Raw genomic sequence first — 230,686 nt, 5'->3', positions numbered from 1 at the left:
GCTGGCGGTCAAGGATGTCTCCGACGTCACCGGTTTCCCGGAAATGATGGACGGCCGGGTCAAGACCCTGCACCCGATGGTGCACGGCGGCCTGCTGGGCCGCGCCGGTACCGATGATGCGGTGATGGCCGAGCACGGCATCGGCGCGATCGACCTGCTGGTGCTGAACCTGTATCCGTTCGAATCGGTCACCGCCAAGGCCGACTGCGCGCTCGACGACGCCGTGGAGAACATCGACATCGGCGGCCCGGCGATGCTGCGTTCGGCGGCGAAGAACTTCGCCCGTGTCGCGGTGGCGACCGATCCGTCGCAGTACGACGAACTGCTGGCCGAACTGGCTGCACACGATGGCCAGCTGTCGGCCGCCAAGCGCTTCGCGCTGTCGGTGGCGGCGTTCAACCGCGTCGCCCAGTACGACGCGGCGATCAGCAACTACCTGTCCGCCGTCGCCTCGCGCGAGACCGCCGTGCCGGTACGCAGTGAGTTCCCGGCGCAGATGAACTCCTCCTTCGTGAAGGTGATGGACCTGCGCTACGGCGAGAATCCGCACCAGAGCGGCGCGTTCTATCGTGACCTGTATCCGGTGCCGGGCACGCTGGCCACCTTCCAGCAGCTGCAGGGCAAGGAACTGAGCTACAACAACCTGGCCGATGCCGATGCGGCATGGGAATGCGTGCGCCAGTTCGAGGCGCCGGCCTGCGTGATCGTCAAGCACGCCAACCCGTGCGGCGTGGCCGTGGGTGCCGGCAACGGCGATGCCTATGAACTGGCCTATGCCACCGATCCGACCAGTGCCTTCGGCGGCATCATCGCGTTCAACAAGCCGCTGGACCTGGCCACCGCGCAGGTGATCCTGGACCGTCAGTTCGTTGAAGTGCTGATCGCCCCGGACTACGAACCAGCCGCGCTGGAATACGCTACGAAGAAGGCCAACGTGCGCGTGCTGCGCATTCCGCACGGTGAAGGCCTGAACAACTACGACAGCAAGCGGATCGGATCGGGCCTGTTGCTGCAGTCGTCCGACAACCGCGGCATGACCCGTGACGAACTGAAGGTGGTCAGCAGGCTGGCCCCGACCGACAAGCAGTTCACCGACCTGCTGTTCGCCTGGAAGGTCGCCAAGTTCGTGAAGTCCAACGCCATCGTGTACGCCAAGGACAACCGCACCATCGGCGTCGGTGCTGGCCAGATGAGCCGCGTCTACTCGGCGCGCATCGCCGGCATCAAGGCGGCCGACGCCAACCTGGTGGTCGAGGGTTCGGTGATGGCCTCCGATGCGTTCTTCCCGTTCCGCGACGGCATCGATGCCGCCGCTGCTGCCGGCATCAAGGCGGTGATCCAGCCGGGCGGTTCGATGCGCGACGCCGAAGTCATCGCCGCTGCCGACGAACACGGCCTGGCGATGGTGTTCACCGGCGTGCGTCACTTCCGTCACTGACGGAAACCGGATCCCTGGGGTGCCGACCCGTTCGTCACCCCGCGTCTCTTTCCCCGCGTATCGGAAATCCCTCGCATGAAGATCCTCGTCATCGGCTCCGGCGGCCGCGAACACGCCCTGGCCTGGAAGCTGGCCCAGTCCCCGCAGGTCACCGAGGTGCTGGTCGCGCCCGGCAATGCAGGCACCGCCACCGAAGCGAAGTGCCGCAACGTGGACATCAAGGTCACTGACCTGGATGGCCTGCTGGCACTGGCACGCTCCGAAGGCGTCGCCGTCACCGTGGTCGGCCCGGAAGTGCCGCTGGTAGCCGGTGTGGTCGATGAGTTCCGCGAAGCCGGCCTGCGCATCTTCGGGCCCACCGCCGCTGCTGCGCAGCTGGAAGGCAGCAAGGCCTACGCGAAGGATTTCCTGGCCCGGCATGGCATCCCGACCGCGTACTACGCCGTGCACACCGACGTCGACGCGGCGCTGGCCTACATCCGCGAAAAGGGCGCACCGATCGTGGTCAAGGCCGACGGCCTGGCCGCCGGCAAGGGCGTGATCGTGGCGATGTCGCTGGAAGAGGCCGAATCCGCGGTGCGTGACATGCTGTCCGGCAACGCCTTCGGCGATGCCGGCGCACGCGTGGTGATCGAAGAATTCCTCGATGGCGAAGAGGCCAGCTTCATCTCGATGGTCGATGGCGTGCATGCGCTGCCGATGGCCACCTCGCAGGATCACAAGCGCGTCGGCGATGGCGATACCGGCCCCAACACCGGTGGCATGGGTGCGTATTCGCCGGCCCCGGTGGTGACCCCGGAGGTGCACGCGCGGGTGATGCGTGAGGTGGTGGAACCGACCGTGCAGGGCATGATCGCCGATGGCGTGCCGTTCACCGGCTTCCTGTATGCCGGCCTGATGATCGATGCCAGCGGCGCGCCGAAGGTTATCGAGTTCAACGTGCGCTTCGGCGACCCGGAAACCCAGCCGGTGATGCTGCGCCTGCAGTCGGACCTGCTGGACCTGGTACAGGCGGCGATCGACGGCACGCTGGACCAGGTGCAGGCGCAGTGGGATCCGCGTCCGTCGCTGGGCGTAGTGCTGGCCGCTGCGCCGTATCCGGAAGCGCCGGTCACCGGCGATGTGATTTTCGGCCTGGACCGCGTGCCGGACACCGCCAAGGTGTTCCACGCAGGCACCGCATTGGATGACCAAGGCAACGTGGTCAGCGCCGGTGGGCGGGTGCTGTGCGTGGCCGCACTCGGCGACAGCGTGCGCGATGCGCAGGCCAACGCCTACGCAGGCGTTGCGAAGGTGAGCTGGGCAAACGAGTTCCACCGCAATGACATCGGCTGGCGCGCGATCGCCCGGGAAAGTTGAGTCGCATGACGGCTCGACGACCAGCGGTCGTCACTACCACCGCCGAGCGCGCATGGAAAAAAAACGCCGGGCAGTGCCCGGCGTTTCTGTATGCAGCGGCTGCCTGCGCTTACGCGGTAAACAGCGCCTTCATCTTCTTCAGCGCGTTCGCTTCGACCTGGCGGATGCGTTCGGCGGACACGCCGTACTCATCGGCCAGCTCCTGCAGCGTGACCTTGCTGTCGGCATCCAGCCAGCGGCGGGCGATGATGTCGCGCGAACGCGCATCCAGTTCAGCCATGCCTTCGCGCAGCAGCTGCAGCTGGTTGTCTTCGCTGTCGGCACGCTCGTAGGCCTGCGAGGGATCTTCCTCGTTCGCCATCAGGTAGGCGGCCGGCGACGGCGGTGCATGGTCGTCGTCATCGCTGTCCGGCGCATCGAAGCCGACATCGCGACCGGACAGGCGCGACTCCATCTCGAGCACTTCGCGCTCGGACACGTTGAGGTCCTTGGCCACCGCGGTGACTTCGGCAGCGTTCATCCAGCCCAGGCGCTTCTTCGAACGACGCAGGTTGAAGAACAGCTTGCGCTGCGCCTTGGTCGTGGCGACCTTCACGATGCGCCAGTTCTTCAGGATGAATTCGTGCATTTCCGCACGGATCCAATGCACCGCGAAGGACACCAGGCGCACGCCCATGTCCGGGTCGAAGCGCTTGACCGCCTTCATCAGGCCGATGTTGCCTTCCTGGATGAGGTCGCCCAGGGCGAGGCCGTAGCCGTTGTAGCCGCGGGCCACGTGCACCACGAAGCGCAGGTGCGAATGCACCAGCTCGCGGGCCGCGTCCAGATCGGTCTGGTCACGGAAACGACGCGCCAGGTCCTGCTCATCATCGACCGACAGCACCGGGATCTGGTGCACGGCACCGATGTAGGCGTCCAGCGAACCGAGCGCACTGGGAATCGGGAGATTGTTTGCCACAAGGGCAGTAGAGGTGTTCTGGCTCATGAGTCTCATCTTAGCAGTCCGATACTTCGACTGCTAAAGTTCAAAAAAGTTCCAGTGTTCCGGTGACAGAACAATGGTGCTGAGTACCCGTCTACCCTACCGCGATTTGGTGACAGTGGCGACAGGGCCGCAGATCATTTAAAAATCTCTATAAATCAATGACATGAGTGATATACAGGCCGATAGTTCCGTGCAGATTGGCTGAACGGACAGCGGAATCTCCGCATTCAGCCGCAAAAAGTTGTCAGGCGTTCAGCGCCTACAGACCGGGAGCGCCGAGCGATGCCCGGCCGATCCCCGGAAACGCTCGCCAGGCACGACTCCGCGCTCCCGTCCGCCCTCAGTAATAGCCTGCCAGGTTCAGGAAGAAGCCCTTCTGGTCATAACGCAGCTCGGTCATGTCATCGCTGAACTCGGTGAAGTTGTAGCCGCCGCCGATCTTGAAGTTCTCGCCCACCCGGCGGTCGACGCCGACCAGCCAGCCCTTGCGCACGCCGCCGTCGCGCACCTTCAACCAGCGGTGCTCGGCGAGCCCTTCCCACTTCTCGAACAGGCGGTAGCGCAGCTGCAGCGCAGCGAAGTCGGCGCGGCTGTCCAGCCAGGCGCCTTCGCCACGCCCGGTGCGGTAATCGCCCCAGCGCGAGGCCAGCTTGCCGGCCACTTCCCAGCGCGCGCCGAACTGGCGGATGCCTTCCAGCGACAGCACCTGCGAGCGCTGGTCATACAGGTTGCCGCCTTCCTGCCCCAGCGAGGCCACGTCGTAGAGGTACGTGAACTTGCCGAAAGCGGCCCAGCGGGTGTTGTCATGCGGGCGCCAGGCAAAGCCCATGTTGGTTTCCACCAGCTTGGCATCGGCCACCGGGTTGATCCGGTCCTGGGTATCGGCATAGTTCGCGCGCAGGGCAAGGCGCCAGTCTTCGTTGACCTTGTACAGCAGGCGGTTGGTGGTCACCCACTGCTCGCGCTGTTCGGCGCCGGAGTCATGCCGGTATTCCAGCTTGCTGTTCCACTGCGCCACCGCATCGGTGCGTCCGCCGCTGACACTGTAGGCACGTCGATCAATGCGTCCGAGGGTCGATTCCAGTTCGCCATCCATCACCGTGAAGCCGAGGTTCCAGCCCTGCGCCGGGTAGAAGTCCATGCCGAAGGTATGCACCAGCCCGGCATTGTCCTGCCGGCGGTCCTTCAGGTACTGGCTTTCGTTGTAGACATTGACCTGGTTGCTCAGGCGCCAGCGCTGGCCCAGCGTCCAGCCGGACTGCAGGCCGGTGTCGAACAGCGGATCGGTGCCGGTGCGGTCGCCGCTGTAGCTGTAGCTGCCGTACAGGCTGTGGTCCGGTGCCATGCGGTATTCCGCATCGACCTTGCCGCCATGCCCGCGACTGCCGCCGCTGACTTCTGCGCCGACGCTGCTGCGGTCACCGAACAGGTAGCGCGCCCCCAGGGTCAGCAGGTCGTTCTTCTCGTACGCGCCACCGTCGTCATCCACCGTGACCTGGCCGGTGCCGTACAGCTCCCAGGATGAGCCGAAGCGCTGCCGGTAGCCGATCGCCGCCAGCAGCGCATCCACCGTCTGCAGGCGCTGTTCTTCGCGCACGCGGCGCAGTTCACCAGTCCACTGGCCGTCGTTGCCCAGCCGCCAGTCCGCGGTCAACTGGGTCTGTTCCAGCGCCAGTTCGCCCTGTTCGGTGCGGGTGTGGCGTCCATACAGGCTGAAGTCGTCGGTAAGGTAGCCAAGGAACTCGGCGCCGTATTCTTCCACCGCCAGCCCGGTGTCCTGGCGCGCGACCGAGAAACCGGCATCCACGTCGCGCCACCACGCGCCGACGCTCCAGTCCTGCGCGGTCCAGCCGAGCTCGCGCAGGTTCGCACGCGCTTCCACCGCCGTGGCACTGCCCGAGCGCTGGACTTCATACGGGTTGCGGCGGATGAAGCTGAGGCCGCCGTTGTCCGAATAGAACACCGGCGCGGCGGTGGCATCGGTCTCGGTGTGCTCCACCTTTACATAGGTGCCGCGCCCGGCCTGCAGGGTGAGATCGGCGCCCTTCAGCGTGTAGTTCTCGCCGCTGCGGTTTTCTTCCACCCAGGTGCCACCGATGGCCACGTGGTCACCGATCCACTGGCGGCCACGCGCGCCCATCGTCACGTCATCGCTGCTGAAGCCCAGCGGCACGTATTCGTAGTCCACCAGCAGCAGCTGGTCGTAACCGTCCAGCGGCATGTCACGGGTGATGCTGCGCACGTTCTCGCGGGTCAGCATCGCCAGCGGGCGGGTCAGGATCAAGCGTCCCTGCAGGTCATCGATCTCGTAGTCCACGCCTTCCTGCAGGGTGACGCGGGTTTCGCTACGGCCGGTGGTGCGGTCACGCACTTCCAGCACCACCTGTTCCGAACCGGGCAGCACATCGGTGTGGCGCAGGTAGTACAGGCTGCCACCGGTACCGAGGAATTCGCTATGCCCGGGCGCGGACTGCGCTTCGGAACCGAACACCTTCAGCTGCGAGCGTGCCTCGCCCAGCGGCGTGGCTTCCAGCGAACGCCAGTTCAACGCGCCGCCGTACAGCGAACGCACGTACTGGCCATATTCGGTGCCGGTGATGCCGGTCGCATAGTTGCCCCAGATCGCCTGGCTCTGGTCCCAGTCCACGCGCAGGTACAGCCGCCCCTGCGTGTCCACGTCGCGCCAGGTGGTCGAATCATCGCCGTACACCGGGTAGTACAGGTCCGGATCAAGGCGACGGAACACGTCGGTTGGATCTGCTTCCCAGAAATCGCGGAACAGGTGCTTCAACTCGCGGTCCTGGGTGTCGGCCTGCGCGGTCAGCAGGTACTTGCCGCGCATCTTGCCCTTCAGGTAGAACGCCAGCCGCCCTTCGCTCAGGAAGCTGTCGTCGTCGCGGTCATCGGCGGCGAATGGCTGCAGGTTGCCGCTGGCACTGTTCTTCGACACGGTGACATCGGCGATGGCCACCGCGAACAGGTAGCGGCCGGTCACGTCCACGTCCAGCTGCCGTTCGGCGCTGGGCATGTCCTTGGCGTCCACCTTGACCTCGTAGCGGTGCGCGCCGACCGGTTCCAGGAACTCCGCGGCGAACTTCTGCTCCAGGTCCACCGGGAAGCTCTGGCCGTTGATGGTCACCCGGGTGTTCGGTTCCAGCCCGCGCCCGTATACCCGCACGCGCGAACCGTGGATGGGGATGTTCTGCAGCCGCAGCTGGCTCTGCCCGTAGATGCCGTTGCTGACCTGCAACGCCTGCGCGTTCTCGCCATCCAGCGATTGGCCCAGGGTCTTCTGCACGTTGTCACGGGTCACCTGCAGGCCACGATCGAAATCGGCCGGGGTGACCAGCTGGATGCGCTGCACCTGTGTTTCGTCGAAGGAATTGCCGGCACCGTAGGCGCGTGCCACGTAGATCAGGTCATCACCGGTGCGCAGCTTGATCTGCTCCGGCAGCTGCGCGTCCCACTCGGCTTCGGACACATAGCCCACCGGCAGTTCGATGCGCGCCAACGGGGTGACCAGGTCGGTATCGGTGCCGCGGTACAAGGTGACGTCCAGCTTCTCGATGAAGGAGGCGTAGTTGTTGTAGCTGTGGAAGCGCAGCGGACGCACCAAGCGGCCGTTCTCGAACGGCACGGTAGCGGCCGACTGCACGCTCAGGCTCGGCGGCACCATCGATGGATCTTCAGTCGCCCAGACCACGCCGCCGTTCGGCAGTTCGGACATGAAGCCACCGGCCAGCGTGGCCGGCGCCTGCGGCACCGCATCGACGCTGCCGGCAGCGGGCAAGGGCGCGGCCGCGGCCGCGGCCGGGCCATCCTCGCGGATGCGCAGCAGCAGGCCCTCGTCGTTGCGGCAACTGTCCGCTTCGCAGCGGATCGGTGCCGGCGTGGCCGGCGGCAGCACCGGTTGGGCGGCTGCCGGCCACGACGGAACGAAGGCCGCCAGCATCAGCAGCGGCATGATCGGGCGATAGGGTTTGCGGGTGTTGTCCATGGCTCAGCGCCCCTCCCCGCCGGTGACAGGCGGTACAGCGGGTGGATCATCGATACGCAGGCTGTGCAGCACCTGCTCGTCGCCGCTGCGCACCACGTCGATGCGCGTGGCGGCCGCCACGTCGGGGCGCAGCCTGCCCGCCAGGGCCGCGCGCAGGCTGGCTGCACGCTGCAGCGCAAGCGCCTGCCGGGCCTCGTCCGTGGCCAGCAGCAGCCGGCCGCCGTTGCGTGCGGTCAGCGCCTGGGCCGCTTTTTCCAGCACCGCCGCGGTGCCCACGGCCAGGCCCGCCGAGTCGCGCTCGAACAGGCCTTCGCCGAGTTCGATGGCAGCCCCGCGCGGGGCGTCCGCCGGGGCGACGATCTCGCCCGCCGGCATCACCACGCCGAAGTCGAAGCGCACCGGCAGCCCCGGCGTGATCCGCCGCACCAGCGGATTGGGCGTAGTGAAGCGGGCCCCGGACGGCAGCGTGGACGGATCCACTTTCAGGATGAAGTTGCGGCCGCGTGCGCCGCCGCCCTGGATGCCGACCAGGTGGTAGCGGCCGAAGGCATCGGTCTCCATCAGCAGGCCTTCCACGGCCGCCACGCGCACGCCCGGGATACCGCGTTCGCCCGCTTCCTGCACGCCGTTGCCGTTGCGGTCATCGAACACCGTGCCGACTATCAGGCTCTCGTCCAGCAGCGGATCGGCGCTGATGTCGACATCGGCCGAGGCGATGTTGCCGATGCTGCGGTTCTGCCCGTCGATTGCGGTGATGCGGTTGGTGTGAACGCCGGTGCCGGTGCCGGCACCGACCCGCAGGTAGTACACCACCGTGGCACTCTCACCGACGGCGATGTCGATGCCGTCGATGCGCAGCGGCTGCACGCCGCTGGTACGCGCGGCATTGTCGGCATCGCTCACCGAGAACCCGCCGCTGACGAAGCTGAAGCCCGGCGGCAGCGTATCCAGGAGGGTCGCGCCGTTGGCGTCCACCTCGCCCACGTTGTCGATGGTGACCGTGTAGCGCACCAGGTCACCGATCTGCGCACTGCGCTTGGCGGCGGTCTTGGTCAGCCGCAGCGTGGCCTGCTCCCCGGCCACCGTCACCGACACGTTGGCTTCGGCGCACACCGGGGTGGGGATCGACACGTCACAGATCCGGTAGCGGAAGCTGTCGGTGCCGAAGAAGCCACCGGTAGGCGTGTAGGTGCAGCGGCCATTGGCGCACTGCACGCTGCCGCGGGTCGGGGCGACCACCACCTGCAGCGTTGCAGGATCCAGCGCCGCCGTGCGGGTGCTGTCATTGGCCAGCACGTCGATCAACAACGGGCCGCTGGTTTCGGTGGTGATGGCATCGTCGGACAGCACCAGCACGTTCTCCGCGACCGTGACGCTGACCGTGGCACTGGCGCACAGGGTGGGATCGGCCGCCTCGCAGACCTGGTAATCGAAGCTTTGCCGGCCGGCGAAGTTGGCCAGCACCGCGAAGCGGATACGTGCGCGTGCCATCACTTCCGCCGTGCCGAACGGCGGCGGCGAGGTGATGGTCAGCACCACGCCATCCGGATCGATCGGATTGCCATCCATGCGGTCGTTGCCCAGCACGTCGATCTCCACCACGCCGTTCTGCGGCATGTCGATCGCATCGTCCTGCGCCACCACCCGGTCGATGCCGGTGACCACGGTGACGGTGACCGTGCCGGTGTCGCACACGGTCGGCTGGGCCACCAGGCACAGCGTGTAGGTGGTGCTGTAACTGCCCGGCGACAGGCCGCCGGCCACGCTCAGCGCGCCATCGGCGGCGAAGCTGAGTTCGGCGGTGTTCACCGGCGCGAAGTCGACCTGCGCCGGATCCAGCGGCGCACTGTTGAAGGTGTCGTTGCTGAGCACATTCAACAGGTTCGGTGCCGCCTGCCCGGCCGGCAGCGGTCCGCCGTTGTCATCCACCGCCAGCAGGGCACCTACCGGCCCCTGTACCAGTACGCTGATGATCGCCGTGGAGCAGTTGCCGGGCACGCCGTTTTCGCACAGCTGGTAGCTCAGCTGCACCTGGCCCGGCTGCACGCCCGGCGCCACCATCAGCTGTCCCTGGTTGTTCATCGTGTAGCCCGGCGTGCTGCCGACCAGGGTCGCGGTGACGCTGCCCACCGGCGGTGGTGCGGACCCGTTCCAGGTGTCGTTCTCCAGCACCGAGCGGGCGATGGTGCCGCCTACCGACGGATCCACCGGTGTCGCAGTGAAGTCGTCGTTGACTGCCAGCACCACGTTGGTCGCCACCGTCATGTTCACCGTGGCGGTGCCGCACACCGCCGCATTCGGCGCCGGCAGGCAGACCTGGTAGGTGAAGCTGATCGTGCCGCTGGTACCGGCCGGCGGGGTGTAGCTGAAGCTGCCATCGGGGTTGAACACCAGCCCGGCCGGTGTGCCGCCCACCACGCTGTAAGTAGACCCGGGTGGCACGTTGTCGTTGTTGCCGACATTGCCACTGGTGGTCTGCCCTGCGGCCGCGGACACGCTGTCGGCAGCCGGTGCGGGGGTCAGCAGCAGCGATACCTGTGCCGAATCGCAGTTGGTCGGCGCTGCCGCCTCGCACACCTGATAGGTCAGCGTGACCGCACCGGACGGCGTGCCGGCCGGAATGACGATCGTACCGTTGGCGTTGATCGCATAGCCGGCGGGAGCGCCGACCAGACTGAGCACGACCGTGCCCGATGCCGGCGGCGTCGCACCGTTCAGCGTGTCATTGTCCAGCACGCTGGGCGTGGTGCTGCCCGGCGGCAGCGGCGTGGCGCTGAAGTCATCGGCCAGCGCCGACAGCGCGCCGTTGTTGACGTTGAGCGTCACCGCCGCGGTCGCGCACACCGCACCATTCGGGGCGGGCAGGCACACCTGGTAGGTGAAACCGACCTGCCCGGTGGTACCCACCGGCGGGGTGTAGGTGAAGCTGCCATCGGCGTTGAACACCAGCCCCGGCGGCGTGCTGCCCACCACGCTGAAAGTGGAACCGGGCGGCAGGTTGTCATTGCTGCCGACATTGCCGCTGACCGGCTGGCCGGCCGGCGTGGACACCACGTCAGCCACCGGTACCGGCGTCAGCACCAGGGTGGTCGAGGCACTGGCGCAGTTGCCCGGCGCTGCCGCTTCGCAGACCTGGTACGTGAGCGTGACCGGACCGCTGAGGCCACCGGAGGGCACCACCAGGGTGCCATCGGCATTGATCGCAAAACCGGCCGGGGCGCCGACCAGGGTCAGTACCACGCTGGATGCGGCCGGAGGCGATACGCCATTGAGCGCATCATTGGCCAGCACGCTGGGCGTGGGGCCACCGGGCAGTACCGGGGCGCCACTGAAGTCATCGTCTGCCGCCAGCAGCGTGCCGGTGTTGACGTTGACGGTCACGCTGGCCGTAGCGCAGGTCGATGCGTACGGTGCCGGCAGGCAAACCTGGTAGGTGAAGCCCACCGGGCCGCTGACGCCGGCCGGCGGGGTGTAGCTGAAGCTGCCGTCGGCATTGAGCACCAGCCCGGCCGGCATGCTGCCGACCACGCTGAAGGTGGAACCCGGCGGCACGTTGTCGTTGCTGCCGACGTTGCCGCTGACCGGCTGGCCGACCGGCGTGGACACCACGTCGCCCACTGCCACCGGCGACAGCACCAGCGCCACGCTGGCGGTGGTGCAGTTGGTCGGTGCCGCGGCCTCGCACACCTGATAGGTCAGGGTGACCGCACCGGAGAGCGTGCCCGCAGCGGTGGCGATGCTGCCATCCGGATTGATCACGAAGCCCGCCGGTGCCCCCACCAGGCTCAGCACCACGCTGGCAGCCGGCGGCGGCGTGACGCCATTCAAGGCATCGTTGGCCAGCACGCTGGGCGTACTGCCGCCAGGCGCGAAGGGCGCGTTGCTGAAATCATCGTTGCCGGCAACCAGCGCGCCGATACCCACGTTGAAGGTCACGCTGGCCGTGCCGCAGACGCTGCCGTTCGGCGCCGGCAGGCACACCTGGTAGGTGAAGCCGACCGGGCCACTGGTGCCGGCCGGCGGCGTGTAGCTGAAGCTGCCATCGGCGTTGAACGACAGCCCCGCAGGCGGCGTGCCGACCACGCTGAAGGTCGAACCGGCGGGTACGTTGTCATTGCCACCGACAGTGCCAGCGAGGGTCTGGCCCGCGGCCACGGCAAGGCTGTCGGCCACCGGGACAGGGGTCAGCAGCAGCGACACCGTCGCGGTATCGCAGTTGGCCGGCGCCGCCACTTCACACACCTGGTAGGTCAGCGTCACCGCACCGGACAGCGTGCCGGACGGCGTGATGACGGTGCCATCGGGGTTGATCGCATAGCCCGCCGGCGCACCGACCAGCGACAGCGTGACGCTGCCGGCGGCCGGGGGGCTGGCACCGTTCAAGGTGTCGTTGGCCAGCACACTGGCGGCAGTGGTGGCACCGGGCAGCAGCGGCGTGGCGCTGAAGTCATCGGCCAGCGCAGCAAGCGCCCCGTTGTTGACGTTGATGGTCACCGAGGCAGTGCCGCACACCGCCGCGTTCGGCGCGGGCAGGCACGCCTGGTAGGTGAAGGTGACCGCGCCGGTGGTTCCCAGCGGTGGGCTGTAGGTGAAGCTGCCATCTGCATTGAACACCAGGCCGGCAGGCGCAGTGCCCAGCACCGAGAACAGCGAGCCCACCGGCACGTTGTCATTGCTGCCGACGTTGCCGGCCACCGGCTGCCCGGCCGGCGTGGAGAGCACGTCGCTGACCGGTGCCGGGCTGACCACCAGCGTGACCGTCGCGCTGTCGCAGTTGCCAGGCGCCGCCACTTCGCAGACCTGGTACGTCAGCGTGACCGGTCCGGACAGCGTCCCGCCCGGCACGCTGATCGTGCCATCGGCATTGATCGCATAGCCGGCCGGTGCACCGACCAGCGACAGCGACACCGCTGCAGCCGCCGGTGGCGTGGCGCCATTCAAGGTGTCGTTGGCGAGCACGCTGGGCGTGGGGCCACCCGGCGCGACGGCGGTGCCACTGAAGTCATCGGCGGTCGCCACCAGCGTGCCGTTGTTGACGTTGAGGGTGACCGATGCGGTGCCGCATACCGTGCCGTTCGGTGCCGGCAGGCAGACCTGGTAACTGAAGACCACCGCACCGGTGGTGCCCACTGGCGGGGTATAGGTGAAGCTGCCATCTGCGTTGAACAGCAGACCAGCGGGCGGCGTGCCCACCACGCTGAACAGCGAACCCGGCGGCACGTTGTCATTGCTGCCGACGTTGCCGCTCACCGGCTGTCCGGCCAGTGTGGACACCACGTCGGCCACCGCCACCGGCGCCAGCAGCAGCGACACCGATGCGGTAGTGCAGTTGCCCGGCGCGGCGGCTTCGCAGATCTGGTAGGTCAGCAGCACGGGGCCGGACGCCGCCGTGGCCGGGGTGGCGATACTGCCATCGGGATTGATCACGAAGCCGGACGGCGCACCGACCAGGCTCAGCACGATGGTCGAGGAAGCCGGCGGGCTGACTCCGTTCAACGCGTCATTGCCCAGCACGCTGGGCGTGGTGCCACCGGGCAGCAGCGGCGTGGCGCTGAAGTCATCATTGCCGGCCAGCAGCGAACCGCTGCCGACGCTGACGGTCACGCTTGCCGTGCCGCACACGCTGCCGTTCGGCGCCGGCAGGCAGACCTGGTAGCTGAAGCTGACCGGCCCCACGGTGCCCAGCGGCGGGGTGTAACTGAAGCTGCCATCTGCGTTGAACGACAGCCCCGCAGGGGTGGCGCCCTGCACGCTGAAGGAGGACCCGGTCGGCACGTTGTCGTTGCTGCCGACATTGCCGGTGACGGTCTGCCCTGCAGCAACCGATACCGAATCCGCCAGCGGCTGCGGCTGCAGTACCAGCGACACCGTGGCGGTATCGCAGTTGGTCGGTGCGGCCACTTCACAGACCTGGTAGGTCAGGGTCACCGCACCGGAGGCGCTGCCGGTGACGATCGTGCCATCGGCGTTGATGGCATAACCGCCCGGTGCGCCGACCAGCGACAGCGTGACCGTACCCGGCGCAGGCGGCGTGGCACCGTTCAAGGTGTCGTTGGCCAGCACGCTGGACGCGGTGGTGCTGCCGGGCAGCAACGGCGTGCCGCTGAAATCATCCGCCACCGCGGCAAGGGCGCCGTTGTTGACGTTGATCACCAGGATTGCGTTGCCGCAGACGCTGCCGTTCGGCGCCGGCAGGCACACCTGGTAACCGATGCTGACCGGCCCGGTGGTGCCCAGCGGGGGCGTGTAGCTGAAGCTGCCATCGGCATTGAACACCAGCCCACCCGGCGGGGTGCCGAGCACCGAGAACAGCGCGCCCGCCGGCACGTTGTCGTTGCTGCCAACCTCGCCCACGACCGGCTGGCCGGCGGGAGTGGAGACCACATCGTTGGCCGGTGCCGGGCTCACCAGCAGCGTGATCGCGGCACTGTCGCAGTTGCCCGGCGCGGCGACTTCGCAGATCTGGTAGGTCAGCGTGACCACGCCGGACAGCGTGCCGGTGGGCACGCTGAGGGTGCCATCGGGATTGATTGCATAGCCGGCCGGCGCGCCAACCAGGCTCAGGGCCACCGCCGCGGCCGCTGGCGGCGTCGCACCGTTGAGGGTGTCGTTGGCCAGCACGCTCGGCGTGGTGCCACCGGGCACCACCGCGATGCTGCTGAAGTCATCGTCCACCGCGCTCAGTGCGCCGTTGTTGACGTTGATGGTGACCGTGGCGATGCCGCAGGTGGTGCCGTTCGGCGCAGGCAGGCAGACCTGGTAACTGAAGGTGACCGGGCTGGCCACGCCGGCCGGCGGGGTGTAGCTGAAGCTGCCATCGGCGTTGAAGAGCAGGCCGGTCGGCGGCGTGCCGACCACGCTGAACAGCGCCCCCGGCGGCACGTTGTCATTGCCGCCGACATTGCCGCTGAGCGGCTGGCCCGCCAGCGTGGAGACCACGTCCGCCACCGGCACCGGCGTCACCAGCAGTGCGACCGTTGCGGTATCGCAGTTGGTCGGCGCCGCCGCTTCGCAGAGTTGGTAAGTCAGGGTGACCGCACCCGACGGCGTGCTGCCCAGCGTGGAGATCGTGCCATCGGCGTTGATCGCATAACCGGCCGGTGCACCGACCAGGCTCAGCAGCACATCGCTGGCCAGCGGCGGCGTCGTGCCGTTCAGTGCATCGTTGGCCAGCACGCTGGGCGTGCTGCCACCGGGCACCAGCGGGGTGCCGCTGAAGTCATCGTCGGCCGCCGCCAGGGTGCCGGTATTGACGTTGAAGGTGACCGAGGCGTTGCCGCACACCGCCGCGTTCGGCGCCGGCAGGCAGACCTGGTAATCGACGCTCACCGGACCGACCACGCCCACCGGCGGGCTGTAGCTGAAGCCGCCATCGGGATTGAACAGCAGGCCGGCCGGGGTGCTGCCGACCACGCTGAACACTGCGCCTGCCGGCACGTTGTCATTGCTGCCGACGTTGCCGTTGACCGCCTGGCCAACCGCAACGGAAACCGTATCGGCAACCGGCTGCGGCTGCAGCACCAGCGACACCGTGGCGGTATCGCAGTTGGTCGGCGCTGCGGCTTCGCACAGCTGGTAGGTCAACGTGACCGCACCGGACTGCGCGCCGATCGGCGTGCTGATGACGCCGGCTGCGTTGATCAGGTACCCGACCGGGGCGCCCACCAGGCTCAGGTTCACCGTGCCCGCAGCCGGCGGGGTGACGGTGTTGAGGGTGTCGTTGAGCAGCACGCTCGGCGTGCTCGCACCGGCCAGCAGCGGCGTCGCGGTGAAATCGTCGGCGAGCGCCGACAGCGCGCCATTGTTGACATTGACGGTGACCGACGCGGTGCCGCACACCGCCGCGTCCGGAGCAGGCAGGCAGACCTGGTAATCGAACTGCACCGGGCTGGCCACGCCCACCGGCGGGTTGTAGCTGAAGCTGCCATCGGCGTTGAACAGCAGCCCGGCCGGCGGCGTGCCGACCAGTGAGAACACCGCCCCGACCGGCACGTTGTCGTTGCCGCTGACACTGCCGGCGACCGCCTGGCCCGCCGACGTCGACACCACGTCATCCTGCGGCACCGGCGTCAGCAGCAGCGACGCCTCGGCGCTGTCGCAGTTGCCGGGCGCGGCCACTTCGCACAGTTGGTAGGTCAGGGTCACCGCGCCCGACAGCGTGCCGCTGGGGATGCTGATCGTGCCGTCGGCGTTGATCGCGTAACCGGCCGGCGCACCGACCAGCGACAGCTGCACGGCAGCCGCAGCCGGCGGCGTGGCGCCGTTCAACACGTCGTTTGCCAGCACGCTGGGCGTGCTGCCACCGGGCAGCAGCGCAGTGCCGCTGAAATCATCGGCCACCGCTTCCAGCGCACCGTTGTTGACGTTGATCGTCACCGCCGCGGTGCCGCACACCGTGCCGTTGGGCGCCGGCAGGCACACCTGGTAGCTGAAGCTGACCGGACTGACGACGCCGGCCGGCGGAGTGAAAGTGAAGCTGCCATCGGCGCTGAACACCAGCCCGGTCGGCGCGGTGCCGACGACGCTGAACAATGCGCCTGCGGGCAGGTTGTCGTTGCTGCCGACATTGCCACTGACCGGCTGGCCTGCCAGCGTGGACACCACATCGGCGACCGGCTGCGGAACCAGCACCAGCCCGACGCTGGCGGTGGCGCAGTTGCCCGGCGCGGCCGCTTCGCACAGCTCATAGACCAGCGTGACCGCGCCCGACGGGGTGACCAGCGGGGTGGAAATCGTGCCGTCGGCATTGATGGCATAGCCGGCCGGCGCGCCGACCAGGCGCAGGGTCACGTCGGCCGCGGCCGGCGGGCTGAGGCCATTCAACGCATCGTTGGCCAGCACGCTGCCCGCGGTGGTGGCACCGCCCGGCAGCGGCGCGCCGCTGAAGTCATCGTCGGCGGCCAGCAGGGCGCCGTTGTTGACGGTCAAGCGTCACCGTGGCGATGCCGCATACGCCGGCATTCGGCGCCGGCAGGCAGACCTGGTAGTCGAAACTGACCGGACTGGGCGCGGCCACCGGCGGGGTGTAGCTGAAGCTGCCATCGGCATTGAACGACAGCCCGGCCGGCGCCGTGCCGATCACGCTGAAGACCGCGCCGGCCGGCACGTTGTCATTGCCGCCGACATTGCCCAGCACGCTCTGCCCGGCCAGCACGGTGAAGGCATCGGCGCCCGGTACGGGGGTCAGCACCAGCGACACCGGCGCGGTGTCGCAGTTGGTCGGTGCGGCGGCTTCGCAGACCTGGTAGGTCAGGTTCACCGCACCTGCCACCGCGCCGGTCGGCGTGGTGAGCGTGCCATCGGCGTTGATCACATAGCCTGCGGGCGCGCCCACCAGGCTCAGCACCACGCTGGCGGCGGCCGGCGGGGTGGTGTTGTTCAAGGTGTCGTTGGCCAGCACGCTGCCGGCGGTGGTGCCGCCGGGCAGCAACGGTGTGGCACTGAAGTCATCGCCCAGCGCCGACAGTGCGCCGTTGTTGACGTTGATGGTCACCGAGGCGGTGCCGCATACCGTTGCATCCGGCGCCGGCAGGCAGACCTGGTAGTCGAAGGTCACCGGACTGATGACTCCCACGGGCGGGGTGTAGGTGAAGCTGCCATCGGGGTTGAACACCAGCCCGCCCGGTGCAGCGCCCACCAGCGTGTAGGCAGAGCCGGCCGGTACGTTGTCATTGATGCCCACCGCGCCACTGACAGCCTGTCCCGCCGGCGTGGAGGCGATGTCGTCTGCCGGCTGCGGGGTCAGCAGCAAGGACACCGTGGCGGTATCGCAGTTGGTCGGTGCGGCGGCTTCGCACAGCTGGTAGGTCAGCTGCACGCGGCCGGTCGCGGTGCCGGTGGGCAGGCTGATCGTGCCATCGCCGGCAATGGCGTAGCCGGCCGGCGCGCCGACCAGGGACAGCACCACGTCCGCCGGTGCCGGCGGGCTGACGGTATCGAGGCTGTCGTTCACCAGCACGCTGGTGGTCACGCCACCCGGCAGCAATGCCGTGCCGCTGAAGTCATCGTCCGCTGCAACCAGCGCGCCGTTGTTGACGTTGAGGGTGACGGTGGCGATGGAACAGATACTGCCATTCGGCGCCGGCAGACAGACCTGGTAATCGAACGTCACCGGGCTGACCACGCCCAGCGGCGGGGTGTAGGTGAAGCTGCCATCGGCATTGAACACCAGCCCGGCGGGGCCGACACTGGTCAGCACGAAGGTCGAGCTGGGCGCGATGTTGTCGTTGCTGCCGACGTTGCCGGAGACCGGCTGGCCGACCTGGGTGGATACCGCATCGGCCACGGCCTGCGGCGACACCAGCAGCGCGACGCTGGCGGTATCGCAGTTGGACGGCAGCGCCGCTTCACACAGCTGGTAGGTCAGGCTGACCGCGCCGGCCTGGGTGCCGGCGGCGATGCTGATCACGCCGTCGCTTGTGATGCTGAAACCTGCCGGCGCAGCGGGCAGCGACAGCAGCACGCTGGCCGGATCAGGCGGGCTCACGCCGCTCAGTGCGTCGTTGGCCAACACCGACGTCGTGCTGCCACCGCTGACCGGGTTGATCGGCGTGGCAGTGAAGTCATCGTCCACCGCCAGCAAGGTGCCGGCATTGATGTTGATGCTGACGTTGGCGGTGGAGCACAGCGCTGCATACGGGGCCGGCAGGCACACCTGGTAACTGAAACCAACCGGGCTCGGCACGCCGGCCGGCGGGCTGTAGCTGAAGGTGCCGTTGCCGTTGAACAGCAGCCCGTCCGGCGTGGTGCCGGTCACGCTGAACTGCGAGCCCATCGGCGCGTTGTCGTTGTCGCCGACGCTGCCGTTGAGCAGCTGCCCGGCCGGCGTGGAAAGCGCATCGTCCTGTGCCTGCGGGGTCACCAACACGGTGACCTGCGCGCTGGCGCAGTTGCCGCTGGCGGCGTTTTCGCACAGCTGGTAAGTCAACACGTTGACCCCGGCGGTGGCCGACGCCGGCACCTGCAGCAGGCCGTCGGCGGTCAGTGCATAGCCGCTGGGGGCACCGACCAGACTCACGCTGACGCTGGCTGCCGCAGGCGGCGACACGCCGTTCAAGGTGTCATTGGCCAGCACGCTGACGGTGGTGATGCCACCGGGCGCCAGCGGCGCGCCGCTGAAGTCGTCGGCCAGCGCGATGAGGTTGCCGGCGTTGACGTTGATCGTTGCCGCGGCGGTGCTGCACAGGCCGGTGTCCGGCGCCGGCAGGCACACCTGGTAGCTGAAGCTCACCGGCCCGGCGAAGCCGTCGGTGGGCGTGAACAGGAAGCTGCCGTCCGGGCTGAACGACAGACCGTCCGGCGCGGTGCCGTTGACCGTGTAAACGGCGCCGATCGGCGCGTTGTCATTGGTGCCTACGTTGCCGGCCAGCAGCTGTCCGGCCGGCGTGGAGAACACATCGGCCTGCGCCTGCGGCGCCACCAGCAGGGAAATCTGCGCGCTGTCGCAGTTGCTCGGCAGTGCGGCCTCGCACAGCTGGTAGGTCAGCGTCACCGCACCCGCCATGGCGCCCGCAGCCACCGACAGCGTGCCATCGGCGGCCAGGGTGTAGCCGGCCGGCGCATTGAGCAGGCTCAGCTGCACCGCCGTCGATGCCGGCGGCGTGTTGCCGTCCAGGCTGTCGTTGCCCAGCACGCTGGCGGTGCTGCCGCCCAGCGTCGGATCCACCGGCGTCGCACGGAAATCATCGTCGTTGGCCACCAGCGTGCCGGCGTTGACGTTCAACGTCACCGTGGCGGTGGTGCACACCAGGGTATTCGGCGCAGGCAGGCACACCTGGTAGGCGAACGTGACCGCCCCCTGGGTGCCCACCGGCGGGGTGTAGACGAAGCTGCCATCGGGGTTGAACACCAGCCCGGCAGGTGCCGTGCCGCTGACCTCGAAGGCACTGCCCGCCGGCACGTTGTCATTGCCGGCCACGCTGTTGGCCAGCGGCACGCCGACCTGGGTGCTGAAGTTGTCGTTGTTGGCGACCGGGCTCAGCAGCAGCAGCACCGCCGCCGAACTGCAGTTGCCGGGCAGCGCGACTTCGCACATCTGATAATTGAATTCCACCTGCCCCGCCGCCGCGCCACCGGGCACGGAGATCGTGCCGTTGGGATTGACCACGTAGCCGCTCGGTGCGCCGACCAGGCTCAGCACGACCTCGGACGGATCCGGCGGAATGGCGCCGTTGTGGGTGTCATTGGCCAGCACGCTGTTGCTGGTGCCGCCTGCATTGGCGTCCAGGACCAGCGAACGGAAGTCATCGTCGTTGGCCTGCAGCGTGCCGGCGTTGACGTTGATCGTCACCGTCGCGGTGGCGCACACGGCGGTTTCCGGGCCCGGCAGGCAGACCTGGTAATCGAAGGTGGCCGCGCCGGTGAACAACGCCGGCGGCGTATAGGTGAACGCACCGTCGGCGCTGAACACCAGGCCGACCGGCGCGGTGCCCTGCACGCTGAAGGTCGAGCCCGCCGGGGCGTTGTCGTTGATCGCAACGTTACCGCTGACCGCACGGCCGGCATTGGTCGACAGCACGTCATCCACCGCGTCCGGGGTGATCACCACGGTGATGGTGGCGGCATCGCAGTTGCTGGTGCCCGCTTCGCACAGTTGGTAGGTCAGGGTGACGATGCCGGCCTGCGCACCGGCCGGCACGCTGAGTTCGCCGGTCGGTTGCAGGGTGAAGCCCACCGGCGCCGCGCCGGTCAGCGCCAGGGTCACCTGCGCTGGCACCACGGGCACGCCGTTGACCGTGTCGTTGGCGGTGACCGCAGCGGTCTGGCCACCGGCCGCGCCGAACGGGGCGGCACTGAAATCATCGTCATTGGCCGCCACCACGGCTGCAGCCACGTTGAAGGTCGCCGTGGCGGTATCGCAAACCGCCGCATTCGGCGCCGGCAGGCACAGCTGGTACTGGAAGCTGTCCTGCCCGGTGTAGGCAGCCAGTGCGGTATAGCTGAAGCTGCCATCGGCATCGACCGAGGCGGTGCCGTTGGCCGGGCCCACCAGCAGGCTGTAGGTGCTGCCGGCCGGCGCGTTGTCGCCGGTGGTCAGCACGCCCGGCAGCGGCACGCCGGCGGTGGCGGTAAAGGTGTCGCCCACCGCGTCCGGCGCGATCACCAGCTGCACGCTGGCCAGGTCACAGTTGGTCGGCACCGCCGCTTCGCACAGCTGGTAGTCGAGGGTCTGCGCGCCGGCCGCCGCGCCCGCGGCGACGGTGATCTGGCCGTTGGTGGCGATGCTGTAGGCGCCCGGTGCGCCCTGCAGCGACACCACCACCTGGGCCGGCGTAACCAGCACGCCATTGAGCAGGTCATTGGCCAGCACGCTGGGCGTGGTGCCGCCGCTGGATGGCAGCGCCGTGCTGACGATGTCGTCCAGTGCATCGATCGTATTGGCCGCGACCTGCACGCTCACCGTCGCGGTATCGCAGACCGTCGCGTTCGGTGCAGGCAGGCAGACCTGATAGGTGAAGGTGTCCGCGCCGGTGTTGCCACCGGTGGGCGTGTAGGTGAACGCACCGGAGGAATCCATCACCACCGTGCCCCGCGTTGGCTGGGTCGGCACGCTGAACAGCGCGCCGCTGGGGGCGTTGTCGTTGCCGGCGACGCTGCCGCCCACCGCTTGTCCGGCACCGGGCGTAGTGACGCTGTCGTTGGCCGCATCCGGACTGACCACCAGCGACACGTTGGCGGTGGCACAGTTCGCCGGTACTGCCGTTTCGCAGACCTGGTAGGTGAGATCGACCGCGCCCGCCGCAGCGGTGGGCGCAACCGTGATCACCCCGTTCGGGGCGATGCTGTAACCGGCCGGCGCACCGACCAGGCTCAGCTGCACCGTGGCCGGCACGCTGATCGGCTGCCCGCCCAGGGTGTCGTTGCCGATCACCGACGGCGTGCTGCCACCGGTACCGGGCGCGAACGGCGCGGCGACGACATCGTCGACGGCGACCAGCGGATTGGCATTGACCAGGATGCTGGCAGTGGCCGTGGCGCAGGCGGTCGCATCCGGTGCAGGCAGGCACACCTGGTACTGGAACGATACCGGTGCGGTGATGCCGCCAGCGGGCGCCAGCACGAAGCTGCCATCGGCATTGAACGTCAACCCTGCCGGCGGCGCGCCCAGCAGCGAGAACACCGAGGTGGTCGTTGCGTTGTCGTTGGTCGCCACCGTCTGCGCGTAGCTCGGCGTGCTGGCGGCCACGCTGTAGCTGTCGTTCACCGCCGACGGTGCCACCGCGAACGTGGCCGTGGCGGTGGAACAGTTGCTCGGCGAAATCCGTTCGCAGATCTGGTACGTGAGCGCATTGCGGCCGGCGGGTGCGCCGCTGGGCACGCTGATCACGCCGTTGGCATCGATGCTGAAACCGGTGGGCGCGTTCTGCAGGGTCACGATGAGGTCGGCCGCCACCACGGCCACGCCGGCCAGCGTGTCATTGGTCAGCACGCTCGGGGTGGTACCGCCGGTGGCCGGCAGCGCGGCGGCGAAACTGTCGGCCACCGCCAGCAGCGCGGCGGGCTGCACGGTGATCGCGGGGGTACTGGCGCTGTTGTCGCCCGGGGTGGGATCGGTGGTGCCGGGCGGCAGGATCAGCGCGGCGGTGTTGGCCGGGATGGTGGCCGGCGTAGCGGCCGGCGCGGTGGCGGTGACCACCACCGACACGCTGTCGCCCACCCCAACGTTGACCAGTGCATTGATGCTGTTGCCGGTGCCATTGGCCACCGCGCACGAAGACAACGGCGAGGCCGGCGTACAGGTCCAGCTGACATTGGCCAGCAGCGCAGGCACGGCGTCGCTGACGGTGACACCCAGCGCGCTGGACGGCCCCTGGTTGCCGACCTGGATCTGGTACTGCACCTGCCCGCCGGCGGCGACCGTGGTCGGCCCCAGGATGCTCTTGGACACGCTCAGCTGGGCCTGCAGGGCCAGCACGTTGCTGTCGGTGGCGCTGTTGTTGCCCGGCGCGATGTCGCCGATGTCGGCCGGAGGGGCCACGTTGGCGGTGTTGCTCAGCGGGCTGGGATAGGTCTGCGCCAGCAGCGTGGCCGGCATCAGCAGCGCCAGCAGGCAGGCACCCCACCCTGCGTGGGCGTGGCGTGCCGTGCGTCGTGTGCCGTGCTGGTCAACCATGGCCATGCCCTCTTCTTCGCCTGCTGCGGCCGCCACTGCGTTGGGTACGCGTCGTGCCGATCCGTCCGTGTTGCGGGTGGCGCGCGGTCCGCTGCGCGCCCGTTCCATTGCTGCTGCCCGCCGCTAGTACGCCGCGGGATTGCTGCTGAACACCACCGGCACGCTGATCGTGGCGCTGCCGCCGTTGAGCAGGTCCACGCCCACGCTGATGCTGTTGCCGCCCACCGCTCCGCCGCTGGCCACCGCACAGGCGCTGCCTGCACTGGCACTGCAGGTCCAGGCCGCGCTCAGCGTGGCGCCATTGGGCAAGGTGTCGTTGACCACCGCGGCGGTGACTGCGTCTGGACCGCCATTGCTGACCACCAGCGTGTACGTGGAGGCACCACCGGGCGTGTAGCTGCCGCTGCCGTCGGTCTTGGTGATCGAAAGATCGGCCTGGCGGGTGCGGTTGACGATGCGGCAGACCAGCGCCACCGGCGTGGCGGTGACCGCCGGCGCCTGCAGGGTGAAGCTGTTGCCGGTGCCGGAACTGACGACCGTGCCGTCCTGGTTCGCGCATTGCCAGGTACTGGCGTAGCGCTCCAGCACCGTGCCGGCAGCGGCGGTTTCCGCCATTGCATAGGTGCCGCCGGCCACCGTCACCACCGCAGCGGTGGCACCGTTGTTGCCGACATTCGCCGCCGAACCGACCACGCTGCCGTTGTAGTTGATGGCCAGGTTGAAGCGGCCGGTATCGCTGCTCGGCTGCAGTTCCTTGACCAGCTGCAGGGTGGCCGCGCAGGCCTGGGTCACGCCTTCAACGGTGAACACCGCCTGGCCGATGCGGATGCCGAGCAGCCCGAGCAGGTTGTCGACCACCCCTCCCAGCAGCGCGGTCAGCACGGGGGTGACCAGCGTATTGACCGCCGTGCGGATCGGCTGCAGCAGCGTGCTCACCAGCGTGTTCACCAGATCAGCCACCGGCAGCGGCAACGGAAGCGCACCGAGCAGGGTCACGGTGGGATTGCCACTGGTGACCTGGATGTTGAGCGAGTTGACCAGCGTGGACACCATCGTGGCGGCACTGACGGTGCCGGCCGACAAGGTGCGTGTCTGTGGATACGGCCCGGTGAAACTGGCCGACTGCAGCCCCGGCGTTGCCGTGGCGAAGCCGCGGATGCTGACCGCCAACGGCACCGAGACATCGGCGACAGGAATGTTCAGCAGCGTGGTGACCCGCACGGTGACGTTGAGCGAGGTCAGCGTGGCGGGTGTCAGCGCACTCTCGGTGAGTACCAGCGAGCGGTTGAAGAAGGTCGCGTCGCTGATCTGGCCGACGTACAGGTTCACCAGCCCGGGCCGCGCCTGCAGAGTGACCGCGTTGCCGACCAGGTTGACCGCCGAGATCGTGCCTTCGGCGCGGGCGATGTCTGCATACACCTGCAGGTGCAGCACGCTGGCGCTGATGTTGGCGTTGGACACCTTCACCAGCCCGAGCACGTTGAGATTGTTGAGCAGGCCGGTCAGCGCGGCGACGTTGAGTCCCTGCGCGAGGTCCAGGTCCAGCTTCACCCGGATCGCCGAGCTGTGGAACGCGCTGCCGAGCGGTCCGCAGGTGTACACCGGACGCTCCACCACCTGCAGCCACAGACGGACATTGGCCACGCCGGTCAGGCCGAGCGCTGCGGTGTTGACCGTGATCGGCGTCGGCGTGGTCAACACGTTGCTGAAGTTGTACAGCTGCACGCTGCCGGTCAGCAGGTCCAGCACGTTGAGCCGCACCGTGGTGAGCGAGCCGGTTGGCAGGGCGATCTGCAGCAGATCACCGAGGCGGATGCTGCCGGTGGCGCCGGCCACGCCCAGTGGCAGTGCGTTGAGGATGTTGGCCGCCACGGTCTGGTTGTCGGCCTGCAGTACCGCCACCATCGCCGCGCGCAGCGTGCCCAGGCTGATCGCGGTATTCAGCACCTGGCTCGGATCGCTGACCTCCACCCCGCCGTTGAGCTGGGTGATCAGGGCGTTGAGGTTGAGGTTGGCGCCGGCCAGGCTGTTCCAGTCGACCGCGGTGAGATTGATCGTGGTGCCCGGCAGCAGTGCACCGAACAGCAGGTTGAGGACCGGGCTCTGGGTGGAATCGACCGAAGCCAATCGCGGCCCGGCACTGACGCAGGCACCCGCGGTACACGCTGATGTACCCTGCGCATGTGCCCTGCCCGCACAGGCAAGCGCAATCAACATGACGGCGATCACGGTTATCTGCCGCCATAATGACGATATCTTCACGCCATTCACATCAACCATTCCCGTGCTCCGTGCAGTTTCCAGCGGCAGCACCACGCCCCGGCGGCGGAATGAATCCGCCACCTGAACAAACTCGATACCGGCCGGTTGAATCCCGGGTTTACGTTTAAGCCCGGTTCGAGGTGATTAATACGGGGCGAGGGAAAACCGTCAAACAGGACGGCGTGAATATGGAGGGCAGTATTGCTGGCCTGTAGTCCAGGGGAAGGCCGGCACGGTTGCTACGGATACGCAGGACAGCGTTTCTGTACAGCCGGAAAAAGAATCACTTCCCGGTAAGCAGTGCTTGCCAAGACATGGAGAGGGGTGCCCAATGAAGGACATGTGCGACAGAATCCGACGCTCGCGATTGACCGCCGGACTATCTCAATCACAATTGGCGCAGGAAACCGGCGTACGCCGCAGCGCAGTGGCCCAGTGGGAACGCGAGGGCGGGACCTCGCCGAGTGTGACGCATTTGGCACAAATCGCGATTGTGACCCAGGTTTATTTTGAATGGCTGGCGACAGGACGTGGACCTGGTCGCCCGGAAGACGGAATCGATCTGCCATTGCCCGAAACAAAACCCGATGTCGGTCGCCATCCGCATGAAACCGAGATTCTCTGCCTGCTGCGTCGAATGACGCCGCGCAAACGCCAGGTAGCGCGGGCGATCATCGAAATGCTGGAGGATTGATTCGGGGTGGGTGACGGTAGCGCCGGGCCAGGCCCGGCGGGCGCAGCGGGAAAGGTCTGACGGCCAGCGGCCTTCACTACCGGGTGTGGTCTGACGGCCAGCGGCCGTCACTACCGGGGCGGTCGTCACCCACCGTCATCCTGCCGGTGGCAGTGACCAGTCGATCGGTGTCTGTCGGCGGCGCTGCAGGTACTCGTTGGTCGCGGAGAAATGGCCGCAGCCGAGGAAGCCGCGGTGGGCGGACAGCGGTGAGGGATGCGGTGCCTTCAATACCCGATGGCGCTGGGTGTCGATGACCTTGCCCTTCTGCTGCGCATAGCTGCCCCACAGCAGGAACACCAGGCCCTCGCGCTCGCGGTTGAGCGCTTCCACTACGTGGTCGGTGAAGCCTTCCCAGCCGCGCTTCTGGTGCGCCCCGGCGTTGCCCTCTTCCACCGTCAGCACGGCATTGAGCAGCAACACGCCCTGCCGCGCCCAGGGCAGCAGGCAGCCATGGGCCGGCCGCGGAATGCCGAGGTCGCGCTCGATTTCCTTGTAGATGTTCAACAGCGACGGCGGCACCGGCACGCCGGGCTGCACCGAAAAACTCAGGCCATGCGCCTGCCCTCGCCCGTGATAGGGATCCTGGCCCAGGATCACCACCTTGGTGGCATCGAACGGGGTGGCGTCGAAGGCGGCGAAGATCTGCGGGCCGGGCGGGAACACGTTCACGCCACTCGCCTTGCGCTGGCGCAGGAAGTTGCCGAGCTCGCGCATCTGCGGCTGCAGCAGCCAATCGCCGACCTGTGCTTTCCAGCTCGGTTCGAGCTGGATGGAAGGGGGTACTGCTTCGTTCATCACACCACGGATCTTGGATTCAATCGGGACAGTCGCAGCTGGAACAGGACCTTGGTCACCAGCAGGCGCTCTTCGATCGGCTTGAGCACCAGGTCGTTGGCACCGGCCTGCAGCAGCGCCGTCTGGTTGAGCGGATTGCCGTCGCCGGTCATCACCAGCACCGGCAGGCGACGCTTGCCATAGCCGAAATCCACCCGCACCCGCTCCACCAGGTCGCGTCCGCTGAGCTCGCCCTTCAGGGTCACGTCGGTGAGCACCAGGTCGATGCGGTGCTGGTTGCGGCCCAGCGACTCGGCGGTCAGCAGGGTCACGGCCTCTTCAGCGGTCATCACGTGCAGCACGTTGAGCTGCTGGCGCTCGAGCATCCGCTTGGTGGCTTCGGCCACCACCCGGCTGTCTTCCACGTACAGCAGCGTGGCACCGGGAATGACCGCCGGCTGCACGTAGCCGCGGATGAAGGCGGCCAGTGCTTCGTGGCCCAGCGACTTGTCGAAGTAATCGGTGACGTAGTCGGTGAAGCGGCGCTGTTCAAGATGCGACTGCGCATCGCCGGACACCACGATCACCGGCACATAGGCCTGCCCCGCCGATTCGCGCACGGTCTTGGCCAGTGCCAGCCCGTCACCATCGGGCAGCGACAGCGAGGTGGTGACCAGATTGACCGGCCCATCCGCCAAGGCCTGGCGCGCCTCTTCGATGCTGGCGCAGCCAACCACCTGGACGCCGGGCAGGTCGCGCTGCAGTACGTCGGCGATCAGCTTGCGGACCAGCCGCGAGCCGTCGACGACCATGACCCGGGTGGCATCGTCGTGCAGGTGCTTCAGTGCTTGCGGCTGCATGCGGAGGACTCAGGTCTCGGTGGGGCGCGTCTGGCGCAGGAAGTGTCCGGTGACCAGCCATGCACCCAACCAGCCCACCAGCACGATGGCCAGCAGCACGACCGACGAATGCAGCAGGTCCAGTCCCTTCAGCGCGAACGGACTGGCGTAGCTTTGCGACAGCTGTGCCAGCGGCCCGGCGAGTGCGGCGCCGGCGCCGGCGAGCAGGCCCAGCGCGACCAGTCCCGCCCCCAGGCCGTACCACGCGCCCAGGTACAGGAACGGGCGCCGGATGAAGCCATCGCTGGCGCCCAGCAGCTGCAGCACGCCGATCTCTTCGCGGCGCGCCTGGATGTCCAGCCGCACCGTGTTGCCGACCACCAGCACCGCGCCGAGGCCGAGCAGCACCGACAGCACCTGCACCAGCCGCGCGCCGAACGCCAGCCAGCCGTCCAGGCGGGTGCGCCACAGCGCATCGTGCTGCACCAGGTCGGCCTGCGGCAGGGTGCCCAGTGCACGCGCCAAGCGCGCATCGTCAGCCTTCTGGGCCGGTGTCACCACCAGCAGGCTGGGCAGCGGATTGGACTGCAGGGCATCGATCGCCTCGCCGAGGCCGGCGTTTTCGCGAAGTTCTTCCAGGCCCTGTTCCGGCGTGCGCAGGGCCACCGCGGCAACGTCGTCGCGCGCCCGCAGCTCGGTGGCCAAAGAGGCCGCGCTGGCCGCATCCAGCTCGGCCTTCAGGAACAGGTTGATGTCACGCGACTGCTGCACGCTGCCGGTGAAGTGCTTGAGGTTGTCCAGCGCGATCGACAGGCCCAGCGGCAGTGCCAGTGCAAGCGCCATGACCATCACCGTCAGCAGCGTCGCCCACGGCTTGCGGAACGCGCGACCCAGGCTGAACACCACGCTGTGCATGTGGTGCTGCCACCAGATGCCCAGCCCGGACGGTGCGGTCGCCGTGGTGTTGGCGTTGCGCTCGGGCGCAGGAGCGGATTCGGTGCTCATTCGGCAAGGTCCTGCGGCGAGATGTCGTCCACCAGCCGGCCATGGTCCAGGATCAGCACGCGCTTGCGCATGCGCCGCAGCAGCGCCAGGTCATGGCTGACCACCAGCACGCTGGTGCCGCGCGCGGGCAGCTCGGCGAACAGCGCCATGATTTCAGCGGCCAGGGTCGGGTCGAGGTTGCCGGTCGGTTCGTCGGCCACCAGCAGGCGCGGTTCACCGACGATCGCACGGGCGATCCCCACGCGCTGCTGTTCGCCGGCAGACAGCTGCGACGGCAGGGCCTTTTCGCGGTGCCCCAGGCCCATGCGCTCCAGCACCGAACGCACGCGCTTGCCGATGTCGGCACGCCGGGTGCCGCGCAGGATCAGCGGCAGCGCCACGTTCTCGGCGATGCTGCGGTCCATCAGCAGGCGGTGGTCCTGGTAGACCGCGCCCACCTCGCGCCGATGCCGTGGCACGTCGCCACCGCGCACCTTCAGCAGGTTGCGCTCGTTGAACACCACCGCGCCGCGGCTGGGCCGCTCGTCAAGGTGGATCAGTTTCAGCAGGGTGCTCTTGCCCGCGCCGGAATGGCCGGTGACGAACACCATCTCGCCAGGCGCCACGTCGAAGCTGACATCGGTCAGCGCCTCGTGTCCACCGGCATACTGTTTGCTTACGTTGTCGAACCGCAGGACGCTCATCCCCTGATTATGCAGGAGCGGCGCGGCGGATCGGTAGCGCCGGGCCATGCCCGGCGAAAACCTTCCGGCATCGCGGCAGGGTCAGGCCCGGCAGCGAGGCAGGACGGAGACACCGCCGCCCCCGGCGTCCGGGGGCAGCGCCGCAGGCGCGGGGGTGTGGATGCTGCTGACGCGGGGATAGTGGTTCGCATGGCGAACCGGAGAGCGACAGCGCGAATGAGCTGCCGCTTACCTGCTTACCCGCCCGCCAGCATCCGGCGGATCTTGCGGCCGATGCGGGTCAGGAAGGAATCGCCCGGGTCGGCACTGCGGACCGGCTTGGCCACTACCTGCACCGGCGCACCGTGCGCGGCGGTTGCGCCCTGGGGGTTCGTCCCTTCGGCACCTTCCAGCGGGCGGCCGTTGCGGCGGCGACGGCGCTTGCGCGGCTTGCGCTCGCCATCCTGCAGCGCGGGGTCCTGCGCGGCGCCAGTGTCGGCACGCGGCGGGCGCGGGGCCTGTACGGCGTCGACGGGGGCCGCCACGGCAGCATCGGCGCTGCCGGCCGCCGCTGCAGCAGCCTGCGACGGCGCCACGGCTGCGGCATCACCTTCCACGCGCGGCTTGCGCGGCGGACGCGGACGGCGTTCGCCGCTGCGCTCACCACTGCGTTCGCCACGGCCGGCCGACGGCTTGCCACCACGACCACCACCACGACGCTCCTCTTCGGCGGCACGCGCTTCGCGCGCTTCGCGGAAGATCTGGCTGACGCTTTCGTTCTCGTCGCCTTCCTCGCCCGGCGCAGGCGGCGCACGTTCCGGACGCGGCAGCGAGGTCAGCAGTTCGGCGGTCACCGCTTCGACCGGGATCTTCTGGTCGATATAGGCCTCGATATCCGGCAGGCCCATCGCATAGCGTTCGCAGGCGAAGCTGATGGCATCGCCTTCCTCGCCCAGGCGCGCGGTGCGGCCGATGCGGTGCACGTAGTCTTCGGCGTCGAACGGCAGATCGTAGTTGTAGACGTACTTGATGCCGTCGATGTGCAGGCCGCGGGCCGCCACGTCGGTGACCACCAGGATTTCCAGCTGGCCCTTCTGGAAGCGGTTCAACAGGCTTTCGCGCTTCTTCTGCGGCACGTCACCGGACAGCACGCCGACGCGGTAGCCGGAACGTTCCAGCGCGCGCGCGACGCGCTCGACGAAGACCTTGGTGTTGACGAACACCATCGTGCGCGCGCCTTCGCTGCGCGACAGCAGGCCGAGCAGCAGCGGGATCTTTTCTTCGTCGGCCGGGAAGTACATGCGCTGGCGCACGCGGGCGGCGGTGATGGATTCGCTTTCCACCACCATCTTCTGCGGCTCGTTCATGTGGTCATACGCCAGTTCCAGCACGCGGTGGCTGAGCGTGGCGCTGAACAGCAGGGTCTGCCGGATGGTGCGCTCGGGCATGCGGCGCAGCAGGAAGCGGATGTCCTTGATGAAGCCCAGGTCGAACATGCGGTCGGCTTCGTCGAGCACGCAGATTTCGCAGGCGTGCAGCGATACCACCTTGTGCTGCTTGACGTAGTCGATCAGGCGGCCGGGGGTGGCGATGATCACGTCCACGCCCTGCTGCAGCAGCTCGCGCTGCTTGTCATAGTCCACGCCGCCGTACACCAGCGCGAAGCGCAGACCCAGGTCCGAACCCAGCTTCACCGCGTCCTTGTGGATCTGGATGGCCAGTTCGCGGGTGGGCGCCAGGATCAGCGCGCGCGGGTCTTCCGGCTTGCGGTCGGCCAGTGCCGGGCGGGTCAGCAGGCGGTTCACCACCGCGACCAGGAAGGCCAGCGTCTTGCCGGTACCGGTCTGTGCCTGGCCTGCGACATCGCCACCGGCGAGTGCGACCGGCAGCGTCAGCGCCTGGATCGGGGTGCAGCGGGTGAATCCGGCTCCTTCAAGACCGGCGTGCAATGCCGGATGCAGATCGAAGGAGGAAAAGGTCAAATCGGTCAGCGGTTTGTCGCTCATGTGTCCGTCTTGGTCTGGCCGCCACCTGCAATCGGGCGGCTCGGCATCATCTGGGGGCTCCGTCGCAAACTGCGGCCCCTGCGGCGGGTCGGCGGGCCTTGGACCTTCGGGTCCCTTGCCGCTCAATGGAGCAGTTTAGCGTAATCGGGCCAGCAACCGGGCCCGAGCGTCTCACCAGACCGGGAGATGGAACCGCACGGCGCCTTCATCCACGCCACTGCCCGCTGAATCCGACCCCGGTTGCGCCTTGAGCGACCGACACCGGCCCCCTATTCCATAGGTGCGGACAGTGAAATGCGGCACATTCCGTCGGTCATATCGATCGCGATACGCTGGGTTCCAGCCGCCCACTGTCCGCCCGCGCCGATAGGGGTAAACTGCCGGCCGTGAGCGTCCAGGCATCCCGCCCAGCGCACCGTGGAGCCTGCTCCACCAGGCAACGACGAGGGTTGCGCCAGTCTGGCCCAGCCCAGTTCACCCACCTCCGGCCCCAGCCAGGTGCCCCACAAGACGAGAAACCAAGATGAGCGACAACGTTGTACATGTCAGCACCGCTGATTTCGAAAGCACCGTACTGAACTCCAAAGAGCCGGTCCTGGTTGATTTCTGGGCCGAATGGTGTGGCCCGTGCAAGATGATCGCCCCGGCGCTGGACGAACTGGCCGTTGCCTACGGTGGCCGCGCGAAGATCGTCAAGGTCAACGTCGACCACGAGCGCGACCTGGCCGTGAAGTACCACGTCCGTTCCATCCCCTATCTGGTCGTCTTCAAGGACGGCGAGAAGGTCGGTGAACAGGTGGGTGCAGTGGGCAAGGCCCAGCTGGCCGGCCTGCTCGACAAGGCATTGGCCTGAGGCCTGTGTTTCCCGGCAGCCGGTGACGCCGGCTGCCTGCAGCCCCTGCGCTGCCTGAATGTCGTGGCATCGCGGTGCTTGCAAGGCGCCGCGCGCCGGTGATAGTGTCGGCACATCCGGTCCGCGTTCGCGTGCCGCACCCGCTGGATGCAGTTCACTCCAGACCCCATCCCTTCGTTCGCCGCCCCAGCCGGGCGCTCGCACCTTCAAGCGAGGAATAACGCTCTTGTCCGATACCACTTCTGAAACCGGCAGCGCTGATGCGCCCGCCGAAAAGCGTGTGCGCAAGCCGCGCGTGACCAAGGCTGCCGCACCGGCGTCCGCCGAAACCAGTGCTCCGGCACAGGCTGGGCTGCCGCTGGCCAATGCGCCCGAAGCGCCCCGCCCCGCTCCGCCCCCCGCGCCCGCTGCAGCGGCGCCGAGCGCGCCCGCTGCCGAAGCACCCGCCGCCCCCGGCGGTGACGGCAACGAAGGCCGCGAATCCGGCCAGGGACGCCCGCAGCAGAACAACAACAACAACCAGGCAGGTGGCCAGCAGAACACCGCAGGCGGCCAGAACCAGGGCCCCTACCAGGGCAACCAGCAGAACAACGGCCAGGGCCAGGGCAACCGCCGCGACCGCTTCCGCAACCGACGCGACCGTGACCGCCCGGCACGTGGCGGTGGCCGCGACGATGGCCTGCCGCAGGACAACAACGAACAGCAGCCGTTCGTGCGCACCCAGCAGGCCAACGTGCCTGAGGGCTTCCCGGTGTATTCGCTGAGCGACCTCAAGCGCATGCCGGCGCAGAAGCTGCTGGAAATCGCCGAGCAGCTGCAGATCTCCGAAGGCGTCGCCCGCGCCCGCAAGCAGGACGTGATCTTCGCGCTGCTGAAGGTGCTGACCCGCCACGGTGACGGTGTCGCCGCCGACGGCGTGCTGGAAATCCTGCCCGACGGGTTCGGCTTCCTGCGCGCGGCCGAAGCCAGCTACCTGGCCGGTCCGGACGACACCTACATCTCGCCCAGCCAGATCCGCCGCTTCAACCTGCGCACCGGCGACCACCTGTCCGGCCGCATCCGCTTCCCCAAGGACGGCGAGCGCTACTTCGCGCTGTCCATCGTGGACACCATCAACGGTGAGCCGCTGGAAGCGTCCAAGAACAAGGTGCTGTTCGAGAATCTGACCGCCCTGTTCCCGCGCAAGCGCTTCACCCTGGAACGTGGCAACGGCTCGTCCGAAGACATCACCGGCCGCATCCTCGATCTGATGGCACCGCAGGGCAAGGGCCAGCGTTCGCTGATCGTCTCCCAGCCGAAGGCCGGCAAGACGATGATGATGCAGCAGGTGGCGACGGCCATCACCACCAATCATCCGGACGTGCACCTGATCGTGCTGCTGATCGATGAGCGCCCGGAAGAAGTGACCGAAATGCAGCGCACCGTGCGCGGCGAGGTCATCAGCTCGACGTTCGACGAGCCGGCTGCGCGCCACGTGCAGGTTGCCGAAATGGTGATCGAGCGGGCCAAGCGCCTGGTCGAGCACAAGAAGGACGTGGTGATCCTGCTGGACTCGATCACCCGCCTGGCACGTGCCTACAACAACGTGGTGCCGAGCTCGGGCAAGGTGCTGACCGGTGGTGTGGATGCCAACGCGCTGCACCGTCCGAAGCGCTTCTTCGGTGCGGCACGCAACGTGGAAGAGGGCGGCAGCCTGACCATCATCGCCACCGCGCTGGTCGACACCGGCAGCAAGATGGACGAGGTGATCTACGAAGAGTTCAAGGGCACCGGCAACAGCGAAGTGCACCTGAGCCGTCGCATCTCTGAAAAGCGTGTGTTCCCGGCGATCGACATCAACCGTTCGGGTACCCGCCGCGAAGACCTGCTGATCGAGCCGGAGCTGCTGCAGAAGATCTGGATCCTGCGCAAGCTGCTGCATCCGATGGATGAAATGGCTGCGATGGAGTTCCTGCTGGACAAGATGAAGAACACCAAGTCCAACGACGAGTTCTTCGGTTCGATGAAGCGCTGAGTTCCTGGCGCCGGACGATCCACGACGAGGCCCCGCATTGCGGGGCCTTTGTTGTTTCCGGGGCGCGTGCCTTGCGACGGGTGGGCAGGCTGTCCGGGACACGCCGCAAGTACGTCCTTGCAGGCTACTGTGCGGCTCCTGCCTCACGGTGTCCCGGACAGCCCGCGCCCACCCGTCGCCCTGACAGTATTCGTCCGCCGCCAGAAAGCGATGCCTCGGTAGCGCCGAGCCATGCTCGGCGAGCGCAGCGGGCTTGGCAGGGACAGGGGCCCCGGCAACCGTGCTGCGCTGCGCCGTGGCAATATCGGCGCGAGGCTGCACCATCGCTCGGCGCGCACCGGCCGCCGCTGGCACATGGAGGATCACCTGCACCATGCGTAGTCGAATCGAGGACGTCGCTGCGGCGGCAGGGGTCTCCATCAAGACCGTGTCGCGCGTGCTCAACAACGAACCCAACGTGCGCGAGCAGACCCGGTCGCGGGTGCGCGAGGCGGTCGCGCGGCTGGGCTACAAGCCCAACCTCTACGCGCGCAGCCTGGCCGGCCAACGCTCCTATTCGTTGGCGCTGGCCTACAACAATCCCTCGCGCAACTACCTGATGGAGATCCAGAGCGGCATGCTGGATGCCTGCCACGGCAACCACTACAACCTGCTGCTCGGCCCGGTGGGGATCGGGCGGCATGCCCTGCCCGACCTCAGCGCGCTGTTCGACAACTCACGCCCCGACGGCGTCGTGCTGATTCCACCGCTCAGCGATGATCCGGTCGTGCTGTCCTACCTGCAGCAGCATGGCATTCCGTTTGCCAGCATCGCCCCGCGCGATCCCACCGGCGCCATCGGCGTGCGCATGGACGAGACCACCGCGGTGGTGGAACTGATGCGCCACCTGATCGCGCTGGGCCATCGGCGCATCGGCCACATCAAGGGGCCGCGGGCGCACGGTGCCTGCCAGTGGCGCCACGCGGGTTATCGCGCGGCGTTGCGCGAAGCCGGCATCGCCTACGACCCGGCGCTGGTGGTCGGCGGGCAGTTCTCCTTCGAATCGGGCATTCCCGCAGCCCATCGCCTGCTCGACCTGGTCGATCCGCCCACGGCGATCTTCGCTGCGAACGACGACATGGCCGCGGCCGTGTACCGGGTGGCCGGTGGTCGCGGCCTGCAGGTCCCACGCGACCTGTCCGTCTGCGGTTTCGATGACACCCCGATCGCCAGCCACATCTTTCCCGCGCTGACCACCGTGCGCCAGCCCACCGCGGAAATGGGACGGCTGGCGACGCTGCAGCTGCTGGACCGCATCCGTTCGCCGGGTGCCGGCAGGATGATCACGTTGGAGCATGCCGTGCTGGTGCGCGAATCCACGGCTGCACCGCGCCACCGCCGGCGCTGACGGCATCGCCGGCGGTGGCCGTTGTCCAGCGCTGTCAGCGTTGCCCCCATCGGCGCTGCGCAGAACCATTCTGCATCGCAGCACGGGCAAGTCCTCGTGCTGACGCGTGGCAGGCCGCCCCATTTTCCCCATGACACTGCAATTACAAGGCTTCGCGCAGGCGCGCCCGGCCTGCCCCTGCATTCAGCCGGCGCAGGCAAAACCACGAGCCGAGGCGCACCGAAGGCGCTTTGTTGACAACGCTGTCAACGCATCCCCAAATCGCTCCCGTCATGTAGTTGCCGCGTTCCAGCCGAAATCAAACCCGCTGTTTCCGCACTCCCTGGGGAGGGATCCGCAATGAAGAAGTACAAGGCCGTACCTCGCAAGACACTGCTCGCCTCCGCCCTGCTGGTGGCCGTCGCCGGCCCCGCCTGGGCGCAGGACGCCACCGGGACCGCAGCACCCGATCCAGCCACCCTGGACACCGTGCAGGTGACCGGTATCCGCGGCAGCCTGACCTCGTCGATGAACCTCAAGCGCGACAGCCAGGGCGTGGTGGACGGCATCGTGGCCGAGGACATCGGCAAGTTCCCGGACACCAACCTGGCCGAGTCACTGCAGCGCATCAGCGGCGTGTCGATCGACCGCACCTCCAGCGGCGAAGGTTCCAAGGTGACCGTGCGCGGCATCGGCCCGGACTACAACCTGGTGCTGCTCAACGGCCGCCAGATGCCCGCCTCCAACCTCGGCAACGGCGGCGGCGGACTGTCCGGTTCGCGCTCGTTCGATTTCGCCAACATCGCCTCCGAATCGATCTCCGCAGTGGAGGTGTTCAAGACCACCCGCGCCGACAATCCGACCGGTGGCATCGGCGCGACCATCAACATCAAGACCCTGCGCCCACTGGAAGCGGCACCGGTGGTCAGCCTTGGCATGAAGGCGGTGCATGACACCTCCAACGACAACGTGCCGCGCACCCTGCAGGGATCCAACGTCACCGGCGAGCTGTCCGGTATCTTCAGCCAGACCTATGCTGACGGACGCTTCGGCGTAGCCCTAAGCGCAAGCCACCAGGAGCGCGATTCGGGCTTCAACCAGGCCACCGTCGCCGAAGGCTGGGCCACGCTGCGCGGCGATGACACCAGTGACTGGCGCGCATTGCCGCAGCCCGGCACGGGCTACTCGGACCGGATCACCAACCGGCCTGGTGCCGATGACATCTACGGCCGTCCGCAGAACACCGCGTACAACGTCAATGCCGTGCAGCGCCAGCGCACCAACGGCCAGGCCACGCTGCAGTGGAAGCCGCTGGACAATGTCACCACCACGCTGGATTACACCTATGTCGAGAACAAGGTGCAGCAGCAGCGCAGCGAGCTGTCGGTGTGGTTCAACTATGGGCCCGGGGACAGCACCTGGACCGATGGCCCGGTTGCCGCGCCCATCGTGTACAGCGAAGACGTGGTCAACGGTGACGTGGCCATGGGCGGCATGAAGCTGGCCACCCGCAACCGCATGGACTCGCTGGGCTTCAACGTGGACTGGGAAGTCAACGACGCCCTGGACATGTCCTTCGACTACCACCGCGCCAGCGCCGAGTCGCAGCCGGATGGCCCGTATGGTTCGGCCGGCGTGCTCGGCGTGGCCGCGTACGTGCGCGGCAGGACCACGGTGGATTACAGCGGCGACCTGCCGATCATCAACATCGCCCTGCCACCGGGCGGCGTGCAGGCGTCCGATGCGCTGGTCACCGGTTCGGTATTCCAGAACAGCTACAACAAGTCCGAAGTGGAGCAGCTGCAAGCCAAGGGCGTGTTCCGTTTCGCCGATTACTCGGCACTCGATTTCGGCGTCGGCCACACCCAGGTGGACAACCGTTCGGCGGCGGCGATCGAGCAGCGTGACAGCTGGGGTGGCGTCGGCACGCCGGCCGACTACGCCGACGATATCTGGTACGCCGATGACATGGGCAAGTACTTCAAGGCGTTTTCCGGGCACAACGACCCACGCCTGACCGGCCAGTTCCTGGTCTTCGACTTCGACCGCCTGCGGGAGCGGGCGGCGCAGGTCGCCAATGGCGCCGAGCCGGCCTGTCCGACGTGCTATCTCGCCCCGACCGAGTACTCCGAAGACATCCGCACCACCGAAAAATCAAAGAGCGCCTACCTGCAGTACCGCACCACCTTCGACTGGAACATGCCGCTGCATGTCGCGGCCGGCGTGCGCTATGAGCAGACCGAAGTGGAATCGCTGGCGCTGGTGCGCGTGCCGACCTCGATCAGCTGGAACTCGCTCAACGAGTTCAACATCACCTATGCCGACGACGGCGCCTTCATCGGTGGCACGGGCAAGTACGATTACGTGCTGCCCAACGTCGACCTCAAGCTGGACATCAACGAGTCGCTGGCGCTGCGCGGCAGCTACAGCCGAAGCCTGGGTCGTCCGGGCTGGACGCAGATCGAGAGTGGCCAGCGCCTGGACAACATCGTGCGCACCCAGGGCGGCACCGGCTCGCGTGGCAATCCGGCGCTGGAGCCTCTGCTGTCGGACAACTTCGACCTGTCGCTGGAGTGGTATTACGGCGATGCCAGCTACGCCTCGGTCGGCTTCTTCCGCAAGAACATCAAGAACTTCATCAGCAACACCATCGCGCGCGAAGATGCCGGCAGCCTGCACACGCCGGTGGGCGGCGCGTACTGGAATGAAGCGCTGGCGTCGGGCTGCGTCACCACCGATACCGTGTGCATCCGCAACTACATCTTCACCAACCACGCCGGCGATCCGGGCGTGATCTCCACCGGCGTCAACTCGGCCGGCCAGCAGACCGGCAGCATCGTCGGCCAGCCGGGCGACCCGATCGCCGGGTTCGACATCACCCTGCCGGCCAACCAGCGTTCGGATCATCTGGACGGCTGGGAAGTCGCGGTGCAGCACCTGTTCGGCCAGTCCGGTTTCGGTGTGGCGGCGAACTACACCAAGGTGAAGTCCGGGCTGACCTTCGACAACCTGAGCCTGGGCGACCAGTACCCGATGATCGGCCTGAGCGATTCGGCCAACGCCGTGCTGTTCTATGACAAGAACGCGTGGCAGATCCGCGCGGCGTACAACTGGCGCGACAAGTTCCTCAACGGCATCGGCGGCCAGGGACCAAACCCCAACTACACCGAAGCCTACGGTCAGCTCGATCTGAACATCAGTTACGCGGTGAGCGAACAGCTGACGCTGAGCGTGGAGGCGATCAACCTGACCGACGAAACGATGCGCACCTACGCACGCCACAGCAACATGCTGCGCTATGCCACCCAGACCGGCCCGCGCTACATGTTCGGCGTGCGTTACAAGTTCTGAGCGACGATGCACCTGCCCCCGCCCCGCCCCATCGAGGAAGTCCAGCTCGCCGATCCTGCGGCACTGCCTGCCGCACTGCGTAGCTGGACCACGCCGAAGGTGGTGCGGGGGCTGGCCGCCGGCTGGCCGCTGGTTCGGGCCGCACGGCAGTCAGACACCGCCGCGGCGGACTATCTCAAGCAGTTCGACCACGGGAGCATGCCGGTCACCGCCACCACCGCCGCGCCCGGCACGCAGGGCAGGGTGTTCTACAACGAGGACCTGACCGGCTTCAATTTCCGCCGCGAACAGGTGCCGCTGCGCGTGGTCCTCGATACCCTGATCAAGTACCGCAGCGATCCGCACGCGCCGACCATCTACGTGGCGTCCACCACGCTGGATACCTACCTGCCGGGACTGCAGCAGGCGAATCCGCTGCCGCTCGGACAGGCTGATCCGCTGGCCAGCATCTGGATCGGCAACCGCTCGCGCATCGCCGCCCATCACGATGCACCGGACAACCTCGCCTGCGTGGCGGCAGGGCGCCGGCGGGTCATGCTGTTTCCTCCCGCGCAGATCGGCAATCTGTACATCGGCCCGCTGGACTTCACCCCTGCCGGCCAGGCGATCAGCCTGGTCGATTTCGCCGCGCCGGACCTGCAGCGCTTCCCGCGTTTTGAACAGGCGATGGAGCATGCGCAGGGGGCCGTGCTGGAACCCGGCGATGCGGTGTTCATTCCCGCCCTGTGGTGGCACCACATGGAGGGACTGGAGGCGTTCAACATTCTGGTCAATTACTGGTGGCGCCCGGTTGAAGCATGGCGCGATGCGCCGATGAATGCCCTGATGCTCGCTTTGCTAGCGGTGCGTGATCTGCCTGTGGCGCAGCGCGCGGCCTGGCAGGCCGTGTTCGAACACTACGTATTCAACGCCGATGACCAGGTTGCCGCGCACGTGCCGGCGCATGCACGTGGCGTGCTGGGCGAGCTGGATGAATCATCCGCCGCGCGGCTGCGCGACATCCTGCTCAAGCGCATCAGCCGGTAGCGCCCGGGGTTGCCCCCTAGGCCAGATCACGGATCTGTGAGCGCCACGTTGCGGCAGTGCCGGACGAGCGCGCGCTGCTGCCAGCGCCATCCTTGATCGCCGCAACCTGGGCCAGACCGCGTGCAAGCGCGCTTTGGTAATCGGCCAGATGGACCGGGCCCGCAGGATCTCCGGCGCGACGCAGTACCCTGCTGGCAGGGGGCGTGCCATTGCGGATGCCGACGTGGAGGCTGGGCACCGCAGGCCTGATGCCTGGCGTGCACTGGAGTGCAGTGAAGGCAGATGCCGCGCCAGCAGATGGGATGGAGCTCATGGGATGCAGGACCTCGCTGTAGGAATGCGCAGGCTAACGTCCGGCTGGCAACCGCGCCTGCAATTTCCACGCATACCGTGGTCAGTCGCTTTCAGGGATAATGCCCCCGCAGTCCCCCCACCGAACCGTGCGCAGGCTGCTGCGTGCGGGCGCCGTCCCGCGCTGTCGTTCCCTCCGGCCAGACCGGCTGGACCAGCACCTGAACAGCCCGACCTGCCCGCATGCGCACGCTCTCCAAACGCCTCAACCTGGGCTCGCTGATCCTTGCCCTGGCCCTGCTCAGTACCGTGGTGGCGCTGGCAAATACCCTGCTGGCCAGCTATCGCGTGCAGCGCGACCAGCTGATCAGCAGCACGCTGGAAGCCAATCGCGTCTACGCCAACAAGCTGGCCGAAACCACGCAGAACTTCGTCCTCTCATCGCAGCAGCAGCTCGCTTACACCGCCATGCTGCTTGGTCGCCATGGCATGGACGACCGCCGCGCGCAGGACGAGGCCAGCCGCCTGCAACTGCAGACCAACAGCTTCAACTCGGTGTTGATCGTCAACCAGACCGGCCTGGTCATGGCGACCTCGCCGCAGACGCTGTACCTGAAGGGCGACACGCTGCGCAGCGAAGGCAACCGCATCGCGCTGGAGCGGCGCCAGCCGATGATCAGCGACCCCTACGACTCGGCCACCGGCAAGCTGCTGGTGGCGATGTCGCACCCGGTGTTCGACGCCCAGGGCGTGTACCGCGGCTACGTCAGCGGCACCATCTACCTGCGCCAGCGCAGCATCCTGCAGAGCCTGCTGGGCACCCATTACTACCGCGACGGGTCCTACCTGTACGTGGTGGATCGCCATGGCCGACTGCTCTACCACGCCGATCCCGAGCGGGTCGGTGGGTATGCACCGGGCAACAGGGTGATCGACGCCGTGGCGCGCGGGCAGCGCGGGGCAACGCAGGTCACCAACAGCCGCGGCGTGTCCATGCTGGCCGGTTACGCACCGGTACCGGCCACCGGCTGGGGCATCGTCGCCCAGCGCCCGGCTGCATCCACCCTGCAGCCCCTTTCGCAGTTGATGTCGTCGGTGATCTGGCGTGCGATTCCCCTGGGCGTACTGTCGCTGCTGGTGACCTGGTGGTTCGCGCGGCGCATCTCGCTGCCGCTGTGGCAGCTGGCGCGCAACGTGCAGGAAGGTGACACCGGCCGTGCCATCTCCGATGTCGGTGGCATCCGCGCGTGGTATTTCGAAGTGGCGCAGCTCAAGCAGGCCGTGCTGTACAGCTTCAATGCGCTGCAGGACCGCATCGGTACCCTCAACCGTGCCAGCCGCACCGACCCGCTGACCGGGCTGCTCAACCGCCGCGGGCTGCAGCAGGCGCTGGAAACGTGGAAGGCGCAGGGCCAGTCCTTCGCCATCCTCGCCCTGGACATCGACCGCTTCAAGACCATCAACGACCAGCATGGCCACGCGGTCGGCGACCAGGTCATCGGCCACATCGCCGAGCAGATGCGGCGCTACTCGCGCGATGGCGATGTGCTGTGCCGCAATGGCGGCGAAGAATTCCTGATGCTGCTGCCCACCACCGATGCAGACGATGCCCTGCTGATCGCCGAGCGGCTGCGCCAGCAGATCGCGACCCAGCCACTGGATCCGGTCGGCCATGTCAGTGTCTCGGTGGGCGTCGCGCATTACCCGACCTTTGATGCCGATGGCGAGCAGGCCCTGCGCATGGCCGACAAGGCGCTGTACATGGCCAAGGAACAGGGCCGCAACCGCAGCGTGACCTACCCTTACCGCTGACCCCCGGTAGCGCCGAGCATGGCTCGGCGCTACCGTGAGCGACGGGGCCGTGGTAGCGCCGACCCATGGTCGGCGAGCGCAGCGGTGCTTGCGGCCAAGGACCCCGCCGAGCGTGGCTCGCGCGACCTCAGCCCTGCAGCGGCGTCAGCAGCTTGGGCCCGTTGTCGATCCCGACCATGTAGACCCCACCATCGGGCAGAAGATCGGGCGCCGCATCGGTGTCGCCGTGCCCCACGTCCCACGTGGCGCGTTGCTTCGGGCCTGGAATATACGCCTGCCACTTGCCGTAGCGGTCGCCGTTGCCACCGTAGAAGTAGCGCACCGGCACGCGCACGGTCCAGAACGGATCATCGGCGCGGGCACCGGTGGTGGGCGCCACGAAGGTCCATTTGCGTGCAGCGCCGACCGCCGCGCGCGCCATGACATCCCGCATCCGCTGCATGGCGCGGGGCGACCCGGCCACGTACCCGTTCACCTGTTCGGCGATCACATCGTCGACCGTGCCATCGCGCGCCACGCGCACGAGCAGCAGCACCTCTCCCGCACCACGCATATCCAGCAGCTCGCGCGGGAACGAGGGGGGCGGCATGCTGTCACTGGCGACCCCGTCGGTCGCCTTGGGATCATAGTTGCGGAAGCTGGCGCTGCTCAGCACGACATCCATGCCGCCGTCACCCACCTGTCGCGCCACCAGACGCAGGTTCACCGGCGTCTTTGCTGCCACCGCCTTGCCATCGCGCAGTACCGGCTCGAACCGCCACCGGGCCACGTTCTGCTTCAGGAAGTCCTGGATGTACGGCTCGATCTTGTGCTCGTCCTTCAGCGTGAAGCCTTCGACCGAGCCATCCGGCGCGATGTCGATGCTGCCGCTGAGGACCATGCTGCCTTCGGCCTGCGCGCGCGCCGCACGTGCGCTCTGCGCGCTGGCATCCAGCGGTACCGCTGCACTGCCTGCGCCAAGGGCCAGGGCCAATCCAAGAAAAATCGAAGTACGCATGCTGACTGCTCCGTGTCGATGTGCCCCGAGGGTAGCAAAGGCATCCGGCAGCGGCCACCTCACGCCAGGCGGTTTTCACGCGCATAGGGGGGCGTATCGGGATGCTCGCCCGCGGCGAATCGCTCCTGCAGCGCGCGCCACCATGCCGGCTGGAACAGATGCCCGAAGTGCTCGCGCACCGCCGCCAGCTCAGCGGCAGGCAGGCCCATGAACGGAGCGAAGCGCTCGGGGAAGACATCACGCGGCCCGACATGGAACCAGGGCTCGTCAGCCATCGCTTCTTCGGCATTGCGTGGCGCAGGCCAGTCGCGGAACACGCAGTCGCTGACCAGGCACAGCTCATCGTAGTCATAGAAGACCGCCCGCCCATGCCGCGAGACACCGAAGTTCTTCGGCAGCATGTCGCCGGGAAAGATGTTGTTGCGCGCCATGTCGGTGATCGCCTGGGCGTAGTCCAGCACCGCCGCGCGCATGCCCTCGGGCCCCTGCTCGCGCAGGTACAGGTTCAGTGGACGGAAGCGCCGCTGCACGTAGCACAGCGCGATCTCCACTTCTTCGCCGTCCAACCGCACGCTCTGCGCACACTGCTGCAGCAGTTCCTGCAGCAGCGCCGGGGCGAAGCGCGCGGCAGGAAAGCGCAGGTGCCGGTAGGGCTGCGCATCCAGCAGCCGGCCCACGCGATCCAGGTTGAACACCAGCGCGTACTTCTCTTCCACCTGCTGCCGTGACATCGCCTTGGGCCAGGCGAAACGATCGCGTATCAGCTTGAACACCAGCGGGTAGCTGGGCAGGGTGAACACCGCCATGACCATGCCGGGGGTGCCTTCGGCATGCACCAGCTGCTCCTGGGGATGGTCCAGGAAGTGCCCGAAGAAGGCCCGGTAGCGCTCGGTCTTGCCCTGCTTGGCGCGGCCGAGCACCGTGTAGATCTCATCGATCGGCTTGCCCGGCAGCAGGTTGCGCAGGAACACCACGGCATCGCCCACCGTTCCCAGGTTGGCCTGGAAATAACTGCGCGAAACGCCGAACAGATGCGCCACGTCGCGCCGCCGGGTCAGCACCGCATCAGCGCGCAATCCCTGGCCGTCGTTCACCAGTACGATCACGCAGGGCGAAAAGCGATGTTCACCGAACACCCGACCGACCAGGTAGGCGCGCCGCTCGCGGTAGAACACCGTGTCCAGCAGCTCGATGCCACGCACCGGGTGAGCTCCCCAATGCGCCAGGTCGTCCTGCAGGCGCACCGCGATGGCCGCAGCGCAGCGCAGCTGGTGCGCGTAGGGAACATCGAAGCGATAGTCGCCCAGCACCCGCATCAGCGCGTCGGCCGGGCGCGTGGCCGACACCGCATAGGCATGCCGCGCCACCGGATGGGTGATCGCATCGGAGGGCTCCACGTCGAAGGCGAGGAACTCCACCTGCGCATCCACGCCGCGGGTACCGAACAGGCGCCGCGCCAACGTGTTGTAGAACGTCTTGTACAGCTCGGCGTCGATCAGTCCGTGCAGCAGCAGGGTGTAGCGGGCATGCACCTGCAGCCACCACGTGCGCTCGCCGATGGCATCACCGGCCAACCGACGCAGGCTGTGCATGCACGCCGCGACGCACTGGTCATACAGGCCGATGCGCTCGACCGCATCGCGCTGGGCGGCCTCCCATTGCCGCTGCTCGAACCGCCCCCGGGCACGGGCGGTGATCGCCGCAAAGCGCGCGTGGTAGTCCTCGAAGCCATCACGGATGGCCAGCGCCATCCGTTCGGCGAGCAGTGGATCGATGTCGATGGGGGACATGGCAGGCTCACGGCCGGATTCGCATCCACCTTACGATGTCCGCCTGCCTGTTGCCCAGCGTTGCCCTGTGGCTGCCGGCATGTACCGGCAGCCCGCCGCCACGCCCGCCCGATCAGATGGCCAGTTCGGCTTCCACGTCCTGCACCTTGCGGCGTGCCAGGGCCAGGTTGGACTTGTTGCGATCCAGCACGAGGTAGAAGAACAGCCCCTTCGTTTTCGCCACCGGACGCATGATGTGGTACGCCCTGCCCAGCGAAATGAGGATGTCCTCGATGCTGTCGTTGAGGTTCAGCGATGCGGCCGTCTTCATCTTCGCGCGGATCACTTCGGTGTTGCCCGCCGCTGCAACCTCCATGTCCACGCCCGCGCCGGCTTCGCCAAGCAGCATGCCGCTTTCATAATCCACCAGTGCCACCGCCTGCGCGCCGTCGATGCCCATCAGCGCATCCAGCGATTCCTTCAAACCTGCCATCGTGTCACCCCGTCACTGTAGTCATGGGAGCCGGTGCATCCCCTGCGGCTGGCTCACGGTCCGCCGAGTTCGGCCAGGATTGCCTGGCCACATTCGCGTGCACTCCACAGCACCTGGCCGATGACGCTGCGCTGGTCGCAGCCGGCCATCAGCAGCAGCGGCGCGCCCGCGCCAGTGGGCAGCGCCAGCATCAACACCTTGCCTTCGTCGGCCTCCAGCATCAGCGTCTGCAGTTCGCCCAGCGCAAGCTCGCGCCCGACCGCACCGGCCAGGCCCAGCATCGCGCTGGTCATCGCGGCCAACCGCTCGCCGTTGCCGTGTGCGCCGGCCTGTACCAGGGCGAAGCCATCCACGCTGGCCAGCACCACGGTGCGCACCCCTTCGACGCGGTCGACCAAGCGCTGCATCGCCGGCCGCAGTCGCTGGGCCTGGAGCGCATCCACCCGCGGCATCGGTTCACCGTCAGCCATGCCGGGCCACCAGTGCCTGCGCTTCCAGTTCACTCATCAGCACATCCATCAGCCGTACGCCCTGTGCGCGTTCACGCGCATCTGTAGGCACCACCGGGATTGGCACGCCGTCGACGCAGGCCTGCGCCGCCAGTCCATCAAGGTAGGGCGCGGGCAGCAGGTCCAGCCGGGTCACGCCCACCACCAGCGGCGTGTCCGCGCCATGCTGCCGTACCACCTGCAGGTAGCTGGCCAGGGTGGCCTGTGCATCCGGGCGGCTGCCGTCGACCAGCAGCAGCACGCCGCTGGCGCCGCGCAGCAGCACCGGCCACAGGAAATCAAAGCGCTGTTGTCCGGGCGTGCCGTACAGGCGCAGGCGGTCGCCATTGGGCAGGTCGATGTCCGCATAGTCCATCGCCACGGTGGTGGTGGCCTTGTCCGCCGCCAGCCGGTCGCTGTTGGCCACGTCCGTGTCGACCACCGCACCGGCGGCGATGCTGCGTATCAGGGTCGACTTGCCGCTGCCCATGCCGCCGATCACCACGATCTTGTACTCGCGCATGCTCAGGCCTTCCCACGCAGGCTGCGCCACATCCGCGACAGCAGGTTGCCCGCCTCCGCCGGCCCACCATCCGGCAGCGCGGCCTGCACCGGCGCCCCTTCCAGCTGCGCGTGGCCACTCAGGTAGGCGGCATGCACGAAGGTGCGGACGCTCGCTTCGGGCAGGTCGAGCAGGCGCGCGCACTGGCCCACCGTATGCGCGCGCTTCAGCAGCAGCGAACACAACCGGAAGCCATCGTGGTCATGCCCGAGCACGCGGAAATCGGGCCAGCGCGTCATCCGCACACTGGCGCCCTGCTGCAGCCGCGTGTCCAGGGCATGCCAATGCGTACTGCGCAGGCCCCACTGCCACAGCAGCGGGCGAAGCGGCTGCCGGGTGCAGCCGGCGGCGAGCGCCTGCCACTGGGCCGGTGCAGCCGCGTGCACGCTGAGCGCATCGAAGTGCTCACACAGTGTGTCCAGCGCACAGGTGTCCTGCATGGCGATGGCATGGTCCTGGCCGATATCCAGCAGCACCACGCCGTGGCCATCGCGCAGCAGCAGCAACTGGCCCTCCCGGCCCGGCAGGCGCTGCCGCAGCAGCTGGGTGATCGCATGGCTGCCGCGTCCGAGTTCGGACGGGTCCGCCGCCGGTCTCGACGGCTGGGGCTGCATGCCCTGCAGCGCCGCAGCGATCGCGCCATCGTCCAGCTCATCGCCACTGTCCTTGCCGCGCAGTCGTCCGCGCGGATCCTCCACCCAGCACTGCAGCCGCGGTCGGCCGCGCAGCAGGTTCGCCGCGGCGTTGCGCAGCGCGGGCGTGTCCTTGATGACCAGCAGGTTACAGTCATCCAGATCGCGGCAGCTGCGCACGCGCCCGTCCGGCAGCGCGGAAACCTGCCGCAGCCTGCGCAGCAGCGCGCGTTCGCATTCGATGTCAGCGCCCACGACGAGTATCCGTGCCATCACCGCTCCTTCTGCCGGATCCCCGCGGCAGGACCACGCCAGACTAAGGCCGGTCACGACAGATACATCGTGATCCAATGCTCAGAATGAACGGGCGGTGCGGGCCTCGAAGCGTGAAACTGTGATCGCCTGCCAAGGGCAAAATCCGTGCCGCCAGCCCTGGAACGCGAAAGGCCCACGCACTGCGTGGGCCTTCGTTTCGCAATCGAGCGCAGTGATCAGCCTGCGATCAGTTCCAGCGCCGTGTTCAGCGTGGCGCTCGGGCGCATTGCCGCGGCGACCTTTGCCAGGTCCGGACGGTAGTAACCGCCGATGTCCACGGCCTTGCCCTGCACCGCCACCAGCTCTTCGACGATCTTCGCTTCGTTATCGGCCAGTGCCTTGGCCAGCGGGGCGAAGCGTGCCTTCAGTGCGGCATCGTCGTCCTGCGCGGCCAGCGCCTGCGCCCAGTACAGGGTCAGGTAGAAGTGGCTGCCACGGTTGTCGATGCCACCGAGCTTGCGCGAGGGCGACTTGTCGTTGTCCAGGAACTCGCCGTTGGCCACGTCCAGCGCCTTGGCCAGCACGCGCGCAGCGGCGTTGTCGTAGCGGTTGCCCAGGTGTTCCAGCGACGCGGCCAGGGCGAGGAACTCACCGAGCGAATCCCAACGCAGGTAGTCCTCTTCGACGAACTGCTGCACGTGCTTGGGCGCCGAACCACCGGCACCGGTCTCGAACAGGCCACCGCCTGCCATCAGCGGCACGATCGACAGCATCTTCGCGCTGGTGCCCAGCTCCATGATCGGGAACAGGTCGGTCAGGTAATCGCGCAGCACATTGCCGGTCACCGAAATGGTGTCCTCGCCCTTGCGGATGCGATCCAGCGAGAACGCGGTGGCTTCCACCGGCGGCAGGATACGGATATCCAGGCCGTTGGTATCGTGGTCCTTCAGGTAGGTTTCGACCTTGCTGATGACGTGCGCATCGTGGGCACGCCCGGCGTCCAGCCAGAACACGGCGGGGGTGCCGCTCAGGCGCGAACGCTCCACGGCCAGCTTCACCCAGTCCTGGATCGGGGCGTCCTTGGTCTGGCACATGCGCCAGATGTCACCGGCTTCCACGGCGTGTTCGAACACCACCTTGCCGGCGTCGTCGGTGACCTTGACCACGCCATCGGCGGCGATCTGGAAGGTCTTGTCGTGCGAGCCGTATTCTTCGGCCTTCTGTGCCATCAGGCCGACGTTGGGCACCGAGCCCATCCTGGCCGGATCGAAGGCGCCGTGCGTGCGGCAGTCGTCGATCACCGCCTGGTAGACACCGGCATAGCAGCGGTCCGGGATCACCGCCTTGGTGTCCTGCAGCTTGCCTTCGGCATTCCACATCTTGCCGGAGTCACGGATCATCGCCGGCATCGAGGCGTCGACGATCACATCGCTCGGCACGTGCAGGTTGGTGATGCCCTTGTCCGAGCTCACCATGGCCACGCCCGGGCGGTGCGCGTACTCGGCCTTCAGGTCGGCTTCGATTTCCGCACGGGTGGCTTCGGGCAGCGACGGCAGGCGCGCGGCCAGGTCGCCGATGCCGTTGTTGGCATCGAAACCGGCCTGCTTCAGCACGTCGGCATGCTTGGCCAGAACGTCCTTGTAGAACTCGTTGACGGCCACGCCGAACATGATCGGGTCGGAGACCTTCATCATGGTCGCCTTCAGGTGCAGAGAGAACAGCACGTTCTTCGCCCTGGCATCTTCGATCTGCTCGGCGATGAACGCAGCCAGTGCCTTGCGGCTCATCACCGCGGCATCGACGATCTCACCGGCCTTGACCGCGGTCTTTTCCTTCAGCACCACGTCCGTGCCATCGGCAGCGTGCAGGGTGATCTTCAGGCCGCCGGCGGTGGCGATGGTTGCCGACTTTTCGCTGCCGTAGAAATCGCCCGACGCCATGTGTGCGACATGCGAGGCCGAATCCTTCGCCCAGGCACCCATGCGGTGCGGATGCTTGCGTGCGTAGTTCTTCACCGACAGCGGCGCACGGCGGTCGGAGTTGCCTTCGCGCAGCACCGGGTTCACCGCGCTGCCCTTGACCTTGTCGTAGCGCGCCTTGATGTCGCGCTGCTCGTCGTCGGCCGGGTTTTCCGGGTAATCCGGCAGCGCATAGCCCTGCTGCTGCAGTTCGGCGATGGCCGCCTTCAGCTGCGGCACCGAGGCCGAGATGTTCGGCAGCTTGATGATGTTGGCTTCCGGGGTGGTCGCCAGCTGGCCCAGCTCGGCCAGGTCATCGTTGACCTTCTGGTCGTCCTTCAGGCGCTCCGGGAACAGCGACAGGATGCGGCCGGACAGTGAAATGTCGCGGGTTTCCACGGCGATACCGGCGGTTGCGGTGAACGCACTGACGACCGGCAGCAGCGACTGGGTGGCCAGGAACGGCGCTTCATCGGTCAGCGTGTAGAGGATCTTGGGCGTATTCGACATGGGGGATCAGGGCTCTCTGCGGATCTCAGGGAAAGGCCGGCGCCAGCGCCGGACCAGGTGCAGCCGTTGCAGGGAATCGCGCACGACAGCACGCGCGTCCCTTCTCTACCTCCGGGCCACAGGGCCCGAAGGTAATGAAACCCCTTCATTGTCACGCTTTCAGTCCGCCGGGGCAAAAAGACGTTCCATACGCAGTGGTACTGCACGCATGGGTGGTGCAGGCCCGGTGTCGCGTCGGATGATCAGCCCAGCCCCTTGAGACGCGTCAGCAACACGATGATGCCGTCGCCCTGGAGTTGGAGTGTGCGAACCATCTCATCCAGGTACTTTGTTTCGGCGGTGACTTGATCAAAGCGGGTTTTCACAAGCCAGCGTTCCATGAAATTCCATTGCGCGTCCGTCAGTGCGTCCTGCAGCGGCATCGCTACCACCGCTTCACGCCAGGAGCTGCCGTTGTCCACTGCGGCCAGGACGGTAGGCTTGATGCTCTCCCAAAGCACCTGCGTTTCGAAGCCGGCCCGCTGTTCGCCGCTCGCGGCGACCGCCGACTCCAGCGAGGCGCCCTGTCGGTGCAACGTCCCGGCCTCTTCCGCCGCGATCGTGTGAAGCGCGACGTACAGATCGCCTCCTTCGAAGATACGATTTCCAGGAGGGGAGGCACCCAACGGCTCCAGAGCGCTCATGATCTGGCTGCGCAATCCCTTGTCGATCAGGCGTGCGGGCGTGCCCTGCCGACCTGCGTGGGCACGCGCCACCTGTGCGATCTTGTCGGCAATCTGTTTGGCAACATAAGTGGCTGGCGGGTCTTCGACGCTGGCCGCTCCACTGGCAGGCGGGTAATTACTGCAGCTGTCGATGGCCGCGCGGATCATCAGACCGATTGCAGTCTGGTCCAGACGTACGTGGCGCGTCGCCTCTCCGAGGGACTGCCAGGACAACGGCAACACGCAGCCAGGCGATCCCGCTTCAGTCGCTGAGCCGCTTGCTGGAAGCGGGGAGTTGACCGCTGCCGCTGGGCGCAGTACCGCCTCTCTTTCAATCGGCGTGTCCGAGCGCGGCCCGGGAAATACCGGAGAGCTGCGGGGCGTGGATACAGAGACAGGCGGATTGGAAGAATGCATGTGGCAGGGCTCGTTGCGTATATAGAAAGCCAAGCCTGATGCAAACGGCAGGACCGCGCTTTCTTCTTCCGCGCGTGCCACGGAAAAAAGGGCTACGGTACATCTGGATCTGTTCGATGATCCGGGCAGCACCTGCCACTGCCAGCAGGCATCGCTCACAGCACACCCATGAAAACCTGCCATGCGCCAGACCCCGGCATGGGGCTCCCTCGGTTACGTGCGCGCTGGGTGGCCTGCCGTGCTGGCGTGCATGTCCTGGTGCAATCTGGTCAGATCACGCCGTGCCTGGTCACCCAGCTCCCAGCGCGCCGCCAGTTCATCAGGCGATGACGTACCCAGCTCGCACATCGCAAATCGCGCGATGACAGCCTCCTCGAGCTGCATCCGGCCTACGGCGCCCAATTCCAACGCTTCAGCAGCCTGGCGGACATTGCCGACGCGCTTGAAGACCCGGGGTCCTACCGTAGCGGCAAGCCACTTCTCGCACGCTGACCAGCCGCAGTCGCTTGGCCATGCCGTGGGCCGGGTTCATGCTGTGTTGCGATCGTAGTTCACCGGCGGCGATGCTGACGGCGGAGCAGAAATCAACCTGCATCGCTGCTCTCGTTGGAGGAGGAAGCGCGAGCCTCGTCGGGATCGACTGCAGGCACTTCCAGAAAACCGTCGTGCCTGGAGCCAGTTGGAGCGAGCGAGGCCTGTAGGACTTTACCAAGCGCAAAAAAAGACGCAGCCTCGCGGCTGCGTCCATCGTGAGTCCACTACCGGGAGAGAGTCGGCAGCGCGTGGACTTACTTGACCTCGAACTCCTGCGGCGTTCCGGCCGCCTTGCCATCTACCATGACTTCCGCACGGTACTTGCCCGCCGGCCAGCCGTTGGCATTCTTGAAACTGATGTTGGTGGTCTCGGCACCGGAGGTATTGAGCGTGGCGCTCTGCTCACCGGCGACCTGGCCATCCTGGAAGGTCAGCTTGGCGCCGACATTCGCATTGTTCGCGGTTCCATCGGTTCGGACCGAGACGATGATCTCGTCCTTCGGCGCGAACAGCGCGGCGGTGGCAACCGACTTGTCTGCTGCGGCGGTCTTGCCGACAGTTACCGACGCAACATTCACCGAAGCCGCTTCGGCCATCGGCGGCGGTGCGCCCGTCATCGGCGCCGGAGCGGCGGCCGGGGCGGTATCGGCAGCCGGCGTAGCGGTGGTATCGACGGCGGGTTCGTTCTTCTTGCAGCCGACCAGCGCAACGCTGCCGAGCAGTGCAACGAGCAGCCCATTGCGAAGCGTATTGGTATGGATCATCGGGTTTCCTCCAAGGGGTACAACAACGGAACGCGTGTGCGGGGGGACTGCGGGATTATTTCGGTGGAATTTTCAACACCTGCCCCGGCTGGATCCGGTCTGGATCATCCAGCTGGTCACGGTTGGCATCGAAGATCTTCTTCCAGGCATTCGCATCGCCCAGGTGCTGCTTGGCGATCTTGGACAACGTGTCGCCCTTCTCCACCGTGTAGGTTGCATCGACCACCTCCGCTGTGCTGTCCACCGAAGCGGACACGCCGGAGAAATCGGCCTTGGGAACCTGTTGCGCGGTGCTGTCGACGCTGCCGGTGACACCGGAGAAATCGGCTTTCTTCTCGGTACTCATCCACACACTCCCATCTGCGTGACTACGTGGCAGGCACGTTCTCACACAGGTTGTTAAATGGGGATGGTTTTCGCGTGAAGCCGTCGCCGGACCTACTGTCGGAGCTCGCGGTCGATGCTTGCAGGTGCAACGATCTCCGGACTGGCGCGCCACGGATTGATGTCCAGCCCGCCGCGGCGCGTGTATCGCGCTTCCACTTCCAGCCACTGCGGTGCACAGCGCTGGCGGACTTCGTTGAATATCCGCTCCACGCACTGCTCATGGAACTCGGCATGTTCGCGGTAGCTGACCAGATAGCGCAGCAGGCCGGCGCGGTCGATGCGTGCGCCGCGGTAGCGCAGGCTCACCGTGGCCCAATCCGGTTGGCCGGTGACCGGGCAATTGGATTTCAGCAGCGCCGACACCAGGGTTTCTTCGACGATGTCGGACGGATCGGCGGAAAGATACGCCGCGCGCGGCGGGCCATAGCAGTCGATGTCCACGTCCAGCCCGTCGAGCGACTCGCCACGCGGGGTCTCGCGCAACGCGGGCAATCCGAACGTCACCTGCACCGCAGCGCCTGCGCAGGCGGAGAGGTCGCTGGCGATCGTGCTGCGCACGGCCTCGGCATCGGCGAAGCGGGCGCTGTTGAGCGAATTGAGATACAGCTTGAAGGACTTCGATTCCACCAGGTTCGGCGAGCTGCAGGGCACCTGCACGGTGGCCACGGCAACGCAGGGCTTGCCCCGGTTATCCAGCCAACCCAGTTCGAACGCATGCCAGCGGTCATGGCCGACGAACGGCAGGGCGGCGGCGTCCAGCCCGATCTCGGCGCGGGCGGCAGCCCGGGGAATGGGAAACAGCAGGCCGGGATCGTACTGCGACGGGTAACTGACCTCGCGACCGAGGCTGGAATCCTGGGGGGTGTTCATGGTGCTCATTGTAAATGAGCGGGTCGAACGGGTGAGACCCCCTCGCGGGTGGCTTGAAAGCCGCAGCTGGGGGTGGGCCGGGCGGGGAGGCTATGCGGGGCACGCGCCAGTACGTCCCTGTAGCTCTTCGCGGTTCCTGCCGCTCAAGGCCCCGCATAGCCTCCCCGCCCGGCCCCCTGACAGGTTCCGGTGGCCGCCACCCGCGTAGAAAAAGAATGAAAAAGCGGTAGCGCCGACCCATGGTCGGCGGAAACCATCAGACCCCATTCCCCCACCATCCGCCGACCATGGGTCGGCGCTACCGAAGATTCCAGGGCCACCATGGACCTGTCGGAGGTGGGGCGGGGTGGGTTGACGGGGGCGTTGAGCGCCATGGATGGCGCGAAACGAGGCCCGCAGGAGCGGCTCCTGCCGTCCCCCGCCAACCCACCCCGCCCCAACAAACAACCCCCGCATTTTTGCCGTTGCCGTTGCTGCAAACGGCATACCCTCAGCCTTCGACAGGCGCGCCGTGCAGATAATCCAGGCTGACCTGCAGCAACGCCCGCAGGCCCACATCCAGCGCCTTCTCATCCAGCAGGAACTTCGGCGAATGGTTTGCCGGCGCCTTCGCCGGGTCGATACCCTCGCTGGTGGAACCAACGAAGAAGAACATTCCCGGCACTTCCCTGGCGAACAGCGAGAAGTCCTCCGCGCCCATCTGCAGCGGCGGCTCGTACACATTGTCCTTGCCCACCACCGCCTGCAGGCTCGGCAGCATGCGTGCGGTCAGCTGCGGGTCGTTGACCGTGGCCGGGTTGCCCTCCGCCTCGTAGATTTCCGTCACCGCCGTCGCCCCGTGCGCCGCCGTGGTGTGCTCGGCCACGTTGCGCAGGTCGGCGAAGATCTGCTGGCGCATGCCCTCGTCGAAGGTGCGGATGGTGCCCACCATCTCCACCTCGTCCGGGATGATGTTGTAGCGGATGCCGCCGTTGATCGCACCGAAGGTCACCACCGCCGGCTGCTGCGCCAGATTGGTGCGGCGGCTCACGATGGTCTGCGCGGTGCCGATCAGGTCGGCCGTGGCCACGATCGGGTCCACCCCGTTCCACGGCGCCGAACCATGGGTCTGGCGGCCGATCACCTTGATCCCGAAGCGATCCGAGGCCGCCATCAAAGGGCCACCCCGCACCGCGATCTTGCCGGCCTGCACGCTGGAAAACACATGCAGGCCGAACACCGCCTCCGGCTTGAAGTCGGCAAACACGCCCTCTTTCAGCATCAGCGCCGCGCCGCCCTCTTCCGGCGACGGCGCGCCCTCTTCGGCAGGCTGGAAGATCAGCATGACCTGGCCCGGCAGGTCCTTGCGCATCGCCACCAGCGCTTCGGCCACGCCCAGCAGCGTGGCGGTATGCGCATCGTGGCCACAGGCGTGCATCACCCCGACCTGCTGGCCGCGGTAGGTGCTGGTGGCCTTGGAGGCGAACGGCAGCCCGGTCTGTTCGGTCACCGGCAGCGCGTCCATGTCCGCGCGCAGGGCGATCTTCGGACCGGGCTTGCCGCCTTCGATGATCGCCACCACGCCGTGGTGGGCAATGCCGGTCTTCGGCTTCAGGCCCATCGCGCGCAGCTGCTTGGCCACCTCCGCCGAGGTGCGCTCCTCGCGGTTGGACAGCTCCGGGTGCTGGTGGAAATCGCGGCGCCACTCCACCACCTGGGCCTGCAGGCGCTGGGCGGCGGCGGCCACTTCGGGGCGCTCGGCCGCCTGGCCATGGGCGAGCATCGGCAGGGCCAGCAGCAGGGCGGATGACAGCAGCGCGCGACGGGGCATCGGGATCTCCACGGTAGGGTTGCGCTTGAATGTAGGCCAAGCCGTCGCTTTCGGGAACCTTCGGACCCGGGCAGGGTCTGAGCATCCGACCCTTTTGGCATGCAGGCAGCGGCATCGCCCGCAGGTATGCTTGGCACCTTGCCAGCCGTGCGCCTTGCCCGGCCCAGCCCCCAGGAGTGATTGGAATGTCGCGTTTGTGGAAGATCGTGCTGCTGGTGGTGGCAGTGTTGGTGGTCGTGTTCGTTGGCCTGCGCATGGCCGGTGGCGGCAAGGACAAGCCGTCGGGCGAAGCCGCCGCCAGCGGTGAGCGGGGTGGGCCGCAGGCCGACGCCGGCCCGGTGCCGGTGACGGTGATCGAAGCGCAGCGCCAGGACGTGCCGGTGTACGCCAGCGCGCTGGGCACGGTGAGCGCGATGAATACCGTCACCGTCAGTCCGCAGATCGGCGGCCAGCTGATGAGCCTGAACTTCCGCGAAGGCCAGGAGGTGAAGAAGGGCGACGTGCTGGCGGTGATCGACCCGCGCAGCGCACAGGCGAGCTACGACGAGGCATCGGCAGCCAAGCGCCAGAACCAGGCGCAGCTGGCCACCGCGCGCTCCAACTACCAGCGCTCCAGCGCGCCGGAGTACGCGCAGTACGTCGCAAAGACCGACCTGGACACCCAGCGCAACCAGGTGGCCCAGTTCGAAAGCGCGGTGGCGGCCAACGAAGCCAGCATGCGCGCCGCCCAGGTGCAGTTGCAGTACACCAAGGTCACCGCGCCGATCACCGGCGTGGCCGGCATCCGCGCGGTGGACGCCGGCAACGTGGTCAGCGCCGGGACCGCCCTGGTCACCCTGACCCAGGTGCATCCCATCCACGTGGTGTTCAACCTGCCCGAGCGCCAGCTGGGCGACGTGCGCGCCGCCCAGCAGGCCGGCGCGGTGCAGATCGCCGCGCTGGACCGCACCGATGCCCATGTCATCAGCGGCGACGGCACCCTGGACGTGGTGGACAACCTGATCAGCAGCGACAGCGGCACCTTCCGTGCCCGCGCCCTGTTCGACAACCAGGCCAACGTGTTGTGGCCAGGCCAGTTCGTCAACGTGCGGTTGCAGCTGCGCACCATCGGTGGCGGCATCGTCATCCCGACCCAGGCCGTGATGCGCGGCCCGGACGGCGAATACGTCTACGTGGTGCAGGCCGACAACACGGTCAAGATGCAGACCGTGCGCAGCGGCGTGGAAGTCGGTGACAGCCACGTGCAGGTCACCGAAGGCCTGAAGGGCGGCGAGCGGGTGGTCAGCGAAGGCCAGTTCCGGCTCAAGCCGGGGGCCAAGGTCAACGCGCTGAAGCCGGGCCAGACCCCGGCCGCGCCGACCGAAGCCGAACTGAAGGCGGCACAGCAGCAGAACGGCGGCGGCCGCCGCGGTGGTGGCCCGCGCTGAGCGCGGGAATCGCCTGAGTTACCGGCGCCGGCACTTCTGCCGGCGCTGTCATGACGTTCCAGCAAGGATCCGCACGTGGGCTTTTCGACCCTCTTCATCCGCCGCCCGATCGCCACTTCGCTGCTGATGGCGGGCCTGCTGCTGCTCGGCATCCTCGGCTACCGCCAGTTGCCGGTGTCGGCGCTGCCGGAAATCGATGCGCCCAGCCTGGTGGTCACCACCCAGTACCCCGGTGCCAACGCGACCACCATGGCCTCGCTGGTGACCACGCCGCTGGAACGCCAGTTCGGGCAGATCTCCGGGCTGGAGCTGATGACCTCCGATTCGTCGGCCGGACTGTCCACGATCATCCTGCAGTTCTCGATGGAACGGGACATCGACATCGCCGCGCAGGACGTGCAGGCCGCGATCCGCCAGGCCACCCTGCCCTCCTCGCTGCCCTACCAGCCGGTCTACAACCGGGTGAATCCGGCCGATGCGGCCATCGTCACCCTGAAGCTGACGTCCGACACGCGCCCGCTGCGCGAGGTCAACAACTACGCCGATTCCATCCTCGCCCAGCGCCTTTCGCAGGTGCAGGGCGTGGGGCTGGTGTCGATCGCCGGCAACGTGCGCCCCGCCGTGCGCATCCAGGTCAATCCGGCGCAGCTGTCCAACATGGGGCTGACCCTGGAAGACCTGCGCAGCGCGCTGACCCAGGCCAACGTCAGTGCGCCGAAGGGCTCGCTGAACGGCAAGACCCAGTCCTACAGCATCGGCACCAACGACCAGCTGACCAGTGCCGCCGAGTACCGCGACACCATCATCAGCTACCGCAACGGGGCGCCGGTGCGCCTGTCCGACGTCGCCAGCGTGGTGGACGGCGTGGAGAACGACCAGCTGGCCGCCTGGGCCGACGGCAAGCCGGCGGTGCTGCTGGAAGTGCGCCGCCAGCCCGGCGCCAACATCGTGCAGACCGTGGAGCGCGTCCGCGCCCTGCTGCCGCAGCTGCAGGGCGTGCTGCCCGCCGACGTGCACCTGGAGATCTTCTCCGACCGGACCGAGACCATCCGCGCCTCCGTGCATGAAGTGCAGTTCACCCTGATCCTGACCATCGGTCTGGTGGTCGCGGTGATCTTCCTGTTCCTGCGCCGCCTGTGGGCCACCATCATTCCCTCGGTGGCGGTGCCCCTGTCGCTGGCCGGCACCTTCGCGGTGATGGCCTTCGCCGGCATGTCGCTGGACAACCTTTCGCTGATGGCGCTGGTGGTGGCCACAGGCTTCGTGGTCGACGATGCGATCGTGATGATCGAGAACATCGTCCGCTACATCGAACAGGGCAAGAGTGGCAAGGAAGCAGCCGAGATCGGCGCCCGCCAGATCGGCTTCACCGTGCTGTCGCTGACCGTCTCGCTGGTGGCGGTGTTCCTGCCGCTGCTGCTGATGCCCGGCGTCACCGGCCGGCTGTTCCATGAGTTCGCATGGGTGTTGAGCATCGCGGTCACGCTGTCGATGCTGATCTCGCTGACCCTGACCCCGATGATGTGCGCCTACCTGCTCAAGCCGGACGAGCTGCCGGAAGGCGAAGACGCGCATGAGCGTTCGGCGGCGGCCGGGAAACAGAACCTGTGGAGCCGCACCGTCGGGCTGTACGAGCGCAGCCTGGACTGGGTGCTGGCGCACCAGCCGATCACCCTGGCGGTGGCAGGCGCGGCGCTGGTGCTGACCGTGGTGCTGTACCTGCTGATCCCCAAGGGCCTGCTGCCCGACCAGGACACCGGCATGATCACCGCGGTGGTCCAGGCTGACCAGAACGTGGCCTTCCCGCAGATGGAACAGCGCACCAAGGCGGTGGCCGAGGCACTGCGCAAGGACCCGGACGTCACCGGCGTGTCGGCGTTCATCGGTGCCGGCAGCATGAATCCCACGCTCAACCAGGGCCAGCTGTCGATCGTGCTGAAGGAGCGCGGCGAGCGCGATGGCATGGACGTGATCCTGCCGCGCCTGCAGCACGCCGTGCGTGACATCCCGGGCATCGCGCTGTACCTCAAGCCGGTGCAGGACGTGACCCTGGATACGCGCGTGGCCGCGACCGATTACCAGTTCGTGCTGTCGGACGTGCAGGCCGATGAAGTGGCCACCCATGCCACGCGCATGACCGAAGCGCTGCGCAAGCGCCCGGAGCTGGCCGACGTGGACAACAACCTGTCCACCCAGGGCCGCGCGCTTGAACTGAACATCGACCGCGACAAGGCCAGCGTGCTCGGCGTGCCGATGCAGACCATCGACGACACGCTCTACGATGCGTTCGGCCAGCGCCAGATCTCCACCATCTTCACCGAGCTCAACCAGTACCGCGTGGTGCTGGAAGTCGCGCCGGAGTTCCGCACCAGCACCGCCTTGATGGAGCAGCTGGCGGTGGCGTCCAACGGCACCGGCGCACTGACCGGCACCAACGCCACCAGTTTCGGCCAGGTCAGCTCGTCCAACTCCTCCACCGCCACCGGCATCGGCAACCAGAACACCGGCATCACGGTGGGCGGCGGCGGCATCATTCCGTTGTCCGCGCTGGCCGACAGCAAGGTGACCAGCGCCCCGCTGGTGGTCAGCCACCAGCAGCAGCTGCCGGCGGTGACGATCTCCTTCAACGTGGCGCCCGGCTACTCGCTGTCCGCCGCGGTGAAGGCCATCGAAGAGACCCAGGCCGAACTGCAGCTGCCCACCCAGGTGCATGCGCAGTTCATCGGCAAGGCCGCTGAGTTCACCGGCAGCCAGACCGACGTGGTGTGGCTGCTGCTGGCTTCGCTGGTGGTGATCTACATCGTGCTGGGCGTGCTGTATGAAAGCTACATCCACCCCATCACCATCATTTCCACCCTGCCGCCGGCCGGCGTCGGCGCGTTGCTGGCGCTGATGCTCAGCGGCCTGAGCCTGTCGGTGGACGGTATCGTCGGCATCGTGCTGCTGATCGGCATCGTCAAGAAGAACGGCATCATGATGGTCGACTTCGCCATCGAAGCACGGCGCACCGGTGCCAACGCGCACGAGGCGATCCGCCGCGCCTGCCTGCTGCGTTTCCGCCCGATCATGATGACCACCGCCGCGGCGATGCTGGGTGCGTTGCCGCTGGCATTGGGCACCGGCATCGGCTCGGAACTGCGCCGTCCGCTGGGCATCGCCATCGTCGGCGGCCTGCTGCTGTCGCAGCTGGTGACGCTGTACACCACGCCGGTGATCTACCTGTACATGGAACGCTTCTCCGAATGGCTGGCGCGACGCCGCGAACAGCGTGCGGCGCGTCGTGGCGACGGCCCGGTGCAGGAGCCGCAGGCGTGAGCATGACCGACGTGCTGGCAGGAGCGTGGCGTTGAACATCTCCGGCCCCTTCATCCGCCGCCCGATCGGCACTGCGCTGCTGGCGATCGGCCTGTTCATCATCGGCCTGATCTGCTACCTGAAACTGGGCGTGTCGGCGCTGCCGAACATCCAGATCCCGGTGATCTTCGTTCATGCCAACCAGTCCGGCGCCGATGCGTCGACCATGGCCTCCACGGTCACCGCGCCACTGGAACGCCACCTCGGCCAGCTGCCCGGCATCGACCGCATGCGCTCGTCGAGCTCGGAAGGCAGCTCGCTGGTGTTCATGATCTTCCAGAGCGATGTCGACATCGATTCGGCCGCGCTGGACGTGCAGACGGCGATCAATTCGGCCCAGGCCGACCTGCCGTCGGGGCTGGGGTCGCCGATGTTTTCCAAGGCCAACCCCAACGACGACCCGGTCATCGCGATCGCGCTGACCTCCGAAACGCAGTCCGCCGACGACCTGTACAACGTCGCCGATTCACTGCTCGCCCAGCGCATCCGCCAGATAACCGGGGTGTCGTCGGTGGATATCGCTGGTGCCTCGACGCCGGCGGTGCGGGTGGACGTCAACCTGCGGCTGATGAATGCCCTGGGGCTGACCGCCGATGACCTGCGCAACGCGGTACGCGCGGCCAACGTCACCTCGCCCACCGGTTTCCTCAGCGATGGCAACACCACCACCGCGATCATCGCCAATGATTCGGTGGCACGCGCGGCGGACTTCGCCAACCTGATCATCAAGACCGGCGCCGACGGGCGCATCATCCGCTTGCAGGACATCGCCAACGTCTACGACGGCCAGCAGGACGCCTACCAGGCGGCGTGGTTCAACCACAAACCGGCGGTGGTGATGTACGTGTTCACCCGCGCCGGCGCGAACATCGTGGAGACCGTGGACCGGGTCAAGGAGCAGATCCCCACCCTGCGCGATTACCTGCAGCCCGGGACCACGCTGACCCCGTACTTCGACCGCACCCCGACCATCCGCGGCTCGCTGCATGAAGTACAGATCACCCTGCTGATCGCGCTGGCGATGGTGGTGCTGACCATGGCGCTGTTCCTGCGCCGGCTGGCGCCCACGCTGATCGCCGCCGTCACCGTGCCGCTGTCGCTGGCAGGTGCGGCGCTGGTGATGTACGCGCTCGGCTTCACCCTGAACAACCTGAGCCTGCTGGCGCTGGTGATCGCGATCGGATTCGTGGTCGATGATGCGATCGTGGTGATCGAAAACATCATGCGCCACCTGGACGAGGGCATGCCGCGCATGCAGGCGGCTTTCACCGGCGCGCGCGAGATCGGCTTCACCATCGTCTCGATCACCGCCTCGCTGGTCGCGGTGTTCATTCCGCTGCTGTTCGCCAAGGGCATGATGGGCGCGTTCTTCCGCGAGTTCACCGTCACCCTGGTGGCGGCCATCGTGGTGTCGATGATCATCTCGCTGACGCTGACCCCGGCGCTGTGCAGCCGCTTCCTGGACCCGCACACCGATGCCGGCAAGCCGACCCGGTTCGGCCGTTGGCTGGACGCCGGGCACGACCGCATGCTGCGCGTGTATACCCGCCTGCTGGACTTCTCGCTGCGCCACGCGCTGCTGCTGTCGTTGACCCCGCTGATCCTGATCGGGGTGACCATCTTCCTGTTCGGCGCGGTCAAGAAGGGCGCCTTCCCACCGCAGGACACCGGCCTGATCTGGGGCCGTGCCAACTCCAGCGCGACGGTCTCCTTCGAAGACATGGTCAACCGCCAGCGCCGCATCACCGACATGCTGATGGCCGATCCGGCGGTGAAGACCGTTGGCGTGCGCCTGGGCAGTGGCCGGCAAGGCTCCAGCGCGCAGTTCAACATTGAACTGAAGTCGCGCAAGGACGGCCGCCGCGAAACCACCGCGCAGGCGTTGTCCCGCCTGAGTGCCAAGGCCGACCGCTACCCCGACCTGCAGCTGCGCCTGCGCGCCATCCAGGACCTGCCGAGCAATGACGGCGGCGGCTCCAGCCAGGGCGCGCAGTACCGCGTGTCACTGCAGGGCAACGACCTGGCCCAGCTGCAGGAGTGGCTGCCCAAGCTGCAGGCGGTGCTGAAGAAGAACCCGAAGCTGGCCGACGTGGGCACCGATGTCGACGATGCCGGACTGCGCCAGAACATCGTCATCGACCGGGCAAAGGCCGCGCGCCTGGGGATCTCGATCGGCGCCATCGACGGTGCACTGTACGGCGCGTTCGGCCAGCGCCAGATCTCCACCATCTATTCGGACATCAACCAGTACAGCGTGGTGGTCAACGCCCTGCCCGAGCAGACCGCCACGCCGGGCGCGCTGGACCAGGTGTACGTGCGTGCGGGCAATGGCGAAATGGTGCCGCTCACCGCGGTGGCCGAGCAGGTCCCCGGCCTGGCACCTTCGCAGATCACCCACGAAAACCAGTACACCACGATGGAGCTGAGCTACAACCTGGCGCCGGGCACCAGCATGGGCGAGGCCAAGGCGATCATCGACAGCACCGTGGCCGGCATGCGCATGCCCGGCGACATCCGGTTGGCCGAGGGCGGTGGCTTCGGCTTCGACTCGGACCCGATGGAAATGCTGGTGCTGGTGATGGCCGCGATCATGACCGTCTACCTGGTGCTGGGCATGCTGTACGAAAGCCTGATCCACCCGGTGACGATCCTGTCCACGCTGCCTGCTGCGGGCGTGGGCGCGCTGCTGGCGCTGTACGGCACCAACACGGAACTGTCGGTGATCTCGATGATCGCGCTGGTGCTGCTGATCGGCATCGTCAAGAAGAACGCGATCATGATGATCGACTTCGCGGTGGTGGCCCAGCGCGAGCACGGCAAGAGTGCGCTGGAAGCCGCGCGCGAAGCCAGCATCGTGCGCTTCCGCCCGATCATGATGACCAGCATGGTGGCGATCCTTGCCGCGGTGCCGCTGGCGATCGGCATCGGCGAAGGCTCCGAACTGCGCCGCCCGCTCGGCATCGCGATGATCGGCGGCCTGCTGTTTTCGCAGAGCCTGACCCTGCTCAGCACCCCGGCGCTGTACGTGATCTTCTCCTGCCTGGCCCAGCACTGGCGCAGCTGGCGCAGCCGCCGCCGCGAAAAGAAACAGCTCAGGCGCGCCGCCCGCGCCTGACCCGACAAAAAGGGGACGGAGGGGATTAAGTCGCTTTCAGCTCGCAAAGGGCCATGAACGACTTAATCCCCTCCGTCCCCTTTTTGCTAAGATGCGCGCCAGCCACGGTCTGACGCCCCCTTTGCGGCGCCCCCGCTGCCGGTTCCCGGCCAGCCTGCCTGATCCAGCCATCGACCCTCTCCCGCCATCTGCTGATCGCGGACGGCGCTGTGCTGTCCGCGGAGGACCCCTTCGATGCCGTTGTCCCGTTTCCCCCGCCGCGCCCTGCTGGCTGCTGCCCTGTCCTGCGCCTGCACCGTGCATGCGCAGTCCGCCACTGATCTTGACGCGGTGAAAGTCACCGCCGAACGCACCCATGCCAGCACCGGCGCGCTTGGCGATCGCAGCCTGCACGACACCCCGTTCGCGATCACCGCCGTCGGCCGGGAGCAGCTCGAGCAGCGCCAGGTGGTATCGCTCGGCGAAGCCTTCCTGCTGGACCCATCGGTCACCATCCAGGTCAGCGCGTATGCCAGTGGCTGGAGCTCGCCGATCCGCAACCGCGGCATCGACCTCAGCTACGACAGCTACCGCGTGAACGGCCTGCAGGTGTCCTCGTGGGGCACCGAGTGGCCGCTGGAAGTGATGGAGCAGGTTGAACTGCTGAAAGGCCCTGGCGGCTTCATGTATGGCTTCGGCCAGCCCGGCGGCATCGTCAATTACGTGACCAAGAAACCGACCGACCTGCCGACGCTGTCCGCCCAGCTCTGTTGGCGCGAGCAGGGCATCGTCAGCGCCGGCGTCGACAGCGGCGGTCGCTTCGGCAACGAACAGATGTTCGGCTACCGCTTCAACGCCTACCAGGAGAAGGGCGAAACCTTCAACGGCGGCGACGTGGATCGAAAGGTCGCTGCGCTCTCGCTGGACGCACGGCTGAGCGATGCGGTGACGTGGACCTTCGACGGGGTGTTCCAGCAACGCGACCTGTCCGGGGAATCGCCGCAGTATTACTTCATCGGCCTGACCTCGCTGCCGCGAGCGTTGGCCGGCGACGTCGACAACGGTATTCCGGGCACCTACTACGACACCCGCTCCAGCCTGTTGTCGACCGCGCTGGACTGGCAGATCAGCAGCAACTGGAAGGCCAGCTTCAGCTACGGCTTCACCAGCTCCTGGAATGACGTCAACAAGATCTTCGCCTACATCGACGATACCAACGGCGACTATGACGTCAACGTCTACGAGCTAGGCGGCAAGAGCGAATGGAAGCTGGCCCAGGCACTGCTGCAGGGCCGCTTCCAGACCGGCCCGCTGAAACACCAGGTGGTGGCCGGCGCCAGCCACCAGACCGGGCTCGGCTGGGACCGCCCGTATGAGTGGAGCACCATCGGCCGCGGCAACCTCTACCAGCACCCCACGCTGCGCCACGATGCGGTGGGATCGCACGTGCTCAGCCGCGGCAGCGAGACCCAGCAGAAGGCATTGTTCGCCAGCGACACGGTCGACGTTGGCGGTGGCTGGTCGGTGCTGCTGGGCGCGCGCTACAACGACTTCGAGAACAAGGGCAGCTACCACACCTACCCGGTGACCCCGACCTACGCGGTGATGTTCAAGCCGAACGCCGCCTGGACGCTGTATGCCAGCTACGTGGAGTCGCTGGAAGCCGGAAGCCGGGTCGGCACCGATTACCTCAATGCCGGCGACGTGCTCGATCCGACCATCAGCAAGCAGCTGGAAGTGGGCGCGAAGGTCGAGTCGTCGCGCTGGAGTGGCAACGTGGCCGCGTTCCGGCTGGAGCGCGGCGCCAACATCGATCGCCTCACCGATGCCGGCAGGCTGCTGGTACAGGATGGCATCACCCTGTACGAGGGCATCGAGGCCAGTGCCGATGTGCGCGTGACCGATGCACTGACCGTCGGCGGCGGTGCGACCTGGCTCGACCCGACCTACGACAAGCTGTCGCCGTCCAGCGCCAGCCAGCAGGGTAACCGCACCGTGGGGGCGGCGCGCTGGAGCGGCGTGCTGCATGCCAGCTGGCAGCTGCCGTGGGTCGATGGGCTGGAAGCGTATGCGGCCGGCCGCTACTACGGCGATGTCTGGTATGACGCGGACAACACCTTGAAACTGCCGGACTGCACCCTGTTCAACGCAGGCGTCGGCTACCGCATGCAGGCCGCCGGTCACGCCGTCACTTGGCGGGGCAGTGTCGAGAACCTGACCAACCGCAGGTACTGGTCCAACGCAGGCGTCGGCCTGCCGCGCACCTTCGCCGTCAGCGTCCGCCTGGACCTCTGAATGAGACAAGGGACGGAGGGGATCACGTCGTAGCCGGCCGACGCAGGGCCGGATACGACTTAATCCCCTCCGTCCCCTTTTTTCACGCCGGTGCCGCAATAATGGGGGCTGATGCTGCTGCCGAGCCCGCATGTCCGTTCCAGAATCCCGTCTCAGCCGCCTGTGGGCGCACGAAAAGGCCAGTTATGGCCTGCGTGTTTTCATCGCCCTGAGTACGGCGATGGCAGTGTGCTGGCACTTCGATGCGCTGCCCGCACTGCCCGGCGTGTTCCTCGGCATCATCGCCAGCGCCATCGCCGAAACCGACGACAATGCATGGGGCCGCACCAAAGCGGTGGTGTTGTCACTGCTGTGCTTCTGCATCGCCGCCGCCGCGGTCGTGTGGCTGTTCCCGCTGCCGTGGGTGTTCATCAGTGCGCTGGCGTTGTCTACCTTCGGGTTGACCCTGCTTGGCGGACTGGGCGAACGCTATGCCTCCATCGCGCAGGCCACCGTGACCCTGGCCATCTACACCATGATCGGGCTGGAGCAGCATGGCGCCGATGACTGGCATGCGGCGCTGGATGCGGTCAGCCACCTGCTGGCGGGCGCGACCTGGTACGGGCTGCTGTCGATCCTGTGGACCGCGCTGTTCGCCAACCGCCCGGTGCGCGAACGGGTGGCCCGGCTCTACGTTGAACTGGGCCGCTACCTGCAGTTGAAGGCCACCCTGTTCGAGCCCGTGCGCGAGGCCGACCTGCAGCGCAGGCAGCTGGCGCTGGCCGAACAGAACCGCCGCGTGGTCGAAGCACTGAACATCGCCAAGACCGCCATCCTGGCCCGCTTCGGGCGCTCCGGACGGCCGGCGGTGAACTCCGGCCTGTACCTGCGCCTGTATTACACCGCGCAGGACTTCCACGAGCGCGCCAGCTCCTCGCACTATCCGTACGGGGCGCTGGTGGATGCGTTCTTCCACAGCGACGTGCTGTACCGCTGCCAGCGCCTGCTCGACCTGCAGGGACAGGCGTGCGCCCGGCTGGGCGAGGCGATCCGCGTGCGCCGCCCGTTCGTGTACGGCGACAGCAACCAGCAGGCCGCGCGAGACCTGGTCGATTCGCTGGCCTTCCTGCGCGCCCAGGAACGCCCGCAGTGGCGTCGCCTGCTGGCCTCGCTGGACCTGCTGGTGCACAACCTGCAGAGCATCGGCCGCCGGCTGCTGGATGCGGAGAATTCGGATGCCACGCTGGACAACGTCGATACCCGCCTGCGTGACAACAACCCGCATACCCTGCGCGAAATGGCCACCCGCCTGCGCCAGCAGCTGACCCCGGGCTCGGTGTTGTTCCGCCACGGCCTGCGCATGGCGATCGCGCTGGTGGTGGGTTTCGCCGCCATCTCAGTGTTCAATTTCCAGAACGGTTCATGGGTGCTGCTGACCATCGTGTTCGTGTGCCGGCCCAACTTCGGCGCCACCCGGCAGCGGCTGGCGCAACGCATCGCCGGCACGCTGGGCGGCCTAGTGCTGACCTGGGCGTTGCTGCAGCTGTTCCAGGAACTGCACAGCCAGCTGCTGATCGCGCTGCTGTCGGCCCTGCTGTTCTTCTTCACCCGCACCGACCGTTACCTGGTGGCGTCCGGCGCGATCACGGTCATGGCACTGACCTGCTTCAACCTGATCGGCGATGGCTTCGTGCTGATCGTGCCGCGCATGGTCGACACCGTGCTCGGCTGCGCGATCGCCGCCGCGGCCGCCTTCCTGATCCTGCCGGACTGGCAGGGCCGCCAGCTCAACAAGGTCCTGGCACGCGTGCTGGACAGTGCAGCGCGCTACCTGGAGGCGGTGCTGGGCCAGTACCGCAGCGGCATGCGTGATGACCTCGCCTACCGCATCGCCCGGCGCGACATGCACAACGCGGACGCCGCGCTGTCCACGGCGTTGTCCAACATGCTGCGCGAGCCCGGCCATGTGCGCCGCAACCTCGATGCCAGCTTCCGCTTCCTTGCGCTGTCCAACACGCTGCTCGGCCATCTTTCCGCCTTGGGCGCCCATCGCGACCAGGTCGACAGCTTCGCCCAGGACCCGCTGGCGCTGTCTGCCGGCGAGCACGTGCAGCAATCGTTGAAGCAACTGGCGAGCGCGTTGGCCGAACGCCGACCGATCGCGGAGGGTGACAGCGAGGGTGACCGCGGCATGGCCGAACAGCTGGAGCAGTTCGATGATGCGATGCCACCGAAGCTGCAGCTGATCCGTACGCAGGTGGCACTGGCATTGCGGTTGCTGCCGAAGCTGCGCAGCGCGGCGGATGAGGCGGTGCAGGGAACGGTGCGGGAACGGACGGCGAACGGGTGAGCCCCCCCTCGCGGGTGGCTGTTGTCTGAAGCTGCAGCTGGGGGTGGGCCGGGCGGTGGGGCTGGTCGGGGGACGGCAAGAGCCGCTCCTGCGGGCCTCGTTTCGCGCCATCCATGGCGCTCAACGCCCCCGCCCAGCCCCACCGCCCGGCCCCCTGACAGGTTCCGGTGGCCGCCACCCGCGCAATGAAAATAAAAAAAGCAAAGGCAGGGGTCAGGGCCCTTTCTTCCTCCTAACCTTCCCGCCCACCGCCTTGTCCATGGCCACCATGGACCTGTCGAAGGTGGGGCGGGGTGGCTGTGCAGGACCGTCTTTTCGCATGGATGCGAAAAGCGAGCCCCCATGGACGGGTTAACGGCGTGTCCTGCACAGCCACCCCGCCGCACCACCCACAGCCCTGCAGCTTTTGACGTTGACGTTGAACTTGACGTTGACGTTGACGTTGACGTTGACGTTGAACTTGATCTTGCTTGAAGCCTGCCGCAGGCAACCACCCTCACATCACCGGATGCTAGGCTTCGCCGGTCCGAAGGGAGTTTCCATGTCAGGCCATAGCCAGTTCGCCCTGCTCCGCCAACGCCGCTTCCTGCCGTTCTTCATCGTGCAGTCGCTCGGCGCGTTCAATGACAACGTGTACCGCCAGGCCATCATCGGCCTGCTGTACTACCTCAGCGTGCCCAAGGAAGAACTTACGCTGTACACCACGCTGGCGCCGGCGATCTTCATCCTGCCGTATTTCCTGTTCTCCGCCCTGGCCGGACAGATCGCCGAAAAGGTGGAGAAATCACGCTTGATCGTGATCACCACCACCATGGAGATCGTGATCATGACGCTGGCCGCGGCCGGCTTCCTCACCCAGAACATGACGCTGCTGCTGATCGCGCTGTTCTGCACCGGGCTGCAGTCCACCCTGTTCGGGCCGGTGAAGTACTCGGTACTGCCTTCGATATTGAAGCCGGAGGAACTGACCGGCGGCAACGGGCTGGTGGAGATGGGTACCTCGATGTCCATCCTCACCGGCATGATCGTCGGTGGCCTGATCTTCACCCTGGCCGGCAGTCACGGACCCATCGTTGCGGCGACCGCGGTCATCGCGCTGGCGGTGCTCGGCAACGTCTGCGCGCGGATGATCCCGAAGGTCGACGCCGGCGCGCCGGAGCTGAAGATCAACTGGAATCCCCTGCCCGAATCGCTGGCCGTGCTGCGCATGGCGAAGAAGCAGAAGGCGGTGCGCAACGCGATCCTCGGCGTGTCCTGGTTCTGGTTCGTCGGCACCCTCCTGACCTCGCAGTTGCCGACCTACGCGATCACCAACCTGGGCGGCGAGCCTACGCTGTACATCTTCGCGCTGGCCCTGTTCTCGATCGGTACCGGCGTGGGTTCGCTGCTGTGCGAAAAGCTGTCCGGCCGCACGGTGGAAATCGGACTGGTGCCGTTGGGTGCGTTCGGCATGACCGCCTTCCTGCTCGACCTGTACTTCGCCCGTGCCGGTGAAGCCACGGCGCAGGGGCTGTCCGTAGCGGCGTTCGTGCAGCAGGCGGGCAGCATCCGCATCATCATCGACCTGCTCGGCATCGGCCTGTTCACCGGCTTCTTCGTGGTGCCACTGTTCGCGCTGATCCAGAGCCGCACGCCGAAGTCGGAAATGTCGCGCGTGTTCGCGGCCCTGAACATCCAGAACTCCGGCTTCATCGTGGCCGCCGCCGGCGTCGGGCTGGCCGCGCACGCGGCGGGGGTGACCATCCCGCAGCTGTTCCTGGGCCTGGCCATCGCCAACGCGCTGGTGGCGATCTACATCTTCACCATCGTGCCCGAATTCCTGATGCGCTTCCTCAGCTGGCTGATGGTGCGTGCGCTGTATCGGCTGCGTCCGCACGGCATCGAAGCCAACGTGCCCGACGAAGGCGCGGCGCTGATCGTCTGCAACCACGTCAGTTACCTGGATGCGTTGATCCTGTCGGCCAGCATCCCGCGCCCGGTGCGCTTCGTCATGTACTACCGCATTTTCAACATTCCGGTGATGAGCTGGATCTTCCGTACCGCCAAGACCATTCCGATCGCCGGTGCCAAGGAAGACCGCGCCTTGATGCTGCGCGCCTTCGATGAGATCGACGCGGCGCTGGCCGAGGGCGAGCTGGTGTGCATCTTCCCAGAAGGAGCGCTGACCCGCGACGGGCAGATGGGGGCCTTCAAGAGCGGCGTGGACAAGATCCTCGAGCGGCGCCCGGTGCCGGTGGTACCGATGGCCCTGCGCGGCATGTGGACCAGCATGTGGAGTCGCCGCGACAGTCGACTCGGCCGCATGCGGGTACCGCGCCGTTTCCGCGCCACCATCGAAGTGGTGGCGGCGCCGGCGGTGGAGGGCAGTGCCGCCAGCGCAGAACGGCTGGAGGCGCAGGTGCGTGCCCTGCGCGGCGACCACGCCTGAGCCGGCACGCCCCCTGCGGCAAGGCTGTAAGCGTTTCCAGAATTCGTGCCGGAAACGCATACAGGTGACGCATGTTGCTGTAGATTACCCAGCCACAGGGGGGCGCACCGGCACGCCGTGAAACGCCGGCCACCAAGGAATGGAGTCTCGCACTTGAACCATCCACCGCCAATCGGCACCTCGTCGGTGTACGTCCCCAACCATCTGGTCTGGGCGATCCTGTCGACGTTGTTCTGCTGCCTGCCGTTGGGTGTGGTGTCGATCGTCTATGCGGCCCAGGTTGATGGCCGCCGCGCTGCCGGTGACCTGGTGGGCGCGCAGGAGGCATCGCGCAAGGCGGGGTGGTGGGCAGTGGCTTCGGCTGCTGCGCTGCCGGTCCTGTTGCTGTTGTGGTTCGGGCTGTTCGGCGGCCTCGCCGCGCTGGGCGCTCTCTCCGGTAACTGAGTCACCACCACCCACCCGCAAGGAGCTTATGCAATGAATGCCACCACCCCGCAGATTCCGAATCACCTCGTCTGGGCGATCCTGAGCACGCTGTTCTGCTGCCTGCCGCTCGGCATCGTGTCGATCGTCTTCGCCGCGCAGGTCAACAGCAAGGTTGCTGCCGGTGATATCGCCGGTGCCCGCGAAGCCTCGGACAAAGCCAAGAAGTTCGCCATGTGGGCGGCAATCGCCGGCGTCGTGGTCATCGTCCTGTACGCGATCTTCGTCGTTGCCCTGGGTGGCATGGGCGCGCTGAGCAACAGCGGCTACTGAGTTGCCTGGCGGGATCCGGCATCGCGCCGGGTCCCGCTTTTCCCGTATGTCCCTGCCCACCCCCCCACCTTCGCTGCAACGCTGGCTGCCCTTGGCCGCCGTAGCCACGCTGGCCGTGGGCGCGACGGTGGTGCTGCACAACGTCGACCCTTACGCGGCTGGCAACCCGCTGCCGTCCTGTCCGTTGTATGCGCTCACCGGGCTGTACTGCCCCGGCTGCGGCAGCACGCGCTGCCTGTACTCACTGGTCCACTTCGACCTGCCGGGGGCGATGGCGATGAACCCGCTGCTGGTGCTCAGCCTGCCATTGCTGCTGCTGATGCTGCTCAACGGCGCCGGCATCCGCCCGCGACGACTCGATCCGCTGATGCGGCTGTTGGCCTCGCCGATGTTCTGGTTGATCGTGCTGGTCGGCTATGCGGTGCTGCGCAACCTGCCATGGGCACCGTTCACCGGCTTGGCACCAGGCTGATCCCGCACCCGGTAGTGACGGCCGCTGGCCGTCAACCAATACCCCGGTAGTGACGGCCGCTGGCCGTCAGCCAATGCCCCGGCGCTACGTCACCCAGCCGGCGATCACCAGCAGCGCCAGTACCGCCAGCCACAGCAGCAGCATGCGCCAGACCAGGCTCATCGCATCGCGCAGCTCGGGCAGGCGCTGCCACACCGGCAGCAGGCCGGCTTCGGTGTAGTCGTGCGCTTCTTCGCGCAGTTCGGCATTGACGCTGGCCCGCGCCACCGCGCCGAGGAAGCCGATATCCTGCCGCCAGCGTTCGCCATGTGCGTGCCGCCAGGCTTTCCACGCGGTATCGAAGTTCCCCACCAACGCCATCGACAGCGCCATCAACTGCGCCACCGGCCCTTCCACCCAGCCCAGCACGCGCTGCGCAGCAAGCAGCGTTTCCGGCGCCACCAGCGCGCGCATCGGACTGATCGACATCAGGGCCAGCAGGCGGTAACCCAGCGCACCGGCCGGGCCCAGCAGCAGGAACCAGAACAGCACCGCGAACCAGCGCCGCAGCGCATTGTAGACGGTCACGTCGACCAGCGAGGGCAGGTCATCGCGCAGGCTGCCGCCCGCCGCTTGCAGCGTGTGCAGGGCGGCATGGCGCAGCGCCGGCTCGTCGGCATCGATGACCGCTTCGACATCACGGTCCAGGTCGCGTGGACCCCAGCACCAGGCCAGTACGGCAATGCCCAGCAACAGCGAAGGCAGCCCGAACAACGTCCCGCGCAGCAACCACGCCAGCAGGCCCAGCAGCAGCACCGGCGGCAACACCGCCAACGCCACGCCCAGCGGACCACGCGCGGACGGCCCGGCATGCAGGTCCAGCCAGCCCAGCCAGCGCCGGAAGCCATCGAAACGGCGCAGCGTGGCGGCAGCCGCCGGCGCAACGTGGCCCAGCGCCAGGGCAACCAGCACGGCGACCAGCGTGGTGAACATCAGGCGCTCCCAGGCTGCTGCCGGTACCAGTGTTCGATCAGGCTACGGGAGATGGAGATCGGCGGCGACAGGCGGATGCCTTCGCCGTCGTCGTGCACGTCGCGTGCGATCGCCGCACCTACCTCTTCGGCGGTGAACCAGCGCGCGTCTTCCAGCTCACCATCCACTTCCGGTTCGCCATCGTCGGCCTGGGCGCGGAAGCCCACCATCAGGGCGCCGGGGAACGGCCACGGCTGGGTGCCCAGGTACTGGCAGGCGCGCACGCGGACCTTGCTCTCCTCGAACACTTCACGCACCACCGTCTGTTCCAGCATTTCGCCGGGCTCGACGAAGCCGGCCAGCACCGAGTAGCGACGCGGTGCCCAGCTGGCCTGCCGGCCCAGCAGCAGGCGTCCGCGGTTTTCAACGGCCACGATCACCGCCGGATCCACGCGCGGGTAATGTTCCACCGCACACTGCTGGCAGCGTCCGACGAAGCCGCCGCGTTCGAAGCGCACCTCGCCGCCACATACGCCACAGAAGCGATTGCGCGAATGCCAGTACGACATGCCGCGTGCATAGCTGAAGGCGCTGGCATCGGCCACCGACCAGGACAGCGCGGCCTGGCGCAGGTCCATGCGCCCGGGCGCGGCCACGTCCAGCACCGACGCTTCGACGGAAAACCAGGCCTGCTCGCCGCGCAGACCGAGAAACACCGCCGTGCCGGGACCACCGCCGACCTCAGCGCCGGTCAACGGCAGCGGCTGGTCATCGGCGCCGGTGAAGGCGGTGCCGTCGCGGTCCAGCACCAGCAGGCGGGCGTCGGGCCACAGCCGTGCCAGGGCATCGGGGTCTGCACGCAGGGCATCGGCGCGCTCGAGCGGCTCGCCAACGAAGGAAAAACCGGACAGCGGCGAAAGATGGGTAGACATGCGGCAAGCCTGCCCGCACCGGCGGTTGCTGGCAAGCCTCGGCAGCACGCCAGGCGCTGCCCGAAGCCGCTTACATGCTGAAACTGCTGCCGCAGCCGCAGGTGGTCTTGGCGTTCGGATTGCGGATCACGAACTGCGCACCGGTCAGGCTTTCGGTGTAATCCACCTCCGCGCCCATCAGGTACTGCAGGCTCAGCGGATCCACCAGCAGGGTGACCCCGCTGGTCTGCACGGCCAGGTCGTCCTCGGCGCGGTTCTCGTCGAATTCGAAGCCGTACTGGAAGCCGGAACAGCCACCGCCCTCGATGTAGACGCGCAGCGCCAGTTCGGCATTGCCTTCATCCTGGATCAGCTCGCGCACCTTCGCCGCAGCGGACTCGGTGAAGTTCAACGGGCGGTCCAGGGACTGGTAGCCCGGCGCCGCTTCAGCGGTACCGGGTAGTGAAATCAGCGTGCTCATGCGGTCAGCATGGGGCCGCCCGGACCGGCTTTCAAGCCATCGCCTCGGCCAGCTTGCGGCGCGCGGCGGTATCGCCCTTGCCGGTACCGGCCTCCTCTGCGGCGCCTTCCGGCGGCGGAAGCGCGGCCATCGGGGCGCTGGCGTGGATCAGCCGGCCATTCAGCTGCGCGCCGGCGGCCATTTCGACCACCTGGTAATGGATGTTGCCGTTCACGCGGGCGCTCGGCGTCAGTTCGACCCGCTCGCTGGCGTGCACGTCGCCGTCCATGCGGCCACTGATCACCACCACCTGGGCGCGGATCTCGCCTTCCACCACGCCGTTGTCGGACAGGGTGATGTTGGCGGCGCTGGCACCTTCCTGGGCAATCACCTTGCCGTGGATGCGGCCTTCCACATACAGGCCGCCACTGAATTCGACGTCGCCGCGGATCACCACCTGGCTGCCGATCAACGCATCGACCACCAGCTGTCCGTCACGGCTGGACTTGCTGCTTCCAAACATCTGCCTACTCCCCGTTCGCGGCCGGTGCGCCGGCCTGTTTCCAGTCAAATACCTGTGTGGAACCCCCCGTTCCACTGCCCAGTGTGACCTTAACCCGTTGCGGGGTGAAGTCCGCCGGCAGGATCACGCTGCCGCCCAGCTGCTGGAAATATCGGAACGAGTACTCTTGGCCGGGCACGTTGCTGCGCTGGTGCAGTTCATCCCAGCTGACCGTGGCCAGGCGTCCGTTCTTCACGCCTTCCACGGTGAAGCGCATCTGGCCCTGGCTGATCGCCCCGCGGTTGAGGTTCTGGGTCAGCACCAGCGCGTACTGCCAGGTGCCCGCCGCCTCCGGACGGAATTCGATGGAATGGGTGTTGAGGCCCTTGCGCTGGCTGGTGGCACCGACCAGGCGCTCATAGAACGCGACATCGGCGCGCAGGCCGGCGATTTCCTCGTCCCGTTCGGCCAGCGAGGCCTGCACCTCGTTGTTGGCCGCCCGGCTGATGCGGTCGGACGCTTCCAGCGTGGCCTGCTTCTGGCGCAGTTCGACCAGCTGCGCCTGCAGGCTTTCAGCACGCTGCTGCGCCCCTTCAAGGGTATCGCCCAGTTCACCGCCAGGGCGGCCCAGCCAGAAGCCGAGCAGGCCGGCAAGCAGCAGCGCGACGAGGGCAGCAGCGCCCAGTATCCACAGGCGGCGACGGTCATGCGGCGCGGCGCCCTGGCCGGGCATGCGGATCTGGACGCGCGAAGGCGGACGGTTGTTCATGGCAGGTCTCCGGAGCATCGTTCAGTGCGATGCAGGCTCGGCCTCGGCGGATCAGTCGGGGCCATTGTAGTCCAGGACGCAGGCGACACCGGCCGCGGCCCCCGATCCGGCCTGTGGCATTCAGCCTCTCCATCACCGATAGTGCAGCCTTCGAGCGTGCGTACGTGCCGGCGGTCCCCCTGCCGTCGGCGTGATCACGTTCCTGACCGGAGCCTGCGCCATGACCGACGCCCACCTGTTCGTGATCGGCATCCTGCTGGCCTGGCTGGCCGGCATCCGCGTCTACCTCACCGTGTTCGGCGTCGGACTGGCCGGGTTGCTGGGCTGGGTCGACCTGCCACCGGCGCTGCAGGCCACCGAATCGTGGTGGGTGCTGGGGACCTCGGCGGTACTGGCCGTCGCTGAATTCTTCGCCGACAAGATCCCCGGCGTGGATTCGGCGTGGGACCTGCTGCAGACCCTGGCCCGCGTCCCCGCAGGCGCCTTCCTGGCCGCCGCCACGCTGTCGCCCGATGGCGACCTGGGCACCGGGACGTTGCTGGCCGGGGCCGGCGTTGCGCTGGCCAGCCACGGCCTCAAGTCCGGTACCCGGGCACTGTTGAACACGTCGCCCGAGCCGGCCAGCAACTGGGTCGCCTCGGCCGCCGAGGACACCGTGGTGGTCGGCGGGCTGGCGTTGGCGCTGGCCCATCCCTGGCTTGCGCTGGGCGTGGTGCTGGCCTGCAGCCTGGCCGGCGCGCTGACGGTCTGGCTGGTCTGGCGTGCGCTGTGGAAAAGCGTGCGCTGGCTGACCGGAACCGATCGCGACGCGCCCCGCACCGGGCCTGCCGCATAATCTCCCTATTCCCCTTGCCGGCGACTCCGTGAACGACACCTACCCGCCACGCAACCTGCGTGCAGAAACCCCGCCTGCCGACCACTGGCAGCGTTGGGCCAGCACGCCTTCCGAAAAGGCCTCCAGCGCAGCGCCGACGACGGCGGCAGACGACAATGTCGTCGCCCTGCCCGGGGCAACCCCTCCGCCGCTGCACGCCGCCGCGGATGCACAGGACGACCTGCCCCACGGGCTGATCCCCAGCGATGCGCCGTACCGGATCCTGGTCGTGGAAGACGACCGCGCGCAGGCGCTGTTCGCGCAGAGCGTGCTGCACGGCGCCGGCATGGAAGCGATCGTGGTGGGTGATGCGGAAAGCGTGCAGCCGGCCCTGAAGGAACACGCGCCGGACCTGATCCTGATGGACCTGCACCTGCCCGGACTGGACGGCATGCGGTTGACCGCGATGATCCGCCAGCTGCCCGGCCTGCAGATGCTGCCGATCGTCTTCCTCAGCGGCGATCCCGATCCGGAACGCCAGTTCGAAGTCCTCGACAGTGGTGCCGATGATTACCTGAGCAAGCCGATCCGTCCGCGCCACCTGATCGCGGCGGTCTCCAACCGCATCCGGCGCGCGCGCGCGCAGGCCGCTGCGCAGACCGGTGAGCGCGGCGGTCCGCTGCTCAACAATCCGGAAACCGGGCTGCCCACCCGCCACCACCTGCTGCAGCAGCTGTCTGCCGCACTCGGTCACCGCGACCGCGGCGGCCTGTTCTTCATCGAAATCGCCAGCGCGCTGGGCCTGCGCGAACGCTACGGCTATGCCGCCTTCGAGCGCCTGATGGTGCAGGCCGGCCAGCGTCTGGCCGAAGCTGCGCAGCCGCACCTGCTGGCACGCCTGAACGACAACAGCTTCCTCGCCCTCGCCCGCGGCGTGGACGAAGAGCAGCTGGACGCCACCGCGCAGTCGCTGCGCGAGCAGCTGTCCGCCCGCGCCTTCGTGATCCGCGATGACGAGTCGGTGCACCTGCGCGGGGTAATCGGTTTCGCGGCCCTTTCGCCAGGCTTCCCGGACGTGGGCAGCGCGCTGGAGGCGATCGAGCGCACCACGCTGCAGGCACGCCTGCTGAGCGCCGGCGTGGCCGGGTTCGTCCCGCACGAAGAGACCAGCAGCGATGAACACCTGGCGATGCTGGACGGCCAGCTGGAACTGGCCTACCAGCCGATCGTCGCGGTGGCCGGTGGCGGCAACGCGCAGTACCAGGTGCTGTTGCGGCTGCGCCAGGCCGATGGCAGCGTGCTGACCGCCGGCCAGGTGATCCCCGCTGCCGAAGCGGCCGGCCGCATCGCCGACCTCGACCAGCAGGTCATCGACCACGCACTCGGCCTGCTCGACCACTACCGGCATGCCACGCCGCCACTGCACCTGTTCGTATCGCAGTCGCTGCGCACGCTCGCACGTGATGCCTTCGCCGACTGGCTGATCGAATCGCTGCAGCAGCGGCGGCTGGACGGCAGTGCGCTGGTGATCGACGTGCGCCTGCCCGATGCACTGATCCACACCGTCACCCTGCAGCAGTTCTGCATGCGGGTGAGCGCGCTGGGCGTGCGCTTCTGCCTGAGCCAGTTCGAGCCCGGCCCGGAAGCCAATGCCCTGCTGAGCCAGCTGCCGCTGTCGTTCGTGCGCATGGCCGGACGCTTCAGCAGCAGCCACGCCAATCCGCAGACGCGCGATGAGATGCGCGGGGCGATCGACGTCGCCCACCGCGCCAACCTGCTGATCATCGGGCAGCAGATCGAGGATCCGCAGGCGGCCGCGGCGATGTGGGTCGGCGGCGTGGATTTCATCCAGGGCAACATGGTGCAGTCGGCCGGCAGCGACCTGGATTTCGATTTCCTCAACGCGGTGCTCTGACCCGGTGACCCACGGACGGGGCCGATGGATCCACCGGGCAGGGCTCGCAGCGGCGGCCATCAGCGTGGGCTGCCTGCTGGCGGTGGCACTGCACTGGAACGGCCCGTGGCCCTGGCTTGGGCTGGCGGCGGCCTGCGTGGCGCTGTTGCTGTGGCCGCTGCGGGCGCAGCTGCACGGCGCGCAGCGGACAGCCCAGGCCGAGGGCGAACAGCGACTGCGCCAGCTGCAGCAGGAGCTGGACCGCCTGCAGCGCCTTCACGACCAGCAGGGACAACTGGAGCAGCAGCTGCTGCTGGCCAAACAGGCCGCCGAAGCGGCGGTGCTGGCCAAGGGCGAATTCCTGGCCACCATGAGCCACGAGATCCGCACCCCGCTCAACGGCATCATCCCGATGCTGGACCTGATCGGGCGTGGCAGCCTGGAACCGGACCAGCGGCAGATGCTCGGCACGGCAGTCACCAGCTCGCAGCAACTGCTGCGCATCGTCGATGACATCCTCGACCACTCGCGGCTGGAAGCCAATGCGCTGGTGCTGGAGACCACCACCTTCAACCTGCGCGAACTGCTGGAAGGCGTGGTGCAACTGATGCAGCGTGCGGCCGAAGCCAAGGGCCTGCGCATCGTGCTGGAGCTGGATCCTGCGGTGCGGCTGTCGGTGCGCGGCGATCCGGTACGGCTGCGCCAGGTACTCAGCAACCTGCTGGCCAATGCGATCAAGTTCACGGCCCGCGGCCAGGTAACGTTGAAGGTCCGCCGGTTGGGTGAAACCCCGTTCCGGCACGAGCTGCGTTTCGAGGTGCTGGACACCGGCATCGGCATCGACCAGGAACAGCAGTCACGCCTGTTCCAGTCCTTCAGCCAGGCCGACGCCTCGACGACGCGGGTCTACGGCGGCACCGGCCTGGGGCTGGCGATCTGCCGCCGCATCATCGAGCTGATGCAGGGGCAGATCGGCGTGCATTCCACGCCCGGCCAGGGCGCCATGTTCTGGTTCGAGATTCCCCTGCTGAAGGCACTGGGCGATACCCGCAGCGGGCACGGTCCGGAACTCGGCAACCTGCTGCTGCTCAGCAATGATCCGCTGCTGCAGCAGCGCGTGCATCGCGTCGGTGCGCAGCATGGCCTGCAGGTACAGGCGGTGCAGACGCTGGCCGTGGCGCTGGAAGCGGTCCGCGCGACCAGCCGGGCACTGGCGTGGCTGGTGGTCGATGGCCGCCTGCTGCGCAACGGCGATGCCTCCGTGCAGCGGGCCCTGGCCGAGCGCGGCGCGGAGGCCCCGCAGGTGCTCTGGCTGCACCTGGGCAACGCGCCCGCGCGCAATGGCCAGCACTGGGTGGACGAACTGGCGGCCGACGCGGCGCTGCACGCGGTGCTGGTGCCGCTGGCCACGCGCTCGGCGCGCCCTGCCGCGCTGCTGGGCGATGCGACCTTGGCCCCCACCGCAGCCAAGGCACATGACAGGCTGGACCTGCGCGTGCTGCTGGTGGAAGACAACATGGTCAACCTGATGGTGGCCGAGCGCGTTCTGGAAGTCATGGGCTGCACGGTGCGCACCGCCCACGATGGCGAACAGGCGCTGGGCGAGCTGCAGGCGGGCGGCATCGACGTGGTGCTGATGGATTGCCAGATGCCGGTGCTGGATGGCTACGCGGCCACCCGCCAGTGGCGCGCGCAGGAAGCGGTCTCCACGCGTCCCCGGGTGCCGATCATCGCCATGACCGCCAACGCCATGGCCGGTGACCGCGAGCGTTGCCTGCACGCCGGAATGGATGACTACCTGTCCAAACCGGTGGAGCTTTCGGTGCTGCGCAGCGTGCTCAAGCGCTGGACGCTGGGCGCGCAGGACATCGGCAGCACGCAGGCGCACCACCAGGTGGTGGCAGCGGACGAAGATGCGGCGTCTTCGCAGTCCGCGCTGGACCCGACCGTGCTGGATGAACTGCACGAGGTGATCGGGGCAAGCACGCAGGCGATCATCGATGCGTTCCTGCACGACACACCGATCGCGGTGCAGCAGCTGCAGGCGGCGGCGCAGGAAGGTGACCAGGACCGGCTGCGCGCGCTGGCGCACAGCCTGAAGTCATCCAGCGCGAATGTCGGGGCGATGGCCTTGTCGACCGCCGCACGGCGCATCGAACTGGAAGCGCGCAATGGCACGCTGGAGATGCCGACGGTCGCCGCCGCGCGGGTGGTAGCGGAATTCGCGCGCGCGCGCATGGCGCTGGCCGGCTGGCAGCCCCGGTAAGAACGGCCCGTAGTGCCGACCTGGGTCGGCACCCATGGCCCCCGCTCAGTCTTCCAGCTTGCTCAGCAGGTACTTCGGCTCGCCGAGGCGCCCGATCAGTTCCAGCTGGGTTTCCAGCCAGTCGATGTGCTCTTCTTCGGAATCCAGGATCTTCGTGAACAGCTGGCGGCTGACGTAGTCGCCAACCGAATCGGCATGGGCAACCGCTTCGCGCAGCACGTCCACGGCCTCGCTCTCGAGCGCCAGGTCGCACTGCAGGATTTCCGTCGGATTCTCGCCGATGCGCAGCTTGCCCAGCGCCTGGAAGTTCGGCAGTCCTTCAAGGAACAGGATGCGATCAGACAGCATGTCGGCATGCTTCATCTCTTCGATCGATTCCTTGTACTCGTGCTCGGCGAGTTCCTTGATGCCCCAGTTCTTCAGCATCTTGGCGTGCAGGAAGTACTGGTTGATCGCAGTCAGTTCGTTGTACAGCACCTTGTTGAGGTACTGGATGACTTTGGCGTCGCCTTTCATGGGGGGTGCTCCTGCACGCTGAAAACGCAGGCACTGTAGCGGCTTTACGCCGGCGATGAAGGAACGCGAATCGTGCTCAGTTGCGCGTTGCCGCGCGCGTGGTCAGGCCGCCTGCAGGCCGACGAGAACCGGCAGGGGCAGATCGTGGGTGTTGCGTGCCTTGGCCAGCAGGTCGGCCGCCATGTCCAGGCAGGCCCCGCAGGTGGCGCCACATCCGGTGCGCATCGTCAGTTCGGCCACCGTCATGCAGCCATCCACCGCGGCTTCGCGGATCTGGTGGTCGGTGACTCCGTTGCAGATACAGACGTACACGGTGGCGGTCAGGTCTGGCAGGCCGATGCTGGCCTGCCGATATTCCACTTCAAACGCGAATGGTTGTCAATTAACAACCTGAATCATTCTCGATGAAGTTCAGCCTCAAGCGATCGTCAGGTTGGATCGCCCTGCACTTTCTTGGGCCAGTAACCCCGCTTGGTCGGACGTTTGCGCGGCCGATCATGACCGGCCGCATGGCCTGGCATCCAGGCTTCCTGCGCCCCCGTCGGCATCTGCGTCACGCCGGCGCCGGCGACGCCCCGCGCCATCGGTGCGAGGTGGCGCAACGCACGCGCGTACACGCCGCGCTTGAACATCACCACGTGCTCGACCGGATACCAGAAATCCACCCAGCGCCAGTTGTCGAACTCCGGCGTGTCGGTCACATCCAGCTGCACATGCGACTCATCACCGGTCAGGCGCAGCAGAAACCAGACCTGCTTCTGGCCGATGCACACCTGTCGCTCATTGCGGCGGATCGCGCGCGCAGGGAGCTTGTAACGCAGCCAACCGGGGGTAGCACCGAGCACTTCAACGTGTTCGGGCAGCAGGCCGGTCTCTTCCTGCAGTTCACGATACATGGCCTCGACGGGCGTCTCATCGGTGTTCATGCCGCCCTGTGGGAACTGCCAGCCGTCCCGGCGCACTCTACGTGCCCAGAACACCTGACCGTCCTGGCGCATCAACACGATGCCGACGTTCGGTCGATAGCCGTCCGGATCGATCACGATGCGGACTCCTAGAAATCTACTGACAGGGACTATCCCATGCCGTCTGTCGGCCCACAAGCAGCACACAAAACTATTGACATGTTTCGTACACATGCCCAGAATAGCCGGCTCACCCAAGGCTATGTAGCTCAGCCGGTTAGAGCACAGCACTCATAATGCTGGGGTCGGTGGTTCGAGTCCACCCATAGCCACCATGTCGAGGTTGGTTTTCGACTTGGAAAGTGAGACAATTGCTTCACCTATTTTGCCCCGTCGCCAAGCGGTAAGGCACCTGACTCTGACTCAGGCATTCGGTGGTTCGAATCCATCCGGGGCAGCCAAATAAATGACAAAAGGCCTGATCGAAAGATCAGGCCTTTTGTCATTTATTTGGTCGCGCATTCCACCTCATCCCCCCGCCTGTCGGCGCGCCCCCTTGAACAGCAAGGGGGCTCCAGTCCAGTGAAAATTCTGCGCCCTTGGGGAACAGGCCACATTGCCCTGCATCCCCCATTGCACGTCTGGAGAAAAGCCCCCTTCTTGTTGAAGGGGGCGCGCCGACTGCGCCCAGCGGAACAAAAAAAAGCCCGGCGAAAGCCGGGCTTTTCTTGTTCTGCTGGCGCGGTGGATCAGCGCTTGGAGAACTGCGTAGCGCGACGTGCCTTGTGCAGGCCGACCTTCTTACGCTCGACTTCACGGGCGTCACGGGTCATGAAGCCAGCCTTGCGCAGCTCGGACTTCAGGGTTTCGTCGTACTCGACCAGCGCGCGGGCGATGCCCAGGCGGATCGCACCGGCCTGGCCGGTGGTGCCGCCGCCAGCGGCGGTGACCAGGATGTCGAAGCTTTCGGTGTTCTTGGTCAGCTCGAGCGGCTGGCGCACGATCATGCGCGCAGTCTCACGACCGAAGAACTCGTCCAGCGGACGACCATTGACGGTGATCTTGCCAGAGCCCTTGCGCAGGAACACGCGGGCAGTGGAGGACTTGCGGCGGCCAGTGCCGTAGTTTTGAGTGATAGCCATGATTAGATATCCAGAACCTGCGGCTGCTGTGCGGCGTGCGGATGCTCAGTGCCTGCGTAGACCTTGAGCTTGCGGTACATCTGGCGACCCAGCGGACCCTTCGGCAGCATGCCCTTCACGGCGATCTCGATCACGCGCTCCGGGTGGCGCTCAAGCGCCTGGGCCAGGGATTCGGTCTTCAGGTTGCCGATGTAACCGGTGAAACGGTGATACATCTTGTCCTGCAGCTTCTTGCCGGTGACGACAATCTTTTCTGCATTGATGACGACCAGGTAGTCGCCGGTATCAACGTGCGGGGTGTAGACCGGCTTGTGCTTGCCACGCAGACGGCGGGCCAGCTCGGTGCAGAGACGGCCCAGGGTCTTGCCCTCGGCGTCAACGAGGTACCAGTCGCGCTGGACGGTCTCGTTCTTAGCGGTGAAAGTGCTCATGAAGAACTCTATGTAGGTCGTCGGGCTCATTGCGGCCAGGAGGGCCGGAACTCTGCCACGCGTTGTGAAGGTGAAACGCAAGAGGCGGGATTTTACCCAGCTTCGCCCCGGAGCGCAAGTTCACCCCCGCCATGGGTTGGCAGGCGCGCGGCAGGCGGCGAGAATCAGGGCTCCCCTGACGTCACCGGCCCCACCATGAGCGCGCTCCGCCAGACCACCCCGCTGGACCACCTGCTGACCGAGGCACAGCGTGCGTTGGACACGGTGTTCGGCAATCCGCCGGCCGAACGCCCCTACCCCGCCACCGATGCCGCCGAACCCGGCATGAGCCGGAGCGAACGGCGGCACGCCGCCGGCCTGATGCGGATCAACCATGTCGGCGAAGTCTGCGCGCAGGGACTGTACTTCGGTCAGGCGGCGGTGGCGCAGGATCCAGCCACCCGCGCGCACCTGCTGGAGGCGGCGCAGGAAGAAACCGACCACCTGGCCTGGTGTGCGATCCGGCTGGGAGAGCTGGACAGCCGTCCCAGCCGGTTCAATCCGGTCTGGTACGCCGGCAGCTATGCGATCGGCACGCTGGCCGGGCTGCGCGGTGACGGCTGGAACCTCGGCTTCGTGGTGGAAACCGAACGCCAGGTGGAAGCCCATCTTGACGAGCACCTCGAGACGCTGCCGCCGGCCGACCTGCGCAGCCGTGCGGTGATCAAGGTGATGAAGGAAGACGAAGCGCGGCATGCCGAGCACGCCGAACAGGCCGGTGCGCGCCGCCTGCCGTTCCCGATTCCCGGCGTGATGGCGCTGGCATCGAAGGTGATGAAGACCATCGCGTACCGGTTCTGAGGGACCGCCCACTGGGGTCAGAGTCCTTTTCCTGCGGAAAAGGACTCTGACCCCTTTTTCATGAGCCGGTCAGGGCGTGGACACCAGCTTCAGGCCGATCACCCCGGCCACGATCAGTGCCACGCACCCCAGCCGTGCCGGCGAGGCGCTGTCGTTGAACAGGAAGATGCCCAGCACCGCTACGCCCAGCGCGCCGATGCCGGTCCAGATGGCGTAGGCCGTACCCACCGGGATGGTCTTCATCGCCTGGCTCATCAGGTACAGGCTGATCAGGGCCGCTCCCACCGTGGCTGCGGTCGGCAGCGGCTTGCTGAAGCCATCGGAATATTTCATGCCGATGGCAAAGCCGATTTCAAAAATGCCGGCCAGCAGCAGATAGATCCAGGGCATGGGGGACTCCTCAACTTTTTAAACGGAAACAAAACGGCCCAGTGTCTTCACACCGGGCCGTGGGTCGGTCAACTGCCGTGAAACCCTGATCTGCGCAGATCGGGGTTCCACGGGGCGGGACGTCCCGCCTTCATAAGCAAGGCCCCGGAGGACCCTGCCGGTGTTACTCGGACAGGTTGCGCCCGTGGAACAGCTCTTCGATCTCACGACGCAGCAGCGCCTCGATCTTCATGCGTTCCTTGAAGGAAAGGTTCTTGGCCTTCTCTTCGAACAGGTACTGGTCCAGATCGAAATCCTTCAGGTGCATCTTCGTGTGGAAGATGTTTTCCTGGTAGACGTTGACGTCGAACATCTCGTAACGCGACTTGATGTTCTTGGCCAGGAAGTTCTGGATCGAGTTGATCTTGTGGTCGATGTAGTGCTTCTTGCCCTTCACGTCGCGGGTGAAGCCACGCACGCGGTAATCCATGATCACGATGTCCGATTCCAGACTCTCGATCAGGTAGTTCAGCGCCTTCAGCGGCGAGATGACGCCGCAGGTAGCCACGTCGATGTCGGCGCGGAAGGTCGCGATGCCTTCCTGCGGGTGCGTTTCCGGATAGGTGTGCACGGTGATGTGCGACTTGTCCATGTGCGCGACCACGGCATCGGAGATCAGCTCCTTGCCGGCCTGCTTCTTGTCGATCACCGGTTCTTCGGAGATCAGGATCGTCACCGACGCACCCTGCGGATCGTAATCCTGGCGCGCGATGTTGAGGATGTTCGCACCGATGATCTCGGCGACGTCCGTGAGAATCTGAGTCAGCCTGTCGGCGTTGTACTCTTCATCGATGTAGTCGATGTAGCGCTGACGCTCCTCTTCGGTGCGGGCGTAACAGACGTCATAGATGTTGAAGCTCAGCGCCTTGGTGAGGTTGTTGAAACCTTGCAACCTCAGGCGAGGCAACGGCTTGACCACGGGCGGCGATCCTGTAAGAGCGGGGAAAGGATCAATTATGAGGCAATTGTTCCCCGAGGGGGGACCTGAACGGGCTGCCGTGAACAGCTAATTGTTTGCTCTTAACATTTCAGCTCCGCTAAGCTGCTCGCCACCCCGTGAATCCGTTCATGCGCAGAGGGAGCGCCACCATCGTGTCAACCGTGCGCCTTGCTACCAGTCCTTTGGCTTTGGACATCGCTACCATCGACCGCTTCCTGGCCCACAGCCATCGGCGCCGCTACCCTGCCCGAACCGATGTGTTCCGTCCCGGCGACCCGGCCGGGACCCTGTACTACGTGATCAGTGGATCGGTTTCCATAATTGCTGAAGAGGACGAGGAGCGCGAGCTGGTGCTCGGCTACTTCGGCACCGGCGAGTTCGTGGGGGAGATGGGCCTGTTCGTGGAGTCGGACCGCCGCGAGGTCATCCTGCGCACCCGTACCGCCTGCGAGCTGGCCGAAATCAGCTACGAACGCCTGCACCAGCTGTTCCTGGGACCGCTGTCCAGCGACGCCCCGCGCCTGCTGTATGCGCTGGGCCAGCAGATCTCCAAGCGTCTGCTGGACACCAGCCGCAAGGCCAGCCGCCTGGCCTTCCTGGATGTCACCGACCGGATCGTGCGCACCCTGCATGACCTGGCCGAAGAGCCGGAAGCCATGACCCACCCGCAGGGCAGCCAGTTGCGGGTATCCCGGCAGGAGCTGGCCCGGCTGGTTGGCTGCTCGCGCGAGATGGCCGGCCGGGTGCTGAAGAAGCTGCAGGTGGACGGCCTGCTGCATGCCCGCGGCAAGACCGTGGTGCTGTACGGCACGCGCTGAGGGTCGCCCGACCTGTGGCGCGGCCCTGATGGGTGCTGCTCACCTGTTGGGTCTGCTCCCCTGGCGGGTGCCGATGCCCCTGGCGGGTGCCGATGCCCCTGGCGGGTGACGATGCCCCTGGTGGGTGACGACCGTTGGTCGTCACTGCGTCACGCCCGCCATCACCTGCCGGTGCACGGCAGCCCTGCAGGATGATGAGATGGAGCTGAGCAGCGAATTCTGGTGGTTCATCCTGATCGGCCTGGGCGCGCAGCTGGTCGACGGCGCGCTGGGCATGGCGTTCGGCCTGGTGTCGTCCTCGGTCATGCTCAGCATGGGCCTGCCGCCGGCACAGGTGAGCGCCAGCGTGCACACCGCCGAGGTATTCACCACCGGCGCCTCCGGCGTGTCCCATCTGGTCGCGGGCAACGTGGACCGTCGCCTGTTCGTGCGCCTGGCCGTCCCTGGCGCGATCGGCGGGGCGATCGGCGCGTACGGCCTTACCCAGCTGCCCGGGGACGTCATCCGGCCATTGATCTATTTGTACCTGCTGGTGCTTGCCATCGTCATCCTGTTGCGTGCGGCAGGGCGGCTGATGCCCAAGGGCGACATCAAGCGCGTGCCGCTGCTGGGCGCCGTCGCCGGCTTCCTGGATGCCACTGGCGGCGGTGGCTGGGGGCCCGTGGCCACCTCCACGCTGCTGGCGCGTGGCGGGCAGGCGCGGACCACCATCGGCACGGTCAATGCGGCAGAGTTCGTGGTGACGCTGACGGTCTCGGCGACGTTCCTGTTGTCGATGGGGCTGCATCACCTGCAGATCGTCGCCGGCCTGCTGATCGGCGGCATGATGGCCGCGCCGTTGGCGGCGGTGCTGGTGAAGCGGGTCAAGGAACGCTGGGTGCTGGTAGCAGTAGGCGTGCTGGTGCTGGCGATCAGCCTGTACCAGATCGGTCACACGGTGTTCGGCCTGCTGGGGCGGTAGCGGCCGGTAGCGGCTGACGGCCAGCGGCCGTCACTACCGGGTGCGGCAACAGCAACGGCAACGGCAACGGCGACAGCGTGACGACCAACGGTCGTCACCCACCGGGTTGTATCCCACCGGGTCGTCACCCGCCGGGTCGCCACCCACCAGGTCGTATCCCCACCCCGGCAGAGGCGTGACGGCCAGCGGCCGTCACTACCGGGTGCGGCGGCCGTCACTGCCCTCAGGGCGTGTCGCCACCGCGGTCCAGGCAGCCCCAGTTGAGGATGCGCGTGCCTTCCGGAAGGACGCGACGGAAGAAGTCCACGCTGCCGCGCTTGGGATTGACCACCACCGGTGCCTTTGCCGCGACCAGCAGCGGCAGGTCGGCGGTGCTGTCGGAGTAGGCCACGTCGATGTTGCCGTAGCCGCGCTCGCGCAGCATGCGCATCTTCTCTTCGTTGTGGCAGTGGCGGGTGGCGCCAACAGCACCGAAACGCGGCCCCACTTCGCTGCCGATCACCGGCACGTCCACGTGCGCGACAAAGGCCAGGATCGCCCTTGCGAGCTCCGGCGGCGCACCGGTGGCCACCACCACGCGGTCGCCGTTGGCACGGTGCGCAGCGAACACCTCCAGCGCCTGCGGCAGCAGTTTCGCGCGCAGTGTCGGTTCGTGCTTCAGCACATAGGCATCGATGACGCGGTTGAACTCGCGCGCGCGGTGCATGCCGAAGGTGGCGATCCATACGTAGATCGAGATGCCGGCGCGCCGTGTCGGCAGCATCGCCACCAGCGGCCCCGCGATCGGCGTCGCCAGCAGCGCGGCCAGCAGCCGCAGCGGATTGCGCTTGATCAGGGTGGCAAACAGATGGCTGCCGGAATCGCCGTCATACAGGGTGTGGTCGAAATCGAACACCACCAGCGGCGCACTGTCCTGCGGGGTTGGATAGATCGTGCTCATGCAGCGAAGAATAGCTGACGCAGGCCCTCGCCTGGTTCCTCCACGCGCATGAAGGCTTCACCCACCAGGAAGGCGTTGATCCCCGCATCACGCATCAGGCCGACGTCCTGCGGTCCCAGGATGCCGCTTTCGGTCACCAGCAGGCGGTCCTTCGGCACCGCGCTGCGCATGTCCAGCGTGGTCTGCAGCGATACCTCGAAGGTACGCAGGTTGCGGTTGTTGATGCCGATCATCGGCGCTGGCACCTGCAGCGCGCGCTCCAGTTCATCGATGTCGTGCACTTCCACCAGCACGTCCATGCCCAGGCTGATCGCCAGCTCGGACAGCGCGGCCAGCTGGGCATCTTCCAGCGCGGCCACGATCAGCAGGATGCAGTCCGCCCCCAGCACGCGCGCTTCGACCACTTGGTAGGGATCGACCACGAAGTCCTTGCGCAGTACCGGCAGCGTGCAGGCCTCGCGTGCCTGCTGCAGGTAGGCATCGCCGCCCTGGAAGAAGTCCACGTCGGTCAGCACGGACAGGCAGCTGGCGCCGCCGAACTCATAGCTGACCGCGATATCGGCCGGATGGAAGTCCGGACGGATCACGCCCTTGGATGGACTGGCCTTCTTGACCTCGGCGATGACCGCCGGGTCACCGTTGGCGATCGCCGCCTGCAGCGCACGCACGAACCCGCGCACCGGTGGCGCATCGGCCAGCCGGGCCTGCAGCTGTTCCAGCGGCACGGCGGCGCGGCGCTGGGCCACTTCTTCGGCCTTGCGGGCCAGGATGGTCTGCAGGATGTCGCTCATGGTGCTCACAGAAAAAAGGGAATGGAGGGGATCAGGTCGTGCACCGCCGCGCGCCTAGCCTGCCAGCACGTGGGTGATGTCCACGTACTGTTGCAGGCGGGTGCGGGCACTGCCATCGGCAATCGCCGCGCGCGCACGCGCCAGGCCATCGCCGATGTCGCTCGCCACGTCGGCCACGTACAGGGCGGCACCCGCATTCAGCGCCACGATATCCAGCGCCGGGCCCGGCTCGTTGTCGAGCACGGCGCGCAGCATGGCGATGGATTGTTCGGGCCCGTCCACGCGCAGGTTGCGGCTGGCCGACATGGCGATGCCGAAGTCTTCCGGATGGATCTCGTACTCGCGGACCTTGCCATCGCGCAGCTCGCCGACCAGGGTGCCGGCGCCGAGCGAGATCTCGTCCATGTTGTCGCGGCCCCACACCACCATCGCGCGCTGGGTGTCCAGTTCGCGCAGCACGCGCGCCTGGATGCCGACCAGGTCCGGATGGAACACGCCCATCAGCACCGACGGTGCACTGGCCGGGTTGGTCAGCGGGCCGAGGATGTTGAAGATGGTGCGTACCCCCATCTCGCGCCGCACCGGCGCCACGACCTTCATCGCCGGGTGGTGGATCGGGGCGAACATGAAGCCCACGCCGGTCTGTTCGATGGCCTGCGCCACCTGCGCCGGCTGCAGTTCGATCACCGCGCCGAGCGCTTCCACCGCATCGGCACTGCCGGACTTGGAGGACACGCTGCGGTTGCCATGCTTGGCCACGCGCGCACCGGCAGCGGCGGCCACGAACATCGAACAGGTGGAGATGTTGAAGGTATGCGAGCCATCGCCGCCGGTGCCGACGATGTCGACCATGTGGCGGGTATCGGCCACCGGCACCGGCAGCGCGAACTCACGCATCACGGTCGCGGCGGCGGCGATCTCGTCGACGGTTTCCTTCTTGACCCGCAGCCCGGTCAGGATCGCGGCGGTCATCATCGGCGACACATCGCCGCGCATGATCTGCCGCATCAGGTCGACCATCTCCTCGAAGAAGATTTCGCGGTGTTCGATGGTGCGTTGCAGGGCTTCCTGGGGGGAGAAGCGCATCGATGGACTCCTGGGTTCGGCGTGCAGCTCAGCGCTGCAGGAAGTTGCGCAGCAGCGCGTGGCCGTGCTCGGTAAGGATGGATTCGGGATGGAACTGCACGCCCTCGACCGGATGCTCACGATGGCGCAGGCCCATGATCTCTTCCACGGAACCGTCCTCGTTCTCGGTCCAGGCGGTGACTTCCAGGCACGCCGGCAGGCGCGTCTTGTCCACCACCAGCGAGTGGTAGCGCGTGGCCTGGTAGCGATCGGGCAGGCCGGCGAACACGCCCTTGCCTTCATGGCGGATCGGCGAGGTCTTGCCATGCATGATGTTGCCCGCGCGGATCACCGTGCCGCCGTACACCTGGCCGATGCCCTGGTGGCCCAGGCAGACCCCGAGGATCGGCGTGGTCGGGCCGAGCCGCTGGATCAGCTCCAGCGAAATGCCCGCCTCGTTCGGCGTGCACGGACCGGGCGAAATCACGATGCGTCCGGGCTTCTGCGCGGCGATCTCATCGACCGTCATCGCGTCGTTGCGCACCACCTTGACCTCGGCACCCAGCGTCTGCAGGTACTGCACGAGGTTGTAGGTGAAGCTGTCGTAGTTGTCGATCATCCACAACATGGATCAGGTTCCGTCGCTTTTCAGGAAAGTGGCGTACACGTTTTCGGTGTACGTGATGGGTACGGCGTTGATCGATCCGCGCGTGTACGGCGCCTGCGGCCAGGCGGGCACGGCACCTGCCGCGGCGATGGCCACGGCGCGGGAACTCACAGGCCCTTGGCCGCCTGGGCGACCGCGCGGAACAGCGCGCGGCCCTTGTTCATCGTCTCGTCCCATTCCTTCTGCGGGTCCGAGTCGTAGACGATGCCGGCGCCGGCCTGTACGTGCAGGCGACCGTCCTTGATCACTGCGGTGCGGATCGCGATGGCGGTGTCCGCATCGCCGTGCCAGCCGATGTAGCCGATGCTGCCGGCGTAGACGTTGCGCTTGATCGGCTCCAGCTCGCGGATCACTTCCAGCGCGCGGATCTTCGGCGCGCCACTGACCGTGCCGGCCGGGAACGTGGCGCGCAGCACGTCGGCGTAGCTCAGGCCCGGCTGCAGCTGCCCGGTCACCTCGCTGACGATGTGCATCACGTGGCTGTAGCGCTCGATCACGAACTTGCTCGCCGACCTCCACCGTGCCCGCGCGGGAAACCCGGCCGGCATCGTTGCGGCCCAGGTCGATCAGCATCAGGTGTTCGGCGCGCTCCTTCGGATCGGCCAGCAGTTCGGCTTCCAGCGCGTCGTCCTCTTCCACCGTGGCGCCACGCGGACGGGTGCCGGCGATCGGCCGCACGGTGACATGGCCCACGCCCTCGGCATCATGCTGCAGGCGTACCAGGATCTCCGGCGACGAGCCCACCACCTGCATGTCACCGACATCCAGGAAATACATGTACGGCGAAGGATTGAGCGCCCGCAGCGCGCGGTACACATCCACCGGCCGCGCCTTGAACGGCACGCTCAGGCGCTGGCTCAGCACCACCTGGAAGATGTCGCCGGAACGGATGTAGTCCTTGCTGCGCTCCACCGCGTCGATGAAGCCTTCGCGGGTGAAGCCGGAGATGAAGTCGCCCTCGTCCAGCACGTCGCTGTGCAGCGGCGCGGGATAGCCGGCGCCGGGGGCGCGCAGCTTGCCGGCCAGCGCGTCCAGCCGCGCCTGCGCCTCGTCCCAGGCACCGGGCTGGCGCGGGTCGGCATGCACGATCAGGTACAGCCGGCCCTTCAGGTTGTCGAACACCGCCAGCTCTTCGGAATGCATCAGCAGGATGTCCGGCGTGCCCAGCTCATCGCGCCCGGCCGGCGGCGCCAGGCGCGGTTCGATGTAGCCGATGCACTCGAAGCCGAACCAGCCGACCAGGCCGCCGGTGAAGCCGGGCAGTCCGTCCAGCTTGGGCACCGAATGCGCGCTGCGCAGGGCCTCGACTTCGGCGAAGGGGTCGGCCACGTCGCGGGTTTCCACGACCTGGCCGTGTTCGGCGATGGTCAGGGTGTGCCCACGGAAGGTGTACACGCGGCGCGCCGGCAGGCCGATGATGGAATAGCGCCCGAAGCGCTCACCGCCTTCGACCGATTCGAACAGATAGGTGTGCGGCCCGTCGGCCAGCTTCAGGTAGACCGAGAGCGGGGTGTCCAGGTCGGACAGCACTTCACGGACGACGGGGATGCGGGTGTGGCCTTCAGCGGCCTGCTGCTGGAACTGGGCGGGGGTGTTCAACACGACTTTCCTTCCGGGATACGGCGTTTTCTGGGCGGACGACGGCTACGGGCCACCATCGCCAGCTACGGCGTGCGGAAGAAACGGATCGCGGGGTCGTCAGGATGGACACCCGGCGACTTTAGCGCAGGTTCCGGCCAGGCGGAAGCCTGATGCCCGGACTGCTCGATGCAGCCCGGGGCCCTTCAGCCCCCTGATCAGCGCTGGAAGGGTTGCGCATTCACCGGCTCACCCTTCCTGCTGCACATGGGCGCATTGGTCATTCCCATGCTCAGCAGGTTGCCGCCGTTGATGACGCAGGTGTACTCCCTGCCCCCGGCCGCCTTCAGGTTCGCATAGGTGTTGGTGCCGTCCACGCGCTTGCTGACCAGCGTCAACTGCGAGGGCTCCAGGCCCAGCACGCCGGCCGAAGACGAGATGATCTTTGTATCGCTCAGCACGTTGGTCTTGGCGGCGATGGCGGAGCAACCCGCGAGGCCCAGCGCACATGACACGGCGATTGCGGCGGCGATTTTCATTGAGGTATCTCTTGGTGGGCGGAACAGCTCCCTGACGCACGACTGCGTCGGGCCAAGGATGCTGGGCCGCACGCAGGCAGGACGCCATCGCCGTCGCGCCATACTGCGCTGGCCGTCTCACTGGGTGCCTCGTTACGCGCTTTGAACGTCGCCCAAGCCGGCGCCACGCGGGCCGGTAACGACGCCCGCGCAGGCTCAGTGGGACAGCAGCGGGCACGCCGCAGGCAGATGCATGCGCACGCGGCGTGGCACGCATTCGATGCGGAAGTGCCGTGCTTCCACCGGCTCACCGTCCAGGTTGAGGGTCAGCGGCTTTTCGGCGCGGATCTCCACGCGGGTCAAGCGGGTGCGGGTGGCAACGCGCTCAAGCGCGGCTTCCTTGCCCCCGGTCACCAGCTGGCCGAGCATCGCGCCGACTTCGCCGGTCAGTTCCGGAATGATGGTGACATCCAGCTGGCCATCGTCGATGACCGCCTGCGGGCACAGCGCCTGGCCACCACCGGCCTGGCGGCCGTTGCCGATGCCCAGTGCGATGAAGCCGCCTTCCCAGTCGAAGCCGGGGCCGTGCACGCGCGCCAGGATCGGCTCGATCCGGCCCAGCTTGGAGATGCCGGTCAGCACGTAGGCCAGGCCACCCAGCACCTTCTTCAGGCCTTCATCGGTTTCCACCGTCACCTGCGTGCCGAAGCCACCGCTGGCGACGTTGGCGCACCACCAGACCTTGCCATCGGCGTCGATGCGCAGCAGGTCGATGGCGCGGGGTGCCTGCGCGGTGATCAAGGCCAGTACCTCGGCGGGGCTCTCCGGGAAACCGGCGGCGGTAGCGAAATCGTTGGCCGTGCCCAGTGGCAGCAGGGCCAGCGAAGGCAGCGCATCGGCCGGTTTCTTCCCTATGTGCCAGGGTCTCGGCGACCGCGCTCAAGGTGCCATCCCCACCACCGGCGATGATCACCTCCACGCCGTTGTCGATGGCCTCGGCGACATAGCGCTCGGCATCCCCGCTTTCCCAGGTGACCCGCACTTCCAGATTGATCCCGCGCTCGCGCCAGGCCTTGACCGCATCGCGCACATCGACGTCCCCGGCCGATTTTCCGTTCAGGATCAGGCGCCAGCGGGCAAGGCTCATTGGGGGGTTCCGGGGGGTGGGGGCGGCACAGGCTAGCAGTCGCGCGTTCTTTGCCGGTGAATGTCATCGGCCTGTCACCGATGCCCCGGAACATGGAAGGCCATAGCAGGGAAGACGGATGGAGGCAGGATCAGCCTCCGATTGTTTCAGCAGGGCCACGCCGGCAGCGGCGTGGCCTTTTTTTCAGGACGCGGCGAAGTCGGCCAGGGCCTCGCCCTGCAGGCGGTAGACGGTCCATTCGTCCTGCGGCTTGGCGCCGGCGGCGACGTAGAAATCGATCGCTGGCTGGTTCCAGTCCAGCACCGACCATTCGAAACGCCCGCAGCCCTCGGCCACGGCCTGCCGGGCGATGTGCTTCAGCAACGCCTTGCCGGCGCCGGATCCGCGCTTTTCCGGGCTGATGTACAGGTCTTCCAGGTAGATGCCCTTGCGGCCCAGCCAGGTGGAGTAGTTGTAGAAGTACACCGCGAAGCCGATCGCTTCGCCGTCGGCTTCGCAGACCAGCGCCTGCGCGCTGGCGTCAGGCCCGAACAGGCTGGCCGCGATTCCCGCCTCGTCGGTCTGCACCGACGATTCGGCCTTCTCATAGATCGCCAGTTCGCGGATGAAGCGCAGGATCAGACCTGCATCAGCGACAGTGGCCGGACGGATGTTCATGGGCAGAAAAGGGGACGGAGGGAATTAAACGAGTTTAATTCCCTCCGTCCCCTTTTTTCTCAGCGGGCGGCGGCGACGTTGGCGCGCATCGCGCTGATCACCTGCTGGTAATCCGGCGCGTTGAAGATCGCCGAGCCGGCCACGAAGGCATCGGCACCGGCCGCGGCGATCGCACCGATGTTGTCGGCCTTCACCCCGCCGTCGATCTCCAGGCGGATGTCCTTGCCGCTGGCATCGATCTTCTGCCGCACCACTTTCAGCTTGTCCAGCGCCGACGGAATGAAGGCCTGGCCGCCGAAGCCCGGATTCACCGACATCAGCAGCACCAGGTCCAGGTCGTCCAGCACCCAGTCCAGGATGTCCACCGGCGTGCCGGGATTGAGCACCAGGCCCGGCTTGCAGCCCAGCGAGCGGATCAGCTGGATGGTGCGGTGCGGGTGGCGGCTGGCCTCGGGGTGGAAGCTGATGTAGGTCGCGCCGGCCTCGGCGAAGTCCGGGATGATCCGGTCCACCGGCTCCACCATCAGGTGCACGTCGATCGGTGCGGTGACTCCGTGCTTGCGCAGCGCCTGGCAGACCAGCGGGCCGATGGTCAGGTTGGGGCACGTAATGGTTGTCCATCACATCGAAGTGGACCCAGTCCGCGCCGGCGGCGAGGACGTTGTCGACTTCTTCGCCGAGGCGGGCGAAGTCGGCCGACAGGATGGACGGGGCAATGATGCAGTTGGACATGGCCAGGGCCTTCGGAGCAGGAAGAAAAAGGGTCAGGACTCAGCGCTTGCGCAGGGTCTTGATGCGGTCGTAGGCGGCATTCACGCGGCGGCTCTTGGCTTCGGCCTGCTTGAGCAGTTCCGGCGCGGCGCCGACCAGCTTGTCGGGGTGGTACTGCGACATCAGCCGACGGTAGGCCAGGTCGATCTCCGCCTCCGTTGCTGAAGACGTCAGTCCCAGCTCGCGATACGGGTTTTCCTTGTTCAGGCGGAACCAGTCGGCGTCGAACGCATGGCCGATCAGCAGCCCCAGCACCGCGCCAAACAAGGGATTGGGCCGGAACAGCAGGGCCCCGGCGATGAAACCCAGCAGTTTTCCGTACCAGCGCATGGCGCTCCGGGCAGATTTGGCCAATTGGCTTTTCATTTTACGTCACAGCCGCCCCGGACGGCTTTACACTAGGCCGCCCGCTGGCCGGCGGGCCCTCCGGGTCCCTGGGCAGCTCGTATCGACGAAGCCCCCAGGAGTGCCCGTGCCGACCACGTTGTTGCAATCCGATCTTCCCGGCCTGCCCTTGCGCCATCGCGGCAAGGTGCGTGACGTTTTCGATATTCCGCGCGAGCGCCTGCCCGAAGGCACGCCGCCGGGGGACTACCTGCTGATGGTAGCCACCGATCGCCTGTCGGCCTTCGACGTGGTGCTGCCCGACCCGATCCCGGGCAAGGGCGAAATGCTCTGCCAGGTGTCCAATTTCTGGTTCGCCAAGACCGCGCACCTGATGCCCAACCACCTGACCGGCATCGACGTGGCCAGCGTGCTGCCCGAAGGCGTGGACGCGGCGCTGTACGCCAAGCGCGCGGTGGTCACCCGGAAACTCAAGCCGGTGCCGGTGGAAGCGATCGCCCGCGGCTACCTGATCGGCAGCGGCTGGAAGGACTACCAGCGCACCGGCAAGGTCAGCGGCATTGAACTGCCCGACGGCCTGCGCCAGGCCGAAAAGCTGCCCGAGCCGATCTTCACCCCGTCCACCAAGGCCGCCGTCGGCGACCATGACGAGAACATCGACTTCGATGCGATGGTCAAGGCGGTCGGCGTGGACCTGGCCGAGCGCGTGCGCGATGCGACCCTGCGCATCTACGCCTTCGCCGCCGATTACGCGCGTGAGCGCGGCATCATCCTGGCCGACACCAAGTTCGAGTTCGGCACCGATGAAGACGGCCGCCTGTACATCATGGATGAGATGCTGACCCCGGATTCTTCGCGCTACTGGCCGGCCGACGAGTACGAAGTGGGCACCAGCCCGCCGAGCTACGACAAGCAGTTCGTCCGCGATTACCTGGAAACGCTGGACTGGGGCAAGACCGCACCCGGCCCGTCCATTCCGGCCGAAGTGATCGAGCGCACGCGTGCCAAGTACGCCGAGGCCCTGCAGCGACTGGCCGGCATCAGCGTCGATTGAGGGGGCGGCGGGCGCTGCCCGCCCTCCTCTGGAAAGCTCGCCGGCCACGTGCCGGCCCGTTCGGAGGCACCATGTCCAGCACGTCGCTTGCCCGCCCCGTAGACCGCTATTTCGCCAGCTACTCCGACGACCACCGCAACGTCACCAACCAGCGCATCCACGTGGTCGCGGTACCGGCCATCCTGTGGTCGGTGGTGGCCCTGCTGTGGTGCCTGCCGCCGCTGATCACCTGGTTCCAGAACGGTATCTGGGCGGGCCTGGCGATGTTCGGCGCGTGGTGCTTCTACAACCGCCTGTCGCGCCCGCTGGGGCTGGGCATGCTGGCCGTGCTGTTCGTGATCGGCTGTACCTGCCGCCTGCTGGAAGCGGAGATCGGCCTGGGCAACCTGGCCCGGCTGGCCGGCGCGGTGTTCGTGCTGGCGTGGATCGCGCAGTTCTTCGGCCACAAGCTCGAAGGCCGCAAGCCCAGCTTCCTCACCGACCTCACCTACCTGCTGATCGGCCCGGCCTGGGTGCTGGCCAAGGTCTACCGTCGCCTCGACTGGCGTTACTGACCTGTTTTACCTGAACGGGCAGGCGGGCTGTTTGCGTCGGCCGTCGCGGCCCTGCCTGGGCGCGGAATTCCGATCCACGCACGATCGGGGGCGCCGATCCTGCCGCACCATCCCGTTGCAGCCCCTGCCGTACGGGCACCTTGGGGCTGCACATGTCATTCGCGACAGATACGGCAAAGTGTCGTGGCCGGTCCTGGTCAAGCGCCAGCGGCACGACATCCAAAGGGAAAAAAATGAATCAGCACACGTTCCCTGCAGTTGGTGGCGTATTCGTGGGTATCGGCGGCAAATGCCGGCCTGTTAGACTGCATGACCTGCTCGTGAATCGCGTATTCCCTGCATGATCCCAAGCCTGATCCTGCTGCTCGCCCTGCCCTTCATCCTGGCCGTGGCGGTTGCCGCTTTCTCCCGAAGTTCCCGCAGCACGGCCGCCTGGTTGGCCGCGGCCGCGCCGTTGGCGGGCCTCGCCATCCTCGCCACGCTCACCCCCGCCGTCCTGGAGGGCGAGGTGCTGCGCAGCAGTGGCCAATGGCTGCCGCAGATCGGCCTGGACTTCACCCTGCGCCTGGACGGGCTGGCCTGGATGTTTGCCGGCATGGTGCTGGGCATCGGCGCGCTGGTGGTGCTGTACGCCCACTATTACCTGAGCCCGCAGGACAACGCGCACCGCTTCTTCTGCTACCTGCTGCTGTTCATGGGGGCCATGCTCGGCATGGTGCTGTCCGGCAACCTGCTGTTGCTGATGATCTTCTGGGAGCTGACCAGCATCAGCTCGTTCCTGCTGATCGGCTTCTGGTCGCACCGCCAGGACGCGCGCGAAGGCGCCCGCATGGCGCTGGTCATCACCGGCGGTGGTGGCCTGGCACTGCTCGGCGGGGTGCTGCTGATCGGCCGCATCGTCGGCAGCTTCGACCTGGACGTGGTGCTGGCCGCCGGCGACCAGATCCGCGCCAGCGCGCTGTATCCGTATGCGCTGTTCCTGGTGCTGGCCGGCATCTTCACCAAGAGCGCGCAGTTCCCGTTCCACTTCTGGCTGCCACAGGCCATGGCCGCGCCCACCCCGGTGTCGGCCTACCTGCATTCGGCCACCATGGTGAAGGCCGGTGTCTTCCTGCTGGCACGCCTGCACCCGGCGCTTGCGGGTACCGACCTGTTCTTCTATACGGTCAGCGGCATCGGTGCGCTGACCCTGCTGATCGGCGCCTGGAACGCGATCTTCCAGCACGACCTGAAAGGCCTGCTGGCGTACTCCACGATCTCCCACCTGGGCCTGATCACCATGCTGTTCGGGCTGTCCAAGCCGATGGCGGTGGTGGCCGGTGTGTTCCATATCCTCAACCACGCCACGTTCAAGGCCTCGTTGTTCATGGCGGCGGGCATCATCGACCATGAAACCGGCACGCGTGACATGCGCAAGCTGGGCGGCCTGCGCCGGCTGATGCCGTTCACCAGTGCGCTGGCGATCATCGCTTCGCTGGCGATGGCCGGCATCCCGCTGCTCAATGGCTTCCTGTCCAAGGAAATGCTGTTCGCCGAGGCGCTCGATGCGGGCGGTCCCGAGCTGATGCAGATGGCGATGTCGATCGCCGCATTGCTGGCCGGTGTCTTCGGCGTGGCCTACAGCCTGCGCTTCGTGCACGACACCTTCTTCGGCAAGGGTCCGCACGACCTGGACCGGGTGCCGCATGAACCCCCGCGCTGGATGAAGGTGCCGGTGGAGATCCTGGTGGTGATCTGCGTGGCGGTGGGCATCGCCCCGGCGCTGACCATCGCCCCGGTGCTGCATGCCGGTGCGGCATCCATCCTCGGTGCGCAGATGCCCGAATACAGCCTGTCGATCTGGCACGGCTTCAACCTGCCGCTGGCGATGAGCGCAGCCCGGCGTGCTCGGCGGCATCGCGCTGTACTTCGGCCTGCGCCGGCTGATCGACCTGTATGCCGTGCGCAATACCACGCCGGGCCGCGATGCGTTCCATCGCCAGCTCGACCTGCTGTCGGCGCTCGCCAACCGGCTGACCGCCGCGATCGCCAACGGCAGCCTGCAGCGCATGCTGCTGGGGCTGGTGGTGGTGGCCGTGGTGGCCGGTGCGGCGCCCTGGCTGGCCGCGCCGAGCTGGCCGAACTGGCCCTCACCGCAGCCGATGCCGCTGCTGGGCTGGGCGTTGTGGGCGGTGATGATGGCCTGTGCCATGGCCACCCTGCGCATGTACAAACAGCGCCTGCTGGCGGTGCTGCTGGTGGGCGGGGTCGGCCTGATGGTGGCGATGACCTTCGTGTTCCTGTCCGCGCCGGACCTGGCGCTGACCCAGCTGCTGGTGGAAATGGTCACCCTGGTGCTGATGCTGCTGGGCATGAACTATCTGCCGGCCCAGTCGGTGACCGAGCGTTCCACGCTGCGCAAATACCGTGATGCCGGCATCGCGCTGGTGGCCGGCGTGGGCCTGGCCGCGTTGGCCTATACCGCGATGACCCTGCCCCCGAACACGATGGCCGGCGAGATGCTTGCCCGCTCCCTGCCGGAGGCTTATGGCAGCAATGTGGTCAACGTCATCCTGGTCGACTTCCGTGGCTTCGACACCTTTGGCGAGATCACCGTGTTCGGCATTGCCGCCCTGGTGGTGCATGCCATGCTGCGGCGTTCGCGGATGGCGCCGGAGCAGATCATGCCGGGCCCGCCGATCAAGCTGCCGGTTCCGGCCGATCTGGCCCAGATCATGTTCCCGCTGACCCTGACCGTGTCGATCTTCATGTTCCTGCGCGGCCACAATTCGCCCGGCGGTGGCTTCATCGCCGGCCTGATCCTGGCCGTGCCGCTGCTGATCCAGTACGTGATCCAGGGCACCGCCTCGGTCGAGTCGCGCTTCGGGTTCGATTACGTCCGCTGCATCGGCGTCGGCCTGCTGATCGCGGTGGCCAGTGGCTCGGCGTCGATGCTGTTCGGCGTGCCGTTCCTGACCAGCGGCCACCTGGACCTGCACCTGCCGGTCATCGGCGATGTGCCGCTGGCCAGTGCGATCGGCTTCGATACCGGCGTCTACCTGGTGGTGTTCGGCGGGGCGATGCTGATGCTGTCGATGATGGGCACGATCAAGCCGTCGCGGACCCGCACCGCACGCCGCGGCGAGATCGATCCGCAGAAGCGTTCGGCACTGACCGGGGAGATGCACTGATGGAACTGGCCATTGCAAGCGCCATCGGCGTGCTGACCATGCTCGGCGTGTACCTGCTGCTGCGTGCACGCAGCTTCGACGTCATCCTCGGCATGACCTTCCTGTCCTATGCCACCAACCTGCTCATCTTTGCCGGTGGGCGACTGGTCGCCGGCCGCCCGCCCGTGCTGAAGGAAGGCCTGGATGCGAACCTCGGCAACTACACCGATCCGCTGCCGCAGGCGCTGGTGCTGACCGCCATCGTGATCGCGTTCGCGATGACTGCGGTCACCATCGTGCTGGCCATCCGCAGCCGCAGCGACAACCACAGTGACCACGTCGACGCGCACGAGCCGGACGACGATGCCCCGCCGCGTCGTGACGAGGACCACGCATGAACCACCTGGTGATCCTGCCGATCCTGGTCCCGCTACTCGGCGCATCGCTGTCGCTGTTCGTGGAACACCGCCGTTACGGCCCGCGCGTGCAGCGCGCGGTGGCCTGGACGGCGCTGGCCGCGCTGCTGGCATCGGTCGTCCTGCTGTTCGCCCGCACCGCCGATGGCGCGGCGATGGTGTACCTGCTGGGCGACTGGCCGGCGCGGCTGGGCATCGCGCTGGTGGCCGACCGGCTGTCGGCCTGGATGCTGCTGACCACCGTAATGCTGGCGATCGGCTGCCTGATGCACGCCTGCTCGGGCTGGGACCGGCGCGCCCCGCATTTCCATGCGTTGTTCCAGTTCCAGCTGGTCGGCCTGAACGGCGCGTTCCTGACCGGCGACATCTTCAACCTGTTCGTGTTCTTCGAAGTGATGCTGATCGCTTCGTATGGCCTGCTGCTCAGCGGTGGGCGCGGCCTGCGCATGCGCATCGGCCTGCATTACGTGGTGTTCAACGTAACGGCCTCCACCCTGTTCCTGATCGCGCTGGGCCTGCTGTATGCCTCGCTGGGGTCGTTGAACATGGCAGAGCTTTCGCAGCGCATCGCCGAAGTGCCGCCCTCGCACCTGGTGCTGGTGAAGGCCACCATGGGCCTGCTGTTGCTCGTGTTCTGCGCCAAGGCGGCGCTGATGCCGCTGTACCTGTGGCTGCCCGAGTCGTATGCGCGCGCGCCGGCTGCGGTGGCCGCGCTGTTCGCGATCATGACCAAGGTCGGCCTGTACGCGGTACTGCGCGTGCAGACCCTGTGGTTCGGCGACGAGGCCGGCGCCATGGCCGGCTACGGCCGCGACTGGCTGCTGTGGGCCGGCATCGCCACCCTGGTGCTGGGCGGACTCGGCGTGCTCGCCGCGGTACGCCTGCGCGTGCTGATCTCCTACCTGGTGGTGGTCTCGGCCGCCACGCTGTTCATCGCGTTTTCGGTGGGCAACCAGCAGGTGCTGGCCGCCGGCCTGTACTACCTGCCGCACAGCACCTTCGTCGCCGCCGCGCTGTTCCTGATCGCCGACCTGATCCGCCGTCGCCGTGGCGGCGCCAGCGACCGCAAGGAAATCATCGCGCCGATGCCCGGCAAGGAAACCCCGGCGGTGCTGTTCCTGATCGCCGCCATTTCCATCGCCGGCCTGCCGCCGCTGTCCGGGTTCCTGGCCAAGGCCGCGCTGCTGCAGGGCATGCCGCCGTGGCTGACCGCGCCGGTGTGGGCCGCCGTGCTGGGCAGCAGCCTGCTGGTCATCATGGGCCTGGCCCGTGCCGGAATCCGCCTGTTCTGGCGCGTACCGCCGGTCGACCCGGACGCGCCCAGGCCGCGCAAGGCGCCGACCCGCCGCATCGAACTGCTCGCCGCCTGCCTGCTGCTGCTCTACGGCATCGGCATGACGGTGTTCGCAGCGCCGCTGATGCGCCACGCCGATGCCATCGCCAGTGATCTGCTGCAACCCTCCGGTTATGTCGACCAGGTGCGGGGCGAGCAGCCGGAGATCCGTCACCCATGAACCACAAACGCCCCCTGCTGCGCCGGATCTTCCCGTCGCTGCCGCTGACCATCATGGTCATCGTGTTCTGGCTGCTGATGTCGGACAGCTTCAGCGTGGGCCTGCTCGCGCTGGGCCTGCTGCTGGGCCTGGTGGTGCCGCTGTTCGCCGCGCGGCTGGACCGCGAGTTCGCCCGCATCGGGACGCTGCGGCCGGTGCCGAAACTGCTGGTGACCACGCTGTGGGACATCCTGGTATCCAACATCGAAGTGGCCGGCCAGGTGCTGGGCAAGGAAAGCAGGATCCATCCGGGCTTCGTCTGGATTCCGCTGGACATCGCCAACGTGCATGGCATCGCCGCGCTGACCAGCATGATCACCCTGACCCCCGGCACCGTGTCGGCTGCGCTGAGCGACGACCGCAAATACCTGCTGGTCCACGTGCTGAACCTGGACGATGAGCAGCACCTGATCACCGAGATCAAACGCCGTTACGAGGCCCCGCTGATGGAGATCTTCCCATGACCGGATTCGATGTCATCCAGAACACCCTGGTGGTGTGCATGCACGTGGTCGGGCTTGCCATGCTGCTGGCAACCTGGCGCCTGCTGCGCGGACCCACCGTGCCCGACCGCATCCTCGCCCTGGACACGCTGTCGGTGACCGCCATCGCGCAGCTGATGCTGTTCGGCATGTACCTCAATTCGGCGATCTACTTCGAAGCCGCGCTGATCATCGCGATGCTCGGGTTTGGCAGCACCGTGGTGCTGAGCAAGTTCGTGCTGCGCCGGGATATCGTCGAATGATCACCGTCATCCAGATCGTGCTGTCGGTGGTGCTGCTGTTCGGCTGCTTCTTCATCCTGGTCGGTGCCTTGGGCCTGGTGAAGCTGTCCACGTTCTTCAAGCGCCTGCACGCCCCGACCAAGGCCAGCACGCTGGGCGTGGGCTGCGTGCTTGTGTCCTCGGTGGCGTACCACATCTTCCTGGGCCAGGACCCGCAGCCGCGCGAACTGCTGATCACCATCTTCCTGTTCATCACCGCGCCGATCAGCGCCCACCTGATGGCGAAGGCAGCGCTGTCGCTGCTGATGGAAACCCGCCCCAGCCTGCCCGGCAACGAACGCGCCGAAGAAGAGCAGCTGCCGCCGCCGGAGCCGGTACGCGAGCAGCAGCTGGAAGGCACCGACGAAACCTTTACCGCCAACGACAGCAAGCAGTAGCAGGCCGTTCAGGGCCGACGTCGGTCGGCCATCCGGTTCAGGCCACCAGCAGCGCCAGCTCCAGGCCCACCCACGCCACGAAGGCGCCGAGCAGCACACCGCCTTCGGCGCGGCTGATGCGCAGGTCGCCGCGCAGCATCGGGTACAGCACCAGCGCGAAGGCCAGCACCGCCGGCAGCTCCAGGCGCACGAACGACGTCGGCAGGGCCAGCGGCTGCACGACCGCCATCACGCCGATCACCAGCAGCAGGTTGACCACGCTGGAGCCCAGTACGTGGCCGACCACCATGTCGCCCTGACCGCGTCGTGCGGCCATCACCGCAGCGGCGATTTCAGGCAGCGCGGTGCCGATGGCCACCGGCAGCAGACCGACCAGCAGCGGCGTCCAGCCGAGCGCAGCGCCGACGTCCGCAGCAGCCCCCACGACCAGCCGGGCGCCCCAGTACAAGGTCAGCGCGGCGATCGCCATGCGCACCAGGTTCAAGGTCAGTCCCGGCCGTGACACGGCGGCATCGGCAATCAGCGTCCTTACCTCCGGTGCCTCGTGGCGGCCACGGCGCAGCAGCAGCACGAAGAACAGCACGAAGGCCGCCAACAGCACGCCGCCTTCCCAGCGCAGCAGCTGCCCATCCAGGCCGAACACGATCAGCAGCAGCGCCGCCGCCAGTACGCCGAACCAGGCCACCACGACCACCCGCGCGCGCAGCAGCAGCGGCACGGCCAGTGCGGCCAGGGCGAGGGTCAGGCCGAGGTTGGCCAGCGTGCTGCCCACCACGTTGCCGAGCGCCAGTTCCGGCTGCCCGACCGCGAGCGCACGCGCATTGACCGCCAGCTCCGGCACTGAGGTCGCCACGCCCAGCAGCAACAGACCGGCGGTGAAGGGCGATGCACCGAAGCGCTGGGCCAAGCCCGAAGCGGCCTTGACGACGGTGTCGCCGCCAAGGCCCAGCAGGATGATGCCGAGCACGAACCAGGCGATGGCGAAGGCGATCATCAGGCAGTCCTTGAGCGGGAGTCACGGCGATTCTACGGTGGATCCCCGCGTCCCGGTGGCTCACTGCCACTGGTGGGTGACGACAGTTTTGTCGTCACCTCCTCACCGCATCCTCAGCCACAGCCTTCCACGTAATCCACCTGCGGCGGCAGGCCGACCCGCCAGGCACTGACCTTGCCATCGGCGCCGAGCGCGAAATCGATGATGCCGTGTCCTTCCTGCGCCGGACGCACGCGCAGGTGCTGGGCCTGCGGATCGTATTTGTCCGGGCCCAGGTCGGCGCGTTCGGGATACAACTGCTGCAGCTCGCCCAGGCTCATCCCCACGCGGCCGCCGCCCGGGGCGACGATCGCCGGACCGCGCACGTCGTAGCGCACCAGCCGGTTGCCTTCGATCATCAGGAACGGGCCTTCGGCCGATTCCTTCTGCGGGCGGATGTAATGGCATTCATCGTTCGGCACTTCGCCCTGCAGCGGCGCACCGAATCGGCCGCGGACATCGTCCAGGCTCGCGCCCAGGTCCACCGCGCCGAAGCCATCCAGGCGCGCCGGGCTGTCGCTGCGCGGGTCCACCGGCGAGGCGGTGGCCATGTCCGCATCTGCGGCGACATTGGCGTCCTTGGCCGGGTTGGTGGCGGCTTCGGTCATCGGCGAAGTCGCCTCCGGACTCGCTTCCGGACCCTGGCTGCAGGCGGCAAGGGACAGGGCCAGCAGGCCGGCAACGGGAAAGGCTTTCATCGGGACATCTCCTGGAAGGCAGTGCGCGAACGCTACCGCGGCGGGTGTGCACGCGCCGCATTGTCATCAGCGTTTCACGGCAGGCATTCAGGCTCGGCCTGCACCGCCTTCTCTGTAGCCGCCCATGCTCCCGCGCAAGACCGACCAAGCCCGAACCGCGCTGCAGGCCCACCGCGCCCCGCTGGACATGCGCCAGCGCCGCCTGTTGATCCTCTGCGATGGCCAGCGCGACCTCGCCGCGCTGACCACGATGATCGGTGCCGATGCCCCGGCGATGGTGATCCAGCTGGTCCAGGCCGGGTATCTGGTGACCACACCGGAACGGCCGGAACCGTCAGTTTCCGCAACGCTGCCCGCCGCCCCGGCCACGCCCGGCGGCGCGGGTTCCGCCCTCGCCTCGTCAGCGCCCAACGAACGCCGGCGTTCGATGGCGGCTGCGCGCATCTACCTGCTGGGCATCCTGGAAATGCAGCGCCACCCGCAGGCCGCCGCGCTGTTCCGCGAACTGCAGCAGGCACGCCTGGAAGGCGACGTGGTGGACGCCATGCAGGCCGCCCTCGACGCACTCACCCAGCTGACCTCCACCGGCTACGCCGAGCGAGTCCACGACCGCCTGCTGGAAGTCCTCCCGCGGGACCACCTCGACGCCTTCAAAAAGGGGACGGAGGGAATTAAGTCCCTTTCGGCAATGCCAGAAACGACTTAACTCCCTCCGTCCCCTTTTTTCAGCGGAAGTTGTTGCGCAGGCCGTTCCAGCACTGCTGGTAGTCGCCCTGGCGGTGGGCGGCGGACAGCGCCTGTGCGGTCGGGCGGATCACCCCGCGGGTCTCGAACATGAAGGCCATGGTGTCCATGATCACGTCCGGCCGGGACAGGTCGGCCGCCGATGCCTTGTCGAAGGTCGGCGCATCCGGGCCGTGGCCGCTCATGCAGTTGTGCAGCGATGCCCCCCCGGGCACGAAGCCTTCGGCTTTCGCGTCGTACGCCCCGTGCACCAGGCCCATGAACTCGCTGGCGATGTTGCGGTGGAACCACGGCGGCCGGAAGGTGTGCTGGGCCACCAGCCAACGCGGCGGGAAGATCGCGAAATCCATGTTGCTGGTGCCGGCGGTATCGCTCGGCGAATGCAGCACCAGGAAGATCGACGGATCCGGGTGGTCGAAGCTGATCGATCCGATCGTGTTGAAACGGCGCAGGTCGTAGCGGTACGGCGCGTAGTTGCCGTGCCATGCCACCACGTCCAGCGGTGAATGGTCGATGCGCGCACGCCACAGCTGGCCATCGAATTTCGCCACCAGCTCGAACTCGCCATCCAGGTCTTCGAACGCGGCCTGCGGGGTTTCAAAGTCGCGCGGATTGGCCAGTCCGTTCGAACCGATCGGCCCCAGGTCGGGCAGCTTCAGCAGCGCACCGAAGTTCTCGCAGACATAACCCCGCGCCTGCCCGTCCGGCAGTTCCACGCGGAAACGCACGCCGCGCGGGATCACCGCGATCTGCTGCGGCTCGATCTCGACCACGCCCATTTCGGTCAGCAGGCGCAGGCGTCCCAGTTGCGGGACGATCAACAGCTCGCCATCGGCGTTGTAGAAATAACGCCCCTGCATGTCACGGTTGGCGGCGTACAGGTGGATGGCCACGCCGGCATGCGCTTCCGGGCCGCCGTTGCCGCCCATCGTGTACAGGCCTTCGATGAAATCGGTCGGCGCCTCAGGCAGCGGCAGCGGGCTCCAGCGCAGCTGGTTCGGCGACGCCGGCAGCCCGTGGAAGCTGCCCTGCAGGCGATCCTGCGCGAACGCAGTGAACTCGCCATGGGTCACCGCCGGGCGGATCCGGTACAGCCAGCTGCGGCGGTTGCTGCCGCGCGGGGCGGTGAACGCGGTGCCGGACAACTGCTCGGCATACAGCCCGTGGGCCACGGTCTGCGGCGCGTTCTGCCCGATCGGCAGCGCGCCGGCCCGCGCCTCGCTGGCGAATTCGTTGCCGAACCCGGTCTGGTAGCCGCGTGCTTCGATGGTGCTGGTCATGTCTGGCATCCCGTCATGTGCCGGCGCGTGGCCGGCACCTACCTTACCCGAGCGATCTACCGCTTACAGTACGCCGCGGCGCATCTGGTCGCGTTCGATGCTTTCGAACAGCGCGGTGAAGTTGCCTTCACCGAAGCCCTCATTGCCCTTGCGCTGGATGATCTCGAAGAAGATCGGGCCGATGCAGTTCAGGGTGAAGATCTGCAGCAGCTTGCGCTGGTGGGTTTCCGGATCGGCATCGATCAGGATCTTGTTGCGGGCCAGCCGCGCCACGTCTTCGCCATGCCCCGGCACGCGCTGGTCGATCACGTCGAAGTAGGTGTCCGGCGTGTCCAGGAACTGCACGCCCTGCTCGCGCATGGCTTCCACGGTCGCGTAGATGTCATCGGTGAAGCAGGCGATGTGCTGGATGCCTTCGCCCTTGTAGGCGTCCAGGTATTCGTTGATCTGGCTCTTCGGATCGGACGATTCATTGAGCGGGATGCGCACGATGCCGTCCGGCGCGGTCATCGCCTTGGACACCAGGCCGGTCTTCAGGCCCTTGATGTCGAAGTAGCGGATCTCGCGGAAGTTGAACAGCCGCTCGTAGTAGTCCGACCACTGCTGCATGTTGCCGAAGTACAGGTTGTGGGTCAGGTGGTCGATGAAGGTCAGGCCGAAGCCCTTCGGTGCCGGGTCGGCGCCTTCCACCGCGACGTAGTCATCGCCGTAGATGCTGCCGGCATCGCCGTAGCGGTCCACCAGGTACAGCATGCAGTCGCCGATGCCCTTGATGACCGGCGCATCCACCGCCCTGGAGTCCGGCTTGAAGTCGACCGGCTCGGCGCCATTGCCCAGCGCGGTCTGGTAGACCTCGGCACCGGGCTTCTGGAAGCGGATGGCGAAACCGCAGGCGCACGGCCCGTGCTTTTCAGCGAAGTCGGCGGCGAACGAGTCCGGATCTTCGTTGACCAGGAAGTTCACTCCGCCCTGCCGATAGACGGTGATCGGGCGGGTGGCGTGCTTGAGCACGGCGGAAAAGCCCATGCTGCGGAAGTAGGCATGCAGCTCCTGGCCGCGGCCGGCGGGGGCGGCGAATTCGACGAACTCGAAGCCGTCGATGCCCATCGGGTTTTCAAACGTGGTCACCTGCATGCCCAGGTTGGGGTGCGAGGCGGTCTGGACGGTGGTATTCATGGCATAAGGCTCCGAATCTTTTCCGCATCAAACCAGGTGCGGGCGACAGAGGGACCCGCGACAATGCAGGGCCAGTACATCCCCTTTATAGTTACACCTGAAACCACCAGCAAGGTGCACCGCAGCATGAGCCCACCCGATCCCGCCTCCACCAGCGTGCGTGCCTCGCACGTCCTGCTCGACCTGGAACAGTTCCTGCCCTACCGGCTGAGCGTGCTCTCCAACCGGGTCAGCGGCAACATCGCCAAACTGTACGGCGATCGCTACGGCCTGGCGATTCCGGAATGGCGGGTGATCACCATCCTGGCGCTGTATCCGGGCTCGTCGGCCAGCGAAGTGTCCGAGCGCACGGCGATGGACAAGGTCGCGGTCAGCCGCGCGGTGGCGCGCCTGCTGGAACGCGGCTTCATCAAGCGTGAAACCCATGGCGACGACCGTCGCCGCTCGGTGCTGGCGCTGTCGGCGGCCGGCTTCGAGGTCTACGAAACGATCGCCCCGCTGGTCATCGAAACCACCCGCAAGCTGATGTCCGTACTCAGCGAAGATGAAGAACAGCTGCTGGAAAAGCTGATCCTGCGGCTGGCCGGTGAAGGCCTGCAGCGGATGGGCGAAGCCTGACTGGGCTCACCAGCCCAGCGCCGGATTGTTGACCAGCGCCAGCGCGCGCATGGCCGGCGGGAACGCCGGCTGGTGGATCGCCAGCGCCACCAGCGCGGCTGCGTTGCCAGTCGCCGGGCGCCCGGGTTCGATGACCGCGCTGAAGTAGAGGGCGTTTTCAGCCAGTGCACTGGCCAGTTCGACGCGCAGCCGGGCGATCCCCGGCGTGCCGTCGCCGGCTGCGCTGTAGACCGGGTTGAACAGCAGGGCCGCCAGCGAGGCGATGAAGTGCAGGCGCTCGCGGTCCGGAGCGGCGGCCGCGGATGCAGCCGGCCACGCCCCTGGCCCGGCGCCGTCGACTACGGCAGGCAGGGCATCCAGCGCATGCACCGCCGACAACAGCCGTTCCATCGCGTCCCGCCGCACCGCCGGATCACTGATGCTGTCGATGCTGCGCAGCAGGCTGCGCTGCGGCTCGAGGGTAGTGGCGTCCAGCAGCACCCCGACGGCCTGCTGCCCGTCGCGGGCTGCCTGTTCGACGATGCCCTGGAAATCCAGCACGGCGCCGTCCAGCCGCGCTGGTGAGAAATCCGGCCAGGCGGTGCAGGCATCGGCAGGCGCGGCCTTCCAGTCGCCGGCCGGTACGGCAGCGTGCGCCAGCACCGTCGCACCGCGCAGGTCGCAGTCAAACACCCGTGTTCCGCGCAGGTCGGTGGGCAGCAGTGCCCCACGCAGGTCCACCGCGCGGAAGGTGCCCCCGTGCAGCGGTCCGCCGGTCAGGTCCTCGCCGGCCAGGTTGACCCGCTCCAGCGTGCCGCGCGCCAGGTTCGGCGGCAGCGCGGCGCCGCGCAGGTCCAGTCCCTGCAGGGGCTGGAATCCCGTCACATCATCAAGTACCTGTACCCGCCCCGGCGCGCCATCGAGCAGGTCCTGCAGTGCCTCGGTCGTCCGCTGCAGGGCCGTCTTCACGTTCGGGCGCCCCCGGCCGAGGGAGGCCACGCAGCCCCCTGCGCGCCGATCGAGAGATGCGGCGCGGACCCCGAGAACCTCCAGCGCGCTGCGGGTCGTCGTGCTGCCTGCTGCCGGCAGGCAGAAGTCCGCTGCCACCACATCCGTCTGGCCGGCCTTGCCCCGCGATGCCGTGCTGGCACGCCAGGCGACCAGCGCCCCGTCGGCCCCGCGCCCCAGGCGGTTGCAACCCATGCCGTGCACATGGCGCAGGCTCCGTCCGACTGCCACCAGCGCCTGCGCGCGGGCGCGCGAGCGCAATGCCGCCGCACCCGCGCTGCAATGGCCCGCTTCCCATCCCGCCTCCCGCGCCCGCGACTGCTTGTCGGCAATCGCCTCGGTGTTGGCGATCGTATCCAGCAGCAGCACCGCCTTCGCCGCCTGCTGCGGCAGCGCCTGTGGGTCGTGCAGGGAGACAGGGGGCGCCGTATGTGCGCCGGTTGCGCTGATGCCGGAGGCTGGGAACACGCCGAATCCTGGATGAGAGACTGGCCCGCAAGGTGCCCGTGGCGCCGCCTGCCCGCTTGCACAAACAGGTCCCGCAGGCTCAGCTCAGGTGCTTGCGGCGGGCGTAGACCCAGGGCGCCGCAAGCGCGCCGATGGCACCGGCAGCGAAGCCGAGCGAAGCCGCCACCGTGGCCGCTTCGATCGCCCCCGGCAGCGCCAGTGCGGCGGTGACCAGCAGCAGTGACGGCAGGCCGACGAAGATGGCCAGGAAGAACGGCCAGCGCGGCACCCAGGTTCCCAGCTGCAGCAGGCTCACCGGCTGCCAGATGTCCCCGTTGGCATCCTCGGCGATCTTCCGCACCACCACCGGCAGGCTGATCTCCGGCAGCGCGCGGCCCTGCCGTGCCGTGGCCAGTTCGCGCGCCACCGCCTCGATGGCGGGATAGCTGGACGGCCACGGCTGCGGCGGTTTCACGCCGTAGGCGACCAGCAGCGGCACGCTCAGCCAGGGCGCTGGCAGCGGCCGCAGACGGCGCCGGCCGTGTACGCACCAGACCTCGCGCTGGCCATGCGCGGTCACTTCGTACAGGGCCAGTTCTTCGGCCGGCGGGTAGCCGAGCATGGTGGTGCGCGCGGCCAGCGTACCCACGCCCATCGCACGCAGGAAGCCCGGACGGCTGCGTCCTTCCTGCATCCACGCCAGCCCCAGGGCACCGATCAACAAGGCATCTGCGTGGTCGCGGCTGCCGACTGTAGCCCGCTCATCGCTGGCCAGCAGCCAGGCCAGCGACTGCGGCTCGGCGACATCGGCCACCGACCAGCGACCGCTGTCGCCCAGTACATGCCGCAGCGGCAGGCGCATCGGCGCGGTCTCGCCCCGTTCGGCCACCTGCAGGAACGGCAGCACGCCCTGCACGAAGGCCGCCACGTCCACCGCCCGTCCGCCCTGCCCCAGCCATTCCGGCGGCAGCAGGCCGGCCAGCCGCGGGTCACGGGCCAGCAGGTCCAGGCGTTCTTTCTGTTCGACCAGTTTCTGCACCGCGGCGGCCAGCGCGGCGTTGTCCGGCAGGGCCACCACGGGCAGCTTGTGCGTGCCGGGCGGTATCGCCGCCGCAGCAACCGCAGCGCCGTCGTCCATCAGCACATCCACCGCAGGCAGTGCCACGGTGTCGGCAGGGGGATGGTCGATCAGCTCGCTGTGCATCGGACGCTCCAGGTCGTGCGCCACGGTCAGCGTGGCGTCGGTACCTTGGCGTTAGCGGCCGCAGCGCGGCCGAATTGAGCGCCGCCGTCGGGCATCGCGGCTCAGCGCGGCGCCCATTCCTTCATGAAAGCCAGGAACTTCGCGCGGTCGTAGCTCTTGCCCTGTTCCAGCTCACCGGTGAACTGCGAATGCAGCAGGCCACCTTCGGCATCCAGCACGAACAGGTGCGGGTAGCCCTTCACTTCCGGGAACTGCGACAGGAACGCCTTGTTCTCGTTGTCTTCGCTGTAGTTGACCTTCATCCACACGTAGTTCGCATCGCGCAGGCGGCGCACTTCGGCATCGCCTTCGACGAATTTGTCCAGGATGTGGCACCACGGGCACCACTCACCGCCCACGTCCAGGATGATGCGCTTGTTGCCACGCTGCGCTTCCACCTTGGCCGTTTCCAGGTCGGCGGCCGGGTCGCGGGCCGGATCGAAAGAGGCGTTGAGGGCCGCGATGGCCGCGATGTCCGCGGCCGCCGGGGTGTTGCCGGAGGCCACCGGCACGCTGGGATCAGCGGCCGGTGCCTCGGTGGGTCGCGTATCAAGCGGCTGCGCAGGCGCCTTGGCGGTATCGGGACCGGGTTGCGAGCACGCTGCCAGTGCAGCGGCCAGAACCCCCATGGACATCCAACCTGCGGTCTTGCGCATTCGCTCTTCCTCTTACTTGACGCCGTGCATCAGCTTGTTGATCAGCGGCGCCAGCAGGAACAGGATCACACCCGAACCGATCAACGCCCAGAAACCGAAGGTATACCCTTTCAGTGCCGATTCCACGGTCATGCCGCCTTCACCGCTGACCACGCCGGCGAAGATGCCCGACAGGTTGTTGCCGATGCCGGTGGACAGGAACCAGCCACCCATGCCGAAGCCGACCAGACGCACCGGCGCCAGCTTGGTCACCATCGACAGGCCGATCGGCGACAGGCACAGCTCACCGATGGACTGGATCACGTAGACCATGAACAGGGTCCAGAACGGGATCTTGCCGTCCACGACCAGCTGCGACAGCGCGAACATCAGCAGCGCGAACGCGGCGCCGTTGAACAGCAGGCCCAGGCCGAACTTGCGCGGGATGGACGGGTTGGCACGGCCCATCGCCACCCAGATCCAGGCAATGATCGGCGCCAGGGTGATGATCGCCACCGAGTTCACCGACTGGAACCAGGCGGTCGGGAATTCCCAGCCGCCGAGGTTGCGGTTGACGATGTTGTCGGCCAGGAAGGTGAACGAGCTGCCGGCCTGTTCGAAGAACATCCAGAACATCACGTTGAAGGCGAAGATGATCAGCATGGCGATCACGCGGTCGCGCGCCACCTTGCCGTTGCGGATGCCTTCCACCAGCAGCAGGACCGCCAGCGCGATGAACAGGACCAGCAGGATCCAGGCCAGCGCGGTGGCGCCGGTGGACAGCAGGAAGAAGGCGACCGGGATGGCCACCAGCGAACCCACCGCGACCATCACGATGCGGCCGTAGCCTTCGGCGCCGACCGGCGGTGCGCCGATGCCCTGCAGGCCCTTGCGGCCGATGTAGAACCACACCAGGCTGATCAGCATGCCCACGCCGGAGGCGATGAACACCACCTTGTAGGACGGCATGGCACTGGTGCCGAACACCTTGCGTGCCAGGTATTCGGTCAGCACCGGGGCGATCATCGCGCCGATGTTGATGCCCATGTAGAAGATGGTGAAGCCCGAATCGCGCCGAGGATCGTCCAGCCGATACAGCTTGCCGACCATGGTCGAGATGTTCGGCTTGAACAGGCCGTTGCCCACGATGATGGTGGCCAGGCCCAGTTCGAACACCTGGTGGTTGGGCAGGGAGATCATGAACAGGCCCGCGGCCATGATCACCGCACCGGTCAGGATCGACCGCTGGTAGCCCAGCACCCGGTCGGCGATGTAGCCGCCGAAAATGGCCGCTGCATAGACCAGCGCCAGGTAGGCGCCGTAAGTGCGGCTGGCCGCGGCTTCACCGCCGGCGTCGCCGTTGTAGAACTGCGACACGATGTACAGCACCAGTGCCCAGCGGATGCCGTAGAACGCGAAACGTTCCCAGAACTCGGTCATGAACAGCATCCACAGCGGGCGTGGATGGCCCAGTGTGGTCTTGAATTCCGGCACGGCCGGTTCGGGGGTATTCGCAGTGGCGTTCAGGCTCATGCGGGATTCCTGGTTCGGTGGATGACAGGCACGTCCGCTGTGCCGAGCTAACGCGCGAGGATCACCGACTTCTGGCGTTCACGTCAAATACACACCGATCGAAGCAGGTCACCGCCGGGTCGCGGAACTTGCAAACGCAACAATCTGAATGGGGGACGCCGGCCGCTCAGCCTTCCAGCGTGGTGCGCACCTGGAACAGTTCCGGGAAGAAGGTCAGTTCCAGCGCCTTGGCCAGGAATCCCACCCCGGACGAACCGCCGGTGCCGCGCTTGAAGCCGATCACCCGCATCACCGTGCGCATGTGGCGGAACCGCCACAGCTGGAAGGCAGTCTCCAGGTCGACCAGGTCCTCGCACAGGGCGTACTCGCGCCAGTAGCGGTCGGTGTTCTGGTAGATGCGCTCGAACACCGGATGCAGGGCATCGTCGGCCACGTGCGGCTGCGTCCAGTCGCGGTCCAGGTACTGCGCCGGGATGTCGTGGCCGAAGCGCGACAGGTACTGGAGGAACTCCTCGTACAGGCTCGGCGCCTCGAGCGCCTGGCGCAGCCGCTGCTGGCCTGCTTCGTCGTGTTCGAACACCTTGAGCATCTGCGCGTTCTTGTTGCCCAGCAGGAACTCGATGTAGCGGTACTGCAGCGACTGGAAGCCCGAGGACGGACCCAGCACGTCGCGGAAGCCCATGTATTCGGACGGGGTCAGCGTTTCCAGCACCGACCATTGCTCGGTCAGCTGGCGCAGCACCAGCTTGCTGCGTGCCAGCACCTTCTGGCACTGCCAGACCTGGTCGCGCTGCAGGAAACCGATCGCCGCGCCCAGCTCGTGCGCCAGCAGCTTGAGCCACAGTTCGGACGTCTGGTGCTGGATGATGAACAGCATCTCGTCATGGTGGGCCGGGCTGGACAGCGGCTGCTGCGCGCTGAGCAGCTGGTCCAGCCGCAGGTAGCCGCCGTAGGTCAGCCGGTCCTGCAGGTCGGTCAGGATGCCGGCTTCGAGATCGCGTTGGTTGTTGTCGACGGACATGGGGGCGGGACCGATGAAAAGAGAAAGCGTAGCAGGACGCCAGTCGGTCGCCGGCTGCGCCGGGTGACGACCTTGGTTCCTCGCCGGCTCCGGTGGGTGACGACCTTGATGCCTCGCCGGCTGCGGTGGGTGACGACCGTTGGTCGTCACAGGGCCTCGTGGAACGCACAAACCCGCTTCCCGGCGCGTGGAACCGCTTCCCGAGGGTCCCATCCCCGCCTTCACGGGCGTATTCTGGTGCTCTGCAGCAACGGCTGAATACGTTGCTGCAACGGGCCGCCTACCTGCCTGTAGGGGCCTCACCGGGGTAACCCTTGCTGCGCCGCAGGACGGCTTTTTCATACACCGTCCTTAACATGGCGATTCATATCATTTGTAACTTCCTGTCGAAGGTGCAGTCCGCAATGACAGTTGCTGCTGAGTTCAAGATCGAATATCTCCAATACCTGGACGCGGACGGCAAGCTCGTCCGCGACGACCTGCCCGCGTCCCTGCGGGATCCCAAGGTGCTGGTCCCGCTGTTCAAGCAGATGCTCTACGTGCGCGTCTTCGACAGCAAGTCCATCGCGCTGCAGCGCACCGGCAAGCTCGGTACGTACGCGGCCTGCCTGGGCCACGAAGCGGCCCACGTGGGCATCGGTGCGGCGATGCATCCCGGCGACGTGTTCGCGCCGAGCTACCGCGAATACGGTGCGATGTTCATGCGTGGCGTGCGCCCGTACGACGTGCTGATGTACTGGGGCGGCGACGAGCGCGGCAACGACTACGGCGGCAATGCGGCCAAGGACTTCCCGTTCTGCGTGCCGATCTCCACCCAGTGCCTGCATGCGGCCGGCGCGGCGCTGAAATTCAAGCTCAACGATGAGAAGCAGATCGCCGTGGCGGTGTGCGGCGACGGTGGCAGTTCCAAGACCGACTTCTACGCGGCACTGAATTCGGCCGGCGCCTACAAGCTGCCGCTGATCCTGTGCATCGTCAACAACGGTTGGGCGATTTCGGTGCCCCGTTCGGCCCAGACCGGTGCCGAAACGCTGGCGCAGAAGGGCCTGGCCGGTGGCCTGCACTGCCTGCAGGTGGATGGCAACGACCTGATCGCGGTGCTGGCGGCGATGGAGCAGGCACGCGAACGCGGCCTGTCCGGCAACGGCGGCACGGTGCTGGAACTGATGACCTACCGCCTGTCCGACCACACCACCGCCGACGACGCGCGCCGCTACCGCGACGACGCCGAAGTGAAGGATGCCTGGCTGCTGGAACCGATGCTGCGCCTGCGCAAGTACCTGACCGACCAGGGCGTGTGGAGCGAAGCCGAAGAGAAGGCCTGGATCGAGCAGTGCGGCGCGCGCGTGGACGAGGACGTGAACCAGTACCTCAACACCCCGGTGCAGCCGGTCGAAGCGATGTTCGATTTCCTGTATGCCGATCCGCCGCCGGACCTGCTGGCCCAGCGCGCTGCCGCCATTGCCCTGGAGCAGCGTCATGGATGACATCAAGCACGGCGCTCCTGCTTCCCGCACCAATGCCGCCGACAGCGCCGCTGTCGCCGGTGGAGACACGGTCATGACCACTACCCCCATCACCCTGATCGAAGCCATCACCCAGGCGCTGGCCTGGGAGCTGGAGCACGACAGCTCGGTGCTGGTGCTGGGCGAGGACGTGGGCGTCAACGGCGGCGTGTTCCGCGCCACTGCCGGCCTGCAGCAGCGCTTCGGCGCCAACCGCATCCTCGACACCCCGCTGGATGAAACCACCATCGCCGGCCTGACCATCGGCCTGGCGGCGCAGGGCATGAAGCCGATCGCCGAAGCCCAGTTCGACGGCTTCATGTACCCGATGGTCGACCACATCATCTGCCATGCCGCGCGCCTGCGTACGCGTACGCGTGGCCGCCTGCACTGCCCGATGGTGCTGCGCGTGCCGTGGGGCGGTGGCATCCGTGCCCCGGAACACCACAGCGAAGCCAACGAATCGATCTTCACCAACGTGCCGGGCCTGCGCGTGGTGCTGCCGTCCTCGCCGCAGCGCGCCTACGGCCTGCTGCTGGCGGCGATCCGTGAACCGGATCCGGTCATCTACATGGAGCCCAAGCGCATCTACCGCCAGTACAAGGAAGTGGTGGTCAACGATGGCGAAGCACTGCCGCTGGATGTCTGCTTCGTGCTGCGCGACGGCACCGACGTGACCCTGGTGACCTGGGGTGCGCAGGTGAAGGAAGCCTTGGAAGCAGCCGACAAGCTGGCCGGCGAAGGCATCAGTGCCGAAGTCATCGACGTGGCCACGCTGCGCCCGCTGGACTTCGCCACCATTGCCGAATCGGTGGCCAAGACCGGCCGCTGCGTGATCGTGCAGGAGGCCCCGAAGACCGCGGGCTTCGGGGCGGAAATCGCCGCACGGCTGGCCGAGGAATCGCTCTACGACCTGCTGGCACCGGTCGAGCGCGTGACCGGCTATGACACCCACATTCCGCTGTTCCGCCTGGAAATGAAGTACCTGCCCAGCGTGGAGCGGATCGTGGCGGCGGCCAAGCGCGCCGTTGCGGCAGGCTGAGATGCGGGCCCGTCTGCTCGGCCCGTACCGCAGCCAGTACCCCAACCCGCTCCGCCTGCGCACCGGCCAGATCGTCGAGGTCGGTGTGCGCGACGAGGAATGGCCGGCGTTTGCCTGGGTGCGCACCCGCGACGGTGGCGCAGGCTGGGCACCGGTCGCCTGGTTGCAGGTGCTGGACGATGGCCACGCAGAAGCCCTGCGTGACTATGACGCCAGCGAGCTGGACGTGGAAAACGGCGAGCTGGTACGGCTGCATCATGAACATGGGGGGTGGTGGTGGTCCGAGCGCGCGAATGGCGCGACGGGCTGGCTGCCGGCCCACGAACTGGAACTGCTGGAAGAGAACTGCACATGAGCCAGACCAAGAATTTCAACCTGCCCGACCTCGGCGAAGGCCTGCCGGACGCCACCATCGTGGAATGGTTCGTCAAGGAAGGCGACACCATCCGCCTGGATGAGCCGCTGGTGTCGATGGAGACCGCCAAGGCCGTGGTCGAAGTGCCTTCGCCGGTGTCCGGCAAGATACTGAAGCTGTCCGGTGCGGCCGGTGACATCATCCCGACCGGCGCGGTGCTGGCCAGTTTCGAACTGGACCCGAACCTGCCGCAGCGCGCGGACGGCCAGGACACCGGCCACAGCCACGGCCACGCCGCACCGGCCGCCGCCCCGAGTACCGGGCAGCCGGCGCCGGCACAGGCCGATGCCGTGGCGGCCTCCGATGAGGGCGGTGAGATCAAGGACGGTGGTGAGCGCGATGACGCCGGCACCGTGGTCGGCGCGATGCAGAGCTCCAACGCCGTGCATGCCGAACAGGCGGTCGCTGTCGGCGGGGTCAAGGCCGTACCGGCGGTGCGTGCGATGGCGCGCAAGCTGGGCGTGGACCTGTCGCGCGTGCGCGCCAGCGGTACCGAGGGTGCGGTGACCATGGCCGACGTCAAGCAGGCTGCCGCCGATGGCAGCGCCAAGGTCGGCGCCGCGCCGGCTGCAGCGGCTGCAGCGCAGGCCGCGCCGGTGTCCGCACCGGCACCGGCACGCGTGGAAAGCCAGCGCGCGCCGATGTCGGCCGCCGGCAAGCCGATGCGGACCCAGCCGCCGGGCGTGGTCGCCAAGGGCCAGCCGGAACAGTTGAAGGGCGTGCGTCGCAACATGGCGCGGGTGATGGCCGATGCACACAGCAAGGTCGTTCCGACCACGCTGAACGATGACGCCGACCTGCATGCCTGGTTGCCGGGCAACGATGTCACCGCGCGCCTGGTGCGCGCGATCGTGGTGGCCTGCCAGAAGGTCCCGGCGATGAACGCCTGGTTCGATGGCGAGGCGCTGACCCGCACCCTGCACGCGCATGTCGACGTGGGCATCGCGGTGGATACCGAGGAAGGCCTGTTCGTGCCGGCGCTGCGCAATGCCGACATGCTCGATGCACGCGGCATCCGCGAAGGCGTCAACCGCCTGCGTGAGCAGGTGGAAGCGCGTTCGATCGCCGCCTCGGAACTGAGCGGCTACACGATCTCGCTGTCCAACTTCGGCATGTTCGCCGGCCGCTACGCCACCCCGGTGGTGGTACCGCCGTGCGTGGCCATCGTCGGCGCCGGCCGTGCCCGCCACCAGATGACCCCGGTGATGGGCGGCGTGGAAGCGCACAAGGTGATCCCGCTGTCGGTCACCTTCGACCACCGCGTGGCCACCGGCGGCGAAGCCGCACGCTTCCTGCGCGCGATGATGGACGACCTGGCCCTGGCCAACTGATGCGGTAGTGACGGCCGCTGGCCGTCAGACGGTAACGACGGTCGCTGGCCGTCAGATGGTAGTGACGGCCGCTGGCCGTCAGACGGTAACGACGGCCGCTGGCCGCTGGCCGCTGGCCGCTGGCCGCCAGACGGTAGTGACGGCCGCTGGCCGTCAAGGAAGGGTCGGATCCCTGGCCAAGGCCAGTCGATCCGACCCTTTTCCGTTCAGGCCTCCCGCGGCGGCAGGCTTTCGGCCCGGCTGTGCACGCGCAACCGATGCCCATCCGGGTCCAGGCCAACGAAGGTGTGGCCGAACGCCAGCGTTACCGGTGCCTGCGCGATCTCCACCCCTAGCGCCAGCCACGCCGCGTGCATCCGTTCAACGTCCGCAGCACTGGCCACCACCATGGTCAGCTCACACGCGCCGGGTGCGCCCACGGTAGTGGGCTGCACGTCCTCGCGTTCCCACAGACCCAGCGCGGGGCCGCCCGGAACCACGAACAAGGCAAATCCAGGCGCGAGCTGGCTCGCCGGCCGGCCCATGATGCCGGCATAGAAAGCGGCGCTGAGAGGGACATCGCGTACGTAGTGCATGACGGCGTCGGGCTTGAACATGGGATCACTCGCTTGGGAAGAGCGTCCATCCTGCTGCCACCCTGCTGACAGTTCCGGTCAGCAGCGATCCAGCCAGTCCGGCGTGATGTCCTGCTCGCGCTGCCAGCGCGTGAGCAGCGCGCTGCGTGGCGTGGGATAGCGTGCGTCCTGCGCCTGCGCGGACTCGATGCGGTCCAGCCGGAAATGGCGGAAGCCGCCGCGTAGTTCGCACCACGCCGCCAGCATCGGAACTTCGTCGAAGTAGGCCAGCGCGAACGGCCACACCGTCCGCTGGCTGCGGCACCCCGCCAGGTCGCGGTAGCCGATGTCCACGCGCTGCTGCGAACCGATGGCCTCGCGGACCACCTGCAGCGAGGTCGCAACGACCGCCTCCAGCGGCCGCGCAGGGCCGACCCGCAGGCCACTGGTCTGCAGCTGCTGCCGGCGCTCGGTGGGCAGTGCGTGGCCGATGCGGGCCAGTGCATCACGCGCCGCCTCGGCCAGCCCGGGATCGGCACGCGAAGCCACCCAGCGCAACCCAAGCACCAGCGCATCGATCTCCGCCGGCGGCAGGGTCAGCGGCGGCAGGGTGTCAGCAGGCTGCAGTAGATAGCCGATGCCGGCCTCACCGCGCAGGTCCGCGCCCTGCTGCTGCAGCGTGGCGATGTCGCGGTACAGCGTGCGCAGGCTGATGCCCAACGTATCGGCGAGCAGCTGGCCGCGCACCGGTCGCCGATGGCGACGCAACAACTGAAGCAGCCGGTTCAGGCGCAGCGAGCGGGACATCGCGGCGTGCTCAGGCCAGCTCGGCCGCGCTGACCACGTGTTCGCCGGGCCGGGGCGCCAGCGCGGCGTCCACCAGCGCAGCGGCGATGTTGTCCGCCGGATTGATCCGCCAGCCGCGCGGCAGCAGCGGACCCAGCACGCCCAGCACCTGCATTGCCAGGTGTTCGCCGGTGCGTTTGTGCGCACGCTGGCCGCCGATCAGCCCGGGCCGCACCAGCGTCAACGAATCGAATTCCAGCCCGCGCAGGTCCTGTTCCAGCGCGCCCTTCACCCGGTTGTAGAAGAACCGCGAACCCGCGTCCGCGCCGGCCGCGGAGTTCAGCACGAAAGTGCCGGCGCCATGCGCGTGGGCCTGCCCGGCGAAGGTCAACGGGTAGTCGTGGTCGATGCGCTTGAAGGCATCGCGGCTGCCGGCCTGGGCCATGGTGCTGCCCAGCGCGCAGATCACCGCATCCACCGCCCACCACGGCGCGGTGCCGGGCAGGTGTTCGAAATCCAGCACCGGATTGTCCAGCTTGGGCGCGGTCACCGGCAGCGGCCGCCGGCTCGGCGCGACCAGCGCCGTGCAGCGCGGATCGTCCAGCAACAGCCCCAGTGCCTGCCCCCCTACCAGTCCGGTCGCGCCCAGCAACATCACCCGCATCGCCTTCTCCCCTGGTTCATTTTCCCCATCGTGAACGCTGCACGGGTATAAAGCCAACGTCGGCCGCGCCGATATGCTGTCACCAGCCTCTGCCTCTCCCGGACACCCCGCATGACGGACCGCCGCGATTCCCGCCCCGCCCCCGGCACCCAGCTTGGATCGCTGGCGCTGGTCCGTGCGGGCGCCGCGGGCAGCGACGGCCCGCGCGCGGTCACCCGCGGGGGCAATGGACTCAGCCTGCAGCAGCTGTTCGCGCACGCCGCACACCCCGAGTCCCTGCTGGCGGCTTTTGCCGATGGCATGGCGACCCTGCCCGGCGAGCTGGGCGACATGGGTGATCGCCTGCAGTCAGCGCAGGCCGATGCGGACTGGCCGCGCTACGGCCGCGCGATGCGCCAGCTGATCGACAAGTACATCCGTACCATCGAACTGCATGCCCCGGATGCGCCGCCCGACGGTGACCGCCTGCGCGAACAGCTGCGCCAGGTGCTCGGCATCACCGTGGCGGGCCTGCTGCAGCACGACCCGCAGCTGCGCGAGCAGGCCGTGGCGCAGGCCGCCGCCTGGAAGCAATGGCAGCCCGGCCAGCCGCTGGATGCGCTGGAACAGGGCCAGCGCGAACTGGGCCACCAGATCGGCGTGCGCAGCGAGGCCTGGCAGGAACGCGATGAACTGCTGCTGGGCCTGTTCGACCTGCTGCTGGAGAACATCAGCGAGCTGCTCGACGACGGTGCCTGGCTGCACGGGCAGATCGATGCCGTGCGCCAGCTGTTGTCCAGTCCGTTGGACACCGCGGCGGTCGAACGAACCCGCAGCGAACTGCGCCAGGTGATCTACAAGCAGGGCCTGCTCAAGCAGGGCATCAGCGAATCCAAGGCCGCCATGCGCGGGCTGATGGGCGACTTCGTGCAGCAGCTGGACGGCATGGCCAACAGCACCGGCGAGTACCACGACCGCATCAGCAGCTATGCCTTGGCGCTGCGCGAAGCACGCAGCATCGCCGACCTCAACCAGCTGCTGCAGGCGGTGCTGCAGGACACCGGGCGGGTGCAGCAACAGGCCGCGCAGGCACGCGACCATCTGGCCAATGCGCGCTTGGAGGTGGAGGTGGCCGAGCAGCGCATCGCCCAGCTGGAACAGGACCTGCGCGAAGTGACCGACCTGGTCCGCACCGATCCGCTGACCGGTGCGCTCAACCGGCGCGGACTGGATGAGCTGCTGCAGTCCGAGCTCGCCCGGTCCGCACGCGGCGGCAGCGCGCTGGCGGTCGCGGTGATCGACCTGGACGAGTTCGGCCAGACCAACTCGCAGTTCGGCCACGCCGGTGGCGATGCAGTGCTCAAGCATTTCGTCAGTGTCTGCCAGCTGCTGCTGCGCGCCAGCGACAGCGTGGCGCGGCTGGGCGGCGACGAGTTCGTGCTGGTCATGCCGGACACCCCGGGGGCGGACAGCATGTCCACCCTGCAGCGCCTGCAGCGCTCACTGGCCCAGCGCGTGTTGAACGTGCAGGACGAGCGCGTACCGGTGCATTTCAGTGCCGGGCTGGCGCAATGGAGCACCGGCGACAGCGCCGAGTCCTTGCTGCGTCGTGCCGACGAAGCGCTGTACGCGGCCAAGCGGCTGGGCCGCAATCGCGTGCAGGCCGGCTGAGGCGTCTGGCCCGGTAGTGACGGCCGCTGGCCGTCAAACCTTGCCCCCGGTAGTGACGGCCGCTGGCCGTCAAACCTTGCCCCCCGGTAGTGACGGCCGCTGGCCGTCAAACCTCGCCCCCACGGTGGGTGACGACCGCTGGTCGTCACAGCTTTTCGCCTGCAGCGTCGTGACGACCAACGGTCGTCACCCACCAACGCGGGCATCGTCACCCAGCACCGGGCATCGTCCCCCACCGAGGCTGCGGCCAACGGCGTTGACGGCCAGCGGCCGTCACTACCTGTCAGTGCGCCGGCTTGCCGCGCAGCTTCTGCACCAGCATCACCGCGCCCAGCACCAGCGCGCCGATCACCAGGCCCACGCCCACGTTCACCAGCGCGTTGACCAGCCATGCCCACTGCCCTTCACCACCATGCTCCAGCACCCAATGGTGCAGCGCCGGCACGTTGTGCACCAGGATGCCGCCACCGACCAGGAACATCGCCGCGGTACCGGCGATGGACAGGAATTTCATCAGCCACGGCGCACTCGCCACCATGCCGCGCCCGAACGCCGCCACCGCCCCGCCCTTCCTGGCCAGGTACAGGCCGGCGTCGTCGATCTTGACGATGCCCGCCACCAGCCCGTAGACGAACACGGTCATCGCCAGCGCGACCACGCTCAAGGTCAGCAGCTGCTGGGTGAATGCCGCGCCGGAGGTGACCACCACGCCCAGCGTCAGCACGATCACCTCGGCCGACAGGATGAAATCGGTGCGGATCGCGCCTTTGATCTTGTCCTTCTCGAAGGCGACCATGTCCACCTGCTCGTTGGCCAGCGCCTGGCGCCGCTCCGCCTGCTTGGCCTGGTCTTCTTCGGCTGGGTGCAGGAAGCGATGGGCCAGCTTCTCCACGCCTTCGTAGCAGAGGAAAGCACCACCGAGCATCATCAGCGGCACGATCAGCGGCACGTTGTAGCCGCGCGATTTCAGCCAGGCCTCCAGCGCACTGATCGCCAGCGCCGCCGGCACCAGGATCACCTTGTTGACCAGCGATCCCTTGGCCACTGCCCAGATCACCGGCAGTTCGCGGTTGGCGCTCATGCCGGTGACCTGCTGTGCGTTGAGCGCCAGGTCATCGCCGAGCACGCCGGCGGTCTTCTTTGCCGCGACCTTGGTCAGGACCGCCACATCGTCCAGCAGGGTGGCGATGTCGTCGAGCAGGGTGAACAGGCTGGCGCCGGCCATGAAGGGTCCATGTTGTAGGGGAGGGTCGAGGCTGGATTCTGACTGAAAAGGCGTGAATCCCGAAACACACCCGCGGATTCACCGCTCCACCACCTGGCCGCGGCCACACTGGGCCTCCTGTACCGTCGCGGAGTCCTGCTTGAACAACCCGTCTGCCGCGCCCACCAACCCGCCGTTGATCACCGGCATGAACCGCCGCAGCCAGATCCTGCGGTTGCTGATGCGCTACCGCAATTCCGGCGTGTTCTCCGGGATGAACCTGGAAGCTGCCGGCGCCCCCGATGTGCCGCCGGACGGCAATCCGGAACAGTTCGTCACCGACCTGGAATCGCTCGGCCCGACCTTCGTCAAGCTCGGCCAGATGCTGTCCACCCGTCCGGACATGGTGCCGGTGGAGTTCGCCACGGCACTGGAGCGGATGCAGGAAAGCGTCGCCCCGATCCCGGTCGAACGCATCCACACCATCATCGAAAAGGAACTCGGCGCTCCGGTGTCGACCCTGTTTGCCAGCTTCGATCCAGTGCCGCTGGGCTGTGCTTCAATCGCCCAGGTCCACCGCGCAACGCTGCGCGATGGCCGCGAAGTGGCGGTGAAAGTGCAGAAGCCGGAGGTCGCCGCCCAGCTGCGTTCGGACCTGGAAGCGCTGCGCAGCTTCGCGCTGGCCGCCGACCACCTGACCCAGGTCGGCCGCCGGGTCCGCCTGCGCGACTGGCTCAACGAGTTCGCCAAGACCCTGGTGCAGGAGCTGGACTACCAGGCCGAAGCGGAGAACCTGCAGCGCTTCGGGCAGCACCTGCGTCCGTTCAAGCCGTTGTGGGTACCGCAGCCGGTATGGGACTACTGCAGCCATCGCGTGCTGACCATGCAGCTGGCCGACGGCGTGCGCGTGGACATGATCCCGGACATCCGCCGCACCGAACAATCGATGGATCCGCTGGCGGCCGCGTTGATCCGCGGCTACCTGGACCAGATCTTCGTGCACGGCGAAATCCATGCCGATCCCCACCCGGGCAACCTGCGCGTCACCCATGACGGACGGCTGGCGATCTTCGATCTGGGCATGGTCGCGCACATGCCACCGCGACTGCGCGAGCGCCTGTTGAAGGTCCTGTTTGCCGCCGTCGACGGACGCGGCGAGGAAGTGGCCGATGAGATCATCGCCATCAGCACGCGGCTGGAATCGTTCGAAGAAGAACGTTACCTGCGCGAGACCGGCCAGATGATCGCCCGTTACGCCGCCAGCAACCATTATTCCGAAGGCCGCGTGGTGCTGGACATGGTACGCATCGCCACCGCCAGCGGGCTGCGCACGCCGCCGGAGCTGAGCCTGATCGGCAAGGCGCTGCTGAACCTTGAAACCGTGTGCCGGCTGCTGTCGCCCACGCTGGACACGCGGCGCATCGTGGAAAAGCAGCTGCAGCACGTGATGCGCGCGCGGCTGAAGAAATCGCTGTCGGCGGCCAACCTGGCCAGCGAAGCGATGGAAGTGCAGGAGCTGCTGCGCGTGGGTCCGCGGCAAGATGACCGACATCCTGGCGCTGCTGGCAGAAAACCGGCTGCAGATGAAGGTGACCGGCCTGGAAGAATCGCGGCTGATGGAGAACCTGCAGAAGATCGCCAACCGCGTGTCTGCCGGCATCGTCACCGCCGCACTGATCCTGGCATCGGCCTTGATGATGAAGGTGGACAACGGCGTGCACCTGTTCGGTTATCCCGCCATTGCGATGGTGTTGATGTTGATCGGTGTGTTCCTCGGCCTCGGCATCATCACCAGTGCGTTGCTGTTTGATCGGCGTGCACGCGCACGCGAAGAGCGCGGGCACCGCTAGGTCAAACCTGGCAGTGCAGCGCGCTTCACGCACGCTGCACAAAGCTGACGACCTCTCAGTGATTGACGTTTTCAACAAACATTTCAGTCAGGTTCGTGCAGGCATGATCCAGTCATCGGGCTGTCATGCAGATGTGGTTGGCAGTTCCGGTCGGATGGACACGCGTCGGTACGACGTCCATCACCACCTCCGTCACTGCCGAATACGCCCATGCTCTGGATTCTGTTGCTTACGCTGTTCGTGCTCGCCTGGCTGTTGCTGGTTTCCAGCAAGTGGTTGTGGTGGAAGGCCGGCCTGCTTTCGGTCCTGCTGATCGCACTGAGCAGCTGGTGGTTGATCGACCAGTTGTCCGGCGATGGCCTGAATGCGGCCACGTTGTACCACCTCGGTGCCGACATGGAAGGCGCGGGTGTCTCCGATTTCAAGCGTGTCATTGCCGGCTATATCGCCCTGCTGCTGGTCTCGCTGCTGCCGTTCGCGCTGGTGCGCATCAAGCGTTGGCAGCGGCCGCAGAACGGCCGGAAACTGTTCGTCGGCTTCGCCGGTGTCTGGCTGCTGGCGATATTCATCAGCCCACTGTTCGCCGATGGCCAGCGCCTGTATTACCAGCTGCGCCCGGTCGATTTCGCCGGGATCGCACCGGAGTACCAGGTGCCGACGCAGCCGCTGCAACGTCCGCGCAACATCGTGTGGATCTACGGCGAAAGCCTGGAACGCACCTATCTGGATGAGAAGGTCTTCCCCGGCCTGATGCCCAACCTCACCAAACTGGCGGCACGCTCGCTCGACGTGCGCGGGCTGGACTCGCCGGAAGGCAGCGGCTGGACCATCGCCGGGCTGGTGGCGTCGATGTGCGGCGTGCCGCTGACCACCGCCCAGGGCGATGAAAACAGCATGGACCGCATGGGCAGCTTCCTGCCCAAGGCGGTGTGCCTGGGCGACTACCTGAAGCAGCAGGGTTACACCAACCATTACCTGGGCGGCGCCAATGGGCAGTTCGCCGGCAAGGGCCAGTTCCTGGCCAGCCACGGTTTCGATGAAGTGCATGACCTGGCGTGGTTCAAGCAGCAGAAGAAGGTCGGCCGCATCCACTACTCGGCGTGGGGCGTGCATGACGACGTGCTGCTGGACACCGCGTATCGCCGCTTCGAACAGCTCTCGCGCGGCAAAGAGCCGTTCATGCTGACCACGCTGACCATGGACACCCATCATCCTGCGGGGCACCTGCCGGTGTCGTGCCGGAATGAGCGCTATGAAAGCGAGCACGGCAATATCGGCCTGCTCAATGCCCTGAAATGCACCGACCGCCTGATCTCCCAGCTGGTCGCGCGCATCCAGGCGAGCCCGTACGGCAAGGACACGCTGATCGTGGTGTCGTCCGATCACCTGGCCATGCCCAACGACCTCAGCCACGTGCTGGCCAAGCAGGAGCGCGAGAACCTGCTGCTGTTCGTGGGCAACGGCATCGAACCGCGCCAGCTGCAGGTGGACGACGCCACTACGCTGGACAGTGGCGCCACCCTGCTGAGCCTGCTGGATCCGGCGATCCAGCGCATCGGCTTCGGCCGTTCGCTGCTGGATCCGCAGCGTCCCGCCAGTGCCAGCGTTGCTGCGCGCAAGGACAACGGCCGCGAGTATCCGAAGTACCTGGCGTTCGCCCGTTCGCTGTGGCTGGGCGAGCCCACCCGCGAGCTGCGCATCGACGAGGGCAACCAGGTGATCGTCGGCGTGCAGCACGTGCAGCCGCCGGTGCTGCTGGAGTACGACAAGGACTGGGCGCTGAAGACGGTGTATCTGGAAAACACCTCGCGCCAGTTCGACGAGGCCGACAAGGACAGCACGCTGGCCTACGTGGACCGTTGCACCGCCTTTGAAGACGGTTCCGCCGATGGCGACTGGTGCGCGCTGCTGGTCAACCGCGAGAACGGCATCAAGTTGTACCGCGATGACGAACTGCGCGGCGGCGTGCAGGTGGATGCCGCGCTGGATGCCTTCGATGGCCCGCGCCCGAGCGTGCGCCAGGCCCACATGATCACCGACAAGGGCCGCCGCACGCGCGCCGGCCAGTACATGCTGGAACTGGTGGCGAGCACGCAGCCGCAACGCGGTTTCTGGATCGAAGCGGTGTCCTCGCAGCGGCAGGTGGTGCTGGCCCAGCAGTGGGTGCAGCCCGATGCCAGCGGGCGGATCAACCTGAGCTTCGGGCTGGACCACGAGGTGGATGACCTGGAGATCCGGGCGTGGTTGAACCACGCCGAGAAGCTGGCGGTGGATACCTTCGCGCTGGTGCCTTCGCGGCGTCCGCGCGGGTAGTTGGGCGAACGGGTTGGACCCCCTCGCGGGTGGCTGTTGCTTGAAGCCGCAGCTGGGGGTGGGCCGGGCGGTGGGGCTGCTCGGGGGACGGCAAAGACCGCATCCTGCGGGCCTCGTTTCGCGCCATCCATGGCGCTCAACGCCCCCGCCCAGCCCCACCGCCCGGCCCCCTGACAGGTTCCGGTGGCCGCCACCTGCGGATTGAAAATAAAAGAACAAAGGCAGGGGTCAGAGTCCTTTCGCTACGCGAAAGGACTCTGACCCCATCTTCCTCCCACCCTTCCAACCCACCGCCTTGTCCATGGCCACCATGGACCTGTCGAAGGTGGGGCGGGGTGGCTGTGCAGGACCGTCTTTTCGCATGGATGCGAAAAGCGAGCCCCCATGGACGGGTTCACGGCGTGTCCTGCACAGCCACCCCGCCCCGCCAACACCCAGCCCTGCAAGCTGTTGACGTTGCCGTTGCCGTTGCTCTTGCCGTTGCTTCCGCTCCAGCAAGAGCCGCAGGCTCAAACTGCCCCGTCAGGGTCCCGAACCAGGTGGATGTCCGTCGGTGCCGACAGCGCGATGCCCCTGGATGCCAGTTCCTGCAGCAGGCTGAAGAACAGGTCGCTGCGCGCGCCGTAGACCTGCCGCGGGCTGGAGACGTAGGCGAAGCTGTTGATCGCCACCTGGCCGCCGGCGATCGAATCGATGAACACCGATGGCGCCGGGTCGGACAGCACGCTGGAATGCGCCGTGTAGGCATCCAGCAGCACCTGCTTCACCGCCGCCACGTCCGCGTTCAACGGCAGCGTGAACTGGATCTGGATCCGTCCCTGTGCACTGCCCATCGTCATGTTGCGTACGGTCTTGGTGATCAGCTCCGAGTTCGGCACGATCAACGTCGACTTGTCCCCGACCGTGATCTCCGTGGAGCGCACGTTGATGCGGCGGATGTCGCCTTCCTGGTCGCCGATCTTCACCCAGTCACCGATCTTCACCGGCCGCTCGGCCAGCAGGATCAGGCCGGAGACGAAGTTCTGGGTGATCGCCTGCAGGCCGAAACCAATGCCCACCGACAGCGCGCTGACCACCAGTGCCAGCTGGCCGAAGCCGATGCCCAAGGCGGTCAGCGACCACAACACGGCAAGGATGATGCCCAGGTAACGCGCCACGGTACTGATCGAGTTCTGTGCGCCCGAATCGAGCTCGGTCTTCGGCAGGTAGGTGTCCACCAGCCAGCGCTGCAACGCCTGCATCAATGCAAGGCCGGCCACCAGCACCACCACGGCCAACAGGATCTTGGCAGGCTGCAGCGTGATGTTGGGTCCAATCGGTATGCCCTTCGACAACGCTTCCACGCTGCCCAACACCGACCCGACATTGCCGAACGGAGCGGTGAAGATGAGCAGTGCCATCAGCACCAGCGCGATGCGGCTGAAGGCCGACAGCAGCACGCCGGCCTGTTCCACCTGCGCCGCGCTCAGGCCGGTGGTCAGTACCACGGTGCGGCCGATGCGGCTGTCCGGATGCAGCATCCAGGTGCACAGGTCGTCGGCGAACTTGAGCAGCAGGCTGGTGGTCAGCGCGACGATGCCGCCCCAGACCAGCTGCGAGGTCACGAACTTGGCGAAATTGAGGTAACCGAACAGCGAGGCGATGATCGCCGCGGCCACCACCACGTTGCCCGCCACGCGGGTCAACACGATCCAGCCACTGCGCTGGGCCGGCCCACGCGCGCGCGAATCGGCGGCCTGCGCTTCAGCGCGCTCGGCCGCTTCGGCGGTCTGCCGCCGGTGCAGGCGGGACAGCGTCACCAGCATCGCCATGATCAGGCACAGGTAGATCAGGGCGATCACCCCGTCCAGCGCGATGGTGTTGATCTCGCTGGTACGTGCCGCACGATCCACCGCCGCCAGCATGATGCTGATCCAGCTCACCGCGGCGGCGCTCCACGCGTACTTGCGCAGGTTGCGCGCTGCGGTGTCATCCAGGTCCAGCAGGCGCCACGACGGGCGCTTGGGCGCCAGCAGGCAGGCGCTCAGCGCGACGATGAAGGCAGAAAAGCAGGTGGCGCCCAGGAAGTAATTGGAAACCGTCTGCAGCCGGGGCGGGATGGCACCCACCGCGTCCATCGCCGCTACCAGCGCCCAGGCCGCCAGCCCCGGCATCGCCGTGCCCACCAGCAGCAGCCAGACCGCAAGGCCGGTCCGGCGCAGGCGGCCCTGCGGCGCGTTTTCGGCGGCCGCATAACGCCGTCCCAGCGCGCGCAGCCACAGCCGCACGGGGAAGAACAGCAGCAGCGCCACCCCAAGACCCAGCAACGGCAGGCCCCAGCCCTCGCGCTTCAACGCATCGCGTACCGCGTTGGTGCCCAGCCGGTACAGCGCCAGCACCCGCGTGGTATCGGCCGGCGCGGTCGCGGCGACCTGGCTCCACAAGGCCGGCGACAGCGGCGAAGCCACCTTGCGGCCGAGCTCTTCGCTGAACTGGCTGGCGCGCAGTTTTTCGATGTCGGCGGCCAGCTGGTTGGCGTTGACGACCGCCAGCTCGGCACGTTTGATCGTGCCGTCCAGCTTGTTGCGCTGCCGGGTCAGGCTGGCCCGCTGCACGGCGATCTCGCGGGCCTCGGTGCTGCCCTCGGCTACCTCACCCAGCGGTGCCAGCTGCTCGTTGAGCTGGTCCAGCTGGGGCCGCAGCGCCTTGGCGGCGGCGTCCGCATCATCCTTGGCCGCCTTCGCGCGCTCGCTCAGGGTGGCCAGCGTATCGGGCGTTTCGGCGTCCTCAAGCGAGGCCCGCGCGGACTTCAGCGTGGCCTCGGCCCGGGTTACCTGGGCCTCAGGGGTCAGCTCGGCCGGGGCCTGCGCCAGCACCGGAGTGCAGGCCAGGAGCAGGAACATCAGCAGGCCGACGACGGCACCGCGCTTGGAGATCAGGCTGGAAAGAGACAAAACGCGTTACCGGCATGCGCGGACCACCGCGCCTGCGCGGACTATACGACGTGTCGCGTCGGGATCGGATCAGTACTTCAGGCGCAGCTCCTCCACCTGTGGCTGCTGGGCGGCGTACCACTCCTGGAACTCTTCCTCGGGGATCTCTTCCGGGGCATACACCACGATCGGGTCCCAGGCGTGGTCGGTGGGCAGCGGTTGGCGGGGGCCGGCACGCAGCGTATAGGCCACGCCCTCGTGGTCGACCACCTCCTCGACCTGCTCCCATCGGGCACGCGCGAAGCTGGATTCGGATTTCAACAGGATCACCTGGTACATCGACATCACTCCTTGGCACTGTTCATCAGCATGGACCCGCGTAGCGGCCCGATAAACCCACGGGCCGCTACGCAGTGTTGCGCTTACGCCATGGCAAGGCGGCTTCACCTTGCCATGGCGGGCGGGCGCGGCAAGGTGGCCTACCGCCTCCGGGACGAGAGCCCCATGACCACCCCCAACGACCTCAAGACCGTCCCCGACCTCAAGCTGCCGCGCTACCTTGGCACCTGGTACGAGATCGCCCGCCTGCCGATGCGCCACGAACCCGAAGCCTGCACCGATGTATCGGCGAACTACAGCCTGCAGGACAACGGCAACATCCGCGTGCACAACCGCTGCCGGATGGAAGGCGAGATCGAAGAAGCCATCGGCGAGGCCAGCGTCGTGGACAACGACAGCGCGCGACTCGCGGTCAGCTTCCTGCCCAAGGGCCTGCGCTGGTTGCCGTTCACCAAGGGCGACTACTGGGTGATCCAGATCGCCCCCGATTACAGCGTGTCGCTGGTCGGCAGCCCGGACCGCGATTATCTCTGGCTGTTGTCACGTACGCCGCACCTGGACAAGACCGTTCGCGATCATTATCTGGCGACCGCGCGCCAGCAGGGCTTCGATCTGTCCAAACTGATCGATACCCCCCACACCGGCAAGCCGACGGCCTGAGTCCATGGACCTGAAGAGCGGGTATCCGTACTGGTCCATCCGCAATGGACTGATCCAGGCTTTCCCTCCGCTTGAAGCCGACCTGCACTGCAATGTGCTGGTCGTCGGCGGCGGCATCACCGGCGCCCTGATCGCCGATGAGCTGTCCGCACACGGCCACGAAGTGGCGCTGATCGAACAGCGCGACATCGGCTGGGGCAGCACGGCGGCAAGCACCGCGCTGCTGCAGTATGAGATCGACACCCACCTGATCGACCTGGCCCGCCAGTATGGCGAAGACGATGCGGCGCTGGCCTACCACGCCTGTGCGCAGGCGCTGCCACAGCTGCGCGAGGTCACCGCCGGCCTGCGCGGGGTGGATTTCAAGCAGATGGACAGCGTGTACCTGGCCAGCAAGCCGCGCCATGTGCCGGTACTGCGCGAAGAAGGCGCGGCACGCCGCAAGCATGGGCTGGACGCACGCTGGCTGGACCGCGGCGCGCTGCGCGAACGCATGGGGATGGACGGCGATGCTGCGCTGCTGACCCGCCAGGCCGCGCGCGTGGATCCCTACTGCCTTACTTACCGGCTGTTGGAGCGGGTCAAGCGGCGCGGCGGCCACGTGCACGATCGCACCGTGCTGCATGCGCTGCAACCGACCGCGCGCGGGGTCACCGCACGCACCGAAGACGGTGTCCAGATCCGCGCCAAGCACGTGGTGCTGGCCCAGGGCTACGCCAACCAGCAGTGGCTGGACAAGCGCGTGGCGCGCAACCGCAGCAGCTATGCGCTGATCACCGATCCGCTGCATGCCGACGAACTTGGCGCACTGGCCACGACGATGGTCTGGGAGAGCGCGCGCCCCTACCTGTACCTGCGCAGCACCGGCGATGGCCGGCTGCTGCTGGGCGGGCTGGACGATGCGGTGGATGTCCCGGCACGCCGCGACCGCCGCGTCGATGGCAAATCGAAGAAACTCATGAAGGGACTGAAGCACTGGTTCCCGGCGCTGGACCCGATCCCTGCGTTTGCCTGGGCCGGAACCTTCGCCGAAACCGCCGATGGCCTGCCCTTCTTCGGCGCACATGCGCAGTGGGGACCGCGGGTGCAGTTCGCGATGGCCTACGGGGGCAACGGGATCACCTATTCGATGATCGGCGCCGGCCTGCTGCGCGCCAACATCGAACGCCGACGCCACCCGCTGCAGGCGCTGTTCGGTTTCGAGCGGCTGGAGCGCTGATCGCCAACGCACGCCCCGGCGACGTCGGGCGATGCCGGTAGCGACGAGCCATGCGCGGCGAGCGCAGCGGCGCCAGCAAAAGGGTGACGGCCAGGGGCCGTCACTACCCTCGACGCGTCACGACAGGCATCATTCAAGCAGCAGCTGCTAGCGTCGCCATGAGGGCCCGCGTGCCCTGCCCCGTCCGCTGCTGGAGCGTCGTGCCATGATCCGCCCCCTGATCCTGCTGTGCCTGGCCTGCGCCCCCTCGGTCGCGTTGGCGCAGAGCGCTGCAGGCGCCACCGGCCCGCAGTCGTCCACCGGCCTGAACCTGGCCGTGCCCAGCGAACCGTTGCGCTACCTCAATGATCCCAGCTTCCAGCAGGATGCCCCGGGCACCTACTACGGCGACAAGAGCGGTCCGCGCGCACGTGCCGGCAGCGATAACGGCATCGCCGAGGTCACCGATGACAAGCTGCGCGTCTCCGGCAGCGTCAGCACCGGCATCGGCTATACCGAAGGCTACGGCAACAGCCACTACAACGCGGCCACGCTGAACCTGAGCAAGAACTACACCACCGATGAAGGCAAGACCCGCGGGGTCAACGTCAACATCCACGTCAGCGAAGGCAAGGGGCCGGGCTTCTTTGGCCCTTGGGATGGCCCGTATGGCGGTGGTTTCGGTGGGGGCTACGGCCCTGGCCCCGGCTACTGGGGCCGCCCGCCGCCGTTCGGCTGGTAAGCAGCCGCGCCCGGCGGCGCAACGACCGGCCTGTCCGCCTCCGGATGCGCCGCTGTGCCGCTGCGCTCGCCGAGCACGGCTCGGCGCTACGGCTCCGGGGTTCATGGCGCGTGGATCAATCCAGCCAGCCGTCGCGCTCGCTGTCCAGGATGCGGCCATCGTGCCCGCTCAGGCGCACGTCAACCTTCTGGTTACGCGCGTTGCGTGCTTCCAGCTGCCACGTCGCACCGTCGCGTTCCACCGAATGGATGTCCTTCAGGCCCTGCTCCTTGGCCTTGGCCAGCAGCTGGTCGATGGTCAGCTGGGTGCGGCCATCGAACTCGTCGAAGATCTCGCCGGTCTTCGGGTCGACATAGACCTCGCGGAAGCGGCCATCGTCGCGGGTCACGTCGGCTTCCCACAGCCCGTCGTCCTTCTCGATCTCATGGATGCGGCTGTAACCGGCGTCGCGCAGCTTCTGTTCCACCTGGGCCAGGCCCAGCGGTGCGGCATGGGCCGTGACGGCCACGGTGGTACCCAGCAGGGCGGCAACGGTGGCGCCAGCGATCAGGGACAGCTTGTTCATGGTGTTCTCCGGAATGGTGGACCCCAGCGGGCCCGGCCAACACAGTCTGCCCAGCGCACCTAACAGCCACTTAGCCCGGGCTGTTAGCCAACGGTTAGTCCACTGCGCTATTGATAGGCGCATGTATCCGTTGAAGACCCTCGCCGTGATCGTGCTCGCGCTGCTGGCCCCCCTGCCGGTGGCGGCGGGCGACGACCATGCCCAGCAGACCGCGCGGCGTGCGGTGGAACAGGGCCGTTACGTGCCGCTGGAAGCGGTGGTGCGCGATGCCATGCGCCGCCATCCCGGCAAGCTGCTGGAAGTGGAACTGGACGATGCCGTGTACGAAGTCGAGATCCTGCGCGCCGACGGCGTGGTGGTGGAGCTGGACTATGATGCGCGCAACGGCAAGCTGCTGAAGACCGAACTGGACGACTGATGCGGATCCTGCTGGCCGAAGATGACCACGACCTGGCGCAGCGCCTGCAGCCCCTGCTGGAGCAGGCGGGCTTCGTGGTGGATGCGTTCGCCGATGGCCATGCGGCCGAAGAACATGGCCAGGTGGAGGACCTGCAGGCCGCCATCGTCGATCTCGGCCTGCCGGGCCTGGACGGGCTGAGCATCATCGAACGCTGGCGCGCCAATGGCCGCACCTTCCCGGTGCTGGTGCTGACCGCACGCGGACGCTGGCACGACAAACTGGCCGGTTTCGATGCCGGCGCCGACGACTACCTGACCAAGCCCTTCCAGCCCGACGAACTGGTGCTGCGCCTGCGTGCGCTGATTCGCCGCAGCACCGGCCATGCCAGTCCGCGCCTGCAGTGCGGACCACTGCAGCTGGATGTCAACGCAGGCCGTTTCAGCCTGCACGGCAGCGAACTGGCGCTGAGCCCGCAGGAGTTCCGCCTGCTCGGCTACTTCATGCACCACGTGGATACGGTGATCGGCCGCGAGCGGCTGGGCGAGCACGTGTTCGACAGCGGCTTCGACCCCGACTCCAATGCATTGGACGTGCTGCTCGGACGGGTGCGGCGCAAGCTGGACATCGACCTGATCCAGACCGTGCGCGGCCAGGGCTGGCGGCTGACGGCGCCGGCATGAGGGCATCGCGATGAAGCGCGCCTCGCTGCGCAACCGGCTGCTGCTGGCGGGCGGGCTGGGCCTGCTGCTGGTCACGGCGCTGGCGAGCGCGCTGCTGGGCCACCTGTTCGAACGCGCCGCGCGTGACAGCCTGGATGCGGCGCTGGAGCAGGACCTGCTGACCGTGCTGGCGCAGGCCGAAGTAAACCCGGATGGGCGCGTGGTGCTGCGCCAGGAACCCAACGAAGCCCGCTTCCAGCGGGTGTTCTCCGGTGCTTACTGGCAGGTCGGCGCGGCCGACGGCACGCCGCTGCTGCAGTCGCGCTCGTTGTGGGATGAAAGCCTCGCCGCACCGGCGGCCAGCAGCGCCGGCATCGCCGCTGACATCACCGGGCCGCTGCAGCAGCCGCTGCGGGTGCTGGCGCGCGAGGTGCGCCTGCCCCGCGCGCAGGCACCGCTGCAGGTTCTGGTGGCGCTTGATCGCAGCGACCTGCAGGCCCAGGTGGCGCAGTTCCGTCAGCGCAGCGCGTTGGCCCTGGCGGTGCTGGTCGCGGTCTGGCTGGCGGTGCTGGCCAGCCAGATCCACTTCGGCCTGCGTCCGTTGCGGCGGTTGGGCCAGCAGGTGGAGGGCGTGCGCCGCGGCGAAGTCCAGCGGGTGGATGCACGCGGCCTGAGCGCGGAGATCGCGCCGCTGGCTGAAGAACTCAACGCCCTGCTCGACCACCACCAGCGCATGGTGGCGCGCGCGCGCACCAGCGCACAGGACCTGGCCCACGCGCTGAAGACACCGCTGAGCGTGCTGGCAGCTGAAGCCGAACATCCGGGGGGCGACTGGCAGCAGACCGTGCGCGCACAGGGCGCGCACATGCAGGCCAGCATCGAACGCTATCTGGCGGCAGGGCTGGCGGTCGATCACCGGCAGCGCGCGGACGTGGCACCGGTGGTGCAGTCGATGTGCCGCCTGATGGGCCGCGTACATCAAGGGCGCGGCGTGCACTTCAGCAGCGATGCCATCGACCCGGCATTGCGCTTTGCCGGCGATGCCGCCGATCTGGAAGAAATGCTGGGCAACCTGCTGGACAACGCGGGCAAGTGGGCCACGCAGCAGGTGCAGGTGGGCGCCTGGATGGACGCGCAACGGCTTCGCATCGAGGTGCGCGACGATGGTCCGGGGCTGCAGGAATCCCAGCTGCAGACCGTGCTGCAACGGGGCGTGCGGCTGGACCAGCGCGAAGGCAGCAGCGGGCTCGGCCTGGCGATCGTCGGCGACATCGCCGCCAGCCACGGCGGCGAGCTGAAGCTGGAAAACGCCCAGCCCGGGCTGCGCGCCACGCTGTGGCTGCCGGCGGGGTGAACCGCCGGTAGTGACGGCCGCTGGCCGTCAATCAGTGACCGCCGCTGGCCACCGGTAGTGACGGCCGCTGGCCGTCAATCAGTGACCGTCCAATGACGGCCAGCGGCCGTCACTACCGGGTCCCCGCTTACATCAGCGGTTCGTCGGACAGGTACGTGTAACCGGTCAAACCGGCTTCCAGTGCGTCGGACAGTTCCTGCGCACGGTCAGCCGTAAGACCTGCCGCGGCCACGCGCTCGGCATAGGTCGCGCGCAGTTCGGCCAGGCTGTAGCCCACGTAGTCCAGCATCACATCGGTGGTGTCACCGCGGCGCTGCTGGGTGATCGCATAGCCCCCCGCGCCGGCACGCACTTCCACCGCATCGGTATCGCCGAACAGGTTGTGGATGTCGCCCAGGATCTCCTGGTACGCACCGACCATGAAGAACCCGATCCGGTAGCTTTCACCCGAACGCAGCGCATGCAGCGGCAGCGAACTGTCCAGGCTCTCGTTGCCGACATAGGTTTCCACCATGCCGTCCGAGTCGCAGGTCATGTCGGCGATGATGCCGCGACGGTCCGGCTGCTCGTCCAGGCGCTCGATCGGTACGATCGGGAACACCTGGTCGATCGCCCACACGTCCGGGATCGATTCGAACACGCTGAAGTTGACGAAGTACTTGTCCACCAGCCGCTCGTTGAGCTCATCCAGCACCGGCCGATGGCTCTTCTCGTCGAAGCTCAGGCGTGCACGCACCGCATGGGCGATGGCGTAGAACAGGTCATCGATGCGCGCCCGCTGCGGCAGGTCGATCTGGCCCAGCGCATAGCTGGACAGGCCTTCGGCATGGAAATGCTGCGCTTCCTGGAACAGCTCGATCGCCGGGCGCTGGCCCAGTTCGGAATGGATCTCGCGCAGGTGGCGGATCGATGCCGGCTCGTCGTCATGCTGGTCCGGTACGCGGCCTTCCATCGCCTGTTCCACTTCGGACACGTTGGCGATCAGCACCGCATGGTGGGCGGTCATCGCGCGGCCACACTCGGTGACGATGCGCGGCGGCTTCAGGCCATGTTCCTTGCAGGCATCGGCCAGCGGCTGCACGATGCTGCTGGCGTAGGAGTTCAGCCCGTAATTGATCGAGCAGAAGCTGCGCGAACGGGTGCCTTCGTAGTCCACGCCCAGGCCACCGCCCACGTCGACGTGGGTGATCTTCGCGCCAAGCTGCGACATCTCCACGTAGTAGCGGGTGGCTTCGCGCATGCCGTTGGCGATGTCGCGCACGTTGGAAATCTGCGAGCCCATGTGGAAGTGGAGCAGGCTCAGGCAGTCGGCGTACTCGGTGTCACGCAGCGACTTCCACAGGTCCAGCAGCTGGCGCGGGGACAGGCCGAACTTGGCCTTGTCGCCGCCGCTGTTCTGCCACTTGCCCGCGCCCAGCGAGGCCAGCCGCATGCGCACGCCCAGGCCCGGCTTCACGTCCAGCGCCTTGGATTCTTCCAGCACCAGCTTCAGCTCGGACGGCTTCTCGATGACGATGTAGGTCTGCAGGCCCAGTTTGCGGCCGATCAGTGCCAGCCGGATGTACTCACGGTCCTTGTAGCCGTTGCAGACGATCAGCCCGCCCGGGCGCGAAAGCGCCAGTACGGCCATCAGTTCCGGCTTGCTGCCCGCTTCCAGGCCGAAGCCTTCGCCGTGGTGGCTGGCCAGGGTGCCGGCCACGCCGCGGTGCTGGTTGACCTTGATCGGGTACACGGCGGTGTAGCCGCCCGGGTACTCCCAGTCGGCCTGGGCCTGCGCGAAGGCGGCCTGCAGCTTGCCCAGGCGCTGGCCCAGGATGTCCGGGAAGCGCACCAGCAGGGGCAGCTTGGCGCCGTTGGCGCGCGCCGCATCGACCACATCGGGCAGCGAAACCACCGGGCCATCGGCCCCGGTCGGCCTCACCACCATGTGCCCGGCCTGATCCACGTCGAAGTAACCGTCCGCCCAATGCGGGATCGAGTAGGTCTTGCGGGCTTGGTCGAGGGACCAATCGGTCATGGAAGTCGGCCTGGTTGGTAAAAAAGGGGGGTGCATGATAACCCCTGATCGACGAAGGGTTCGTTATCATGCGCGCCCGCGCCCGTGGTCGCTGCCCTGGACCTGAACGGGCGTACCGCCACGCGGCCCCGCCTCCGCCAGCCCGGCGTCCCATCCTCCGAAAAGGATTGCTCCTCCATGACTGACAACAGCAACTGGTATATCGAACACTTCGAGCGCACTGGCTCGGCCATCGGCTACCGCATCACCGGCAAGCTGGACGAAGTGCAGTCGCCGTTCCAGAAGATCGAAATCTTCCAGACCACCGACTGGGGCAACCTGATGACCATCGATGGGGCCATCATGCTGACCAGCAAGGACAACTTCTTCTACCACGAGATGATCAGCCACCCGGTGCTGTTCACCCATGCCGCCCCCAAGCGCGTGGTGATCATCGGCGGCGGTGACTGCGGCACCCTGCGTGAGGTGCTCAAGCACAAGAACGTGGAGAGCGTGACCCAGTGCGATATCGACGAGCAGGTCACGGTGATGGCGCGCAAGCACTTCCCGGAACTGTGCGATTCCAACGATGACCCGCGTGCCGAACTGATGTTCGACGACGGCGTGGCGTACATGGCCAACTGCCCGGCCGGCAGCGTGGACGTGGTGATCGTCGATTCGACCGACCCGGTCGGCCCCGGCGAAGGCCTGTTCAACAAGGCGTTCTACGAGAGCTGCTTCAAGGCCCTGAAGGACGACGGCATCCTGGTGCAGCAGTCCGAATCGCCGCTGATGCAGCTGGAACTGATCAACGAAATGCGCACCGAGATGGGCAAGGCCGGCTTCGGCTCGTTCAAGACCCTGCCGTTCCCGCAGCCGTGCTACCCCACCGGCTGGTGGAGCGTGACCCTGGCGCGCAAGGGCGAGAGCGGGTTCGATTTCCGCCAGTCCGACGCGGCGGCAAAGAGCTTCGATACGCTGTACTACACCGCTGCGCTGCACACCGGCGTGCTGGTGACGCCGCCGTTCGTGCAGGCTGCGCTGAAGGGCTGACCGGCCCGACGTCGGGCGGGGCCGAGTGACCTCGGCGCTGCCCGGCAACCATCCCGACCGCGCTCGGCGGCGAACCGCCACCATGCCGTTCGCCGCTGACCTACATGCGACGTCTTCCAACCGGCGCAGAGTAGCTGCACACCCCTGCAGCGAGCGTCGGCCATGGGCAGCCCGGTTTCCGATCACGCAGCCTTTCCTCCTTCGTCCGCCACGTCATGGCCGGACTTCATGGCAGCGGCCGCCCAGCAGGACTATCTGGCTGCCGAATCGGGCCTCGCCCGCGCCCTGCAGCAGGGTTACAGCCACTGGTACGTGGATGGAAGCCTGCACGGTGAACGCCCGGAGGATTTCCCACGGGAGCGCGCCGACGCCCTGCTGGAGCTGATGCAGCAGACCGGCATGCGGCCGATCTACCATGGCAACTTCAAATCCCCCCTCGGCAGCGACGTGCCCGCGCTGGCCACCGCTGCGTTGCACTATGCATGCCGCGAAGTCGATGTCTGCAGCCGGCTGGGTGGCGCACCCTTGATCGTGCATGGCGGCGGTGTGGTGGAACCACGGCTGGTTGCCGAAGTACGCCAGGCGGGGCTGCACCAGTTGATCACCAACCTTCGCGCACTGGTGGCCTATGCCGCACCGCGCGGCGTGCAGGTCTGGTTGGAGAACCTGTGCAACTACACCCGCTTCCATCCCTTCTATTACATCTGCACCACCGCCGATGAAATCGCGACCGTGCTGGAGCAGGTCCCCGGCCTGCACCTGTTCTTCGATGTATCGCATGCCTACGTCAACGGCGGGGACCCCGTCGCGATGTTCCGGCAATTCCACAACCGCATCATCGGCATGTCCTTCAGTGACAACCACCAGGACCGCGACGCGCACCTCCCGCTGGGCGCCGGGAGCCTGCCATTCGACGCCCTGGTCGCTGCCATCATCGAAGCAGGCTGGCGCGGCATGGTGGGGTTCGAAACGCGTGGCGGCACGCTGGCGGGCAGTGTCCAGCAGCTCAGCAGCCTGGCTGCACTCCGTGGCAACCGGGAGGACGCAGGATGAACGCATCGCCTTGCGTGCGCAGCAGTTTCCTGCAGGGCTGCCGTGACGCGCTGCCGGTCTGCCTGACCTTCATGTTCCTGTTTTCATCGATCGGCGCGTTGGCCAGCAAGGCGGGATTCTCGCTGCTCCAGGCCACGGTCATGACCCTCACCGTGCACACTGCCCCGCTGCAGGCCCTGATCGTCCAGCAGGCAGACACGCTGGGCATCGCTGCCCTGCTGGTTGCAACGGTCGTGGTGAACTTCCGCTTCGTGATCATGGCGTCGGTGCTCGCCGAACAGTTTCAGCATGTCAGCCTCGGCCGGTCGCTGCTGTCGGCCCAGCTGTTGTCGATCTCCACCTTCACCCTCTCCAGCCGATGTGGCAGGGGGGCGGCTGACATGCATGCCTACTATCTTGGGTGCGGCGTCGCCACGCTCGGCTGCGCCATCGCGGCCACCGCCGCAGGCCACTGCGTGGGAGCTACGCCGTCGGTCGTAGTGGCACAACTCATCGCAATCATCCTGCCGGTGCATTTCACCGCGCTGGCCTGCCACGCGCCCAATGGAAACCGGACGCTGCAGGCGACCGTTGCCGGCTTCGCGCTCACGCCGGTGATAGGCAGCCAGCTGGGAAGCCTGCATGTGCTGGTGGTGCCCTTGGGCATCGCCGCCCTGCTGTACGCGGCAGACACCTGCCAACGCAGGGCAGCGGCATGAACGGCTGGATCCTGATCGGTACCGCCGCGGCGGCCTCCTACCTCATGCGTTCTGTCCCGTTGCTGATATTCCGGCGCCTGGCGCTTGCCCCGGACAGCCCGGTGGTCCGGTTCCTCCACCACGCCGCGTCCGCCGTGATGGGCAGCGTGATCTACCTCGGCCTGTTCGGCGACTCCTCATTCCAGGCGCCCTGGACCCTGTTGCAGGCACCGGGCGCGCTGCTGAAGCTGTCAGTCGTGCTGCTGGCCGGTGGGCTGGCGCTGTGGCGGCGCAGTGTGTTCATGCCCCTGCTTGCCGGCACCGCACTGTATGCGGCCGCGCTGCTGCTGATGGGGAACTGACATGGAAGTCGTCGGTCTTTCGCTCGACGGGTGCCACCGCCTCGATGAACTGCGCGCCTGGCATGACGCCTGCCGGAAAGCGCCGATGGCGTTTGACATGACCCGAGGCCTGCCCTCCGACGAGCAGATCGCGCTGTCGCACGCGATGCTGTCACTGCCAGGCCCCGCACCGTTTGACAGCGGGGACGGCCAGGATTGGCTCAACTATGGTGGGCAGCAGGGCATACCCCAGTTGCGCGCCCTGCTCGCCCCGTTGTTGCTCGGCGTGCCGGCCAACCAGGCCGCAGTCGGCGGCAACAGCAGCCTGGCGCTGATGCATTCGGCCGTCGGCCTGGCGTGGCGCACAGGGCTGCCGGGGCATGCGCCGTGGTCCCACGCCGACGAGGTCCGCTTCCTGTGTCCGGTGCCGGGGTACGACCGCCATTTCGCCATCTGCAGCGACCATGGCATCGGGTTGGTGCCGGTGCCGATGGGCCAGGACGGACCGGACATGGACCAGGTGGAGCAACACGTGGCGCAGGATCCACGCATCCGCGGAATGTGGTGCGTCCCACGCCACTCCAACCCGTGCGGAGCGACCTACAGCGCCGAGGTACTGCGCCGGCTGGCGACGATGAACACCGCCGCGCCGGACTTCACGTTGTTCTGCGACAACGCCTACGCCGTCCATGACTTCGCTCCGCAGGCGTCCGCGCTGCCCGGCCTGTACGACGCCTGCGCCACCGCCGGCAATCCGGATCGCGCGCTCGTTTTCGGCTCCACGTCGAAGATGACCATCCCCGGCGCCGGTGTCGCGCTGCTGGGGGGCAGTGCGCGGCTTCTGGACTGGTGGCTGGCAGCGCAGCGGGCGTGCACCATCGGGCCGGACAAGGTGAACCAGGTCCGGCATCTGCGTTTCTTCGGCAACGCGGCCGGTGTTGCCCGCCACATGCAGCAGCATGGCCACCTGCTCCAGCAGCGCTTCGCGCAGGTCCAGCGGGTCTTCGCGCAACGTCTCCGCACACAATGTGACGTTCATTGGAGTCGACCGGCGGGTGGCTACTTCATCACACTCTGGCTGCCCACGGGCTGCGCCCGCCGCGTGGTGAGCCTGGCGTCACAGGCGGGCGTGCGCCTCACGCCCGCAGGAACGACCCACTGTGGCGGCACCGACCCGGAGGACCGCTGCCTGCGCATCTCTCCCTCCCGTCTTCCTGTTGCCGATGCAGCGCGGGCCGCAGACATCATCGCCGGGTGCGTGCTGCTGGCCTGCGCAGAAGCTGCGTCCGCCGCCTGCGATACCACTGCCACCGCGCCGGATGCCCACCCATGAACGCCACGTCCTTCGCCACACCAGCGCCACTGCAGTCCATCTGGCAGGCCGCGCGCGTGAGTCGGCTGCACCGCCGCAGCAGCCGCGTGATCGTGGTCGAGCTCGCCCCTGCCAGCGACGTTCCGCTGGTCGGGTTCACTGCCGGTGCGCATGTCGACCTGGTACTTCCCGGCGCACGCACACGCAGCTATTCGCTGATGAATCCGCCGCAGCATGCGAGCTGTTACCAACTGGGCATCCTGCGGGTTGCCGAAGGACGGGGCGGATCGCACTACCTGCATACGCACCTGCGCGAGGGCGATCCGCTGCCGGTGTCACTGCCGCGCAATGCGTTCGCGCTGCATGAGCAGGCCGAACACAGCGTGCTCATCGCCGGTGGCATCGGCATTACCCCCCTGCTTTGCATGGCCCGGCATCTTGTCGCACGGCAGCGTCCAGTGCACCTGTACTACTGCGTGCGTTCGCGGCACGACGCGGTCTTCCTCCAGGACCTCAATACACTGGGAAACGCGCTCACCTGCCTGTTCGACGACGAACGTGGAGGCTCGCCCGATCTGCTGCCACTGCTTGCGGCGCATCCGCCTGATACGCATTTCTATTGCTGTGGGCCGGGGCCGATGCTTGACGCGTTCGGGCTGGCCTGCAGGCGGCTCGGCATCACGCGCGCCCATGTGGAACGTTTCACCGCGTCGTCGCGCCCGCCCGGCAGCCCGCCTGCCAAGGGTTACAAGGGATACGACGTGGTGCTGGCGCGCTCGCGCAGACGGCTCCATCATGATGGCGAGGGAAGCCTGCTGGACTTCCTGCTGCGCAGCGGCGTCACCATTCCCAATGGCTGCCACCAAGGCGTCTGCGGCAGCTGCGCCACGCGGGTGGTCAGCGGCGACGTCGACCACCGCGATGGCATGCTGAGCGACCACGAACGTCAGCATGCATCACTGATGCTGCCCTGTGTGTCCGGATGCCGTGGAACGCAGCTGGAGCTGGACATCTAGCCCGCCCCGGCCAGCGTCAGATCGCCCAGATGCCCGCGATCACCGCCACCACCAGGCCCCACTTGATCGCGTGGTAGGCGAACGCACTGCGCGCACGCAGCGCCTTGGCCTTCAGCCGTACCTTGTACACGCCGCCAAATGCCTTGTTCACCCCACCGGTCGGGTCACCCGGCAGGTTCGGCGAGGCCCCACCGGCCAGCAGCGTGGACGCCACCGCCCGGTTGAACAGGCCAGGCAGGCCGAAACGCAGCGGACGGGCGATATCGCAGAACAGGATCACCCGATCCTGTTCGGTCTCGTTGTGCGCGTGGTGGATGTAGGTCTCGTCGAACATCATCCATTCGCCATCGCGCCAGCTCTTCTTCACCCCGTCCACCTCGATGTAGCAGCGGTCATCGTTGGGCGTGCTCAGTCCCAGGTGCAGGCGCAGCGAACCGGCGAACGGATCGCGGTGCGGGCGCAGCTCGCTGCCCGGCGGAAGCTGGGCGAACATCGCCGCGCGTACGTCCGGGATCGATTCGATCAATGCCACCGTCTGCGGGCAGAACTGCCTGGCCGACGGATGCGACGGGCCGTACCAGCGCAGGTAGAAGCGCTTCCAGCCCCGGCGGAAGAACGAATTGAAGCCGGCGTCGTTGAAGCTGCTCGACGCGGCGATCTTCTGCGCATCGCGCAACGCCAGCGCCTCGTCGCGGATCACGGTCCAGTTCTGCCGCAACGGCTCCAGTTGCGGGAACTCCTTGCCCGGATCCAGGAACGGCGTGGTTGGCACCTTGGAAAACAGGTACATGACCACGTTGATCGGGGCCATGAAGCTGGAGTGGTCCAACAACTGGCGCGACCAGCGCGCGCGGACCTTGCCGCGGTAATGGATGTACAGCACGCAGGCGATGAACAGCACGGCCAGCACGATCTTGATCATTGACAATTCCTCCGGCGGGGGCCGGACGCAGGTGGGCAGGGAACGGGCGGGCACGCAGCCGCGCCGGTCACGCACGGGACGGGGACGTGCCGACAGGGGCGGTCCGGCCAGGCGCGAGGGGAACGCGCAATGGTCGGCAGCTGGGCGGCGCTGGTCAAGCACTGCAGGGCATTGGCAGCGTGCCATACACGAGCGCCACATTGGCATTCATCTCGGGTTTGGCTGGAAGCGATAGCCACCCACGCCTCAACTGTTTGATAAATAACGCATAACGAATAAGTGAGACGGTATTGTCCGAAATGGCATGACGCACTGTTGCACCGCCGAAGCCGTCACAATTATTTAATAGAAAACTGGCGGGTACTAAAATTAGCGCACTCGCTAATGCCCTTCCACCGGTTCGCTTGACGCTCTGCGCCACCCACCGGGCTGTCAGAGAACGTCATGGACACCCCTGCTACTTCCCCCTCTCCGATCTGCGGCGACGATGCCGCGATGCCGCTGCTGCTCAAGCGCGGTGAACGTTTCCTGGAGCCGGACGTCTACCGCACCTGCATGGACGGACAGCCGGCCGTGGTGAAGGACTACACGCGCTATCGCGGCACCCCCCTGTCGCTGCTGGCACGCGTGTTGGTACATCACGAAGCCCACATGCTGCAGCGCCTGAGCGGCTGGAAGCATGCCCCTGCGTTGCTGGGCACCATCGGCGGCCTGGCGCTGGGCATGGAGTTCATTCCCGGGCAGACCCTGAGCACCGCGCAGGCGGTGGGCACCGAAGTGTTCGAACAGCTGCAGCAGGCACTGGACCGGCTGCATGCCGCCGGCATCACCCACAACGACCTGCACGGCACCAACGTGGTGGTCAGTGGGGGCGTGCCGGTGCTGCTGGACTTCACCTCGGCCTGGCGCACGCCGCGCTGGCTGCGGCGCAATCCGATCACCCGCCAGCTGAGCCGCAGCGACCTGAAGAACCTGGTGAAGATGCGCCAGCGCCTGACCGGGCAGCGGCCGAGTGCCGCGCTGGCCGCGCGCGTGGCCGACCCCGGCTGGGTGGCCGCCATCCGCCAGGGCTGGAAGCGCTTCTACGCGTGGGCAAAGCAGGTCAGGTAGGGACGGCCGCTGGCCGTCAAGCCGTCGCCCTGGCTACTGGTGGGTGACGACCGTTGGTCGTCATGCCTTTGCCCCTGCCGCTGCGCTCGCCGAGCACGGCTCGGCGCTACCGCTCACCTGTCTTTACAGGGCATCTGCATCCAGTTCGCCGGTGCGGATGCGCACCACGCTGCCCAGTTCGTACACGAATACCTTGCCGTCCCCGATCTTGCCGGTGCCGGCCGCCTTGACGATCGATTCGACCACGCTCTCAACCTGATCGTCGGTCACTGCGACTTCCACCTTCACCTTGGGCAGGAAGTCCACCACGTATTCGGCGCCACGGTACAGCTCGGTATGGCCTTTCTGCCGCCCGAAGCCTTTCACCTCGGTCACCGTGATCCCGGTGACCCCGCGCTCGGCCAGCGCTTCGCGCACGTCATCGAGCTTGAACGGCTTGATCACCGCCATGACCATCTTCATCGTGGTTCCTCCTGTACTCGGCCGCGAGGATAGCGCCTGTGCGCCTGCAGTGGCGAGAGTATCCTTGGCATCCCTCATTCGTAATGCACGTGGCGCCGGCTTGCCGTGGCGGCCACGCGGCCGTCCCAGGAGCCCCCATGATCGACCTCAACCAGCTGGATGACCTCGCCCGCCGCCTCAGCGAGCTGGTGCCGCCGGGCCTGCGCCAATCGCGCGAAGAGCTGCAGTCCACCTTCAAGAGTGCCCTGCAGGCCGGCCTGTCCAAACTGGACCTGGTCACCCGCGAGGAATTCGACGTACAGCGCGCCGTGCTGCTGCGCACGCGCGAGAAGCTTGATGCACTCGAACAGGTCGTCGCCGCGATGGAAAAGCCACAGCCGCCCGCTGAATGACAGAACGCGGTGGGTCAGCCCTGCCCCGGCGGGTGGGTCCTGCCCGGGCACCGCGCCGGTGGGTGCGCCACACCGCCCCGGTGGGTGACGACCGTTGGTCGTCACGCTTCACCACCCAGCAGGTGACGACCAGCGGTCGCCACCTGCCGGATGACTGCCAGGACCTCAGCGCATCGCCACCGCGGCGCGCTGCTGCTCTTCCTGGCCCTGCTGCACCTGGGCGCTCAAGCGCTCGCCCAGCAGCGTGGCACTGGTCTGCTCGGCGGCAGGCGCCGGCTGGCTCATGTCCACCATCGCGCGGAAGCCCGGCGTGGTGCCCATCACGAACGCCTTGCCATCCTGCACCGCGACGCCCTGCAGCTTGTCCGGGCTGTCGATGCCCGCCTGCTTGGCCATGTGGGTGATGTGCGCAGCCATGTCGTTGGACACCGCGGAAGGCAGCTGCCCGCGGATCGCCGCATGCAGCGGGGTATCCGCATGTCCGGCTTCGCCCAGCTGCGGTCCACGCACCGGCGCCTCATGCGAATGCCCGTGCGCAGCCTGCCGGCCCTCGCCCAACCGGCCCAGCGTCTGTGGACCGGCGATGCCGTCGGCCTTCAGCCCATTGGCCTGCTGGTAGGCGGTCACCGCATCGCGGGTGTGGTCACCAAAGCGGCCGTCTTCGGCCAGGCGATTGCCATTGGCATCGCGCACACCCTGGCGATTCAGTTCCTGCTGCAGCTTGGCCACATCCTCGCTGCGTGCACCGTGGCGCAGCACCGACGACGCGTCATCTGCACGGCCCTGCACCGGCGCCGTCGCACCCTCCTGCACCCGGCGCTGGTCCCAGAACGCTTCGGGACTCTGCAGCTTCCCGGCCGGATCGCGCAGCTGGTAATGCACGTGCTGGGCGTACTGCTCGGCCCCGTTCGGGCCGCGTCCGCCCATGGTGCCGATCGGCTGGCCGGCCTGGATCTGCTGCCCTTCCTTCACCTGCACGTCCTTCATGTGCAGGATCTCGTGCGAATTGCCCTGCGCGTCGAGGATCTTGACCGTGCCGTAGCTGCCACCGGCGAAGGTGACCTTGCCCGAAATCGGCGCATTGATGGTCGGATGTTGCCGGTTGATCCCGGTCTGGCCGCCGACATAATTGAAGTCGGTGCCACCGTGGTCCTTGGCACCGCGCTCTTCACCATAATGCCCGGTGATGTGCGGCTTGACCCCGTTCTGCGGCGGCAACATCACCTGCATGGTGTGCTGGAACGAACCCGACTGCTGCTGCGCGGCGGCTGCCTGCACGGCGGCAACGCCTGCTCCCGCGCCACCGGCCACCGCTGCTGCCGCACCCAGCGTCTGCGCCGGCGACGCCTGGCTTTGAGCCTGCGCCTGCGTCTGGCCCTGCGACTGCGACTGCGCCAGGCGCTCGTTGACGAACTGCTCGTATTCGGCGAGGCGCGGCATCACCTTGCTTTCCGCCAGCCCCAGGCCGCCGTAATCGCGGGTCGGGCCATCGTGGTGGTACTTGTAGATGTACTCCTCGCCCTGGCCGCGACGCTGGGCCAGCTGGCGGTTGTCGATGAAGTGCCGCACCAGCGCATCGGACTGCGCTTCCACATCGAAGCGGTTGCCGTTGTTCAACTGGTAAGCGTTGCCGGTGCCATCGATGAACTGGCCCAGTCCGGAGGCGGACGTGGTGCCGGCGGCGGCATCCGGATTGAAGCCGGATTCAACGCGGGCGATGGCCAGCACATGCGCGGTTTCGCGCGGGGAAAGCCCGGCTTCGCGGGAAGATTCAATCAGCGTATCGATCACGCGTGACTGTACTTCCGGCGACGCATCGCCCCAACGGCGCGATTCACCATGCAAGCGGCCATCGGTCTGATCGATAGGCTCGCGGTAATGGCTATAGGGTTTTATCTGGTCACTGCGGTATCCGGCCCCGCGGGGCTGGATCATGTTCTGGTAGATGTCAGGCATAGCGGTGCGATCCATTCTATGAAAAAGGGAATTTCCTTAAGGGGTGTTGCTCCAGGTGAAACGGTGCAGCGTGCTTCCTATCGCTTTCAGGGTTTGAAGTAGGTCACCTCCGGGTGGGTCACGCCGAGCTTGGCCAACCACTGCTCGTACTCGTCGTTGTTGGGTTCCTGCGACGGCGCCTGTCCGTGCAGCGGCGGATTGCTGTGGGTCAGCTGCTTGCCGTCGGCGTCATACAGATAGAACCATTCGCAGAACTGGCAACCAAACGGCAGCTCGCCGTACTGCACGACGAAATACGGCGTGTTGTCCTTGTCCTGCACGCAGGCCAGGCCCACGGCGGTGTAGTCGGTCATCTCGGCCGGCTTGTCCAAGGTGCGGCGCTGGCCGTCCTTTTCGATATCCAGCCGCGTCTGCGGCGGGGCGTCATTGCCCTGGTCAGGCAGCCCCGCCACGGTCAGGCGGGTTCCCTGGCATTCGATGTGCATTCCTGTGTCGTCCTGCTGGGTGGAGGGGGTCGTGGAAGCCGTTGCCGGTGTCGCCGGAGGGGCCGCGGTGGCGCCTGAAGCCGGGGTGGCCGCCGCCGGTGCGGCCGGCGTGGACGAATCCGCCGCCGGATCGCTGCAGGCAGCCAACAGCAACATCAAGGCAGGGGCGACAAACTTTGACGTCATGCGTCGTGCTCCGTGAAGCGGCAACAGGGCCTGTCAGCAGGCCCTGTCGCCAGTGGGATCAGATCGATTGATCGTCCACGCTCTGCAGCTGCCAGCACGGCTTCTGCGCGAAGGTGTAGATCTGCTGGTCGCTGGTGTTCGGCGTGCGCAGGCGTACCTGCACGCTGCCATCGGCCTGCGGGGTGACCTGCAGTTCGCGGCCTAGACGCGACAGCGTCGCCGGGTCCGGAATCACCGGCCACTCCACCTCCGCCAGCGGGACCTGCCGGGTTACCTTGGCCGGTTCAGGCTGGGCGTTGGCATCGATGGATTCGGTGACCAGCGGGTCGGCGACCGACTTCTCCTGCAGGGCGATGTCGTTGCCGAAATGCGCCAGGAAGGTGTTGAAGTCGGCATGCGGGCATTGCGTGGCGGCATCAGCGGGCGCTGCGGGTGCGGTGGTTGCCGCGGTGGTGGCCGGTGCCGGGGTAGCCGGCTCTGTTCCTGCCGGCGTCGTCGGCTGGGCGGGTTTGCACGCGGTAAGGGCCAGGCCCAGCGAGAGCGCCAGCAGCGCGAGAGAGCGTGATTGAGACAACGGATCCTCCTGATCGGTCGTTCGCGCGCCTACGGCGGCGCGCGGGTGCATGGAGCATACCGGGGGACCTGTTAAGCGATTTAGACAGTCGTGAAGGCGTGCTTTCCGTCACATTTTCACACCCACTGAACGAGGCGCATGACGTCGCTGACGCCGCCTACCTCGCCTGCACCTGCAGGCGGATGCCCAGCACGCGCAGCACCCGCATCACGGTCGATAAGGACATCGGGTAATGGCCGCACAGCTGGCGGCGCAGCGTGACGGCGGACACCTGTCCCGGGCCGCTCATGGGCGCTCCAGCGCGGCCTGCGCGGAAGCGATCAGCTGGCGCCCGGCCATCAACAGGCCATCCACCAGTTGCGGCGCGAGGGGAGGTTCGCTCGGGCCCGCCCTGTAAACGAGGTGATCCGCTTCCAGCACGTCCAGCACGGCCGCCAGCCCCTGCAGGCTGCGTTGGGCCGAGGCCAGGTTCTGCCGGGCGGATTCGTCCAGCGGCGGCACGCCGAGCGACGGCCGGCTCAGGTAATGGTCCAGGGTCTTCTGCAACATCGGTGGCCTCCCATCGGGTGATGCCACCTGCGGGATTGCGAGGTGGCAGGCGATGCGGGTTGCAGTCACCGGAGAAACACCCAAAAAGACCGGCGGATTCAGTGGAAGAATCCCCACACATCGCCCGCCATGGAACCGGCAGGGCCATGCATTCTCCGCCGTGCCCACGTGGGCAAAACAGAGCCAATTTGGATGTTTCTAACGGGACTGCAATCCCGGCTGGCACTCTTCGGCACCAGTCGGGGTTATCGTGCGCAGGCAGGGCGTTGGACGTACATCAGGAAAGTTGTAGTTTCCCGTGCGAACCGCGCCCGCGGCGACACCACCGCAGGCACAACACGACGCTGCACCGCCCACGACTCAGGAAGAGCAGACGACGATGCACGGAATCGCCATTGCAGGAATCGCCTTTGCCCTGATTGCCCTTTCCGGCATTGCGCGGGCATCGCCCCCTGTCGCATCGGCGGACGATCAACGCGCCCTGTGGACGTTCACCGAAGCGCTCGCCGTCGCGCTGCCACAGGACAACGCCGATTTCTCCAATACCCTGAGAGCCGCGTCTGATCCATCAAGGGGGCGGATACGGATCGGCAAAGCGCTCAGCGGCGTCAATGGCACCGTCACCGCGATGGGTCACGACCGGACCACCTATTTCACGCTCACCCTGACCGGCGCCTGCGTACCGTTGTCTGCGTTGCACGCGCGCTATTCCACCCTGCAGGCAGCCGGGGTTCCCCTGATGGACCAGCCCGCCGGCAGCTACTCCCTTGCAACGGTGATCGGCCAGACCCGCGTGACCTACTCGTTCGGACCGGGCAGGACGGCCTGCCTGTCGGGGATCCAGATGGGCCGTGCTTCGCGCTAGGCGGCCACTGCCCTCGCCACCGCCTCGCCCAGCTGCGCCGTCGTCGCTTGGCCGCCCAGATCCGGCGTCAGCGGTCCCTGCGCCAGCACGCCTTCAATCGCCGCCATGATGGCGTCGTGCGCCTCCTCGCAACCGAGAAACTTCAGCATCAGCGCACCAGACCAGATCATCGCGATCGGGTTGGCGATGCCCTGCCCGAAGATATCCGGTGCCGAGCCATGCACGGGCTCGAACAGCGACGGAAAATCGCGCTCCGGATTGAGGTTGGCCGACGGCGCCAGGCCGATCGTGCCGGTGCACGCCGGGCCCAGGTCGGACAGGATGTCGCCGAACAGGTTGCTCGCCACCACCACGTCGAAGCGCTGCGGCTGCAGCACGAAACGCGCGGTGAGGATGTCGATGTGCTGCTTGTCGACGGTGACCTCTGGATAGGCTGCGCCGACCGCATCCGCGCGGCCATCCCACCACGGCATGCTGATGGCGATGCCATTGCTCTTGGTTGCCACGGTCAGATGGCGGCGGGCACGCGACTGCGCCAGTTCATAGGCGTACTTCAACACGCGGTCGGCCCCGTGACGGCTCATCACCGTTTCCTGGATGACGATCTCGCGCTCGGTGCCGGCGTACATGATGCCGCCCAGGTTGGTGTACTCGCCTTCGGTGTTTTCGCGCACCACCAGGAAATCGATATCGCCTGGCTTGCGCCCTGCCAGCGGGGACGGCACACCTTCAAAAAGACGCACCGGTCGCAGGTTGATGTACTGGTCGAACTCGCGACGGAATTTCAGCAGCGAACCCCACAACGAGACGTGGTCCGGCACCGTATCCGGCCAGCCGACCGCGCCGAAGAAGATCGCATCCATGCCCTGCAGCTGCACTTTCCAGTCGTCGGGCATCATCTGGCCGTGCTGCTGGTAGTAATCGCAGCTGGCCCAGTCGATGTGGGTGAACTGCAGGTCCAGCTGGAAGCGGCGTGCTGCGGCTTCCAGCACGCGCAGGCCCTCGGGCATGACCTCCCGGCCGATGCCATCGCCGGGGATGACGGCAATCTTGAACGTCTGGGTCATGGGGCGCTCGCATCAGGAAAGGAGTGGCCCCGATGCTAGGCATTCACGGATCGCATTACTATTGGCGCAACCGTGGTTTGATCGTGCCCATTTCGTGAACAACAGTCCGCCCATCGATGACCTGCGCGTGTTCGTCATCGTCGCCCGCCGCGCCAGCTTCCGTGCCGCGGCGCTGGAACTGGGTGTCTCGCCTGCATACGTGACCAAGCGCATCGGGCTGCTGGAAGCCACGCTGGGCACGCGGTTGCTGCATCGCACGACGCGCAAGGTGAGCATCACCGAAGAAGGCGAGCGCGTGTTCGGCTGGGCGCAGCGGGTGCTGGATGACATGGACAGCCTGGTCGAGTCGGTAGCCGCCAGCCCTGCCCTGCCGCGCGGCGTGTTGCGGGTCAGCAGCAGCTTCGGCTTCGGACGGCAGGTGGTCGCACCCGCGCTGGCGCGCATGGCGTCCGCGCATCCGGCACTGGCCGTCCGGCTGGAGTTGTTCGACCACCTGATCGACATTGCCGACGAAGGCTTCGACCTGGACGTGCGAATCGGCGATGAGATCGCGCCACAGTTCGTCGCAACGCGGCTGGCGTCGAACCAGCGCGTGCTGTGCGCATCGCCGGAGTACCTGCAGCGACGTGGCACGCCACGCACGCTGGCCGACCTGGTTACCCACGATTGCGTGGTGATCCGCGAGCGCGATCATCCGTTCGGCGTGTGGCGGCTGGAAGGGAGTGCCGGGCGTGAAACGGTGAAGGTCACCGGACCGATGTCGACCAATCACGGCGAGATAGCCGTGCAGTGGGCGGTGGAAGGACTGGGCATCGTGCTGCGCTCGACGTGGCAGGTGGATTCGATGCTGCGCGAAGGTAAGCTGGTGCGTGTCCTGCCGGACTATCGGCAGGAAGCGAACATCTGGGCGGTGTATCCCGAACGGCTACGCGCTTCGGCCAAAGTGCGCGCCTGCGTGCGCTTCCTGCAGGACGCGCTGGCCGGGTAGTGACGGCCGCTGGCCGTCACCCCGATGCCGGAATCAACTCAGCGCCACCCACCATGATGGCGGTCATTGCCACGACGGCCGTTGTTCCAATGACGGCGGTCATCGCGACGATCGTAACGGGTGTTGCGCTCATAGCGATGATTGCGGTCATAGCGACGATCACGATCGTAGCGATAGTTTCGGTTGTCGCGGCGATCCTTGGTGGTCACGTTGCCGATCGCACCGCCGGCCACGGCACCGCCGACGGTCATCATCGGGTCGCCATTGGATAGGACGTGACCTGCGACACCACCGACCACGGCACCGATCGCTGTGTTCTTGTCCTTGCGCGACATCGCGTCGGCGTCGCTGGCGACGGTAACGCCGGCGGTGAGTGCCAACGCCAGGGCCAGGCCACGGAATACGGAAGCGGTTGAGGTAAGCATCGTCAAATCCTCCAATAGGACAGGTGATCAGTTGCGGGGAGCGGGCGTTGTGCTGTCCCCGCACGATTCAATCTCGTCGCCGAAGATTGCCGGAACATTGCGTACCCGGAGATGAACCGGCGCCTGTTCAGGTTGGGGCGGGCGTTGTCGCGGGCACGCGAAATGGCCTGTGGATTGGGCGTGGACGGCTCCGTGGACGGGGTCGGATTCCTTTCCTGCGGAAAAGGAATCCGACCCCTCCCTGCCCCCTCCCCTCAGTAAGCGACCGCAGGCCCCGCGGGGACGATGCCGGACGGATTGATGTGCTTATGGCTGCCGTAGTAGTGGTGCTTGATGTGCTCGAAATTGACCGTTCCCTCCACTTCCGGGATGGCCATCATTCGTTCCACGAAGGCATGCAGTGCCGGGTAGTCCGCGATGCGTTTCACGTTGCACTTGAAGTGCACGTAATAGACCGAATCGAAGCGGATCAAGGTGGTGAACAGTCTTATGTCGGCTTCGGTCATCACGTCACCGACCAGCCACTGCTTATCCGTCAGCAAGCCATCCAGCCACTCCAGCGTGTCGAACAAGGGCACGATCGCCTCGTCGTAGGCCTCCTGCGTGGCAGCGAAGCCAGCCTGGTACACGCCGTTGTTGAGGGTGCTGTAGACCCGTTCGTTGATGCGATCGATCTCTGTCCGCAGCGCCTCCGGGTAATAGTTACCCGGCCGTGCGCCCAGGTGATCGTAGGCATCGTTGAACATGCGGATGATGTCGGCGGATTCGTTGCTGACGATCTCGCCCTTCTCGCGATCCCACAGCACCGGAACGGTCGCTTTGCCGGTCATGCCGGGCTTGGCGGCCTGATACAGCTGATGCAGATAGTCTGCGTTGCGCTCAGGGTCCGGCGTCACCAAAGAGCCCGGCGCGAAGTTCCAGCCGTTGTCGCCCATGTGCCAGTTGACGATGGACAACGGGATCAGCGGCTCCAGTCCCTTGAGCGCGCGCACGATCAGCGCGCGATGGGCCCACGGGCAGGCCAGGCTGACATACAGGCGGAATCGCTCGGGTTCGGCCATCAAGGCCGGCTGTCCGTTCGGCGCGCACTCGCCGTTGGCGGTGAGCCAGCGGCGGAAGGTGGATTCTTCGCGATGGAAGTGCCCGTCTTCGCCTGCACTGCCTGCGGTACCGGTCTGCCATTCGCCATTTACCAACATGCCCATCGGTGGGAACCTTTGTGTGATGTCGGTTCCCGTTCTAACGCAGGCGGTGGAAATCAATGGTGACGGCGTCGTGGCGGGTATGGCATCGATCACCTGGGCGCACGGCGCTGCCGTTCTGGCCGGACGTCCCGCCGTCCTTCAATCCGATGCCGACAGGTTCACCTGGATCGGCTCGTTATCAATTGCACCCGCAACACCGGGCAGGTAGCCGATCACCGGAAGCAACACCGCCAGCATTGGCGGACGCTCTTCGCCTGACTGCACCCATCTCACCCCGCATGCCGCCACCATGGCAGACAACAGCGCGAGGGCAACGCCCGCCCCGCGCCGCCAGTCCAGCCGCAGTGCAAGCAACGCACCACCTGCGTGCACGGCCACAGTGGACGCTGCCCATATCGCAGTCTGCTGCACTTGGAACGCATCGGACAGCAAGCGGCCCGACAGTGCCGAGGGAAGTAGATACATCAACGCGCTCGCGCACAGCTTGAGTGGCCCACCCGGTACAGCGGCGGTCGTAAGTAGCTCTACCTACAGTACTGCCTACCCTCCACCGACGTACAGCCAGCAGCGCCTGCACCACACTGGATTCCTGCATCCGATGGAGTCACCGCATGAGCCTCGCGCTGGTCCACAGCCGCGCCCGTGCCGGCGCCGATGCGCCGCTGGTTCGTGTCGAGGTGCATCTGTCTGGTGGCTTGCCCGCTACCCAGATCGTCGGCCTGCCTGAAACCACCGTCCGCGAATCGCGTGAGCGCGTTCGCGCGGCCCTGCTCTGTGCGCGTTTCGACTACCCGCAGCGGCGCATCACCATCAACCTGGGGCCGGCGGATCTGCCCAAGGAAGGCGGCCGCTTCGATCTGGCCATCGCGATGGGCATACTGGCTGCTAGTGGCCAGCTGGACCCGCAGCAGGTGGTCCGCCACGAGTACGTGGCCGAGCTCGCGCTCACCGGCGAGCTGCGACCTGTCGATGGCGTTCTTCCCGCCGCCATCGCAGCCGCCGAGGCCAACCGCACACTGTTCGTGCCGCCGGCCAATGCTGCCGAGGCCGCGCTGGCCGAGCATGCCGACGTCCGCGTAGCACGCACGCTGCTGGAGGTCTGCGCATCGGTCGAAAATCCTTCGCGGCTGCCGCGCGCGGAGCGTGCCAGCATCGAGGCCGATCCGCCGCTGGACCTCACCGATGTGCGCGGCCAACCACATGCGCGACGTGCGCTGGAAGTCGCTGCGGCCGGCGGTCACCATCTGCTGCTGATCGGCAGTCCCGGATGCGGCAAGACCCTGCTGGCTTCGCGGCTGGCCGGCATCCTGCCAGAAGCCAGCCAGGCCGAGGCGCTGCAGAGCGCGGCCATCGCATCGATCAGCGGCAGTGGGCTGGACCCGCGGCGGTGGCGCCAGCGCCCGTTCCGCGCGCCACATCACAGCGCCAGCCCGGCCGCGTTGGCCGGTGGCGGCAACCCGCCCCACCCCGGCGAGATCTCGCTGGCGCACAACGGCGTGCTGTTCCTGGACGAGCTGCCGGAGTGGTCGCGCATGGCACTGGAGATCCTGCGTGAGCCACTCGAATCAGGCCATATCCGGATCAGTCGCGCGGCGCGCAGTGCCGTGTTCCCCGCGCGCTTCCAACTGGTCACCGCGATGAACCCCTGCCCCTGCGGCTGGGCCGGGGACCGCAGCAACCGCTGCCTGTGCACCAGTGAGCGCATCCAGCGCTACCGCGGCCGGGTTTCAGGCCCATTGCTGGACCGCATCGACCTGCATGTCACGGTGACCCGGCTGTCGCCGGAGGAGTTGCGCGAAGGCGCCCCGGCGGGCGAGTGCAGTGCGGATGTCCGCGCGCGGGTGATCGCGGCGCGCGAACGCCAACTGCAGCGTGGCGCGCTCAATGCGCATATGGACAGCAAGGCACTTCGCTTGTGTGCGCATCTTTCAGAAGCCGACCAGAGCTTGCTGGAACAGGCCATCGAGCGGCTGCAGCTGTCTGCGCGTGCGATGCACCGGATCCTGCGTGTGGCGCGGACGATCGCGGACCTGGCGGGGGCTGATGACATCGAAAGCGCACACTTGGCGGAAGCGATCGGTTATCGGCAGTTGGATCGGGGGGCGGCTCCGTGCTCTTGAACGTCTGTCCAACATGCAGGCATTCCTCCGCTTCATATATCTTCGCAAATCACTCGCAGGGAAGCCCCGCAAGATTGCACAGACTGCCGAGCCGCGAGCAGTAAAGTGTTCAATTGCTGAAAACGCAGAAGCCTTACTGACTTTCCTGCTGTTAGACAGTGGTCATGCTCTTTACGCGTCAGACGAGGTTGGACAATCATCGCCACACGCTCGTGATGAGATGGCAGCTTCTTCACTGCTGCCAGGAATCCAACACGGTCAGCTTGCTTGACGCCATCCTTCCATACTGCGCTACCGATCTTTTTCCCCTTTCCAGCTTGAAGCCCTTGGTGAATGTTTTGCTGGTGCAGGTGGCGCACGTTCTTTACAGTCTGGCCTACGACTATCTCGTAATCTGAAACAGATACTTGACGATTGGTCAACTTGGAACCGGACGCCTTTACATGCACAAGCGTGACCGTGTTGGTCGCCTCATCTATGTGCACGAAGTCCGCCAACTCCATGGACCCATCGTCACATGCCAGCCACCCAACCGGCTTCCCGGCCGCATCGACAAAAATCTTCTGGAGGACGAAAGCAAATAGCGACTTGTCGCTTTTCGATCCTATTTCCGCCGCCAGAGTAGAGCCCACCACAGAAGGCTTCTCCTGAGTCGTAATGTAACCATTGAATCTTACAAATTCATAATTGAACCTCTGATCGGTGGGCGTACTCGCATAGCACCGACCTTGAGCAATCGCGTGCCCACTGTCGTAGTGGACCTTCACCATCTGGGTATTACCTAATAGGGACAAGCATGACTTCGCGTCCTTATGGGTTGGTGGCGCAGGGCCCACCCATGTCGGTTTGAACTCAACCATCCCCTTGGCTTTGAAATTCACTGCAACTCTTGCACGTCCGATGGTCCCACCCAACATCGAGCAATCCACTTCAAAATCTGCCTTGGCTCCACCTGTCACGACAAATGCTGCATCGTAAGCCCACCTGCGCGCAAACTCGTAATCTTGGGAGGAAACTGAATCCTCGGATAGCAATTCTCTAGGAACGACGCTCAAAGCATATGCATCACCGAGCAGGCTCACGTCCGATACGGGATAAGCAAGCATTGCAAATCTACCCGGAGACGACTTGGCAGATCGCGCATGCTCAAGAATCGCGCTCAAATTTGCAGTGAATTCTTCCCAATCCTTCTGTCGACCCACCCACAAACGGCTCTCCATGGGTGAGGTACCTACCGACGGAGGACGCTTGGATTTCGCGGACAGGCCTAGTACAGAGGGTTGCGTTCGTGCTGCGCTCAACAAGTAGCTCTGGTCACCCAGTGGATCCAGGGCGAACTCAATACTGTTTCCCGTAAGTATCTTTCCATTGGGCTTTACGGGGGTTGGAACATGAACCCCGTTGAGATACAGCACAGAAGCGTCGTCGCCAATGAAGGTTTCCATCCGCTCGCGAGAGAGAAGTGTGATCCCTGCAAGTGACCCCACGATGCGATCCCGTACGGCGCCGTCTGATGCGACTACCGCGGCGTATCGCCCCCGGCTGGCCAGTATCACTATCTCATGACGAGCATCCACAAGGCTCGGTCCAATCAGCCAGCTAGGGTGTGCCTCCTGTCGGTACACCAACAGGCTGAGCGTCATTCGATGCGCTTTAGGCAGCGCAGAAGTAGCGAGGTCTTTGCATTTGGCGTCTGCGTTGATTGTGCGCTCGCTTGCTTTAACAAGCTCAGGCATCACATCAGCGACCCGAATCTTTGGATCAACTTGCAGAAGTACCGGCGCAAGGTAGGGCCGGATAGCACTCGTCGTTATAGCCGATGTGGTCACACCAACTTCCTTGTCATGATATCTCGTTAGGTGCTTTTAGCACCTGAGAGCGCTCAGATCCAGACCGGTCTTGTCACCCATCGCCCACGCAACCGGGTATGGTGCCAGACACGCTCCGGAGCTCCCCCATGACCTATCAACGTGCCGTGGATGACTTCAACCTCCACGACTGGGAAAGTCGTCTGCACGGTGACCTGCAGGACGGCATCAATGCCTGCGTGGAATGCTGTGATCGCCATTGCGGCAGCGACCGCCTCGCGCTGCGCTGGATCAGCACTGATGGCGGCCTGCACCTTTACACCTTCGAAGACCTGCGCGCCGCCTCGGCCAGGGTCGCGCATGTGCTTACCGCTCAGGGCATCGGCCGCGGCGATGTGGTGGCCGGCATGCTGCCGCGCACGCCGGAACTGCTGGCGACGATCCTCGGCACGTGGCGGGTCGGCGCGGTCTATCAGCCGCTGTTCACCGCGTTCGGGGCCAAGGCCATCGAGTCGCGCCTGCGCACCGGCCGCACCCGGCTGGTGGTCACCGACCACGCCAACCGGCACAAGCTGGACGATGTCGAAGACTGTCCGCCGGTCGCCACGATCCTGCCGGCCGGCCAGCCCGCCGATGCAGCGGACATCGATTGGCGTGCCCGCATCGCGGCAGCCGGCGCGGCGCCGTTCGAACCGGTGCTGCTGCGTGGCGATGAGCTGATGGTGCTGCTGTCCACGTCCGGCACGACGGGTGCGCCGAAGGGCGTGCCGGTACCGCTGCGGGCGCTGATGTCCTTCGCCAGCTACATGCAGCTGGCGGTCGATCTGCGGCCCGGCGACGTGTTCTGGAACATCGCCGATCCCGGCTGGGCATATGGCCTGTACTACGCGGTGATCGGTCCGCTGATGCTCGGCGAGGCCACCACCTTCAACCAGGCGCCGTTCACCGTGCAGGGCCTGCACGAGGTGATCGAACGGCTGGGCGTGACCAACCTGGCGGGCTCGCCGACCGCCTACCGGCAGATCATTGCGGCCGGCGAGGCGTCGGCCGCGCGCGTCGCTGGCCAGCTGCGTGCGGTGAGCAGTGCCGGCGAGCCGCTGAATGCCGAGATCGCCCGCTGGTTCGCTGCCCACTTGTCCACCACCGTGCTGGACCATTACGGCCAGACCGAAACCGGCATGGTGGTGAACAACCATCACGCGCTGGACCACGCGGTGCGTGCGGGGTCGTCCGGCTTCGCGATGCCGGGCTACCGCGTGGCGGTGCTGGACGACGACGGCCGCGAGCTGCCCGCACGCATGCCGGGCATCCTGGCGATCGACATCGCGCGCTCGCCGCTGTTGTGGTTCACCGGCTACTACGGCGCCGACACACCAGCCATTCGCGATGGCTACTACCTGACCGGCGATACCGTGGAGTGCGAGGACGACGGCTCGATCAGCTTCATCGGGCGATCCGACGATGTGATCACCTCGTCCGGCTACCGGATCGGTCCGTTCGACGTGGAGAGCGCACTGCTGGAACATCCGGCCGTCGCCGAGGCGGTGGTGATCGGCGTACCGGACCCGGAGCGCACCGAGATCGTGAAGGCCTTCGTGATCACCAGTACCGGGATCGAAGGCGACGCGGCGTTGGCCGCGCAGCTGCAGCAGTACGTAAAGACACGACTGTCCGCGCACGCGTATCCGCGGCTGGTGGAGTTCGTCAGCGAGGTCCCGAAAACCCCCAGTGGCAAGGTGCAGCGCTTCGTGCTGCGGGCGGCCGAAGTGGCCCGTCAGGCGGGCCAATGAGCCGGCGCGCGTGCGCTAGAATCACGCCCAGAAGATGCATGGGCCGCCTGCCTGTGCCGGAGCGTTGATGTGAAATCGATCTGGACGACGATGCTGTTGGGCGTGGCGATCGCCCTGCCCCACCACGCGCGTGCTGCTGATACCAGCGAAGGGGCGTTGTATGCGGTCAATGCGGCTGCACTGGCGGCGGCCATCACCCATTGCACGGCGCGCCATGGCGAGCTGCAGCAGGGGTCACCGGGTGCGGCGTGTTTCGTCCGCGCGCGCGGGATCCTGGGGACGTTCGGGTTGAAGCAGCGTTCGACCGAGGTGGCGGCGCGGTGCAAGGATCCGGCGCAGTTCAATACGTGTTTGACGCCTGAGATTGCGCGGATGACGCATGCGTTGAATCAGGAATTCGCCAAGAGCGGGATTTGATGGCAAGCGAGTGACGACCAACGGTCGTCACTCACCAGGAGCAGGACGGCCAGCGGCCGTCACTACCGGGACATGGCGTTGACGGCCAGCGGCCGTCACTACCGGTGCGGTCAGCGTGAGCCGCTGACGGCGATTTCCACGCGGCGGTCCGGGGCCAGGCAGGCCACCAGTGCGCGGTGTGCCAGCGAATCGGCACAGTCACGCGTTACCGGCTCGGCTTCGCCGCGGCCTTCGGCACGGATGCTGCCTGCGGCCACGCCGTGGCTTGCCAGTACGCCGCGCACGGTGTCCGCGCGTGCCTGCGACAGGCGCTGGTTGCTCTCATCGCTGCCGATGCGGTCGGTATGCCCGACCACCGTCACCTGGCTGTCCTTGGCGGCACTGATTTCGGCGGCGATGCGCTTCAGTTCGGCGCTGCCGTCCGGCTTGATGTCGGCCACGCCGGAGCGCCCGAACGCGAACAGGGCATCGGCCGACAGCGAGAAACGCGCCACGCCGTCAGCGGCCGCGGCAGGGGCCACCGGCGGGGCCGGCGGGTTAAGCACATCGGCGCAGGATGCCGGTGCCCAATGGAACGACTGGCCGCGCTTTTCGTCGTCGAACTGCACCTGGTACTGGCAGCTCACCACGCCTTCGGGCGTGCGGAAGTGGAACAGGTAGTTCCAGGCCTTCGGCGCGAAGCCTTCGCTGAAGTGCGGGCGGCCCAGCAGGTGGTACAGCTGCTCCTTGGTGACACCCGGGCCGATGCTGCGCAGGTTGGCCACGTTCGGGAAGGTGCCTTCCTTCAACACGATGCGGTCGGGATCCGGGAAGCTCACTTCACCGGTGCCCTGCTTGGCGGCGTGGGTGCTGCAGGCAGCCAGGGCCAGGACCAGCGCGGCCGTTGCCGCAGCTTTGAAACGGTTTGCGATATTCATCAAACAATCCTTCGAATTCGAATGGGATACGGCGTGGGAAGCGGGGCCAGCGCATGGCCGGCCCCGTTCCCCCGGGTCAGGACGACATCACCACTGCAGGCCGGCGCCGACCGAGAAGCCCCAGTCGCGCATGGTGTTGCCGCTGGCCTGGGCCTTGTAGACCCAGCGGCCGTTGTCGGTGATGCCGGACAGGCCCAGCGCCATGCCGTACTCGCTCTGGTAGCCACCGAAGGCCATCGACAACATGCTCTTGCCCGGCAGGTAAGCCTGCGGCAGGCCGGCCATCGCCATCGCCGCGGCAGTCGCGCTGCGGTAGCCACGGTCCAGCTGCCACAGGTCGTCTTCCACCTTGCCGATGCGCGCATCGGTGTACTGGTTGGCCGAGGTGATGGCCTGGTTGACGCCTGCGGTGAGCTGGTTGACGTTGGTCGCATCGGTGCCGGCGATACCGGCCGCAACGCCGGTCAACGTACGGCCGCCGATGTTGACCTCACCGGTGGAGGTGCTGCTGCCCACGTACGCGGCGTTGTAGCCGGTCTGTGCGCCCACCGTGGTCTTCGAGCCCTGGCCCAGCGCCACGCTGTTGTCGTGGCTGGCAACGGCACCCTGGCCGATGGCGGTGCTGTTGGCGCCGCTGGCCACGGCCTGGTTGCCCAGTGCCGTGCTGTTGGTGCCCGACGCCACCGCGCCGTTGCCACCGGCCACCGCGTTCTGGCCGGTGGGCAGCGGCTTGACCAGGTCACCGGTCTGGCTGACCTGGAACATGCCGTCGGCACCGTATTCGATGTCGGTGACCTTGGCGGCGGTGGTGTCCGCGACCTGGTTGGAGTTGCGGATATCGCCCTCGATCGTGCTCATGCGGCCGTCCAGGTTGGTGATGTCGCCCTGGATATCCACCACGTCGTTGCGGATGTCGGTGATGTCGCCACGGATGTCGATGAGGTCGCCTTCGATGGTGGTGACGCGGTTGTCGATGCCGTCGATACGGGTGTTCACCGTGCCGATCTGGGTATCGGTGTACTGCTTGGAGTCGCCCACCGCGCTGGCAACGCCGGCGTTGAGCTGGCTGACGTTGACCGCATCGGTCGCCGCCGAGCCGGCTGCCACGCCGGTGACCTGGCGGCCACCGAGGTTCATTTCACCGGTCGAGCTGGAATTGCCGACATAGGCACCCTGGTAGTTCGCCTGCGCGCCCACCGTGGTGGCCGAACCGGCACCCATCGCGATGCTGTTGCCATGGCTGGCTAACGCGCCGCTGCCGAAGGCCAGGCTGTTCACTGCCTGCGCAGTCGCACCTGCACCGAGTGCCAGGCTGCCGGTGCCGGCGGCCACTGCGCCCACGCCCATGGCAACGGCCTGGTCGCCTTCAGCTTCAGCATCGCGGCCCGCGGCGATCGCATCGGCACCGGTCGCACCATCGTTGGCTTCATTGCCGCCACCGGTGGAGTTGACGCTGTAGTAGCGGGTACGACCGGCTTCGATGGCATCGCCCATCTGGTCCAGGTTGACCGCATCGGTGCCATCCACGCCCGCAGCGACGTTCGTGATGCGGCTGCCGCCGGCGTCGATCCCGGCGCTGGTGATGCTCGGGCCACCGACCAGGGTCAGGCCGTTGTTGTTCAGCAGGGTGTTGCCGATGACCACGCTGCCCGTGCTGCCCAGGTCCAGGTTCTGCTTCAGGGTGATCGCCACCACGCCGGCATCGTCCGCGCCGGTCTGGGCCACGTCCAGGTTGCTGTCACCGGTGAAGGTGACCTTGCCGTTCGGGCCGATGTTGGCGGTGTTGCCACCCGCATCGGTGACGTTCCAGCCGGCGTTGGCGACATCGCTGACCTGCTTGAGCTGGTCTTCGCTGGCAGCCTGGCCACTGGTGATGTTGGCCGGATCGAAGGTCTTGTTGCTCAGCCCGCCGATGGTGCCGGTGGCGCCGTTGAGCAGCAGCGTGTTCGCGCCGCCGACGGTGATTGCCGTTGCACCGACGTTGCTGCTGTAGGTGCCATCGCTGACCGCCAGGCTGCCCGCGCGCAGCACGCTGGACGAGGTGCCGTCGTTGACTGCCACGCCAGCGTTGTCGACCACCGTATTGCCGGTGGTGATGCTGCCGGTGCTGCCCAGGTCCAGGTTCTGCTTCAGGGTGATCGCCACCACGCCGGCATCGTCCGCACCGGTCTGGGCCACGTCCAGATTGCTGTCACCGGTAAAGGTGACCTTGCCGTTCGGGCCGATGTTGGCGCTGTTGCCGTTGGCATCGGCCACGTTCCAGCCGGCGTTTGCCACGTCGCTGACCTGCTTGAGCTGGTCTTCGCTGGCGGCCTGGCCGCTGGTGATGTTGGCCGGATCGAAGGTCTTGTTGCTCAGCCCGCCGATGGTGCCGGTGGCGCCGTTGAGCACCAGCGTGTTCGCACCGCCCACGGTGATCGCCGTTGCACCGATGCGGGTGGTGCTGGTGCCATCGGTAACGGACAGGCCGTTGGTATCCAGCGTGGTGTTGCCGGCGGTCACGCTGCCGTTGGCACCCAGGTCGATGTCATCGGCCAGGCCGAAGGCCACATCGTTGCTGCCGGTGGTCTTGCTCAGCACGACGTTGCCGTCGGCCGAACGCAGGTCCACGCTGCTGCCGGTGGCGCTGGTCGAAGACACTTTCGATCCGTTCTGGCCATCGGCGCTGATGTCCCAGCCGGCGCTGACGGTCTGGCTGACCGCGGCCAACTGGTCTTCACTGGCGGCGCGGCCGCTGGTGAAGTTGCCGGCGTCGAAGGTCTTGTTGGTCAAGCCGGTGACGGTACCGCCGGCACCATTGACCACGATCGGGCTGGCACCGCCAACCACCACGCTGGTGGCGCCGACCGTGGTGGCACCGACGGCATTGCCGACCGTGAGGCCATCGACGGTGGTGCTGGCGAATGCAGTGCCGTTGTTGACCGCCACGCCGTTGTTGTTGACCAGCGTATTGCCGGTGGTGACGCTGCCGGTGCTGCCCAGGTCGATCTGCTTCTTCAGCGCGATGCCGACCACGCCGGCATCGTCGGCGCCGGTCTGCGCAACGTCCAGGTTGTCGTCACCGGTGAAGGTCACCTGGCCGTTCGGGCTGATGTTGGCGGTGTTGCCGTTGGCATCGGTAACGTTCCAGCCGGCATTGGCCAGGTTGCTGACCTGCAGCAGCTGGTCTTCGCTGGCGGCCTGGCCGCTGACGATGTTGGCCGGGTCGAAGGTCTTGTTGCTCAGGCCCTTGACCGTGCCGGCCATGCCGTCGACGACCACCGGATTGGTGCCACCCACCTGCAGGTTGGTGGTGTTCAGCTGGCTGGTGTGGGCGCCATCGAACACGGCCACGTTGCCCGCCGTGACGGCGGTGAAGCGGGTGCCATCGCTCAGCAGGGCAATGCCTGCACCGACCATCGTGCTGCCCATGCCATTGTTGATCTGCACGCCGTTGTTGTCGACCACCGTGCCGCCGGTGGTGACGCTGCCGGCGGTGCCCAGGTCGATCTGCTTCTTCAGCGCGATGCCGACCACGCCGGCATCGTCCGCGCCGGTCTGCGCAACGTCCAGGTTGGCGTCACCGGTGAAGGTGACCTGGCCGTTCGGACCGATGTTGGCGGCATTGCCGCCTGCATCGGTGACGGTCCAGCCAGCGTTGGCGACGTTGCTGACCTGCAGCAGCTGGTCTTCACTGGCGGCACGGCCGCTGGTGATGCTGGCCGGATTGAAGGTCTTGTTGGTCAGGCCGGTGACGGTGCCGCTGGTGCCATCGACCAGCAGCGGATTGGCACCGCCGACGGCCACGCTGGTGGCCCCGATGAGGGTCGTGTTGCCACCCGCGCCGACTGCCACGTTGCCTGCGGTGACGGTGGTAGCGGCGCTGCCATCGCGCACCACCGACGAACCGGCGTTGGTGATGTTGGACAGGGTGCCGTCGGTGATCGCGACGCCGGCGTTGTCGACCCGCGTGTTGCCGGTCTTCAGGCTGCCGTCGACGCCCAGGTCGATGTCTTCGGCGAGTTTGAACTCGACGGTGTTGCTGTCGGTGGTCTTGGTCACCGCCAGGTTGTTGTTGGCCGAACGCAGATCCATCGTGCTGCCAATGGTGCTGGTCGGGCCGACGTTGGTGGCGTTGGCGCCCTGCGCGGTCAGGTTGATGCCGCTGGCCGCACGGGCCAGTGCGCTGCCCACCGTCGTGTAGGTGTTGCTGCCCAGCTGGAAGCTGGTGACCACTTGGTGCGCGCCGCTGTTGTAGAAGGAGTTGCCACCCAGGCCGCTGGCGATGCTGCCGCCCACGCTGTCCAGGTTGGTGCCCAGTGCGGTCACGGCACGGTTGGTGGCGAACAGCTGGCTGCCATTGATGGCATCGGTGCTGGTGCCACTGATGCGACCGGCCGCCACGTTGGTGATGGTGCGCTTGATGGTGTCGGTGCCGACGCTGACCGTGCTGCCGGGGGTGGTACCGGCGAAGGCATAGTTGACGTTGTCGACGGTCGCGTTGGCAGTGCCTACCGCTGCTGCCGTCACCGAGTTGTGGCCCAGTGCCACGGCGTCGGCTTCGGCGGCAATCGCATCACGGCCGAAGGCGATGGCATCCGGGCCACTGGCACGGCTGCCGCGACCCAGTGCGAAGGCATCAGCGCCGCTGGCCTGCGCGTTGAAGCCGGCTGCGAAGCTGTTGACCGCCGTTGCCTGGCTGGTGGCGCCAACGGCGACGGCGTACTGCGCCGTTGCCGACGCCCCCGTGCCGGATGCGATGGCGGATTCGGCGGTAGCACGCGCATTGGTGCCGGTGGCATGTGCCGACACGCCGGTGGACGACGCATTGGTACCCACGGCATAGGCCGATGCCGCACTGGCGCTGGCGCCGTTACCCAGCGCGGTAGCGCTGTTCTGGACAGCCTGCGCGCCGTTGCCGATGGCCACTGCATTGATGTTGTTGGCAACGTCTGCAGGCAGCGGGTTGGCAATACCGGCGACCGCGCCCCTGCCCAGTGCGACACCATTTACTGCATAACCCCGCGAATCGGTGCCCGAGGCGATGGCATCCACACCGGACGCCTGCGCGTCGGTACCGCTGGCCTGCGAGCGAAGGCCGCTGGCGCGCGCCCGCGTACCTTCGGCCATCGCGTCGATCCCGGTGGCATGGGCGTCGTAGCCCTGGGCCACCGCACGTTCTTCCGATGCCAGCGCGCTGCGGCCCATGGCGATGCCATCGTCGGCAGACACTTCTGCCTCGGTGCCGATGACGATCGCGTTGTTGACCGTGGCAACCGGCGACTTCGGATCGGCCTGCGCATCGGTGCCGATGGTGATGGAATTGTTGCCGCTGCTGACCGCCCGATCACCGATCGCGATGCCCGAACGACCGTACGCGTAGCTCTCATTGCCGACCACGGTGGATGCCACGCCCAGTGCGTTGACATCACTGCCGATGGCGACCGCGCTGGCAGCCTGCGCGCGCGTGCGGTAACCCAGCGCCAGTGCTTCGTTGCCGGTCGCATCGGCCTGCGGGCCGATCGCGGTGGCATTGCTGCCGGTGGCACCGGCGTTGTCGCGGTTGGCTGCATCGGTGGACTTGATGCTGACGTACTTGCTGCTGTTGTTGGCAACGGTTTCGTTCAGCTGGGTCAGGTTGACCGCATCAGTGCCCAGCACGCCAGCGTTGATGTTGCTGATGCCGCCGCCCGCGTTGCGTACCACTGCATTCGCCGGCAGGGTGCTGACGGTGCCGTTGGTGACCGCACCCAGCGCTTCGGTTACGGTATTGAACTTGAATTCGTTGTTGTTGGTGTCGCGCACCGTGATCTGCGAGAAATTGCCAGTCGCGGGATCCACGCTGACCTCGCCGCCGATCAGGTTGGCGACGGTCTGCTGGGTCGCGCGCAGCTGCCCGACGTTGACGGCGTCATAGCGCTGCGCGCCATCGGCCACGTTGACGATGCGCCGCTGGGCGCCAGCCGACGTATTGCCGACCGACACCACGTTGGACGTCGGCGCGGTTCCGGTCAGGTAGCCGTTACCGACCAGGTCGCTGTTGCGTGCTTCGGAGGCAAAGCCGAGTGCCACGTTGCCGTTTTCGGCCACCGTGTTGCGGCCCAGTGCCACGCCATGCGCACCCGCATTGCTTTCGGTACCCACGGCTACCGCGCCGACGCCCTGCGCCGTGGCGCCGTAGCCGAAGGCGGTGGCGTCGCTGTCCGCGCTGGCGCCGCTACCCACGGCGACTGATCGCTCGCGGTTGCCAACGCCGTTGTTGGCCTGGTAGCCGATGGCCACGTTGAAGTCGCCGGTGAGGCCGGAACCGGCCTGGCTGCCGATGGCGATGTTCTGGTCACCGGTGACATTCGCGCCGGCCTGGAAGCCGATCGCGGTGGTCTGGTTGCCGGCCACGTTGGTGCCTGCGCCGGTGCCGATGGCGATGTGCGAAGTGCGGTCACCTGCAGCGTTGCCCAGCGTGCCCACACCGGCGCCGCTGCCCAGCGAGATGCTGTCGGGGGTTTCTGCTTCTGCGGCGTTGCCGGCTGCGATGGCGCTGCCGCCGCTTGCCGTGGCCTGGCCCAGTGCGATGCTGTTGGCGCCCAGCGCCTGGGCGTCGGTGCCGACGGCCGTGGCCTGGGTCGCCGTCACGCGTGCGTTGACGCCGATGGCGACGGCTTCGATCGCGGTCATTCCTTCGGCACGCGCGTTGCTGCCGATGGCGATGCTGTCGGTGGCGTATTCGGAGTTCACGCTCGCCGCATTACCGATCACGATGCTGCTGTCGGCCTTGGTCGACGCATCCATGCCGATGGCGATGGCGGCGTTTGCAGGTGCCACCTGCACGCCGTCGACGTGGGCGCGGGTGCCGATGACGATGGCATCGTCGGCGTAACGCGTGCCGATCGTGGCCTGGTCACCCAGCACCACACTGCGTGCGGCATCGGTGTTGGCCCCACGGCCCATGGCGATGGCGGCCTCTGCGGTGAGGTCGGTGTTGGCGCCATCACCTGCGGCGATGCTGTGGTAGCCCTCGGCAATCGTGTTCGGACCGATGGCAACCGACTGGCCACCCAGCGCCTGTGAATCGGCGGCTGCGGAGTTCGCGTGGAAGTACTTCACGCCGGCGCCGACCGTGTACAGCTCATCGCGCAGCGAGTAGATCTGGCCGCCGTTGACGGCTTCGGTGCTGGTCGCGGTGATCGCGCCATTGGCCACGCCGGTGACCACGCGGTTGCCGGCGTTGATGCCGGTGGTGGTCACGCTGGGACCGTTGGTGATGCGCAGGCCGGTGTTGTCGACCGTGGTCGCGCCGGTGGTGACGCTGCCGGTCGCGCCCAGGTTGAGGTTCGGGTTGAGCGCCACGCGCACCGCGCCGTTGTCATCGGTGCCGGTCTGGGTGAGCGTGATGTTGCTGTCGCCCTGGAAGGTCACCGTGCCGCCCGGGCCGATGTTGGCGCTGCTGCCGCCAACGGCCACGTTCCAGCCGGCATTGGCCGAATCGCTCACCACCTTGAGCTGTTCTTCGGTGGCTGCGCGGCCGGCGGTGTAGCTGCCGTTGGCATTCCACGTGCGGTTGGACAGGCCACGCAGTTCGTTGGTGCCGGCGTCCATCACCAGGCTGCCCACGCTGATCGCGTTGGCGCCGATGGCAACGGCCGCGCCCACGCGCAGGCCTTCATTGTCCAGTACGGTCTGGCCGGCGGTCACCGAGCCATCCGGGCCGAGGTCCATGTCCTGCGCATGTGCGCCCATCGAAGCCATTGCCAGGGCAACGCCCAGCGCCAGGCGCGCATGCGCACCACCGCGCTGGGTGCCCACTGCACCGACCGTGGCGCCGCCGCCGTCACTGCTGGCGAGTTCCGAGGCGACCACGATCCGGCCGAGCGCTTTGTTCCAGATCTTCCGGTAAATCTTGTTCATTGAAGGTTCTCTACGGGAGTGACGAAGTCGACGGCCCGCTGCTGGTGGCCGCACATGAGGGCGGCCGCCGCTGCACGTGGCAGCTGCGGTCCGCAGGAGCGCGCCAGCTGGCGGGCTGACCGGTGATCGGTTGGGGAACAGCAGCGGATTGCGTGGTGGGAACCACGCGCGCACAGGAAATCGACAGGCCCGCAGGGCCCGTGCACGGCAGATTCAAGGCGAAGCAAACCACCGCCCGCGCTTGCGCGCGACGTCAGGTACTGCGACATACAGAATTGCCCCTGTACGACCCGAACGGGTCGTTACCGTTCACCAGGCCAGGGGCTGTTTGAGAGTGCGGGGGCCGGCGTTCGCGCGGGGGCGAAAGCCAGATTCCTTGGCACCTGATCAACCATCCACTGGTCTACCGAACAACGCAATCCTAACAATGTGTGATTGACGTCGTCAATAAAGTGAGTGGTCCGTCACACTAAAGTCGTATCGGAGGGCGGCGCGCTACAGTGGGGACTCCCCGCTACTGTCACTGCCGATGCGAATCCGACAGGTCACCCTTCCCGTATCCGACCCCGCCAGCGTCGCGCACTACTTCCGCGACGTCCTGCAGTTGCGTGTGGAGGAAAACCAGGTGGTGATCGGCTGGAGCAGCATCACGCTCGTTCCCGACGCCGGGCGACCCCTCGGTGGCGTGCACCTGGCCTTCAACGTGCCGCACAACCGCTTCGGCGAGGCAATGTCGTGGCTGCGCGCACGCACCCCGTTGCAACGCTCGCCCGATGGCAAGGACTACTTCGCACTGCAGAGCCACTGGCAATCACAGTCGGTGTATTTCACCGGACCCGATGGCCTGATTCTGGAGTTGATTGGACGCAGGCGCCTTCCCGCTTCAACGCGTGCCGGCCCCTTCGATGGCAGCGAGATCACCTGCCTGAGCGAGGTCGGCCTGCCGGTTGCCGATGTGCCTTAGATGCAGCAGTTGCTTGCCGACACGCTTGCGCTGGCACCGCTGTCCGAGCCCACCCCTGTCTTCGCGCCGATGGGCGACGACGAAGGCCTGCTGATCGTGGTCGATGCGGCGCGGCACTGGTTCCCCGAACAGGTGGACCTGCCCAACGCACAGGGAATCGTGGTGAGGATCGAGACCCCTGGCGACGCGGCCGACGTAGGCGATGCGGATCACGGCTGGCGCGTGCGCAGCACGTCGGCCACCGCATAAAACAAGGCCCCGCAGGTGCGGGGCCTCGTCTCTTCAGCGTAGGGCATCAACTCATTCTTCTTCTTCGTTGGTGCCCTGCTGCTGGTTCTTGTTCTTCTGCTGATCCTGCTGCTGTTGCTGCTGCTGGCCTTTCTGGTCCTGCTGGCCCTGCTGGTTCTGCTGACCCTGCTGACCCTGCTGGTTCTTCTGGTCCTGGTTCTGCTGATTCTGCTGGTTAGCCATCTGGATGACTCCGTAAAGCCGCATGCGGAATGCCGCGGTCATGGCCATCCTCTGCAGGCATTGGTTAACCATGCGTGCGTATCTGTGGAGGACGGCATCACGCGCCTGCCGCAGGGCCTTGGAACAGGGTTGAAAGCCTTGTGGGACAAGCACCTTAAGAGTTCATGCGGGGAATGCATGTGTTCATGGCGCGGTGTGCTTTGGGCTATTCATGCGGGGCCCGGATCGTGACGTTCCGATGACGATTGCCCAGCAGCGTGGCGACCAACGGTCGCCACCCACCACCAACGGTCGTCACCTACCGATGCCGGAAGGCGCGGGTCAGGGCATGACCGGCGGCACGTATTCCAGGGTCATGCCCAGCAGCCACAACAGGCCCAGCACCAGCGGGATGTGCACCAGCAGCTGGATGAAGGTGAAGCCCACGATGTCGCGCGCCTTCAAGCCGAGCACGCCCAGCAGCGGCAGCATCCAGAACGGGTTGATCAGGTTGGGCAGCGCTTCGGCTGCGTTGTAGACCTGCACTGCCCAGCCCAGGTGCGCCTGCAGTTCGTTCGCTGCCTGCATGACATACGGCGCTTCGATGATCCACTTGCCGCCACCGGACGGCACGAAGAAGCCGAGCACCGCCGAATAGACGCCCATAACCAGCGCAAAGGTATCCGTGCTGGCAATGTGCACGAACACGGTGGAAAGACGATGCGCCAGGGTCTCACCGTCGGCGCCGGCGGCATGGGTGAGGATCATCGCGATGCCGCCGTACAGCGGGAACTGGATCAGCACGCCGGTGGTGCTCGGCACGGCCTTGGCCACCGCGTTGAGGAAGCTGCGCGGGCGCCAGTGCAGCAGCAGGCCCAGCGAGATGAAGAGGAAGTTGTAGGTGTTGAGGTTGGCGATGGCGCTGACCACCGGCTTGCTGGCGAACTCATTGGCCAGCCAGCCGAAGGCCAGCAGCGAAAGCAGCACGGTCAGCAGCGGGCTGTATTCCAGCCATTCGCCGGGGCGCGTACGCGGCTGCAGCGGTTCGGCCTCGGCCTGGGCGGCGCCCTGGAAATCAGCGGCAACGCGGGCGGTGGCCTCGCGCGGGGCGGTGAACCAGGCCACCAGCAGCGACACCACGATCAGGGCGGCGGTCAGCACGATCGACTGCCACAGGAAGATGGTTTCGGTGAACGGCAGCACGCCGGTGATCTCCACCAGGCCCGGCGGCATGCTGGCCGGGTTCGCCTGCAGCTGCGCGGCCGATGAGCTCAGGCCCATCGCCCACACCGCGCCCAGGCCAAGGTAGGCCGATGCGCCAGCGGCGCGGTAATCCATGCGCAGGTCTTCGCGGCGCGCCAGCGCACGCACCAGCAGGCCGCCGAACACCAGCGAGAAGCCCCAGCTGAGCAGCGAGGCCAGCATGCTGACCAGGCCTACGTACACCACCGCGCCCCTGCCGGTCTTCGGCGCGCGGGCAAGGAAATCGATGAGGCGCGCGACGATCGGCGCGGTGGCCAGTGCGTAGCCGCCGATGACCACGAAGGCCATCTGCATGGTGAAGGGAATCAGGCTCCAGAAGCCGTTGCCGAAGCTCTCCGCGGTGGCCTGCGGGGTCGCGCCGAAGCCGATGGCGGTGACCGCCACGATGACCACGCCCAGCACCGCGAACACATAGGCATCCGGGAACCACTTCTCCGCCCAGGCCGCCGAACGCAGCGCCGCGCGCGCCATCCAGCCATCCCGTACCACCGCCGTGCTGGCCATCGCCTTACCCTCCCCAAGGTTGATGGAGGGATTGTGCGGGCCCGCGCCGGACCTGTCTGCACCCTATTGGTAGTAACCCCGGTAGTGACGGCCGGCCCTGGTGGGTGACGACCGTTGCAGGCTGTGTAACAAGTCCGGGCCCGGTCGAGCTACGCGAGATCTGGACCTCCGGCAGACATGCAACTATGCAGATCTCGCGTAGCAGGGCGAAAAATGGCGACAATTTCGCCATCGGCCGACAAGGTCGGACTTGTTACACAGCCTGCGTTGGTCGTCACGCCGTTGCCCTGATAGTGACGGCCGCGGGCCGTCATGCCGTTGCGCCGGTAGTGACGGCCGCTGGCCGTCATGCTCTTGCAGCGCTTCCCGCTGCGCTCGCCGAGCATGGCTCGGCGCTACCGCTGCCCCGCCCCCTCAGCGCAGCGCCATCGCCACCGCGATCCCCACGAACAGCGCCGCCCCCACCCAGTTGTTGTGCAGGAACGCCTTGAAGCACGGATCGCGCTCGCGGTTGCGGCACAGCCAGAACTCATACGCGACCAGCGCCGCCGCCACGCCCACCGAAACGAAGTAGTACCCCCCCAGCTCCGCCCGCACGCCCACCAGCGTCATCGCCGCCAGGAACAGCGCATACAACACGCCCTGGATCACCAGATCCAGATCGCCGAACAGGATGGCCGTGGAGTGCGAGCCCATCTTCAGGTCGTCATCGCGGTCCACCATGGCGTACCAGGTGTCATACGCGGTGGACCACAGGATGTTGCCCACGTACAGCAGCCACGCCAGCGCAGGCACCTCACCCTGCACGGCCGCGAAGGCCATTGGAATACCCCAACCGAAGGCCATGCCCAGATACACCTGCGGCAGGTGCGTATAGCGCTTCAGGTACGGGTAGCTGGCCGCCAGGAAGATACCGACGAAGCTCAGCGCTACGGTCAGCCAGTTCAAGGTAAGCACCAGCGCGAACGCCACCAGCATCAGCACCGCGAACAGGACCAGCGCGTGCCGGCCGCGTACCGCACCGCTGGCCAGCGGACGGTCCTTGGTGCGCTTGACGTGGGGGTCCAGCCAGCGGTCGGCGTAGTCATTGATCACGCAGCCCGCCGAACGGGTCAACCAGACCCCAGCGGTGAACACGAACAGCGTCCACAACGGCGGCAACCCGCCCGAGGCCAGCCACAGGGCCCACCAGGTGGGCCACAGCAGCAGCAACGTGCCGATCGGGCGATCGGCGCGCATCAGTTTCCAGTAGTGCCGCCAGCGCGGCGTCGCGTCCCCGGAGGGAGCGTGAATGGGAGCATGTGACATGGGGAAATGATACTCCCGCCGGGCCTTGGCGCATGCCTGTTGCACATCGCTGTAGTACGATCCCCACGCACGCAGCAAGCCCTGGTCCGCCGTACGGACACGCGCCGCCGCTGGTTTTGCACCGCCGTCTCCCCCCTCGCAGTACGCAATTGATACGAAGGATCTCCCGCAATGAAGATTGCCGTGGCCGGTACAGGATATGTCGGCCTGTCCAATGCAGTCCTGCTGGCACAACATCACCAGGTGGTCGCCTTTGATATCAACGCTTCGCGCGTCGAGAAGATCAATGCACGACAGGCGCCGATCGAAGACCGCGAGATCGAAGATTTCTTCGCCAACAGGACGCTGGATCTCGTTGCCACGCTGGATCGACGCGAAGCCTACGAGGGTGCGACGTTCGTCATCATCGCCACGCCGACCGACTACGATCCACAGACCAATTATTTCAATACCAGCTCGGTGGAGTCGGTGATCCGCGATGTCCTGGAGGTTAATCCAGATGCGGTCATGGTGATCAAATCCACGGTTCCGGTCGGCTGCACGACCGAGCTGCGCGCACGCTATGGCACCAGCAACATCCTTTTCTCGCCGGAGTTCCTGCGCGAAGGCAAAGCGCTGTACGACAACCTGCACCCCAGCCGCATCATCGTCGGCGAGCGCTCCGAGCGCGCCGAGATCTTTGCAGGCCTGCTGCAGGAAGGCGCCATCCGCAAGGACGTGCCGACGCTGTTCACCGATGCGACGGAGGCAGAGGCGATCAAGCTGTTTGCCAATACCTACCTGGCCATGCGCGTTGCCTACTTCAACGAGCTTGACACCTACGCCGCCACCGCCGGCATGGACACGCGCCAGATCATCGAAGGCGTGAGCCTGGACCCGCGCATCGGCGGGCACTACAACAATCCCTCGTTCGGCTACGGCGGCTACTGCCTGCCGAAGGACACCAAGCAGCTGCTGGCCAACTACAGCAACGTGCCGCAGAACCTGATCAATGCGATCGTGGATGCCAACCGGACGCGCAAGGACTTCGTCGCCGATGAGGTGATCCGCCGCGGGCCCAGGACAGTGGGCATCTACCGCCTGGTCATGAAGGCCGGGTCGGACAACTTCCGTGCATCGGCCATCCAGGGGGTCATGAAGCGGATCAAGGCGAAGGGCATCGACGTCATTGTGTACGAGCCGGTTCTGGACGAGGCGACGTTCTTCGGATCGCGGGTGGAGACCGACCTTGAGGCCTTCAAGCGCGAAGCGGATGTCATCGTCGCCAACCGCATGACCGAGGATCTGGAGAGCGTGATCGACAAGGTCTATACCCGAGATCTGTTCGGCGCCGACTGATCCTGTACGCCCTGCCGGGAACCCCTTCCAACGCGGCAGGGTTCCCCCGTGGCGGACGAAAACTGCAGACTTATTGGAAAGAAGTGGCTAGAATGCCGCCTCAGCGACCTGCACAGGTCGCCCTGTGCGGCCGACACGTTGCCCGTCGCGCCTGTACACTATGCTGCAATCATGCGCTCGTAGCTCAGCCGGATAGAGTAGTGGCTTCCGAAGCCATTGGTCGGGGGTTCGAATCCCTCCGGGCGCACCATCTCCCTCGCTTGCCCCCACCGTCCCAGGCACCTCGCCCGGACGCCGCGAACGGGCCCGCTGAAGGCCTGTTCAGCCACGGCAGCGACGCTTCACACCCTCTCCAACTCCCCTGCGACAGCATCGGCCTCCCACGGGCGCCTGCCCGCCTGCAGAGGAGTAGCATCGATGAACATCCTGCGTACCCCGCTTGCCCGGTCCCTGGCCGTAGCTGTCGCCTTCGCCATGGCCGTCCCCGCTTTCGCCGCACCGGCGGACAAGTGGAACGTCGAGCTCAAGGGCCGTTCCAAGGTCGATGGCGAGATCACCCTCGCGGTGAGGCCGGAAGCCGGTGAAGCCACCAACGTCGCCATCGCCATTCCGGCGGCCACCAACCATGAGGCGGCTGCGGTGTTGATCTCAAATGCGCTGTCCAAGGAGTTCGGTACGGGTGTCTATGCCATCAAGACCGATGACCTTGACGAGGTAGAGATCAAGGCTGTCAACGGCAACCGCGATTTCGATGTGATGGTCGTACGTAACACCGCGGACGGTCTGGAGCTCAAGCTCGACCGCGATTGATGCCGAGGGCCCCCGCATCACGCGGGGGCCTGCCTTGAACCGCTGGCGCATTCCGCATCACGGCGCACCCGGGCGCGTCGCCTTCAGCTGCCGCCCCGTTCCCGCACTCCGTGCGCTGCACAGGCCGTCTGCAGCAGCCAAAACTGCAACTTTGCCCATGTACGCAGGGGCGCGCGACTGATTGGATGGTCCCGCTGGCGACGAAGAGCGCCAGCCGGGATTCGCATCCTGAATATGGAGTTGTCCTTTGGACTCTGTTTTGCCCTCTGGGCACGGCGGAGAATGCACTGCATCGCGCACCGGTCACACGGCGGGCGATGCGTGGGGATCCCTGATCCGCCGGTTTTTTAGGCAACTCCAGCCGGTATGCGAACCCGCATCGCCTGCCACCTGACGCTTCGGCGCAGGTGGCCTCACGCTTTGCGAGGTTCACCATGGATACGCCGAATGAATCGAAATCCCCCCTGAGCGCGAAGCGTCTGTACGCGCTGATGGGCGACATGTGGGGGACTGAATGACGCCCTATGAGCAGGCAAGGGCCGATCTGGCCAACCACCGTGCGGCCGATATGGCCGACTACCTGGACACCCGCCTGCACATGAGCCACTACGACGAGAGCACGTTCGCCCGCTCGTTGCTGCTGGTATCCGAACTGCACGGCATGAGCTTCGTCGCTCACGCCTGCGGGCTCGACAGCGACGCGATGCGCCGGCAGCTGAACAGAACCCGCCCGTTGTATTTCGACAGCGTGCTGGGCGTGACACATGCGTTGGGCATCCAGCTGCGGCTGGAAGCATCTGCCTGATCGCACCGCGTGCTGGCGGTTTCCATGGGGCTCTGGCCTGTATCCGCAGCTTGGCCATTCAAGCTGGTTCGACGCGGGTCGTCAGCCCGCGTTGGGCCACATGACGGGCGCATCAAACGCTGCTCACCCGCAGTGGACTCGCACTTGTCCAAGGTGGTCCCCAACGGCACGGCATCTGTCCCGCCGTTCCAAACGACCACTCACACGGAGCACTATCTATGAGCACCCAGTCCAAGATCGAACACAGCCTCAACGACCTGATCGAGATCGCACGTGATGGTCAGAAGTTCTACAGCGAAGCCGCGACCAAGGTGAAGGACGCCGAGCTGGCTGCCCTGTTCACCCGCATCGCCGGCAGCAAGGCCGACATCGTCACCTCGCTGAGCGCGACCGTCGCCGCTACCGGTGGTGAGCCGGCAGAGCACGGCACCTTCGTCGGTTCGGTGCAGAAGATGTACGGCAACATCCGCGCCACCCTGGGCGACACCCAGTACGGCTACGTGGCCGAGCTGGAAGAGTCCGAAGATCGCCTGCTGAAGGCCTTCAAGGACGTGCTGACCGACAACGACGTGCCGGCCCCGGTGCGCACCGAAGTCACCCGCCTGCTGCCGGAAGTGCAGGAGACCCATGCGGTCATGCGCGCCCGCAAGCATGCGATGAAGTCGTAAGACTTCAGCAAGCAGCTTTCTGATAGCCGACGCTGCCTGGCAGCGTCGGCTTTTTTGTGGGTGATTTACCGCCCCTGCCCCATCACGGCACCCGCGCGCATACCCAGGCATTGACCTGCTGGCAGCCGGCCTTGCGCAGCGCTTCGGTACACGCATGCAACGTGCTGCCGGTGGTCATCACATCGTCCACCAGCACCACCGCCTGCGGTACCTCACCCACGACACCGAATGCGCCATCCAGGTTGTGCCGACGCGCATCGGCATTGCGCTCGGACTGCGGTGCGGTGGCGCGGATCCGTCGCAGGCCTCTCCAGCGCGGTGCGCCGATCAGGCGGGCCAGCTCCGCCGCCTGGTCGTAGCCGCGTTGGCGCAGGCGGCTGGGGTGGAGAGGCACGGCCACCAGCGGCGCCAGTGCCCATGGCGGTGGGTTGAGGGCCATCAGGTTGGCCAGCAAGCGTCCTGCGGCGAGGTCGGAATGGAATTTGTAGCGCAGCAGCAGGCCGGACACGGGGTCTTCGTAGCGCAGGCTGGCCCAGCAGGCATCCAGCGGTGGTGGGGATTCTTCGCAGCGGAAGCAGAGCGCATCTGCGTCTTCGTGCAAGGGAAGTGCACAGCGCGCGCAGCCGTCGCTGTGCCAGGGGAGGGTCAGGCTGCAGGCACCGCAGAGTTCGTGGCCGCGTTCGCCGGGGTCGGCGCAGATCTGGCAGACCGGGGGCAGCAGGCTGCACAGCAGGCCGTTGGCCAGGGTGCGGAAGGTGGGCAGCGGCATGATGGGGATCAGGATGCGGCTGGTGGAGGGTGTCTGCTATCGGGCGATGGCGCGAGGTGGCTGGGGTTATGGCGTGCCTGTGACGACCAACGGTCGTCACCCACCGGGGGCGGCTGGATGACGGCCAGCGGCCGTCACTACCCTTACGGACGGCCAGCGGCCGTCACTACCCTCACGGACGGCCAGCGGCCGTCACTACCGTGCTCGCGACCAGCGGTCGTCACTACCGACCGGCGGTGGGGCGGGCTCACGGACCCGTTGGCGATGGTTTTGCTACGCTAGCCGCCCGTTCATCCGTAGTGCGCCCCGATGGCCCGTCCTGATCTGTTCGAGCGAATCCAGACCCTGCGCAGCAGCGCGGACAGCCTGCGTTCGGTTGCGCTGGTGCAGGCCGTGGGCCGCCGCGATGGCGTCCGTGTGGAGGTGGATGGCCATACGCTGACCAGCTTCCGCGGCAGCGATTACCTCGGCTTGGCGCAGCAGTTCGGCGTGGTCAACGCGCTGCAGGATGCCGTCGCGCGTGAAGGCGTCAACGGCGGCGCCGCACCCGCCGCCGGTGGCCGCCATGCGCTGCACCAGGCGCTGGAATCCGAAGCCGCCGAGTGGCTGGGCCATCCGCGCGCGTTGTTGTTCAGCAGTGCCTACCTGGCCAACCTCGCCGTGCAGCAGGTGCTGCTGTGCGAAGACGGCGACGTCTGCGCGCAGGACCAGCTCAACCATCCCAGCCTGCTTGATGCCACGGCATTGGCCGGTGCGCGCCTGCGCCGCTACCCGCACCTGGATACCGAGGGGGCGATGCGCCAGCTCAAGCATGCCGCCGAAGGCGCGGCGATGCTGGCGACCGATGCCGTGTTCTGCATCGATGGCGACAGTGCGCCGCTGCGTTCGTTGACGCTGGTCGCGCGCATGCAGCAGGCGCTGCTGTGCGTGGACGATACGCATGGCATCGGCGTGATCGGCGATGGCGGCCGTGGCAGCGTGTCGGCCGCCGGACTGGGCACCGCCGAGGTGCCGTTGCAGGTGTTCGCGCTGGATGCCGCGCTCGGTGGCTCCGGCGCGCTGGTGGTCGGTGATGCCGCACTGCTCGAGCATCTGGCCGCCACCGCGCGTCCCTATCTGTATTCCCCCGCGCTGTCGCCGGCATTGGCGGCGGCATCGCTGGAAGCGCTGCGCCTGGCGCGCCGCGATGACTGGCGCCGCGAGAAGCTGGTTGAACTGGTTGGCGTGTTCCGCAGCGCCGCGCGCGGTCACGGCCTGGGCCTGATGGCTGCCGAAACCCCGATCCAGTCGCTGTCCTTCGCCACCGACCAGCAGGCCATGGCGCTGGCGCAGAATCTGCAGCAGGCCGGCATGTGGGTCGGCACCGTCGCGGCCGGGCTGACCGGCGATGGTGCCGCGCGCGTGCGCGTCAGCCTGTCCGCCCTGCATGTGCCCGCGCAGGTGCAGGCCCTGGTGGATGCGATCGCGCGTGCGCGCGATGGCCTGCATGCCGGCACCTTGCTGCCGGCCGCTGCGCTGGCCTGATTCAGCACATGCATATCGCGGTAAGCGGTAGCGGCCCCGCGCTGGTCCTGATCCATGGCTGGGCACTGCAGGGTGATGTCTTCGCGCCGCTGGTGGAACGCCTTTCCGGCCAGTTCACCGTGCACGTGGTGGATCTGCCCGGCCATGGCCGCAGCCGCGACGATGCCACCCCGCTGGAATGCGAACCGGTGGTGGCTGCCATTGCCGCGGCCACGCCGCCGGCGGTGTGGTGCGGGTGGTCGCTGGGCGGCCTGTTCGCGCTGCATGCCGCCGCCACCCGGCCGCAGGTGCAGGGGCTGGTGATGCTGGCCTCGTCGCCCCGCTTCGTGCGTGATGACAGCTGGCCGCATGCGGTGCCGGCACCGGTGTTCGCGCAGTTCGCGCGTGACCTGGCCGACGACTTTCCGGCCACCGTGGATCGCTTCCTTGCACTGGACCTGATGAACACAGACCCGGCACGCGCCGATCTGCGCGGCTTGCGCCAACACCTGCTGGACGCCGGCGCGCCGGACCCGCGCGTGCTGGAAGAAGGCGCGCGGCTGCTGCAGTCGGCAGACCTGCGCGCTGTGTTGCCGTCGTTGCGCACGCCCAGCCTGTGGTTGCCCGGCCACCGCGATCGTCTGGTACCACCGGCCGCCGCACATGCCGCGGCGGCATCGTGCCCGGCCGATTCGGCGAGCGCGCAGACCATCGCCCATGGCGGCCATGCGCCGTTCCTCGGCCAGGCCGACGAGGTTGCCGCGCAGCTGCAACACTTCATCACGGCGCAGGTAGTGACGGCCGCTGGCCGTCAAACCACAATGCCGTAGTGACGGCCGCTGGCGGCCGATCGACAATGCTGGATTGACGGCCAACGCCCCCCGCAACAGAAGGTGGACTGACATGGATCTGGGAATCGCCGGCCGCTGGGCCCTGGTGTGTGGCGCGAGCAAGGGCCTTGGCCTGGGCTGCGCGCGTGCATTGGCGGCCGAAGGCGTGAACGTGGTCATCGTCGCCCGTGGCGAACAGGCCCTGCAGCAGGCCGCCGATGCCCTGCGCACCCTGCCCGGGGCCGGCCAGGTGGTCGCGGTGGCTGCCGATGTCACCACCGATGCCGGCCGTGCCACGGCACTGGCTGCCTGCCCGCAGGTGGACATCCTGGTCACCAACGCCGGCGGCCCGCCGGCCGGGGACTTCCGCCAGTTCGAGCGCGATGACTGGATCGCCGCACTGGATGCCAACATGCTTGCGCCGATCGCGCTGATCCGCGCCACCGTGGACGGCATGATCGCGCGCGGTTTCGGCCGCATCGTCAACATCACCTCCTCGTCGGTGAAGGCGCCGATCGACATCCTGGCGCTGTCCAACGGTGCGCGTTCCGGGCTGACCGGCTTCGTCGCCGGGCTGGCGCGGCGCACGGTGTCGGCCAACGTCACCATCAACAACCTGCTGCCGGGCCAGTTCGACACCGACCGCCTGCGCGGCAACTTCGCCTTCCTGGCCAAGCAGCAGCAGGCCGATGCGGAGGCCATCGCCGAGCAGAAACGCCGCCACATTCCCGCCGGGCGCTTTGGCCAGCCGGATGAGTTCGGCGCGGCCTGTGCGTTCCTGTGCAGTGCACAGGCCGGCTACCTCACCGGGCAGAACCTGCTGATCGACGGCGGCGCCTACCCGGGCACCTTCTGACGCCGCACCCCGCAGCACCGAGAACCGCATGAACCAGCGTACCGATCCCCGTCCTGATCCCCGCCATGTGCGCCGCGCGTTTTCCCGCGCCGCCGCCACCTACGATGCGGCCGCCGCGCTGCAGCGTGAAGTGCAGCAGCGCCTGATGGAATCGCTGGAGTACCTGGAAGCCCGCGTGCCGGACGTGGTGCTGGATGTGGGCGCGGGCACCGGCCACGCTAGTGCGTTGATGAAGAAGCGCTGGCCGAAGGCGCAGGTGATCGCGCTGGACGTGGCCGAACCGATGCTGGCGCAGGCCAAACGCCAGGCCGGCTGGTGGAAGCCGTTCCAGCGCGTGTGCGCCAGCGCCACCGCGCTGCCGCTGGCCGACAACAGCGTGGATGTGATCTTCAGCAATCTGTGCCTGCAGTACGTGGATGACCTGTCGGCGGTGTTCGCCGGCTTCCGCCGCGTGCTGAAGCCCGGTGGCCTGCTGCTGTGTTCCACCCACGGGCCGGAGACGCTGATCGAACTGGCCGAGGCCTTCCACGCCGCCGACGAGCAGCCGCACGTGAGCCGCTTCGCACCCATCGCCCAGTTCGGCGATGCGTTGATGATGGCCGGATTCCGCGATCCCGTCCTGGATCGCGATCTGTTCACCCTGACCTACGACGACCTGCCGGCGCTGATGGCCGAGCTGCGGGCGCTGGGCGCGACCAACGCGCGGCTGGATCGCCGCCGCGCGCTGACCGGGCCGGGACGCTTCAAGGCGGCGGCCGCGGCGTACGAACCGATGCGGCGCGCCGACGGCAAGCTGCCCAGCAGCTGGGATGTGATCTATGCCCACGCATGGGCGCCGCAGGCCGGCGCGCCGATCCGCGAACAGGGCCAGGACATCGCGGCCGTGCCGCTGTCGGCGATTCCGATCCGCCGCCGGCCGGGGTGAGGACCGTCTTTGGTGGGTGACGACCAACGGCCGTCATCCCCTAGAAGCGGGTCATCACCCACTCGCCTGCATGAACAGGTCGCGGTGGAAGAAGTAGATTTCCTGCGCCAGGAAACGCCAGCTGGTGTGGAAGCTGCGGAAGCGCGTGCTCGGCGTGGACGAGGCCAGTGCATCGATGCCCATCGCACGGCTCAGCCGCAGCGCGCGTGCCATGTGCAGCGGATCGCTGACGATGATCACCCGGTGCAGCTCGTGCTGGTCCATCAGCCGCTTGGCTTCGACCAGGTTCTGCACGGTGTTGCGTGACTGGGTTTCGATCAGGATCGCCTTCGCCGGTACGCCCTGCTTCAGGGCATAGCGCCGTGCCACCTGCGATTCGGAAAAGCGCGCACCGCTGCCGCCATAGCCGCCGGTGAAGATCAGCAGCGGCGCGTAGCCGGCTTCGTACAGGTCGAGTCCGTGGCGGATGCGCTCCTGGAACACCGGCGACGGCTTGGCGTCATAGGCGGCGGCACCGAGCACGATGATCGCATCGGCCTTGGCCGCCTGGTCGCGCTCGCCGATCCACATGATCCAGCCGGTCACGCCCAGCAGCCATACCAGCACCAGCACGAACAGGCGCCACATCCAGCCAAGCAGGCCGACACGGTGGCGGCTCATGCGGCAGACCACGGCAATGCGTCGATATCCACGTTGCCACCGGACAGCACCAGTCCCACGCGCAGGCCGGCGAAGCGCTGCGGCTGCGCCAGTACCGCGGCCAGGGCAATCGCCGACGACGGTTCCACGGTCTGCTTGAGCACCTGCCACAGCAGGCGCATGGCGGCCACGGTGGCGGCATCGTCAACCACGATCACCTCCGCCCCGGCAGCCTGCAGCAGCTGGAAATTGGGCGCGCCGAGCGTGCCGCGCAGGCCATCGCAGACCGTATCGGGCACGAAGTCGATGCGACGCTCACCCGCCTGCAGCGAGCGCGCGGTGTCGTCGGCACCGGCCGGTTCGGCCAGTACCAGGCGGGTACGCGGGGACACCTGCTGCAGCGCCAGCGCGGTGCCAGCGGCCAGCCCACCCCCGCCCACCGGCACCACCACCACGTCGAAGGGACCTTCGGCCTGCAGCAGTTCCAGCGCGGCGGTGCCCTGCCCGGCAATCACCGCCGCGTCGGCATACGGGTGCACCAGGGTGGCGCCGGTATCGGCCTGGACCTGGGCGCACACCGCCTCACGCGCGGCGATGGTCGGCGCGCAGTGCCACAGCGTGGCGCCGTGGCGGGCGATGTTGGCCAGCTTGGCGGCCACCGCGCCGTCGGGCACCACCACATGGCAGGCGATCCCGCGGGTGCGCGCGGCCAGCGCCAACGCAGCGCCGTGGTTGCCGGAAGAATGGGTCACTACCCCGGCCGATGCCCGGTCGGCGGACAGCGACCACACCGCGTTGCAGGCGCCGCGGAACTTGAACGCGCCGCTGCGCTGCAGGTGTTCCGCCTTGAAGGCCAGCTGCGCGCCGGCCAGCGCATCGAGCGTCTGCGAGCGCAGCACGGGCGTCACTGCCGCATGCGGCGCGATCCGCGCGGCGGCTTCAAGTACAGCTTGGGCCGGGGGTGGTAGCGCCTCGTTCATCTGCAAAGATTAACGTATGCCCTACCCGCTCGCAGCGCCTGTAGCCGTCCCTATCGGGTCGATTGCCAACCATTCATGCTTGGGCGTGTGGATTTAGCGGCGATTCAATGCGAAAGGCTAAGCTGGAGTCCTCACCTTGGGGGGCCGTGTCATGAAGATGCGCTTGATGGTTGCCGGAGGCCTGCTGTTGGCTTTGTCCGGCTGCGCCACGTACGACTATGTCGGCGGCGGTGGCGGCAGTGGCTATTACCACGGCGCGCCTTCCACGGAATACCGCTATCCGGCGGGCTATCCGTATGGCTATGGCGGCAGCCCCTATGGTTACGGCAGCGGCTACTACGGCGGTGGCTACTACGGTGGCGGCTATGGCTACGGCTACCCGGTCTATCGTCCCTACCCGAATTACCGGCCGCCGCACCATGGCCACCGTCCGCCGGGCAATCGTCCGCCGCCGGACCGTCCGCGTCCACCCACTACCCGCCCGCCCGGCAACAACGGCGGCTCACCATGGCGCAACCTGAATGGCAACACCCGTCCATCGCGTCCGCCGCAGGGCATGAACCGTCCGCAACAGCAGGTACGCCCTTCAGCGCCGCCACGCCCGGCGTCGGCGCCGCGTCCCAGTGGTTCGCCATGGCGAAACTTGAACCGCGCCACAGAACGACAGCAGGAGCGGTGATCGGCTCTTGAACCTTCTGTCAGGAAGGTTCAAAGTAGGCCCGGATTGACCCGCCGCGTCCAAAAGTGACAAATTCGACGCAGCCGGTCATACGATCTACGTCGATATCCGCCAGGAACATCTGGATCCCCCCTGTTCCGGCCCTGTCGGATGTCGGCACCTAAAAAGACAAGGCCCCGCGCAAGCGGGGCCTTGTTGTTTCAGCGGTTGTTGCAGGTGGAACAGCCTTGCTCCGGTGTCCCGGAAAAAAACAGGGCCGGGCAGTCCCCCGACTGCCGGCCCTACGCTTCCCCAGTGTGCATCTGGACCAGCCCCTGTTCCAATTCCGGTCCGTAGCGCCAATGGCGCCGATCACGCTGGGTGCTATGGATATATCTGCAGGTTCCATGCCAACTTTAGGGTCGATTCACGAATCTGCGCGGGTTTCTTTGCGGCAGGCGGCGAAAGGAATCTGACCCCGGCTGCGATTGGCGCTAAAATCGCCACCCTCCAAGGCGCCTGCGCCTTCCCAACCGATGGCTGCGGCCACCCCCTGCGTTCCCCATGACCGACTCCTTCCATCGTTACGACGTCATCGTCATCGGCGGCGGCCACGCCGGCACCGAGGCGGCCCTGGCCGCGGCACGCGGTGGCGCGCGCACGCTGCTGCTCACCCACAACATCGAAACCGTGGGCGCGATGAGCTGCAACCCGGCGATCGGCGGCATCGGCAAGGGCCACCTGGTCAAGGAAATCGATGCGTTGGGTGGGGCGATGGCACATGCCGCCGACCGCGCCGGCATCCAGTGGCGCACCTTGAACGCGTCCAAGGGACCGGCGGTGCGCGCCACCCGCTGCCAGGCCGACCGCAACCTGTACCGCATGGCGATCCGCGCCATCGTGGAAGCGCAGCCGAATCTCACCGTGTTCCAGGCCGCCGTGGATGACCTGGTCATCGAAGGCGACCAGGTGCGTGGCGTGCTCACCCAGACCGGCCTGCGCTTCGACGCGGCGGCGGTGGTGCTGACCGCTGGTACCTTCCTGGCTGGCAAGATCCACGTCGGGCCGACCCAGTACGCCGCCGGCCGCATGGGCGACCCGCCGGCCACCACGCTGGCCGCGCGCCTGCGTGAACGCCCATTCCAGGTGGACCGGCTGAAGACCGGCACCCCGCCGCGCATCGACGGCCGTTCGCTGGATTACAGCGTGATGGACGAACAGCCCGGTGACGATCCGCGGCCGGTGATGTCTTTCCTCGGCTCGGTGGATGAGCATCCGCCGCAGGTCAGCTGCTGGATCACCCACACCAGCGCGCGCACCCACGACATCATCCGCGAGTCGCTGCACCGCTCGCCGCTGTACAGCGGGCAGATCGAAGGCATCGGCCCGCGTTACTGCCCGTCCATCGAAGACAAGGTGGTGCGCTTTGCCGAAAAGGAGAGCCACCAGATCTTCGTCGAACCCGAAGGCGTGGGCATCGTGGAGATCTACCCCAACGGCATTTCCACCTCGCTGCCCTTCGATGTGCAGCTGGCGATGGTGCGCAGCATCCGCGGCTTCGAGCACGCGCATATCACCCGTCCCGGCTACGCCATCGAATACGACTACTTCGATCCGCGCGGGCTGAAGGCATCGCTGGAAACCAAGACCGTGGGCGGGCTGTTCTTCGCCGGCCAGATCAACGGCACCACCGGTTACGAAGAGGCGGCCGCGCAGGGCCTGCTGGCCGGCCTGAATGCCGCCCGCCAGGTGCGTGGGCTGGACGGCTGGTGCCCGCGCCGCGATGAGGCCTACCTGGGCGTGCTGGTGGACGACCTGATCACCCACGGCACCACCGAGCCGTACCGCATGTTCACCAGCCGCGCCGAATACCGGCTGCAGCTGCGCGAAGACAATGCCGACCAGCGGCTGACCCCGGTCGGCCGCGAGATGGGCCTGGTGGATGACCGCCGCTGGGCGGCGTTCGAGACCAAGCAGGCCGCGGTGGGCGCTGAAAGTGCCCGCCTGCGCGCGGTCTGGGCCACGCCGGGCAACGCACTGGGGCGCGAAGTTGAACAGGTGCTGGGCGTGGCGGTGAGCCGCGAAACCAACGTGCTGGACCTGATCAAGCGCCCGGAACTGGACTACGCCAAGCTGATGCAGGTGCCCTCGCTGGGCCCGGGCGTGGACGATGCGAAGGTGGCCGAGCAGGTGGAGATCGGCGTCAAGTACGCCGGCTACCTGGACCGCCAGCGCGAGGAGATAGAGCGCCAGCAGCGGCACGAATCCACGCCGATCACCGAGGGCTTCGATTATGCGATCGTGCACGGGTTGTCGGCCGAGGCGCTGCAGAAACTGGAGCGCGTGCGGCCGCAGACCATCGGCCAGGCGCAGCGCATCCCCGGCATGACCCCGGCGGCGATTTCGCTGCTGCTGGTGCACCTGGAGCGTTCGCGCCGCGGCCGCGTGGCGTAGGTCGGCGGGCCTGCGATCCGCTGCGCTCGCCGAGCATGGCTCGGCGCTACCGTTATCAGCCGAGGATCGCTCGGCGCTACCCTTTCTGCCGGGCAGGGCCCGGCGCTACACCGGAGAAGCCGATGAACCCGCTGCGCCCCTTCCGCGACAAGATGCCGGTGCTCGGCGCGCGTGCCTACGTCGATCCTGCCTGCACAATCATCGGTGATGTGGAAATCGGCGAGGACGCATCGGTCTGGCCGGGCACGGTGATCCGCGGTGACGTCAACTTCGTGCGCATCGGCGCGCGCACCAACGTGCAGGACGGGACCATCATCCACGTCAGCCACCACAGCCCGTTCAACAAGGCCGGCTTTCCCACGCTGATCGGCGAAGGCGTGACGGTCGGCCATGGCTGCATCATCCATGCGTGCAGCATCGGCGACTACAGCCTGATCGGCATGGGCGCCTGCATCCTCGATGGCGCGCGGGTGGAGAAGCATGGCTTCGTCGGTGCCGGTGCGGTGGTGGGCCCGGGCAAGGTGGTGGGTGAAGGCGAACTGTGGCTGGGCAACCCCGCACGCCCGGCACGCATGCTGAAGGACAGCGAGATCGAAGCGCTGCACTATTCTGCCGACCACTACGTGCGGCTGAAGGACGAGTACCTGGGCTGAGGTCCCAGCTGCAGGCAGCGCCGACGTCAGTCGGCTCGGTGACCCCGGCAACCTGCTAAAGTCAGGCTCCGACCCAGGACGACGTCGAGACTCACATGCCCGTGGCCGCCTGCCGGAGAGGAATCCGGCACAGATGACCGCACTGCCGATGCTGGACACCTACCGCGAAGTGGTCACGCCCGAAGGCGTGCCGTTGCAGCTGCGTGCCGCCGGCCCGCTGCCGCGCGCGCTGGCCTGGCTCATCGATTTTTCGATCCGCGCGGCCGTGCTGATCGTGCTGGCCTTTCCGCTGGCGCTGCTGGATGAGTTCGGTCGTGGACTGCACCTGGCCCTGATGTTCCTGCTGTACTGGGCCTACACCATCGTGCTCGAAGCGGTCTGGGGCCAGACCCTGGGCAAGCGGGCGATGGGCCTGCGGGTGATCGCCCGCGACGGGGCACCGGTGGGCTGGAGTGGGTCGGTCACCCGCAACCTGCTGCGCACCGTGGACATGCTGCCGTTCGGCTATGCGCTGGGGCTGCTCAGCAGCCTGTTCGATGCGCATGGCCGGCGGCTTGGCGATCTGGTCGCCGGTACCCTGGTGGTGCATGCGGAGCCGCGCATCCGTGCGCCGGCGGCCACCATCGACAGTACGCTGCCGCCACCGGTACCGCTGCGGCCGCTGGAACAATCGGCGGTGATCGCCTTCGCCGAACGCGCGCCGCTGCTGGTACCGGCACGCCAGCAGGAACTGGCGGCGATCGTCAGCCCGCTGACCGAAGCCAACGGCCAGGTCGGCGTGCTGCGCCTGTATGCCATGGCCAACTGGTTGCTGGGACGGCGATGAAGCAGGAACAGTTCGTCAGCCGGTACCAACCCGAATGGCAGGCCCTGGAAGCCTGGCTGGAGCAGCGCGCGCACCTGGGCCGTCGCCGCCGCGCGCGTGCGCCGGTGGATCCCGCGCTGCCGGCCGATGCCGAATTCCCGCAGCGCTACCGCCGCCTGTGCCAGCAGCTGGCGCTGGCCCGCCAGCGCGGTTACAGCCCGCAGCTGGTGGAACACCTGCAGCAGTTGATGCAGCGCGGCCACACGCTGCTGTACCGCACGCCGGCGTTCCGCTGGCGTGGCGTGCTGGAGTTCCTGTTCGCCGATTTCCCGCAGCTGGTGCGCAGCCAGTCCACGGTGATGTGGGTGGCGCTGGCCTTGTTCGCGGTGCCGCTGGTGGGCAGCTTCGTGGCCGTGCAGCTGCGGCCTGACCTGGTCCACCTGCTGATGGACAACGCGCGGCTGGCGCAGGTGGAACGCATGTATGACCCGTCTTCACCCAACCTGGGCCGCGACAGTGGCACCGACTGGATGATGTTCGGCTACTACATCATGAACAACATCAGCATCGGCCTGCGTACCTTCGCCAGTGGCCTGCTGGCCGGTGTCGGCACGGTGCTGGTGCTGCTGTTCAACGGCATCACCATCGGCACGGTGGCCGGGCACCTGCAGCACGTGGGCCACGGCGATCCGTTCTGGCGCTTCGTGGTCGGCCATGGTGCCTTCGAACTGACTGCCATCGTGATCGCCGGCGGCGCCGGCCTGCAGCTCGGGCTGCGGCTGGTCGCGCCCGGTCGCCTGCGCCGCCTGGATGCGCTGGTGGAAGGCGGCCGCATCGGTGCACGGCTGTGCCTGGGCGTCGCCGCGATGCTGCTGGTGGCGGCCTTCATCGAAGCGTTCTGGTCGTCCATCGCCAGCATCCCGGCGTGGGGCAAGTACAGCGTGGCCGCCGTGCTGTGGACGCTGGTGCTGCTGTGGCTGTGGCGCGGTGGCCGCGGGGATGCACATGCGGATTGACCAGCTCAACGTGGCGCTGCGTGCACGCAGCAGCTGGGAGGCGATGGAGCTGGGCACCGCGCTGGCGCGCCGCCAGCCGCGCGCGGCATGGGGTGCCTGGCTGCTGGCCAGTGCGCCGCTGTTCCTGCTGTTCAATGCACTGGCGTGGTGGCACGGCGATGCCTTTGGCTGGGCGTGGCTGCTGCTGTGGTGGTGCAAGCCGCTGTTCGAGCGCGTGGTGCTGTACGTGCTGTCACGCGATGTGTTCGGTGAGCCGGTCAGCGCATGGCAGGCACTGCGTGCGCAACGCGGGTGGGGCATCAGCGGGTTCTGGGGTTACCTGGGCTGGCGGCGCTTCAGCCCGGTGCGCAACGTGTGCCTGCCGGTGAACCTGCTGGAGGGCGCCGACGCATCGCTGCGCAGCCTGCGCCGTCGTGCGGTACTGAGCGCGGCGGCGGGTCCGTCGATGCTGCTCACGCTGCTGTGCCTCGGCTTTGAAGCCGTGCTGGTGATCGGCGCGCTGTCGGCGATCTTCCTGTTCGTCCCGGTGGAGCTGTTGAGCGATTCCTGGCGCGCGGCGTGGGAACTGGTGCGGCAGGACACCCCGGCGTGGGCGAAGTTCGGATTGAATGGCGTGTTCTGGCTGGCCGCCAGCGTGATCGGGCCGTTCCATGTGGGCGCAGGCTTCGGCCTGTACCTCAACCGCCGCACTCAGATGGAAGCATGGGACGTGGAAATCAGCTTCCGCCGCCTGCGCGAGCGCCTGCAGCAGGCAGCGCCGTTGCTGCTGCTGGTGGTGCTGTTCGCGCTGCCTGCCGCGTACGCGCCGGTGCAGGCGCAGGACACGGCACAGGACGCGACCGCCGCTGCCGACGATGAGGACAGCGAGACCGAAGAGGCGAGCGAGGAAGAGGCGCCGGCGCTGTCTCCGATAGACCCCGACGACACCCCGGCCGGCATCTTCGGCGACGCTCCGGTGGATACCGCCGGCTTCCGCCAGGCGGTGCAGCGCGCGTATGAAGATCCGCTGCAGCGCCCCACCCGGACGGTGACCGAATGGAAAACGCGTGAACCCGAGGACGAAGCCGAGCGCAGGCAACGCGAGCGGCTCAAGCGCGAAGCCGACGCAGGCAAATCCAGGGAGCTTGCCGGATCGGCCGCCAAGATGGTCGCGCTGGCGATGGAATGGGGGCTGTGGCTGCTGCTCGGCGTGGTGCTGCTGGTGCTGCTGCTGACCGCGCGGCGCTGGCTGCCGTGGCTGCGCGGGTCCGGCCGGCGCAAGGCTGCCAGCGCCAGCGCGGTGACCGAAGACTCCATCACCCTGCCCGAAGTGGTGCCGCCCGACGTGGCGACCCGCGCGCGCGAACTGTGGGATCGCGGGCTGCCGCGCCAGGCCTTGGCCCTGCTGTACCGCGCCAGCGTGGGCACGGTGGTGGAACGCAGCGGCGTGGTGCTGCCGCCCGGCGCCACCGAAGCACAGGTGCTGCGTGCTTCGCGCCGGATGCCCGATGCGCGTGACCGCGAACTGTTCGGCGCCATCGTGCGCATGTGGCAGTACGCCGCCTACGGCAACCGCCTGCCCTCGCGCGATGCGTTTGCAGCGCTGGCCGATGCCCTGCAGGCGCAGTACCGGTGGCCGGCATGAAGGCGCGCGTGCTATGGCCGGTGTTGATCGCACTGGCGGTGCTGGTCAGCGTGCCGCTGGGCGTGTGGTTCCTGCGCACCCATGAGCAGGTGACCCGGACCGAAACGCTGCCACCGCAGGGCGAAGCCAGTTACAACCCGCTGTACGTGCTGGGCCAGGCACTGCGCGCCGATGGCCTGCAGGTGCAGGCACGCGCGCGGCTGGACATGGCGGTGATGTCACCGGCCGCCGGCGACACCGTGGTGCTGCTGCAGGACAGTGGCGAACTGCCCGCGCCGGAAGTGGCCGCGCTGCTGGCCTGGGTGCAGCGCGGCGGGCACCTGCTGGTGCGCACACCGCCAACCGGCAACGATGACGAACGCCGGGAGCCTGCGTTGCTGCAGGCGCTGGGCATCGGCAGCCTGGGCTTCGGCAGCAACTGCCAACCCTTCCAAGTGGAAGGCGAAGATCGCCACCAGGAGTTCTGCGGCGGCCGCCGTTTCGATCTCAGCGATGCCGCCCATGCCAACGTGCAGCGGCAGTGGCGCAACGAAAGCGGCCTGGTGTTCGCGCGCCTGCGCCACGGCCAGGGCAGCGTGGATGTACTGGCCGACATGGACTTCATGCGCGGCCAGCCGGAAGCCCCGTCGTTCATCGTTGCCCAGTACCGACCCAAGCGCGATCTGGACAACCCGCGCGATGGCCTGTACGACGGGCCGCACCGCGACCTTGCGCGCTACCTGCTGCAGCCGAACTACGGCAAGGGCACGATGTGGCTGGTGTATGCCAGCCGGCCGCCGTCGCTGTGGGCGCGGATGTTCTTCGAGGGATGGCCGCTGTGGCTGCCCCTGCTGCTGTCCTTGCTGGGCTGGCTGTGGATGCGCTCGCAGCGCTTCGGCAGTGAACTGCCCTCGCCGCTGGCCGAACGCCGTTCGCTGCTGGAACACGTGCGCGCCAGCGGTGAGCTGCTGCTGCGCCAGCGCCAGGGCGCCCGCCTGCATGCCGCGGTGCGTGCACTGTTCCTGCGCCGGCTGCAGGCGCGCGCGCCGATCGCCGCCGCGTTGGAAGGCGCCGCCCAGGAACAGGCCATCGCTACCCTGCTGCAGTGGCCGGAAAGCCGGGTACGCACCGCGCTGGCCGCGCCCGCCGCCAACGACCTTACCGCCCTGAAAGAGCGGATTGCCCTCCTGCTGCAGATGAGACGCCTGCTATGACCGAACTGGAAAACACCCCTTCGTCCCCGCCGCCGCTGGGTGGGCCTTCGCCGGTTGCCGGTGACTTGGTCGAACGCGTGGACGCGATCCGCGAAGCGGTCGGCCATGCCTTCATCGGCCAGCAGGACGTGCTGGACCAGATCCTGATCGCGCTGCTGGCCGGCGGCCACGTGCTGATCGAAGGCGTGCCGGGACTGGGCAAGACGCTGCTGGTGCGCGCCTTGGCGCAGGCCCTGGAACTGGACCACGGCCGGGTGCAGTTCACCCCGGACCTGATGCCCAGCGATGTCAGCGGCCACGCGGTGTACGACCCCAAGAGCGAGAGCTTCAAGATCCGTCGCGGGCCGGTGTTCACCAACCTGCTGCTGGCCGATGAGATCAACCGCGCCCCGGCCAAGACCCAGTCCGCGCTGCTGGAAGTGATGCAGGAGGGGCAGGTCACCATCGAAGGGAAATCGTTCCCGCTGGCGCCGCCGTTCATGGCCCTGGCCACGCAGAACCCGGTGGAACAGGAAGGGACCTACCCGCTTCCCGAAGCGCAGCTGGATCGCTTCCTGCTGAAGATCATCATCGATTACCCGGCGCTGGAAGAAGAGAAGCGCATGGTCGATGCGGTCACCACCGGGCGCAGCGCCAGCGACTTCGACCTGCAGCGCGTGCCGCGCGTGCTGAGTGCCGGCGAGGTGGTCGCGCTGCAGCAGGCGACCGCCGCCATCACCGTGGATGCCGAAGTGATCGACTATGCGGTGCGCATCGTCGCCGCCACCCGCAAATGGCCGGGGATCGCACTCGGTGCGGGGCCGCGCGGCAGCATCGCGCTGGTGCGGGCCGCGCGTGCGCAGGCGTTGCTGTCCGGCCGTGATTTCGTCACCCCGGACGACGTGCGCGATATCGCACGCCCGGCCTTGCGCCACCGCATCGCGCTGGCCCCGGAGCTGCAGATCGAAGGCCAGGGCGCGGACGATGTGCTGTCGGCGCTGCTGGCCAAGGTGGACGCTCCGCGCCGATGAGGCCTGCCCTGCCCCTGCTGTGGCTGTTGCTGGCGTGGGCCGGCGTGGGTGGCGTGGTGCTGGCCGGCGCGCTGCCGCGCTGGAGCTGGTGGGCGCTGCTGGCGACGCTGCTGCTGATCGGCCTGGTCGACCTGCTGCGCCTGCGCCGGCTGCCGTCGCCCGGCGTGCAGCGGCACATGCCGGAGTCGTTGGCGCTGGACGTGCGCCGCGCGGTAAAGCTGAGCCTGCAGGCCGGGCAACCGATGCGGCTGGAGGTGTTCGACCTGGTGCCGGGTGCGTGGCACAGCGAAGGCCTACCGCGACGGCTGCGCCTGCGTGCCGGCTTTGCGACCACGCTGGAGTACCACGTGCAGCCGCCGCAGCGGGGCGCGTTCCGCTTCGAAGGCGTGCAACTGCGCCTGCAGTCGCCATGGCGGCTGTGGACGCAGCGACGCAGCGTGCCGCCTGCCCTCGATGTGCGGGTGTTCCCGAACTTCGTGCCGTTGACCCGCTTTGCCTTGTTCAGTGCCGAACAGGCCTCGCGCATGGTTGGCGCACACCTCAAGCGCCGGCGCGGCGAAGGCACCGATTTCCACCAGATGCGCGAGTACCGCATCGGTGACAGCCTGCGGCAGATCGACTGGAAGGCCACCTCGCGCGCGCGCCGGCTGGTATCGCGCGAGTACCAGGACGAAAAGAACCAGCAGATGCTGCTGATGCTCGATACCGGTCGCCGGATGATGGCCAGCGACGGCGGGCTTTCTCACTTTGACCAGGTATTGAACGCCGCGCTGGTGCTGTCCTACCTGGCACTGCGCCAGGGCGACGGTGTCGGCCTGCACGCCATTGGTGGCGAGCCGCGCTGGGTGGCGCCCAAGCGCGGCATGGGCACCATCGACGACCTGCTTCGCGCCAGCCATGACCTGCAGCCAAAGCCGGTGGCGACCGACTACCTGGCCGCGGCTACCCGGCTTTCGGTCCTGCAGCGGCGGCGGGCGCTGGTGATGCTGGTGACCAACGTGCGCGACGAGGACATCGAAGACCTGCTGGCCGCGGTGAAGCTTCTGCAGCGGCGCCATCTGGTGTGCGTGGCCAGCCTGCGCGAACAGGTGCTGGACCAGGCACTGCAGCAGCCGGTGCTGGAGCCCACCGATGCCGCCCACGCCGGCGCCGCGGCGATGTACCTGGAACAGCGTGCGCAGGCGCACGATGCGCTGCGCAGCCATGGCGTGATGGTGCTGGATGTCACCGCCGACGCGCTGCCCGGCGCGCTGGTGGAACGCTACCTGTCGGTGAAGCGCGACGGCTTGCTGTAACCGGGTAGTGACGGCCGCTGGCCGTCCGTACGGTAGTGACGGCCGCTGGCCGTCAATCACCCAATGCCGACAAAAAGCCGCCGGGCATGGCGCGGCGCCACCGGCTGCCGGCCCGGCCTTGGCAGGTGACGACCGTTGGTCGTCACCGCGTGGGGTCAGACGTAGATCTGCGTCGGCGCTTCGTCGATGATCGCGTGCGGCACGAAACGCGCACTGTCACGGGTGATCGCACTGTCATCCTCGCGGATGCCAATGCCGCAGGCCTGGTCGCCGATCACCCAGCTGCCGATCAGCGGATAACCGCCTTCGAAACGGGTCAACGGATGCGCTTTCTGCAGGATCGCCGGGCCATCGTAGGGCCCGTCGCTGCGCTGCACGCTGCCATCGGCCAGGTGCATTTCGATGTTGGCGCCTTCGCGCGAGAACAGCGGCTTGCGGACCCAGCCGGCGCCCAGCGTGCGGCCATCATCGAAGTGCGATTCCAGCAGGTTCGGATGCCCGCGATGGCGCTCCCACAGCAACGGCAGGATGCCCTTGTTGCTCAGCACCGCCTTCCATGCCGGTTCCAGCAACTGCACCCCGGACGCCGGCAGCGCGCGGCCGAATTCCTCGGCCATCAGGTCTTCCAGGGGATACAGCTTGAACAGCGTGCCGATCACCGTGTCGTCCAACGCGGTGAAGCGGCCATCTTCGGAAAGCCCGATGTCTTCGATGGCGATGCCCTCCCCGTGCAGGTTGGCCTGGGCGGCGCAGTCCCGCAGGTAGTCCACCGTGCCCACGTCTTCCTGCGAACTGCCCACGGCGCTGAAGAACAGCGGCGGCGGCAGCCTGGCGGCGAGCTCACCGAAACGCTCCACCAGTGCTTCATGCAGGGCGTTGAACTGGTCGGCGTGCTGCGGCAGGCGACCGGCGTTGCGCTGGTCTTCCAGCCATTGCCACTGGAAGAAGCTGGCTTCGAACAGCGAGGTCGGGGTGTCGTAGTTCAGTTCGTACAGCTTGGCCGGGCCGCTACCGTCATAGGCCAGGTCCAGGCGGCCGTACAGGTGCGGCTGGCGCTGGCGCCAGCTGTCGGCGATCCAGTCGCGGTAATGCGCCGGGATCGCCAGCTTGTCCATCAGTGCATCGGAGGCCACGACGTCGTCGACCAGGGACAGCGCCATCTGGTGCAGTTCGGCACTGGGGTCTTCGATGTCCTGTTCGATCTGGCGCAGGGTGAAGGCGTAGTACGCCGTTTCATCCCAGTACGGCTGGCCATCGATGGTGTGGAAGCGGAAGCCGGCTTCTTCGGCACGAGCGCGCCACTGGGCGCGCTCGGCAATGCGGACACGCTGCATCGATCAGCCGCCGAAGCTGCCGCCGCTACGGCGCGCACTGGTGCTGCCGAAGCCGGCACGGCTGGCGGTGGTGGCGCGGTTCGGCACGTTGCTGACCGGGGCCAGCCCGGCCTTGCCGGCGCCGATGCCGCTGGCGGTGTTCAGGCCACCGCTGCCACCCGGGGCCGAGCGCGCCCAACCGGCGTTCTTGTCCTGGTAGGCCGGGCTGGCGGCCGGCGGCTGCTGGGCCAGGCCCGCACGTCCGCTGTTCATCATCTGCGACATGAAGAAGCCCATCATCATTGGGCCGATGAACGAGGTGCCTGCCGAGGTGCGCTGTTCCACGCATTCTTCCGGCTTGTAATCGGCTTCGCAGGCCGCCTTGTCGGCGTACTTCGGCGCGGCATCGGCAGACTGCCGCTGCGCTTCGGCAAAGGCATTGCGGCACGACGACGGATCGCCGGTGGCCTCGGTACAGGCCTGCACGGAGGTATACAGCCCTTCCTGCACCTGCACCTGTTCGTCCTTCTGGCAGGCGGTGAACAGCAGCGGTGCGGCGCTCATCAACAGCAGCGCGGTGGTGCGGGAACGTTTCATGGCCTCATGCCTCATGCGGATCAACCCACCAATAATGCCGCATCAGCGCCTGCAACCAAAGTCGGCAAAGCAACAACATGAACGATGGGGTCAGGTTCCAGCCACGGGGAAAAATGCGCGGCCCCCCGGCCCGACGGTCCGGGTGGTTGCAGCAGCAACCGAGATCTTCCGGCATGATCGCCAGACACCCACGTCGTACGGCCCGCCCGTTCCTGCCAGCCCATGCCTGAGTACCGTTCCCGCACCTCCACCGCCGGCCGCAACATGGCCGGCGCCCGCGCCCTGTGGCGTGCCACCGGCATGAAGGACGGCGACTTCCACAAGCCGATCATCGCCATCGCCAACTCCTTCACCCAGTTCGTGCCCGGGCACGTGCACCTGAAGGACCTTGGCCAGCTGGTTGCACGCGAAATCGAACAGGCCGGCGGCGTGGCCAAGGAGTTCAACACCATCGCGGTGGATGACGGCATCGCCATGGGCCACGACGGCATGCTGTATTCACTGCCGAGCCGCGAAATCATCGCCGACTCGGTGGAGTACATGGTCAACGCGCACTGCGCCGATGCCATCGTCTGCATTTCAAACTGCGACAAGATCACCCCCGGCATGCTGATGGCCGCATTGCGCCTGGACATCCCGGTGATCTTCGTGTCGGGCGGCCCGATGGAAGCGGGCAAGACCAAGCTGTCCGAGCACAAGCTGGATCTGGTGGATGCGATGGTGATCGCCGCCGATGACAGCGCCTCCGATGAAAAGGTCGCCGAGTACGAGCGCAGCGCCTGCCCCACCTGTGGTTCGTGTTCGGGCATGTTCACCGCCAATTCGATGAACTGCCTCACCGAAGCGCTGGGTCTGTCACTGCCGGGCAACGGCACCACGCTGGCCACCCACGCCGACCGCGAGATGTTGTTCCGCCGCGCCGGCCGGGTGATCGTGGAGCTGTGCCACCGCTGGTATGGCGGCGAAGATCCGCGCGCCTTGCCGAGCGGCATCGCCACCGCGGCCGCGTTCGGCAACGCGATGACGCTGGATATCGCCATGGGCGGCTCGACCAACACCATCCTGCACCTGCTGGCGGCCGCGCAGGAAGGCGGCGTGGACTTCGACCTGACCCACATCGATGCGCTGTCGCGGCGCGTGCCGCAGCTGTGCAAAGTGGCGCCGAACACGCCGCAATACCACATCGAAGACGTGCACCGTGCCGGCGGGGTGTTCGGCATCCTCGGCGAACTGGACCGTGCCGGGCTGCTGGATACCTCGGTGCCGACCGTGCACAGCCCGTCCCTGGCCGACGCGTTGAAGCGCTGGGATGCCACGCTCACCGATGATGCGAAGGTGCATGAGTTCTTTGCCGCCGGCCCGGCCGGCATCCCCACCCAGGTGGCTTTCAGCCAGGCCACGCGGTGGCCGTCGCTCGACCTGGACCGTGCCGAAGGCTGCATCCGTTCGCTGCAGCATGCCTATTCGCTGGAAGGCGGGCTGGCGGTGCTGCGCGGCAACCTGGCGGTGGACGGCTGCGTGGTGAAGACCGCCGGCGTGGACGAGTCCATCCATGTGTTCGAGGGCAATGCGCGCGTATTCGAAAGCCAGGACGCGGCGGTGGCCGGCATCCTCGCCGATCAGGTGAAGCCGGGCGACGTGGTGGTGATCCGCTACGAAGGGCCGAAGGGCGGGCCGGGCATGCAGGAGATGCTGTACCCGACCAGCTACCTGAAGTCCAAGGGACTGGGCAAGCAATGCGCGCTGCTGACCGACGGTCGTTTCTCCGGCGGCACCTCGGGGCTGTCGATCGGCCACGTGTCGCCTGAAGCCGCCAGCGGCGGCGTGATCGGCCTGGTCCACGACGGCGACCGCATCCGCATCGACATCCCCGCCCGCGCCATTACCCTGCTGGTGGACGACGCCACCCTGGCCGAGCGCCGCGCCGCCGCCGATGCACGCGGCTGGAAGCCGCTGGAAGCACGCCCGCGCAAGGTCACCAGCGCGCTGAAGGCCTACGCCCTGCTGGCAACCAGCGCCGACAAGGGCGCCGTCCGCAACACCGCCCTGCTCGACTGACGAAGAGGGGTGCCACCCTGGTAGCGCCGAAGGCAGCGGCAGGAGCCGCTGCCAACGTCGCCTGCGACGGCCCGCAGGGTGCCGGTCAGGACGACCGGCATAGCCATGCTCGGCGAGCGCAGCGGAAGGCACAAGCAGACGGCCAGCGGCCGTCACTACCTATACGCCCGGTAGCGCCGAGCCTTGGGGGCGTTTCGCCCCCGTTCTACCGCCCCTGCCTGGCACCACGCCAGGCAGGAACAAATGCCGCGATCTGTCCAAGCAGAATGACCGCAAGTGCTGCCGCCAGCAGATAGGACGGGCCCAGTCGTGCCACCTCGTAGTGTCTGGCAACCAGCAGGTTGATGCCCATGGCTGCGGCCATCCCGATCAACGTGCTTGCCGCCGCCAGCATCAGGTTTTCGACCAGGAAATACACCATGACATCCACCCTTCGCGCCCCCAGTGCGCGCCTTATGGCTATCTGCCGATAGCGTCGGCGAACCCAGAAGCTGGACAGCCCATAGACGCCGATGGCGGTCACCAGGAGCAGTGCGAGCGTGGCACTCAGGAAAACGATGGCCATGATCTGGTCATGGCGGAGGTAATCCGAACGCAGCTCCCCGAAGGTGGTGCTGCTCACGATGCTGCGCGTAGGATCGAGCTGGAACAACACCTCCCGCGCGTTGTTCGCGCCAATGCCCGCTACGCCCGTCGACTCGCGGATCGCGTACATGACCCGGTTCGTATCAGGGACAAGCGGCAGCATCAGGGACAGGCCGTCATCTTCGTGATTGCGGAGCACAGGCCTGGACAGCCTCCTGACAACGCCGACCACGCGCACCGGGTACCTTGCGTCAGCATAGATGAACCTGCCGACCGCACTACTGCCAGGAAAAATGCGCCTCGCCACTGCTTCGGACAAAACAGCTTCGCCTGCGCTGTGCAGCCCTGCGTAGCCATCTTTGGAACGCATGGCGACAAACGCATCAGGCGAAAGATCCCGTCCGGCGATCAGTTCCAGCCCCAGTAGACGCACCGCAGGTGCAGAGACCGCATACACTGAAGGCTCCACCTCGGTTATGCCTTCGATGTGGTTCCCTTCAATGGGTCTGTCCGTGAACCCAGCTGTCCAGTTCCGTCCTGACAACGGAAGCGATCCAACTGCCACGACATCGCTCACACCGGGCGTACGGTGCAGGGTTTCAACGTCCGTCGCTATGGCGGCGGAGGGGTTCGTGGCGGGATCTCCAATGAACTCTGCCTCGACGACCAGCAGGCCGTTCTCCTGCATTCCCGTATCCAGACCCAACGTGGACAGTCTGTCCATCAGAAGAGACGTCAGGTTGGCCACGCACGCCGTGGCAACCATCATCTGCACGGAGAGGACAAGCGCCGTGATCCGGTTGCGCCTCAGCGATCTTGCAATCAACGGAATCTGACTGAATATCATTCGGCGACACTTATCTGCATGGCCACGCGTCCGGAAAGCGTACGCAGCGCGGGGGGCAGCGCCGCAAGTAGACTTGAGACCAGCGCGAGCACGAACGTGGCCATCATCAGGCCGGGATGCAGATGCACGAGGGCCGCGTAGTCTTCGGGCTGGCGGCGAACCAGCGCAGTACCCAACTGGGCGACAAGCAACCCGATGAGTCCACCGCAGCCCCCAATGATCGCCGCCTCGCTCAGTAGTTGGCCGACGATGTCGATTCGCCGCGCGCCCAAGGCGCGGCGAATGGCGATTTCATGGCTCCGGCCAAGGAAGCGGGCGAGAATCAGGGCGCTCATGTTGAGCAGACACACCGCGAGGAACGCGATGCATAGCGCAAGCTGCAACCTGACCTCATCCGGCACGATCTGCTGCTCGTTGAGGTACTCGTGCAGGCTCGGCAGACGCGGCGTGACGTATCGTTCAAAGCGACCCACGTTGACCTGGGCTTGGACGTAGTGCTCCAGGAAGCGCATGTATGCCGTTTTCTGGGTATCGTCGCCAAGCTCCACCCAGTGCTGGAGCCACGAGGATCGGGGATCCTCCAGCCTGTTTCCCGTGCCCGCGTCCGACCAGGAAAACAGGCTGCTTGTTACCTCCAGGTCGAGGTCCATCGTCAAGCCCAGAGGAATGAAGAACTCCTCTGAGCCTTTGAAGACATCCTGCTGGAGATCGGTGTGAAAACGGGGCCGCGGCTTCCACTCCTCGGCGATACCAATCACCGTAAACGAGCGCCCGCCCAGCCTGACGGTGTTACCCACCTGTCTCTCACCAAGACCGACCCGCGCGGCCAACGAGCGGCTCAGCACCACTACGCGCGCGCGACGCTCCTGTTCGCCTTGTGTCCATGGGCGGCCGGCCACCAAGGCTATCCCGAACATCTCGAAAACGCTGGCAGTGGCGTACTGCCCTCTCGCATGAAAGGGTCGGGGAACACCCATCTGGCTGTCGACGAGCAGCCTGCCGGAAGCAAGCGCCACCTGATGGGAGGCGGGTCCCAGCTTGAGCAACGCTTGGGCATCCGGCCATGCCATGGCCATTCGTGGATCGCGTCCAGCGCGGACAGGATATGACGCCGGCAGAGGATCCAGGATGGGATGGAAAAGATGGGTGCTGCGCCCTGGCAACGGATCCCATGTCATTGCGTCGACGACGGTCAGCATCGTCATGCTGGCCCCCACACCCAGGCCCAGTGCGAGCATCAACGCAATGCTCATGCCTTTGGTTGCCAGCAGGCGCCTGTACGCCAAGCTGAAGTAGTAAGCGATCACGATTGCCGCCATCAGGTCAGTGGAGAAGGGTGGCAGCCGTAGGCACGACGTCCACCGGTTCCACCGAGAGCCAAGCGGTACTGTTTTGTACCCGGTCCCGGGCTTCAATGAGGTGCATCAAGCGAAACCTCGAGCACTGCACCTTACGCAGAAGCAGCGACAGCTCAGCCTCCGTACGTCCCCGTGATATGCCAACCGGTAACTTGTTCCGGTTCAAGTCATCTACGATGCGTTCCAAAGTGAGGTAACTGAGCCGTTGCGTGGAAGCACTGTCGATGAAAACCGATGCAGTCGAACTCAGTCGCGGCAGGAATGCTCCGAGCAGCAGTTGGATGCTCTCGGCTGAGTGACTGAAATCTGCGAATACACAATCTATGCCGCCTCCGAGTTGAGATGCCGCAGCAATACGATTGAGATCGATATCGCATTGGATTTGAACGACTCGCCCATCCACCCCCGCCCACCTCAGCAGGCCACCGACGAACTCGAGATAGGTGGAAGACCCTTCACTCTTCTGACTCAGGCCGGCGAGAGCGCCATCCAGACCATCAATAAAGCGGCGACCCGCGTCGGAATCAAAATGGGACCCGTTGTCGTATGTGTAAAGGGTTCCGACTCCTGTCTCTTTCATGGCTGCTCCGATCCATGCCGTGGTGACACCAAATCCGGTGCCAAGCTCGACCATTACGCAGGGACGCATTCGTCTGACCAGGCTATAGAGTAGGACGCAAAGATCCTCGCTCCCGTAAACCCAACCCATTTTTTCCCGCAACTCGAGCAGTCGGTCAACGTGGCACATCGAAAGCTCCTCGCCGTCCATTCATGATCCAACCATCAATTTTTCCCGCGACGCCGTCGACCCGTTCCACGGTCGCCAGCAGTGGAGAGAATGCGTGGAAGCAGAGCGTTTTACCGTCCAGGAAGAGAAGCATTTCACCCGCATCAGATCGGAACGCCGCGCGGGCTTTGGAAGTGATCGCTCGGATGGCTACTTCGTCAATCTCAGCCGTTTTCCCAGGGCAATGGAACCCATGGACCGACCTGCCCAGATACCATGCGATGATAGGAATTCCTGCTGGCCTAGAGACGTAAAACTGATTGCTCTGGCTTTCTTCCCAAGTCATCGACCGCTCTTCTTTCCACTCGAACAGCGACCATGCTGACTTCTGGATAGGTTCACGAAGGACTGCCACATTTGGCCGTTCCCGACCGCGGCCGCGAATGAAATCTGGAGTGGATACCTCGCAGCCTACACGCTTGATCTCGAACCACTGGGCGTCCAGTGGCAGCAACGTTCGGGACACACCGCGGGTGCCAGGATCATGTGCCAAGCAGTCCGCAAGCTCGAGGAGCGGCTGAATTCGTATGTGGAACCAGCGCTCATCGATCCCCTCGGCCTTCAGCCTTGAGGCCACCTTTGTTCCTGCCAAAGAAAAAATACGATTGATTACGTAGGCGCCGCGAACTGCAGCTTTGAAGTAATCCGGAAGATCAACCTTGAGTACCTCGGGCCAAGGGCGCGTACTGATGCACTCGCAGAGGTCATCCACGTGCAATACAGCCGCCCGCAGCGCCGACGCTCGACGTGCAACGAAATCGTCGAGCTCAGAAGTAATGACCACAGTGCGCGAATCAGCCTGGGCCATGGACTCTGTACTCATCTTTCATCTTCCTCTGCATCAGATCCATCATTTCACCAATCCCTTCAGGCAACGTATCGAAGGTTGCCAGGCGCGAGGCCAGATTCTGGTTGATGAGAAATCCAACTGCGCATGCAGCGAGTCGGCGGCGCGTGTGGCTTTGCTCAGGTGTCGCCAACTCCGCTGTACGACGCAAGTGACTTTTCAGAAGGCGATGGCATATGTAGTAGACAAATATGGAGTGAACGTAGGAAGAGTTCGGAATCTGGTTTCCGGACCACGGGGACACCACCCGGTAAGCACACGCCGATGGAACAAAAAACCCATGACTCAGTTCCCACGCCGCCAGCAAGTTGTGAGTCGCTTCATGCATCACACTCTCCATGCACGCAGCGACGCTGAGCTTCGGGTGATGAGTATTCAGAAGTCGAATAGAGCCTGGATGTCGCGGCACGTGCTCCGAGGCGAAGCGGCCGGAGCCTTCTTCGAAAATGTCGTGCGACTTACGCAGGATGATCCTTCGCACGAAGTTCCTGATCAGCGCCCCATACAGTGGTTCCGCTTGATCAATCGCTGCGACTGCCTGCTCTAGTTTCCGCTGAACTTCCAGCCGCTCTGCCATCGTAAACGGCAAAGACGGCTGGCTCATAACGCCCGAGCTATCTTCATGATGGCGCGCGAGTGGACTCTCGAAGTCCAAGGCGACACAGCCCCCCACCATTGGAGACGAATGGATGGACCAGCTACCTTTCTCGCTCTTCCGTGCCACGCAGTCACCCGCTGGGCTATGAATCTCCCAGCTTCGAATGTTCCGAAGGAATGAACCGGTCTGCCCATGTGTGAGCTCCTCGAGTGCACCTTCTCTCTCCATAAGTTCGTGGATCGAGACGACGGCTCGGCTCAGTTCGTTTTCTCGACTGGAAGATCGACGATCCACCTGCTGGCTTTCGCTCTCCAACCTCGCGATGGTGATCAGATATTCACAGAGCTCTGGACTGAGTAGCACACGAGCTCTCCTGGAATCCGGCATGCTTTGGAAGACCCAGTGCATGGAGCGCACGACGGCGCCGTATTCCTGCTTGGCCATGACAGCGAGCAGTCTGCCACGCATGCGCTCAAGACGCGCCCAGAGCAGCCTGTCCATCAGTTCGGCTGCCTGTGAAGTAGCATCAGCAATCTCCATAAGACAGCGGGGATTAGATACATCCAGGATCATCTGCTGGGATATCGCGTTCGGCACAGACCTTCATCCAGTCTTCGAGCGTCTTGCGTGAGTGTCATCGTTCGCGCCCCATGTTCCCCGCTTCACAGTCGCGCGCTAAACGTCGAACCGCTTGGCCGCATGGCCGAACTCTGCCGGCGTGCCGGCTGCCTGGGCTGTGTCGTGATGGTGATGCGAGCCAATGGAGTCCGAGTGGTGATGACCGTCAGAGGCGGCCATCCCTGTCGCGCTGTAAAATTCGTACATGCGGAGCGACTCAAGTTCCGGACACGCAGCAGCTGCTGCCAACTGCCTTTCGCCCTTGATCGGGTGCTTGGCCGCATCGGCCGAGGGCTCTGCGCCTGCGGCACCACAGATGATGAGGGTAAGCGACGACAGGGCCGCAGTTTTCAGTCGATTGCTCATGATCAATCTTCTCCAAGGGTCACATGGGGACAACAGTGTCGAGGGAACGCTGGCCTCTATACGCTTCTGCTCAACGTCCGCGGCCATTAATCCCCGCTCCTCGAGACAATCGCAAGCGCGTTGCTGTGGATCACACAGCAAGGCATTTTCGGCTTTGATTTCGCTGTCTTGATCCACACCGGGATGCGGCGAAAGGTCGCCGTCGACCTTTGACTGGCGAGGCGCCATCTCGAACACTAGGACCATGCTCGAGACCACTTCGCGGAGACTGCTTTGGATCTGGACGCAGGAACGACACTGGCTGCACGATTACGCAGAGCGAGAGTGGACCGTGGGCTCTCACAGACCGATCTTGCCGCTGCCTTGAACGTCAACCGTTCGACAGTCGGTCATTGGGAACGTGAGCACGGCTTTTCGCCGTCCATCGCACATCTCCAGCGCCTGAGCGAAGTGATGAACATCAGCCTTTCGTGGCTGGCACAGGGTAGAGGGATCGAGGCACGTGCAGCAGCAGGAGGTGCGAGGGCGTCGCTGGAATCCAGGATGATCGCCTCGTCAAGGAATCTCCCGGTGTCGGTTGTAGCCAGCGTTGTAGCATTGATGGAAAGTGCCGAAGTCCATCTTTAGACGGATCAGGCCAGTGCGAATCGCGCTGTGTTGCCCAGCCTGGTGGTGAGCGTCCGCTCGCGCACCACTCGGCCGGACCCGACGGGACGTTGAGGGGAACAGATACTGGAAGTGGGAAGCCGCCGAGCATGGCTCGGCACTACCCGGGGCGACAAGCCGATCACGTGTGATCCAGGGGCGGCGGGCAATCAGCCGATCACGCGTTTGAACGGGGGGAGCGCATCGATGATGCGTTTGCCGTAACGGCGGCTGAGCAGGCGCGAATCGAGGATGATCACGCGGCCGGTATCGGTGGAGGTGCGGATCAGGCGGCCGGCGAACTGGGTCAGCGTGCGCAGCGCGTGCGGCACGGCGATCAGGTTGAAGGCATTCAACCCGCGGGCTTCGAACCACTCGCTGAGGGTGGCGGTCTGCGGATCGGTCGGCACCGCGAACGGCACCTGGGTGATCACCACCGTGGTGCAGGCTTCGCCGGGCAGGTCCAGGCCTTCGCCGAACGAGTTCAGGCCGAACAGCACCGAGCCTTCGCCGGCGGCAACCCGGCGCAGGTGTTCGTCGATCAGCCGGGTCTTGGACATTTCACCCTGCACCAGCACCTGCTTGCGCTTGGCGGCAGGCATCAGCCCGGCCACTTTTTCCATCTTCCAGCGCGAGGTGAACAGCACCATCGAGCCTTTCTTCCAGTCCAGTTCCTTGCCGAGGTAACGCGCCACTTCGCGCGGGTGGCCTTCGCGGTCGTCCGGCGTGACCGGGAACGGCGGCACGATCAGCTCGGCCTGGTTGGGCAGGTCGAACGGCGAAGAGAGCGACACCATTTCGGCGTCCTCCGGAATGCCGTTGTCGATGGCCAGCGACTGGAAATCGCCACCGCCGGTCAACGTGGCGGAGGTCATCACCACCGAATCCACTTCATCCCACAACAGCTTGCGCAGCACGTGCGCGGCCGACACCGGCGAGCCGTGCAGTACCAGGTCGCCTTCTCGCGTGGCGGTGATCCAGCGCGCCATCGGCGGTGCGCCGTCCTTGTCTTCGCGGCGCCAGGCCTGCCACAGGTTGTACTGGCCTTCGATCATTTCCAACGCCATGCCGAGGTTGCGCTGCAGGCGCTCGCGGGCGGGGTCATCCTGCTTGCCCTTGGCGACCTGGGCGTTGGCCGCGTGCGCCCAGTTGAACAGGCTGCGGGTGTCGTCGGCCAGCGCTTCGATCGGCTCGCGCCAGGCCTCGGGCAGGCGCCCGTTGGCCGCGCGCCACATCGGTACTTCGTCGGCCGGGGCCGGCATCCACAAGGCTTCGACGTGGTCGCGGAAGGCGCGCAGCTGCTTGGCCACGTCGCTGGCGACCTCGATGGCCTCGTTCGGCAGCAGGTTGCCCAGGCGGTCCTTGTCCACCGCACGGTATGCACCGGCGATCAGGATCTGCAGCCGCCCGACGCGCTTGGCCATGTCATCCAGCGCCAGGCTGGCAGCGCCCTGGTCGATGGCCACGTTGCCGATGTGGTGGCCTTCGTCGAGCACCAGCAGCATCTCCGACGGTGCGGCGATCAGCGGCTGGTTGTTCTCGCTTTCGCCTATGGACAGCGCTGACAGCAGCAGTGCGTGGTTGGTGACCACGATCTGCGCATCGCGCACGGTATTGCGCGAACGCAGCACCGCGCACTGCGCTGAATATGCACAACGGCGTCCGGCACACGCGGAGGCCGGTGTGGTGATGCGGCCGCGCAGTCCCGGGCTGATGGTTTCCGGTGCGTTGTCGATGTCACCGTCCCAGCTGCCGGAAGTGAAGGCCACCGTCAGCCGCGCGGCGATGTCCATTTCAATCGGCGCCAGCGGACGGTCGTACAGCGGCTGCTCGTCTTCGAACATGCCGCCCTGCGAGGCCTCGCCCTGCGCTTCGGCGGCATTGCGCGTGCACAGGTAGCGGGTGCGGCCCTTGGCCAGCGCCACGGTGGCTTCCAGCCCGGTGGCCTTGAGGAAGTTCGGGATATCGCGCTCGACCAGCTGCGACTGCAACGCCACGGTGCCGGTGCTGATCACCAGCTTCTTCTTGGTGGCGATGGCGATCGGCACGCCGGCGGTGAGGTAACCCAGGCTCTTGCCGACGCCGGTCGGTGCCTCCACGACGCCCACGCCACCGCTCTTGGCCAGCGCACGCGACACCACGCCGATCATCTGGCTCTGCGAGCGGCGGGTGGCAAAGCCGGGGGTGTTGGCCTGCAGCGTGGTGTACGCCTTGCGGATTGCATCCTTCAAGGCGTCATCAAGCATGCGCGGCACGGCGACAGGTTCGGTCACGCCAGGAGTACCGGTACGGGATCAGGCTGCGTATTGTCGCATGCCGGGCCGGTCCACCCGGGCCGCGACGCTGAACCTGTCAGGCCGCTGCGGAGCGGTCCCTGCGCTGCCGCAGGGACCCGTGCAGGGTCAGGCCGGGCGCGGCACGCCACCGCGCAGGGCACGGGTCAGCGCCCAGACCACCAGCACCAGCCCGAACGCTTCGATCAGCGACAGCACGAAGTGGACGACACCGAAGATCATGTTCATCCCGGAAATGGACTCGTAGCGGCCCATGCTGACCAGCACCATCGGCAGCATCGAGGCCAGCAGGCCGACCACGGTGGTCACCGCCAGCAGCAGCAGCCCGGCCAGCGCACCGCTGCGCACCGGCCCGCGCGGCACGTCCATCACCCAGACCACGCCGATGGTCAGCGCGATCAACACCGGCAGGCGCACGCCTACCAGGCTCAACACGGTCATCAACAGGTCGGTGCCCTGCATGCTCATTCCTCTCCGGTGAGGCGGCGGTTGTCACGCAGCCCGGCGTACACCGCATCGGTGTCCGGGCGCACTTCGTGCCACTGCTGGAAGCTTTCGGCGGCCTGTTCGACCAGCATGCCCAGGCCATCGACGGTGTTGCGGCATTCGGCCGCACGCGCCCACGCCAGGAAGGCGATGGCGGCGTCGCCGTAGTTGAGGTCCACCGCGGTGGTCATGCTGTTGACCAGCGACAGCGGCAGCTTGAACGATGCGCTGGGGTCGCGGCCGGCCGAGGTCGCGTTGACGATCAGTTCGAAGTCGCCCAGGTCGTGCAGGTCATCCCAGTAGCGGCTCAGCGCGCGGCCGGGCTCGCCCATCGCATCGATCAGTTCATCGGCGCGTTCCGGCGTGCGGTTGACCACGACCAGTTCGCGGATGCCGGCATCCAGCAGCGACGGGGCCACCGAGCGTGCCGAACCACCGGCACCCAGCAGCAGCACGCGGCGACCACGCAGGTCCTGGCCGTGGCGATCGGTGAGGTCACGCACCAGCCCGGCGCCGTCGGTGGTGTCGCCGTGCCAGCGGTCGCCCTTGCGCAGCAGCGTGTTGACCGAGCCGGCGCGGGTGGCGCGCGCGGTGCGCGTGGTGCACAGCGCGAAGGCGGCTTCCTTGTGCGGCAGGGTGACATTGGCACCGCGGCCGCCTTCGGCAGCGAAGGCTTCCAGCGCGGCGAGGAAGCCGTCCGGCGTGGCGTCGATGGCACGGTAGTCCACCGCGATGCCTTCCTGCCGGCCGAATGCGGCGTGGATGTCCGGCGACAGGGAGTGGGCGATGGGGTGGCCAAAGACAGCGTAGCGATCGGTCATGGAATCCTCGGATGGTTCGAAGGGGACGCCCTACACTGGACGTCCCTGTACTGCCTGGACCTGGACGATGCGATCTGCCCTGCCCCTGCTGGTTGTGGCCGCCAGTTTACTCTGCGCCCCCGTGGCGATGGCGTTGAATGAATTCGGCATCGAAGGCATGGGCGTGGTCTCGACCAAGGCGAGGGAAGGCCGCGCCAGCCTGCGCCCGGATGGCCAACGCATCGTGTTCGCCAGTGACCGCGGCGGCGGCAGCGGAGGCTGGGACCTGTGGCAGGCCGAGCTGCGCGAAGGCCGCTGGCAGGCGCCGCAGCCGCTGGCGCTGAACAGCGCGGCCGATGACCTGGACCCGTACTTCAGCCACGACGGGCGCTGGCTGCTGTTCGCCTCCGACCGCGATGGGACGATGGCGCTGTATCGGGTGGCCATCGACGCGGACGGAGGGTTCGGCGCAGCCGAGCGCTGGCAGGAAACCGGCGTGCAGGCGGCCGAGCGCGGCGCGGCGCTGAGCGCGGACGGGCAGCGCTTGCTGTTCGCGCGACAGGCCGGCAAGGGGCGCGGCTGGGACCTGCAGGTGGCGACGCTGCGCGCCGGTGCGCGCGGCCCGGCGGTCGCGCTGGGCGCGTTGAACAGTGCGGCCGACGAAACCGACGGCGATTGGCTGGGGAATGAAGGTGCGGTGGTGTTCACCCGTGCCGGCGAGGGCACGGCCCAGCTGTGGCGCAGCGACTGCGCGTGGACCGCGGCCGGCCTGCAGCCGGTGGCGCTGTCGTTCAACACGGCCGACGGGATGACCCGTGCGCCGGTGATCGACGCGGCCAAGCCGGGTGAACTGCTGTTGGCCAGCAGCAGCGCGCGCGCCCCCCGGGCGGGGGGTAGCGATGTGTACCGGATGATGGCGCCACGTGGGGTGGCGGTAGCCGGGTGTGGGGGCTGACGGCGGATGCGGAAGCGTGACGACCAACGGTCGTCACCCACCAACGGCGGACGGCCAGCGGCCGTCCCTGCCAGGCGATGCGGGCGGCCAGCGGCCGTCTCTACCGGTCGAGCAGTCTGGCGCGCGCCTGTTCGTATTCTGCTTCGCTGATGCGGCCGTCGTCCTTGCGCTGGTTCAACGCCGCCAGTTCGGCCTGCACCGTTTCAGGCAGCTGTAGTTCGCGTGACACGCGTGCGGCGGCCGACGGCAGTTCCGGTGCACGCCGTTTTTCGCGGAACGCTGCCAGCGCCAGCCAGACGATCAGCGCGCCGAACACCACCACCCCGATGATCCAGATCATCCAGTGGCCAACGCCCAGGATTTCCATGGTTCCGTTCTCCTCGTGCACAAGCCGCTATTGTCAGCGCTCGTGCAGCCAGCGCGCCACCTGCGGCGCGAAATAGGTCAGCACGCCGTCGGCGCCAGCGCGCTTGAAGCACATCAGCGACTCCATCACGCAGGCACGTTCGTCCAGCCAGCCATTGGCCGCGGCTGCCTTCAGCATCGCGTACTCGCCGCTCACCTGGTAGGCGAAGGTCGGGACGCCGAAGGTCTCCTTGACCCGTCGCACCACGTCCAGGTACGGCATGCCCGGCTTGACCATCACCATGTCCGCGCCTTCTTCCAGGTCCAGTGCGATCTCGCGCAGGGCCTCGTCACCGTTGGCTGGATCCATCTGGTAGGTCTTCTTGTCGGCCTTGCCGAGGCTGCCGGCACTGCCCACCGCATCGCGGAATGGGCCGTAGAAGGCCGAAGCGTACTTCGCCGAGTACGCCATGATGCGGGTATTGATGAAGCCGGCCTCGTCCAGCCCGCGGCGGATGGCGCCGATGCGCCCGTCCATCATGTCCGACGGCGAAATGACATCCACGCCGGCCCGTGCGTGCGACACCGACTGCTTCACCAGCGCTGCGACGGTGATGTCGTTGAGCACGTACCCGGTGTCATCGATGATGCCGTCCTGGCCGTGGGTGGTGTACGGATCCAGCGCCACGTCGGTCATCACGCCCAGCGTCGGGAAGCGTTCCTTCAACGCGCGCACCGCACGCTGCGCCAGGCCATCGTCGGCCCATGCGGCTTCGGCATCCAGCGACTTCAATGCCGGGTCGATCACCGGGAAGATGTCGATGACCGGGATGCCCAGCTCCACCGCCGCCTCGCCGACCTTCAGCAGCTCTTCGATGGACAGGCGCTCCACGCCCGGCATCGACGGAATCGCGGTGCGGCCGGCATGTTCGTGCACGAACACCGGATGGATCAGGTCGTCCACGGTCAGCGTGTTTTCGCGCATCATCCGGCGCGAGAAGTCATCGCGGCGCATGCGGCGGGGGCGGTACAGGGGGTGCGACATGGGGGGCTCCGTCAAGGCATCGGGTCACTGCAGGCGATAGTCGCGCGGCAGCAGGGGGTCGGGTAGCGGGCGCTGTCCCAGCGCGTCGAGCTGGTCGATTTCAATCGTCCGCACCATCGCATCCAGCGGCAGGTCGTTGGGCTCGGTACCGAAGGGGTCTTCCATCTCTTCGCCCAGCTGGTCCAGGCCGAAGAAGGCATACGCCAGCACCGCCGACAGCACCGGCGTGGCCCAGCCCAGTGAACTGGCCAAGCCGAACGGCAGCAGCACGCAGAACAACCAGGCACAGCGGTGCAGCAGCAGGGTGTAGGCGAACGGCAGCGGGGTCGCGAGGATGCGCTCGCAGCCGGCCTGGATGGACGACAGCGCATGCAGGCGCTCTTCGAACTGCGCATACAGGATCGGCGAGAGGCGGCCGTCGCGCAGCGGCACCGCCAGTTCGGCGGCGATCATCGACAGCAGCGCATCCAGCGCATTGCGGCGCTCGTCGAGCAGGACACGCTGATCAGCCTCCAGCCATTCGCGTGCCGCCTGCGCTTCATCCGCGCCGCGAAGGCGCGCGGCCAGGCCGTGGGCGAAGGCAATGGCGAGGTGCCCGATACGCGCGCGCCGCGGCGCATCGTCGGGCAGCAGCTGCTGCACCTGGCGCGCCAGCGAGCGCGATTCGAAAATGAGCTGGCCCCACAACGTTCGGCCTTCCCACCAGCGTTCGTGGCAGGCGTTGTTGCGGAAACTGAGGAAGATGGACAACACCAGGCCGAGCAGCGCGAACGGCGCGGAAGACACCCGCTCGATGCCCGGCACGTTGCCCAGTTCCACCACCGCGGACACGGCAATGGCCAGCAGCAGGATCGCCAGCACCTTGGGCGCCACCGCCGGAACGATGGAACCGCGCAGGATGTACAGCAGCTGCCAGCCGTGCGGGCGTGGGCGGATGATCATGGGGCGTCGGGAGCGTTGCGCGCCGGTCTGGCGCTGGGCAGGGCCGGACGGCCCTCGGGCTGGTCATTGTACGCCCGCGCAAGCGGCCTCCCGGCCCGCCTGCGACCGACGGTCGCACCGCGACCTCAGACGATGCCGCCGCCCAGCCCCAGGCGGAAGATGCCGACCACGATGACGATGCCGTTGAGGATCAGTCCGGTCCAGGCCCGGCCGCGCTTGCTGGGATGGGTGAACAGGATGCCGATCGCTGCGATCAGCGCGCCCACCGCGGCGAACGGGATCAGGAACCAGTTGCCCCAGCCGAGCAGCGGCACCAGCGCGACCACCATCCATACCAGTGCCACGATGCCCCACAACAGACTGATCAGTCCCATACGCCCTCCTCGCCGATGGATTGGGGCCCACCATAGCCGTTCGCGTGGGCGTCGGATAGGCCCGCATGGGCTTGCCGCCGCGCTCACCGCCGCGGTGCTAGCGTGCCTGCAGGGTCCCGGCGTTGGGGCCGATTCAGATCGATGGACCGATGATCCGCTGCCTACCTACAGGGGTTCGAGCCATGAACACGACCACCACATTCCGCTGGACCGCCGCTGCCGCCGTGCTGTTGCTGGTGGCCGGCTGTGCCACCACCTCACGGGTAATGCTGGGCCAGGCCCGCGCGCCCATCGACCCGGCGCAGGTACAGGTGTATTCCACCCCGCCGGCCGGTTCGGTGGAGATCGCCCAGCTGGAATCGTCCAGCGCGGTGGGCTTCGGCACGCAGGGCCAGACCGATGCGGCCGTGGCCCGCCTGAAGCGTGATGCCGCCGCACTGGGCGCCAACGGCGTGATCCTGATGGGCGTGGGCTCCAGCGGCTCGCCGGTGGGCATGTCGGTGGGTGCCGGCAGTTACGGTTCGCACGTCGGCGGGGGCCTTGGCATCGGCATCCCGACCACCCAGCGCAAGGCGGCCGGCGTGGCGATCTGGGTGCCCAACCCGCAGCCCGTCCCGCGCCTGCCGGCCCAGCAGATCCCCGCACGCTGAAAAAAAAAGGGGACGGGGGGAATTAAGTCGTTTTCAGCCGTAAACGGGCCAGAACCGACTTAATCCCCTCCGTCCCCTTTTTAGTGGGTCAGCGATACTTCGGGATGAAGACTTCGTTGACCGCCTTGGCCAGCTGGTCCGGCGGCAGCAGGCCCTGGTCCAGCAGGAAGTTGTTGAAGGCCTTGCGGTCGAACTTCGCGCCCAGTGCCAGTTCGGTCTGCATGCGCAGTTCAAGGATGCGGGTGTAGCCGTAGAAGTAGCTGCCAGCCTGGCCGGGCATGCGCACGGTGTAGCGGTCCAGTTCCTGGGTGGCCATCGCCTTGGACAGGCTCACTTCGTCGATCAGCACGCGTTCGGCGTCGGCGCGTTCGATCAGCCCCAGGTTGAGCATCGGGTCGAGCATCGCGCGCGCGGCACGCAGCAGGCGGAACTGCAGCGCGATCAGCTGGCCGTCCAGCGGCTCGTAGGGCACCATTTCCGCTTCGGCATACAGCGCCCAGCCTTCGACGTTGACCGAATTGAACGCGAACATCGTGCGCGCCAGCGAGACGCCGCGCTCGACCATCGCGGTGAACTGCAGTTCGTGGCCGGGACGGCCTTCATGCGCGCTCAGCGTCCACGCCGCCGAACCAAAGTTGAAGTCGTCGTACTGCGCGCCTTCGCCGGCGGCCGGGTTGCCCAGCGGCAGTACGAAGGTGCCCTGCTGCCCGGTGTTGTTGACCAGCGGCGCCGGCAGGAAATGCGGCGCCGGACTGGCCGCGCTTTCCGCTGCCGAACCCAGCCGCATCTGCATCGCACGCTGCGGCACGTCGACGATCTGGTGTTCGTGGATCAGCGGGTCGATCGCATCGATGACCTTGCGGTAGTGGCCTTCCAGCTGGTCGTTGGCGATGGTTTCCTTCTTCAGCGCGCGGATCACCGCGACCGGATCGGTCGGATCGCTGACCTTCAGGCCCTTGGCCTGCACCACCAGCGGCGCCAGCTGGCGCATCGCCGAACGGGTTTCCATGAACTCCAGCTGGGCGCGCTGCATCAGCAGCTTGGGGTCGATGTCGATGCCGACCTGCTTGAGCTGGTAGGCATACACCGGCGCCGGCAGGCGGGTGTCTTCGCGCGCTTTCGGCAGCACCGTGCTGCGCGTCCATGCGGCGTAGTCCTTCAGCTGCCCGGCGAGGGTCTTCATGGCCTCGTCCGCACCGGTCACCTTGTACTTCTGCAGCAGCGATTCGATGCCGCTGATGTAGGTCTCCACATTGTCCAGCGACTGCTGCACTTCGATCCTGGTCGGCTGCAGCAGCGCGCTGTTGGACAGGCGTTCTTCATAACGCTGGCGGGCCAGCGTGGTCAGCGGCGTACCACCCGGCTGCAGGCCCGCATAGGCCTTCAGGCGATCCACGGCCTTGGCGCGGCGCTCGGCCGGCACCTGGTCGGACAGCAGCAGGTTGAGGCCGCTGAAGACGGTCTGCGGCGCATCGCTCCACGGCAGGAAGTACTGCTCGCCCAGTGTGCTGCCTTCGATGCTTTCGGTGGCCGCACCGATCATGATCTCCAGGTCCTGGCGGACGTTGGGATCCTTCTCGCTGGCCAGCTTGGCCTGCAGCTCACCGCGTGCCTTGGTCATCGCCTCGCGGTAGCGCCTGGCATTGTCCGGGCCGAGGTCGGCGACCTTGTCGTCGTAGCCGGGCACACCGAAGAAGCCGGTGCTTTCCGGCTGGAACGGGCCCTGTGCATCCAGCAGGATCTGCGCCAGCTGGTTGCTGCGCGCCACCCAGGCCGGGGCGGCGACGGGCTTCTTGGACGCCGCGGCCGGGGCCGCATGGGCCGGGGCGGTGGACAGCAGCGGGGCGGCGCCCAAAGCGAGGGCAATGGCAAGGACAAGCGGCTTCATCACACACTCCAGGATGCGGGCAATGCCAGCACCCTACGCATTCACGACCGGGGCGGCAATGCGCCGGAGGTCACGGCCGCAAGCACCGGCTCATACCCGCAGCGCGGGCGGCGCGTCCTCGCAGGCATCGTCGCCTGCCTCGGTACGACACTGTTGCAGCGGGCATTCGCCAGCGGCCTCGGCATCGTCCAGCGCGCTCAGGTCGAAGGTCGCCTCGTCCTCGCCCAGCACATACATCACCGGGTAGTCCCAGGCATCGTCCACGCGCACGCCCCGCACGAACAGGGTGCCTTCGCCGCGCGGCCCCTGCACGCCGACCACCAGCCCGACTTCATGCCGCCCGTCGACGTGGGTCCGCATGCTGCCGTATGGCAGGCGCTCGGGCTGCAGGGGCTCGCCGAAGGCGCTGGCCACCTCGATGCTGCAGCCGGCCCGGCGCAGCGCTTCGCGCATCGGCGCGCTGTCATGTGCCCTCTCGCTCCAGCGCAGCAGGGCCCAGCCGATGCAGCCCCCCATCACGGCCAGGGCAGCCAGCACGCCCAGCGGGAGTGCCCAGCGCCAGTGGCGAGACCATCCGCCACGTGCAGCGTGCGGAGGAAGCGGCGGCGGTGGTTGCATCAACGGGCTCCTTGCCAACAGCGGGGTCAAGCGATCAGGGCTTCAGGCAGCGCCCCAGGAAGTCCTCTGCTACACGATAACGATGCAGTGCATCGGCGCCGGACAGGCCATGCTTGGCACCCGGATAGGTCATCAGCTCGAACGGCTGGCCGCGCTTCTGCAGCGCGCTCATCAGCACCGTGGAATTGCTGAACAGCACGTTGTCGTCAGCCATGCCGTGGATCAGCAGCAGCCGGGAACGCAGGCCCTCGATGTGGGTCAGCACGCGTGCTTCGGTGTAGCCGGCTTCGTTGCGCGCCGGCAGGTCCATGTAGCGTTCGGTGTAATGGGTGTCATACAGGCCCCAGTCGGTCACCGGCGCCCCGGCCACGCCGCAGGCATAGCGGTTGGAGGCCTTGGCCAGCAGCATCAGGGTCATGTAGCCGCCGTTGGACCAGCCCTGCACCCCGATCCGCGCCGGGTCCACCCACGGCTGCTTCTGCAGCCACTCCACGCCGCGCAGCTGGTCGGCCACTTCCACGGTGCCCTGCCTGCCATACAGCGCGCCGCCGAAGTCGCGGCCGCGACGCGGGGTGCCGCGGTTGTCCAGCGAAAACACCACGTAGCCCTGCTGCGCAAGGTACTGGTTGAACAGATGGTCGCCGCGGCCCGGCCAGGCGTTGGTGACCGTCTGGGAGGCAGGACCGCCGTAGACGTACACCGCGACCGGATAGCGCTTGCCGGCATCGAAGCCGGCCGGCTTGATCACGCTGTAGTTCAGCGGCGTGCGGCCGTCGGCGGCGGTCAGCGTGCCGAACTCCACCGGCAGCTGCGCGTCTTTGTAGCGTGCGTAGGGATGGGCCGGATCGGCCAGGTTGTTCTCTACCAGGGTGGCGATCTTCTCGCCGCTGGCGCGGAACAGTTCGATCTGCGGCGGCGTGCTGGTGTTGGACCAGCTGTCGACGTAGACGCTGGCGTTGCGCGCGAAACTGGCGCTGTGCATGCCCGGGGCCTGCGACAGTCGCTTCGGCGCGCCGCCCTGCAGCGGCACGCTGTAGATCTGGCTTTCGCGCGCCGATTCCATGCCCGCGCGGAAGAACACCAGCCCGGCTTTTTCATCCACCGCCAGCAGCTCATCCACCGGCCACTCGCCGTGGGTCAATGCGTGCGCCTTGCCGGCCTTGTCGATGCGGTACAGATGTTCGAAGCCGCTGCGTTCGGAGGACCACAGCAGGCTGCCGTCATCGAGGAAACGCAGGCTGTTGTGCAGTGGTACCCAGGTGCTGCTGGTTTCGCGGGCGAGCACGCGCTGGCGGCCGTCGGCCAGCGTGGTTTCCACCAGCTCCAGCTGGCGCTGGTCGCGGCTCTGGCGCTGGAAGCTGAGGTGCTGCGGATCGCGCCAGTCCACGCGCGCCAGGTAGATGTCCGCCTCCTTGCCGAGGTCGATCCAGCGCGGCTGTGCATCCAGCGCCGGCGCGATCACGCCCAGTTGCACGCGCACGTTGGCATCGCCGGCGGCCGGGTAGCGCTGTTCGATCACATCGGTGCGATCCGGGTAGACCTCGTAACGCTTCTGCACCGGCACCGGGCTTTCGTCGATGCGGGCAAAAGCGATCGCCGAATCATCCGGCGCCCACCAGTAACCGGTATGGCGGTCCATTTCCTCGTCCGCCACGAACTCGGCCACGCCGTTGCCGATGGTCGCGCTGCCGTCGCCGGTCAGCTGGCGTTGCTGGCCGCTGGCCAGGTCGATCACCCACAGGTTGCGGGCGCGGATGAAGCTGACGAAGCCGCCGCGCGGGGACAGCTTGGCATCGGTGGCGAAGCCCTCGCCATGGGTGAGCTGGCGCACGGCGGCCGCGCCCTGCTTGCCCAGGTCGTACAGATACAGTTCCCCACCGAGCGGGAACAGCAAAGTGCGCGCATCCGGCGACCACTGGTAATCCACGATGCCGGTCATGGCCGCGATGCGCTGGCGCTCGCGGCGTGCCTTTTCTTCATCGCTCAGCGTTTCGGTGCCGGGCAACACCACCTTGGAATCCACCAGCAGGCGGGTCTGCGCGCTGGCGATATCGTAGGTCCACAGGTCCAGCTGGTTGCGGTCGCTGTCCTTGCCGCGCAGGAAACTGACCTGCGATCCATCGGGCGCCACCTTGGGTTTCATCAGCGTCGGGCCGGACAGCGGCAACGCGCCGGTGATGGCTTCCAGGGTGAGTTTTTCAGCGTGGGCAGTGGTGGTGGTGGCGAGCATCAGGGCAAGGGCAGCAAACAGGTGGCGCATGAAAGGTTCCGGTATACGGCTGCCCCAATCCTAACCCGGCGCCGCCGCATGCGCGGAGGCACCGGCCAGGGTTCGCCGTCAGCGCTTGCCGAACAGGTGCCTGCGCTCCTCTTCGCTGAGCGGCTTGCCGGCATCCGGGTTGACCTGCTGGCGCAGCGCGTAGGCACGTTGGGTGGCCGGCCGCGCAGCGATTGCCTGGTGCCAGCGCTGCAGGTTCGGGAACGCGGCGAAGTCCGGCGGCAGCTTGTCGTAGGCCCCGATCCACGGGTAGCTCGCCATGTCGGCGATGCTGTACGCGCTGCCGGCCAGCCATTCGTGTTCGGCCAGGCGCTTGTCCATCACCCCGTGCAGGCGGGTCACTTCATTGCCGTAGCGTTCGATGGCATACGGAAGCTTCTCCGGCGCATACACGTTGAAATGGCCCATCTGCCCGCTCATCGGGCCCAGCCCGGCCATCTGCCAGAACAGCCACTCCAGGGTTTCCACGCGCTCGCGCGGGTCGCTGGACAGGAACTTTCCGGTTTTTTCGGCCAGGTACAACAGGATCGCACCGGACTCGAACACGCTCAGCGGCGCGCCACCACCGGCCGGGGTCGGGTCGACGATCGCCGGCATCTTGTTGTTGGGCGATATGGCCAGGAACTCCGGCTTGAACTGGTCGCCGGTGCCGATGTTGACCGGATGGATGCGGTACTCCAGCCCGGCTTCTTCCAGGAACAGGGTTACCTTGTGGCCATTCGGGGTGGGCCAGTAATACAGATCGATCATGGCGGGTCACTCAGCGGGGATGTGCTGCGAGTGTAGTAGGTGGACCGGCTTGGCACTGTCTCAATGGACCAGTACTCTGCGCCCTCTCCTGCAACGCAGCATGCCGTCCATGACCCCTCAGCACCGCCCCAATCCCCTGTCCACCCTGATCTTCGCCTCGCGCTGGCTGCAGCTGCCGCTGTACCTGGGCCTGATCGTCGCCCAGGGCGTCTACGTTTACCTGTTCGGCAAGGAGCTGTGGCACCTGATCATGGACGCCAGCAGCCTGGGCGAACAGCAGATCATGCTGATCGTGCTGGGGCTGATCGACGTGGTGATGATCTCCAACCTGCTGGTGATGGTGATCGTCGGTGGCTATGAAACCTTCGTCTCGCGGCTGCGCCTGGAAGGCCACCCGGACCAGCCGGAATGGCTGAGCCACGTCAACGCCAGCGTGCTGAAGGTGAAGCTGGCGCTGTCGATCATCGGTATTTCCTCGATCCACCTGCTGAAGACCTTCATCGCCGCCGGTGCGCTGGATGGCCTGCCACTGTGCCCGCCGGAACTGATGAACGCCGCCGCCTCGGCCGCCAATGCCGGCGCCGCCAAGTGCGCCACGCTGACCTCCACCGGGGTGTTGTGGCAGACCATCATCCACGCCGTATTCATCCTGTCGGCGATCGGCATCGCCTGGACCGACAAGCTGATGAACAGCGGCAACGGTGGGTCCCGCGACGCGCATTGACCGACCGGCAGGGGCGGCGCGGCTGCCCCTGCCCCTTCACCCGCGCGGGATGCTAGATTGCACTGCTGACAGTATCTGCCTACGGCGTCGGGAAACGCCGCAGGCTCGTGCCTGGGACCATTGCCAGGTCTTTCGTATCGTCGTATTCAAGGGGGAAACAGGATGTCGTACGTCAGGAAATCCGTCATTGTCCGTGCGCGCCTGCTGGCGCCCGCCGTCCTGCTGATCGGCCTTGCCGCCTGTTCAGGCAAGGACGAAACCGCTGCACCCGCCGCCGATGCAAAGCCTGCCGCCGCCTCGCCGGCCGCCACCGCGCCTGCCGCCGAACCGGCCGTGTCCAGCAAGGTGCAGGCCATGGGCAGCGAAGAGCTGCGCGAATCGGCCAGCCAGGCGCTGCGCGACAACCGCATGTACGCCCCCGCCGGCGACAACGCCATCGAGTACTACCTGGCCCTGCGTGACAAGACCCCGGACGATGCGTCGGTGAAGAGCGCGCTGACCGACCTGCTGCCGTACACGCTGATCGCCGCCGAGCAGAACATGGCGCGCGAGGATTTCGAGGAAGGCCAGCGCCTGATCGCGCTGATCGAAAAAGTGGACCCGAAGGCGCCGGCACTGCCGCGCCTGAAGCAGGGCATCACCCGCGGCGTGGAAGTGGCCGCGCTGCGTACCACCGAAGAGACCGAGCGGGTCAAGCGCGAAGCCGAAGCCAAGACCAAGCAGCTGGCCGAACAGCAGAAGCTGGCCGAACAGCGCACCCGCGAAGCCGCCGCGGCCCAGCAGATCGCCGCGCAGCAGGCAGCTGCCGCGCCCGCAGCCGCCGCGCCCGCCCCGGCCGCGCAGGATGCCGAACGCCAGGCCGCCGCCCGCCGTGAAGCCGAACAGCGCCAGCAGCAGGCCGCCGCACAGGCCGCCGCGGCTGCCGCCGCACGCCAGACCGCAGCGCCGAGCCTGCGTCCGGTCAGCACGCCGGCCCCGCGCTACCCGGCCGACGCGCTGCGTTCGAATACCTCCGGGGAAGTGCTGGTGGAAATCACCGTCGGTACCGACGGCTCGGTCACCAACGCCCGCGTGCTGCGCGCCACGCCGGCCCGCACCTTCGACCGCGAAGCGCTGGCCGCCGTGAAGCGCTGGCGCTTCGAGCCGGTCGCCGCACCGGTCACCACCCGCCGCACGCTGGCCTTCAGCCCCGGCGGCTGAAAAAAGGGGACGGAGGGGATTAAGTCGTAATCCCCCCCTTCTGGTGCAGCGCGTGCCATGCCGCGATGGCGTGGTACGCGTTGGCCTGATGGCATCAGGCAGCAGCGACCCGCACGCTGGATTTCCACCCTGCCGTGGAGACCCGCGCCATGCCCCGCCGCGCCCGCCTGCTGTTGCCCGGCCTGCCTTTCCACGTCGTCCAGCGCGGCGTCAACAAAGGCGCGATCTTTGCCGATGACGTCGATCGCGATCACTTCCTGCGCGTGCTGCACAAGGCATTCGTCAAACATGACGTGGCCCTGCATGCCTATGTGCTGATGGACAACCACGTGCATCTGCTGGCCACGCCGGTGCTGCCCTGCGGGCTGGCGTCTGCGATGCGTGCGCTCGGCACCGCCTATGTGCAGGCGTTCAACCAGCGCCACGGCCGTTCCGGCCCGCTCTGGCAGGGCCGCTACCATTCCAGCCTGGTCGACAACGACGCCTATCTGCTGGCGGTGCACCGCTACATCGAGCTCAACCCGGTGCGTGCCGGCCTGGTGTCTTCGCCGGAGCAGGCACGTTGGTCCAGCGTGCACGGCACCCTTGGCCTGCGTCGGGATCCCCTGCTGACCCCGCATTCCGCGCTGCTGATGCTGGGCACGACGCCCGCCAGACGCAGCGCCCGCTACCGCGCCTTCCTGCAGGACCGCCGTGCTGCCGACAGGGAGTCCGCAGGCATCAGGGAACACGGCAGGACGCAGTGCCCGCTTGGCGGCGCCCGGTTCCTGCAGATGCTGGCCGAGACATTGGGTAGGCCGGTGACCCCACGTGCACCGGGGCGTCCGCGCAAGACGGGCGAAGAGACGTCATGAGGGGACGGGGGGCCAAGCCGAAAACGACTTAATCCCCTCCGTCCCCTTTTTTGTCAGCCGGAGATCGCGAGGCGTTCCTGGCGGTAGCGATGGATCGCGGCGTACCACAGCAGGGCGGCCAGGCCGAGGTTGGCGCCGAGGTAGATCACCCAGATGGTCGGGCTGATGTGCTCGTGGCGGATCACCTTCAACAGCATCTGGTTCTGCGACAGGAACGGGATGGCGTACTGCCACACCACGCTCTTCAGCGGATACACCAGCAGTGCGTAGCTGGGCAGCATCGGCAGCAGCATCAGCCAGGTCATGTGGCTCTGGGCTTCCTTCATGCTCTTGGACGCGGCCGACAGGAAGGTCAGCAGCGAAGTGCCGATCAGCAGCATCGGCAGCATCACCAGCAGCATCTGCAGCATCGAACCCAGGCCCATGTTGAGCTGGCGGCCGACGCTGCTGTCCGACAGCTGCGCGCTGATCTTGAACGCCACCAGGGTCAGCACCAGCGAGGCGATGCCCACCGCACAGGCGGCGGCGATCTTCCCGCTGACGATCGCGCTGCGCTTGGCCGGGGTGGCCAGCAGCGGTTCCAGCGACTGCCGTTCGCGCTCGCCGGCGGTGGTGTCCATCACCAGGTAGGCACCGCCCAGGAACGAGGTGATGGTCAGCAGCAGCGGCAGCAGCATCGACAGCATCATGCCCTGCTTGGCCTCGGCCGAAGCCAGGTCCTGGGTCGCCACGTCCAGCGGACGGGCGACCTGCGCATCAATGCCGCGTGCCATCAACCGCAACGAACCGACCTGGCCGTTGTAGGTCTGCAGGGCCGCCTTCAACCGTGCGGTGGGCACGTCGGCGGCGCGCCGGGTGCTGTCCTGCAGGATCTCCACCAGCGCGGGCCGGCCGTCGCGCCAGCGTTCGTCGAAGGCCTCGCTGATGCGCAGTGCCACGTCGATGCGCTGGTCGCTGATCGCCTGGTTGAGGTCCTTCGGGGCGGGGGTCGCGTTGAGGCCCTGCGCGGCCAGGAAGCGCACCAGGTTGGGTGCGTTTTCCGCGCCGATGGTCGGGATTTCCAGCGGCTGTTCGATCTGCGACTTGACCCGGCTTTCGGCCAGCTTGCCCATGCCCAGGATCAGGATCGGATACAGCAGCGGCCCCATCAGCAGGGTCAGCGCCAGGGTGCGGCGGTCACGCGAGAGGTCGCGCAGTTCCTTGCGCATCACGGTGAACAACGTGGACATGATGCTCATGCGTGCAGGCCCTCTTCGGTGCCGATCAGTTTGACGAAGGCGTCTTCGAGGTTGCTCTCACCGGCCTGCTCGCGCAGTTCATCGGCGCTGCCGGCGGCCATCACCGTGCCCTTTGCGACGATCACGATGTGGTCACACAGCGCAGCGACTTCCTGCATGATGTGGCTGGAGAAGATCACGCAGCGGCCTTCGTCACGCAGGCCATGCAGGAAGCGGCGCATGGCGCGGGTGGTCATCACGTCCAGGCCGTTGGTCGGCTCGTCCAGGATCACGTTGCGCGGGTCATGTACCAGCGCGCGGGCGATGGCGGTCTTGGTGCGCTGGCCCTGCGAAAAGCCATCGGTCTGCCGGTCCAGGATGTCGGCCATGTCCAGCGCGCGCGACAGCGCCTCGGTCCGCTGGGCGATGGTCCCGGCGTCCAGCCCGTGCAGTTCGCCGAAGTAGGCGATGTTCTCGCGGGCGGTAAGCCGCTTGTAGACGCCACGCGCATCAGGCAGCACGCCCAGCCGGCGGCGCACTTCGGTGGCGTCGACGTTCGCGTCGATGCCATCCACGGTGACCCGGCCCTGGTCCGGGCTCATCAGCGTGTACAGCATGCGCATGGTGGTGGTCTTGCCGGCCCCGTTCGGTCCGAGCAGGCCGGTGATGCGGCCATCCTCGGCACGGAAGCTGACGTCCTGCACCGCCTGGATGCGGCCGGTCTTGGTGTTGAATGCCTTGTGCAGGCCCTCTGCGACGATCATGGTTCCCATCCGTTGAACGAGGTGAACGCCGGCACGTGGCTCAGCGAATCCAGGCAGCTGGCATCCACTGCCTTGGCATCTGCGGTGTCGATGTACTGGCCCAGCACGCGCGGCATGCAGCCAGCGTTGATGCTGCCGTGGCCCTGCCCGCGCGTGACGATGTGGCGACCATTGGGTAGCCCCTTCAGCACCTGCTCGGCGTAGCGCGGCGGGGTCACCGGATCCAGTTCACCGGACAGCAGCAGTACCGGCAGGTCGCTCTTCAGCGGCGTGGCGGCGTCGGCGGCGGCCGTGTCGTGCGGCCACACCGCGCAGGCGGAAAAGAACATCTGCGCCACGTGGGGGCCCAGCAGGCGGTCGCTCTGCGGGGCGGGCTGGAAGCGCGGTGCATCTTCGCTGCAGATCACCGACCACTGCATGCCCCGGCTGATCTGCAGGTCCATCGCACGCGATGCGTTGCGGGTCAGCGCCGCGAGCGGGCCGTAGCGTCCCTGCGCAGCTTCATCCAGCACCACCGGCAGCAGCGAGGACAACTCGGGAATGTAGGAGAAGGCAAAGATCAGCCCCAGCACGTCGTCCGGCTTGAGCACGTCCTGGCGGGCCTGCGCGGTGGCCGGATCGCGGTAGTCGACGGTCACCGGCGCGGCGGCCAGGGTGTCCAGCACGCTGCGCAGCTGGGTACGGGTATTGACCGGGAACCGCTTGGCGCAGGCCGCATCCTTGATGCACTGCGCGGACTGCAGGATGATCGCGTCTTCGAAGGTGTTGGCGAAGTCACCGCCGACCACCAGATCGTTCGGCACCACCCCGTCGATCACCACGCTGCGCACGTGCTGCGGATAGCGCGCGACATAGCGCTGCGCGACGCGGGTTCCGTAGGAACCGCCGACCAGGTTGAGCTGCCCGGCACCGAGCGCCTTGCGTACGGCGTCCAGGTCATCGATGGCCTGCGAGGTGGTGTAGAAGCGCGGATCCGCACGGCCTTCAAGCGACTTGGCGCACTGGGCGGCGTAGCCCTGGACATACGCTTCGGTCGGATCGGCGTGCTCATCCATCGGCAGCTCCTTGCCGTCGGGGCCGAGGCAGCTCAGCGGGTTGGAACCGCCGGTGCCACGCTGGTCGATCAGGAAGATGTCGCGCTGCTTGCGCACCTGGCGCAGCGCGGTGCTGACCTGCAGCGCCACGTCGCTGGCCGCCTGGCCGGGACCGCCGGCCAGGAAGAACACCGGGTCCGGCAGGCCCGTGCCCCCGTTGTCCGCATCCAGCCAGGCAATGCGCAGGTCGATCTTCCGGCCTTCCGGCGCGGCGGGGTTTTCCGGCACGCTGAAGGTGCCGCACAACGCTTCGACATTCGCCGCAGCGACCGCGCCGGTCAGCGTGCAGGGCTTGAATTCGATCTGCCCGTAATGGCGCCCGCTGGCCCCGCCTTCGCTTGCCGAAGGTGGCGCACTGCACGCAGCACACAGGACACTGGCCAACACCCCGGCCAGTTTCAGGTGGTTTCTGGACATCTTCCTTGCTTCCCCTTGCTGATGGTCATGCGACAAGGACGAAGCCCCCGCGCGGATGTGACCAACGGTACACCGAAGAAAGGCAGCCGTGCGATCCGTCCTCCGGCCGCCGCCGCACCGGCTCGGCCAGCACAGGGGCCGGTGCAGAGGCAGACCAGGGACGAACCGACACGATTGAACCAAGGCTACGTGACGCGCTGTCGCACGTAACCCTGCCCGATGAACCACTGCACGATGGCATCTTCGGTGTAGCGGCCAAGCCGGTTGAAGCCATTCAACAGCACGAATTCCTGGTCTTCAGCGCGTTCGATATCGCCCAGCAGATACTGTTGCCGATGACCTGGTACTGCATCGAATCGCAATATTCCCTGACGACCATGAGGGTCCTTGTACTCCAGGATTCCCTGCTTGAACGTAAAGCATGCGGCGCAGCGTAGAGCGCTTTCAGGCGAGGTGTCCGGGGGCGTGGTCGTGGTGGTCAGCGCCGTGTCGCCCGTATCCTCCGTCTCGGCGTCCGGATCCGGCACCCGCACCATGCCGCCAGCTACCAGCTGCCGGGCCAGCGACTCAAGGTTATAGACGTAACCGTGTTGCAGGCCGAACCGGGCGGCGAAGTCCGCATCGGCACCCGGCGGGCAGTGGCGTATGGCCGCGCTGCTGTGCTGAATGGTCGGACAGCCAAAGCGCAGCACACCGGTCGAGCGGTTATCTTCGGCGTAGACAAGGCTGTTTCCCCTCACGCTGAAGCTGTTGGCGTACAACTCCACCGCAGGGTGATGCGCGCTTTCCGGGATCACAACGGGCGTGATGAAGCCAAGGCTGCGGTCGTAGGGAAGCCGCGCATGTGGCGGCGTCCATGACAGCCGTTCTTCCTCGGTTACCCACAGGTTGCTTGCCGGCTCTGGAATGATGGGACGCGGCACGTCGGCGTCCGCATGCCGACGGTCCGGGCCCGGGTCGAAGACCAACCCACTCATGTCTTCCAGGCTTGTCACAAGCGCTTCCAGGTCAGGCGCGCCAATGATCCAGTTGCGTCGTGGATCCTTCAGGCTGGCGCGGCCCGAATCATCAACCTCAACGTCCACGATGCCTGCGGCGATACCCTGTTTTCCGGATTCATCCTGAGCCACGAGGTAGGCGATGAACAGATGCCGCATTCCGCCGATATCGACATATTCCATCAAACGGAAGGTGTTGCGCAGGAGGGACATGGGGTCGTCGGTCGGCAGCGTGTCAACCGAAGCATCGACCGGCGAATCGAGCAGCGCGATCGTGACCACGGCATACAGCCGATGATGCCCGACCACGCTGGGCCGGGACAGATGGGCCGGACCGGGATGCAACTGCCGCCTGAGGACCTGGATGGCCGAGGAGCGAAGCACCTCGGGAATGTCTTCGAGGATGGGATGGGCGATGGTGCGCGCACCCAGGCCCGGAAGCTCGGCGCCTGGAAAGCGGAACATCGTGATGAAGGGCTCATCGTCGCGCGGGTGGGCACAGTACCTGATCACATCAGGCTGCTCGCGCAGTGCGCGCAGCTGGGCGCAGGTCTGACGGACATCGTGGAAGCGCAGGCAGACAGGCAGGGTGGGGGCGGCAGCCGTCGTTGAAGGAACCGTAGCCGACGCCAGCGTTATCGCTGGCGGGCCCAGTGGTGTCGGTGGTGCCGGCGGTTGCTTTTCAGGTCGCCTGCGGCGGGGATCAAGGGTGGGAGGGGCAGGCGTGGAAATGACGGCACCTGCCGCCGTCCGCCGGTCTTCGGCCTCGGACAATCCCATGGCCACACGCGAGGAGTGGGACAGAGGGCCCATCATCGATTCCCGATTCACGTCCCCGTTGGCGGCCTGCGCATGAGCGGCCACCGCATTGTTTCTGGCTGCGCCGCGCATGACAACGACGCGGTTCTTTTCTTCGAGCACGTTGTTGAGTCCCTCCGACGCGGCAGGATGCCGCTTGCGATTCCGGGTGACCTTGACGCCTTTGTCGACTCGCCTCATGGATGAGCGCGTGGGTGCCTTGGGGCGTGCCGGCCGCGGTGGCGCCCCCCGTCCGCTGGAACGCTTGGCCGTTACAACGGGGAGGACGGTGAAGCCGCACGCGAAAGGAAACGCGCATCCCGTCGCTGGCGCCACGCTTTGCTGGGGGATCGGGTTCGGCTGCAGCAGGCCCCGCGCCGTCAGCGACGCGGTCTGGTTGCCCGTGACCGGCGATCCGGCGGGCACCGGCGTTGTGCCCAGGCAGTACCCGCCGTCGCAGACATCGGGCGGGCTGAAGGGTGGGTGGCGGCCGCTGGCGCCCATCATGCCTGACACGGTCCGCAGGATCCTCAATGATCCCAGCAGCGCACGCTGCGCAAGGCCAGGCGGTGCGCTGGGCAGTTCTTCCTGTTGCCCGGTGGCCCACACGGCGGCCGCAACGGCCAGCACCGCCGCTTCATGCCGCGCATGGTGCCCGCCGGATCCGGGCCACGCCTCCAGCAGTGCCCCGCCCAGGCCGCTGAGTGCGAGCGCGGCAGGCGCCCCCCGCACGACCGCATCAGCCAGATGGCCACGACGCAGATCGGCCACGACCTGCCGTAGCTGCCAGGCGCCATGCATCCAAGCGAAGCCCGGCAGGTGCACGTTGGTCAGGCGTACCAGATGCGTGGTCAGAATCTGCCCGCCCCAGTCGATGAATTCCTGCACTACCGCGGCCGGCACCCGCACCGGAATGAACCCGCACGCCGGCGGCGCATTGCTGACCGTGTTCAGCCGCAGGCTGGGTATCACTTGCCGCACCTGCGCGACGGCATTCACGCTCCCCGCCGTGCCGCAGGGTCCACAGGTCCACGTATGCATGAGGAAGCGTCCAGTCCGGGTTCGCATTTTCCTTCGCCACGCGACACGGAAACTTGCAGAATCAGCGCAGGCCTGCGGAGAAAACGGGATGGGTCGTAGAATGCGGACTCCTCACATCACGGTCCGCCGCCATCAGCCAGCCGATGTCCATCGACCGGATCAGCCTGACCACGCTGCGGCTGTTCGTGGCCGTGGCCGAGGAAGGCTCACTGACCCGTGCGGCCGAGCGCGAAGTGATCGCCACCTCCGCCGCCAGCCGTCGCCTGAATGACCTGGAGAGCGGGCTGGATGTCGCGCTGTTCACCCGCAACTCGCGCGGGATGCAGCTGACCCTCGCCGGCGAGAGCCTGCTGCAGCACGCGCGGCGCATGCTGCTGGCCGCTTCGGCGCTGTCATCGGAACTGCTGGAATACCGTCGCGGCATCCGCGGGCACATCCGCATGCTGGCCAACCTGTCGGCCATCGTGGCCTACCTCCCCGAAGAACTGGAGCAGTTCTTCCTGACCCATCCGGACCTGCGCATCGAGCTGGAAGAACGCCCCACCGGCGGCGTGGTGCGCGGCATCCAGGAAGGCTGGGCGGAAATCGGCGTGTGTTCCGGCGATGGCGAACTGGGCGAACTGACCGCCGTGACCTTCCGCCGCGACCGGCTGGTGATGCTGATGCGGCCGGACCATCCGCTGGCCGGCAGCGGACCGCTGGCATTCGCCGATACGCTGCCCTTCGACCAGATCGCGCTGCATGCGCAGAGCTCGATCTTCACCCGTTCGCAGATGGCCGCGCGCGATGCCGGCCGGCCGCTGCGGCGGCGCATCCACGTCCCCGGCTTCGATGCGATCTGCCGTACGGTGCAGGCCGGGCTGGGCATCGGCGTGGTGCCCGAGCCGGTGTTCGCGCTGTTCGGGCGGGCCATGCAGCTGCATGTGGAAGCGCTGACCGACGCCTGGGCCCAGCGCGAGCTGAAACTGGTCTGGCGCGGTGACCGTCCGCTGTCCACCGCCGCCCAGCAGCTGGTCGACCACCTTCGACTAAAGGCGTAGGCGTTCGCGTTTCGCGAACGGTTTTTCGTCAGAAAGGCATGGCGTTACCTGATGATTGCGACCTACCCTGCCGATCTAGTCCTGGGAGGGTAGAAGATGTCCGGTCCATTGCACGGCATCCGCGTTGTTGAATTCGGAACACTGATCGCGGCCCCGTTTGCCGCGCGGCTGTTCGCCGAGTTCGGCGCCGAGGTGATCAAGATCGAATCGCCCGAGGGCGGCGACCCGCTGCGCAAGTGGCGCAAGCTGCATGGCGATACGTCGCTGTGGTGGTCGCTGCAGGGGCGCAACAAGAAGTCGGTGGCGTTGGACCTGAAATCCGCCGAGGGCGCCGAGGCGGCGCGCCAACTGGCCACCAGCGCCGATGTGGTGATCGAGAATTTCCGTCCCGGCGGCCTGGAAAAGCTGGGCCTGGGCTGGGACGTGCTGTCCGCGCTGAATCCGGACCTGGTCATGGTGCGCATCTCCGGCTACGGCCAGGATGGCCCGTACCGCGACCGCCCCGGCTTCGGTGCGATCGGCGAGGCGATGGGCGGCATCCGCTACACCACCGGTGACCCGAGCACGCCGCCGGCACGCGTGGGTATCAGCCTGGGTGACTCGCTGGCCTCGCTGCATGGGGTGATGGGCGCGCTGATGGCGCTGCTGCGGGTCAAGACCGGCCAGGGCGGCGGCCAAGTAGTGGACGTGTCGCTGGTGGAGAGCGTGTTCAACCTGATGGAAAGCCTGGTGCCCGAACACGCGATGTTCGGCACGGTGCGCGAGCGCACCGGCGGCGCGCTGCCGGGGATCAGCCCCTCCAATACCTACCCCACCGCCGATGGCGGCTTCGTGGTGATCGCCGGTAACAGTGATCCGATCTTCCGTCGCCTGATGCGCGCGATCGGCCGCGCCGACCTGGCCGACGATGCCGCGCTGGCGACCAATCCGGGCCGGGTG

At 67.0% G+C, this 230,686-nt stretch carries 187 protein-coding genes, 3 tRNA genes and 6 pseudogenes (2 of these 196 only partly in view); 91 read left to right on the top strand and 105 right to left on the bottom strand.

All coding sequences use genetic code 11. The annotated features are described in order from the left end of the window. Positions 1-1,438: the 3' portion of a bifunctional phosphoribosylaminoimidazolecarboxamide formyltransferase/IMP cyclohydrolase gene (gene purH, locus QE373_RS01865; protein WP_309682965.1), read on the top strand. It extends 146 nt beyond the left edge of the window; 1,438 of the gene's 1,584 nt are visible here — the last part of the coding sequence; its start codon lies beyond the left edge, outside the window; its stop codon occupies positions 1,436-1,438. 75 nt (positions 1,439-1,513) lie between these two features. After that, positions 1,514-2,797, top strand: coding sequence for a phosphoribosylamine--glycine ligase (purD, locus tag QE373_RS01860; protein WP_309682962.1), 1,284 nt, complete (start codon positions 1,514-1,516; stop codon positions 2,795-2,797). A 109-nt stretch (positions 2,798-2,906) separates the two neighbouring features. On the opposite strand, the gene rpoH is transcribed toward purD, so the two are convergent. From rpoH to QE373_RS01835, 5 genes are all read right to left on the bottom strand, one after another. Next, positions 2,907-3,782: an RNA polymerase sigma factor RpoH gene (gene rpoH, locus QE373_RS01855; RefSeq protein ID WP_309682959.1), complete on the bottom strand. Its 876-nt coding sequence runs from the start codon at positions 3,780-3,782 to the stop codon at positions 2,907-2,909. A 340-nt stretch (positions 3,783-4,122) separates the two neighbouring features. Beyond that, positions 4,123-7,779, bottom strand: coding sequence for a TonB-dependent receptor (locus QE373_RS01850; RefSeq protein ID WP_309682956.1), 3,657 nt, complete (start codon positions 7,777-7,779; stop codon positions 4,123-4,125). 3 nt (positions 7,780-7,782) lie between these two features. Next, entirely contained in the window at positions 7,783-16,707 is an 8,925-nt protein-coding gene (locus QE373_RS01845) for an Ig-like domain-containing protein (protein WP_309682953.1), read from the bottom strand. Beyond that, entirely contained in the window at positions 16,667-22,897 is a 6,231-nt protein-coding gene (locus tag QE373_RS01840) for an Ig-like domain-containing protein (RefSeq protein ID WP_309682950.1), read from the bottom strand. Before QE373_RS01840 ends, QE373_RS01845 begins: the two co-directional genes overlap by 41 nt. A 117-nt stretch (positions 22,898-23,014) precedes the next feature. Continuing rightward, positions 23,015-25,018, bottom strand: coding sequence for a hypothetical protein (locus QE373_RS01835; RefSeq protein ID WP_309682947.1), 2,004 nt, complete (start codon positions 25,016-25,018; stop codon positions 23,015-23,017). A gap of 466 nt (positions 25,019-25,484) precedes the next feature. On the opposite strand from QE373_RS01835, the gene QE373_RS01830 reads away from it, so the two are divergent. Continuing rightward, on the top strand, positions 25,485-25,847 hold the full coding sequence (locus tag QE373_RS01830) for a helix-turn-helix transcriptional regulator (RefSeq protein WP_083491918.1): 363 nt from the start codon (positions 25,485-25,487) through the stop codon (positions 25,845-25,847). 135 nt (positions 25,848-25,982) lie between these two features. On the opposite strand, the gene ung is transcribed toward QE373_RS01830, so the two are convergent. The 5 genes from ung to rhlB all read right to left on the bottom strand — a co-directional run bounded on the left by ung (position 25,983) and on the right by rhlB (position 31,175). Then, positions 25,983-26,687 (bottom strand): uracil-DNA glycosylase, encoded by a 705-nt coding sequence (gene ung, locus QE373_RS01825; RefSeq protein ID WP_309682943.1) that lies wholly within the window; start codon positions 26,685-26,687, stop codon positions 25,983-25,985. After that, complete coding sequence (locus QE373_RS01820; protein ID WP_309682941.1) at positions 26,684-27,523, bottom strand: response regulator; 840 nt, start codon at positions 27,521-27,523, stop codon at positions 26,684-26,686. Before QE373_RS01820 ends, ung begins: the two co-directional genes overlap by 4 nt. Positions 27,524-27,532: 9 nt before the next feature. Then, positions 27,533-28,507, bottom strand: coding sequence for a permease-like cell division protein FtsX (gene ftsX / locus QE373_RS01815; protein ID WP_123698842.1), 975 nt, complete (start codon positions 28,505-28,507; stop codon positions 27,533-27,535). Beyond that, positions 28,504-29,190: a cell division ATP-binding protein FtsE gene (gene ftsE / locus QE373_RS01810; RefSeq protein ID WP_057507407.1), complete on the bottom strand. Its 687-nt coding sequence runs from the start codon at positions 29,188-29,190 to the stop codon at positions 28,504-28,506. The genes ftsX and ftsE overlap by 4 nt, the downstream gene beginning before the upstream one ends. 236 nt (positions 29,191-29,426) lie before the next feature. Next, positions 29,427-31,175, bottom strand: coding sequence for an ATP-dependent RNA helicase RhlB (gene rhlB, locus QE373_RS01805; RefSeq protein ID WP_309682935.1), 1,749 nt, complete (start codon positions 31,173-31,175; stop codon positions 29,427-29,429). Positions 31,176-31,698: 523 nt separating this feature from the next. On the opposite strand from rhlB, the gene trxA reads away from it, so the two are divergent. From trxA to QE373_RS01775, 6 genes are all read left to right on the top strand, one after another. After that, a complete protein-coding gene (trxA, locus tag QE373_RS01800; protein WP_042612690.1) occupies positions 31,699-32,028 on the top strand; it encodes a thioredoxin in 330 nt (109 codons plus the stop codon). Between the two features lie 226 nt (positions 32,029-32,254). Next, positions 32,255-34,042 (top strand): transcription termination factor Rho, encoded by a 1,788-nt coding sequence (gene rho, locus QE373_RS01795; RefSeq protein WP_309682928.1) that lies wholly within the window; start codon positions 32,255-32,257, stop codon positions 34,040-34,042. A 373-nt stretch (positions 34,043-34,415) separates the two neighbouring features. Further along, a complete protein-coding gene (locus tag QE373_RS01790) occupies positions 34,416-35,429 on the top strand; it encodes a LacI family DNA-binding transcriptional regulator (RefSeq protein ID WP_309682925.1) in 1,014 nt (337 codons plus the stop codon). Between the two features lie 339 nt (positions 35,430-35,768). Further along, complete coding sequence (locus QE373_RS01785; protein WP_309682922.1) at positions 35,769-38,759, top strand: TonB-dependent receptor; 2,991 nt, start codon at positions 35,769-35,771, stop codon at positions 38,757-38,759. Positions 38,760-38,771: 12 nt separating this feature from the next. Further along, on the top strand, positions 38,772-39,785 hold the full coding sequence (locus QE373_RS01780; RefSeq protein ID WP_309689504.1) for a cupin-like domain-containing protein: 1,014 nt from the start codon (positions 38,772-38,774) through the stop codon (positions 39,783-39,785). A 534-nt stretch (positions 39,786-40,319) separates the two neighbouring features. Continuing rightward, positions 40,320-41,888: a diguanylate cyclase gene (locus tag QE373_RS01775; RefSeq protein WP_309682918.1), complete on the top strand. Its 1,569-nt coding sequence runs from the start codon at positions 40,320-40,322 to the stop codon at positions 41,886-41,888. Between the two features lie 127 nt (positions 41,889-42,015). Here the strand turns inward: QE373_RS01775 and QE373_RS01770 are convergent, their stop codons facing one another. From QE373_RS01770 to QE373_RS01715, 12 genes are all read right to left on the bottom strand, one after another. Beyond that, positions 42,016-42,885 carry an energy transducer TonB gene (locus tag QE373_RS01770; RefSeq protein ID WP_309682915.1) on the bottom strand — a complete coding sequence of 290 codons (870 nt, stop codon included), beginning with the start codon at positions 42,883-42,885 and terminating at the stop codon, positions 42,016-42,018. 59 nt (positions 42,886-42,944) lie between these two features. Continuing rightward, the gene (aceK, locus tag QE373_RS01765; RefSeq protein WP_309682912.1) at positions 42,945-44,675 is read right to left on the bottom strand and encodes a bifunctional isocitrate dehydrogenase kinase/phosphatase; all 1,731 of its coding nucleotides are present in this window, start codon (positions 44,673-44,675) and stop codon (positions 42,945-42,947) included. A gap of 112 nt (positions 44,676-44,787) precedes the next feature. After that, entirely contained in the window at positions 44,788-45,147 is a 360-nt protein-coding gene (locus QE373_RS01760) for a hypothetical protein (RefSeq protein ID WP_123698835.1), read from the bottom strand. A 53-nt stretch (positions 45,148-45,200) separates the two neighbouring features. Beyond that, positions 45,201-45,617: a roadblock/LC7 domain-containing protein gene (locus tag QE373_RS01755; RefSeq protein ID WP_309682907.1), complete on the bottom strand. Its 417-nt coding sequence runs from the start codon at positions 45,615-45,617 to the stop codon at positions 45,201-45,203. Further along, positions 45,610-46,158, bottom strand: a complete 549-nt coding sequence (locus tag QE373_RS01750; protein WP_309682904.1) for an ATP/GTP-binding protein — start codon at positions 46,156-46,158, stop codon at positions 45,610-45,612. The genes QE373_RS01755 and QE373_RS01750 overlap by 8 nt, the downstream gene beginning before the upstream one ends. 2 nt (positions 46,159-46,160) lie before the next feature. Continuing rightward, the gene (locus QE373_RS01745; RefSeq protein WP_309682900.1) at positions 46,161-47,102 is read right to left on the bottom strand and encodes a hypothetical protein; all 942 of its coding nucleotides are present in this window, start codon (positions 47,100-47,102) and stop codon (positions 46,161-46,163) included. Positions 47,103-47,320: 218 nt separating this feature from the next. Next, a complete protein-coding gene (locus QE373_RS01740; protein ID WP_309682897.1) occupies positions 47,321-49,552 on the bottom strand; it encodes an NADP-dependent isocitrate dehydrogenase in 2,232 nt (743 codons plus the stop codon). 242 nt (positions 49,553-49,794) lie between these two features. Further along, on the bottom strand, positions 49,795-50,424 hold the full coding sequence (locus QE373_RS01735) for a hypothetical protein (protein WP_309682894.1): 630 nt from the start codon (positions 50,422-50,424) through the stop codon (positions 49,795-49,797). A gap of 1,037 nt (positions 50,425-51,461) precedes the next feature. Then, positions 51,462-51,971, bottom strand: coding sequence for a hypothetical protein (locus tag QE373_RS01730; protein ID WP_123698830.1), 510 nt, complete (start codon positions 51,969-51,971; stop codon positions 51,462-51,464). Positions 51,972-52,026: 55 nt separating this feature from the next. Then, on the bottom strand, positions 52,027-52,317 hold the full coding sequence (locus QE373_RS01725; protein ID WP_309682889.1) for a LysM peptidoglycan-binding domain-containing protein: 291 nt from the start codon (positions 52,315-52,317) through the stop codon (positions 52,027-52,029). 92 nt (positions 52,318-52,409) lie between these two features. Further along, the gene (queF, locus tag QE373_RS01720) at positions 52,410-53,228 is read right to left on the bottom strand and encodes an NADPH-dependent 7-cyano-7-deazaguanine reductase QueF (RefSeq protein ID WP_309682886.1); all 819 of its coding nucleotides are present in this window, start codon (positions 53,226-53,228) and stop codon (positions 52,410-52,412) included. A gap of 490 nt (positions 53,229-53,718) precedes the next feature. Continuing rightward, a complete protein-coding gene (locus tag QE373_RS01715) occupies positions 53,719-55,038 on the bottom strand; it encodes a M20 family metallopeptidase (RefSeq protein ID WP_309682883.1) in 1,320 nt (439 codons plus the stop codon). 185 nt (positions 55,039-55,223) lie between these two features. On the opposite strand from QE373_RS01715, the gene QE373_RS01710 reads away from it, so the two are divergent. The 9 genes from QE373_RS01710 (at position 55,224) to QE373_RS01670 (ending at position 71,193) form a co-directional block, all read left to right on the top strand. Beyond that, complete coding sequence (locus QE373_RS01710; RefSeq protein ID WP_309682880.1) at positions 55,224-56,465, top strand: efflux RND transporter periplasmic adaptor subunit; 1,242 nt, start codon at positions 55,224-55,226, stop codon at positions 56,463-56,465. Between the two features lie 75 nt (positions 56,466-56,540). Next, positions 56,541-59,780 carry an efflux RND transporter permease subunit gene (locus QE373_RS01705; RefSeq protein WP_309682876.1) on the top strand — a complete coding sequence of 1,080 codons (3,240 nt, stop codon included), beginning with the start codon at positions 56,541-56,543 and terminating at the stop codon, positions 59,778-59,780. A 31-nt stretch (positions 59,781-59,811) separates the two neighbouring features. After that, positions 59,812-62,934 carry an efflux RND transporter permease subunit gene (locus QE373_RS01700; protein WP_309682873.1) on the top strand — a complete coding sequence of 1,041 codons (3,123 nt, stop codon included), beginning with the start codon at positions 59,812-59,814 and terminating at the stop codon, positions 62,932-62,934. A 234-nt stretch (positions 62,935-63,168) separates the two neighbouring features. After that, complete coding sequence (locus QE373_RS01695) at positions 63,169-65,208, top strand: TonB-dependent receptor (RefSeq protein WP_309682871.1); 2,040 nt, start codon at positions 63,169-63,171, stop codon at positions 65,206-65,208. A 130-nt stretch (positions 65,209-65,338) separates the two neighbouring features. Continuing rightward, the gene (yccS, locus tag QE373_RS01690; RefSeq protein ID WP_309682868.1) at positions 65,339-67,537 is read left to right on the top strand and encodes a YccS family putative transporter; all 2,199 of its coding nucleotides are present in this window, start codon (positions 65,339-65,341) and stop codon (positions 67,535-67,537) included. Positions 67,538-68,078: 541 nt separating this feature from the next. Beyond that, a complete protein-coding gene (locus QE373_RS01685) occupies positions 68,079-69,965 on the top strand; it encodes an MFS transporter (RefSeq protein WP_309682866.1) in 1,887 nt (628 codons plus the stop codon). Positions 69,966-70,118: 153 nt separating this feature from the next. After that, positions 70,119-70,409 carry a CD225/dispanin family protein gene (locus tag QE373_RS01680; RefSeq protein ID WP_057509274.1) on the top strand — a complete coding sequence of 97 codons (291 nt, stop codon included), beginning with the start codon at positions 70,119-70,121 and terminating at the stop codon, positions 70,407-70,409. A 33-nt stretch (positions 70,410-70,442) separates the two neighbouring features. After that, entirely contained in the window at positions 70,443-70,721 is a 279-nt protein-coding gene (locus tag QE373_RS01675; protein ID WP_057509275.1) for a CD225/dispanin family protein, read from the top strand. Positions 70,722-70,767: 46 nt separating this feature from the next. Next, positions 70,768-71,193, top strand: a complete 426-nt coding sequence (locus QE373_RS01670) for a DUF2752 domain-containing protein (RefSeq protein WP_309682861.1) — start codon at positions 70,768-70,770, stop codon at positions 71,191-71,193. Positions 71,194-71,277: 84 nt separating this feature from the next. On the opposite strand, the gene ampE is transcribed toward QE373_RS01670, so the two are convergent. From ampE to QE373_RS01645, 5 genes are all read right to left on the bottom strand, one after another. Then, entirely contained in the window at positions 71,278-72,165 is an 888-nt protein-coding gene (gene ampE, locus QE373_RS01665; RefSeq protein WP_309682859.1) for a regulatory signaling modulator protein AmpE, read from the bottom strand. Then, positions 72,165-73,076 (bottom strand): NAD(+) diphosphatase, encoded by a 912-nt coding sequence (nudC, locus tag QE373_RS01660; protein ID WP_123700215.1) that lies wholly within the window; start codon positions 73,074-73,076, stop codon positions 72,165-72,167. The genes ampE and nudC overlap by 1 nt, the downstream gene beginning before the upstream one ends. Before the next feature lie 70 nt (positions 73,077-73,146). Beyond that, entirely contained in the window at positions 73,147-73,536 is a 390-nt protein-coding gene (gene erpA, locus QE373_RS01655) for an iron-sulfur cluster insertion protein ErpA (RefSeq protein WP_042614293.1), read from the bottom strand. Positions 73,537-73,567: 31 nt separating this feature from the next. Further along, positions 73,568-74,038: a polymer-forming cytoskeletal protein gene (locus QE373_RS01650; protein WP_309682854.1), complete on the bottom strand. Its 471-nt coding sequence runs from the start codon at positions 74,036-74,038 to the stop codon at positions 73,568-73,570. Positions 74,039-74,042: 4 nt separating this feature from the next. Next, complete coding sequence (locus QE373_RS01645; protein WP_309682853.1) at positions 74,043-74,786, bottom strand: DUF6776 family protein; 744 nt, start codon at positions 74,784-74,786, stop codon at positions 74,043-74,045. Positions 74,787-75,006: 220 nt separating this feature from the next. Between QE373_RS01645 and QE373_RS01640 the strand changes: the two genes are divergently transcribed. The 3 genes from QE373_RS01640 (at position 75,007) to QE373_RS01630 (ending at position 79,760) form a co-directional block, all read left to right on the top strand. After that, positions 75,007-75,621, top strand: coding sequence for a DUF4126 domain-containing protein (locus QE373_RS01640; protein WP_309682850.1), 615 nt, complete (start codon positions 75,007-75,009; stop codon positions 75,619-75,621). Between the two features lie 28 nt (positions 75,622-75,649). Beyond that, a complete protein-coding gene (locus QE373_RS01635) occupies positions 75,650-77,515 on the top strand; it encodes an EAL domain-containing protein (protein ID WP_309682848.1) in 1,866 nt (621 codons plus the stop codon). A gap of 64 nt (positions 77,516-77,579) precedes the next feature. Beyond that, positions 77,580-79,760 (top strand): ATP-binding protein, encoded by a 2,181-nt coding sequence (locus QE373_RS01630; RefSeq protein ID WP_309682845.1) that lies wholly within the window; start codon positions 77,580-77,582, stop codon positions 79,758-79,760. Positions 79,761-79,805: 45 nt separating this feature from the next. Here QE373_RS01630 and bfr read toward each other — a convergent pair whose 3' ends face one another. From bfr to QE373_RS01615, 3 genes are all read right to left on the bottom strand, one after another. Continuing rightward, complete coding sequence (gene bfr, locus QE373_RS01625; RefSeq protein WP_057509117.1) at positions 79,806-80,276, bottom strand: bacterioferritin; 471 nt, start codon at positions 80,274-80,276, stop codon at positions 79,806-79,808. Between the two features lie 102 nt (positions 80,277-80,378). Beyond that, positions 80,379-80,588: a (2Fe-2S)-binding protein gene (locus tag QE373_RS01620; RefSeq protein ID WP_309689502.1), complete on the bottom strand. Its 210-nt coding sequence runs from the start codon at positions 80,586-80,588 to the stop codon at positions 80,379-80,381. Between the two features lie 116 nt (positions 80,589-80,704). Continuing rightward, positions 80,705-81,319 (bottom strand): RNA pyrophosphohydrolase, encoded by a 615-nt coding sequence (locus QE373_RS01615; RefSeq protein ID WP_309682842.1) that lies wholly within the window; start codon positions 81,317-81,319, stop codon positions 80,705-80,707. A gap of 120 nt (positions 81,320-81,439) precedes the next feature. On the opposite strand from QE373_RS01615, the gene QE373_RS01610 reads away from it, so the two are divergent. Both QE373_RS01610 and QE373_RS01605 read left to right on the top strand, forming a co-directional pair. Then, positions 81,440-81,516, top strand: a tRNA-Met gene (locus tag QE373_RS01610). 51 nt (positions 81,517-81,567) lie between these two features. Continuing rightward, positions 81,568-81,642, top strand: a tRNA-Gln gene (locus QE373_RS01605). A gap of 288 nt (positions 81,643-81,930) precedes the next feature. On the opposite strand, the gene rpsI is transcribed toward QE373_RS01605, so the two are convergent. Then, positions 81,931-82,323: a 30S ribosomal protein S9 gene (gene rpsI / locus QE373_RS01600; protein WP_042614287.1), complete on the bottom strand. Its 393-nt coding sequence runs from the start codon at positions 82,321-82,323 to the stop codon at positions 81,931-81,933. Between the two features lie 2 nt (positions 82,324-82,325). After that, on the bottom strand, positions 82,326-82,754 hold the full coding sequence (rplM, locus tag QE373_RS01595; RefSeq protein WP_042614286.1) for a 50S ribosomal protein L13: 429 nt from the start codon (positions 82,752-82,754) through the stop codon (positions 82,326-82,328). A 195-nt stretch (positions 82,755-82,949) separates the two neighbouring features. On the opposite strand from rplM, the gene coq7 reads away from it, so the two are divergent. Next, complete coding sequence (gene coq7 / locus QE373_RS01590) at positions 82,950-83,594, top strand: 2-polyprenyl-3-methyl-6-methoxy-1,4-benzoquinone monooxygenase (RefSeq protein ID WP_309682837.1); 645 nt, start codon at positions 82,950-82,952, stop codon at positions 83,592-83,594. 69 nt (positions 83,595-83,663) lie between these two features. Here coq7 and sugE read toward each other — a convergent pair whose 3' ends face one another. Next, a complete protein-coding gene (gene sugE, locus QE373_RS01585; RefSeq protein WP_057509114.1) occupies positions 83,664-83,984 on the bottom strand; it encodes a quaternary ammonium compound efflux SMR transporter SugE in 321 nt (106 codons plus the stop codon). Positions 83,985-84,147: 163 nt separating this feature from the next. Next, entirely contained in the window at positions 84,148-84,942 is a 795-nt protein-coding gene (gene speD, locus QE373_RS01580) for an adenosylmethionine decarboxylase (RefSeq protein WP_042614283.1), read from the bottom strand. Positions 84,943-85,091: 149 nt separating this feature from the next. Here speD and crp point away from each other — a divergent pair, with 149 nt between their 5' ends. Together crp and QE373_RS01570 are read left to right on the top strand one after the other, a co-directional pair. Beyond that, entirely contained in the window at positions 85,092-85,781 is a 690-nt protein-coding gene (gene crp, locus QE373_RS01575) for a cAMP-activated global transcriptional regulator CRP (protein ID WP_309682825.1), read from the top strand. Positions 85,782-85,980: 199 nt separating this feature from the next. Then, a complete protein-coding gene (locus QE373_RS01570) occupies positions 85,981-86,742 on the top strand; it encodes a sulfite exporter TauE/SafE family protein (RefSeq protein ID WP_309682822.1) in 762 nt (253 codons plus the stop codon). Between the two features lie 223 nt (positions 86,743-86,965). Here QE373_RS01570 and QE373_RS01565 read toward each other — a convergent pair whose 3' ends face one another. The 11 genes and pseudogenes from QE373_RS01565 to QE373_RS01515 form a co-directional block, all read right to left on the bottom strand. After that, positions 86,966-87,682, bottom strand: a complete 717-nt coding sequence (locus tag QE373_RS01565; protein ID WP_309682819.1) for a haloacid dehalogenase-like hydrolase — start codon at positions 87,680-87,682, stop codon at positions 86,966-86,968. Continuing rightward, the gene (trpC, locus tag QE373_RS01560; RefSeq protein ID WP_309682816.1) at positions 87,679-88,473 is read right to left on the bottom strand and encodes an indole-3-glycerol phosphate synthase TrpC; all 795 of its coding nucleotides are present in this window, start codon (positions 88,471-88,473) and stop codon (positions 87,679-87,681) included. Before trpC ends, QE373_RS01565 begins: the two co-directional genes overlap by 4 nt. A gap of 54 nt (positions 88,474-88,527) precedes the next feature. Then, on the bottom strand, positions 88,528-89,559 hold the full coding sequence (gene trpD / locus QE373_RS01555; RefSeq protein ID WP_309682812.1) for an anthranilate phosphoribosyltransferase: 1,032 nt from the start codon (positions 89,557-89,559) through the stop codon (positions 88,528-88,530). A 28-nt stretch (positions 89,560-89,587) separates the two neighbouring features. Continuing rightward, positions 89,588-90,166 carry an aminodeoxychorismate/anthranilate synthase component II gene (locus tag QE373_RS01550; protein ID WP_057509109.1) on the bottom strand — a complete coding sequence of 193 codons (579 nt, stop codon included), beginning with the start codon at positions 90,164-90,166 and terminating at the stop codon, positions 89,588-89,590. 3 nt (positions 90,167-90,169) lie between these two features. Further along, on the bottom strand, positions 90,170-90,301 hold the full coding sequence (locus QE373_RS01545) for a hypothetical protein (protein WP_309682807.1): 132 nt from the start codon (positions 90,299-90,301) through the stop codon (positions 90,170-90,172). Between the two features lie 11 nt (positions 90,302-90,312). Further along, positions 90,313-91,804 (bottom strand): annotated as a pseudogene (gene trpE, locus QE373_RS01540) (anthranilate synthase component I). Between the two features lie 197 nt (positions 91,805-92,001). Continuing rightward, positions 92,002-92,322, bottom strand: a complete 321-nt coding sequence (locus QE373_RS01535; protein WP_309682804.1) for a hypothetical protein — start codon at positions 92,320-92,322, stop codon at positions 92,002-92,004. 195 nt (positions 92,323-92,517) lie between these two features. Continuing rightward, positions 92,518-93,448, bottom strand: a pseudogene (yegS, locus tag QE373_RS01530) (lipid kinase YegS). Between the two features lie 183 nt (positions 93,449-93,631). Then, on the bottom strand, positions 93,632-94,105 hold the full coding sequence (locus QE373_RS01525; RefSeq protein WP_309682802.1) for a GNAT family N-acetyltransferase: 474 nt from the start codon (positions 94,103-94,105) through the stop codon (positions 93,632-93,634). Positions 94,106-94,164: 59 nt separating this feature from the next. Continuing rightward, positions 94,165-94,837: pseudogene (gene rpe / locus QE373_RS01520) on the bottom strand (ribulose-phosphate 3-epimerase). Between the two features lie 39 nt (positions 94,838-94,876). Beyond that, entirely contained in the window at positions 94,877-95,206 is a 330-nt protein-coding gene (locus QE373_RS01515; protein ID WP_057509103.1) for a DnaJ domain-containing protein, read from the bottom strand. 142 nt (positions 95,207-95,348) lie between these two features. Here QE373_RS01515 and QE373_RS01510 point away from each other — a divergent pair, with 142 nt between their 5' ends. The 8 genes and pseudogenes from QE373_RS01510 (at position 95,349) to QE373_RS01475 (ending at position 103,108) form a co-directional block, all read left to right on the top strand. After that, complete coding sequence (locus tag QE373_RS01510) at positions 95,349-96,275, top strand: phosphoribosylaminoimidazolesuccinocarboxamide synthase (protein ID WP_057509102.1); 927 nt, start codon at positions 95,349-95,351, stop codon at positions 96,273-96,275. A 71-nt stretch (positions 96,276-96,346) separates the two neighbouring features. After that, positions 96,347-96,829, top strand: a complete 483-nt coding sequence (locus tag QE373_RS01505) for an Mpo1-like protein (protein WP_309682796.1) — start codon at positions 96,347-96,349, stop codon at positions 96,827-96,829. Between the two features lie 340 nt (positions 96,830-97,169). Further along, a pseudogene (locus tag QE373_RS01500) lies at positions 97,170-99,999 on the top strand (monovalent cation/H+ antiporter subunit A). Further along, complete coding sequence (locus QE373_RS01495; protein ID WP_042614269.1) at positions 99,999-100,376, top strand: Na+/H+ antiporter subunit C; 378 nt, start codon at positions 99,999-100,001, stop codon at positions 100,374-100,376. Before QE373_RS01500 ends, QE373_RS01495 begins: the two are co-directional and overlap by 1 nt. After that, a complete protein-coding gene (locus QE373_RS01490) occupies positions 100,373-101,908 on the top strand; it encodes a monovalent cation/H+ antiporter subunit D (protein ID WP_309682787.1) in 1,536 nt (511 codons plus the stop codon). The genes QE373_RS01495 and QE373_RS01490 overlap by 4 nt, the downstream gene beginning before the upstream one ends. Next, complete coding sequence (locus QE373_RS01485) at positions 101,905-102,411, top strand: Na+/H+ antiporter subunit E (protein WP_057509097.1); 507 nt, start codon at positions 101,905-101,907, stop codon at positions 102,409-102,411. The genes QE373_RS01490 and QE373_RS01485 overlap by 4 nt, the downstream gene beginning before the upstream one ends. Next, a complete protein-coding gene (locus QE373_RS01480; protein WP_057509096.1) occupies positions 102,408-102,692 on the top strand; it encodes a K+/H+ antiporter subunit F in 285 nt (94 codons plus the stop codon). The genes QE373_RS01485 and QE373_RS01480 overlap by 4 nt, the downstream gene beginning before the upstream one ends. Further along, positions 102,689-103,108 (top strand): Na+/H+ antiporter subunit G, encoded by a 420-nt coding sequence (locus QE373_RS01475; RefSeq protein ID WP_057509095.1) that lies wholly within the window; start codon positions 102,689-102,691, stop codon positions 103,106-103,108. The genes QE373_RS01480 and QE373_RS01475 overlap by 4 nt, the downstream gene beginning before the upstream one ends. Before the next feature lie 37 nt (positions 103,109-103,145). Here QE373_RS01475 and QE373_RS01470 read toward each other — a convergent pair whose 3' ends face one another. Next, the gene (locus tag QE373_RS01470; protein WP_309682783.1) at positions 103,146-104,102 is read right to left on the bottom strand and encodes a sodium:calcium antiporter; all 957 of its coding nucleotides are present in this window, start codon (positions 104,100-104,102) and stop codon (positions 103,146-103,148) included. Positions 104,103-104,215: 113 nt separating this feature from the next. Continuing rightward, positions 104,216-104,839: a hypothetical protein gene (locus QE373_RS01465; protein ID WP_057509093.1), complete on the bottom strand. Its 624-nt coding sequence runs from the start codon at positions 104,837-104,839 to the stop codon at positions 104,216-104,218. 124 nt (positions 104,840-104,963) lie between these two features. Here QE373_RS01465 and QE373_RS01460 point away from each other — a divergent pair, with 124 nt between their 5' ends. Beyond that, positions 104,964-105,545 carry a hypothetical protein gene (locus QE373_RS01460; RefSeq protein ID WP_309682779.1) on the top strand — a complete coding sequence of 194 codons (582 nt, stop codon included), beginning with the start codon at positions 104,964-104,966 and terminating at the stop codon, positions 105,543-105,545. A gap of 19 nt (positions 105,546-105,564) precedes the next feature. Here QE373_RS01460 and hmgA read toward each other — a convergent pair whose 3' ends face one another. Both hmgA and hppD read right to left on the bottom strand, forming a co-directional pair. Further along, positions 105,565-106,863: a homogentisate 1,2-dioxygenase gene (gene hmgA, locus QE373_RS01455; protein WP_309682776.1), complete on the bottom strand. Its 1,299-nt coding sequence runs from the start codon at positions 106,861-106,863 to the stop codon at positions 105,565-105,567. A gap of 63 nt (positions 106,864-106,926) precedes the next feature. Then, complete coding sequence (gene hppD / locus QE373_RS01450) at positions 106,927-108,039, bottom strand: 4-hydroxyphenylpyruvate dioxygenase (RefSeq protein WP_057509090.1); 1,113 nt, start codon at positions 108,037-108,039, stop codon at positions 106,927-106,929. A gap of 63 nt (positions 108,040-108,102) precedes the next feature. Between hppD and QE373_RS01445 the strand changes: the two genes are divergently transcribed. Beyond that, the gene (locus QE373_RS01445; RefSeq protein WP_309682773.1) at positions 108,103-108,657 is read left to right on the top strand and encodes a MarR family winged helix-turn-helix transcriptional regulator; all 555 of its coding nucleotides are present in this window, start codon (positions 108,103-108,105) and stop codon (positions 108,655-108,657) included. A gap of 6 nt (positions 108,658-108,663) precedes the next feature. Here QE373_RS01445 and QE373_RS01440 read toward each other — a convergent pair whose 3' ends face one another. The 5 genes from QE373_RS01440 to QE373_RS01420 all read right to left on the bottom strand — a co-directional run bounded on the left by QE373_RS01440 (position 108,664) and on the right by QE373_RS01420 (position 114,523). After that, positions 108,664-110,112 carry a hypothetical protein gene (locus QE373_RS01440; protein ID WP_309682769.1) on the bottom strand — a complete coding sequence of 483 codons (1,449 nt, stop codon included), beginning with the start codon at positions 110,110-110,112 and terminating at the stop codon, positions 108,664-108,666. 79 nt (positions 110,113-110,191) lie between these two features. After that, positions 110,192-111,295: a hypothetical protein gene (locus QE373_RS01435; RefSeq protein ID WP_309682766.1), complete on the bottom strand. Its 1,104-nt coding sequence runs from the start codon at positions 111,293-111,295 to the stop codon at positions 110,192-110,194. A gap of 101 nt (positions 111,296-111,396) precedes the next feature. Further along, positions 111,397-111,990 carry a thioredoxin family protein gene (locus QE373_RS01430; protein WP_042615241.1) on the bottom strand — a complete coding sequence of 198 codons (594 nt, stop codon included), beginning with the start codon at positions 111,988-111,990 and terminating at the stop codon, positions 111,397-111,399. A gap of 12 nt (positions 111,991-112,002) precedes the next feature. After that, a complete protein-coding gene (locus tag QE373_RS01425; RefSeq protein ID WP_057509086.1) occupies positions 112,003-113,502 on the bottom strand; it encodes a peptide MFS transporter in 1,500 nt (499 codons plus the stop codon). Between the two features lie 166 nt (positions 113,503-113,668). Beyond that, positions 113,669-114,523, bottom strand: a complete 855-nt coding sequence (locus QE373_RS01420) for a tryptophan 2,3-dioxygenase family protein (protein WP_057509085.1) — start codon at positions 114,521-114,523, stop codon at positions 113,669-113,671. 404 nt (positions 114,524-114,927) lie between these two features. Between QE373_RS01420 and pdhA the strand changes: the two genes are divergently transcribed. The 4 genes from pdhA to QE373_RS01400 are packed head-to-tail and all read left to right on the top strand — an operon-like array spanning position 114,928 to position 118,816. Then, positions 114,928-116,010, top strand: a complete 1,083-nt coding sequence (gene pdhA / locus QE373_RS01415; RefSeq protein WP_309682760.1) for a pyruvate dehydrogenase (acetyl-transferring) E1 component subunit alpha — start codon at positions 114,928-114,930, stop codon at positions 116,008-116,010. Continuing rightward, the gene (locus QE373_RS01410) at positions 116,003-117,070 is read left to right on the top strand and encodes an alpha-ketoacid dehydrogenase subunit beta (RefSeq protein ID WP_057509083.1); all 1,068 of its coding nucleotides are present in this window, start codon (positions 116,003-116,005) and stop codon (positions 117,068-117,070) included. The genes pdhA and QE373_RS01410 overlap by 8 nt, the downstream gene beginning before the upstream one ends. Position 117,071: 1 nt before the next feature. Beyond that, on the top strand, positions 117,072-117,425 hold the full coding sequence (locus QE373_RS01405; RefSeq protein ID WP_057509082.1) for an SH3 domain-containing protein: 354 nt from the start codon (positions 117,072-117,074) through the stop codon (positions 117,423-117,425). Next, positions 117,422-118,816, top strand: coding sequence for a dihydrolipoamide acetyltransferase family protein (locus QE373_RS01400; RefSeq protein ID WP_309682754.1), 1,395 nt, complete (start codon positions 117,422-117,424; stop codon positions 118,814-118,816). The genes QE373_RS01405 and QE373_RS01400 overlap by 4 nt, the downstream gene beginning before the upstream one ends. Before the next feature lie 206 nt (positions 118,817-119,022). Here QE373_RS01400 and QE373_RS01395 read toward each other — a convergent pair whose 3' ends face one another. Genes QE373_RS01395 through QE373_RS01385 form a run of 3 tightly spaced genes read right to left on the bottom strand, consistent with a single transcriptional unit; the run spans position 119,023 to position 120,820 of the window. Then, positions 119,023-119,412 carry a VOC family protein gene (locus tag QE373_RS01395; RefSeq protein ID WP_309682751.1) on the bottom strand — a complete coding sequence of 130 codons (390 nt, stop codon included), beginning with the start codon at positions 119,410-119,412 and terminating at the stop codon, positions 119,023-119,025. Between the two features lie 57 nt (positions 119,413-119,469). After that, positions 119,470-120,177, bottom strand: coding sequence for a YafY family protein (locus QE373_RS01390; RefSeq protein WP_309682748.1), 708 nt, complete (start codon positions 120,175-120,177; stop codon positions 119,470-119,472). Between the two features lie 10 nt (positions 120,178-120,187). Next, positions 120,188-120,820 carry an NAD-dependent dehydratase gene (locus QE373_RS01385; protein WP_309682745.1) on the bottom strand — a complete coding sequence of 211 codons (633 nt, stop codon included), beginning with the start codon at positions 120,818-120,820 and terminating at the stop codon, positions 120,188-120,190. 111 nt (positions 120,821-120,931) lie between these two features. On the opposite strand from QE373_RS01385, the gene QE373_RS01380 reads away from it, so the two are divergent. Continuing rightward, the gene (locus QE373_RS01380; RefSeq protein ID WP_309682741.1) at positions 120,932-122,470 is read left to right on the top strand and encodes a diguanylate cyclase; all 1,539 of its coding nucleotides are present in this window, start codon (positions 120,932-120,934) and stop codon (positions 122,468-122,470) included. Positions 122,471-122,753: 283 nt separating this feature from the next. Here the strand turns inward: QE373_RS01380 and QE373_RS01375 are convergent, their stop codons facing one another. Then, the gene (locus QE373_RS01375; RefSeq protein WP_309682738.1) at positions 122,754-123,695 is read right to left on the bottom strand and encodes a DUF808 domain-containing protein; all 942 of its coding nucleotides are present in this window, start codon (positions 123,693-123,695) and stop codon (positions 122,754-122,756) included. A 139-nt stretch (positions 123,696-123,834) separates the two neighbouring features. Here QE373_RS01375 and QE373_RS01370 point away from each other — a divergent pair. Beyond that, positions 123,835-125,524: pseudogene (locus tag QE373_RS01370) on the top strand (AarF/UbiB family protein). Between the two features lie 210 nt (positions 125,525-125,734). Further along, on the top strand, positions 125,735-127,837 hold the full coding sequence (locus QE373_RS01365; RefSeq protein ID WP_309682735.1) for a phosphoglycerol transferase I: 2,103 nt from the start codon (positions 125,735-125,737) through the stop codon (positions 127,835-127,837). Positions 127,838-128,346: 509 nt separating this feature from the next. On the opposite strand, the gene QE373_RS01360 is transcribed toward QE373_RS01365, so the two are convergent. Continuing rightward, positions 128,347-130,719 carry a DUF3772 domain-containing protein gene (locus tag QE373_RS01360; RefSeq protein WP_309689500.1) on the bottom strand — a complete coding sequence of 791 codons (2,373 nt, stop codon included), beginning with the start codon at positions 130,717-130,719 and terminating at the stop codon, positions 128,347-128,349. A gap of 120 nt (positions 130,720-130,839) precedes the next feature. Next, positions 130,840-131,088: a hypothetical protein gene (locus QE373_RS01355; protein ID WP_042613258.1), complete on the bottom strand. Its 249-nt coding sequence runs from the start codon at positions 131,086-131,088 to the stop codon at positions 130,840-130,842. 165 nt (positions 131,089-131,253) lie between these two features. Here QE373_RS01355 and QE373_RS01350 point away from each other — a divergent pair, with 165 nt between their 5' ends. The 3 genes from QE373_RS01350 to QE373_RS01340 all read left to right on the top strand — a co-directional run bounded on the left by QE373_RS01350 (position 131,254) and on the right by QE373_RS01340 (position 133,688). Then, the gene (locus tag QE373_RS01350; RefSeq protein WP_057508484.1) at positions 131,254-131,748 is read left to right on the top strand and encodes a lipocalin family protein; all 495 of its coding nucleotides are present in this window, start codon (positions 131,254-131,256) and stop codon (positions 131,746-131,748) included. Positions 131,749-131,752: 4 nt separating this feature from the next. Then, complete coding sequence (locus QE373_RS01345; protein ID WP_309682730.1) at positions 131,753-132,967, top strand: FAD-dependent oxidoreductase; 1,215 nt, start codon at positions 131,753-131,755, stop codon at positions 132,965-132,967. Positions 132,968-133,172: 205 nt separating this feature from the next. Then, positions 133,173-133,688, top strand: coding sequence for a hypothetical protein (locus tag QE373_RS01340; RefSeq protein ID WP_309682727.1), 516 nt, complete (start codon positions 133,173-133,175; stop codon positions 133,686-133,688). A 115-nt stretch (positions 133,689-133,803) separates the two neighbouring features. On the opposite strand, the gene QE373_RS01335 is transcribed toward QE373_RS01340, so the two are convergent. After that, positions 133,804-134,253, bottom strand: a complete 450-nt coding sequence (locus tag QE373_RS01335; protein WP_123700191.1) for a PepSY domain-containing protein — start codon at positions 134,251-134,253, stop codon at positions 133,804-133,806. Between the two features lie 160 nt (positions 134,254-134,413). Between QE373_RS01335 and QE373_RS01330 the strand changes: the two genes are divergently transcribed. Genes QE373_RS01330 through QE373_RS01320 form a run of 3 tightly spaced genes read left to right on the top strand, consistent with a single transcriptional unit; the run spans position 134,414 to position 136,666 of the window. Next, the gene (locus tag QE373_RS01330) at positions 134,414-134,671 is read left to right on the top strand and encodes a PepSY domain-containing protein (protein WP_345784384.1); all 258 of its coding nucleotides are present in this window, start codon (positions 134,414-134,416) and stop codon (positions 134,669-134,671) included. Next, positions 134,671-135,333, top strand: a complete 663-nt coding sequence (locus tag QE373_RS01325) for a response regulator transcription factor (protein ID WP_309682722.1) — start codon at positions 134,671-134,673, stop codon at positions 135,331-135,333. The genes QE373_RS01330 and QE373_RS01325 overlap by 1 nt, the downstream gene beginning before the upstream one ends. Positions 135,334-135,343: 10 nt before the next feature. Then, positions 135,344-136,666, top strand: a complete 1,323-nt coding sequence (locus tag QE373_RS01320) for a sensor histidine kinase (protein ID WP_309682719.1) — start codon at positions 135,344-135,346, stop codon at positions 136,664-136,666. Positions 136,667-136,793: 127 nt separating this feature from the next. Here the strand turns inward: QE373_RS01320 and speA are convergent, their stop codons facing one another. After that, positions 136,794-138,683 carry an arginine decarboxylase gene (gene speA / locus QE373_RS01315; RefSeq protein WP_057508489.1) on the bottom strand — a complete coding sequence of 630 codons (1,890 nt, stop codon included), beginning with the start codon at positions 138,681-138,683 and terminating at the stop codon, positions 136,794-136,796. Positions 138,684-138,860: 177 nt separating this feature from the next. Between speA and speE the strand changes: the two genes are divergently transcribed. The 6 genes from speE (at position 138,861) to QE373_RS01285 (ending at position 144,114) form a co-directional block, all read left to right on the top strand. Beyond that, complete coding sequence (speE, locus tag QE373_RS01310; RefSeq protein ID WP_057508490.1) at positions 138,861-139,715, top strand: polyamine aminopropyltransferase; 855 nt, start codon at positions 138,861-138,863, stop codon at positions 139,713-139,715. Between the two features lie 228 nt (positions 139,716-139,943). Then, positions 139,944-140,768 (top strand): sugar phosphate isomerase/epimerase family protein, encoded by an 825-nt coding sequence (locus tag QE373_RS01305; protein WP_309682711.1) that lies wholly within the window; start codon positions 139,944-139,946, stop codon positions 140,766-140,768. Then, complete coding sequence (locus tag QE373_RS01300) at positions 140,765-141,466, top strand: AzlC family ABC transporter permease (protein ID WP_309682708.1); 702 nt, start codon at positions 140,765-140,767, stop codon at positions 141,464-141,466. The genes QE373_RS01305 and QE373_RS01300 overlap by 4 nt, the downstream gene beginning before the upstream one ends. Continuing rightward, on the top strand, positions 141,463-141,807 hold the full coding sequence (locus QE373_RS01295) for an AzlD domain-containing protein (RefSeq protein WP_309682705.1): 345 nt from the start codon (positions 141,463-141,465) through the stop codon (positions 141,805-141,807). Before QE373_RS01300 ends, QE373_RS01295 begins: the two co-directional genes overlap by 4 nt. Before the next feature lies 1 nt (position 141,808). Further along, on the top strand, positions 141,809-143,119 hold the full coding sequence (locus QE373_RS01290; RefSeq protein WP_309682702.1) for an aminotransferase class I/II-fold pyridoxal phosphate-dependent enzyme: 1,311 nt from the start codon (positions 141,809-141,811) through the stop codon (positions 143,117-143,119). Between the two features lie 197 nt (positions 143,120-143,316). Then, the gene (locus QE373_RS01285) at positions 143,317-144,114 is read left to right on the top strand and encodes a PDR/VanB family oxidoreductase (protein ID WP_309682699.1); all 798 of its coding nucleotides are present in this window, start codon (positions 143,317-143,319) and stop codon (positions 144,112-144,114) included. 16 nt (positions 144,115-144,130) lie between these two features. Here QE373_RS01285 and QE373_RS01280 read toward each other — a convergent pair whose 3' ends face one another. After that, the gene (locus tag QE373_RS01280) at positions 144,131-145,036 is read right to left on the bottom strand and encodes an aspartyl/asparaginyl beta-hydroxylase domain-containing protein (RefSeq protein WP_057508496.1); all 906 of its coding nucleotides are present in this window, start codon (positions 145,034-145,036) and stop codon (positions 144,131-144,133) included. Between the two features lie 444 nt (positions 145,037-145,480). Between QE373_RS01280 and QE373_RS01275 the strand changes: the two genes are divergently transcribed. Beyond that, positions 145,481-146,146 (top strand): RIO1 family regulatory kinase/ATPase, encoded by a 666-nt coding sequence (locus QE373_RS01275; protein WP_057508497.1) that lies wholly within the window; start codon positions 145,481-145,483, stop codon positions 146,144-146,146. Between the two features lie 123 nt (positions 146,147-146,269). Here QE373_RS01275 and QE373_RS01270 read toward each other — a convergent pair whose 3' ends face one another. After that, entirely contained in the window at positions 146,270-146,608 is a 339-nt protein-coding gene (locus tag QE373_RS01270) for a P-II family nitrogen regulator (RefSeq protein ID WP_309682692.1), read from the bottom strand. A gap of 137 nt (positions 146,609-146,745) precedes the next feature. On the opposite strand from QE373_RS01270, the gene QE373_RS01265 reads away from it, so the two are divergent. Continuing rightward, entirely contained in the window at positions 146,746-147,000 is a 255-nt protein-coding gene (locus tag QE373_RS01265; RefSeq protein WP_309682689.1) for an accessory factor UbiK family protein, read from the top strand. Between the two features lie 165 nt (positions 147,001-147,165). Here the strand turns inward: QE373_RS01265 and QE373_RS01260 are convergent, their stop codons facing one another. Beyond that, positions 147,166-148,956, bottom strand: a complete 1,791-nt coding sequence (locus QE373_RS01260; protein WP_309682686.1) for a peptidoglycan-binding protein — start codon at positions 148,954-148,956, stop codon at positions 147,166-147,168. 86 nt (positions 148,957-149,042) lie between these two features. Continuing rightward, a complete protein-coding gene (locus QE373_RS01255) occupies positions 149,043-149,441 on the bottom strand; it encodes a hypothetical protein (RefSeq protein WP_123700182.1) in 399 nt (132 codons plus the stop codon). A 31-nt stretch (positions 149,442-149,472) separates the two neighbouring features. On the opposite strand from QE373_RS01255, the gene QE373_RS01250 reads away from it, so the two are divergent. Then, positions 149,473-149,643, top strand: a complete 171-nt coding sequence (locus tag QE373_RS01250; protein ID WP_309682680.1) for a hypothetical protein — start codon at positions 149,473-149,475, stop codon at positions 149,641-149,643. A 42-nt stretch (positions 149,644-149,685) separates the two neighbouring features. Here the strand turns inward: QE373_RS01250 and QE373_RS01245 are convergent, their stop codons facing one another. The 3 genes from QE373_RS01245 to QE373_RS01235 form a co-directional block, all read right to left on the bottom strand. After that, positions 149,686-150,201 (bottom strand): hypothetical protein, encoded by a 516-nt coding sequence (locus tag QE373_RS01245; protein ID WP_309682677.1) that lies wholly within the window; start codon positions 150,199-150,201, stop codon positions 149,686-149,688. Positions 150,202-150,358: 157 nt separating this feature from the next. Continuing rightward, the gene (locus QE373_RS01240) at positions 150,359-150,490 is read right to left on the bottom strand and encodes a hypothetical protein (RefSeq protein WP_309682674.1); all 132 of its coding nucleotides are present in this window, start codon (positions 150,488-150,490) and stop codon (positions 150,359-150,361) included. After that, positions 150,487-150,750 (bottom strand): hypothetical protein, encoded by a 264-nt coding sequence (locus QE373_RS01235; RefSeq protein ID WP_309682671.1) that lies wholly within the window; start codon positions 150,748-150,750, stop codon positions 150,487-150,489. Before QE373_RS01235 ends, QE373_RS01240 begins: the two co-directional genes overlap by 4 nt. Positions 150,751-151,048: 298 nt before the next feature. Here QE373_RS01235 and QE373_RS01230 point away from each other — a divergent pair, with 298 nt between their 5' ends. Then, positions 151,049-151,615: a hypothetical protein gene (locus QE373_RS01230; RefSeq protein WP_309682669.1), complete on the top strand. Its 567-nt coding sequence runs from the start codon at positions 151,049-151,051 to the stop codon at positions 151,613-151,615. Here QE373_RS01230 and QE373_RS01225 read toward each other — a convergent pair. After that, positions 151,612-152,682, bottom strand: coding sequence for a tartrate dehydrogenase (locus tag QE373_RS01225; RefSeq protein ID WP_309682666.1), 1,071 nt, complete (start codon positions 152,680-152,682; stop codon positions 151,612-151,614). The genes QE373_RS01230 and QE373_RS01225 overlap by 4 nt on opposite strands. A gap of 94 nt (positions 152,683-152,776) precedes the next feature. Here QE373_RS01225 and QE373_RS01220 point away from each other — a divergent pair, with 94 nt between their 5' ends. Then, the gene (locus QE373_RS01220; protein ID WP_309682663.1) at positions 152,777-153,670 is read left to right on the top strand and encodes a LysR family transcriptional regulator; all 894 of its coding nucleotides are present in this window, start codon (positions 152,777-152,779) and stop codon (positions 153,668-153,670) included. Positions 153,671-153,708: 38 nt separating this feature from the next. On the opposite strand, the gene QE373_RS01215 is transcribed toward QE373_RS01220, so the two are convergent. The 3 genes from QE373_RS01215 to QE373_RS01205 form a co-directional block, all read right to left on the bottom strand. Beyond that, a complete protein-coding gene (locus QE373_RS01215) occupies positions 153,709-154,095 on the bottom strand; it encodes a glycine zipper 2TM domain-containing protein (RefSeq protein ID WP_057508509.1) in 387 nt (128 codons plus the stop codon). Between the two features lie 254 nt (positions 154,096-154,349). Further along, a complete protein-coding gene (locus QE373_RS01210) occupies positions 154,350-155,300 on the bottom strand; it encodes a glutathione S-transferase family protein (RefSeq protein WP_309682656.1) in 951 nt (316 codons plus the stop codon). A gap of 138 nt (positions 155,301-155,438) precedes the next feature. Continuing rightward, complete coding sequence (locus tag QE373_RS01205; RefSeq protein ID WP_309682653.1) at positions 155,439-155,765, bottom strand: hypothetical protein; 327 nt, start codon at positions 155,763-155,765, stop codon at positions 155,439-155,441. Between the two features lie 146 nt (positions 155,766-155,911). On the opposite strand from QE373_RS01205, the gene QE373_RS01200 reads away from it, so the two are divergent. Beyond that, complete coding sequence (locus QE373_RS01200) at positions 155,912-157,420, top strand: YifB family Mg chelatase-like AAA ATPase (protein WP_309682650.1); 1,509 nt, start codon at positions 155,912-155,914, stop codon at positions 157,418-157,420. Positions 157,421-157,452: 32 nt separating this feature from the next. Here the strand turns inward: QE373_RS01200 and QE373_RS01195 are convergent, their stop codons facing one another. Beyond that, positions 157,453-159,249: a hypothetical protein gene (locus tag QE373_RS01195; RefSeq protein ID WP_309682648.1), complete on the bottom strand. Its 1,797-nt coding sequence runs from the start codon at positions 159,247-159,249 to the stop codon at positions 157,453-157,455. A 128-nt stretch (positions 159,250-159,377) separates the two neighbouring features. Here QE373_RS01195 and QE373_RS01190 point away from each other — a divergent pair, with 128 nt between their 5' ends. Further along, positions 159,378-161,018 (top strand): AMP-binding protein, encoded by a 1,641-nt coding sequence (locus QE373_RS01190; RefSeq protein WP_309682646.1) that lies wholly within the window; start codon positions 159,378-159,380, stop codon positions 161,016-161,018. A 90-nt stretch (positions 161,019-161,108) separates the two neighbouring features. Continuing rightward, positions 161,109-161,435: a hypothetical protein gene (locus tag QE373_RS01185; RefSeq protein WP_309682643.1), complete on the top strand. Its 327-nt coding sequence runs from the start codon at positions 161,109-161,111 to the stop codon at positions 161,433-161,435. Between the two features lie 110 nt (positions 161,436-161,545). Here QE373_RS01185 and QE373_RS01180 read toward each other — a convergent pair whose 3' ends face one another. Together QE373_RS01180 and QE373_RS01175 are read right to left on the bottom strand one after the other, a co-directional pair. After that, positions 161,546-162,352 (bottom strand): OmpA family protein, encoded by an 807-nt coding sequence (locus QE373_RS01180; protein WP_309682641.1) that lies wholly within the window; start codon positions 162,350-162,352, stop codon positions 161,546-161,548. Positions 162,353-162,439: 87 nt separating this feature from the next. Beyond that, positions 162,440-170,236 carry a YadA-like family protein gene (locus tag QE373_RS01175; protein WP_309682637.1) on the bottom strand — a complete coding sequence of 2,599 codons (7,797 nt, stop codon included), beginning with the start codon at positions 170,234-170,236 and terminating at the stop codon, positions 162,440-162,442. A 529-nt stretch (positions 170,237-170,765) separates the two neighbouring features. Between QE373_RS01175 and QE373_RS01170 the strand changes: the two are divergent. Continuing rightward, a pseudogene (locus QE373_RS01170) lies at positions 170,766-171,449 on the top strand (VOC family protein). Positions 171,450-171,500: 51 nt separating this feature from the next. Here the strand turns inward: QE373_RS01170 and QE373_RS01165 are convergent. The 3 genes from QE373_RS01165 to ubiA all read right to left on the bottom strand — a co-directional run bounded on the left by QE373_RS01165 (position 171,501) and on the right by ubiA (position 174,725). Further along, positions 171,501-171,671 carry a hypothetical protein gene (locus QE373_RS01165; protein ID WP_170184009.1) on the bottom strand — a complete coding sequence of 57 codons (171 nt, stop codon included), beginning with the start codon at positions 171,669-171,671 and terminating at the stop codon, positions 171,501-171,503. Between the two features lie 321 nt (positions 171,672-171,992). Continuing rightward, positions 171,993-173,417 (bottom strand): TIGR00366 family protein, encoded by a 1,425-nt coding sequence (locus tag QE373_RS01160; RefSeq protein WP_309682632.1) that lies wholly within the window; start codon positions 173,415-173,417, stop codon positions 171,993-171,995. Between the two features lie 414 nt (positions 173,418-173,831). Further along, positions 173,832-174,725, bottom strand: a complete 894-nt coding sequence (ubiA, locus tag QE373_RS01155) for a 4-hydroxybenzoate octaprenyltransferase (protein ID WP_309682628.1) — start codon at positions 174,723-174,725, stop codon at positions 173,832-173,834. A 171-nt stretch (positions 174,726-174,896) separates the two neighbouring features. Between ubiA and QE373_RS01150 the strand changes: the two genes are divergently transcribed. The 5 genes from QE373_RS01150 to QE373_RS01130 all read left to right on the top strand — a co-directional run bounded on the left by QE373_RS01150 (position 174,897) and on the right by QE373_RS01130 (position 178,346). After that, positions 174,897-176,063: a nucleotide sugar dehydrogenase gene (locus QE373_RS01150; RefSeq protein WP_309682625.1), complete on the top strand. Its 1,167-nt coding sequence runs from the start codon at positions 174,897-174,899 to the stop codon at positions 176,061-176,063. Between the two features lie 173 nt (positions 176,064-176,236). Further along, a tRNA-Arg gene (locus QE373_RS01145) sits at positions 176,237-176,313 on the top strand. Between the two features lie 167 nt (positions 176,314-176,480). Next, entirely contained in the window at positions 176,481-176,873 is a 393-nt protein-coding gene (locus QE373_RS01140) for a hypothetical protein (protein WP_309682622.1), read from the top strand. 514 nt (positions 176,874-177,387) lie between these two features. Further along, positions 177,388-177,678 (top strand): hypothetical protein, encoded by a 291-nt coding sequence (locus QE373_RS01135; protein WP_309682619.1) that lies wholly within the window; start codon positions 177,388-177,390, stop codon positions 177,676-177,678. A gap of 218 nt (positions 177,679-177,896) precedes the next feature. Next, positions 177,897-178,346, top strand: a complete 450-nt coding sequence (locus tag QE373_RS01130; protein ID WP_123700137.1) for a PA2169 family four-helix-bundle protein — start codon at positions 177,897-177,899, stop codon at positions 178,344-178,346. Positions 178,347-178,428: 82 nt separating this feature from the next. Here QE373_RS01130 and QE373_RS01125 read toward each other — a convergent pair whose 3' ends face one another. Further along, positions 178,429-179,115 carry a ComF family protein gene (locus QE373_RS01125; RefSeq protein ID WP_309682615.1) on the bottom strand — a complete coding sequence of 229 codons (687 nt, stop codon included), beginning with the start codon at positions 179,113-179,115 and terminating at the stop codon, positions 178,429-178,431. Positions 179,116-179,424: 309 nt separating this feature from the next. On the opposite strand from QE373_RS01125, the gene QE373_RS01120 reads away from it, so the two are divergent. From QE373_RS01120 to bioC, 4 genes are all read left to right on the top strand, one after another. Next, positions 179,425-180,639 (top strand): aminotransferase class I/II-fold pyridoxal phosphate-dependent enzyme, encoded by a 1,215-nt coding sequence (locus QE373_RS01120; RefSeq protein WP_309682612.1) that lies wholly within the window; start codon positions 179,425-179,427, stop codon positions 180,637-180,639. 8 nt (positions 180,640-180,647) lie between these two features. Beyond that, on the top strand, positions 180,648-181,448 hold the full coding sequence (gene bioH, locus QE373_RS01115) for a pimeloyl-ACP methyl ester esterase BioH (protein WP_309682609.1): 801 nt from the start codon (positions 180,648-180,650) through the stop codon (positions 181,446-181,448). A 73-nt stretch (positions 181,449-181,521) separates the two neighbouring features. Beyond that, positions 181,522-182,304, top strand: coding sequence for an SDR family oxidoreductase (locus QE373_RS01110; protein WP_309682606.1), 783 nt, complete (start codon positions 181,522-181,524; stop codon positions 182,302-182,304). A 28-nt stretch (positions 182,305-182,332) separates the two neighbouring features. Next, positions 182,333-183,229 (top strand): malonyl-ACP O-methyltransferase BioC, encoded by an 897-nt coding sequence (bioC, locus tag QE373_RS01105; RefSeq protein ID WP_309682603.1) that lies wholly within the window; start codon positions 182,333-182,335, stop codon positions 183,227-183,229. 54 nt (positions 183,230-183,283) lie between these two features. On the opposite strand, the gene QE373_RS01100 is transcribed toward bioC, so the two are convergent. Both QE373_RS01100 and QE373_RS01095 read right to left on the bottom strand, forming a co-directional pair. Next, a complete protein-coding gene (locus QE373_RS01100; RefSeq protein ID WP_057508535.1) occupies positions 183,284-183,889 on the bottom strand; it encodes a YdcF family protein in 606 nt (201 codons plus the stop codon). Next, positions 183,886-184,848, bottom strand: a complete 963-nt coding sequence (locus QE373_RS01095) for a pyridoxal-phosphate dependent enzyme (protein ID WP_309682601.1) — start codon at positions 184,846-184,848, stop codon at positions 183,886-183,888. The genes QE373_RS01100 and QE373_RS01095 overlap by 4 nt, the downstream gene beginning before the upstream one ends. 151 nt (positions 184,849-184,999) lie before the next feature. Between QE373_RS01095 and QE373_RS01090 the strand changes: the two genes are divergently transcribed. The 9 genes from QE373_RS01090 to QE373_RS01050 all read left to right on the top strand — a co-directional run bounded on the left by QE373_RS01090 (position 185,000) and on the right by QE373_RS01050 (position 195,556). Continuing rightward, on the top strand, positions 185,000-185,527 hold the full coding sequence (locus QE373_RS01090) for a hypothetical protein (protein WP_309682599.1): 528 nt from the start codon (positions 185,000-185,002) through the stop codon (positions 185,525-185,527). A 543-nt stretch (positions 185,528-186,070) separates the two neighbouring features. Then, entirely contained in the window at positions 186,071-187,960 is a 1,890-nt protein-coding gene (gene mnmG / locus QE373_RS01085; protein ID WP_309682597.1) for a tRNA uridine-5-carboxymethylaminomethyl(34) synthesis enzyme MnmG, read from the top strand. A gap of 122 nt (positions 187,961-188,082) precedes the next feature. After that, positions 188,083-188,613, top strand: coding sequence for a gamma carbonic anhydrase family protein (locus QE373_RS01080; protein WP_123700131.1), 531 nt, complete (start codon positions 188,083-188,085; stop codon positions 188,611-188,613). A gap of 133 nt (positions 188,614-188,746) precedes the next feature. Beyond that, positions 188,747-189,439: an RDD family protein gene (locus tag QE373_RS01075; RefSeq protein ID WP_309682594.1), complete on the top strand. Its 693-nt coding sequence runs from the start codon at positions 188,747-188,749 to the stop codon at positions 189,437-189,439. Beyond that, positions 189,436-190,434 (top strand): stage II sporulation protein M, encoded by a 999-nt coding sequence (locus tag QE373_RS01070; RefSeq protein WP_309682592.1) that lies wholly within the window; start codon positions 189,436-189,438, stop codon positions 190,432-190,434. The genes QE373_RS01075 and QE373_RS01070 overlap by 4 nt, the downstream gene beginning before the upstream one ends. Next, complete coding sequence (locus QE373_RS01065; protein WP_309682591.1) at positions 190,424-192,058, top strand: DUF4129 domain-containing protein; 1,635 nt, start codon at positions 190,424-190,426, stop codon at positions 192,056-192,058. The genes QE373_RS01070 and QE373_RS01065 overlap by 11 nt, the downstream gene beginning before the upstream one ends. Further along, positions 192,055-193,251, top strand: coding sequence for a DUF4350 domain-containing protein (locus QE373_RS01060; RefSeq protein WP_309682589.1), 1,197 nt, complete (start codon positions 192,055-192,057; stop codon positions 193,249-193,251). Before QE373_RS01065 ends, QE373_RS01060 begins: the two co-directional genes overlap by 4 nt. Then, complete coding sequence (locus QE373_RS01055; RefSeq protein ID WP_309682587.1) at positions 193,248-194,261, top strand: MoxR family ATPase; 1,014 nt, start codon at positions 193,248-193,250, stop codon at positions 194,259-194,261. Before QE373_RS01060 ends, QE373_RS01055 begins: the two co-directional genes overlap by 4 nt. Beyond that, a complete protein-coding gene (locus QE373_RS01050; RefSeq protein WP_309682585.1) occupies positions 194,258-195,556 on the top strand; it encodes a DUF58 domain-containing protein in 1,299 nt (432 codons plus the stop codon). The genes QE373_RS01055 and QE373_RS01050 overlap by 4 nt, the downstream gene beginning before the upstream one ends. 155 nt (positions 195,557-195,711) lie before the next feature. Here the strand turns inward: QE373_RS01050 and QE373_RS01045 are convergent, their stop codons facing one another. Both QE373_RS01045 and QE373_RS01040 read right to left on the bottom strand, forming a co-directional pair. Next, on the bottom strand, positions 195,712-196,890 hold the full coding sequence (locus QE373_RS01045; protein ID WP_057508544.1) for a glutathionylspermidine synthase family protein: 1,179 nt from the start codon (positions 196,888-196,890) through the stop codon (positions 195,712-195,714). A gap of 3 nt (positions 196,891-196,893) precedes the next feature. Further along, the gene (locus QE373_RS01040) at positions 196,894-197,466 is read right to left on the bottom strand and encodes a DUF1190 domain-containing protein (protein WP_057508545.1); all 573 of its coding nucleotides are present in this window, start codon (positions 197,464-197,466) and stop codon (positions 196,894-196,896) included. A 222-nt stretch (positions 197,467-197,688) separates the two neighbouring features. On the opposite strand from QE373_RS01040, the gene ilvD reads away from it, so the two are divergent. Next, complete coding sequence (gene ilvD, locus QE373_RS01035) at positions 197,689-199,524, top strand: dihydroxy-acid dehydratase (protein ID WP_309682582.1); 1,836 nt, start codon at positions 197,689-197,691, stop codon at positions 199,522-199,524. A 205-nt stretch (positions 199,525-199,729) separates the two neighbouring features. On the opposite strand, the gene QE373_RS01030 is transcribed toward ilvD, so the two are convergent. The 6 genes from QE373_RS01030 to QE373_RS01005 form a co-directional block, all read right to left on the bottom strand. Continuing rightward, complete coding sequence (locus QE373_RS01030) at positions 199,730-200,956, bottom strand: FtsX-like permease family protein (RefSeq protein WP_309682580.1); 1,227 nt, start codon at positions 200,954-200,956, stop codon at positions 199,730-199,732. Next, the gene (locus tag QE373_RS01025; protein ID WP_309682577.1) at positions 200,953-202,263 is read right to left on the bottom strand and encodes an ABC transporter permease; all 1,311 of its coding nucleotides are present in this window, start codon (positions 202,261-202,263) and stop codon (positions 200,953-200,955) included. The genes QE373_RS01030 and QE373_RS01025 overlap by 4 nt, the downstream gene beginning before the upstream one ends. A gap of 16 nt (positions 202,264-202,279) precedes the next feature. Then, a complete protein-coding gene (locus QE373_RS01020) occupies positions 202,280-203,062 on the bottom strand; it encodes a class I SAM-dependent methyltransferase (RefSeq protein WP_309682574.1) in 783 nt (260 codons plus the stop codon). Next, entirely contained in the window at positions 203,049-203,924 is an 876-nt protein-coding gene (locus QE373_RS01015; RefSeq protein WP_309682571.1) for a hypothetical protein, read from the bottom strand. The genes QE373_RS01020 and QE373_RS01015 overlap by 14 nt, the downstream gene beginning before the upstream one ends. Then, the gene (locus tag QE373_RS01010; protein WP_309682567.1) at positions 203,896-205,086 is read right to left on the bottom strand and encodes a hypothetical protein; all 1,191 of its coding nucleotides are present in this window, start codon (positions 205,084-205,086) and stop codon (positions 203,896-203,898) included. The genes QE373_RS01015 and QE373_RS01010 overlap by 29 nt, the downstream gene beginning before the upstream one ends. 135 nt (positions 205,087-205,221) lie before the next feature. Further along, positions 205,222-205,776 carry a hypothetical protein gene (locus tag QE373_RS01005; RefSeq protein ID WP_309682564.1) on the bottom strand — a complete coding sequence of 185 codons (555 nt, stop codon included), beginning with the start codon at positions 205,774-205,776 and terminating at the stop codon, positions 205,222-205,224. Positions 205,777-205,803: 27 nt separating this feature from the next. On the opposite strand from QE373_RS01005, the gene QE373_RS01000 reads away from it, so the two are divergent. Continuing rightward, on the top strand, positions 205,804-206,157 hold the full coding sequence (locus QE373_RS01000) for a helix-turn-helix transcriptional regulator (protein WP_259169898.1): 354 nt from the start codon (positions 205,804-205,806) through the stop codon (positions 206,155-206,157). Between the two features lie 188 nt (positions 206,158-206,345). Here the strand turns inward: QE373_RS01000 and dinG are convergent, their stop codons facing one another. The 3 genes from dinG to aroE form a co-directional block, all read right to left on the bottom strand. Beyond that, complete coding sequence (gene dinG, locus QE373_RS00995) at positions 206,346-208,421, bottom strand: ATP-dependent DNA helicase DinG (protein ID WP_309689494.1); 2,076 nt, start codon at positions 208,419-208,421, stop codon at positions 206,346-206,348. Between the two features lie 156 nt (positions 208,422-208,577). Beyond that, entirely contained in the window at positions 208,578-208,931 is a 354-nt protein-coding gene (locus QE373_RS00990) for a hypothetical protein (protein ID WP_057508549.1), read from the bottom strand. 2 nt (positions 208,932-208,933) lie between these two features. Then, positions 208,934-209,776: a shikimate dehydrogenase gene (gene aroE / locus QE373_RS00985; RefSeq protein WP_309682555.1), complete on the bottom strand. Its 843-nt coding sequence runs from the start codon at positions 209,774-209,776 to the stop codon at positions 208,934-208,936. 67 nt (positions 209,777-209,843) lie between these two features. Between aroE and QE373_RS00980 the strand changes: the two genes are divergently transcribed. Then, a complete protein-coding gene (locus QE373_RS00980) occupies positions 209,844-210,710 on the top strand; it encodes a hypothetical protein (RefSeq protein WP_309682552.1) in 867 nt (288 codons plus the stop codon). A 100-nt stretch (positions 210,711-210,810) separates the two neighbouring features. On the opposite strand, the gene QE373_RS00975 is transcribed toward QE373_RS00980, so the two are convergent. The 4 genes from QE373_RS00975 to QE373_RS00960 all read right to left on the bottom strand — a co-directional run bounded on the left by QE373_RS00975 (position 210,811) and on the right by QE373_RS00960 (position 213,416). Then, entirely contained in the window at positions 210,811-211,077 is a 267-nt protein-coding gene (locus QE373_RS00975) for a gas vesicle protein GvpG (RefSeq protein ID WP_309682550.1), read from the bottom strand. 33 nt (positions 211,078-211,110) lie between these two features. Further along, on the bottom strand, positions 211,111-212,100 hold the full coding sequence (gene hemB, locus QE373_RS00970; protein ID WP_057508553.1) for a porphobilinogen synthase: 990 nt from the start codon (positions 212,098-212,100) through the stop codon (positions 211,111-211,113). 24 nt (positions 212,101-212,124) lie between these two features. Next, positions 212,125-213,042, bottom strand: a complete 918-nt coding sequence (locus tag QE373_RS00965) for a bestrophin family ion channel (protein ID WP_309682546.1) — start codon at positions 213,040-213,042, stop codon at positions 212,125-212,127. 125 nt (positions 213,043-213,167) lie between these two features. Beyond that, entirely contained in the window at positions 213,168-213,416 is a 249-nt protein-coding gene (locus QE373_RS00960) for a hypothetical protein (RefSeq protein WP_042613201.1), read from the bottom strand. Between the two features lie 182 nt (positions 213,417-213,598). On the opposite strand from QE373_RS00960, the gene QE373_RS00955 reads away from it, so the two are divergent. Continuing rightward, positions 213,599-214,066, top strand: a complete 468-nt coding sequence (locus QE373_RS00955; RefSeq protein ID WP_309682539.1) for a hypothetical protein — start codon at positions 213,599-213,601, stop codon at positions 214,064-214,066. An 88-nt stretch (positions 214,067-214,154) separates the two neighbouring features. Here QE373_RS00955 and QE373_RS00950 read toward each other — a convergent pair whose 3' ends face one another. The 4 genes from QE373_RS00950 to QE373_RS00935 form a co-directional block, all read right to left on the bottom strand. Then, positions 214,155-215,954 (bottom strand): DUF885 domain-containing protein, encoded by a 1,800-nt coding sequence (locus QE373_RS00950; protein ID WP_309682536.1) that lies wholly within the window; start codon positions 215,952-215,954, stop codon positions 214,155-214,157. Positions 215,955-216,044: 90 nt separating this feature from the next. Then, positions 216,045-216,572 (bottom strand): cytochrome c oxidase assembly factor Coa1 family protein, encoded by a 528-nt coding sequence (locus QE373_RS00945; RefSeq protein ID WP_123700119.1) that lies wholly within the window; start codon positions 216,570-216,572, stop codon positions 216,045-216,047. A gap of 34 nt (positions 216,573-216,606) precedes the next feature. Further along, on the bottom strand, positions 216,607-218,832 hold the full coding sequence (locus QE373_RS00940; protein ID WP_309682533.1) for a S9 family peptidase: 2,226 nt from the start codon (positions 218,830-218,832) through the stop codon (positions 216,607-216,609). Between the two features lie 78 nt (positions 218,833-218,910). After that, the gene (locus QE373_RS00935; protein WP_309682530.1) at positions 218,911-219,600 is read right to left on the bottom strand and encodes a glutathione binding-like protein; all 690 of its coding nucleotides are present in this window, start codon (positions 219,598-219,600) and stop codon (positions 218,911-218,913) included. A 109-nt stretch (positions 219,601-219,709) separates the two neighbouring features. On the opposite strand from QE373_RS00935, the gene QE373_RS00930 reads away from it, so the two are divergent. The 3 genes from QE373_RS00930 to QE373_RS00920 all read left to right on the top strand — a co-directional run bounded on the left by QE373_RS00930 (position 219,710) and on the right by QE373_RS00920 (position 222,378). Next, entirely contained in the window at positions 219,710-220,324 is a 615-nt protein-coding gene (locus QE373_RS00930) for a TIGR00645 family protein (RefSeq protein WP_309682527.1), read from the top strand. A 162-nt stretch (positions 220,325-220,486) separates the two neighbouring features. Further along, entirely contained in the window at positions 220,487-221,524 is a 1,038-nt protein-coding gene (locus tag QE373_RS00925) for an energy transducer TonB (protein WP_057508561.1), read from the top strand. A 149-nt stretch (positions 221,525-221,673) separates the two neighbouring features. After that, positions 221,674-222,378, top strand: coding sequence for a transposase (locus QE373_RS00920; RefSeq protein ID WP_309682522.1), 705 nt, complete (start codon positions 221,674-221,676; stop codon positions 222,376-222,378). A gap of 53 nt (positions 222,379-222,431) precedes the next feature. Here QE373_RS00920 and QE373_RS00915 read toward each other — a convergent pair whose 3' ends face one another. The 4 genes from QE373_RS00915 to QE373_RS00900 all read right to left on the bottom strand — a co-directional run bounded on the left by QE373_RS00915 (position 222,432) and on the right by QE373_RS00900 (position 228,665). Next, a complete protein-coding gene (locus QE373_RS00915; RefSeq protein WP_309682519.1) occupies positions 222,432-223,616 on the bottom strand; it encodes an ABC transporter permease in 1,185 nt (394 codons plus the stop codon). Next, positions 223,613-224,359, bottom strand: coding sequence for an ATP-binding cassette domain-containing protein (locus QE373_RS00910; RefSeq protein ID WP_123700115.1), 747 nt, complete (start codon positions 224,357-224,359; stop codon positions 223,613-223,615). The genes QE373_RS00915 and QE373_RS00910 overlap by 4 nt, the downstream gene beginning before the upstream one ends. Next, positions 224,356-225,870, bottom strand: coding sequence for an alpha/beta hydrolase (locus tag QE373_RS00905; protein WP_123700114.1), 1,515 nt, complete (start codon positions 225,868-225,870; stop codon positions 224,356-224,358). Before QE373_RS00905 ends, QE373_RS00910 begins: the two co-directional genes overlap by 4 nt. A gap of 185 nt (positions 225,871-226,055) precedes the next feature. Continuing rightward, entirely contained in the window at positions 226,056-228,665 is a 2,610-nt protein-coding gene (locus QE373_RS00900) for a hypothetical protein (protein ID WP_309682514.1), read from the bottom strand. A gap of 185 nt (positions 228,666-228,850) precedes the next feature. Between QE373_RS00900 and QE373_RS00895 the strand changes: the two genes are divergently transcribed. Together QE373_RS00895 and QE373_RS00890 are read left to right on the top strand one after the other, a co-directional pair. After that, positions 228,851-229,747 (top strand): LysR substrate-binding domain-containing protein, encoded by an 897-nt coding sequence (locus QE373_RS00895; protein WP_309682511.1) that lies wholly within the window; start codon positions 228,851-228,853, stop codon positions 229,745-229,747. 96 nt (positions 229,748-229,843) lie between these two features. Further along, a protein-coding gene (locus tag QE373_RS00890) for a CaiB/BaiF CoA-transferase family protein (RefSeq protein ID WP_309682508.1) crosses the window boundary here: on the top strand, positions 229,844-230,686 show its 5' portion. Its footprint extends 354 nt past the window's final position; the window shows 843 of its 1,197 coding nt (coding positions 1-843); it begins with the start codon at positions 229,844-229,846; its stop codon lies beyond the right edge, outside the window.

Origin of the sequence: Stenotrophomonas sp. SORGH_AS_0321 (assembly GCF_031453215.1) — a bacterium.
Classification (GTDB): Bacteria; Pseudomonadota; Gammaproteobacteria; order Xanthomonadales; family Xanthomonadaceae; genus Stenotrophomonas; species Stenotrophomonas chelatiphaga.
This window is presented reverse-complemented; position numbering and strand designations above follow the sequence as displayed.

What these genes read in the sequence shown, in the direction of transcription:
- purD (WP_309682962.1), top strand. Translation starts at nt 1,514, where the DNA reads ATGAAGATCCTCGTCATCGGCTCCGGCGGCCGCGAACACGCCCTGGCC.
- rpoH (WP_309682959.1), bottom strand. Translation starts at nt 3,782, where the DNA reads ATGAGCCAGAACACCTCTACTGCCCTTGTGGCAAACAATCTCCCGATT.
- QE373_RS01850 (WP_309682956.1), bottom strand. Translation starts at nt 7,779, where the DNA reads ATGGACAACACCCGCAAACCCTATCGCCCGATCATGCCGCTGCTGATG.
- QE373_RS01840 (WP_309682950.1), bottom strand. Translation starts at nt 22,897, where the DNA reads ATGGCCATGGTTGACCAGCACGGCACACGACGCACGGCACGCCACGCC.
- QE373_RS01830 (WP_083491918.1), top strand. Translation starts at nt 25,485, where the DNA reads ATGAAGGACATGTGCGACAGAATCCGACGCTCGCGATTGACCGCCGGA.
- QE373_RS01820 (WP_309682941.1), bottom strand. Translation starts at nt 27,523, where the DNA reads ATGCAGCCGCAAGCACTGAAGCACCTGCACGACGATGCCACCCGGGTC.
- ftsX (WP_123698842.1), bottom strand. Translation starts at nt 28,507, where the DNA reads ATGAGCACCGAATCCGCTCCTGCGCCCGAGCGCAACGCCAACACCACG.
- ftsE (WP_057507407.1), bottom strand. Translation starts at nt 29,190, where the DNA reads ATGAGCGTCCTGCGGTTCGACAACGTAAGCAAACAGTATGCCGGTGGA.
- rhlB (WP_309682935.1), bottom strand. Translation starts at nt 31,175, where the DNA reads ATGAGCGACAAACCGCTGACCGATTTGACCTTTTCCTCCTTCGATCTG.
- trxA (WP_042612690.1), top strand. Translation starts at nt 31,699, where the DNA reads ATGAGCGACAACGTTGTACATGTCAGCACCGCTGATTTCGAAAGCACC.
- QE373_RS01790 (WP_309682925.1), top strand. Translation starts at nt 34,416, where the DNA reads ATGCGTAGTCGAATCGAGGACGTCGCTGCGGCGGCAGGGGTCTCCATC.
- QE373_RS01785 (WP_309682922.1), top strand. Translation starts at nt 35,769, where the DNA reads ATGAAGAAGTACAAGGCCGTACCTCGCAAGACACTGCTCGCCTCCGCC.
- QE373_RS01775 (WP_309682918.1), top strand. Translation starts at nt 40,320, where the DNA reads ATGCGCACGCTCTCCAAACGCCTCAACCTGGGCTCGCTGATCCTTGCC.
- QE373_RS01770 (WP_309682915.1), bottom strand. Translation starts at nt 42,885, where the DNA reads ATGCGTACTTCGATTTTTCTTGGATTGGCCCTGGCCCTTGGCGCAGGC.
- aceK (WP_309682912.1), bottom strand. Translation starts at nt 44,675, where the DNA reads ATGTCCCCCATCGACATCGATCCACTGCTCGCCGAACGGATGGCGCTG.
- QE373_RS01760 (WP_123698835.1), bottom strand. Translation starts at nt 45,147, where the DNA reads ATGGCAGGTTTGAAGGAATCGCTGGATGCGCTGATGGGCATCGACGGC.
- QE373_RS01755 (WP_309682907.1), bottom strand. Translation starts at nt 45,617, where the DNA reads ATGGCTGACGGTGAACCGATGCCGCGGGTGGATGCGCTCCAGGCCCAG.
- QE373_RS01750 (WP_309682904.1), bottom strand. Translation starts at nt 46,158, where the DNA reads ATGCGCGAGTACAAGATCGTGGTGATCGGCGGCATGGGCAGCGGCAAG.
- QE373_RS01745 (WP_309682900.1), bottom strand. Translation starts at nt 47,102, where the DNA reads ATGGCACGGATACTCGTCGTGGGCGCTGACATCGAATGCGAACGCGCG.
- QE373_RS01740 (WP_309682897.1), bottom strand. Translation starts at nt 49,552, where the DNA reads ATGTCGAATACGCCCAAGATCCTCTACACGCTGACCGATGAAGCGCCG.
- QE373_RS01735 (WP_309682894.1), bottom strand. Translation starts at nt 50,424, where the DNA reads ATGATCCGCGCGGCCATCGACAGCTGCAGTAATTACCCGCCTGCCAGT.
- QE373_RS01730 (WP_123698830.1), bottom strand. Translation starts at nt 51,971, where the DNA reads ATGATCCATACCAATACGCTTCGCAATGGGCTGCTCGTTGCACTGCTC.
- QE373_RS01725 (WP_309682889.1), bottom strand. Translation starts at nt 52,317, where the DNA reads ATGAGTACCGAGAAGAAAGCCGATTTCTCCGGTGTCACCGGCAGCGTC.
- queF (WP_309682886.1), bottom strand. Translation starts at nt 53,228, where the DNA reads ATGAACACCCCCCAGGATTCCAGCCTCGGTCGCGAGGTCAGTTACCCG.
- QE373_RS01715 (WP_309682883.1), bottom strand. Translation starts at nt 55,038, where the DNA reads ATGCCCCGTCGCGCGCTGCTGTCATCCGCCCTGCTGCTGGCCCTGCCG.
- QE373_RS01710 (WP_309682880.1), top strand. Translation starts at nt 55,224, where the DNA reads ATGTCGCGTTTGTGGAAGATCGTGCTGCTGGTGGTGGCAGTGTTGGTG.
- QE373_RS01695 (WP_309682871.1), top strand. Translation starts at nt 63,169, where the DNA reads ATGCCGTTGTCCCGTTTCCCCCGCCGCGCCCTGCTGGCTGCTGCCCTG.
- yccS (WP_309682868.1), top strand. Translation starts at nt 65,339, where the DNA reads ATGTCCGTTCCAGAATCCCGTCTCAGCCGCCTGTGGGCGCACGAAAAG.
- QE373_RS01685 (WP_309682866.1), top strand. Translation starts at nt 68,079, where the DNA reads ATGTCAGGCCATAGCCAGTTCGCCCTGCTCCGCCAACGCCGCTTCCTG.
- QE373_RS01675 (WP_057509275.1), top strand. Translation starts at nt 70,443, where the DNA reads ATGAATGCCACCACCCCGCAGATTCCGAATCACCTCGTCTGGGCGATC.
- QE373_RS01670 (WP_309682861.1), top strand. Translation starts at nt 70,768, where the DNA reads ATGTCCCTGCCCACCCCCCCACCTTCGCTGCAACGCTGGCTGCCCTTG.
- ampE (WP_309682859.1), bottom strand. Translation starts at nt 72,165, where the DNA reads ATGTTCACCACGCTGGTCGCCGTGCTGGTTGCCCTGGCGCTGGGCCAC.
- nudC (WP_123700215.1), bottom strand. Translation starts at nt 73,076, where the DNA reads ATGTCTACCCATCTTTCGCCGCTGTCCGGTTTTTCCTTCGTTGGCGAG.
- erpA (WP_042614293.1), bottom strand. Translation starts at nt 73,536, where the DNA reads ATGAGCACGCTGATTTCACTACCCGGTACCGCTGAAGCGGCGCCGGGC.
- QE373_RS01650 (WP_309682854.1), bottom strand. Translation starts at nt 74,038, where the DNA reads ATGTTTGGAAGCAGCAAGTCCAGCCGTGACGGACAGCTGGTGGTCGAT.
- QE373_RS01645 (WP_309682853.1), bottom strand. Translation starts at nt 74,786, where the DNA reads ATGAACAACCGTCCGCCTTCGCGCGTCCAGATCCGCATGCCCGGCCAG.
- QE373_RS01640 (WP_309682850.1), top strand. Translation starts at nt 75,007, where the DNA reads ATGACCGACGCCCACCTGTTCGTGATCGGCATCCTGCTGGCCTGGCTG.
- bfr (WP_057509117.1), bottom strand. Translation starts at nt 80,276, where the DNA reads ATGAAAGGCGACGCCAAAGTCATCCAGTACCTCAACAAGGTGCTGTAC.
- rpsI (WP_042614287.1), bottom strand. Translation starts at nt 82,323, where the DNA reads ATGGCTATCACTCAAAACTACGGCACTGGCCGCCGCAAGTCCTCCACT.
- rplM (WP_042614286.1), bottom strand. Translation starts at nt 82,754, where the DNA reads ATGAGCACTTTCACCGCTAAGAACGAGACCGTCCAGCGCGACTGGTAC.
- coq7 (WP_309682837.1), top strand. Translation starts at nt 82,950, where the DNA reads ATGAGCGCGCTCCGCCAGACCACCCCGCTGGACCACCTGCTGACCGAG.
- sugE (WP_057509114.1), bottom strand. Translation starts at nt 83,984, where the DNA reads ATGCCCTGGATCTATCTGCTGCTGGCCGGCATTTTTGAAATCGGCTTT.
- crp (WP_309682825.1), top strand. Translation starts at nt 85,092, where the DNA reads ATGCGCAGAGGGAGCGCCACCATCGTGTCAACCGTGCGCCTTGCTACC.
- QE373_RS01570 (WP_309682822.1), top strand. Translation starts at nt 85,981, where the DNA reads ATGGAGCTGAGCAGCGAATTCTGGTGGTTCATCCTGATCGGCCTGGGC.
- QE373_RS01565 (WP_309682819.1), bottom strand. Translation starts at nt 87,682, where the DNA reads ATGAGCACGATCTATCCAACCCCGCAGGACAGTGCGCCGCTGGTGGTG.
- trpC (WP_309682816.1), bottom strand. Translation starts at nt 88,473, where the DNA reads ATGAGCGACATCCTGCAGACCATCCTGGCCCGCAAGGCCGAAGAAGTG.
- trpD (WP_309682812.1), bottom strand. Translation starts at nt 89,559, where the DNA reads ATGCGCTTCTCCCCCCAGGAAGCCCTGCAACGCACCATCGAACACCGC.
- QE373_RS01550 (WP_057509109.1), bottom strand. Translation starts at nt 90,166, where the DNA reads ATGTTGTGGATGATCGACAACTACGACAGCTTCACCTACAACCTCGTG.
- QE373_RS01535 (WP_309682804.1), bottom strand. Translation starts at nt 92,322, where the DNA reads ATGAAAATCGCCGCCGCAATCGCCGTGTCATGTGCGCTGGGCCTCGCG.
- QE373_RS01525 (WP_309682802.1), bottom strand. Translation starts at nt 94,105, where the DNA reads ATGAACATCCGTCCGGCCACTGTCGCTGATGCAGGTCTGATCCTGCGC.
- QE373_RS01515 (WP_057509103.1), bottom strand. Translation starts at nt 95,206, where the DNA reads ATGCGCTGGTACGGAAAACTGCTGGGTTTCATCGCCGGGGCCCTGCTG.
- QE373_RS01505 (WP_309682796.1), top strand. Translation starts at nt 96,347, where the DNA reads ATGTCCAGCACGTCGCTTGCCCGCCCCGTAGACCGCTATTTCGCCAGC.
- QE373_RS01495 (WP_042614269.1), top strand. Translation starts at nt 99,999, where the DNA reads ATGGAACTGGCCATTGCAAGCGCCATCGGCGTGCTGACCATGCTCGGC.
- QE373_RS01490 (WP_309682787.1), top strand. Translation starts at nt 100,373, where the DNA reads ATGAACCACCTGGTGATCCTGCCGATCCTGGTCCCGCTACTCGGCGCA.
- QE373_RS01485 (WP_057509097.1), top strand. Translation starts at nt 101,905, where the DNA reads ATGAACCACAAACGCCCCCTGCTGCGCCGGATCTTCCCGTCGCTGCCG.
- QE373_RS01480 (WP_057509096.1), top strand. Translation starts at nt 102,408, where the DNA reads ATGACCGGATTCGATGTCATCCAGAACACCCTGGTGGTGTGCATGCAC.
- QE373_RS01475 (WP_057509095.1), top strand. Translation starts at nt 102,689, where the DNA reads ATGATCACCGTCATCCAGATCGTGCTGTCGGTGGTGCTGCTGTTCGGC.
- QE373_RS01470 (WP_309682783.1), bottom strand. Translation starts at nt 104,102, where the DNA reads ATGATCGCCTTCGCCATCGCCTGGTTCGTGCTCGGCATCATCCTGCTG.
- QE373_RS01465 (WP_057509093.1), bottom strand. Translation starts at nt 104,839, where the DNA reads ATGAAAGCCTTTCCCGTTGCCGGCCTGCTGGCCCTGTCCCTTGCCGCC.
- QE373_RS01460 (WP_309682779.1), top strand. Translation starts at nt 104,964, where the DNA reads ATGCTCCCGCGCAAGACCGACCAAGCCCGAACCGCGCTGCAGGCCCAC.
- hmgA (WP_309682776.1), bottom strand. Translation starts at nt 106,863, where the DNA reads ATGACCAGCACCATCGAAGCACGCGGCTACCAGACCGGGTTCGGCAAC.
- hppD (WP_057509090.1), bottom strand. Translation starts at nt 108,039, where the DNA reads ATGAATACCACCGTCCAGACCGCCTCGCACCCCAACCTGGGCATGCAG.
- QE373_RS01445 (WP_309682773.1), top strand. Translation starts at nt 108,103, where the DNA reads ATGCAGGGCCAGTACATCCCCTTTATAGTTACACCTGAAACCACCAGC.
- QE373_RS01435 (WP_309682766.1), bottom strand. Translation starts at nt 111,295, where the DNA reads ATGCACAGCGAGCTGATCGACCATCCCCCTGCCGACACCGTGGCACTG.
- QE373_RS01430 (WP_042615241.1), bottom strand. Translation starts at nt 111,990, where the DNA reads ATGCGCAAGACCGCAGGTTGGATGTCCATGGGGGTTCTGGCCGCTGCA.
- QE373_RS01425 (WP_057509086.1), bottom strand. Translation starts at nt 113,502, where the DNA reads ATGAGCCTGAACGCCACTGCGAATACCCCCGAACCGGCCGTGCCGGAA.
- QE373_RS01420 (WP_057509085.1), bottom strand. Translation starts at nt 114,523, where the DNA reads ATGTCCGTCGACAACAACCAACGCGATCTCGAAGCCGGCATCCTGACC.
- pdhA (WP_309682760.1), top strand. Translation starts at nt 114,928, where the DNA reads ATGACAGTTGCTGCTGAGTTCAAGATCGAATATCTCCAATACCTGGAC.
- QE373_RS01410 (WP_057509083.1), top strand. Translation starts at nt 116,003, where the DNA reads ATGGATGACATCAAGCACGGCGCTCCTGCTTCCCGCACCAATGCCGCC.
- QE373_RS01405 (WP_057509082.1), top strand. Translation starts at nt 117,072, where the DNA reads ATGCGGGCCCGTCTGCTCGGCCCGTACCGCAGCCAGTACCCCAACCCG.
- QE373_RS01400 (WP_309682754.1), top strand. Translation starts at nt 117,422, where the DNA reads ATGAGCCAGACCAAGAATTTCAACCTGCCCGACCTCGGCGAAGGCCTG.
- QE373_RS01395 (WP_309682751.1), bottom strand. Translation starts at nt 119,412, where the DNA reads ATGTTCAAGCCCGACGCCGTCATGCACTACGTACGCGATGTCCCTCTC.
- QE373_RS01390 (WP_309682748.1), bottom strand. Translation starts at nt 120,177, where the DNA reads ATGTCCCGCTCGCTGCGCCTGAACCGGCTGCTTCAGTTGTTGCGTCGC.
- QE373_RS01385 (WP_309682745.1), bottom strand. Translation starts at nt 120,820, where the DNA reads ATGCGGGTGATGTTGCTGGGCGCGACCGGACTGGTAGGGGGGCAGGCA.
- QE373_RS01380 (WP_309682741.1), top strand. Translation starts at nt 120,932, where the DNA reads ATGACGGACCGCCGCGATTCCCGCCCCGCCCCCGGCACCCAGCTTGGA.
- QE373_RS01375 (WP_309682738.1), bottom strand. Translation starts at nt 123,695, where the DNA reads ATGGCCGGCGCCAGCCTGTTCACCCTGCTCGACGACATCGCCACCCTG.
- QE373_RS01365 (WP_309682735.1), top strand. Translation starts at nt 125,735, where the DNA reads ATGCTCTGGATTCTGTTGCTTACGCTGTTCGTGCTCGCCTGGCTGTTG.
- QE373_RS01360 (WP_309689500.1), bottom strand. Translation starts at nt 130,719, where the DNA reads ATGTTCCTGCTCCTGGCCTGCACTCCGGTGCTGGCGCAGGCCCCGGCC.
- QE373_RS01355 (WP_042613258.1), bottom strand. Translation starts at nt 131,088, where the DNA reads ATGTACCAGGTGATCCTGTTGAAATCCGAATCCAGCTTCGCGCGTGCC.
- QE373_RS01350 (WP_057508484.1), top strand. Translation starts at nt 131,254, where the DNA reads ATGACCACCCCCAACGACCTCAAGACCGTCCCCGACCTCAAGCTGCCG.
- QE373_RS01345 (WP_309682730.1), top strand. Translation starts at nt 131,753, where the DNA reads ATGGACCTGAAGAGCGGGTATCCGTACTGGTCCATCCGCAATGGACTG.
- QE373_RS01340 (WP_309682727.1), top strand. Translation starts at nt 133,173, where the DNA reads ATGATCCGCCCCCTGATCCTGCTGTGCCTGGCCTGCGCCCCCTCGGTC.
- QE373_RS01335 (WP_123700191.1), bottom strand. Translation starts at nt 134,253, where the DNA reads ATGAACAAGCTGTCCCTGATCGCTGGCGCCACCGTTGCCGCCCTGCTG.
- QE373_RS01325 (WP_309682722.1), top strand. Translation starts at nt 134,671, where the DNA reads ATGCGGATCCTGCTGGCCGAAGATGACCACGACCTGGCGCAGCGCCTG.
- QE373_RS01320 (WP_309682719.1), top strand. Translation starts at nt 135,344, where the DNA reads ATGAAGCGCGCCTCGCTGCGCAACCGGCTGCTGCTGGCGGGCGGGCTG.
- speA (WP_057508489.1), bottom strand. Translation starts at nt 138,683, where the DNA reads ATGACCGATTGGTCCCTCGACCAAGCCCGCAAGACCTACTCGATCCCG.
- speE (WP_057508490.1), top strand. Translation starts at nt 138,861, where the DNA reads ATGACTGACAACAGCAACTGGTATATCGAACACTTCGAGCGCACTGGC.
- QE373_RS01305 (WP_309682711.1), top strand. Translation starts at nt 139,944, where the DNA reads ATGGCAGCGGCCGCCCAGCAGGACTATCTGGCTGCCGAATCGGGCCTC.
- QE373_RS01300 (WP_309682708.1), top strand. Translation starts at nt 140,765, where the DNA reads ATGAACGCATCGCCTTGCGTGCGCAGCAGTTTCCTGCAGGGCTGCCGT.
- QE373_RS01295 (WP_309682705.1), top strand. Translation starts at nt 141,463, where the DNA reads ATGAACGGCTGGATCCTGATCGGTACCGCCGCGGCGGCCTCCTACCTC.
- QE373_RS01290 (WP_309682702.1), top strand. Translation starts at nt 141,809, where the DNA reads ATGGAAGTCGTCGGTCTTTCGCTCGACGGGTGCCACCGCCTCGATGAA.
- QE373_RS01285 (WP_309682699.1), top strand. Translation starts at nt 143,317, where the DNA reads ATGAATCCGCCGCAGCATGCGAGCTGTTACCAACTGGGCATCCTGCGG.
- QE373_RS01280 (WP_057508496.1), bottom strand. Translation starts at nt 145,036, where the DNA reads ATGATCAAGATCGTGCTGGCCGTGCTGTTCATCGCCTGCGTGCTGTAC.
- QE373_RS01275 (WP_057508497.1), top strand. Translation starts at nt 145,481, where the DNA reads ATGGACACCCCTGCTACTTCCCCCTCTCCGATCTGCGGCGACGATGCC.
- QE373_RS01270 (WP_309682692.1), bottom strand. Translation starts at nt 146,608, where the DNA reads ATGAAGATGGTCATGGCGGTGATCAAGCCGTTCAAGCTCGATGACGTG.
- QE373_RS01265 (WP_309682689.1), top strand. Translation starts at nt 146,746, where the DNA reads ATGATCGACCTCAACCAGCTGGATGACCTCGCCCGCCGCCTCAGCGAG.
- QE373_RS01260 (WP_309682686.1), bottom strand. Translation starts at nt 148,956, where the DNA reads ATGCCTGACATCTACCAGAACATGATCCAGCCCCGCGGGGCCGGATAC.
- QE373_RS01255 (WP_123700182.1), bottom strand. Translation starts at nt 149,441, where the DNA reads ATGCACATCGAATGCCAGGGAACCCGCCTGACCGTGGCGGGGCTGCCT.
- QE373_RS01240 (WP_309682674.1), bottom strand. Translation starts at nt 150,490, where the DNA reads ATGAGCGGCCCGGGACAGGTGTCCGCCGTCACGCTGCGCCGCCAGCTG.
- QE373_RS01235 (WP_309682671.1), bottom strand. Translation starts at nt 150,750, where the DNA reads ATGTTGCAGAAGACCCTGGACCATTACCTGAGCCGGCCGTCGCTCGGC.
- QE373_RS01225 (WP_309682666.1), bottom strand. Translation starts at nt 152,682, where the DNA reads ATGACCCAGACGTTCAAGATTGCCGTCATCCCCGGCGATGGCATCGGC.
- QE373_RS01215 (WP_057508509.1), bottom strand. Translation starts at nt 154,095, where the DNA reads ATGCTTACCTCAACCGCTTCCGTATTCCGTGGCCTGGCCCTGGCGTTG.
- QE373_RS01210 (WP_309682656.1), bottom strand. Translation starts at nt 155,300, where the DNA reads ATGGGCATGTTGGTAAATGGCGAATGGCAGACCGGTACCGCAGGCAGT.
- QE373_RS01205 (WP_309682653.1), bottom strand. Translation starts at nt 155,765, where the DNA reads ATGTATCTACTTCCCTCGGCACTGTCGGGCCGCTTGCTGTCCGATGCG.
- QE373_RS01200 (WP_309682650.1), top strand. Translation starts at nt 155,912, where the DNA reads ATGAGCCTCGCGCTGGTCCACAGCCGCGCCCGTGCCGGCGCCGATGCG.
- QE373_RS01190 (WP_309682646.1), top strand. Translation starts at nt 159,378, where the DNA reads ATGACCTATCAACGTGCCGTGGATGACTTCAACCTCCACGACTGGGAA.
- QE373_RS01185 (WP_309682643.1), top strand. Translation starts at nt 161,109, where the DNA reads ATGCTGTTGGGCGTGGCGATCGCCCTGCCCCACCACGCGCGTGCTGCT.
- QE373_RS01180 (WP_309682641.1), bottom strand. Translation starts at nt 162,352, where the DNA reads ATGAATATCGCAAACCGTTTCAAAGCTGCGGCAACGGCCGCGCTGGTC.
- QE373_RS01175 (WP_309682637.1), bottom strand. Translation starts at nt 170,236, where the DNA reads ATGAACAAGATTTACCGGAAGATCTGGAACAAAGCGCTCGGCCGGATC.
- QE373_RS01165 (WP_170184009.1), bottom strand. Translation starts at nt 171,671, where the DNA reads ATGGCTAACCAGCAGAATCAGCAGAACCAGGACCAGAAGAACCAGCAG.
- QE373_RS01160 (WP_309682632.1), bottom strand. Translation starts at nt 173,417, where the DNA reads ATGGCCAGCACGGCGGTGGTACGGGATGGCTGGATGGCGCGCGCGGCG.
- ubiA (WP_309682628.1), bottom strand. Translation starts at nt 174,725, where the DNA reads ATGTCACATGCTCCCATTCACGCTCCCTCCGGGGACGCGACGCCGCGC.
- QE373_RS01150 (WP_309682625.1), top strand. Translation starts at nt 174,897, where the DNA reads ATGAAGATTGCCGTGGCCGGTACAGGATATGTCGGCCTGTCCAATGCA.
- QE373_RS01140 (WP_309682622.1), top strand. Translation starts at nt 176,481, where the DNA reads ATGAACATCCTGCGTACCCCGCTTGCCCGGTCCCTGGCCGTAGCTGTC.
- QE373_RS01135 (WP_309682619.1), top strand. Translation starts at nt 177,388, where the DNA reads ATGACGCCCTATGAGCAGGCAAGGGCCGATCTGGCCAACCACCGTGCG.
- QE373_RS01130 (WP_123700137.1), top strand. Translation starts at nt 177,897, where the DNA reads ATGAGCACCCAGTCCAAGATCGAACACAGCCTCAACGACCTGATCGAG.
- QE373_RS01125 (WP_309682615.1), bottom strand. Translation starts at nt 179,115, where the DNA reads ATGCCGCTGCCCACCTTCCGCACCCTGGCCAACGGCCTGCTGTGCAGC.
- QE373_RS01120 (WP_309682612.1), top strand. Translation starts at nt 179,425, where the DNA reads ATGGCCCGTCCTGATCTGTTCGAGCGAATCCAGACCCTGCGCAGCAGC.
- bioH (WP_309682609.1), top strand. Translation starts at nt 180,648, where the DNA reads ATGCATATCGCGGTAAGCGGTAGCGGCCCCGCGCTGGTCCTGATCCAT.
- QE373_RS01110 (WP_309682606.1), top strand. Translation starts at nt 181,522, where the DNA reads ATGGATCTGGGAATCGCCGGCCGCTGGGCCCTGGTGTGTGGCGCGAGC.
- bioC (WP_309682603.1), top strand. Translation starts at nt 182,333, where the DNA reads ATGAACCAGCGTACCGATCCCCGTCCTGATCCCCGCCATGTGCGCCGC.
- QE373_RS01100 (WP_057508535.1), bottom strand. Translation starts at nt 183,889, where the DNA reads ATGAGCCGCCACCGTGTCGGCCTGCTTGGCTGGATGTGGCGCCTGTTC.
- QE373_RS01095 (WP_309682601.1), bottom strand. Translation starts at nt 184,848, where the DNA reads ATGAACGAGGCGCTACCACCCCCGGCCCAAGCTGTACTTGAAGCCGCC.
- QE373_RS01090 (WP_309682599.1), top strand. Translation starts at nt 185,000, where the DNA reads ATGAAGATGCGCTTGATGGTTGCCGGAGGCCTGCTGTTGGCTTTGTCC.
- mnmG (WP_309682597.1), top strand. Translation starts at nt 186,071, where the DNA reads ATGACCGACTCCTTCCATCGTTACGACGTCATCGTCATCGGCGGCGGC.
- QE373_RS01080 (WP_123700131.1), top strand. Translation starts at nt 188,083, where the DNA reads ATGAACCCGCTGCGCCCCTTCCGCGACAAGATGCCGGTGCTCGGCGCG.
- QE373_RS01075 (WP_309682594.1), top strand. Translation starts at nt 188,747, where the DNA reads ATGACCGCACTGCCGATGCTGGACACCTACCGCGAAGTGGTCACGCCC.
- QE373_RS01070 (WP_309682592.1), top strand. Translation starts at nt 189,436, where the DNA reads ATGAAGCAGGAACAGTTCGTCAGCCGGTACCAACCCGAATGGCAGGCC.
- QE373_RS01065 (WP_309682591.1), top strand. Translation starts at nt 190,424, where the DNA reads ATGCGGATTGACCAGCTCAACGTGGCGCTGCGTGCACGCAGCAGCTGG.
- QE373_RS01060 (WP_309682589.1), top strand. Translation starts at nt 192,055, where the DNA reads ATGAAGGCGCGCGTGCTATGGCCGGTGTTGATCGCACTGGCGGTGCTG.
- QE373_RS01055 (WP_309682587.1), top strand. Translation starts at nt 193,248, where the DNA reads ATGACCGAACTGGAAAACACCCCTTCGTCCCCGCCGCCGCTGGGTGGG.
- QE373_RS01050 (WP_309682585.1), top strand. Translation starts at nt 194,258, where the DNA reads ATGAGGCCTGCCCTGCCCCTGCTGTGGCTGTTGCTGGCGTGGGCCGGC.
- QE373_RS01045 (WP_057508544.1), bottom strand. Translation starts at nt 196,890, where the DNA reads ATGCAGCGTGTCCGCATTGCCGAGCGCGCCCAGTGGCGCGCTCGTGCC.
- QE373_RS01040 (WP_057508545.1), bottom strand. Translation starts at nt 197,466, where the DNA reads ATGAAACGTTCCCGCACCACCGCGCTGCTGTTGATGAGCGCCGCACCG.
- ilvD (WP_309682582.1), top strand. Translation starts at nt 197,689, where the DNA reads ATGCCTGAGTACCGTTCCCGCACCTCCACCGCCGGCCGCAACATGGCC.
- QE373_RS01030 (WP_309682580.1), bottom strand. Translation starts at nt 200,956, where the DNA reads ATGATATTCAGTCAGATTCCGTTGATTGCAAGATCGCTGAGGCGCAAC.
- QE373_RS01020 (WP_309682574.1), bottom strand. Translation starts at nt 203,062, where the DNA reads ATGTGCCACGTTGACCGACTGCTCGAGTTGCGGGAAAAAATGGGTTGG.
- QE373_RS01015 (WP_309682571.1), bottom strand. Translation starts at nt 203,924, where the DNA reads ATGAGTACAGAGTCCATGGCCCAGGCTGATTCGCGCACTGTGGTCATT.
- QE373_RS01010 (WP_309682567.1), bottom strand. Translation starts at nt 205,086, where the DNA reads ATGGAGATTGCTGATGCTACTTCACAGGCAGCCGAACTGATGGACAGG.
- QE373_RS01005 (WP_309682564.1), bottom strand. Translation starts at nt 205,776, where the DNA reads ATGGTCCTAGTGTTCGAGATGGCGCCTCGCCAGTCAAAGGTCGACGGC.
- dinG (WP_309689494.1), bottom strand. Translation starts at nt 208,421, where the DNA reads ATGCTTGATGACGCCTTGAAGGATGCAATCCGCAAGGCGTACACCACG.
- QE373_RS00990 (WP_057508549.1), bottom strand. Translation starts at nt 208,931, where the DNA reads ATGCAGGGCACCGACCTGTTGATGACCGTGTTGAGCCTGGTAGGCGTG.
- aroE (WP_309682555.1), bottom strand. Translation starts at nt 209,776, where the DNA reads ATGACCGATCGCTACGCTGTCTTTGGCCACCCCATCGCCCACTCCCTG.
- QE373_RS00980 (WP_309682552.1), top strand. Translation starts at nt 209,844, where the DNA reads ATGCGATCTGCCCTGCCCCTGCTGGTTGTGGCCGCCAGTTTACTCTGC.
- QE373_RS00975 (WP_309682550.1), bottom strand. Translation starts at nt 211,077, where the DNA reads ATGGAAATCCTGGGCGTTGGCCACTGGATGATCTGGATCATCGGGGTG.
- hemB (WP_057508553.1), bottom strand. Translation starts at nt 212,100, where the DNA reads ATGTCGCACCCCCTGTACCGCCCCCGCCGCATGCGCCGCGATGACTTC.
- QE373_RS00965 (WP_309682546.1), bottom strand. Translation starts at nt 213,042, where the DNA reads ATGATCATCCGCCCACGCCCGCACGGCTGGCAGCTGCTGTACATCCTG.
- QE373_RS00960 (WP_042613201.1), bottom strand. Translation starts at nt 213,416, where the DNA reads ATGGGACTGATCAGTCTGTTGTGGGGCATCGTGGCACTGGTATGGATG.
- QE373_RS00955 (WP_309682539.1), top strand. Translation starts at nt 213,599, where the DNA reads ATGAACACGACCACCACATTCCGCTGGACCGCCGCTGCCGCCGTGCTG.
- QE373_RS00950 (WP_309682536.1), bottom strand. Translation starts at nt 215,954, where the DNA reads ATGAAGCCGCTTGTCCTTGCCATTGCCCTCGCTTTGGGCGCCGCCCCG.
- QE373_RS00945 (WP_123700119.1), bottom strand. Translation starts at nt 216,572, where the DNA reads ATGCAACCACCGCCGCCGCTTCCTCCGCACGCTGCACGTGGCGGATGG.
- QE373_RS00940 (WP_309682533.1), bottom strand. Translation starts at nt 218,832, where the DNA reads ATGCGCCACCTGTTTGCTGCCCTTGCCCTGATGCTCGCCACCACCACC.
- QE373_RS00935 (WP_309682530.1), bottom strand. Translation starts at nt 219,600, where the DNA reads ATGATCGATCTGTATTACTGGCCCACCCCGAATGGCCACAAGGTAACC.
- QE373_RS00930 (WP_309682527.1), top strand. Translation starts at nt 219,710, where the DNA reads ATGACCCCTCAGCACCGCCCCAATCCCCTGTCCACCCTGATCTTCGCC.
- QE373_RS00925 (WP_057508561.1), top strand. Translation starts at nt 220,487, where the DNA reads ATGTCGTACGTCAGGAAATCCGTCATTGTCCGTGCGCGCCTGCTGGCG.
- QE373_RS00920 (WP_309682522.1), top strand. Translation starts at nt 221,674, where the DNA reads ATGCCCCGCCGCGCCCGCCTGCTGTTGCCCGGCCTGCCTTTCCACGTC.
- QE373_RS00915 (WP_309682519.1), bottom strand. Translation starts at nt 223,616, where the DNA reads ATGAGCATCATGTCCACGTTGTTCACCGTGATGCGCAAGGAACTGCGC.
- QE373_RS00910 (WP_123700115.1), bottom strand. Translation starts at nt 224,359, where the DNA reads ATGATCGTCGCAGAGGGCCTGCACAAGGCATTCAACACCAAGACCGGC.
- QE373_RS00905 (WP_123700114.1), bottom strand. Translation starts at nt 225,870, where the DNA reads ATGTCCAGAAACCACCTGAAACTGGCCGGGGTGTTGGCCAGTGTCCTG.
- QE373_RS00895 (WP_309682511.1), top strand. Translation starts at nt 228,851, where the DNA reads ATGTCCATCGACCGGATCAGCCTGACCACGCTGCGGCTGTTCGTGGCC.